Annotated in this window: 167 protein-coding genes and 5 pseudogenes (1 of these 172 running past the window's edge); 63 read left to right on the top strand and 109 right to left on the bottom strand. The window is 62.5% G+C overall.

All coding sequences use genetic code 11. From position 1 onward, the window contains the following. The first annotated feature begins 773 nt into the window (after nt 1–773). Entirely contained in the window at nt 774–2,174 is a 1,401-nt protein-coding gene (locus tag AWB79_RS10585; RefSeq protein ID WP_061167336.1) for an ATP-binding protein, read from the top strand. 174 nt (nt 2,175–2,348) lie between these two features. Here AWB79_RS10585 and hfq read toward each other — a convergent pair whose 3' ends face one another. Both hfq and AWB79_RS10575 read right to left on the bottom strand, forming a co-directional pair. Next, the gene (gene hfq / locus AWB79_RS10580) at nt 2,349–2,630 is read right to left on the bottom strand and encodes an RNA chaperone Hfq (RefSeq protein WP_157695735.1); all 282 of its coding nucleotides are present in this window, start codon (nt 2,628–2,630) and stop codon (nt 2,349–2,351) included. A gap of 422 nt (nt 2,631–3,052) precedes the next feature. Continuing rightward, nucleotides 3,053–3,958, bottom strand: a complete 906-nt coding sequence (locus tag AWB79_RS10575; protein WP_074169352.1) for a LysR family transcriptional regulator — start codon at nt 3,956–3,958, stop codon at nt 3,053–3,055. A gap of 112 nt (nt 3,959–4,070) precedes the next feature. Between AWB79_RS10575 and AWB79_RS10570 the strand changes: the two genes are divergently transcribed. The 4 genes and pseudogenes from AWB79_RS10570 to AWB79_RS10555 form a co-directional block, all read left to right on the top strand. Beyond that, nucleotides 4,071–4,481 carry a (R)-mandelonitrile lyase gene (locus AWB79_RS10570; protein ID WP_061167334.1) on the top strand — a complete coding sequence of 137 codons (411 nt, stop codon included), beginning with the start codon at nt 4,071–4,073 and terminating at the stop codon, nt 4,479–4,481. An 83-nt stretch (nt 4,482–4,564) separates the two neighbouring features. Next, on the top strand, nt 4,565–4,963 hold the full coding sequence (locus tag AWB79_RS10565; RefSeq protein WP_198399004.1) for a (R)-mandelonitrile lyase: 399 nt from the start codon (nt 4,565–4,567) through the stop codon (nt 4,961–4,963). Nucleotides 4,964–5,054: 91 nt separating this feature from the next. Further along, on the top strand, nt 5,055–5,756 hold the full coding sequence (locus AWB79_RS10560) for a carboxymuconolactone decarboxylase family protein (RefSeq protein ID WP_232470863.1): 702 nt from the start codon (nt 5,055–5,057) through the stop codon (nt 5,754–5,756). Nucleotides 5,757–5,878: 122 nt separating this feature from the next. Then, nucleotides 5,879–6,613, top strand: a pseudogene (locus tag AWB79_RS10555) (SDR family oxidoreductase); the annotation flags it as partial. A gap of 671 nt (nt 6,614–7,284) precedes the next feature. Here AWB79_RS10555 and AWB79_RS10550 read toward each other — a convergent pair. Beyond that, entirely contained in the window at nt 7,285–7,788 is a 504-nt protein-coding gene (locus tag AWB79_RS10550; RefSeq protein WP_061167331.1) for a DUF1993 domain-containing protein, read from the bottom strand. Between the two features lie 84 nt (nt 7,789–7,872). On the opposite strand from AWB79_RS10550, the gene AWB79_RS10545 reads away from it, so the two are divergent. After that, the gene (locus AWB79_RS10545) at nt 7,873–8,802 is read left to right on the top strand and encodes a LysR family transcriptional regulator (protein WP_332459661.1); all 930 of its coding nucleotides are present in this window, start codon (nt 7,873–7,875) and stop codon (nt 8,800–8,802) included. A 17-nt stretch (nt 8,803–8,819) separates the two neighbouring features. Here the strand turns inward: AWB79_RS10545 and AWB79_RS10540 are convergent, their stop codons facing one another. Continuing rightward, nucleotides 8,820–9,338, bottom strand: a complete 519-nt coding sequence (locus AWB79_RS10540) for a winged helix-turn-helix transcriptional regulator (RefSeq protein WP_061167329.1) — start codon at nt 9,336–9,338, stop codon at nt 8,820–8,822. A gap of 249 nt (nt 9,339–9,587) precedes the next feature. Between AWB79_RS10540 and AWB79_RS10535 the strand changes: the two genes are divergently transcribed. The 6 genes from AWB79_RS10535 to AWB79_RS10510 all read left to right on the top strand — a co-directional run bounded on the left by AWB79_RS10535 (nt 9,588) and on the right by AWB79_RS10510 (nt 18,420). Continuing rightward, entirely contained in the window at nt 9,588–10,838 is a 1,251-nt protein-coding gene (locus tag AWB79_RS10535) for an efflux RND transporter periplasmic adaptor subunit (RefSeq protein ID WP_061167328.1), read from the top strand. Then, entirely contained in the window at nt 10,835–14,035 is a 3,201-nt protein-coding gene (locus AWB79_RS10530) for an efflux RND transporter permease subunit (RefSeq protein ID WP_061167327.1), read from the top strand. Before AWB79_RS10535 ends, AWB79_RS10530 begins: the two co-directional genes overlap by 4 nt. Beyond that, nucleotides 14,032–15,510, top strand: coding sequence for an efflux transporter outer membrane subunit (locus AWB79_RS10525; RefSeq protein ID WP_061167326.1), 1,479 nt, complete (start codon nt 14,032–14,034; stop codon nt 15,508–15,510). The genes AWB79_RS10530 and AWB79_RS10525 overlap by 4 nt, the downstream gene beginning before the upstream one ends. 115 nt (nt 15,511–15,625) lie before the next feature. After that, nucleotides 15,626–16,798 carry an MFS transporter gene (locus AWB79_RS10520; RefSeq protein ID WP_061167325.1) on the top strand — a complete coding sequence of 391 codons (1,173 nt, stop codon included), beginning with the start codon at nt 15,626–15,628 and terminating at the stop codon, nt 16,796–16,798. A 43-nt stretch (nt 16,799–16,841) separates the two neighbouring features. Further along, entirely contained in the window at nt 16,842–17,639 is a 798-nt protein-coding gene (locus AWB79_RS10515; protein ID WP_061167324.1) for an isocitrate lyase/PEP mutase family protein, read from the top strand. Nucleotides 17,640–17,679: 40 nt separating this feature from the next. Next, on the top strand, nt 17,680–18,420 hold the full coding sequence (locus AWB79_RS10510) for an SDR family oxidoreductase (RefSeq protein ID WP_096031518.1): 741 nt from the start codon (nt 17,680–17,682) through the stop codon (nt 18,418–18,420). Between the two features lie 118 nt (nt 18,421–18,538). On the opposite strand, the gene AWB79_RS40380 is transcribed toward AWB79_RS10510, so the two are convergent. After that, complete coding sequence (locus AWB79_RS40380; RefSeq protein WP_232470868.1) at nt 18,539–18,688, bottom strand: hypothetical protein; 150 nt, start codon at nt 18,686–18,688, stop codon at nt 18,539–18,541. On the opposite strand from AWB79_RS40380, the gene AWB79_RS10505 reads away from it, so the two are divergent. Continuing rightward, the gene (locus AWB79_RS10505; protein ID WP_232470867.1) at nt 18,647–19,348 is read left to right on the top strand and encodes a response regulator; all 702 of its coding nucleotides are present in this window, start codon (nt 18,647–18,649) and stop codon (nt 19,346–19,348) included. The genes AWB79_RS40380 and AWB79_RS10505 overlap by 42 nt on opposite strands. On the opposite strand, the gene AWB79_RS10500 is transcribed toward AWB79_RS10505, so the two are convergent. Next, nucleotides 19,290–21,146, bottom strand: a complete 1,857-nt coding sequence (locus AWB79_RS10500) for a hybrid sensor histidine kinase/response regulator (protein ID WP_082862318.1) — start codon at nt 21,144–21,146, stop codon at nt 19,290–19,292. The genes AWB79_RS10505 and AWB79_RS10500 overlap by 59 nt on opposite strands. A 267-nt stretch (nt 21,147–21,413) precedes the next feature. Between AWB79_RS10500 and AWB79_RS10495 the strand changes: the two genes are divergently transcribed. From AWB79_RS10495 to AWB79_RS10485, 3 genes are all read left to right on the top strand, one after another. Further along, complete coding sequence (locus AWB79_RS10495) at nt 21,414–21,734, top strand: DUF4148 domain-containing protein (RefSeq protein WP_061167320.1); 321 nt, start codon at nt 21,414–21,416, stop codon at nt 21,732–21,734. Nucleotides 21,735–22,113: 379 nt separating this feature from the next. After that, entirely contained in the window at nt 22,114–23,088 is a 975-nt protein-coding gene (locus AWB79_RS10490) for a serine hydrolase (protein WP_198399002.1), read from the top strand. Between the two features lie 78 nt (nt 23,089–23,166). Further along, nucleotides 23,167–23,979 carry a gamma-glutamylcyclotransferase family protein gene (locus AWB79_RS10485; protein ID WP_232470862.1) on the top strand — a complete coding sequence of 271 codons (813 nt, stop codon included), beginning with the start codon at nt 23,167–23,169 and terminating at the stop codon, nt 23,977–23,979. A 70-nt stretch (nt 23,980–24,049) separates the two neighbouring features. Here AWB79_RS10485 and AWB79_RS10480 read toward each other — a convergent pair whose 3' ends face one another. Genes AWB79_RS10480 through AWB79_RS10465 form a run of 4 tightly spaced genes read right to left on the bottom strand, consistent with a single transcriptional unit; the run spans nt 24,050 to nt 29,024 of the window. Next, entirely contained in the window at nt 24,050–24,898 is an 849-nt protein-coding gene (locus tag AWB79_RS10480) for a 3-hydroxybutyryl-CoA dehydrogenase (protein WP_061167317.1), read from the bottom strand. A gap of 7 nt (nt 24,899–24,905) precedes the next feature. After that, entirely contained in the window at nt 24,906–26,570 is a 1,665-nt protein-coding gene (locus AWB79_RS10475) for an electron transfer flavoprotein-ubiquinone oxidoreductase (protein WP_198399001.1), read from the bottom strand. 17 nt (nt 26,571–26,587) lie between these two features. Next, entirely contained in the window at nt 26,588–27,826 is a 1,239-nt protein-coding gene (locus AWB79_RS10470; RefSeq protein WP_061167316.1) for a CaiB/BaiF CoA transferase family protein, read from the bottom strand. A gap of 10 nt (nt 27,827–27,836) precedes the next feature. Next, a complete protein-coding gene (locus tag AWB79_RS10465; RefSeq protein ID WP_061167315.1) occupies nt 27,837–29,024 on the bottom strand; it encodes an acyl-CoA dehydrogenase in 1,188 nt (395 codons plus the stop codon). Between the two features lie 130 nt (nt 29,025–29,154). Here AWB79_RS10465 and AWB79_RS10460 point away from each other — a divergent pair, with 130 nt between their 5' ends. Next, on the top strand, nt 29,155–30,066 hold the full coding sequence (locus AWB79_RS10460; protein ID WP_061167314.1) for a LysR family transcriptional regulator: 912 nt from the start codon (nt 29,155–29,157) through the stop codon (nt 30,064–30,066). 7 nt (nt 30,067–30,073) lie between these two features. Here the strand turns inward: AWB79_RS10460 and AWB79_RS10455 are convergent, their stop codons facing one another. The 8 genes from AWB79_RS10455 to AWB79_RS10420 all read right to left on the bottom strand — a co-directional run bounded on the left by AWB79_RS10455 (nt 30,074) and on the right by AWB79_RS10420 (nt 38,190). Further along, nucleotides 30,074–31,006 (bottom strand): electron transfer flavoprotein subunit alpha/FixB family protein, encoded by a 933-nt coding sequence (locus AWB79_RS10455; protein WP_061167313.1) that lies wholly within the window; start codon nt 31,004–31,006, stop codon nt 30,074–30,076. 15 nt (nt 31,007–31,021) lie between these two features. Next, the gene (locus AWB79_RS10450) at nt 31,022–31,771 is read right to left on the bottom strand and encodes an electron transfer flavoprotein subunit beta/FixA family protein (protein ID WP_061167312.1); all 750 of its coding nucleotides are present in this window, start codon (nt 31,769–31,771) and stop codon (nt 31,022–31,024) included. Between the two features lie 74 nt (nt 31,772–31,845). Then, nucleotides 31,846–33,006, bottom strand: coding sequence for a porin (locus tag AWB79_RS10445; protein WP_061167311.1), 1,161 nt, complete (start codon nt 33,004–33,006; stop codon nt 31,846–31,848). 215 nt (nt 33,007–33,221) lie between these two features. Then, nucleotides 33,222–34,094, bottom strand: a complete 873-nt coding sequence (locus tag AWB79_RS10440) for an isocitrate lyase/PEP mutase family protein (protein WP_061167310.1) — start codon at nt 34,092–34,094, stop codon at nt 33,222–33,224. A gap of 5 nt (nt 34,095–34,099) precedes the next feature. Next, a complete protein-coding gene (locus AWB79_RS10435; protein WP_082862317.1) occupies nt 34,100–35,506 on the bottom strand; it encodes an FAD-dependent oxidoreductase in 1,407 nt (468 codons plus the stop codon). 1 nt (nt 35,507) lies between these two features. After that, nucleotides 35,508–36,026 carry a LeuD/DmdB family oxidoreductase small subunit gene (locus AWB79_RS10430; protein ID WP_082862316.1) on the bottom strand — a complete coding sequence of 173 codons (519 nt, stop codon included), beginning with the start codon at nt 36,024–36,026 and terminating at the stop codon, nt 35,508–35,510. Beyond that, complete coding sequence (locus tag AWB79_RS10425; RefSeq protein ID WP_061167308.1) at nt 36,023–37,288, bottom strand: 3-isopropylmalate dehydratase large subunit; 1,266 nt, start codon at nt 37,286–37,288, stop codon at nt 36,023–36,025. Before AWB79_RS10425 ends, AWB79_RS10430 begins: the two co-directional genes overlap by 4 nt. A gap of 74 nt (nt 37,289–37,362) precedes the next feature. Beyond that, nucleotides 37,363–38,190 carry a GntR family transcriptional regulator gene (locus tag AWB79_RS10420; RefSeq protein ID WP_374728536.1) on the bottom strand — a complete coding sequence of 276 codons (828 nt, stop codon included), beginning with the start codon at nt 38,188–38,190 and terminating at the stop codon, nt 37,363–37,365. A gap of 149 nt (nt 38,191–38,339) precedes the next feature. On the opposite strand from AWB79_RS10420, the gene AWB79_RS10415 reads away from it, so the two are divergent. From AWB79_RS10415 to AWB79_RS10390, 6 genes are all read left to right on the top strand, one after another. Beyond that, nucleotides 38,340–39,701: an MmgE/PrpD family protein gene (locus AWB79_RS10415; protein WP_074169351.1), complete on the top strand. Its 1,362-nt coding sequence runs from the start codon at nt 38,340–38,342 to the stop codon at nt 39,699–39,701. Between the two features lie 226 nt (nt 39,702–39,927). Then, on the top strand, nt 39,928–40,605 hold the full coding sequence (locus tag AWB79_RS10410) for an isochorismatase family protein (RefSeq protein WP_061167306.1): 678 nt from the start codon (nt 39,928–39,930) through the stop codon (nt 40,603–40,605). Next, nucleotides 40,602–41,519, top strand: coding sequence for a polysaccharide deacetylase family protein (locus AWB79_RS10405; RefSeq protein WP_232470861.1), 918 nt, complete (start codon nt 40,602–40,604; stop codon nt 41,517–41,519). Before AWB79_RS10410 ends, AWB79_RS10405 begins: the two co-directional genes overlap by 4 nt. Then, entirely contained in the window at nt 41,516–42,445 is a 930-nt protein-coding gene (locus AWB79_RS10400; protein WP_061167305.1) for a polysaccharide deacetylase family protein, read from the top strand. The genes AWB79_RS10405 and AWB79_RS10400 overlap by 4 nt, the downstream gene beginning before the upstream one ends. Before the next feature lie 58 nt (nt 42,446–42,503). Further along, entirely contained in the window at nt 42,504–43,301 is a 798-nt protein-coding gene (locus AWB79_RS10395) for an aspartate/glutamate racemase family protein (RefSeq protein WP_198399000.1), read from the top strand. A 266-nt stretch (nt 43,302–43,567) separates the two neighbouring features. Further along, nucleotides 43,568–44,887 carry an MFS transporter gene (locus tag AWB79_RS10390; protein WP_063963467.1) on the top strand — a complete coding sequence of 440 codons (1,320 nt, stop codon included), beginning with the start codon at nt 43,568–43,570 and terminating at the stop codon, nt 44,885–44,887. A 209-nt stretch (nt 44,888–45,096) separates the two neighbouring features. Here AWB79_RS10390 and AWB79_RS10385 read toward each other — a convergent pair whose 3' ends face one another. The 3 genes from AWB79_RS10385 to AWB79_RS10375 form a co-directional block, all read right to left on the bottom strand. Beyond that, on the bottom strand, nt 45,097–45,420 hold the full coding sequence (locus AWB79_RS10385; protein WP_061167303.1) for a putative quinol monooxygenase: 324 nt from the start codon (nt 45,418–45,420) through the stop codon (nt 45,097–45,099). A gap of 69 nt (nt 45,421–45,489) precedes the next feature. Beyond that, complete coding sequence (locus AWB79_RS10380) at nt 45,490–46,602, bottom strand: isocitrate/isopropylmalate dehydrogenase family protein (protein ID WP_061167302.1); 1,113 nt, start codon at nt 46,600–46,602, stop codon at nt 45,490–45,492. 43 nt (nt 46,603–46,645) lie between these two features. After that, nucleotides 46,646–47,350 (bottom strand): GntR family transcriptional regulator, encoded by a 705-nt coding sequence (locus tag AWB79_RS10375; protein ID WP_061167301.1) that lies wholly within the window; start codon nt 47,348–47,350, stop codon nt 46,646–46,648. Nucleotides 47,351–47,491: 141 nt separating this feature from the next. Here AWB79_RS10375 and AWB79_RS10370 point away from each other — a divergent pair, with 141 nt between their 5' ends. The 10 genes and pseudogenes from AWB79_RS10370 (at nt 47,492) to AWB79_RS10330 (ending at nt 56,604) form a co-directional block, all read left to right on the top strand. Next, a complete protein-coding gene (locus AWB79_RS10370; protein ID WP_061167300.1) occupies nt 47,492–48,787 on the top strand; it encodes an MFS transporter in 1,296 nt (431 codons plus the stop codon). 37 nt (nt 48,788–48,824) lie between these two features. Then, nucleotides 48,825–48,959: pseudogene (locus AWB79_RS38140) on the top strand (LysR family transcriptional regulator); the annotation flags it as partial. 220 nt (nt 48,960–49,179) lie between these two features. Further along, nucleotides 49,180–49,785: a sigma-70 family RNA polymerase sigma factor gene (locus AWB79_RS10365; protein WP_061167299.1), complete on the top strand. Its 606-nt coding sequence runs from the start codon at nt 49,180–49,182 to the stop codon at nt 49,783–49,785. Next, nucleotides 49,782–50,516 carry an anti-sigma factor gene (locus tag AWB79_RS10360; RefSeq protein ID WP_061167298.1) on the top strand — a complete coding sequence of 245 codons (735 nt, stop codon included), beginning with the start codon at nt 49,782–49,784 and terminating at the stop codon, nt 50,514–50,516. Before AWB79_RS10365 ends, AWB79_RS10360 begins: the two co-directional genes overlap by 4 nt. A 185-nt stretch (nt 50,517–50,701) precedes the next feature. Next, a complete protein-coding gene (locus tag AWB79_RS10355) occupies nt 50,702–51,481 on the top strand; it encodes a DUF1295 domain-containing protein (RefSeq protein WP_061167297.1) in 780 nt (259 codons plus the stop codon). 19 nt (nt 51,482–51,500) lie between these two features. Then, a complete protein-coding gene (locus AWB79_RS10350; protein WP_061167377.1) occupies nt 51,501–52,613 on the top strand; it encodes an SAM-dependent methyltransferase in 1,113 nt (370 codons plus the stop codon). Continuing rightward, entirely contained in the window at nt 52,610–53,215 is a 606-nt protein-coding gene (locus tag AWB79_RS10345; protein WP_061167296.1) for a lipocalin family protein, read from the top strand. Before AWB79_RS10350 ends, AWB79_RS10345 begins: the two co-directional genes overlap by 4 nt. A 106-nt stretch (nt 53,216–53,321) precedes the next feature. Then, nucleotides 53,322–54,629, top strand: a complete 1,308-nt coding sequence (locus tag AWB79_RS10340) for an NAD(P)/FAD-dependent oxidoreductase (protein WP_061167295.1) — start codon at nt 53,322–53,324, stop codon at nt 54,627–54,629. Continuing rightward, nucleotides 54,626–55,396, top strand: coding sequence for a DUF1365 domain-containing protein (locus AWB79_RS10335; RefSeq protein ID WP_061167294.1), 771 nt, complete (start codon nt 54,626–54,628; stop codon nt 55,394–55,396). Before AWB79_RS10340 ends, AWB79_RS10335 begins: the two co-directional genes overlap by 4 nt. After that, the gene (locus AWB79_RS10330; protein ID WP_061167293.1) at nt 55,393–56,604 is read left to right on the top strand and encodes an SAM-dependent methyltransferase; all 1,212 of its coding nucleotides are present in this window, start codon (nt 55,393–55,395) and stop codon (nt 56,602–56,604) included. The genes AWB79_RS10335 and AWB79_RS10330 overlap by 4 nt, the downstream gene beginning before the upstream one ends. Before the next feature lie 101 nt (nt 56,605–56,705). On the opposite strand, the gene AWB79_RS10325 is transcribed toward AWB79_RS10330, so the two are convergent. After that, complete coding sequence (locus tag AWB79_RS10325) at nt 56,706–56,990, bottom strand: hypothetical protein (RefSeq protein ID WP_061167376.1); 285 nt, start codon at nt 56,988–56,990, stop codon at nt 56,706–56,708. A gap of 415 nt (nt 56,991–57,405) precedes the next feature. On the opposite strand from AWB79_RS10325, the gene AWB79_RS10320 reads away from it, so the two are divergent. Continuing rightward, nucleotides 57,406–59,427 (top strand): AAA family ATPase, encoded by a 2,022-nt coding sequence (locus AWB79_RS10320; RefSeq protein WP_082862315.1) that lies wholly within the window; start codon nt 57,406–57,408, stop codon nt 59,425–59,427. Here AWB79_RS10320 and AWB79_RS10315 read toward each other — a convergent pair. The 3 genes from AWB79_RS10315 to AWB79_RS10305 all read right to left on the bottom strand — a co-directional run bounded on the left by AWB79_RS10315 (nt 59,415) and on the right by AWB79_RS10305 (nt 61,160). Next, nucleotides 59,415–59,624: a hypothetical protein gene (locus tag AWB79_RS10315; RefSeq protein ID WP_061167292.1), complete on the bottom strand. Its 210-nt coding sequence runs from the start codon at nt 59,622–59,624 to the stop codon at nt 59,415–59,417. The genes AWB79_RS10320 and AWB79_RS10315 overlap by 13 nt on opposite strands. Before the next feature lie 72 nt (nt 59,625–59,696). Further along, nucleotides 59,697–60,509 (bottom strand): IclR family transcriptional regulator, encoded by an 813-nt coding sequence (locus AWB79_RS10310; protein WP_061167291.1) that lies wholly within the window; start codon nt 60,507–60,509, stop codon nt 59,697–59,699. 84 nt (nt 60,510–60,593) lie between these two features. Continuing rightward, nucleotides 60,594–61,160, bottom strand: a complete 567-nt coding sequence (locus AWB79_RS10305; protein ID WP_061167290.1) for a VOC family protein — start codon at nt 61,158–61,160, stop codon at nt 60,594–60,596. 145 nt (nt 61,161–61,305) lie between these two features. On the opposite strand from AWB79_RS10305, the gene AWB79_RS10300 reads away from it, so the two are divergent. From AWB79_RS10300 to AWB79_RS10270, 7 genes are all read left to right on the top strand, one after another. Further along, nucleotides 61,306–62,157, top strand: coding sequence for a fumarylacetoacetate hydrolase family protein (locus AWB79_RS10300; RefSeq protein WP_061167289.1), 852 nt, complete (start codon nt 61,306–61,308; stop codon nt 62,155–62,157). A 56-nt stretch (nt 62,158–62,213) separates the two neighbouring features. Then, complete coding sequence (mhpA, locus tag AWB79_RS10295) at nt 62,214–63,737, top strand: bifunctional 3-(3-hydroxy-phenyl)propionate/3-hydroxycinnamic acid hydroxylase MhpA (RefSeq protein WP_061167288.1); 1,524 nt, start codon at nt 62,214–62,216, stop codon at nt 63,735–63,737. 73 nt (nt 63,738–63,810) lie between these two features. Continuing rightward, nucleotides 63,811–65,151, top strand: a complete 1,341-nt coding sequence (locus tag AWB79_RS10290; RefSeq protein WP_061167287.1) for an MFS transporter — start codon at nt 63,811–63,813, stop codon at nt 65,149–65,151. A 432-nt stretch (nt 65,152–65,583) separates the two neighbouring features. Then, entirely contained in the window at nt 65,584–66,042 is a 459-nt protein-coding gene (locus tag AWB79_RS10285; RefSeq protein WP_157695733.1) for a hypothetical protein, read from the top strand. Between the two features lie 365 nt (nt 66,043–66,407). After that, on the top strand, nt 66,408–67,271 hold the full coding sequence (locus tag AWB79_RS10280) for an N-formylglutamate amidohydrolase (protein WP_061167285.1): 864 nt from the start codon (nt 66,408–66,410) through the stop codon (nt 67,269–67,271). After that, nucleotides 67,268–68,029, top strand: a complete 762-nt coding sequence (locus tag AWB79_RS10275) for an IclR family transcriptional regulator (RefSeq protein WP_061167284.1) — start codon at nt 67,268–67,270, stop codon at nt 68,027–68,029. Before AWB79_RS10280 ends, AWB79_RS10275 begins: the two co-directional genes overlap by 4 nt. 8 nt (nt 68,030–68,037) lie before the next feature. Continuing rightward, nucleotides 68,038–69,462, top strand: coding sequence for an SLC13 family permease (locus tag AWB79_RS10270; RefSeq protein ID WP_061167283.1), 1,425 nt, complete (start codon nt 68,038–68,040; stop codon nt 69,460–69,462). A 93-nt stretch (nt 69,463–69,555) separates the two neighbouring features. Here the strand turns inward: AWB79_RS10270 and AWB79_RS39420 are convergent, their stop codons facing one another. The 3 genes from AWB79_RS39420 to AWB79_RS10260 form a co-directional block, all read right to left on the bottom strand. After that, complete coding sequence (locus tag AWB79_RS39420; protein ID WP_157695732.1) at nt 69,556–69,732, bottom strand: hypothetical protein; 177 nt, start codon at nt 69,730–69,732, stop codon at nt 69,556–69,558. Between the two features lie 68 nt (nt 69,733–69,800). Next, nucleotides 69,801–70,589, bottom strand: coding sequence for a transporter substrate-binding domain-containing protein (locus AWB79_RS10265; RefSeq protein WP_061167282.1), 789 nt, complete (start codon nt 70,587–70,589; stop codon nt 69,801–69,803). A 28-nt stretch (nt 70,590–70,617) separates the two neighbouring features. After that, on the bottom strand, nt 70,618–71,769 hold the full coding sequence (locus tag AWB79_RS10260) for an amidohydrolase (protein WP_061167281.1): 1,152 nt from the start codon (nt 71,767–71,769) through the stop codon (nt 70,618–70,620). A 112-nt stretch (nt 71,770–71,881) separates the two neighbouring features. Here AWB79_RS10260 and AWB79_RS10255 point away from each other — a divergent pair, with 112 nt between their 5' ends. Continuing rightward, the gene (locus AWB79_RS10255) at nt 71,882–72,793 is read left to right on the top strand and encodes a LysR family transcriptional regulator (RefSeq protein ID WP_061167280.1); all 912 of its coding nucleotides are present in this window, start codon (nt 71,882–71,884) and stop codon (nt 72,791–72,793) included. Between the two features lie 40 nt (nt 72,794–72,833). Here the strand turns inward: AWB79_RS10255 and AWB79_RS10250 are convergent, their stop codons facing one another. The 6 genes from AWB79_RS10250 to AWB79_RS10225 are packed head-to-tail and all read right to left on the bottom strand — an operon-like array spanning nt 72,834 to nt 78,429. Further along, complete coding sequence (locus AWB79_RS10250) at nt 72,834–73,601, bottom strand: ABC transporter ATP-binding protein (RefSeq protein WP_061167279.1); 768 nt, start codon at nt 73,599–73,601, stop codon at nt 72,834–72,836. A 44-nt stretch (nt 73,602–73,645) separates the two neighbouring features. Then, nucleotides 73,646–74,359 (bottom strand): ABC transporter permease, encoded by a 714-nt coding sequence (locus tag AWB79_RS10245; RefSeq protein ID WP_061167278.1) that lies wholly within the window; start codon nt 74,357–74,359, stop codon nt 73,646–73,648. After that, complete coding sequence (locus tag AWB79_RS10240; protein WP_096031524.1) at nt 74,356–75,045, bottom strand: ABC transporter permease; 690 nt, start codon at nt 75,043–75,045, stop codon at nt 74,356–74,358. The genes AWB79_RS10245 and AWB79_RS10240 overlap by 4 nt, the downstream gene beginning before the upstream one ends. Before the next feature lie 38 nt (nt 75,046–75,083). Continuing rightward, complete coding sequence (locus AWB79_RS10235) at nt 75,084–76,211, bottom strand: DUF2817 domain-containing protein (protein WP_061167375.1); 1,128 nt, start codon at nt 76,209–76,211, stop codon at nt 75,084–75,086. 50 nt (nt 76,212–76,261) lie between these two features. Then, nucleotides 76,262–77,353 (bottom strand): 2Fe-2S iron-sulfur cluster-binding protein, encoded by a 1,092-nt coding sequence (locus AWB79_RS10230; protein WP_061167276.1) that lies wholly within the window; start codon nt 77,351–77,353, stop codon nt 76,262–76,264. After that, a complete protein-coding gene (locus AWB79_RS10225; RefSeq protein ID WP_061167275.1) occupies nt 77,350–78,429 on the bottom strand; it encodes an aromatic ring-hydroxylating dioxygenase subunit alpha in 1,080 nt (359 codons plus the stop codon). The genes AWB79_RS10230 and AWB79_RS10225 overlap by 4 nt, the downstream gene beginning before the upstream one ends. A gap of 158 nt (nt 78,430–78,587) precedes the next feature. On the opposite strand from AWB79_RS10225, the gene AWB79_RS10220 reads away from it, so the two are divergent. After that, the gene (locus tag AWB79_RS10220) at nt 78,588–79,562 is read left to right on the top strand and encodes a LysR substrate-binding domain-containing protein (protein ID WP_061167274.1); all 975 of its coding nucleotides are present in this window, start codon (nt 78,588–78,590) and stop codon (nt 79,560–79,562) included. Nucleotides 79,563–79,574: 12 nt separating this feature from the next. Here the strand turns inward: AWB79_RS10220 and AWB79_RS10215 are convergent, their stop codons facing one another. From AWB79_RS10215 to AWB79_RS10205, 3 genes are read right to left on the bottom strand one after another with little or no spacing between them, the layout of a single operon-like run. Further along, entirely contained in the window at nt 79,575–80,414 is an 840-nt protein-coding gene (locus AWB79_RS10215; RefSeq protein ID WP_061167273.1) for a phytanoyl-CoA dioxygenase family protein, read from the bottom strand. Nucleotides 80,415–80,448: 34 nt separating this feature from the next. Next, nucleotides 80,449–81,237 carry an ABC transporter substrate-binding protein gene (locus tag AWB79_RS10210; protein ID WP_061167272.1) on the bottom strand — a complete coding sequence of 263 codons (789 nt, stop codon included), beginning with the start codon at nt 81,235–81,237 and terminating at the stop codon, nt 80,449–80,451. A 44-nt stretch (nt 81,238–81,281) separates the two neighbouring features. Beyond that, complete coding sequence (locus AWB79_RS10205) at nt 81,282–82,445, bottom strand: M20 aminoacylase family protein (RefSeq protein ID WP_061167374.1); 1,164 nt, start codon at nt 82,443–82,445, stop codon at nt 81,282–81,284. A gap of 131 nt (nt 82,446–82,576) precedes the next feature. Between AWB79_RS10205 and AWB79_RS10200 the strand changes: the two genes are divergently transcribed. After that, entirely contained in the window at nt 82,577–83,527 is a 951-nt protein-coding gene (locus AWB79_RS10200; protein WP_061167271.1) for a LysR substrate-binding domain-containing protein, read from the top strand. 27 nt (nt 83,528–83,554) lie between these two features. Here AWB79_RS10200 and AWB79_RS10195 read toward each other — a convergent pair whose 3' ends face one another. Next, complete coding sequence (locus AWB79_RS10195; RefSeq protein WP_061167270.1) at nt 83,555–84,322, bottom strand: ABC transporter substrate-binding protein; 768 nt, start codon at nt 84,320–84,322, stop codon at nt 83,555–83,557. Nucleotides 84,323–84,618: 296 nt separating this feature from the next. Here AWB79_RS10195 and AWB79_RS10190 point away from each other — a divergent pair, with 296 nt between their 5' ends. Then, the gene (locus AWB79_RS10190) at nt 84,619–87,201 is read left to right on the top strand and encodes a penicillin acylase family protein (protein ID WP_082862314.1); all 2,583 of its coding nucleotides are present in this window, start codon (nt 84,619–84,621) and stop codon (nt 87,199–87,201) included. A gap of 88 nt (nt 87,202–87,289) precedes the next feature. On the opposite strand, the gene AWB79_RS10185 is transcribed toward AWB79_RS10190, so the two are convergent. After that, a complete protein-coding gene (locus tag AWB79_RS10185) occupies nt 87,290–87,619 on the bottom strand; it encodes a hypothetical protein (protein WP_061167372.1) in 330 nt (109 codons plus the stop codon). 251 nt (nt 87,620–87,870) lie between these two features. Here AWB79_RS10185 and AWB79_RS10180 point away from each other — a divergent pair, with 251 nt between their 5' ends. Further along, nucleotides 87,871–88,209, top strand: coding sequence for a hypothetical protein (locus AWB79_RS10180; RefSeq protein ID WP_063963471.1), 339 nt, complete (start codon nt 87,871–87,873; stop codon nt 88,207–88,209). Between the two features lie 126 nt (nt 88,210–88,335). Here the strand turns inward: AWB79_RS10180 and badI are convergent, their stop codons facing one another. The 4 genes from badI to AWB79_RS10160 all read right to left on the bottom strand — a co-directional run bounded on the left by badI (nt 88,336) and on the right by AWB79_RS10160 (nt 92,310). Beyond that, a complete protein-coding gene (badI, locus tag AWB79_RS10175) occupies nt 88,336–89,139 on the bottom strand; it encodes a 2-ketocyclohexanecarboxyl-CoA hydrolase (protein ID WP_061167371.1) in 804 nt (267 codons plus the stop codon). A 21-nt stretch (nt 89,140–89,160) separates the two neighbouring features. After that, the gene (locus AWB79_RS10170; protein ID WP_061167268.1) at nt 89,161–89,916 is read right to left on the bottom strand and encodes an SDR family NAD(P)-dependent oxidoreductase; all 756 of its coding nucleotides are present in this window, start codon (nt 89,914–89,916) and stop codon (nt 89,161–89,163) included. Nucleotides 89,917–89,950: 34 nt separating this feature from the next. After that, nucleotides 89,951–91,351, bottom strand: coding sequence for a GntP family permease (locus AWB79_RS10165; RefSeq protein ID WP_061167267.1), 1,401 nt, complete (start codon nt 91,349–91,351; stop codon nt 89,951–89,953). A gap of 80 nt (nt 91,352–91,431) precedes the next feature. Further along, nucleotides 91,432–92,310, bottom strand: a complete 879-nt coding sequence (locus tag AWB79_RS10160) for an NAD(P)-dependent oxidoreductase (RefSeq protein ID WP_061167266.1) — start codon at nt 92,308–92,310, stop codon at nt 91,432–91,434. Nucleotides 92,311–92,704: 394 nt separating this feature from the next. Between AWB79_RS10160 and AWB79_RS10155 the strand changes: the two genes are divergently transcribed. The 3 genes from AWB79_RS10155 to AWB79_RS10145 all read left to right on the top strand — a co-directional run bounded on the left by AWB79_RS10155 (nt 92,705) and on the right by AWB79_RS10145 (nt 95,100). Beyond that, nucleotides 92,705–93,409: a CoA transferase subunit A gene (locus tag AWB79_RS10155; RefSeq protein ID WP_061167265.1), complete on the top strand. Its 705-nt coding sequence runs from the start codon at nt 92,705–92,707 to the stop codon at nt 93,407–93,409. Between the two features lie 10 nt (nt 93,410–93,419). Continuing rightward, nucleotides 93,420–94,055 (top strand): CoA transferase subunit B, encoded by a 636-nt coding sequence (locus tag AWB79_RS10150; protein ID WP_061167264.1) that lies wholly within the window; start codon nt 93,420–93,422, stop codon nt 94,053–94,055. Between the two features lie 145 nt (nt 94,056–94,200). Continuing rightward, entirely contained in the window at nt 94,201–95,100 is a 900-nt protein-coding gene (locus AWB79_RS10145) for a LysR family transcriptional regulator (RefSeq protein WP_061167370.1), read from the top strand. A 263-nt stretch (nt 95,101–95,363) separates the two neighbouring features. Here AWB79_RS10145 and AWB79_RS10140 read toward each other — a convergent pair whose 3' ends face one another. The 8 genes from AWB79_RS10140 to AWB79_RS10105 all read right to left on the bottom strand — a co-directional run bounded on the left by AWB79_RS10140 (nt 95,364) and on the right by AWB79_RS10105 (nt 104,064). Further along, entirely contained in the window at nt 95,364–96,764 is a 1,401-nt protein-coding gene (locus AWB79_RS10140) for a GntP family permease (protein ID WP_061167263.1), read from the bottom strand. A gap of 267 nt (nt 96,765–97,031) precedes the next feature. After that, nucleotides 97,032–97,802, bottom strand: coding sequence for an SDR family NAD(P)-dependent oxidoreductase (locus AWB79_RS10135; protein ID WP_061167262.1), 771 nt, complete (start codon nt 97,800–97,802; stop codon nt 97,032–97,034). A 67-nt stretch (nt 97,803–97,869) separates the two neighbouring features. Further along, the gene (locus AWB79_RS10130; RefSeq protein ID WP_061167261.1) at nt 97,870–98,166 is read right to left on the bottom strand and encodes a DUF1330 domain-containing protein; all 297 of its coding nucleotides are present in this window, start codon (nt 98,164–98,166) and stop codon (nt 97,870–97,872) included. Nucleotides 98,167–98,232: 66 nt separating this feature from the next. Next, nucleotides 98,233–98,691 (bottom strand): cupin domain-containing protein, encoded by a 459-nt coding sequence (locus tag AWB79_RS10125; protein ID WP_061167260.1) that lies wholly within the window; start codon nt 98,689–98,691, stop codon nt 98,233–98,235. Between the two features lie 56 nt (nt 98,692–98,747). Next, nucleotides 98,748–99,656 carry an NAD(P)-dependent oxidoreductase gene (locus AWB79_RS10120; protein ID WP_061167369.1) on the bottom strand — a complete coding sequence of 303 codons (909 nt, stop codon included), beginning with the start codon at nt 99,654–99,656 and terminating at the stop codon, nt 98,748–98,750. Between the two features lie 64 nt (nt 99,657–99,720). After that, on the bottom strand, nt 99,721–101,262 hold the full coding sequence (locus AWB79_RS10115) for an acetolactate synthase large subunit (protein WP_061167259.1): 1,542 nt from the start codon (nt 101,260–101,262) through the stop codon (nt 99,721–99,723). An 84-nt stretch (nt 101,263–101,346) separates the two neighbouring features. Then, on the bottom strand, nt 101,347–102,570 hold the full coding sequence (locus AWB79_RS10110; RefSeq protein WP_061167258.1) for a CaiB/BaiF CoA transferase family protein: 1,224 nt from the start codon (nt 102,568–102,570) through the stop codon (nt 101,347–101,349). Between the two features lie 54 nt (nt 102,571–102,624). Then, nucleotides 102,625–104,064 carry an aldehyde dehydrogenase family protein gene (locus AWB79_RS10105; protein WP_061167257.1) on the bottom strand — a complete coding sequence of 480 codons (1,440 nt, stop codon included), beginning with the start codon at nt 104,062–104,064 and terminating at the stop codon, nt 102,625–102,627. Nucleotides 104,065–104,730: 666 nt separating this feature from the next. Between AWB79_RS10105 and AWB79_RS10100 the strand changes: the two genes are divergently transcribed. Beyond that, nucleotides 104,731–105,591, top strand: coding sequence for an IclR family transcriptional regulator (locus AWB79_RS10100; protein WP_269767922.1), 861 nt, complete (start codon nt 104,731–104,733; stop codon nt 105,589–105,591). 285 nt (nt 105,592–105,876) lie between these two features. On the opposite strand, the gene AWB79_RS10095 is transcribed toward AWB79_RS10100, so the two are convergent. From AWB79_RS10095 to AWB79_RS10045, 11 genes are all read right to left on the bottom strand, one after another. Beyond that, entirely contained in the window at nt 105,877–106,140 is a 264-nt protein-coding gene (locus AWB79_RS10095) for a hypothetical protein (protein WP_082862321.1), read from the bottom strand. A gap of 4 nt (nt 106,141–106,144) precedes the next feature. Beyond that, nucleotides 106,145–107,080, bottom strand: a complete 936-nt coding sequence (locus tag AWB79_RS10090) for an electron transfer flavoprotein subunit alpha/FixB family protein (protein WP_061167255.1) — start codon at nt 107,078–107,080, stop codon at nt 106,145–106,147. Further along, complete coding sequence (locus AWB79_RS10085; RefSeq protein WP_061167254.1) at nt 107,080–107,829, bottom strand: electron transfer flavoprotein subunit beta/FixA family protein; 750 nt, start codon at nt 107,827–107,829, stop codon at nt 107,080–107,082. The genes AWB79_RS10090 and AWB79_RS10085 overlap by 1 nt, the downstream gene beginning before the upstream one ends. A 26-nt stretch (nt 107,830–107,855) precedes the next feature. Next, nucleotides 107,856–108,665, bottom strand: a complete 810-nt coding sequence (locus AWB79_RS10080; RefSeq protein WP_061167253.1) for an HpcH/HpaI aldolase/citrate lyase family protein — start codon at nt 108,663–108,665, stop codon at nt 107,856–107,858. A gap of 19 nt (nt 108,666–108,684) precedes the next feature. Further along, the gene (locus tag AWB79_RS10075) at nt 108,685–109,434 is read right to left on the bottom strand and encodes a GntR family transcriptional regulator (RefSeq protein WP_061167367.1); all 750 of its coding nucleotides are present in this window, start codon (nt 109,432–109,434) and stop codon (nt 108,685–108,687) included. 71 nt (nt 109,435–109,505) lie between these two features. Then, nucleotides 109,506–110,696: a CaiB/BaiF CoA transferase family protein gene (locus tag AWB79_RS10070; protein ID WP_061167252.1), complete on the bottom strand. Its 1,191-nt coding sequence runs from the start codon at nt 110,694–110,696 to the stop codon at nt 109,506–109,508. Next, on the bottom strand, nt 110,693–111,877 hold the full coding sequence (locus AWB79_RS10065; protein ID WP_232470860.1) for an acyl-CoA dehydrogenase family protein: 1,185 nt from the start codon (nt 111,875–111,877) through the stop codon (nt 110,693–110,695). Before AWB79_RS10065 ends, AWB79_RS10070 begins: the two co-directional genes overlap by 4 nt. Before the next feature lie 27 nt (nt 111,878–111,904). After that, nucleotides 111,905–113,305: an MmgE/PrpD family protein gene (locus AWB79_RS10060; protein WP_061167251.1), complete on the bottom strand. Its 1,401-nt coding sequence runs from the start codon at nt 113,303–113,305 to the stop codon at nt 111,905–111,907. Beyond that, the gene (locus AWB79_RS10055; protein WP_061167250.1) at nt 113,302–114,648 is read right to left on the bottom strand and encodes an MFS transporter; all 1,347 of its coding nucleotides are present in this window, start codon (nt 114,646–114,648) and stop codon (nt 113,302–113,304) included. The genes AWB79_RS10060 and AWB79_RS10055 overlap by 4 nt, the downstream gene beginning before the upstream one ends. Nucleotides 114,649–114,811: 163 nt before the next feature. Beyond that, the gene (locus AWB79_RS10050) at nt 114,812–115,315 is read right to left on the bottom strand and encodes a MaoC family dehydratase (protein ID WP_008346896.1); all 504 of its coding nucleotides are present in this window, start codon (nt 115,313–115,315) and stop codon (nt 114,812–114,814) included. A gap of 274 nt (nt 115,316–115,589) precedes the next feature. After that, on the bottom strand, nt 115,590–115,883 hold the full coding sequence (locus AWB79_RS10045; RefSeq protein WP_061167249.1) for a YciI family protein: 294 nt from the start codon (nt 115,881–115,883) through the stop codon (nt 115,590–115,592). 122 nt (nt 115,884–116,005) lie between these two features. On the opposite strand from AWB79_RS10045, the gene AWB79_RS10040 reads away from it, so the two are divergent. Further along, entirely contained in the window at nt 116,006–116,971 is a 966-nt protein-coding gene (locus AWB79_RS10040; protein WP_061167248.1) for a GlxA family transcriptional regulator, read from the top strand. 23 nt (nt 116,972–116,994) lie between these two features. On the opposite strand, the gene AWB79_RS10035 is transcribed toward AWB79_RS10040, so the two are convergent. The 6 genes from AWB79_RS10035 to AWB79_RS10015 form a co-directional block, all read right to left on the bottom strand. Continuing rightward, nucleotides 116,995–118,131, bottom strand: a complete 1,137-nt coding sequence (locus AWB79_RS10035; protein WP_061167247.1) for a branched-chain amino acid ABC transporter substrate-binding protein — start codon at nt 118,129–118,131, stop codon at nt 116,995–116,997. Nucleotides 118,132–118,356: 225 nt separating this feature from the next. Then, entirely contained in the window at nt 118,357–119,265 is a 909-nt protein-coding gene (locus tag AWB79_RS10030; RefSeq protein ID WP_061167246.1) for a dihydrodipicolinate synthase family protein, read from the bottom strand. Nucleotides 119,266–119,352: 87 nt separating this feature from the next. Continuing rightward, nucleotides 119,353–120,672: an NAD(P)/FAD-dependent oxidoreductase gene (locus tag AWB79_RS10025; RefSeq protein WP_061167245.1), complete on the bottom strand. Its 1,320-nt coding sequence runs from the start codon at nt 120,670–120,672 to the stop codon at nt 119,353–119,355. After that, nucleotides 120,641–120,850, bottom strand: coding sequence for a hypothetical protein (locus AWB79_RS39415; protein WP_157695731.1), 210 nt, complete (start codon nt 120,848–120,850; stop codon nt 120,641–120,643). Before AWB79_RS39415 ends, AWB79_RS10025 begins: the two co-directional genes overlap by 32 nt. A gap of 237 nt (nt 120,851–121,087) precedes the next feature. Continuing rightward, entirely contained in the window at nt 121,088–122,428 is a 1,341-nt protein-coding gene (locus AWB79_RS10020; RefSeq protein ID WP_232470859.1) for an MFS transporter, read from the bottom strand. Nucleotides 122,429–122,762: 334 nt separating this feature from the next. Beyond that, entirely contained in the window at nt 122,763–124,262 is a 1,500-nt protein-coding gene (locus AWB79_RS10015; RefSeq protein WP_061167244.1) for an aldehyde dehydrogenase, read from the bottom strand. Nucleotides 124,263–124,513: 251 nt separating this feature from the next. Here AWB79_RS10015 and AWB79_RS10010 point away from each other — a divergent pair, with 251 nt between their 5' ends. Together AWB79_RS10010 and AWB79_RS10005 are read left to right on the top strand one after the other, a co-directional pair. Further along, a complete protein-coding gene (locus AWB79_RS10010; RefSeq protein ID WP_061167243.1) occupies nt 124,514–125,293 on the top strand; it encodes a COG4705 family protein in 780 nt (259 codons plus the stop codon). Nucleotides 125,294–125,311: 18 nt separating this feature from the next. After that, nucleotides 125,312–125,710: a hypothetical protein gene (locus AWB79_RS10005; RefSeq protein ID WP_061167242.1), complete on the top strand. Its 399-nt coding sequence runs from the start codon at nt 125,312–125,314 to the stop codon at nt 125,708–125,710. Nucleotides 125,711–125,786: 76 nt separating this feature from the next. Here AWB79_RS10005 and hpnJ read toward each other — a convergent pair whose 3' ends face one another. The 6 genes from hpnJ to AWB79_RS39410 all read right to left on the bottom strand — a co-directional run bounded on the left by hpnJ (nt 125,787) and on the right by AWB79_RS39410 (nt 131,674). Next, nucleotides 125,787–127,208, bottom strand: a complete 1,422-nt coding sequence (gene hpnJ / locus AWB79_RS10000; RefSeq protein ID WP_061167241.1) for a hopanoid biosynthesis associated radical SAM protein HpnJ — start codon at nt 127,206–127,208, stop codon at nt 125,787–125,789. Between the two features lie 94 nt (nt 127,209–127,302). Further along, entirely contained in the window at nt 127,303–128,298 is a 996-nt protein-coding gene (locus tag AWB79_RS09995; RefSeq protein WP_061167240.1) for a hypothetical protein, read from the bottom strand. After that, entirely contained in the window at nt 128,295–129,287 is a 993-nt protein-coding gene (locus AWB79_RS09990; RefSeq protein WP_061167239.1) for a lysylphosphatidylglycerol synthase domain-containing protein, read from the bottom strand. The genes AWB79_RS09995 and AWB79_RS09990 overlap by 4 nt, the downstream gene beginning before the upstream one ends. A 46-nt stretch (nt 129,288–129,333) precedes the next feature. After that, the gene (gene hpnI / locus AWB79_RS09985; protein ID WP_061167364.1) at nt 129,334–130,518 is read right to left on the bottom strand and encodes a bacteriohopanetetrol glucosamine biosynthesis glycosyltransferase HpnI; all 1,185 of its coding nucleotides are present in this window, start codon (nt 130,516–130,518) and stop codon (nt 129,334–129,336) included. Nucleotides 130,519–130,649: 131 nt separating this feature from the next. Beyond that, complete coding sequence (locus tag AWB79_RS09980) at nt 130,650–131,012, bottom strand: DUF3331 domain-containing protein (RefSeq protein ID WP_374728535.1); 363 nt, start codon at nt 131,010–131,012, stop codon at nt 130,650–130,652. Between the two features lie 446 nt (nt 131,013–131,458). After that, nucleotides 131,459–131,674, bottom strand: a complete 216-nt coding sequence (locus tag AWB79_RS39410; RefSeq protein ID WP_157695730.1) for a hypothetical protein — start codon at nt 131,672–131,674, stop codon at nt 131,459–131,461. Between AWB79_RS39410 and AWB79_RS09975 the strand changes: the two genes are divergently transcribed. Both AWB79_RS09975 and AWB79_RS09970 read left to right on the top strand, forming a co-directional pair. Then, nucleotides 131,673–132,020, top strand: a complete 348-nt coding sequence (locus AWB79_RS09975) for a DUF4148 domain-containing protein (protein WP_061167363.1) — start codon at nt 131,673–131,675, stop codon at nt 132,018–132,020. The two genes, AWB79_RS39410 and AWB79_RS09975, sit on opposite strands and share 2 nt — an antisense overlap. A 209-nt stretch (nt 132,021–132,229) precedes the next feature. Continuing rightward, nucleotides 132,230–133,630 (top strand): HdeD family acid-resistance protein, encoded by a 1,401-nt coding sequence (locus AWB79_RS09970; protein ID WP_061167237.1) that lies wholly within the window; start codon nt 132,230–132,232, stop codon nt 133,628–133,630. Nucleotides 133,631–133,708: 78 nt separating this feature from the next. Here AWB79_RS09970 and AWB79_RS09965 read toward each other — a convergent pair whose 3' ends face one another. From AWB79_RS09965 to AWB79_RS09935, 7 genes are all read right to left on the bottom strand, one after another. Next, nucleotides 133,709–134,272 (bottom strand): hypothetical protein, encoded by a 564-nt coding sequence (locus AWB79_RS09965; RefSeq protein WP_061167236.1) that lies wholly within the window; start codon nt 134,270–134,272, stop codon nt 133,709–133,711. 359 nt (nt 134,273–134,631) lie between these two features. After that, on the bottom strand, nt 134,632–135,888 hold the full coding sequence (locus AWB79_RS09960) for an NYN domain-containing protein (RefSeq protein WP_061167235.1): 1,257 nt from the start codon (nt 135,886–135,888) through the stop codon (nt 134,632–134,634). Between the two features lie 79 nt (nt 135,889–135,967). Continuing rightward, nucleotides 135,968–136,357: a cupin domain-containing protein gene (locus AWB79_RS09955; RefSeq protein WP_061167234.1), complete on the bottom strand. Its 390-nt coding sequence runs from the start codon at nt 136,355–136,357 to the stop codon at nt 135,968–135,970. A 91-nt stretch (nt 136,358–136,448) separates the two neighbouring features. Further along, nucleotides 136,449–137,282: a helix-turn-helix domain-containing protein gene (locus tag AWB79_RS09950; RefSeq protein ID WP_061167233.1), complete on the bottom strand. Its 834-nt coding sequence runs from the start codon at nt 137,280–137,282 to the stop codon at nt 136,449–136,451. After that, nucleotides 137,279–137,674 (bottom strand): hypothetical protein, encoded by a 396-nt coding sequence (locus AWB79_RS09945; RefSeq protein WP_061167232.1) that lies wholly within the window; start codon nt 137,672–137,674, stop codon nt 137,279–137,281. Before AWB79_RS09945 ends, AWB79_RS09950 begins: the two co-directional genes overlap by 4 nt. Before the next feature lie 12 nt (nt 137,675–137,686). Next, nucleotides 137,687–139,471 carry a DNA-binding protein gene (locus tag AWB79_RS09940; RefSeq protein ID WP_061167231.1) on the bottom strand — a complete coding sequence of 595 codons (1,785 nt, stop codon included), beginning with the start codon at nt 139,469–139,471 and terminating at the stop codon, nt 137,687–137,689. A 265-nt stretch (nt 139,472–139,736) separates the two neighbouring features. Next, a complete protein-coding gene (locus AWB79_RS09935) occupies nt 139,737–140,045 on the bottom strand; it encodes a DUF4148 domain-containing protein (RefSeq protein WP_061167230.1) in 309 nt (102 codons plus the stop codon). A 271-nt stretch (nt 140,046–140,316) separates the two neighbouring features. Here AWB79_RS09935 and AWB79_RS09930 point away from each other — a divergent pair, with 271 nt between their 5' ends. Then, complete coding sequence (locus AWB79_RS09930; RefSeq protein WP_061167362.1) at nt 140,317–141,249, top strand: LysR family transcriptional regulator; 933 nt, start codon at nt 140,317–140,319, stop codon at nt 141,247–141,249. Here the strand turns inward: AWB79_RS09930 and nanR are convergent. The 5 genes from nanR to AWB79_RS09905 are packed head-to-tail and all read right to left on the bottom strand — an operon-like array spanning nt 141,236 to nt 146,867. Continuing rightward, complete coding sequence (gene nanR, locus AWB79_RS09925) at nt 141,236–141,943, bottom strand: transcriptional regulator NanR (RefSeq protein WP_061167229.1); 708 nt, start codon at nt 141,941–141,943, stop codon at nt 141,236–141,238. The genes AWB79_RS09930 and nanR overlap by 14 nt on opposite strands. Before the next feature lie 40 nt (nt 141,944–141,983). Further along, entirely contained in the window at nt 141,984–143,360 is a 1,377-nt protein-coding gene (gene oiaK / locus AWB79_RS09920; protein WP_061167228.1) for a 3-oxo-isoapionate kinase OiaK, read from the bottom strand. Then, complete coding sequence (locus AWB79_RS09915; protein WP_061167361.1) at nt 143,357–144,601, bottom strand: ribulose-bisphosphate carboxylase large subunit family protein; 1,245 nt, start codon at nt 144,599–144,601, stop codon at nt 143,357–143,359. The genes oiaK and AWB79_RS09915 overlap by 4 nt, the downstream gene beginning before the upstream one ends. Nucleotides 144,602–144,661: 60 nt before the next feature. Then, on the bottom strand, nt 144,662–145,492 hold the full coding sequence (locus AWB79_RS09910; RefSeq protein ID WP_061167227.1) for a phosphogluconate dehydrogenase C-terminal domain-containing protein: 831 nt from the start codon (nt 145,490–145,492) through the stop codon (nt 144,662–144,664). Nucleotides 145,493–145,520: 28 nt separating this feature from the next. Then, entirely contained in the window at nt 145,521–146,867 is a 1,347-nt protein-coding gene (locus AWB79_RS09905; RefSeq protein ID WP_061167226.1) for an MFS transporter, read from the bottom strand. A 314-nt stretch (nt 146,868–147,181) separates the two neighbouring features. Here AWB79_RS09905 and AWB79_RS09900 point away from each other — a divergent pair. Then, a pseudogene (locus AWB79_RS09900) lies at nt 147,182–147,507 on the top strand (HigA family addiction module antitoxin). Nucleotides 147,508–147,517: 10 nt separating this feature from the next. Here the strand turns inward: AWB79_RS09900 and AWB79_RS09895 are convergent. The 4 genes from AWB79_RS09895 to AWB79_RS09880 form a co-directional block, all read right to left on the bottom strand. Continuing rightward, nucleotides 147,518–147,799, bottom strand: a complete 282-nt coding sequence (locus AWB79_RS09895; RefSeq protein WP_061167225.1) for a type II toxin-antitoxin system RelE/ParE family toxin — start codon at nt 147,797–147,799, stop codon at nt 147,518–147,520. After that, nucleotides 147,796–148,074, bottom strand: a complete 279-nt coding sequence (locus AWB79_RS09890) for a hypothetical protein (RefSeq protein ID WP_061167224.1) — start codon at nt 148,072–148,074, stop codon at nt 147,796–147,798. The genes AWB79_RS09895 and AWB79_RS09890 overlap by 4 nt, the downstream gene beginning before the upstream one ends. Nucleotides 148,075–148,136: 62 nt before the next feature. Continuing rightward, nucleotides 148,137–149,414, bottom strand: coding sequence for an MFS transporter (locus AWB79_RS09885; RefSeq protein ID WP_061167223.1), 1,278 nt, complete (start codon nt 149,412–149,414; stop codon nt 148,137–148,139). A gap of 26 nt (nt 149,415–149,440) precedes the next feature. Further along, the gene (locus AWB79_RS09880) at nt 149,441–150,868 is read right to left on the bottom strand and encodes a M20 family metallopeptidase (RefSeq protein WP_061167222.1); all 1,428 of its coding nucleotides are present in this window, start codon (nt 150,866–150,868) and stop codon (nt 149,441–149,443) included. Between the two features lie 119 nt (nt 150,869–150,987). Between AWB79_RS09880 and AWB79_RS09875 the strand changes: the two genes are divergently transcribed. Continuing rightward, complete coding sequence (locus tag AWB79_RS09875; RefSeq protein ID WP_061167221.1) at nt 150,988–151,923, top strand: LysR family transcriptional regulator; 936 nt, start codon at nt 150,988–150,990, stop codon at nt 151,921–151,923. Nucleotides 151,924–151,927: 4 nt separating this feature from the next. Here the strand turns inward: AWB79_RS09875 and AWB79_RS09870 are convergent, their stop codons facing one another. From AWB79_RS09870 to AWB79_RS09855, 4 genes are read right to left on the bottom strand one after another with little or no spacing between them, the layout of a single operon-like run. Next, entirely contained in the window at nt 151,928–152,308 is a 381-nt protein-coding gene (locus AWB79_RS09870; RefSeq protein ID WP_061167220.1) for a VOC family protein, read from the bottom strand. Between the two features lie 58 nt (nt 152,309–152,366). Continuing rightward, nucleotides 152,367–153,635, bottom strand: coding sequence for a patatin-like phospholipase family protein (locus AWB79_RS09865; protein ID WP_061167219.1), 1,269 nt, complete (start codon nt 153,633–153,635; stop codon nt 152,367–152,369). 28 nt (nt 153,636–153,663) lie between these two features. Beyond that, on the bottom strand, nt 153,664–154,446 hold the full coding sequence (locus AWB79_RS09860) for a 3-hydroxybutyrate dehydrogenase (RefSeq protein WP_061167218.1): 783 nt from the start codon (nt 154,444–154,446) through the stop codon (nt 153,664–153,666). A 25-nt stretch (nt 154,447–154,471) separates the two neighbouring features. Next, on the bottom strand, nt 154,472–155,251 hold the full coding sequence (locus AWB79_RS09855; RefSeq protein ID WP_074169350.1) for an acetoacetate decarboxylase: 780 nt from the start codon (nt 155,249–155,251) through the stop codon (nt 154,472–154,474). A gap of 305 nt (nt 155,252–155,556) precedes the next feature. On the opposite strand from AWB79_RS09855, the gene AWB79_RS09850 reads away from it, so the two are divergent. Then, nucleotides 155,557–155,739: a hypothetical protein gene (locus AWB79_RS09850; RefSeq protein ID WP_061167217.1), complete on the top strand. Its 183-nt coding sequence runs from the start codon at nt 155,557–155,559 to the stop codon at nt 155,737–155,739. A 75-nt stretch (nt 155,740–155,814) separates the two neighbouring features. Here AWB79_RS09850 and AWB79_RS09845 read toward each other — a convergent pair whose 3' ends face one another. From AWB79_RS09845 to AWB79_RS38880, 15 genes and pseudogenes are all read right to left on the bottom strand, one after another. Continuing rightward, nucleotides 155,815–157,962, bottom strand: coding sequence for a hybrid sensor histidine kinase/response regulator (locus tag AWB79_RS09845; RefSeq protein ID WP_061167216.1), 2,148 nt, complete (start codon nt 157,960–157,962; stop codon nt 155,815–155,817). Nucleotides 157,963–158,104: 142 nt separating this feature from the next. Further along, nucleotides 158,105–158,668, bottom strand: coding sequence for a hypothetical protein (locus tag AWB79_RS09840; protein ID WP_061167215.1), 564 nt, complete (start codon nt 158,666–158,668; stop codon nt 158,105–158,107). A gap of 12 nt (nt 158,669–158,680) precedes the next feature. Next, entirely contained in the window at nt 158,681–158,821 is a 141-nt protein-coding gene (locus AWB79_RS40375; protein WP_232470858.1) for a hypothetical protein, read from the bottom strand. Between the two features lie 452 nt (nt 158,822–159,273). After that, a complete protein-coding gene (gene tssE / locus AWB79_RS09830; protein ID WP_061167214.1) occupies nt 159,274–159,702 on the bottom strand; it encodes a type VI secretion system baseplate subunit TssE in 429 nt (142 codons plus the stop codon). Nucleotides 159,703–159,707: 5 nt separating this feature from the next. Continuing rightward, a complete protein-coding gene (locus AWB79_RS38135; protein ID WP_157695729.1) occupies nt 159,708–160,028 on the bottom strand; it encodes a DotU family type IV/VI secretion system protein in 321 nt (106 codons plus the stop codon). Between the two features lie 16 nt (nt 160,029–160,044). Beyond that, a pseudogene (gene tssK, locus AWB79_RS09825) lies at nt 160,045–160,494 on the bottom strand (type VI secretion system baseplate subunit TssK); the annotation flags it as partial. A 75-nt stretch (nt 160,495–160,569) separates the two neighbouring features. Next, entirely contained in the window at nt 160,570–161,661 is a 1,092-nt protein-coding gene (gene tssG / locus AWB79_RS09820; protein ID WP_061167212.1) for a type VI secretion system baseplate subunit TssG, read from the bottom strand. Continuing rightward, nucleotides 161,658–163,517: a type VI secretion system baseplate subunit TssF gene (gene tssF, locus AWB79_RS09815; protein WP_061167211.1), complete on the bottom strand. Its 1,860-nt coding sequence runs from the start codon at nt 163,515–163,517 to the stop codon at nt 161,658–161,660. Before tssF ends, tssG begins: the two co-directional genes overlap by 4 nt. Then, nucleotides 163,518–164,633, bottom strand: a complete 1,116-nt coding sequence (locus tag AWB79_RS09810; protein WP_157695728.1) for an AcrVA2 family anti-CRISPR protein — start codon at nt 164,631–164,633, stop codon at nt 163,518–163,520. Between the two features lie 328 nt (nt 164,634–164,961). Next, nucleotides 164,962–168,435 (bottom strand): ImcF-related family protein, encoded by a 3,474-nt coding sequence (locus tag AWB79_RS09805; RefSeq protein ID WP_061167209.1) that lies wholly within the window; start codon nt 168,433–168,435, stop codon nt 164,962–164,964. After that, on the bottom strand, nt 168,432–169,721 hold the full coding sequence (locus AWB79_RS09800; protein WP_157695727.1) for a KPHS_23130 family T6SS system protein: 1,290 nt from the start codon (nt 169,719–169,721) through the stop codon (nt 168,432–168,434). Before AWB79_RS09800 ends, AWB79_RS09805 begins: the two co-directional genes overlap by 4 nt. A gap of 30 nt (nt 169,722–169,751) precedes the next feature. Beyond that, a complete protein-coding gene (locus AWB79_RS09795) occupies nt 169,752–170,480 on the bottom strand; it encodes a hypothetical protein (RefSeq protein WP_157695726.1) in 729 nt (242 codons plus the stop codon). 65 nt (nt 170,481–170,545) lie between these two features. Then, nucleotides 170,546–171,991, bottom strand: a complete 1,446-nt coding sequence (locus AWB79_RS09790) for a hypothetical protein (RefSeq protein WP_061167206.1) — start codon at nt 171,989–171,991, stop codon at nt 170,546–170,548. Then, a complete protein-coding gene (locus AWB79_RS09785) occupies nt 171,984–173,912 on the bottom strand; it encodes a type VI secretion system Vgr family protein (protein WP_157695725.1) in 1,929 nt (642 codons plus the stop codon). Before AWB79_RS09785 ends, AWB79_RS09790 begins: the two co-directional genes overlap by 8 nt. Before the next feature lie 551 nt (nt 173,913–174,463). Next, nucleotides 174,464–174,827: pseudogene (locus tag AWB79_RS38880) on the bottom strand (SDR family NAD(P)-dependent oxidoreductase); the annotation flags it as partial. 324 nt (nt 174,828–175,151) lie between these two features. Between AWB79_RS38880 and AWB79_RS09765 the strand changes: the two are divergent. The 4 genes in view from AWB79_RS09765 to AWB79_RS09750 are tightly spaced (at most 23 nt apart) and all read left to right on the top strand, a layout consistent with a single transcriptional unit that may run on beyond the window. Continuing rightward, complete coding sequence (locus tag AWB79_RS09765) at nt 175,152–175,877, top strand: ABC transporter permease (RefSeq protein WP_061167201.1); 726 nt, start codon at nt 175,152–175,154, stop codon at nt 175,875–175,877. 3 nt (nt 175,878–175,880) lie between these two features. Beyond that, nucleotides 175,881–176,999 (top strand): ABC transporter ATP-binding protein, encoded by a 1,119-nt coding sequence (locus AWB79_RS09760; protein WP_061167200.1) that lies wholly within the window; start codon nt 175,881–175,883, stop codon nt 176,997–176,999. Beyond that, nucleotides 176,996–177,700 (top strand): ABC transporter permease, encoded by a 705-nt coding sequence (locus AWB79_RS09755; protein ID WP_061167199.1) that lies wholly within the window; start codon nt 176,996–176,998, stop codon nt 177,698–177,700. Before AWB79_RS09760 ends, AWB79_RS09755 begins: the two co-directional genes overlap by 4 nt. A gap of 23 nt (nt 177,701–177,723) precedes the next feature. Then, nucleotides 177,724–178,188, top strand: partial view of a glycine betaine ABC transporter substrate-binding protein gene (locus AWB79_RS09750; RefSeq protein WP_061167198.1) — the 5' portion only. Its footprint extends 420 nt past the window's final position; the window shows 465 of its 885 coding nt (coding positions 1–465); it begins with the start codon at nt 177,724–177,726; its stop codon lies beyond the right edge, outside the window.

The following is a 178,188-nucleotide window of genomic DNA, read 5'->3' as shown; positions in this document are numbered from 1 at the left end:
TCGGTATCGGTCAGATTCATTTTGCCCATGACCTGAATCTGAACACACCTGGGGTGCCAATTCAATGATGCAACGCAATAGTCTCGCGTCGAAGACTTGCGACCATGGCACTGAATGCTGCGCTCGAAGGAGTCGCTCGTATTGGTCCCCAAAGCACGAGGCTTATAGCAGCCCCGCGAGTGGTGAGCTTTTAGCAAACTCACATTCGTCCAGCTTCGGCGCAGCGAGCCGGTGACGTGCGTCGTCTCCCGAGCAGCCTTCGAAACGTATTTTTGGCTCGCCCCGAATGCGGACGATGCACGGACATTCAAGGTCCTCAGCAACGGATTCGGCCGCATTCACGCCATCGCTGAGCGAAAGCTACTGGCGCACCCTTCCAACCACGTGGAGCTATCGGCGCCTGACTTTGCTAACGGCTGATCTCCACCTGATTTCGAAGCGCGCCCGAACTCGCCCCCCTTTGCTGGCGGCATCATTGATGGCAGAGCTTTTTAATACGATTTACGGTGCTGACGATTAGTTGCGTCACTTCGACGGATAAACCGGCCGCTGCCCAGCTTCGGGGGCGCGGTACCGAAACACACCGCCGTGCCTGCCGATCTCGCTAGCGGCGAATCGGCTGCGGTTTTTCTGAGGGCGCGATTGACCCGGTTTCTAAGGCCCACGACGCATGAGCACTACAATCTTTATCAGGCAGTTGGCGTCACGATGTGTAGTGAGTGCCCGCTTCACTCGACTCGACGTTCATTCTGTTAGTCCCGTAGGTCAGCGCCATGATCCAACTAGAGGAATTGCGCGAGCATCCGCTCTTCGCAGATCTTTCGGAAGCGCTTTTACAGTGGCTGTGCGAACAGCTGACGGAAGTGAGCTTCGCGGCGGGGGAGGTCCTTGTCCGACAAGGCGACACGGCGTCCAATTTTTTCGTCTTGCTGAAAGGCGAAGTCGCCGCGACAACACTTTCGCGCGGACAGCAGATTCCCACGTTGCGATTCATTGCGCCAAGCTATTTCGGGGCCCTGGCGCTGCTCTCGGGAACGCTTGCGCCGGGTAGCTCCAGGGCGGTCACCGATGGGCGATTGGCGCTGCTGCCGGCGCGCGCGTTCCGCGAATTGGTGGTCGGCTCGGAGACCTTCTCCCGATTCATCTTTCAAAGTTCCTTTGACCGCCTGACGAATCTGGAGGCGACGCTGCGTAACCGTGAACAACTGGCTGCGCTTGGCTCGCTGGCCGCGGGCCTCGCGCACGAGTTGAACAATCCCGCGGCTGCGCTGGTGCGGACGGCAGACCGTGCCATGGCCGCACTGACCACCCTGAAGGCAGCGGACGTCGAGTTGAGGAATCACGCGATCCCCGTCGAGGCCATGAAAATCCTGGAGGGTCTGGGCGACCGCCGGGAGGTGACGAACGTCATGTCGGGTATCGACGCCCTGAAGCAAAATCAGGCGATGGACGCGCTCGGCAACTGGCTGGTCGCACAGGGAGTGGCCAAACCTTGGCTTCACGCGCCATGCCTCATCGGTGCAGGAATCCTGCAGGAGGAACTGGGCCCGCTTGCAATCGTTCTGTCCAAGCAGCAGTTCTTTGCCGCCATCCACTGGCTGGCGTCGACCTTGGAGCTCAACGCGCTGATGGCGGACATCCACGTGGGCTCGGTCCGGATTTCAGAGATCATCCGCGCGATGAAATCCTACTCGCGTATGGATCAGGCACCGAAGCAGGAGGTCGACATTCACGAAGGGATTGAAGATACCCTCATCATCATGCAGCACCGGCTCAAACAGGGGATCACCGTGCAGCGTGACTACGATCGCAGCCTGCCGCCTCTGACCGTGTATGGCAGCGAGCTCAATCAGGTGTGGACCAACCTGATCGACAACGCGATCGACGCCATGGATGGCCAGGGCGACATCATTGTCCGGACGTACCGCGAGATAGAGGAAGCCGTGGTCGAGATCACCGACAATGGGACCGGCATCGCCGACGATGTCATGCCGCATCTGTTCGAGCCGTTTTTCACCACCAAGCCGTTGGGTCAGGGAATGGGTCTGGGCCTCGACATCTCATACCAGACGGTGGTCAACCGCCACCGTGGTGCGCTGCTCGTCAGCTCACGCCCGGGAAAAACGACGTTTCAGGTGCGTCTGCCTCTGGCGGCGAAACCCGGTCAAACATAAGCGCCCAAGACGTCAACGACTGCCAGTGAAGCTGCCACCGCCGTTCATAAGGAAAAGGACTACAAATAAGCCTTTGCTTACGTGTCTCGTTTGCGAGTACACGGAGCAGATACCGCCTCTCAACAACACAATGTTGAAGCATGGCTCCCTTTTGAGTGCCTTCCACTTCGCAAGCTACCGCAGTGTATAGCGCTCTGGGCGACGCTCGACGCGAGCGGTTCTCTGCTTGTCTATTGTCCCAACCGATTTGGTATGCTGCTCAATGACCGTGGAAACTGCGTTCTTATACACGATCTGCGTGCCTGACGCTGACTGTACCGAGAGGACGTATTGGTCGAAAGACGCGACGACGCCTGTCAGCTTGATGCCGTTGATGAGGAATACCCATATTGGTGTTTGGTTGGCAACCAGTGCACGCAGGAACTCAGACTGGATATCTGCAAACGTTTCATTCACGGTGACTCCCCCGCTGAAAGACATCTGTCAAAGAGTATGCTGCACGGTGCCGTGTCCGTGTGCTTTCGCGAACGTTCCAGTGCGCGTCGTCGAGCCCCGTCCTTCGCAGAACGGCTGCATGCAACTGGAGAACCTCTAAAAACGCTAAGACGCGTTGATGGGATACCTCGAGGCGCAATACGCCACGGTATGAATGGAAGTTTCCCGTGGTCTCGTGGCGCGCCGTTGATTCAGATCAAGCGCGCGAATGTCCTGTCTATCTGTCGTCTCTCAGAGCGCAAGAGCTCCCGGACCCATAACAGCCATGCCGAGCTCGTCCTGTACCTGGTTGATCCATCAGAGTCACTCGTTTGTATCGGCCGCGTGGTGCAGTGCCGTTCGCAGTTCAGCCGTACCTCTGCTCTGTTTGTCGCTTCGACTAATCATTGCGCCTGGCGCTGATAACCCGCCTTTAGCGCGTCGACTACGAGTTCTACTGCCCGAGAAGATTTGCGGCCACTCGCGTAGTAGACGTGATGTCCGGTGAACGTAGGGAACCAGTCTTCGAGAACCCAATTTAACCGCCCCGCGTGGACGTGGACCTCGACAACGTCTTTCGGCACATATGCGAGACCAAAACCGCCCAGCGCCGCGTCGACCATCTGATAGACGTTATTGAAGGTGAGCTGCCCTTCGACTCGCACCTGCAACTCGCGACGTCCCTTGCGCAACTCCCAGGCAAGCAGCGAATCTCGCGTCGGCAGCCTCAGGTTGATGCAGTTATGCAGCGTCAAATCCTGCGGCGTCTTTGCATGAGGCCTCGACTTCAGGTAACTCGGCGAGCCCACGATCGCCATCGTCATGTCGGGTGCGATGCGCACAGCGATCATGTCCTTCGCCACCTGGTCGCCGAGTCGTACGCCGATGTCATACCGATCCGCAACGATGTCGGCCAGCCCATAGTCGTTGACGAGTTCGATCTTCAACTCCGGATACTGCCGCAGCAGCGGCTGCAGTCGCGGCCAGACGTACGTATTCGCGGCATAGTCGGTGGTCGTGATCCGAACCGTCCCGCTCGGACGGTTGGTCATCGCGCGCAATGAATCCACCTCCGCCTCGATCTCCTCGAAGCGCGGTGCGATCGCCGAGAGTAACCGCTCTCCAGCCTCGGTAAGCGACACGCTGCGGGTCGTGCGCGTCAGAAGCTGCAGGCCCATCCGTCTCTCTACGCCTGCCACCGTTCGGCTCAACGCGGACTGCGACACACCCAGTTGCGCAGCGGCCCTCGTGAAATTGCGCTCGCGCGCGACGGTCATGAAGCCGACCAGATCATTGAAATTTTCCTTCAATTAATGCTCCCATGCATAAGGGCATGCCGATTTTGCCACCTAGTCGCATCAATCACCAGGGATTACATTAAATGCCGAAAGGCATTTCGCTTTGGAGATTGCGAGGAAGATCATGGAATTGAAACGAGCAGGCTCTCAGCCGTCGAGGAAGGGCCCGGACGAATGGTTCACCGGCACCGTGCGGATCGATCCGCTGAACGCTCCGCCGCCGCCCGCCCGGGTCTCTTGCGCAAGCGTGACGTTCGAGCCGGGCGCGCGCACCGCGTGGCACACGCATCCGCTCGGCCAGACATTGCTGGTGACGGCGGGTTGCGGCTGGACGCAGTGCGATGGCGAGTCGCGAGTCGAAATCCGCGCGGGCGATGTGATCTGGTGCCCGCCCGGGCACAAGCACTGGCACGGCGCGACCTCGACAACCGCGATGACGCATATCGCCATCCAGGAAGCGCTCGACGGCAAGAACGTCGAATGGCTGGAAAAGGTGACGGACGAGCAGTACCTCGGTAGTGGCGAGAACGAGTGATGAGGAGCGCCGCTTACATAGTCGCCTCGGCTTTCTTGTCAGTGCCCTTGACGGCCTTCGCTGCCGACGGCGAACCGGAGCGGATAACCATCGCGCATAGCGGCTCACAGCCGTCCGTGCCGGGGTCGACGCAACGCTTCACGGGGCAGGTACGCATCGATCCCCTCTTCCAGTCCAAGGCGCCATCGCGCCTGTCTGGTGGGCTGGTGACGTTCGAACCCGGCGCGCGTACCGCGTGGCACACCCATCCGCTCGGACAGACGTTGATCGTCACGTCCGGCAGGGGTTGGACGCAGCAGTGGGGCCAGGAAAGGCACGAAATCGCCGCTGGCGACGTGGTGTCGATCCCGGCGGGCGTAAAGCACTGGCATGGCGCAACGTCCACCACCGGGATGACCCACATAGCGCTGCAAGAGGCTCTTGATAGCAAGAATGTCAACTGGCTTGAACAGGTCACCGATGAGCAATATCGCAGACCGTGACTCAGGGACGTGTCGCGTTGCGCGCCTCGTCGCATCTACCTGCGCGGCGCTCGTCGTGTCCGCCTGCGCCCACACGGAAAGGACTGGAAACATGCAAGAACCGCTGTCGCAAGCCGCCCTGAAGTCCGTCTCCCCGGCATTTGAGCGTTATACGAACGAAACTCTGCTGGACGGTCTCTGGAAGCGGCCGCAGCTGTCTCCGCGCGACCGTAGCATTGTGACGCTGTCCGTGCTGATCGCGCGCAATCAGACCATTGAGATGCCGTTTCATTTCCGGCTGGCACTCGATAACGGGGTGAACCCTGCGGAACTTGCGGAAATGATCGCGCATTTGGCTTTCTATTCGGGGTGGGCAAACGCGACCGCTGCTTCAGCGATCGTCAAGCCCATCTTCGATGAACGTGACATCGGCCCGGACCAGATTTCGCCGGCCGATGTCGCGCTTCTGCCGTTGAATGAAGCTGCGGAGAAACAGCGTGCGCAGATGGTCGCGGAGAACTTCGGCGCGGTCGCCCCCGGCGTCGTCCAATACACCACGGACATTCTGTTTCGCGACCTCTGGTTGCGTCCGGGGCTCGCGCCCCGCGATCGCAGTCTGGTGACCGTGAGCGCTCTCGTTGCCAACGGCCAGACTGCACAGATTCCGTATCACCTGAATCGCGCGATGGACAACGGACTGACGAGGAACGAGGCGTCGGAAGTGCTGACACAGCTCGCCTTTTACGCGGGCTGGCCGAATGTGTTTTCGGCGATGCCCGTGTTCAAGGATGTACTCGCGAAGCGGGCGACATAACCGTCAGGCCAGACTCGAACCCGCAGACGGGCAACTGCATCTTCGAACCTCGATGGAGGCTCGCCGACGCACATGCTGCACCGACAGCGCAGAGGTCGGAAGAAGCATCAACAAGGAAATTCATGAGCGAAAACATTAACGGGAAAGTGGTTGTCGTCACCGGCGCCAGCAGCGGTCTGGGCGCAGAAACCGCGCGCCATCTTTCCAGGCAAGGCGCGAAGGTCATCCTGGGTGCACGCCGCCTCGACCGGCTAGCGGAACTCGCAAGCGAACTAGGACTCGATGGAAAAGCGATTCTGCAGACCGACGTCTCGGACCGCAAGCAGGTCAGGGCGCTAGTCGATCGTGCGGTGGGGCTGCACGGCCGCATCGATGTGCTTCTCAACAACGCAGGTCTCATGCCGAGCTCGATGCTCGACAAGCTGAAGATCGACGAGTGGAACCGGATGATCGACGTCAATATCAAGGGCGTGCTGTACGGCATCGCGGCTGCGCTGCCACACATGCAATCCCAAAAGGCCGGCCAGATCATCAACGTCTCGTCCGTCGCAGGCCATAAGGTTGGTCCCGGCGGCGCGGTCTACGCGGGCACGAAGTGGGCAGTACGCGCAATCTCGGAAGGACTCCGTCAGGAAGTCAAACCCTGGAACATCCGCACGACCATCGTTTCGCCGGGGGCGGTCGCGACCGAGCTGATCGACACGATCACTGATCAGGACGTCGCCGCAGGCATGGCGAAGACCTATGAGAAGGCGATCCCAGCCAGCTCGTTTGCGCGCGTGGTGGCGTTTGCCATTAACCAGCCCGAAGACGTGGACATCAACGAAGTGCTTTTCCGTCCCACTACCCAGGCGTATCGAGCGTGCACCGACCGCAGCCCAAATCGTTGTTCACGATTGAAGGCAACACCGGAGCGCTACGCCGATGATGACGAAACCAGCGAGCGCCGCGGTCCTCACCTGCGGCAGCGTTGGACGATGGACTGCGCCGCAGCTTCTGCATTCGTCCAACTCGAAATTAGACATTAATAGCGGCGGGTCGTAGCCGAATATCTCCCTGGTATCTCGGCGACATGGAGCACTAGCATTAAGGGGCGGCCAACCAAGGGCGGGAAATACGTAGAAATTTTCGTGGATTTTTTAGATTGTTCGCATTCTTTCGTTGTGACCACCTCCACCAAAATCTGTCTCTTCGGACCGGTTTGGTATCACGCACGTTATAGTAATCAAAGAGTTAGGAGCTACTTTTCGTTCCCAATTTTCGTGGAACGACTTCCGCAAACCCGTCCCATTCGCGTAGCAGCGTGATGTCGGCTTGCACAAGGCGAGCCCACGGCATTCACGCGAACCACCGTGGGCACAAACTTCGATCCATCTAGGATACCGACCGTGACGGTCGAACCGCCCCAATTCCAGACGACCCGTCATTGATCACTTGGCGATGCCGATACCAGCTCGCGAGGTTGCCCATGGCGTGCTCTATCGCGGTTGACCGTACCCCGAAGGGACATTCGACACATCCCCATCCATCAGGCGTCGAACGAATCGACCGGTCCGATGAAGTCCTTCTTCACGAGGTCGACGCCATTCGCGCGCAGGATGGCGTAAGCCATCGAAACATGAAAGTAGATGTTCGGAATGACGATCTGGAGCAAGTATTTTTCTCCGGTCAGCTTGCCCGGCACCCACGACACTTTCACGATCCGGCTCGCGGCGTCGGCGTATTGCGGGGCCGTCACGCTTTCGGCGAAGTCGATCGTCTTGCGCAGGCGCGCACGCGCTTCGTCCAGCGTCTGCTCGTTGTCTTCGTGTCGCGGCGGCTCCTGTCCCGACAACCACGCGGCGCCTCCCTTCAGATAGTCGCAGGCGCTCTGTATCTGATAGAGCAAACTGCCCATGTCGGGCGCGAGCCGCGTCGACAGCAGGACGGCGGCATCGAACTTTTTCGCGTTCGCAAAGCGTTCGGCCTTGTTCAGATACGTCTCCATCGACCGGACTGCCTCGATACATTGCGCGATAGCCTGTGCATACATGGTGAATCTCCTGAAACGGATGCGGATGAATCCGAGCCTCGGCCGGCCACTTCCCCTACAATGCTGCGACGAAATTCTCGTTGAGTGAACGCAGTGGACCGACTGGAAGCCATGGAAATGCTGGTGAGCGCCGTGGACGGCGGAAGCCTGTCGGCGGCGGCGCGGGAACTGAAGATTCCCGTCAGCACGCTCACCCGCAAGGTCGCCGATCTCGAAGAGATGCTCGGCACGCGGTTGCTCATACGAACCACGCGCAAGCTCACCCTGACCGATGCGGGCATGTCATACGTCGCAGCGGCGCGGCGCATTCTCGATCTCGTGCGTGAACAGGAGCACGAAGCCACCGGCGAATTCGCGGCCGCGCGCGGCGAACTGGTCATCACCGCGCCCGTGCAGCTCGGCCGCCTGCACGTGTTGCCGGTCATCAACCAGTTCCTTGCACAGTATCCGGACATTACGGCTCGACTGCTTCTCTCCGACCGGAACATCGACCTCATCGATTCGCACGCAGATCTCGCCGTGCGTATCGGCGAACTGCCCGACAGCACCATGATCGCCACGCGCATCGGGTCGTTGCGTCCGATTCTTTGCGCGAGTCCGTCCTTTCTCGCCAACCACACGCCGCCGCGCGAGCCCGACGATCTCGTCAAATATTCGTGCGTCGTCTTCAATAGCCCGTATCTGTCGCCGTGGCGCTTTCAGCTTCCGTCCACGCACAAGGTCTATCTGCTGGACGTGAAAGCACGTCTCGAAGTGACATCGCCCGATGCGGCCGTCAGCGCCGCGTCGGACGACGCGGGCATCACCTACGTATTCGAACACGACGCCGACGAAGCATTGCGTCACGGACAGCTCGAAGTCCTGCTGCCGGAGTTCGAAATCGACCCGGTGCCGGTTCATCTGGTGCACGTCTCCCGAAACCTCATGGCGATCAAACTGCGGCATTTCATCGACTTCGCGGCGCCCCGGCTCAGGGAATCCCTGTCCCGGTTCGGCAAGCAGAAGCGGCGCTGAATCCCGTTTCCCGGCGATCACGAATTCCCGGTCCGGCCTCCGGGCATTCGCTCATTGCGATTCTCGATGACCTCGCACGTTTTCTTCGTCGCGCCGGGACCGGCCGCGAAACGAACGTCCCGATAGCCCAACGTCTGCCCGCCCGTTCCGCGCACTTCCAGCGTCTCCACGGGGCGCCCGCTCGCATGTTCGATCAATGCGACAGGCGGCTTGCCGTTCGGACTGAGCCATTTGTCGCCCCATTGCATCAGCGCGATCAGCACTGGATATAAGTCCGCTCCTTTCGCGGTCAGCCGGTAGCCGAACGTGTTCGCGCGTTCCGCAAGCGGGAAGCGTTCGAGTATCTCCAGTTCGATCAGCCGTTCGAGCCGCGCCGTCAGCACGTTTCTGGCGATGCCGAGCCCGCCATGAAACTCGTCGAAGCGCCGGCTGCCCTGCGTGCACTCGCGCACGATCAGCAACGTCCACCACTCGCCCACCTCGTCGAGGGCGCGAGCGATCGAACATTCCATTCCGACGAAGCGTTTTCTATACATGATGGCTGCATCCTACATCTAGTTTCGTCATGCAACTTAACCATTTTCCGGGGAAGAGCTTCCCGGTTTCGGCCAGTACCGCGACGCAACTGGCTTGCCTATAGTTGCGTCACGAAACTTAAGCGCGTGTCACCGACCGGGATCTCCCCCCGGCATCGATACCGCCAGTTGCATGGAACAACGATCGCCGATGGGCGAACCGAAACAGGTCTCGACGTCGCCCGGCCACTCAATCTACTTAGGATTAGCATGGAAAACCAACTTGATCCGGCTGGGCTGGGAGTCGACGCTCCCGATACCCCGGCGAAATCCCGTTCCGCTCGATGGATCGGCAAAGGCGTGGCGGGCGCGGTGCTCGTCGCCGTGTCCGCGACGGCGTTTTATCTGCACGGCTCCGGCGCCGCGCCGGTCGTCGCGCCGCCGCCGCCATCGGTGACGATCAGCGCGCCGTTGCAGCGCGATATCGAAGACCGGCTCGGGTTTCTCGGGCAGTTTTCAGCCGTGAATCGCGTGGAACTGCGCGCGCAGGTCGGCGGCACGTTGACGCAGATCCACTTCAAGGACGGCGACATCGTTCATCAGGGCGACCTGCTCTTCGAGATCGATCCGGAACCGTATCGCATCAAGCTGAGCGAGGCGAGCGCCGAACTTGCATCGGCCAACGCGCGGCTGGCGCTCGCCACGCGCCAGTTGGCCCGCGCGCAGGAACTGCAACGCTCGGAAGCGGGAACCGTCGAGAACGTCGATCAGAGCGTGGCCGAGCAGCGCGCGGCGCAGGCGGCCGTGGACCGGGCAAACGCACTGGTTCGCGATGCGCGTTTCGACCTGGATCGCTGCAGGATCACGGCGCCGTTCACCGGGCGCATCGGCACGCATCTCGTCTCCGCCGGCAATCTGATCTCCGGCAGCCGCGCGGGCAGCGGTCCGACGACGCTGCTCGCCACAATCGTTTCGCTCGACCCGGTCTATCTGGATTTCGACATCAGCGAAAACGACTATGCCGCGTTTCAGCGTTCGCGCGCGGGCCAGCAAGGACCGCTGGCCGACACCGTGAACATCTCGCCGACCGGCGACAGCGGATTCACGCGCACCGGCAAGCTCGATTTCATCGACAACACGCTCGACCGTTCGAGCGGCACGATCCACGCGCGCGCCACGATTCCGAATCGCGATCTGTCGCTGACGCCCGGCGGCTTCGCGCGCGTGCGGCTCGCCACGACCGCGCCGCAACCCGCGTTGCTCGTGCCCGATGCCGCCGTGCTCGACGACCAGACCGACCACATGGTCTATGTGGTCGGCGCGGACGATGTCGCCACGCCGAGAAAAGTGCAGGTCGGCGATCTGCGCGGCGGCTTGCGCGTAATCCGCTCCGGGCTTGCGCCGACGGACCGCGTCGTGATCGACGGCATTCCATCCGTTCATCCGGGTTCGAAAATTTCTCCGCGCTCCGGAACCATCCGGTTCACCGCGGAGCAAGTGGCCGAAGGAGCGAAATCATGAGACTGACGCACTTCTTCATCGAGCATCCGCGCTTTGCCGCAGTGCTCAACATATTCGTGTTGCTCATCGGTCTCGCGACCATGATCAAGCTGCCGGTGGCGCAGTATCCGAACATCGTTCCGACGACGATTCAGATCACGACCTCGTATCCCGGCGCATCGGCCGATACGATCGCGCGCACGGTCGCAACGCCGCTCGAACAGTCGATCAACGGCGTCGAGAACATGGACTACATCTCGAGCCAGTCGACCGGCAATGGGCAACTGACGATCACCGTGATCTTCAAGGTCGGCACGAATCCGGATACGGCGCTTTTGCTGACGCGCAGCCGCGTGGAAGACACGCTCTCGCGCCTGCCCGCCGACGTGCAGTTGCAAGGCGTACAAGTGAAGAAGACGATTCAGGCGCTGCTGCTCGGCGTGCACGTCTATTCGCCGGACGGTTCGCGAAGCCCCGAGTACCTGTCGAATTACATGCTCAAGGTGCGCGACCAGATCGCGCGCTTGCCGGGCGTCTCGGACTTTCAGTTGTTCGGTGAACGGCAATACGCAATGCGCATCTGGATCGATCCCGACAAGGCGGCTTCGTACAGGATCAGCGCGAGCGAAATACTCGCCGCGCTTCGCGCGCAGAACGCCGCCGTGTCCGCCGGCGTGCTCAACCAGCCGCCCGTTTCGAATCAGGGCACGGGTGCGTATCAGATCAACGTCGAGGCGCTCGGCCGTTTGAGCACGCCGGAGCAGTTCGGCGACGTCGTCGTGAAGTCGGACGCTCAGGGACGCGTGACGCGAATTCGCGATATCGGTCACGTCGAGCTCGGCTCGGTGGATTACGGCTCGAAGGCCTATGCGGATCGTTACGCGGCCACGCCGTGGTTCGTGATCGCAACGCCGGATGCAAACGTCGTCCAGGTCGAACACGACGTCTGGGCCAAGATGGCCGAACTGAAGAAGACCTTTCCGCCGGGCATCGACTACATGAAGATCTATGATCCGACGACTTTCGTGTCGCAATCGATCCATGAAGTTGCGAAGACGATCGGTATCGCCATTCTGCTGGTGGTCGGCGTGGTGTATCTGTTCCTGCAGAACTGGCGCGCGACGATCATTCCGGTCGTGGCGATTCCGATATCGCTGGTCGGAACGTTCGCCATCCTGTCGCTGTTCGGCGCGTCGATCAATAACCTTTCGTTGTTCGGGCTGGTGCTCGCCGTCGGGATCGTCGTGGACGATGCCATTGTCGTGGTCGAGAACATCGAGCGGAACATGACGCTCGGCATGACGCCGCGCGAGGCCGCTCATCAGACGATGAAGGAAGTCTCGACCGCGATCATCGCCATTGCGCTGACCTTGTGCGCCGTGTTCGGACCGACGGCGCTCATGTCCGGCATCTCCGGCCTGTTCTTCAAACAGTTCGCGATCACGATCGCCGCGTCCACCATCATCTCGTGCTTCGTGTCGCTCACGCTGAGCCCGGCGCTCGCCGCGGTGCTGCTCAAGCCGCACGAAATGGAGAAGACGCACGGCGGCTCCACCGCGCTCGGCCGCCTGCATCATGCGATTTTCGGCCGCTTCAACGCGTCGTTCGAATGGCTGTCGTCGAAATACGGAAAGATGACCGGCCGCGCCGTGCGCGCGACCACGGTCATGCTGGTCGTCTACGCCGGTCTGATCGGGGCGACGGGCCTGCAAATGTCGAGAATGCCCACGGGCTTCATTCCGGAACAGGACATCGGTTATCAGGCGGTGATCGCGTTCCTTCCGCCCGGCTCCAGTCTGGAACGCACGGACAAGGTGATTCGCGAGATCAACGAAATCGTGCTCGATACACCCGGACTCAAGGGCGTCACGCACACGTCGCCCGTCTCCGGCTTCGATGTCACGACCGGCACGATCGCGCCCAACGTGGGCACGCTGTTCTACGGTTTGCCGTCCCTGTACGACAAGCATGTGCCGGGCGTCAACGCGGCCTCGATGCTGGTCGAACTGCGCAAGCGCGTGTCCGTGGTCAAGGACGCGGTCGTCGTGGTGGTGAATCCGCCGCCGGTGCAGGGACTGGGCGCGGCGGGCGGCTTCAAGCTGATGCTCGAAGACCGCGGCGGACTCGGACCGCAGGCGCTCGCCGACGCGGCCCACGCGCTGGTCGCGGCAGCGAACAAGGACAAGACCTTCGGCGGCGTGTTCACGCTCTACGACGCAGGCGCGCCATCGGTCTATGCGGACGTCGATCGTCTCAAGGCACAAAAAATCGGACTGACGCCAACGGACGTGTTCTCGACGATGGAGCTTTACCTCGGTTCGCAATACGTCAACGACTTCAACTTCATGGGACGCACGTATCAGGTGCGCGTTCAGGGCGACGAAGCGTACCGCCGCACGCCGGAAGACATCGGCAGGCTGAAGGTGCGCAACGCATCGGGCGACATGGTGCCGATCAGCAGTGTGGCGACGTTCCACAGCAACACGCAGCCGTATCGCGTGCCGCGCTACAACATGTATCCCGCGGCGGAAATCATGGGCGCGGCAGGTCCGGGCCTTTCGTCCGGCGATGCGATCGAACGCATGGAACAACTCGCCCGGCAAGTGCTGCCGAACGGCATCGCCTACGAATGGACCGATCTGGCGCATCAGCAGAAAGAACAAACCATGTCGCCGCTCGTGGTCTTCGCCGCGTCCGCGCTCTTCGTGTTCCTCGTGCTGGCCGCGCAGTATGAAAGCTGGAAGACGCCGCTCGCCATCGTGCTGATCGTGCCGATGTGTCTGCTCGCGGCATCGATCGGTCTGAATGTGCGCGGCATGCCGATCGACATTCTTGCGCAGATCGGCTTCGTGGTGCTCGTCGGGCTGGCGGCCAAGAACGCGATTCTGATCGTGGAATTCGCCAAGCAACGTCAGGAAGAAGACGGCGTCGACGCGGAGGATGCCGCCACGCACGCCGCCCATGTGCGCCTGCGTCCGATCCTGATGACGTCGTTCGCCTTCATCGCAGGCGTGGCGCCGCTCGCCATCGCCGCCGGCGCGGGCTCGGAGATGCGGCAGTCGCTCGGTACGACGGTGTTCTTCGGCATGCTCGGCGTGACGCTTTTCGGCCTCGCCTTCACGCCCGCCTTTTATGCCTTCGTACGCAACCTCGGCGCTCGTGGAAAGCGCGACGTGCGCGCCCTGCCGCGCAAACTCAGCAGTGGAGAAGCGAAATGAACAAGCTCCTGGTCAGGACGATGAAAGCGGTTGCGGGCGGTCTGTTCGTGAGTGCCTTTCTTGCCGCGTGCGCGGTCGGACCCGACTACGTCGAGCCCCAAACGCACATGACGCCGTTTCATAACGCGCAGCAAGTGGCGGAGCGGCAAACCACGCTGCCCGCGCCGCACCTCGACAACTGGTGGACCGGCTTCGACGATCCGGAACTGGTCACGGTCGTGCAACGCGCGCTGGCTCAGAACCTGAGCATTCAGGCCTCGATCGCGCGGGTCACTCAGGCGCGCGCGGCGGCGCAGGCGGCCGGCGCGCAACTGCTTCCGACTGTCGATGCCGGTGCGTCGTACTCGGCGGAACATCAGAGCGTGCAGAGTCCGCTTGGCGCGCTCGCGAGCGCGTTCCCGAACTACAGCCGCGATCAGAAAGAATACGTGGCGGGCGCGACGGCGAGTTGGGAAATCGATCTCGCCGGCGGGTTGCGACGCGCACACGCCGCCGCGACCGACGAAGAGCAGGCCGCCGAGGCCGCGCAACTCGGTACGCGCGTCACCGTCGCCGCCGATGCCGCCGACGCCTATCTGCAAATCCGCGGTCTGCAGGCGCAGCTTGCCGTCACCCAGGATCAGGTGGACACCGACGCGCGTCTGCTCGAACTCGTGAAAGCGCGCAAGCGGGCCGGCGCATCCGACGAACGCGAAGTGGCCCAGGCCGAAGCGTTGTTGCGTCAGGCTCGCGCCACGGTGCCGAGCCTGCGGGTCGCGCTCGAAGCGCAACTGAACCGGCTCGATGTGCTGCTGGGCGCGCAGCCCGGCACTTACGCGGCGGAACTCGGCGCGCACGCGGGCGAGATTCCGGGCGTGCCGGCCATCGGCAGCGGCGATACACCGGTCGATGTCTTGCGCCGCCGCCCGGACATCATCGCGGCGGAAAGGCATCTGGCGGCGTCCAACGAAGCGATCGGCGTCGCGCTGGCCGAGTACTACCCGAAGATCTCGCTCTCCGGGGCGCTGGGATTCGACAGCGTTTCGGCCAGCCACTTCCTGAGCGCGAAGGCGTTCCAGGCGGTCGGCACCGGCGCGCTGCGCTGGCGTCTGTTCGATTTCGGCAAGGTGGACGCCGAGGTCAGGAGTGCGCGCGGCTCATACGCGGAGGCGCTGGCGCAGTATCGGGAAGCGGCGCTCAAGGCGGCTGAGGACGTCGAGAACGCGTTCATGACGCTTTCGCAAACGGAGATTCGCGCGCAGGAAATCCAGCAGGAAGTCGATGCCTTGACGAAGGCGCGGGACCTGTCCGAGAAGGCATATCGCGCGGGTTCGATCACGCTCACCGACGTCCTCGACGCCGACCGCCAACTGCTCAATTCGCGCGCCGATCTCGATGCGACCCGAGCCGATGCCGCACGCGCCGCCGTCAGGACGTTCCGTTCGCTCGGAGGCGGCTGGGACACGCCGCAGCAGCAGGTCGCCGCGAAGAACTGAGACCTCGCCACTTTATGGGGAACAGCTTCCCACTTCCGCCGGGTAGTGCGGTCGGGTTGCGTTCCCTATAGTTTCGTCAAGCAACCGAATTCATCAATTTTCAAGCGAGGTCGAAATGGATCGCCGACTACTCACGCTTTCGCTCGGCATGTTCGCGCTGGGCACCGATAGCTTCGTCTTCGCGGGCATCCTGCCTGAGATCGCTCATTCGTTTGGCGTGAGTATCGGCGCGGCGGGACAGTTGATCAGCGTCTACGCGCTGAGCTATGCGCTGCTGGGCCCGACCATCGCGGCGCTGGCCGCGAACGTGGGACGCAAGCGCTTGCTGCTCAGCGGCATCGGCCTGTTCGTGATTGCCAATCTCGGCACGATCGTCGCGCCGAATCTCGGCATCGCGCTCGCGACGCGCGCTTTGGCGGGCTTAGGCGCCGCGATGTTCTCGCCGACGGCCAGCGGCACCGGCGCGGCACTGGTGCCGCCGGAGCGGCGCGGCTACGCGCTGTCGATCATCGTGGCGGGGCTGACCACGGCGACGGCGCTCGGCTCGCCCATCGGCGCGGTCATCGGCGGGCTCGCGGGCTGGCACTGGACGCTGGTGCTCGTCGCCGCGCTCGGTGGCGCTGCCTTCCTCGGCATCCTCGCGTTCATGCCCGAAGTGCCGCTGCCGCCGGCAATTTCGCTGCGCGAGCGTCTGTCGCCGCTGACCGATTCGCGCGTCGGTCTGACGCTTGCGACGACCGTGCTGGCGCAGATCGGCACCTTCATCATCTTCAGCTACTTCTCGGTCGTCTTCGACCGCGCCACCGGGCACAGCGCCACCGTGCTCGGCGGACTGCTCGTACTGTGGGGGCTGGCCGGGACGATCTCCAACCTGCTGACGGGGCGCATTCTCGACCGGATCGGTTCGCACGAGGTCGTGCTGATCAAGCTGGCGATCGTCGCGATTGTCATCTTCACCCTGCCGTGGACGAGCGCGCACCTCTGGAGCGCGGCCATCGCGGTGACGATCTGGGGCGCCTGTGCGTGGGGCGTGCTGGTGCCGCAGCAGTTCCGCCTCGCGAGCCTGAATCCGCCGATGACCTCGGTGCTCGTCGGACTCAACACGTCGGCGACGTATGTCGGCGTGTCCATAGCCGGAACGCTTGGCGCCGTCGTGATTCCCGTGACCGGCAGCCACAACCTGGGCTATCTCTCCGCCATTCCCGTCGTGATCGCGATTCTGGTCTCCGGGCTGGCGACGCGCCGCATCGCATCGTTCACGGGATCGAAAAGCGCGGTAGCGGCCTGAGCAATCGGCAAATCACTTCCATCCGGGATTCAAGGAAACCGTCATGTCCAACGCAAACACATTTCGTCAGTTACACGTCAATTCAACGCCGCTGCTTTTGCCGAATGCCTGGGATGCCGGCAGCGCGCGGCTCATCGAAGCGCAAGGCGCGCCTGCAATCGCCACGACGAGCGCCGGTTTCGCATGGGCGCTGGGTTATCCCGACGGCCGCATGCTGCCTTTCGCGGAAGTCGCCGCCTCGGTCCGGCGCATCGTGCGCGTGCTGAAAGCGCCGCTGTCCGTCGATGTCGAGCACGGCTACTCCGACGACCCCAGGACCGTCGCGGACCACGTGCTGCAACTGGCGGATATGGGCATTGCCGGCATCAATATCGAAGACGGCCCGGACGCCGCGTCGCTTCTGGCCGCGAAGATCGAAGCGATCAAAAGCGCCGTTGCGAAAGCGGGCCTCGATCTTTTCGTCAACGCGCGCAGCGATGTGTTTCTCGCCACTCTCGTCGAGAAACCAAAGCAGCCACAGGAGTCGATCGCGCGCGGCAATCTGTACGCATCGGCGGGCGCGGATGGTCTTTTCCTGCCGGCGCTCGTGCAGCCGTCGGACATCGAGACGATTGTCGGCGCAACGCGTTTGCCGCTGAACGTCATGGCGCTTCCCGGTCTGCCCGATGCCACGACGCTCGGCAAACTCGGCGTGCGACGGCTCAGTGCGGGCAGCGCGATCGCGCAGGTTTTGCTCGGCAGAGCGAAGGCCATGACACAGGACTTTCTGGCGCACGGCCGCTCCGAAGCACTCGCCGACCAGCCTTTGCCATACGGCGAAATCCAGCAGCTGTTTGCCTGACTGACCACTCACCTGGAACGTTCAACACACAACGGAGAACATCATGATGCTCGAAGGAAAACGCGCTCTGGTCACGGGAGCAAGCCGTGGTATCGGTGCCTCGATCGCGAAGGCTTTGGCCGCCGCGGGCGCGGACGTGGCGATCACGTATGAGAAGTCGTCGGAACAAGCCGCGCGGGTCGTCGAGGCGATCGAAGCGGAAGGCCGCCGTGGTGTCGCGATCCGGGCCGATAGCGCCGATGCATCGGCAATTCAGGCATCCGTACAGAAGACGGTCGAAGCACTGGGCGGCCTCGATATTCTCGTCAACAACGCGGGCATTCTCCGGATGGGCGATGTGAAAGACATCTCCATCGAAGACATCGACGCGACGCTCGACGTCAACGTGCGCGGGCCGATTCTGGCCGCGAAAGCCGCGATTCCGCATCTGCCGACGGGTGGACGCATCATTTCGATCGGCAGCTATTTCGCCGACCGCGTACCCGCCTCGATGCTCGGTGTCTATTCCGCGTCCAAGTCTGCGCTCGTCGCGTTCACGAAGGGGCTGGCGCGGGAACTCGGCCCGCGCGGCATCACAGCGAATCTGGTGCAGCCCGGCTCGATCAATACTGATATGAACCCGGTCGAGGGTCCGTTCGGGCCGACGCTGAAATCGCTGACGGCGACCGGCGACTATGGAAACGGCGAGGACATCGCGCAAGCGGTGGTGTTTCTGGCGAGCAAGAACGCTAGCTATATCACCGGCGCGGCGCTCACCGTCGATGGCGGGGCCAATGCATAAAGCGAGTGCGGGACCCTGCACACTCGTTCGGTTTTGCTTTGCATGACATAGGCCTGTCTCAACGTCGAACCGCGTGTAAGATCGTTCGAATACGGCGCACCCTGGCATATCGTTGTAGTCAGAATGCCGGGTGCTTCATCCGTACGAAGTGCGTGTGTTTCAGGGAGACGATGCGATGCGCATACTGCTCGTCGACGATCACGAACTCTTCAGAGCCGGTCTTGCACTGCTCATCAAGGAGCTTTTCCCGGATGCAGAGCTTTTGCATGCGAGTACGCTATCGCATGGAATCGATCTGGCGATGACCGGGCAGCCGGATATCGTTTTTCTGGACCTCGAACTTCCTGACGGGCATGGTTGCGACGCGCTCGGCCGCTTGAAGGATGCGCGACCGTCCTTGCCCGTGGTCGTGGTATCGGGCGACGAAAGCATGGAGACGGTCGGTCGATGCCTCGAACTCCGCGCAATGGGCTACGTGCCGAAATCGTCGTCGCCCGAAGCACTCCACGCCGCGATCGTTGCGGTGCTCTCGGGCGGTGTGTTCCTGCCCGCGGCGAGCATTGCCGGGCTGCGGCGTGCGATCGACATGGCCGAGGCACCGGCACACGACTCAGAAAAAGCACCGCCAACGAACGGCAGTGTCGAACCTTGGGACGCGCCGCGCCTCGGACTGCCGCCACGGGAGTATGAAACGCTCGCGTGGCTAGTACGCGGACTCCCCTCCAAAGCCATTGCGTCGAAGATGGGGCTCGAAGACATCACCGTGCGCAAGTACATCAGTCATCTGCTCGCGCACTTCAACCTGCGGCGCCGCACTGAACTCATCGTGATGATGGCGGACAAGGGCATCACGCTCGGAACGCTGTCGGTCACAGATGCTTCGCGAGATCGAGATTCTCCTTCCGATGGGCGGCAGCGAACCGGCTGATTTCCCCCAGCAAGTCTTCCGGCGCCGATGACTTGCGTAGTAACACGAAAGGCTCCGGAAAATCGCGAAGCACGCGAACGGACAACAGCTCGCCGGTAATGAACGCGACTGGAATCACGCCCGCCCACGCGTAGTGACGCCTGATCCGATCGGCAACCGCCATGCCGGAGGCGCCATCGCGCAACCGGATATCGGTCACGATGAGATCGGGAATGCGGCTGTCATCGGCGAGAATGGCGGCGAACCCGGCCATCGATTCCGCGGCCTGCACGAGCGCGCCCGCACTCGAAAAAAGGCGGCGCAGGCCTTCGAGGACTTTCGGTTCGTCGTCGCACAGCAGCATGAACGCGCCGTTGAGATCGGGATTGCAGACCTTGCCATACTGATTCGTCCCGGTAGCCGGCGTCGATGCCGCCACGCTCGCGTAGAGCGAAAAGCGCGAGCCGCGCCCTTCGGTCGATGCGAAGCTCACCGCGTGTCCCGGCAGAATGCGAACGACGCGCTGCACGATCGATAATCCGAGTCCCAGCCCTTTCGAACGGTCGCGCTCCGAATTGTTGATCTGATAGTACTCGGCAAAAATCGCCTCGCGATGCACGGCGGCAATGCCGATTCCGGTGTCCCATACATCGATGCGCAGCCGCTCATCCAGATGCACCCAGCCAAGCACAACGCCGCCCGACGACGTGCTCTTGATCGCGTTCGATACGAGATTGGACAGGGCCCGCTTGAGGAGCGACCGGTCTGTCTCGATGGACGGCGGTCTGACTCGCCGCCTCGCGAGCCTGAGATCGATTCCCCGCGACCGGGCCATCTCCCGGTATTGCCCCACCACTTCCGTCAATAAGTCCAGAGTATTGACCGGCGCAAGGCGGGGCACATACGAGCCCAGCTCGCTGTAGTCCTGGATCTCCTTGAACATGTCGACGATGTCCGACGCGGTCTCCTCGATGACTTCAAGGTCGCGTTTGACCGCGCGTCCGTCGCCGATATTCATCCGGGCACTGCGGATGAAGAGATTGATCGCGGCGAGCGGCTGCTGGATGTCGTGATACGCCGACGAGAAAAATCGCTCCTTTTCCTTGACTAGCTCCTGCATGCGCTTGTTCTGTTCGTTGACCGCGCGGGACGCCGTCTCGACGCGCGCCTTGGCCGCACGCAAGCTGCGTCGGTACATGAATTCGCGCCTCGCCGAGCGTTCCAGCGGAATGCTGACAACCACGCCTATGGCGTACGTCAGCGGCAGGCTCGTGGCGTGCGCGAGCATCGACGAAAGATGCATGCCGAATTTCTCGCCCGGCGGCGCGAGGAAGAGCATGAGCAGATAACTCACGACACAAAGCCCGACCAGCCACGCCGCAGTGATCGCCCGAAGCCGGAAAGCCATGAAGATCGTGAACAGGGTAAGCGTCAGGATCGAATAGTGTTCATGCCATGGCAGGTCCACGATCTGCAGCATTCTCAGAGTGGCCAGCCAGGCGCTGAGCGTCCACAGGCAGAGCAGCCCGACGGCCCAGCGTTCGTCGTCGAGCGCGCGCGGCGTCCACAACAGGACGGCCGCGCCCATGCCGATGGCGGCAGCGGCTCTCACGAAAATGAGTTCGGCGTGGTGCAGATGGACGGGATCGAGTATGTCGAGCCGTTCGAAATCACGGATGGAAAAAACAATCCATAAGGCGGTGAAGATTGCGATGGAAAGCTTTCGCTGCACGGAAAAACGCTGCGCGTAGTCCCTCCGGAACGCACGTTCCTGAGCCGCCGATCTGAACCTGCGTACACGGAGGTTCGCCGATCTCATAGGGTTGCCCGATCAGGAATGTCGCCGTCCGCGAGTACGGCGGCATGACATTCAAAAAGCATAGCAGGGCGTCACTCGATTCCGAATATACAAATGTAGCGGTACGAATGTGCCCTCTCCCTTCCGAATGCCTACATCTTTCGCGGTTCGATCTCGGCCGTTCGCCTACCTACGTGGGTGTCGACGGCGTCGGCTCCGTCGGAAAATCAATGCCAGCGGATACGGTTCACCCGAATCCCGCTGCCTGGCATTCACGAGGAGGTTGCCATGAAATCAGTCGTTATCGCAGTCGCCGCAGCGTCGGCGCTTTCCTTGCCTCTCGCGGCATTCTCTCAGACGGATCCGTCACTGACACGCGCCCAGGTGCGTGCGGAGTTACAGCAGTTCGAGCAGGCCGGCTATGATCCGGCCAAGAGCGACGACGCAACTTATCCGGGCGACATCCAGGCGGCTGCAGCACGGATACCGGCCGACAGCTCGACCGCGTATGGCGGAATGCCCGCCGGTTCATCGTCGTCAGGCTCGCGTGCCGTCGTTCGGCCCGCCTCTACCGACGAGATGAAGCAAATCTATTTTGGGGGCCAGTAGAAGCGCCCCTCTTCTTCCCTCTGTGCCCGCACAAATCGGGACCGTTGCTTACCTCAGTCGAGGAAAAACTCGTGCGCCGAGGATGTCAATCGTCGGCGCACGCCGGAACCTGAGAGCACAATAATCTGACATAACGGATTCGAGTCCCTTGAAAGTTGCAGATCAAGCTCGCTCCTGTTAGACGAAGCGAAGCTCCACGGCATCAATGAATACCCTGATTTCGTAGGCGAAGCCGCGTTTCTAAATTGATCGAAAGTAGAAACGAGTCTCCCATGAAGATGGCTCGACGACGGGTTCCACCATTAGACAAAGGGAAGCAAGCGGACGCACGCGCTCTGCAACCGCCTCGCGTTCTTCGTCGATCAGGAAGCTGATGCAAATGGGCACAACACCGGCGCTGGAAGAATCCCTGACCCGTGAAGTGAACGGCCTTTCGTTCGACCGGTTCATCGAACAAACACGCAAGGAGTATGGTGTACCCGGCGCGGTTGTCGTCGCGGCCAGCGACCAGGGCATCGAGTACCTCGGAGGGTTCGGCGTGCGTCGTCAAGGCGATTCCGCTTCCGTGGATGGGGATACCAGATTTCAGATCGCGTCCATGAGCAAGTTCGTTGCCGCGACTGCCCTCGGCGTCCTGATCGATAAAAAAGGGGCGGTTTCGTGGGACGCCCCGGTCCGGACGTTCTCTCCGGAGACAGTGCTCGCCGAGCCCTACGGCACGCAGAACGTGACATTGCGCGACTTCTTCGCCCATCGCACGGGGCTGCCGAAATACGGCGATCTGCTTCCGCACCACTTTCTTCGCTGGCGCGTGGTCGAGAAGAATGGCGCGCTCAACGGCGTGCGCTCGATCGTTGCGCTTATCCCTGAACTTAGACTTGGCATCGCCATTTTCGCCAACAAGCAGATGACGGTTTTCCCGGAGGCGGTGCGTGCGGAGTTTCTCGAACGGGTACTGGCGCCCTCAGGTCGAGACCTTCAAACGCAGATCCGCGAGGAGCAAGCCGGATGGAATTCTCTGCTTCTGATTCCCACACCGCCAGATGACTCGAAGCCGCTGGAGCGAGATCGTGACGCCTTTATCGGAACCTTTGTCAGCCTGCTCTATGGCCGCCTCGTAATAGACCGTGATGGTGAAGATCTGGCCGTTCGCATCGCTAATAATGAATATCCGGCAAGACTGCGCCATTGGTCGGGAGATACCTTTCTCATCGGCTTCGACGATCCCGATATCGCGCCCGGTTTGCTGACGTTTCAGTTCGAGAAAGGGGCTTTCCGCGCGACGAGTTTCAACGGCAGTGAGGTACCGCATTTCAACACGGTCAATTACGGGCATTTCGATCGCTCCGATTGATCGATTGACCGTGCCGAAGCAGCCTGAACTATCGTGACTCATGAGGGCGTCTGATGCCACATACCGGATGGAGACGCGATGTTATCGCCAATGGCAAAGATTCGAGCACTGGGCGTTGCGCTCGCGCTCGTTAGCTGGCTGACGCAAGCGCAGACAACGGACTACTGGGGAACCCGTCTTCCGGACCAGCCCACGCAGTTTATTTTTGGCTACGGCTCGCTTATCGACACGCCATCGCGCAACGCCACGGCCGGCAAACCGGTTGCGGCGATTCCGGTGCGCGTATCGGCGGCGTTCGGATACGTGCGCAGCTGGAGCGACCGGGCTCCCTCGGGATTCACCGCACTCGGTCTTCGTCGCCCGCTCGAGGGCGAACGGCCCATGACGATCAACGGCGTCATCTATCCCGTGGGCGATGACATGTCCGCGTTCGACCAGCGCGAGAAGGGATATGTGCGGGTCGAGGTGCCCCGCGCGCTTATCGAGGCGGTGTCGTGGCAGTCGCTGCCCGCGCAGGGAACCGTCTGGGTGTACGTACCTCAGGCGGCCGGGAAAGCGCCGGGCGAAGGACTTCCGCTTCCCGACGCGCGGTTTCCGCTCCTCGAGTCTTATATCGATATCGTCATTGAAGGAGGACTTGAATACGGGCCGGAGTTTGCGCGCGAGATCATAGAAACGACCCGGGACTGGAGCCCTTATTGGCTCAACGATCGCAGGCTCGCACGACGTCCCTGGGTGTTCGACAAGCAGTATGCGACCGTCGATGAATTGCTCGCGACGACCGCCCCTTGCTTTGCGCAGCGAACATTCTCGGAGGATTATGCCGCCGCTAGCAAAGCCGTCGAGAAGCAAAAGGACGGTATGTGCCGTCGGCAAGCACATGCTCGCTGAGCCAGTTATCACACGACCGCGGACGCCGCTGAACGCCGGCTATGGTTGACCTGAAACCGCGCCCGCCGTCTCAATACGTGTAAAACCCGCGTCCGTTTTTCCGCCCCAGATACCCCGCGTCCACCATCTCTTTAAGCAACGCCGCCGGCCTGTATTTCGGATCGTTGAAGTCGCGATACAGCACTTTCATGATCGCGAGCACCGTGTCGAGTCCGATAAGGTCGGCCAGCGCCAGCGGCCCGATCGGATGATTCGCGCCGAGCTTCATGCCGGCATCGATTCCTTCGGCGCTCGCGATGCCCTCTTGCAGCACGAAGACCGCTTCGTTGATCATCGGCACGAGGATGCGATTGACGGCGAATCCCGGCGAATTCCTGACGTCGATCGCCGTTTTGCCGATGCGCCTCGCGAGCGCCACGGTCGCCTCGAAGGTGATGTCGCTGGTCTGGATGCCGCGAATCACTTCGATCAGCTCCATCATCGGGACAGGGTTGAAGAAATGCATCCCGATGAACCGCGCCGGATTCGCGAGCGTCGCGGCGAGCATCGTGATCGAGACCGACGAGGTGTTCGTCGCGATGATCGCGCCCGGCTGCAGCACGCCGTCGAGTTGTCGGAGGATGTCCCGCTTGATCTGCACGTTTTCGGTGGCGCCCTCGATCACGAAGTCGCAGGCGGCAAGGCTGCCCGACGCGACGCCGCGCTCGATGCGCGCCAACGCTGCCGACGCCTCGTCCGCCGAGAGCTTGTCCTTGCGCACCATCCGTTCCAGGCTGGCCGAGATGCGGTCGATGCCACGTTGCACGGCTTCTTCGCTGATGTCGTTGAGCACGACGTCCAGACCGGCTTGCGCGCACACCTGTGCAATGCCGCTGCCCATTTGCCCCGCGCCAACGATGCCAATCTTTTGAATGTCCATTGCGCCGTCACATGTTCGGATAGTTCGGCCCGCCACCGCCTTCCGGCGTGACCCACACGATGTTCTGCGTCGGGTCCTTGATGTCGCAGGTCTTGCAGTGCACGCAGTTCTGCGCATTGATGACGAGGCGGTCGCCGCCGTCATCGTTCTTCACGAACTCGTACACGGCAGCGGGACAAAAGCGTGCCTCCGGGCCGGCGTAGGTGCGCAGGTTCACGTTCACCGGCACGCTCAGGTCCTTGAGCGTCAAATGCGCCGGCTGGTTCTCCTCGTGGTTGGTGTTCGAGATGAACACCGACGAGAGGCGGTCGAACGTCAGCTTGCCATCGGGCTTCGGATACTCGATCGGCTTGCACTGCGAGGCCGGCCTGAGCATCTCGTGATCTCGGTGCCGATGATGCAGCGTCCAGGGCACCTTGCCGCCCAGCAGTTTCTGTTCGATCCCGACCATCAGCGTGCCGAGGTACAACCCCTTGCTCATCCACTGCTTGAAGTTGCGCGCGCGATTGAGTTCGCCATGGAGCCACGAGGTCCTGAACGACTCCGGATAGGCGGTGAGCTGGTCGCCCTGACGGCCTGCCTGCACGGCATCGAATGCCGCTTCGGCGGCCAGCATGCCGGTCTTGATCGCCGCGTGACTGCCCTTGATGCGCGAAGCGTTCAGGAAGCCCGCCTCGTCGCCGACCAGCGCGCCGCCGGGGAACACGAGCCGGGGCAGCGACATCAGGCCGCCCGCGGTGATCGCGCGTGCGCCGTACGAGACACGCTTGCCGCCATCGAGATACTTTCGGATCTCCGGGTGCGTCTTGTAGCGCTGAAATTCCTCGAACGGCGAGAGATACGGATTCGTGTAGCCAAGGCCAACGACGAAGCCCACCATCACCTGGTTGTTGTCGATGTGATAGAGGAACGAGCCGCCATAAGTCTCCGTGTCGAGCGGCCAGCCGGCGGTGTGAATCACCAGGCCGGGCTGGTGCTTCGCAGGATCGATCTCCCAGAGTTCCTTGATACCGATGCCGTAGACCTGCGGGTCGGCGTCCTCGTCGAGCTTGAATTTCTCGTTCAGTTTCCGGCCGAGGTGTCCGCGCGCGCCCTCGCAAAAAAGCGTGTACTTCGCGTGCAGTTCCATACCGAGCTGGAAGTTCCCGGTGGGCTCGCCGTCCTTGCCGACGCCCACGTCGCCCGTGACGACGCCTTTGACGGAACCGTAGTCGTGGTACAGGACGTCGGCCGCCGGAAAGCCCGGAAAAATCTCGATCCCGAGCGCCTCGGCCTGCTGGCCCAGCCAGCGCGTGACATTCGCGAGGCTGATCACGTAGTTGCCGTGGTTCCTGAAGTTTTCCGGCAGCGCCCAGTTCGGGGTCTTGAAGGCGCCTTTCTCGTTGAGGAACAGGAACTGGTCCTCTGTCACCTCGACATTCAGCGGTGCGCCTTTTTCCTTCCAGTCGGGAATCAGCTCGTTGATCGCGCGCGGATCCATCACCGCGCCCGAGAGGATATGCGCGCCGATTTCCGATCCTTTCTCGAGCACGCAGACGCCGATCTCGACACCCTTTTCCGCAGCCAGCTGCTTGAGCCGGATGGCAGCCGAGAGTCCGGCGGGGCCGCCGCCGACGATCACCACGTCGTATTCCATCGACTCGCGCGGGCCGTATTCTTCGACCCAATTCATGCTTTCGCCTACACGCGTCATACGATTTTCTTCAGATGCAGATCGGCGATGTCCGCCGAGGTCATGTCGAGCCAGCCGCTCAGCACTTCCTCCGTGTGCTCGCCGAGCGTCGGCGGAGAGCGCCGGTATTGCACCGGCGACTCGGACATCCGGATCGGGTTCGCGACCAGCGACACCTGCTCCGCCAGCGCATGCGGCATCTCCACACGCATCTCGCGGGCTTGTACGTGCGGATCGGCGAACACCTTGTCGAGGCTGTTGATCGGGCCGCACGGAACACCGGCGGCTTCCATCACGGCGACCCACTCGTCAGTCGTGCGGCCGACCGTGACGCCGCGCAACAGCGCAATCAATTCTTCCCGGTGCTGCACGCGCTGGGGATTCGTCGCAAAGCGGGCGTCCCCGGCCCATTCCGGCCTGCCCAGCGACTTGCAGAGCTTGGCGAACTGGCCATCGTTGCCGACCGCGATGATCATGTAGCCATCGGCCGTCGGAAAATCCTGGTACGGCACGATGCTCGGATGCGCGTTGCCCATGCGTCGCGGCACCATGCCGCCGACCAGATAATTCGCGGCCTGGTTGGCAAGGCAGGCGATCTGCACGTCGAGCAGCGACAGATCGATATGCTGGCCCTCGCCCGAGCGCTCGCGGCGCGCCAGGGCCGCGAGGACCGCCACCGTCGCATAGAGTCCCGTCATGACGTCCGTCAGCGCCACGCCCACTTTCAGCGGCCCCTCGCCTTCGGTGCCGTCAGCGCGCCCCGTGAGGCTCATCAATCCGCCCATGCCCTGAATCAGGAAGTCATAGCCGGCGCGCGGCGCGTAGGGCCCGGTCTGGCCGAAGCCCGTGATCGAGCAATAGATAAGGCGCGGATTCGCGGCTTTGAGGCTCGCGTAGTCGAGACCGTATTGCGCCAGACCGCCGACCTTGAAGTTTTCGAGCACGACATCCGCCTTGCTCGCGAGCTGCTTCACGATACGCTGACCTTCGGGTTCGCTGATATCGATCGTGACGGACCGCTTGTTGCGATTGGCACTCAGAAAGTAGGCGGACTCTCCGGTGGCCTGCCCGTCCGCGTCGCTCAGCCAGGGCGGCCCCCAGGCGCGCGTGTCGTCGCCCGCGCCGGGGCGCTCGACCTTGACCACGTCCGCGCCGAGATCCGCGAGCAGTTGACCCGACCACGGGCCGGCCAGCACGCGCGACAGGTCGAGCACGCGCAAGCCCGTCAGCGCGCCTTGTTGCAGGGTATCGTTCATGGCCGGCACGTCAGAAAGCGGCGATGCCGGTGATGGCGCGCCCGAGAATCAGCGCGTGAATGTCGTGCGTGCCTTCGTACGTGTTGACGACTTCGAGATTGACGAGATGACGCGCCACGCCGAATTCGTCGCTGATGCCATTGCCACCGAGCATGTCGCGCGCGACGCGAGCGATATCGAGCGCCTTGCCGCACGAATTGCGCTTCATGATCGACGTGATCTCCACTGCGGCGGTGCCCTCGTCCTTCATGTGACCGAGGCGCAGGCAGCCTTGCAGGCCGAGCGTGATTTCCGTCTGCATGTCGGCGAGCTTCTTCTGGATCAACTGGTTCGCCGCCAAAGGCTTGCCGAACTGCCGGCGATCGAGCACGTACTGGCGCGCGCGATGCCAGCAATCCTCGGCCGCACCCAGCGCGCCCCACGCGATGCCGTAACGCGCGCTGTTCAGACAGGTGAACGGTCCTTTCAGGCCGCGCACGTCCGGGAACGCGTTTTCCTCAGGACAGAAGACGTCATCCATCACGATCTCGCCCGTGATCGACGCCCGCAGGCCGACCTTGCCGTGAATCGCGGGCGCGGACAAACCTTTCCAGCCCTTCTCCAGCACGAAGCCGCGAATGGCGCCTTCGTCGTCCTTCGCCCAGACGACGAACACGTCGGCGATCGGGCTGTTGGTGATCCACATCTTGCTGCCCGTGAGCTGGTAGCCGCCCGGCACCTTCTTCGCGCGCGTCATCATGGCGCCGGGATCAGAACCGTGATTCGGCTCGGTCAGGCCGAAGCAGCCGATCCACTCGCCGGCCGCGAGTTTCGGCAGATACTTCTGCTTGGTCGCCTCGTTGCCGAACGCCTCGATGGGCACCATCACAAGCGACGATTGCACGCTCATCATCGAGCGATAGCCCGAATCGACACGCTCCACTTCGCGCGCCACCAGACCATAGCAGACGTAGTTCAGCCCCGCGCCGCCGTAGGTTTCGGAGATCGTCGCACCCAGAAGGCCCAGCTCGCCCATCTCGCGGAAAATCTTCGGGTCGGTGCTTTCGTTGCGGAACGCCTCGAGCACGCGCGGCGCCAGACGCTCCTGGCAATACGCCTGCGCGGAATCGCGGACCATGCGCTCGTCTTCGGTCAACTGCTGGTCCAGGAGCAGCGGATCGTCCCATTGGAAGGCTGCCGACTTGTGTTGATTACTCATTTCATACTCGCAAGAGGTGGGTCGCGTGGCTAATTTATCGATGACAGGTTGTCGTATCAAACGATTTGTTCGCATTGACTTGTGCGAAAATTGCACAAGTCAGTCACAACCTCTCGCACGAGTCCCCGCCATGCGCCGCAAGATCCCTTCAACGACCGCGCTCGCCGCCTTCGAGGCCGCAGCGCGTCATCAGAGCTTCACCAAGGCCGCGGACGAGCTGGCCGTCACGCAAGGCGCGGTCTGCCGGCAGATCGGCGGGCTGGAGGATTTCCTCGGCCTCAAGCTGTTTCGCCGGGACCGGCGCGGCGTGGCGCTGACCGAGGCGGGGCTCGCGTATAGCCGCAAGGTCGCTTCGCGTCTGAACGGCGTCGAACAGGACACGCTCGAAATCATGGCCAAGGGCGGCCACGGCGGCACGCTCGAGCTTGCCGTCGTGCCCACGTTCGCGACCAAGTGGCTGCTGCCGAGATTGCCGCACTTCATTGCCGGGCACCCGGACATCACCGTCAATCTCACCGCGAACACGCGGCCGTTCCTGTTCGACGACACCGGGTTCGATGCGGCGATTCACGCAGGCGTCGCCGTCTGGCCGGGAACGGAGGGGCACGTTCTGATGAGCGAGACGCTGATCGCCGTATGCAGCCCGGCCCTCATCGCGCCGCGCACGAAGCTCGCGCCCGCGGACTGGAAGCGCTACCCGCTCTTGCAGCAGAGCACGCGCCCGTACGCGTGGCGCGACTGGTTCGCGTCACGTGGGCTTCAGGTGGAAGGGGATATGTCGGGACCGAAACTCGAACTTTTTTCGATGCTCGCGGAAGCGGCCGTGTATGGCGTCGGCATTGCGCTCATTCCGCGCCTGCTGATCGAAGATGAGCTGCGGCGCGGCGTGCTCGTGCCGGTCGTTAAGTACGAGCAGCCTAGCAACCGCTCGTACCACTTTCTGTATCCGGAGCGCAAGTCCGAAAACGCCGCGCTGACCGTGTTCCGCGATTGGCTCGAGAATCAGGCAGGCCAGTACCGGGAATCGGCCGGGTTGAATTGACGTCCGTTCAGACCGTGGCGGCGAGATTGGGGACGGCGGTGAACAGGTCGTCCACGAGGCCGTAGTCGGCGACGCTGAAGATCGGCGCTTCCGCGTCCTTGTTGATCGCGACGATCACCTTCGAGTCCTTCATGCCTGCCAGATGCTGGATTGCGCCCGAGATGCCCACCGCGACGTAGAGCTGCGGCGCGACGATCTTGCCGGTCTGGCCGACCTGATAGTCGTTCGGCACATAGCCCGCATCCACCGCCGCACGCGAGGCGCCGAGCGCGGCGTTGAGTTTGTCGGCGAGCGGCTCCAGAACCTTCGTGTAGTTCTCGCCGTTGCCGAGACCACGGCCGCCCGAGACGATGATCTTCGCGCTCGTCAGTTCCGGACGGTCCAGCTTCGTGACCTCACGGCTCACGAACCGCGAAAGTCCGCTGTCCGCCGCCGCTTCGAGCGCCTCGACGCCGGCGCTGCCGCCAACGGCTGCAACCGCGTCGAACGCGGTCGTGCGGACCGTGATGACCTTGACCGGATCGGCCGACTGAACCGTCGCAATCGCGTTGCCCGCGTAAATCGGGCGCTCGAACGTGTCCGGCGATTCGACCGCCGTGATGTCGCTGATCTGCGCGACGTCGAGCTTTGCGGCAATGCGTGGCGCGACGTTCTTGCCCGCGGCCGTGGCGGGCGCGAGAATGTGCGAATAGTGCTTCGCGACGGTCAGAACGGTCGCCTCGACGTTCTCGGCAAGGCCTTCTTCGAGCTGGGGCGCATCGGCGAGCAGCACCTTCGCCACACCGGCGATTTTCGCCGCTGCGTCGGCGGCGGCCTGCGCGTGGTGGCCCGCGACGAGCACATGCACGTCGCCGCCAATCTTCAGTGCTGCGGCGACGGCGTTCAGCGTCGCGGCCTTGATCGACTGATTGTCGTGTTCGGCAATCACCAGATTCGTCATTTTCCTCTGCTCCCCTTACAGTACTTTCGCTTCGTTTCTGAGCTTCTCGACCAGCGCCGCGACGTCCGGCACCCTGACGCCGGCAGAACGCCTCGGCGGCTCCGCGACCTTGAGCGTCTTCACACGCGGTGTAACGTCCACGCCGAGATCTTCGGGCTTCACGGTCTCCAGCGGTTTTTTCTTCGCCTTCATGATGTTCGGCAGCGTCACATAGCGCGGCTCGTTCAGGCGCAGATCCGCCGTCACCACGCCCGGCAGTGACAGCGACAGCGTTTCGGCACCGCCATCGACTTCGCGCGAAACGGTGGCCTTGCCATCGGCGATCATGATCTTCGAGGCGAACGTCGCTTGCGGCAGATTCGCCAAAGCGGCGAGCATCTGGCCGGTCTGGTTCGAATCGTCGTCGATTGCCTGCTTACCCAGGACAATCAACGAGGGTTGCTCCCTGTCCACGAGAGCCTTGAGCAGCTTTGCGACGGCCAGCGGCTGAAGCTCTGCGTCCGATGCAACATGAATTGCACGATCCGCGCCGATCGCGAGCGCCGTGCGCAAGGTTTCCTGTACTTGCGTGACGCCGCACGACACGACGACGACCTCGGTCGCCACGCCCGCCTCTTTCAGACGAACGGCCTCTTCCACGGCGATCTCATCGAATGGGTTCATCGACATCTTGACGTTCCCGGTATCGACACCGGACCCGTCAGACTTCACACCGACTTTCACATTCGGATCGACAACGCGCTTTACTGCAACAAGGACTCTCATTTCGGCAAGTTCGTTAAATTAATAGAAACCGCGTATTGCGCGACCAGTGAGCTTGGTCGCCGCACCTCTGGCTCTTAGAAGCGGTGGCGGATAGCGAGTCGAACCAGCACCTGCTTATCGGTCGAGGAATCACCCAGATTGCTGATATTGGCCACCGCGCTCCGTCCAAGCGAATTCGTCCCCGAGGCAATCTGGTAGCCGATAGCACCGTAAAGCTCGGTGCGCTTCGACAACACATAGTCCGTCGCCCACGAGAACTGGTTGTAATGCTGGTTGCCGACGTCGCTATTGCCCGCCTTCCCGACAGCCGTGGCCTTCAGGTAGTTATAGGCCAGTCCCGTCGAAAGAAACGGGCTGAACTTGTACGAGACGGCGATATCGAAGTTATGGAATTTCGCCTGGCTATTGAGAAACGACGCGCCGAGATTGCCATATTCAGTGTTCGAATACGAACCGGCAACCGTCCACTTGTCAGTGATCGCGTAGCTGGCGGCGAACATCGCCACCTGATATGACTGCGCGACCTGATAGCCTGAGTTCAGCGAACCGCTCAGACTCGACGCACCACTTTGGTTATCGGTAAAGAGGCCTCGGCCGGCCGTGGCCGTCGGGTTCTTGAAGAACTCGTATGCGGCCGCGACCTTGATTCCGCCGGTCGTATAGCCCGCACCCAGCGAATAACCGCTCTGCGACGTGAAGTCACCCGCAACTCCACCCAGGCTGTACAAGCCGCCGAACGTGAACCCATTAAACGACGGGCTCATATAGCGGACCGTGTTGTTCCAGCGAACCGAGTTTGCCGCGTTGTCCAGATCGCCCGGGTGCACCGAAGTCGGGCCACCCATCAGTGCATAGCCGGATATGAATTCGGGAAAGTAGAAGACCATGTCGTACTGACGACCCATGGTCACACTACCGTACTGCGCACTCCTGAGGCCGACGAACGCCTGGCGGCCGAACATGGTTCCACCCTGAGCCGCTTGCCCGTTGGGCATGTTGATTCCTGATTCAACGGTGAAGATGGCCTGAAGACCGCTGCCCAGATCTTCCGCGCCCGTGATACCCCAACGACTGCCGTACGGGCCCGACAGCGAGTCCATCGACACTTTCTTCCCGGCGCCCGCGTTATTCTGATAATGCAGACCTTCGTCCAGAATGCCGTAGAGCGTCACCGACGACTGCGCATAAGCGAACAAAGGCACCATGCCCAAAACGGTCAAAGCGAACTTCTTCATCGTAAATCTCCGTTTCCTTCGTTTTTTATTGAATTAGTAGTACTACAGTCGAGCGCCGCACGAATCACTGCATGGGGAATGCATGATTCTGGATCAGGTGGATTTGACTGAGGAGCTGTTATCTGCGATCTTCGCCGGCCTGGATACCGATCCAAACCGGTGGACAGACTAAAAGACGGCGTTCGAACAGCGCCTTCTCACAGCCCTGTTCGCGATCAGGCGGCGCCCTCGAACTTCTTTCCCGTCGCCATTAATTCCGGCGTGCCGATCATGTCGTTGAGTGCGTCGAAGTCGAGCATACGGTCCTGCCAAGGCAGAGTGGTCCGGTGCTGGCGCAGGCTGCCGTAGTAATCACGAAGCATGAAGGCCGCCGCGCGCGCGGTTCCACCCGGAAAGATCACGATCCGAAAGCCGATCGAACTCAATTCGTCCGCGCTCTTCACAGGCGTCTTGCCGCCCTCGACCATATTTGCCAGAAGCGGAATGCGGTTTGCGAATCGGTCACAAGCTTCCTTCATCTGCTCCGGAGTGCGTAGCGCTTCTATGAAGAGCGCGTCGACACCGCAATCGAGGTAGGCCTCGGCCCGTTCCAGCGCTTGCTGAAAGCCTTCGACGGCGAGCGCGTCGGTGCGGGCGAGGATCAGGGTCTGCTCCGAATGACGAGCGTCGAGCGCGGCGCGCAGCTTGCCGCACATCTCGGCTGCAGAAATGACGCCCTTGCCGTTCAGATGGCCGCAGCGCTTCGGGAAGGTCTGATCTTCAAGCTGGATCATCGCGGCGCCTGCGCGTTCGAAGGCGCGCACGGTCCGCTGGGTATTGAGCGCGTTGCCGAAGCCCGTATCTCCATCCACGATGACAGGCGTGGTGACGCGCTCGGTGATGCGCGCCAGCGTGTCGGCCACTTCCGTCGCTGTCGTCAGTCCCACGTCCGAGCGGCCCAGGCGAGTATAGGCAATCGATGCGCCCGACAGATAAAGCGCATCAAAGCCCGCCTGCTCGGCAATCAACGCGGTGAACGCGTCATAGATGCCCGGAGCGAGCACCGCCTGATCCCCGCGCAACTGGTCCTTCAAGTTTTTCTTCGTCATGTTGATCAGCCCTGGATGTGTGTCGCAGCCGTCGCGCCGGCCACCCAGCCGCCGCCCACGGCGCTGAGAAGGCCGTTGCCCGACAAGTAGCCCCATACCTCATTGCCCGATACGCCGCGTGCCGCACCGCCCGCCGCCAGCAGATTCGGGAACGGCGAGCCATCTTCGCGAAGCACACGGCATTGCGCGTCGATATCGAGGCCGCCTTGTGTATGGAAAAGCGCACCCGTTACTTTCACGGCGTAGTACGGCCCTTGCAGCGGACGCTTGAAGGTCCGGCCGTACGAATCCGTCACACCGGCCGCCATTCCATCGAGCGTTCCCCGAAGCGTTTTCACTTCGCAACCGATGAGCGCCGCCAGCGCGGCAACGTCCTCGGCCGTGCGCAGCGCACCGGCTTTTTCCGCCTCGACGTAGTCAGGGAACGTGCGTGCGAGCGCCAGCACCGGTTCGTCGAATACATTCCAGGCGATGGCGCCGGGCTGAGCGAGCACGCCCGTCGCGGCTTCGGAATAGCCGTTGTTCTCGTTGTGGAAACGCTCGCCGCGTGCATTGATCTGCGCACCGCCTTCCATCATCACGGCCCAGGTCATAAGCGCGCCCTGAGGCGTGATCCATGAACCGTGCCCTTGGTAGCCGCCGAGGTCCGCCATTCGCGCATTCAGCGCTTTGCCCCATGCAATCGCCGAGCCGTCGTTGCCGGTATGGCCGCCGAACGTGGCGTCACTCATGGCCGGGAGCAACTCGCCCACCATGGCGGCGTTACCGCCGAAGCCGTTGCATGCCAGAATCAGGACGTCGCATGCAACGTACGCCATCGTGCCGTCGGGCGATGCGTAGCCGACCCCCAGCACCCGATCATTCTCGTCAAGCCAGAGCTCGCGCACGACTGATTCCACCAGTACGTCCGCCCCGCCGGCTGTGGCGGTACGCTCCAGACAAGCCATCAGTGCGGCGCCCGTGCGCTCAGGCGTGGTATGCATACGCCGTGCGCGGTGACCGGGATAGAGAAACCCGTCGAGAATTTCAAGCTTGACGCCGAGGCGTTCAAAGGTGTCTATCGCCCCGGTGACGCCGCGCGTATAGGCCTGGACCAGATGAGGCGCCGCTTGTCCGTGGGTCTTCTCCGTCACATCCTCCGCAAACAGGGTTTGGGAGTCCTCAATTCCTAGCTCACGCTGAAGCCGCGTTTCTGCGGCCGGAATGAAACCCGAGGACAGTGCGGTCGATCCGCTAGGCACGGAATCGCGCTCCAGCAGGAGACAATCGATACCGGCTTCGCGCAGTCGAATGGCCGATGTCAGACCGCAAGCGCCTGCCCCGACGATAACCACGGGAACGGCAGGCGTCTCCTCCGGCATCTCGGAAGCGCGCACAATGCGGGCAGGATGCTCGGCAAAATTAAATGTCATCTCAGAGTTCCTTGGGAGCTTTGCTAAAACGACTCCGCAGTTGATTGAGCAAACCGCCAGCCGCCACCATTTCAAGCAGAAATACCGGGATGGGCTCACAGTCGAGCGTCTGGCCATCTGCCCGATGTACCACGGGCCCCGTCCCTTCGAGACTCAGGCTCACGGCTTCACCATCGCGCAAAAGCCCGGCATCCGCGCATGTGATCAGAAGCAGTCCGAGGTTGAATGCGTTGCGAAAGTACAGCCCGTTGAAGGACGGTGCGATGACCGCTTTCACACCCAGTCGCACGAGGGCGCCCGCCGCCTGTTCGCGGGAAGAGCCAATGCCGAAATTCGGGCCCGCCGCGATGACGTCCCCCGGACGAGCCTCTGCGGCGAATTCCGGACGAACCACTTCGAGACAGTGAGGCGCGATGCCTTCCAGTCCCAGTTTCATGTATGCGCCGGGAGCCAGTTGGTCGGTGTCGATGTCCGAGCCAACCGCCCAAACGCGCGCATTTTCTATATCGATCGTGCTCACGCCAGTACCTCGCGCGGGTCGGTAATACGGCCTCTCAGAGCCGATGCGGCAACGGTATAGGGGGACGCCAAGTACACCTGAGCAGTTGTCGATCCCATACGCCCCTTGAAATTGCGAGCGGTCGTCGCGATTACGTTCGCGTCGTCGGGAATGCTGCCGCCATAACCAGAACACGCACCGCAAGCCGTGGGCAGCACGTCGGCGCCCGCCGCTCGCAGCACTTCCATCACACCTTCTGCCTCGGCCTGTTGCTGATCGAGAACGCTGGCCGGGGCGACCATCAGTCGTACGCCGGCTGCAGCGCGCTGCCCGGCCAACACCTTCGCCGCAGCACGCAAATCGTCGAGCTTGGCGCCGGTACACGCACCGATGTAGGCCGCTTGCACGGCCACGTCTTGATAGGCATCGACCGGACGGGTGTTGGCCGGACTGTGCGGAGCCGCCACCTGCGGCGCCAGTTCGGCAGCGTTGAAACGATGCGCCGCCGCTTCAGCGCCCTCGTCGCTTTGCCACTGATCGATCTCGACCTCGTTCACGCCGACACCGCGCAGCCACTCACGCGTGGTCTCATCCGCTGCGATGAGTCCCACCTGAGAGCCCATCTCCGCGCTCATGTTCGACAAGGTCATGCGCTCCTGCATCGACAACGCACGCACAGCCTCACCACAGAACTCGATGGCCTGATACTTGCCGCCATTCATCCCGAAGCGGGCAATCATGTGCAATGCCATATCCTTGGCCGTCACGCCATCCGGCAGGCGACCATCCCACTGCATGCGAATGGTTTCCGGAACACGCACCCATATTTCGCCGGTGACGACGACTCCGAGCATCTCGGTACTTCCGATGCCGAACATATAAGCGCCGAACGCACCGCCAGTAGGCGAATGCGAATCGCCACCGACACAAAACATGGAAGGCCGAATGTGCCCTTTCTGCGGAAGGACCACATGGCAGATGCCTTCACTATCGTAGACGTTAGGCAGTTTCTGCTCGGTTGCCCAATCGCGTGCGATGCGGACGATGCGGCGCGAATCCTCGTCCTGCGCAGGCACATAGTGATCCAGGACAAGAACGATCCGCGACTTGTCCCATACTTGGGCGCCCAAATCTTCCAGCATGGGCTTCAGGCGACGCGGACCGGAGGAATCGTGGAACATCGCAAGATCGACCTTGCAATTGACAATTTCTCCTGGAATGACATGTGGACGACCGCTGGCCCGTGCGATGAGCTTCTGGGCCAAGTTAGCAGGAAGAGTCATATGGCTCGAAAACGTATTCTGTAGTCGGTGGTGCTTCTCTCAGGCACCTTGATTGAGTCTGATCCTGATCGACATCAATTGCTTCTCGGCGAAATTTCGCCCTCTGAGACGCGCGCGTCGATGTCACCAAACTGGGTCAATTCCATTTGGTATTCGTATCGATCCGGCCTGTACAGACCGTGAAGCAACTGCACGGGCCGATCATTGCTGTCGAATACCAGCCGCCGGACCGACAGCAGGGCTGCGCCGATTGCAACGTCCAGTTCTGCCGCGACGGTTGCATCCGCCTGACTCGCCGAGATCGACTGACGCGCCCGGCCCCACTCCACGCCGGATTCTTCCAGCAACTGGAGAACCGGCTTGCGGGCTACATCGGCACGGGTGAAGCCCGCCGCACGTTCGACAGGCAGATAGGTCGTGATGAAGGACACCGGACCGGCACTACTACTGCGCGCGCGCACGATCTTCCGCACTTCTTCGCCTTCCGCGATCTGCAATGCCTGAGCCAGTACGGGCGAAGCCCGGATCACACTCCACTCCAGCACTTTGATCGTGGTCCGCCGGCTCGCCTGGACGATGTTGTTCAGCAGCCCGCCCATCCTCAGATTGACGTTGTCACCCGGCGCCGCTGTTTCCTGCTGCTCCGCGCGCGGAGCCGGCCACGTGCCACGCCCGGCTTCGCGGACGATCAGGCTTTCGTTGACCAACTGCTCCAGCGCCCGCCGCACGGTTACGCGGCCGACGCCAAACTGTTGCGCCAGTTCTTTTTCGGGCGGAACGCCATCGTCATACAGGCCTTCCTCCAGTTTCTGCCGGAGGACAAGGTAGATCTGATGGTATTTCGGAAGAGGGAGCGAACCGATCGCCGATTTGGCCGCCGTGGCCTGCGTGTTGCGTTTCACTCGGAATTCCAGGTAATTGCCGCGTACGTTGCAGCCACATGCGAGGCTGTGAACGCTTGCGAAATAGTTTATTGTTCCAACGATAGGACAGCTTTGTTAGACTGTCAAGCATGGACAACGCAGATCGTCTTTAATCAGGAGGAGAACACGTGGAGTATCTCGATCGACTCGGCACTTTCGGCGCCGATCTTCAATACGCAAAGCTTCCTCGGGATGTACGCCAGCAACTGGGCTGGGTACTTGTCGACACCCTGGGCGCCATCGTTGGCGGCTCGGCCGAACCTGAGCTACGCGCCATGGCGCAACGTGTTTCCCACGGCAATGGGGCGACCTTGATCGGTCTTGGTGCACAGGCCAGTCCAATGGAAGCGGCACTGATCAACGGAACGGCCGGCACCTTCCTGGAAATGGATGAGGGAAACCGGTTCTCGCGCGGTCATCCGGCCATCCACATGCTTCCGGCAGTCCTCGCACTGAGCGAAACTCAAGGCGCGGACGCGCATAGCTTTCTCGCGGCTCTGGCCGTCGGGTATGAAACAGGCTCGCGTTTCGGCGCCTCGACGCAGTTGCGCGACGCCATGCATGTGCACGGGACGTGGGGCACGCTCGGCGCGGCAGCGGGTAGTGCGCGTGTGTTCGGCGCCGATGCCGCTGGTGTGCGTGAGAGTTTCAATGTGGCGTCGTCCATGACTATCGCCACGTCGAAGAAAACGATGTTGCAAGGCGGGCTGGTGCGCAATGTGTATGCGGGCCTTTCGAATAGCAACGGGCTGCTGGCCGCCCAACTCGTGCTGTGCGGCTTTCAGGGCGAAGCGGATGGCCCGGCCTCCCTGTTCGGCGAAATCGTGTCGGAGCGTTACGACCATGTCACGCTGCTTCGCGGATTGGGCGAGGAATGGCACCTCATGCAGAACTACTTCAAGCTGCATTCGTGCTGCCGCTACAACCACGCCACACTCGACGCGCTCGACACCCTCGCGGAACGCGGCGCGCTTCCCAAGGCAACGGATGTATCGTCCATCGAAGTGACGACCTACAAGTACGCGGCCGAACTCATCGATCCCGCGCCGCGCAACACGCTGGGAGCCAAGTTCTCGGTGCCTTTCGCCGTGGCGACCCGCATCGTCAACGGAAGCAGCGGTCTGCCCAGTTTCACGTATGACGCCATACGCAATCCGGACGTGCTCGCTCTCGCGTCCAGGGTATCGGTGGTCGAAGATCCGTCCATGACCGCGCGACTGCCGCAGGAACGTCCCGCGCGGGTTCGCGTTTTCGATAAGAGCGGCCAATTGCACGAGGCCGAAGTCAGCGTCAATCGCGGCGATGACGCGTCGCCCTACACGACGCAGGAACTGTCGAACAAGTTTCTCGACCTGTGCGAACGCGTCTGGCCGCGTTCGCACGCCGATGCGCTGCTCAACAGCACGCTGACGCTGGGCGATGCAGAACCGGGCGATACGGCAAGCTTCCTGAGCTGGCTGAAGTTGCTGCGCCACGCCGCCAATCAGTAACGCATCCTCTTCGCCACCATGACGAGTCTCTGACAATGGACGTCTTGCCCTGCCGCATCGCTTCAACTTACATGGGACATTGAAGTCGTTGGCAAGGTCAAATGTTCTATTGACAGGATAATAATGCACTCGCATCATGGCCACAACGTATTCCTTGTGCGCTCTGCCCGCCCGATCGGCAGGCAATCTGCGTGATTTCGAAGCTCCCATCACTCAAGACTTTCGCATGCAAACTTCTGACAAAACTGCCCGCCAACTGTTCGAGGAGTTCAAGGCGAACCCCACGCGTAAGCGCTTCGGCTTTGGCCGCATGCCTGCCCTTATCAACGTCGATCCGCAGAAGGCATACACGAGCGTCGGCGAATTCGCGACGGCGTACGAGACCGACCCGAAGCAAATGGAATACACGAATCAGCTCGCCGCCGCGTTTCGCGCCAAGGGCTTCCCGGTCGTGTGGACGTATGTGGCCTACATGGAATCGGGCGAGGACTGCGGCATCTGGGGCACGCGCAGCAACACCCCGGATTCGCTGCAGAACATCAAGGTGGGTTCGGCTCGCTCCGAGTTCGATCCGCGTCTCGTGATCGACCAGAAGCGGGACATCATCGTCAATAAGCGCATGGCGTCGGCGTTCTTCGAAACGAACCTGTCTTCGATCTTGACGTTTCACGGCGTGGATACGGTGATCGTCACCGGCGGTTCGACGTCGGGCTGTGTGCGCGCCACGGTGGTCGACAGCCTGCAACGCAGCTTTCGCACGATCGTCGCTGAAGAATGCGTGGCCGACAAACACGAAAGCCCGCACTTCGCGAATCTGTACGACATGGCAGTGAAGTATGCCGATGTGCTGTCCGTGTACGAGATTCTCGAATCCATCGCCAAAATGCCGGCCAAGGAAGCATGATGAAGCGCGACCCCAATTTCTACGACTACCTGCCGTACGATGCGCGGCCCAGGATCGAATGGCCGAACGGGGCGAGGGTGGCCTTTTGGGTTGCGCCGAACGTCGAATTCTACGAACTCGATCCGCCGCGCAATCCGTCGCGTGCCGCATGGTCGCGCCCTGCCCCGGACATCCAGAACTACTCGTATCGCGACTACGGCAATCGCGTGGGCTTCTGGCGCATGCTCGATGTCATGAAACGCTGCGGCATGCGCGGATCGGTGTCGCTCAACGTCGCAATGTGTGAGCATCATCCGGAAGTCATCGCGGCTTGCGCGGAGAACGGCTGGGAGTTCTATTCCCACGGCACGTATAACACCCGCTACCTGATGGGCATGGACGAGGCCCAGGAACGCGCTGTCATCCAGGATTCGATCGATACGATCAGGAAGCACACGGGCCAGAAACTCGACGGCTGGCTGGCCCCTGCCCTGACCTACACGGACCGCACGATGGACCTCGTGGCTGAAATGGGCCTGACCTATGTATGCGACCTGTTCCACGACGACCAGCCGGGCCCGGTCAAGACGGCGAAAGGCAAGCTTGCGTCGATTCCCTATTCGCTCGAGATGAACGACACGATCGTTTATAACGTGAATCAGGTTTCGCCGCGCCGTTACGGCGACATCATCAAGCGCCAGTTCGACCGCCTGTACCGCGAAGGCGAGAAGTCGGGCACGGTGATGTGCATTCCCCTGCATCCGTATCTGATCGGCCAGCCGTATCGACTTGCGGCCTTCGAAGAAGCCCTTCAGTACATTACGAGCCACGACAAAGTGTGGCTTGCGACCGGCCGCGAGATCGCCGAGCACTTCAACACCCACTACTACGATGCCTTCGCAAAGGCAGCCCACGCTGTCGGAGAAGCGCCATGAGTCTGGACAAAGAATATCTGGAATACCCTCTGCGCCGCTACGGCATGGACCACGAGCGTTATGACTGGTCGATGCTGCCGCAGCGTCCCGGCATCGAGTGGGGGAATGGAAACCGCATTGCGCTCTGGATCGTCCCGGCGCTCGAATGGTTCCCGCTCAACATGCAGAGCAAGCCGTTCAAGCCGATGGGCGCGATGCAGACGGCCTATCCCGACTTCCGCCACTACACGCTGCGTGACTACGGGAACCGCGTCGGTATCTTCCGCATCATGGAAGCCCTCGGGAAACACGGGCTCAAAGCGAGTGCCGCAATGAATGCGGCCGTGGCCGTGCGTTATCCCGCACTGGTGAAGGCCTGTGTGGATCGCGGCTGGGAAATCATCGCCAACGGCCTCGACATGGATCACCTGCATCACGGTGGCATGAGCGAGGACGAGGAGCGTGCGTTGGTTACGGCGTCGCTCGACATTCTGCGCAAGGCTTCGGGTCAGCCGGTTCGCGGCTGGCTGAGCCCGGCCAAGTCGGAGTCGTGGCACACGCCGGACCTGTTGAAAGAAGCTGGCGTCGATTACCTGTGCGATTGGGTCAACGACGATATGCCGTATTCCATGAACACGCGTGCCGGCCGGATCCACGCGATGCCGCATCCGATCGACATCGACGATGCGACCATTCTGGTTCAGAACCACCACACCGAAGACGACTTCCGCGATCAGTTGATCGACCAGTTCGATGTGCTCTACAAGGAATCGAGCGCGGATAACGGACGTGTGATGGCTATCTCCCTGCATCCGTGGGTGATCGGTCAGCCGTATCGCATTCGTGCTCTCGAAGAAGCGCTCGCTCATATTGCTCGTCATCGCGGAGTGTGGTCGGCAACGGGAAGCGAAATTCTCGACGCCTGGAAGGCCGGACAGCCCGCCTGATGAACAACGCCAGTGATTTGAAAACTGGCGTTCTTAGTGACCGTTTCCACCCATTCCCATGACTGAATCTCACAACAAGGTGCGCCGCGTTCTCGTCGTCGTGCCGTTCGCCATGAGTAGCGAGAACCTGGCGCTGCGCGAATCGCAACTACAGGGGCTGCAATTCGGCGACGATATCCGCTTCGAATATCGCGCGGTCAAGTCGGGTCCGGCGAACTACGCGAGCCATCACGATTTCGCACTGGCCGACGTGGCGAATTTCGAAGCCGGTTGCCGTGCGCAGGACGAAGGCTACGACGCCGTGTGTATCGACACGATGAGTGACTCGGGCGTCCACGCACTGCGCTCCGTTCTCGACATTCCCGTGTTCGGCCCCGGCAAGGCATCGATGCTTGCCGCGCTGATGTTGGGCGACAGGTTCTCGATCCTCACCATGGCGAGCCATTGGAAGCCCTTGTACAAGAAGGCGCTGGACGAACTCGGCATGCATCACAAGTGCGCGTCGGTGCGTGCAATCGAAGCGCCGACAAATAATCAGAGCCTGTTGTCGGGTAAGGAAGACGAGGTGTATCCGCGCCTCCTCGAAGCGGCGATGAAGGCGATCGAAGAAGATGGCGCGGAGTGCCTGATTCTCGGCTCGACCACCATGCACCAGTCGCATGCATGGCTGCAACCGCGTCTTCCGGTGCCGATCATCAATCCGGGGCCGCTCTCATACAAGATCGCGGCTGCCATGCTCGACCTGAAGCTGAAGCACAGCGCGGCGGGCTACCCTCGTCCGCAGAATCCTCGTCTGGATATGCTGACCGCCATGCTCGACGCGGGCGCGAAGCATGTGGCGGTCGGAAGCTCTTAATGCCACTTGGTCTTCCGAAACATATTCGATGACGGATGACACCGAGTGCGCGATCGAACTGATTCATTCCATTTTCAATCATCCACCCGCTCGATGATCGGATTCCCGATCGCTGCGAGCGTTACCTGACGGTTGCAGAAGGAGACAAACGATCGATTCATGCCCTGCTGTTCGCGTGTGAGAAGCGCGGGCCGGGTGCCGAACCTTCGATCGTCAGCCGCACCGTGCAGTACAGGTCCGTCAATAACAATTTAAAGGAAGCTTTTATGAGCTACGTTGCAGAATCCCCGTCCGTACAGGGCGTGAATCCTGTGAAATGGATGGCGTTACAGATCACGGTCGTCGTACTGTGTACGGTCATGAACGCGCTCGATGGCATGGACTTGCTGATCGTGTCCTACATCGCTCCTGCCATGGCAACGGATTGGCATATCAGCCTGGCACAACTCGGCGTCGTGTTTTCGGCCGGCATGACAGGCATGGTTCTCGGCTGTATCGTGGTCGCTCCGTTCGCTGATTCGTGGGGACGTCGCCCTATCATTCTGCTGGCCCTGGTGCTGATGACGCTGGGTTCATTGGGTTCGGGATTGACCCACGATCTCACCATATTCTCGGCAATGCGCGTTCTGACGGGTCTGGGCCTGGGCACGCTGCTGGCGTCGGTCGGCGCACTGGTTGCCGAATACGCTCCTCCGGGCCGTCGCAGCCTTGCAGTCGGTATCTTCCAGGCCGGCTATCCCGTCGGCGCAGTGCTCACCGGGATCGCGGCCATTTTCGCCATCCCGGCGTTCGGGTGGCAAGCAACGATGCTGGGCGCGGCTGTCATCACGCTCGTCCTGCTGCCTATCGTGTGGATCGCGCTGCCGGAATCGGTCGCATTCCTGGAATCGCGTCAACCCAAGAATGCGCTCCAACGTTCGAACGCTCTGCGTGCACGTCTGGGGATGCAGCAGATCAGCGCACTGCCCGCACGTAGTCATGAGGGCAATCTGCCTAAGCCGCGGGATCTGTTCAGCGCCGAGCTGTTCAAGGGAACCATCGCATTGTGGGTGGCAACCTTCCTGAGCTACGGCGTCCTGTACTTCCTGATGAGCTGGATTCCGAAGATTTCGGTGATGGCCGGCCTGAGCCAATCCGACGCCATCTGGGCAGGTAGCCTGACAAACCTCGGCGGCGTCTTCGGCGATGTCATCATCGGCTACCTTGCCATTCGTCGCGACATTGGCAAGCTGATCGCCCTGTTCTTCTTCGTCTGCTCGGGCATGATGATGCTGTTCGTTCAGCATATGCCGCTTGCCGCCACGCTTCTCACTGCGTTCGGCATGGGCTTCACGCTCATGGGCGGCTTCAGCGGGTTCTACTCGCTCGCGGCCCTGATCTACCCGGCGCGTCTCCGTAGTTCGGGGATTGGCTGGGCCGGTGGCTTCGGTCGCTTCGGCGCCATTCTGGGGCCGATGGTCGGCGGCGCGCTGCTTGCAGCAAACACCCCGCTGCCAACGACATTTGGCTACTTCGCGATCCCCCTCGTTATCTCCGGCGGCTTCGCCATACTGGCAACGTACTTTGGCCCCAAGGCCAGTGACTGATCGCTAGATATCGTAAAGAGGCGTTTGGCGAAAGACATGATATTTTCGGGCTTGGCGCCGAGCTGGCGCGAGCCCTTCCGTCGTGCCAATCCTTGCAGAGCAATTTGCAGCGAGCCCTTGGTGAGCGCAACTTTATCGACATAAGCGCTTGCGGGAACAAGATCGGCCGCTGCAGTAGCAGGTCTACTCGTCGCCCTGCTCGTAAGCGCTTACCGGCCATGGCCGGGGATGTCTCGGGCGCGCGATGTTTGCGGCAACAGCATGAACCGTTCGACTGTCTTTTTACTCACCCATGACGCGGACTCGCGATCGAAGTCGATGACATGCGGCGCGGCGAGATGCAACCCGAACGCTTCTTCGTCGGCGTATTGCTCGTAGAGGAAGAAGACCGGACGATCCTGCGCCTCGCACACATCGAACACGATGCAGCCGTCTTCCTCTCTCAGCGATGTCGCTGCATTCGCGAGAATCGCGCGGCGGAAATCGTCACGATGCGCTTCGTGCACCGTGAACGTCACAGCAATGATGAACATGAGATTTCGGTAAGTCCTGCCGGGCCGCACGCGGCAGCCCGGCGTTCTGAACGAGCTTATTTGGCGGCCTTATTTGCCGGCGTAAGGCAGCGCCGCGATGACCGCTTCGGTCATCGCTCGCGTACCGGCCGGGCCGCCGTATTCCATCGGGCGTGCATCGCCCTTCGCGAGCACGAGTTGCAACGCGTTTTCGATGTTGCGTGCACGCTGCGCGAGCGCCGGCTGATCGAAGCGTTCGGCGAGCCAGTCGAGCATCATCGCGCCGGAGAGGAACATCGCGCCGGGATTGGCCTTGTCCTGGCCGGCGATGTCCGGCGCCGTGCCGTGCGCAGGCTGGAACAGCGCGTGGTCGTCACCGATATCCGCCGACGGCGCCATCCCCATTCCGCCGATAAGCCCTGCCGCGAGATCGGACAGGATGTCCCCGAACATGTTCTCGGTCACGAGCACGTCGAGATTCCACGGCTTCGCGACCATCGTCAGCGCCATCGCATCGACGTAGGCGTGATCGGCGGCAACGCCCTCGTACTTGCGGGCGACGTCGTTGAAGACATCGCGGAAGAAAGCCATCGACGTGAACACGTTCGCCTTATCGACACACGTCACGCGCGCCTTGCCACGACGCGCCTTTCTGCGCTCGGCCAGCTCGAAAGCGAAGCGGCTGATGCGCTCCGTGCCGCGCCGCGTGATCTGCATCGTGTCGTACGCTTCGCCGGCTTCCTTGTCGACGGTGCCGCGTCCGCGCGCATAGAACAGGCCTTCGGTCTGCTCGCGCACGAGTACGAAGTCGATCTCGGTCGCGCGTTCGTTCGCGAACACCTTCGGCAAGCCGGGGAACCAGCGGATCGGCCGCACGCCGGCGTACAGGTCGAGCGCCATGCGGAGGTCGAGCTGCGGAATCGGCTCGGTGCCGTCGGGGTAGCGAACGTCCGGCCAGCCCATCGCGCCGAACAGAACCGCGTGAGCGTTGCGCGCGGCATCGAGCGTGCGTTCGGGCAGCGCTTCGCCCGCTTTCGCATAGTGCTGCGCGCCCGCTTCGTACGATGTCATCGTGAGCGTGGGGCCTTTGTCGTGATTCTGCGCGGCTTCGAGCAGCGCGACGCACGCGTTCATGACCTCTACGCCGATGCCGTCTCCGGGCAATACTGCGATGTTGAATTTCGATGGGCTGACTTGTGACATGGACCGGTCCTTAGTATGTGTTTCGTGATGCCTCGAACGCCTTTCACAGCGCGCTGAGTCCCAAGCGTGTGAGCAAGCCGAGCAGTTCTTCGCCCGCGCGCTCGCGATGCGCGCGCTGCACGGCGCCCGCCTTCGCGACATCGCCCTTGCGAATCGCCGATACCAGCGCGCCGTGTTCCTTCGTCGAATTGACCGGCTTCGGCCGGATGCGCAGTGTGACCATCCTCGCGCGATGCGCGCGATCCCAGAAATTCAGCACGACGCCGCGCAGCATCTCGTTGCCGCACAGATCGAGCAGATGCGTGTGGAACTGCTCGTCGGCGCGCGCCCACGCGTCGAGATCGTCGGCGGCGAGCGCTTCGTCCATCGCTTCGCTCGCGCGTTTGAGCGGCTTCAGTTCCTCCGCGCTCAAGCCGCGCGCCGCGACGAGTTCTGCCGCCGTCGATTCGAGCGACGTGAGGATCTGGTAGATCTGCTTCATGTCGTCCGGCGAGACGGGCAACACGCGCATGCCGTGACGCGGCGTCACCTTGATAAGCCCTTCCTGCTGAAGACGCATCAACGCTTCGCGCACGGGTGTGCGGCTCATGCCGAGCATTTCCGAGATTTCGATCTCGGTTGCCTGGAAACCGACCGTCCAGACGTTATCCAGAATGTTTCTTCTCATCGCGACGTAAGCCGTCGCGCTCATCTTGCCCGCCGCGTGCTCTTTCTCCGGTGCCCGCGACGATGCTGTACCCGTGGTCATGAATCGCCTCCCGCATGCCCGTGTAAATCCGTAGTCGATAAGTTATCACATTCAACAATGTATACGTTAAGATATTTTCACGTTATCTTCATCGACATGCAGGTGCCGGCTCGACCGGAAAAATACAGGAGACACAGCCGCATGGAAGCAAACAACATCGGTCCCGCCACGCTACGGCGCGTGACCACCATCCTTGTGCCCTTTCTGATGGTTTGCTATCTCGTGTCGTTCATCGACCGGGTCAACGTCGGCTTCGCGGCATTTCAGATGAACCGCGATATCGGCATCAGTCCGTCGGTGTTCGGGCTCGGCGGCGGTCTGTTCTTTCTCAGCTATTTCCTCTTCGAGGTGCCGAGCAATCTCGCGATGAAGCGCTTCGGCGCTCGCAAGTGGATCGCGCGGATCATGTTGAGCTGGGGCGTGATATCGGGTCTCACGGCGTTCGTCAGCGGCCCGAATTCGTTCTATGCGATCCGCTTCCTGCTCGGCGCTGCCGAAGCGGGCTTCTTTCCGGGCGTCATCCTGTACCTGACGCAGTGGTTTCCGGCGGCGCATCGCGGACGCATTGTGAGCTTTTTCTATGTCGCCGTGCCGCTATCGAGCTTCGTCGGCTCGCCGATCTCCGCTGCTTTGCTCAACATGCAGGGAATCGGCGGGTTGCACGGCTGGCAATGGCTCTTCATCATCGAAGCCATTCCGGCGATGCTGCTCGCGTTCGTGACATTTCTCTGGCTGCCCGACACACCGAACGATGCTCGCTGGCTCGACGCCGACCAGAAGCGCTGGCTGAACAACACCCTCGCCACCGAGCGCGCGCAACGCGAACTCGATGCGCCCGTTCACGATGAACGCACGTGGCGCATCATGTTCCATCCGCAAGTACTGCTGCTCTCGCTTGTGTACGCGGGAACGTCGGCGGCGAGCAATGGCTTGTCCTTGTGGCAGCCGCAGATCATCAAGAGCTATGGGCTGTCGAACCTTCAGGCGGGCTGGCTGAACGCGCTTCCGTTCGCAGTCGCTTCGGTCGCGATGATCTGGTGGGGCGTGCGCTCGGATAAAAAGCGCGAACGCGTCTGGAGCACGGCCCTGCCGCTCACGTTGTCGGCCATCGCGCTGGGCGTGTGCACGATGACGACGCAACTCGCTCCCGCCGTGCTTTGTCTCGTCCTCACGCTCGTTGGCACATACGCGTTCAAGGGCCCCTTCTGGGCGCTGTCGAGCGAGCGTCTGGGGCCGAGGGCCGCTGCCGCCGGACTTGCGCAGATCAACGCGGTCGGCAATCTCGCCGGTTTCGCCGGCACGTATCTGATCGGGGTGATCCGCGAGCAGACGGGCAGCTTCGCCATTGCGCTGACGCCGGTGATGGCGCTGCAGGTCGTCGGCGTCCTGTTGCTGCTCGTGTCGAGCCGGCGTTCACTGGCGGCGCGGCACGCCTGAGCGCGTTTCCGTTACAGTGGCGGCACGGCACGATCCCGTGAATCCACATCAGACGAGCTACTTTCATTACGACCTGCATTCGCTGCGGCTTTTTATCGCCGTTGTGGAAACCGGCAGTCTGACGCGCGCCGCCGATCGCACGAGCATGACGCTGTCGGCGGTGAGCAAGCGAAGAGGCCATTCAGGCGCTCGCGGATCAACTGATGCACAACATTGCCCCATATGTCGCGGGACACTCGCGAAACGTCCGTAACGCACCGACCAGCAATGAACCCTGACGCGCAGCCGTCCGTGTGGTCGTCCGACACGAGGCGGCGCGGACACGCGACAGATAATGCGATGCTATATTGCGCGACATACCCGCCCGAATCGCAGCCCGGCACATCTGCCCCATGACGGATACCACTTCAGGCAGCACCGAGAACGTCGACCCCGATGTCCCCGATGACACCGAGCGGCTGCGGCGCGAGCGCGTAAACCAGATGCTCGTGAAGGTCGCGAAGGGCGACGAGCAGGCGTTCGCCGAGCTGTATCGCGCGACCTCGCCGCGCGTGTACGGCGTGATCGTGCGCATGATCCGCGACCGGGGCGAAGCCGAGGACATCCTGCAGGAAGTTTTCGCGACCACCTGGCGCCGCGCGGATACCTTCGATCCGGCCCGCGGCAGCGCCATCACATGGCTCATCGCGCTGGGGCGCAATCGCACGATCGACCGCATGCGGCAGCATCGCGATGAGCTGCTCGGCGAAAGCAGTGCGCCCGACGTCGCCGATGAAGCGCCTACACCCGCCGCGGCTGCCGAATCGAGCGAGGAACGCCGGCGGCTCGAACACTGTCTCGATCGGCTCGATCCGCAGCAGAAGAGCGCAGTCCGCGAAGCGTTCTTCAGCGGCGCGACCTATAGCGAGCTGGCGCAACGGCTCGCCGTGCCGCTCGGCACGATGAAAAGCTGGATCCGCCGCAGCCTGATGCAACTCAAGAGCTGCCTCGAACAATGAACCCGCCCGTTCGCGACGACGATGATCTGCGCTGTGCCGAGTACGCGCTCGGCGTGCTCGATGCAGCGGAACGCGCGGCGCTCGAAGCGGACGTATCGCGCGATCCGGCGTTGCAGCAAGCGTTCGAGGTCTGGCAGCACAGACTCGCGCCGCTCGCGGAAGATAGTCACGCGATCCCGCCGCCCGGGCGCGTCTGGGCGCGTATCCGCCGCGACCTGGGTTTCATGTCGGCGCGGCCGGTCGCGCCGGAGCGCGTGCGCTGGCGTGACAGCCTGAGCTTCTGGCGCTGGCTCACCGTCGGCGCGAGCGTTGCCGCGCTCGTTCTGCTCGGCGTGACCTTCAGCGTGATGCGGCAGCCTCTCCAGACGCCCACGACGGCCGCCGCGCCGGGTCAGTACATGGTCGCCTCCATCGCGCGCAAGGACGGCATCGTGCACTGGACCGCGACCGTCGACCTGCAGCACGCGCGCATGGTCGTGGTGCCGGCCGCGCACGTGACGATTCCCGCGAACCGCGCGACGGAACTGTGGCTCATCCCGCCGAACGCAAAGCCGATCGCGCTCGGCGTCTTCCCCGCCGATCAGCCCGCGACCATGACGCTGCCGCCGGAGATCGTCGCGCAACTGAGCGCGCAGGCCGTGCTCGCGGTATCGGACGAACCATCGGGCGGATCGCCGACCGGCGCGCCTACCGGACCCGTGCTCGCCACCGGCCAGATGCACTCGGCCTGACGATCGGAGTCTTTGCAGTCTTTGCACGCCGTCCGCAGCCGGTCGTCGAACTTCGAATAACGACATCTGCATCGCCGCGCCCCACGCTCCTCGCGAACGTCCATTTTTCGTTCGCCCACTCGATCTTGCATCCGCTCATGCACGGCATCCGTATTGCTCGGTGAACGCGTATTCGCGGAGCAGTCATGCCCATCATCGTCACCGTCATCGCCGTCGTCATCGGTTTTGTGCTGGTGTTTTCAGCCGTGTGGCTCTGGCAGTTGCGTACGGAAAATGCCGGCATGGTCGATCCGGTCTGGGCCGCATCGTTGGGCGCGGCCGCGCTTTTCATCGCCGCGTGCGGAACGGGCGCGGTGATCAATCGCGTGTGTGTCGCGGCGGGCGGCGCCGTTTGGGGCGCAAGGCTCGCATGGCATCTGTGGCGGCGCAATCACGGCAAGCCGGAAGACCCGCGCTATCGCGCATTTCGCGAGCGCTGGGGCAAAGACGCCGCGCGCAACATGTTCGGCTTCTTCCAGTTGCAGGCTTTGATTTCGATGCTGCTCGCCATCGCGTTCGTCGTGCCTGCCTATGCGCGTGACGCCGCACGCCCGATCGCCGTCGCCGGCTTCGTCGCGATATGGATCATCGCCGTGACGGGCGAAGCGGCAGCGGATCGTCAGCTGAAACGCTTCGCCGCCGATCCCGCGCATCGCCAACAGGTGTGCCGGGCAGGCTGGTGGCGTTATTCGCGCCATCCGAACTATTTCTTCGAATGCGTGCATTGGGTCGGTTATGCGGCGCTGTCGATAGGGCTGCCCTGGGGCTGGGCCACGCTCGCGCCGCCCGCGCTGATGGCATGGCTGCTGCTGAAGGTATCGGGTATTCCGGTTCTGGAAGCCCATCTGGCCGCGACACGCGACGGTTATCGCGACTACATGCGCACGACCAGCGCGCTGTTTCCATGGCCGCGCAAGCGCGCGTGAACAAAGGATCGACATGCCGATGAACACCCCCGCCCGCGAAGCGCCCGCCCTGCCCGCCAACATGCCCGCGTTCGACGAAAGCCGGTTGATCCGCGCGTGCGAGCGTGGTCTCGTGGCTGATGTATTCGTGCGCGCCGGCATGCGCATGCTGATCCGCCAGCGTCTCACGGATGAGCATGCGAACGACAACGCGCTGCGCACGCAAGCCTTCGAGCGATTCCTGGCGGAACTGCGCGCGAGCCCGATCGCCATCCAGACGCAAGCCGCCAACGCCCAGCATTACGAATTGCCGGACGGGTTCTTCGAGGCGCATCTCGGCCCCCGTCTGAAGTATTCGTGCGGCTTCTATCCGCGCGGCGACGAGACGCTCGAACAAGCCGAACTCGCGATGCTCGAACTCTATGCGGAGCGCTCGCAACTCGCGGATGGCCAGCGCGTTCTCGATCTCGGCTGTGGCTGGGGCTCGCTCGCGCTGTGGATGGCGGAGCGCTATCCGCATGCGCGAATCGTCGCGCTGTCGAATTCGCATGGGCAGCGCGCGTTTATCGAAGCGCAGGCGCGGCGGCGGGGACTCGGCAATCTGCGCGTCGTGACGGGTGACATTGCCCAGTTCGATTTCGCACCCGACGAAGCACCGTTCGACCGCATACTCTCGATCGAAATGTTCGAGCACATGAAGCACTACGGCCTGCTCCTCGCCAAGATAGCGCGCTGGCTCGCCGATGACGGAAGACTTTTTGTCCACCTCTTCGCTCATAAGACCCTCGCCTATCACTTCACATCGCGCGACGGCGGCGACTGGATGTCGCGCTATTTCTTCACCGGCGGCACGATGCCGTCCGCATCGTTGCTGCTGCATTTTCAGGACGATCTGCGCGTGACGCGTCAATGGTGGGTGAACGGCTCGCACTACGCGCACACCGCCGATCAATGGCTCGCCGCGCTCGACGCCGCGCGCGATCGCATCATGCCGATGCTTCATGGCGTATACGGCGATGCCGACAAGGTCTGGTTCCGCCGCTGGCGCATGTTCTACATGGCGGTCGCCGAATTGTTCGGCTATGCGCGCGGCGGCGAATGGGGCGTCGCGCACTATCTGTTCGAGAGGCGTCCGATGAAGGTGATCCCATGAGAACCGCGCATCGCGCGATCGTCATCGTGCTGGTGGCGGCCGGCGTCGTCGTGGCGCTGACGGGTTGTTCGAGCCCGCCGAATCCGAATCCGCGAGCGGATCGGCCGCTCGAAACCGTGCCCGTGGATATGCCGCGCTACATGGGCCGCTGGTACGTGATCGCCAATATTCCGTACTTCGCGGAGCGCGATTTCGTCGGCACGCAAATCGAGTGGTCGCAGCGCCCGGACGGCAGGATCGACGATGTCTTTCGCGGTCGCAAGAACAGCTTCGATGAGCCGGAGACGACACATCGTTTCGTCGATACCGTGAAGCCCGGCAGCGAGGGCGGCGAATGGAGCGTGCAACTCTTCTGGCCGATTCATGTGACGCAACTGACGCTCTTTGTCGATCCCGACTATCGCTACACAATCCTCGGTTACCCGAACAAGAAACTCGGCTGGATCTTTTCACGCGAACCGTCGATGGGCGACGACGTCTATCGCTCGCTGCTCGCGCGCCTCGATGCAATGGGCTACGACATCGCGCGTTTCAGGCGTGTGCCGCAATCGCCCGAACAACTCGGCAAGCCCGGCTTTCAAAGTCCCGGCCAGCGCGAATAACGAAGCAACGCACGTGCATCCGCGCGCGCGTCTCTTTCGTATCTGTCGAAAACAGCCCCGTCCAGGCGGCGCGAGGAGACCTTCTAGCGCGAGGAGACTGCCCGGCATGAATGCATCGAAACGAAGGGAAGGACAGCGCATCGCGGTGATCGGCGCGGGAATCGCCGGTCTCGCGAGCGCGTATCTGCTGTCGCGCGCGCATCGCGTGACGCTGTTCGAAGCGGCGGATTATCTCGGCGGCCACACCCATACCGTCGATGTGGAAGCAGACGGCGCGCGGCATCCCGTCGATACGGGCTTTCTCGTGTTCAACGACCTCACGTACCCGAACCTCGTCGCATTGTTCGACGAGCTCGGCGTCGCCGCGCATCGCAGCGACATGTCGTTTTCCGTTTCGCTCGACGACGGACGTTTCGAATGGGCGGGCACGAATCTCAACACCGTGTTCGCGCAGCGGCGCAATCTGTTCTCGCCGTCCTTTCTCGGCATGTTGCGCGATATCTTGCGCTTCAACGCATCGGCCCACGCGCACCTGGAGCAGGCGAGCGTGAATCGCTGCTCGGTAGGTGAACTGCTCGTCGAAGGCGGCTACGGCGTGAACTTCCAGCGCCGCTATCTGGTCCCGATGGCCGCGGCGATCTGGTCGAGCGGGGCAAACGACATCCTGCGCTTTCCCGCCGCCACGTTCCTGCGCTTCTGTCTCAATCACGCGCTCTTGCAGGTGAATCAGCGCCCGCCGTGGAAGACGGTCGTCGGCGGGGCGCGCGAGTATGTGCGGCGCATCGCGCGGACGCTCGACGACGTGCGCACCCGCGCGCCGGTGCGAAGCGTGCGCCGCCGCGATGCTGGCGACGGCGTGATCGTGATGACCGATGCAGCCGCCCCCGAACGCTTCGATGCCATCGTGCTCGCCACCCACGCGCCGACCAGCCTGCGTCTGCTCGCCGACGCATCCGACGAGGAGCGCGCGCTGCTCAGCGCCGTGCGCTATCAGCGCAACCTCGCGGTGCTCCATACGGATCGGGCGCTGCTGCCGCGCCGCCGCCGGGTCTGGTCGGCGTGGAACTATATCGGCGCGCGCCCGGGACATGTGCGCGATTCGAGCACGCCGGTCTGCGTGAGTTATCTGCTCAACCAGCTTCAGCCACTGCCTTTCAGCACGCCGGTGATTGTGACGCTCAATCCCTTCGATGAACCCGCGCCCGGCACGGAGCTCGGCCGCTATGAATACGCGCATCCGCTGTTCGATCTCGCCGCCATCGACGCGCAGACGCGTCTGCCGCACATTCAAGGCGTGCGCCGCACCTGGTACGCGGGCGCATGGACCGGCTACGGCTTTCACGAGGACGGGCTGAAATCGGCATTGCGCGTGGCGCGCGACTTCGGTGTGCAGCCGGCGTGGGCCGTGCCATGAGGACCGCGCAATGGCTGACGGGCCGCGTGATGCACGAGCGCGTGCGTCCCGCGAGGCATCGCTTCGACTATCCGGTTCGCTACGTCTGTTGCGATGTCGCGCAACTCGATGCGCTGCGCCGTCCGTGGTTCGGCATCGACCGCATTCGTCCGCTCGCCCTGTTCCGGCGCGACTACGGGCCGCGCGAGGACTGCGACCTCGATCTCTGGATGCGCGCGCGCCTGGCCGATGCCCACATTCCCGCCGATGGCGAGATCCACCTTCTGACGATCCCGCGCGTCTTCGGCTACGCATTCAATCCGGTCAGCTTCTGGTTCTGCCATGACCGCGCTGGCGCACTGCGCGCGCTCTATGCCGATGTGCGCAACACCTTCGGCGAGCATCGCGGGTATTTGCTGAGCGCACAGGATCACGCGCCCATTGCTCACGACACCGTGCTCGTCTGCCGCAAGACGCTGCACGTCTCGCCCTTTTGCGAGGTAACCGGAGACTACCGGTTTCGCGTGCGGCGGCATGGCGATCATGTGTCCGTGTCGATCGACTACCACGACTGCGACGGCCTTCTGATCCGCACCGCGATCGGCCTCGTTGCTCGTCCGCTCAGCGGCGCGCTCGCATGGCGCACGCTGATGAGGGAGCCGTTCTTCGCCGCGTGCGTCATCGCGCGGATTCACTGGCAGGCGCTGCGCTTGTGGATGAAGCGCGTGCCCTTTCACGGCAAGCAACCATCGAACATGAAAGAAACGAAACACAAGGTCCGATCATGAACCTGCTGCGGTCTTTCTCCACGCAGGCAGCCATGCCGCTGTCCGCCCGGATCTTTCTCGGTCTTCTGCGCCGGATCAGCATCGGGCATATCGTGCTGGTCACGCCGGACGGAGGCCGCTGCGTATTTGGCGATCCGCTGATGCAGCCCGCCGCGCATCTCGCCATTCACGACTGGCGCGCCTGTCGCGCGATGCTGCGCGCGGGCGACATCGGTTTCGCGCAGGCGTATCGCGCACAATGGCTCGACACGCCCGATCCGTACGCTTTGGTGCGGCTCGCGATCCGCAACGAGGCGGCGCTTTCGCGTACCGTGGCCGGCGGATTCGGCGCGCGGTGCTGGCACACGCTCCGGCATCGTCTGCGTCTGAACACGCGCCCGGGCAGCCGCCGCAACATCCATGCGCATTACGACATCGGTAACGCTTTCTACGGACTCTGGCTCGATCCGACCTGGACCTATTCGAGCGGATGGTTCGACGGTGACGCCGAACTCACGCTCGAAGCCGCGCAGCATCGCAAGTATCAGCGCATCGTTGAAACGCTCGGGTTGAAGGCGGGCATGCGCGTGCTGGAAATCGGTTGCGGCTGGGGCGGCTTCGCGCGGCACGCGGCACGCCTGGGTATTCATGTGCACGGCGTAACGATCTCGCCCTCCCAGCATGCATTCGCGATGGAACGCATCGCGTGTGAAGATTTGAGCGAGTTCGTGAATATCGAACTGCGCGACTATCGCGATCTGCGCGGCGAGTACGACGCGGTGGTCTCGATCGAAATGTTCGAAGCGGTCGGCGAGGCGTTCTGGCACACGTATTTCAACACGCTGCGCCGCTGTCTCGCGCCGGGCGCGCGGGCGCTCGTGCAGTCGATCACGATCGACGATGCGCGCTTTTGCGCGTATCGCGCGTCCAGCGATTTCATTCGCGAGACGATCTTTCCGGGCGGCATGCTGCCGAGTCCCGAGCGCTTCGTCAGCGCGGCGTCGCGAGCGGGACTCTCTGCGCACGCTTCGCTCTCGTTCGGCGCGGACTATGCCCGCACGCTGCGCTGCTGGCGCAATGCCTTCGAAGCGCGCGCCGATGCGGTCCGCGCGCAAGGTTTCGACGAATCCTTCGTGCGTACCTGGCGCCTGTATCTGGCCTATTGCGAAGCCGGTTTCGACGAGAAGCGCACGGACGTCATGCACTTCGTGGTATCACGCGGAGCGTGAGATTCTTTGAGCGCGGCGCGTCACGCCGCACGCTTCCGCGTGCGCTACCCCGTACCTTCCCTCGCATCTGGGCGTGGTGCCGGGACAAGACGACGTTATTGTCAGTTGCAGCCGTGACTGGTTGCGCTTCGATAGCACTTCTTTCCGCCAGGACCTTCCACGACACCCTTGCCGTTCATCGTTTTCGCCTCTCCGCCCTGGTTGGTTTGACTCGTCCGCACACCATTCTGGTTCGTCTGGGATGTCCAGGCCGTACCGGTGTTCCGGTTGTAGCCTCCCGTCGTCTGCCCGTTGCCACACACGGTTTCACCGCCGGCGTTCGTTGCGCATTCGGCGAATGCGTTGGCGGACAGCATGACGCACGCCAATAAAACCAAGGTCTTCATGACGGTCATCTCCAGAGGGTTGTACCGAGCCATCAGAGAACTGAAGAACTGAACACGAGCTCGTCGACCCGAACAGCAAACGAGAAGTCGCGGAGTTCCTTCGAATGGCGTCCCATCGTACGATCGGAACGGGTCGCGGAATTTAATCCAGGTCACGTTTGCACGATAAAGGAAGGTGTCACCTTCAGCGGTGCACCGTACCTATGCCGGCCGCCCCGGCGCGCCACCTCGCCAATCAGTCATCCTTGCGCACCGGTTCCAAAGCGGTCACGCGCACGGACGCGAAATTTCAGCAGATGCAACATTCGTAGGCTGCGCTCCCGCGATGCAGCGTGGACGACGCGCGCGAATATGACCGCGCAAGGGCCGGAGCATGAGAGGGACGCACACGTACACGAAACGAGGAAGAAGGCCCATGAGACCGGGAAGGAATGGAGTGTGGACTCGGCGGCGGGGCCGACGGCGACTGCTCATCTCCGTCGCTGTGTTCGTAGCCATACTGATCGCGGTCGGCTCAGGCGTGCTGCGCCACCGCACGGCGAACCAGCATCACGATCCGCTGCAGGCGACGAGCATCGTGTATCAGATGCGGCAGGACCCGTCGCCATGGGCACGCACCGAGAACGACGCCTCACGCATGCTCGCGGATATCCGCGAGAAGCGCGTGGCCGCGATCGGCGTGACGCTCGACGCCATCCTCGTGTCGACAAAAGGCGGCGCGCAGTACTTCGTCAGCGATCGCTTCGCGGTGTTCTCGCAGTCGCTGCTGCTCAATGCAATCAAGGGCGCAGACGCGCCGGACTATCAGATCGCGTGGCTGCCCAACGTGTCCATCGGCACACAGGCAGGCGTCGGCCCGTTGCTCGTCTTCCTGCGCGATTCGGCTGGCATGCTGGTGTATCTGCTCATGCTGGCCATGATGGTCTGGTACGTGCGCCGCGAAATGAAGGGCGACGCAACCCTGATCGCCGAGCCACCCGACACGAGTTTCGACGACGTGATCGGCGCGGTCGAAGCGAAGGCCGCGCTCGAAGACATCAAGGCCTATCTGCGCGATCCGCAGTCGTTCACGAAGCTGGGCATCCGACCGCCGTGCGGGGTGCTCATGACGGGCAGTCCGGGAGTCGGCAAAACGCGGCTTGCGCAGGCGCTTGCAGGTGAATGCGGCGCGCACTTCATCGCCATCACGGGGAGCTTTTTCAGCGCGAAGTATTACGGTGTCGGCATTCAGAAGGTCAAGTATCTGTTCAAGACTGCGCGCAAGCATGGGCCAGTCGTGATCTTCATCGATGAGGCCGACGGGCTCGCCGCGCGCACCACCGGCGCGGCCGGTTCCGCCGACGCCGAAAGCAACCGCATCATCAATCAACTGCTCGCGGAGATGGACGGGTTCGAGAAGAACGAAGGTGTGATTCTCGTCGCCGCGACCAACTTTCCCGAGAATCTCGACGAAGCACTCCGCCGTCCGGGTCGCTTCGATCGCATCGTGCCGATACGTCTGCCGGATATAGCCGATCGCGTGAAGATTTTCGAGTATTACCTGGGCAAGCTGCCGTCGTGCTCGACGGATATCGACTGCAAACAACTGGCGCGACTGACAGTCGGTTTGTCGCCCGCATCGCTGTCGATGATCGTCAATCAGGCCGGGTTGATCGCGCGCAAGCAAGGCGCGGGCATGGTGTGCGCGGAGCATCTGCGCGAGGCGGTCAAGGTCGTGCGCATTGGCGACGTGAGCGGCGCGCAGAAGGCGCTCGATACGGACGAAGTGCGGCGCGTCGCCGTACATGAAGCGGGGCATGGCATCGTCGCTGCGCTGCTGGGCGCCGGCGTGCTGGAGGAACTGACTGTGCTCCCGCGCGGCGGTGCATTGGGCATGGCGCTCATTACGAAGCCGCAGGACAAACAACTGTATCGCCGCAGCGAGCTGGAAAAGGAACTGATGGTGCTGCTCGGCGGACGCAATGCGGAGTTGCTGGTGTTCGGCGAGGCATCGAGCGGCGCGGCTCAGGACTTGCAGGAAGCATCGCGCATCAGTCTGGAGATGGTGTCACGGCTCGGCTTCGGCGGCGAAGGCAATCTGTTCAGTCTCGCCGCTCTGCCGCGCGAGAACGCCGGACGGCAACTTGATAACGCAATCGAACAGGCCAACGCGCTGTTGATCGAGATGAACGAGCGCTGCTTCGACCTGCTCACGCGAAACGAATCGATTCTGTCCAATGTCACGCGCGCGCTGGCCAGGACCGAAACGGTACCCGGTACCTATGTGTACGAGCTCATCAGCAAGAGCGGCGTCACGCAGCCGCCCGAGCTGGAAGCGGCGTATTTCAGTGCTGCGGCGTCTGAATCACGAAGCACGCGGATGAGCACGACGCTCAGTGCCGCGAATCGGTCCGCTTGCGCGCGCGATGGTGTCTTCCACACGCCTCATTCGAGGTAAAAGAGCGACTCCAGGCATACCGCTGCATCGCTCGATGCGCAGTTGACCGGCTGCATCACCGCCTCGAGGAACACCTGCCCCAGGGCAAATTCGCACACAACGGCGAGCACCACTAGCAACCAGACGAGCCTCACGTCGCACCTTTTACCGATGAGTTGACTCAGAATGGAGGCAATTGTGCCTGCGTCAGCTTTCAACAGGATTTCGCGATGCGAGGCCCCCTGAAAATCCCGCGAAGTCCCTGAGTCAAGTGGTTTTTCAACACTCGACTATGCAGATTTCCGTGCGCGTGACGCACTGTTCGGCGAACCGACGCCGCCGCTCTGACGGCTCTCGATGACAGCCCGCGTGCGCTGCGATATCCGCGCCGCCGCCTCCTTGACCGATTCGACGAGCCGTTCGAGATTGGCGAACTCGAGGCGCTGAGTCGGAACGATCACCGCGAGCGCGCCGACCGCTTCGCCCGAGTCGTCCGTAAACAGCGGCGACCCTAGCGCGGACACTCCGGTCTCGAGTTCGTCTCTCGATAGATAAAAGCCCGCGCGCCGGATCTTGAGCAGCGACGCGCGGAAGTCTTCGAGCGTCGCACCGAGCCCGCTCTGCGCGATGTCGTCCGGATATTGATCGAACAGGGCCGCGAGCTTGGCCTTCGGGAAGGTGGACAGGACCGCCTTCGACGCGGCGCCGAGAAACAGGGGGCGCGGACGCCCCCGGCCGTATCGGAGGTCGAGCGATGTATCGTGCGTCTCCCGATGCGTGTCGACGAGTTCGTTTCCATACCAGCGGGACATCACGATGTCGAAGCCCGAATGCTCGCTCAGCTCGCGCATGACCGGTTGCCCGGCCGCAAGCAGCGGATCGGACACACGCAAGTGATAGTCGAGCTTGATGATGCGCGGACCCAAACCATAATCTCCACCCGCAAAACGCACGAGCAAGCCCGCATCGACCAGTTCCCGGACGTAGCGGTAAGCCGTCGGAATCGAGCAATCGAGTTCCGCGCCGACGTCTTCGGCGGACAGGAACGGCCTGGTCTCCGAAAACAGATCGAGGATGGATAAGAGTCTGGTGATGCTCGACATCTGGACAGTGGCCCTCATGGATTTGAATGGATTATAGCCAGCGCAAGAAGCCACTCGATCGGGTCCCTCCGCACGGTCGGAACGTCAAACCAGCCCCATGCGTTCGGCCATTTCCGCTTGCCAGACGCTTCGAGGCCGAAAGCCCGGCAGCGTACGCGCGTGGCGCTCGACATCGGTCATCAGCTCGGCGTCCGGCAGGTCGAAATCGACAGACACGCGCATCGGCTGGTCGACGTACCACGGCGTGTCGATGAACAGTTCCAGCCGGTTGCCCTCCGGATCGCGCGCGTAGATCGACACCGCATTTCCGTGCGTCACGGGATGAATCTCGTCGAGCCCCTCCTCCACGAACTTGCGGTGAAATTGCCTGAGCGTGGCGAGGCTGTCCGCCTCCAGCGAGATCTGGTTGATCGGATTGAACGCCAGATGCGACGGGCGGCCGCTCGCAAGCACGATCTGATGATGCACGGCCGGATCGCGGCTCAGGAACACCAGCCGCACTTCGCCATTCGGCGTCTGCAACTTGCCGCGGTCCGTCACCGTGAACTCCAGCACCCGCGAATAAAAGTCCTCGACCTGCTCCATGTCGCTCACGTAGAAGCCCATGTGGCTCAACGAAAGACCCCGCCGTTTCTGCTGCATTCCTTCCATGCTCGTCTCCAAGTAGTGATAAACCCTGACTAAAAACGCGTTGCGCTCGCCGTTAAATCCAGTTTATTCTCAAAATACGATAAACGCACTAGTTTTTTGAGTCGGTGCGGCGATCCAGTCAACCGCTTTTATCAACGGAGCATCAATGAAACTCGTAAGCTTCTCGACCCCGCAGGGTTCCTCGTTCGGAATCGTTCGCGATAACGCCGTCTTCGATCTGGGCAAGCGCATAGGCGCCCGCTTCGCCGACCTCAAGGCACTGATCGCCGCGGACGCCTTCGGCGAAGCGGCCCAGGCAATCGAAGGCGTCGCGGCCGACTACACACTTTCGGACGTGACCTTGCTGCCGGTCATCCCCAATCCCGAGCAGATCTTCTGCGTGGGGCTGAACTACGCCGAGCACGTCCGGGAAACGAATCGCGAAACGACCGAGCAGCCCGTGATTTTCATGCGGCTGCCCGCGTCCCAGGTCGGTCATCGTCAGCCGATGCTGCGTCCGCCCGAGTCGCTGCAATTCGACTACGAGGGCGAGATCGCGGTGATCGTCGGACGCGGCGGACGGCGCATCGCCGAAGCGGATGCGTGGCATCACATCGCTGGTTACGCCTGCTACAACGACGGCTCCGTGCGCGACTGGCAGCGTCACACGACGCAATGGGGACCGGGCAAGAACTTCTATCGCACCGGCGCGTTCGGGCCGTGGATGGTCACGCGCGACGAGATCGCGCCGAACGCGCTGATGACGCTCGTCACCCGTCTGAACGGACGGGAAGTGCAACGCGCGACCACGGAGATGCTCATTCACGGAATCGCGAAACAGATTGCTTATCTGTCGACGTTCACGCCGCTTTTCCCCGGCGACGTGATCGTGACCGGCACGCCGGGCGGCGTCGGCGCGAAACGCAATCCGCCGCTCTTCATGAAGCCGGGCGACGTGGTCGAAGTGGAAGTGGACCGCATCGGCGTGCTGTCCAACCCGATTGCCGACGAAGCGTAAGCGTCGCGGCCGGGCGCGACTCGCCGCGCCCGGCGTCTCATCAGGCGGAAAAGAACATGTCAGATCAAATCATCCCAACGCATACGTGCGACTACGACGTCGCGATCATCGGCCTCGGGCCCATCGGCGCCACATTGGGCAACCTGCTCGCGATTCAGGGCTTGCGCGTGCTGGTGCTGGAGCGCGACAAGGACATCTTTGCGCTGCCCCGCGCGGTGCACTTCGATGGCGAATGCATGCGCGTGTTCCAGACGATCGGCATCGCGGATGCGCTGCTGCCCAACCTGTTCGTCGGTCCGGGCATGAAGTTCGTGAACGCGCAAGGCAAGTTGCTGATCGACTGGCAGCGTCCGACCTGCATCGGACCTCACGGCTGGTGCGCGAGTTATAAATTCCATCAGCCCGATCTGGAGAACGCGTTGCGCGGGCGTCTCGCGCGGCAATCGAATGTCGACGTGCGTCTGCGTCACGAGGTCTTCGCGCTCGAAGAGACCGCCGATGGCGTCCGGTTGCGCTTCGAGGACACGAGCCGCGGCAAGCTCGGGCGCGCCACCGCGCGATACGTCGTCGGATGCGACGGCGCGCGCTCCATCGCGCGGCGCTTCATGGGAACCGAGCTGACCGATCTCAAATCGCATGAGCGCTGGGTCGTGGTCGACACGATGCTCAACGCGCCGCGGCCGGATCTCGGCGATTTTTCGATTCAGTATTGCGATCCCGCGCGCCCGACCACCTATACGCGCGGTCCGGGCAACCGCCGGCGCTGGGAAATCATGGTGATGCCGGGCGACGATACGGCGCAACTCTCATCGGCGGACTGGCTCTGGGACAAGCTCGCTCGCTGGATCTCGCCCGCCGATGCGCGGCTCGAACGCTCGGCCGTCTATACGTTTCATTCGGTCGTCGCGAACGGCTGGCGCCGTGGGCGCCTGTTGCTGGCGGGAGACGCCGCGCATCAGACGCCGCCCTTCATGGGTCAGGGCATGGCCGCCGGTATTCGCGACGCGTCGAATCTTGCATGGAAGCTCGGCGCAATCCTGCGCGGCGAAGCATCCGATGCCCTTCTCGACACCTATGAATCGGAACGCTCGCCGCACGTGCGCGAGTTCATCGAAACGGCTGTGCAGCTCGGCGCGGTCATCCAGACGACGCACCCCGAACTCGCGAACGCGCGCGACTGCGAGATGGCCGAGGCTATCCGCAAATTCGTCACGCCGCAACCGAAGCTCGGACCGGGCGAGTGGATGGACGACGCCTCGGGCACGGCGGGGCATAGTGCGCCGCAGCCGCGTCTGAACGACGGGCGCCTGCTCGACGACGTCGCCGGGTATCGCTTCGCGCTGGTTGCGCTGCCGGCGATCCTCGAAGCATGTCCGAACCTTGCCGACGAAGCGGCCCGCGCCGATGTCGCGATCATCGCGAGCGAGGATGCGTCGATTCGCGAGTGGCTCGCGTCGATCGGTGCGGTCGCCGTGCTGGTGCGGCCCGATCGGTACGTCTTCGGCGTCGCGCAGGACGTGCATGCGCTGGATCGACTGATCGAGCAGGCACTGCCCCAGCAGCGCACCGAAAGCGCCTGAGTAAAGCGCCTGAGTCTGACGCCATCGCCATACACATCATTGGACCAAGAAGCCAACACCATCTGGAGAAGTCATGGAGACAACCCGCAACCCCGCCGGCGAATTCGGCCTGGCGCAATCCCCCGGTCTGACACGATCGCAGTGGAAGATGATCCTCATCGCGAGTCTGGGCGGTTCACTGGAGTTCTACGACTTCATCGTGTACGGCTTCTTTGCTCACCATATCGCGGCGCAGTTCTTTCCGAATGCGTCGTCGTTGCTGAGCATGCTGGCCGCGTTTTCCGTGCTGGCGATCGGCTATGTGATCCGGCCGCTCGGCGGCATCGTGCTGAGCAGCTGGGGCGATCGATATGGCCGCCGCCCCGTGTTCCTCGGCTCCATCGTCGTCGTGACGAGCGCAACCATTTGCCTTGGCCTGTTGCCGAACTTTCAGAGCTGGGGCATTACGGCCTCCATCGCGCTGATCGTGCTTCGCATGCTTCAGGGCTTCTGTGTCGGCGGCGAAATGCCCGGCGCGATCACGTATGCCGTCGAGGCCGCGCCGCAACGGGCGGGGCTGGCTGCGGGCATCATCATCTGCGCGGTGAACGTGGGCGTGTTGCTCGCGACAATCGTCAATCTTGTCATTCAGAGTGCGCTGTCGAGCGCGGATGCGGCCGCTTATGGCTGGCGAGTCGCATTCCTGTTCGGCGGTCTCTGCGGGATCGTGTCCTACTGGATGCGACGCAACCTCGACGAGTCGCCCGAGTTCAGGAAGATGCATGGCGCCGTGATCAGGCAACCGTTTCGCGAGACGCTGCGTCATCACGGCAAATCCGTCGCCGCCGCAGCGCTCACGATCGCGGTGATGGCGGGTGTCAACGGCATCCTGTACGGACACATGCCTGCCTATCTCGTGCAGCAGCTTCACTATGCGCCCCGGACGGCGGCGGTCGCGCAGAACGCTTATCTGATCGTCAGCTCGTTCGGCCTGCTCGCGGCGGGCTGGCTGGGAGACAAGGTGCCGCGCCGGTATCTTCTGCGCGCGTCGGCGGCCTTGCTGGTGGTGTTGAGCTATCCGTTCTATCAGGCGCTCGTCGGGCACACGGTGAATCCGGTCGTCCTGTTCATTCTCGCGGGCGTGGTCTTTTCGCTCGCGAGCGGAACATGGGCGTCGGTGCTTGCCGATCAGTTCCCGGTTCAGGTGCGATTCAGCGGCATCGCGCTCTCGTATAACGCTTCGGTCCTCGTCTTCAGCGGCTTTGCACCGTTGCTCGCGACGATGCTGATCCGCGAAACGGGCTCGCTGGCCGCGCCGGCCTACTTCGTGATCGGCGCGTGCGGTATCGCATTGCTCGCGAGCTTCGCCTTGCCCGATGGCCGATCGGCTTCGCGCGACGGATTGCGGGCGGATCGGGTGCTGGCCGAACGATAAGCCGGCGAGTGCCCGCCCGTAGCCTGGGCGAGCGAGAACGCGTGCGTGCCGCTGCCTGATGCCATTCGCGCCGAAGCGCGCAGACTTGCGGCCGACCTCATCGGACATTACATTCAAAAACTTCCGTATGGCCGGCCGCTCCCCACTGTCGATCATTCTCGATACCCGGCCGGGAAGCCAGTGCCACCGCAGTGGCCATCAACCTCGCTTGACCACCCTACATCCAGTAGATCCATCCGGTTACCACCAGCGCAACGGCGCCGGGCAGTGTCGGCATCAGCGGAAATGACCAGCCCGGTCTCTGTCGCGTTTCTGCGGCCCAGCGCTCCGAAAGCAAGCAACGTTCTCTAACGGACGGAGGCACGCGCGTCATGTCCCTATCCTAAGGCGCATCTTGAGAACCCTCGAATTCAAGCGGAAGGTCAGAAAGACGTGTCTGCGCCATCTTCAAACATTGATTTCCGTACGGCAACGGTTCAAGCCCTTCTCGGTGAAACTCGCACCGTAGGCGTGGCGTTGGCAGGCGTGGCCTTCGGCTGCGGCATCGGAATCGTTGCCTCAGCCCTGCTTTGGACCGCCGGAACAGATACCGCTCAGTGGGGTTCTGTTGCTTTCACATGCCTGGCGAGTGCGATCTTCATGGGCTTCACCCTCGTCGTGGGCTTCGGCATTCGTCTTAAAGCGGCCCTTGACCGACTGAGCTCACTGGAAGAAGGCATCATGGCGCGCTTCGTCGGCACAGAGGCATCCAGCGCTGCACCTCCGAGTTTTGGAAAGGCCATCAAGCACGCGCGCGTCGTTCGATACCCGACGCCGCTTCGCGAGAGCGCGGAGAAGGAAACAGCCGCGTTGCTTGAACGATTCATGCTGCCCCGCAAAGACGCGTCCTAAATCCGTCTCCGCCGCTTCGAAGCTTCTCACGCTTCGACACCCTCTTTCCTCGTCGGACGGCGCGACGAACTCAAAGCTGTTCTCAAGAATTTCGACCCGGATTTCTTCAGGGTCATCCCATGTCGAGATTGTCGGACGGCGTAGCGACCACACGGGCGTCGTTGCCCAACGCGCTCGCGTCCGCAGTCAACTCGCCCGCCTCGTCTTCACGGAGAACGTCATCGCACAGATGAGCGTTTCCGAGCCGTGGCGACGCCTCGCTACGGCTCGGAGCCAAGGGTTTTCCCCCATCGCCATCTTGTGCACTTGGCGTCAAAGTTCCGACATCGCAAGAAAATGAAAAGCGTTTTTACTGGATAAAAAACATGAGTGACGAGAATCTCGCCTTCTTCGTTCAGGAGCCGTCTGTCGCCCCGATTCCTTTGGTCCTCGACTCCCCGCATAGCGGCTTCACGCTGCCGCCGGACTTTCTCCCGTCGGCTCCGCTCGAAGCCATTCGGTCCGGGTGGGACGCCTATCTCGACGACCTCTGGTCGGGCGCGACGAAGCACGGCGCGATTCTGGTTTGCGCGCTTTTCCCGCGCACGTACATCGACGCGAATCGTTCGGAAGACGACATCGACCAGGAACTGCTCGACGCGCCGTGGCCGCGACCGGTGCACCCGTCCGACTACGCGAAGCGGGGTCAGGGTTTGATTCGGCGTTTCGCGTTGCCGAATGTGCCGATGTACGACCGCCTCCTGACGATTCGTGAGGTGGAGCATCGACTCGATACCTACTACCGGCCGTATCGCAGCGCGGTCTCCGCGGCAATCGCCAGCGCCGTGCAACGCTTCGGCCATGTATGGCATATCGACCTGCACTCGATGAAATCCACGGGCAACGCCATGAACACGGACAACGGCAAGGCTCGTCCCGACCTTGTCATCAGCGATCGTGACGGCAGAACCAGCAATCCGGCGGCGACGGAATGGATTGCGGCGCGCTTCCGCGAGCTCGGCTATGACGCGCGCGTGAACACGCCCTACAAGGGCGGCGACATGGTTAAAACCTTCGGACAGCCCGAGAAGAACCAGCACAGCATTCAAATCGAAATCAACCGCGCGATCTACATGGACGAGACGTCGTGCGAGAAATCCCCTCGCTACGCGCAGCTACAGGCGGACATCGACCGCTTTCTGGCGCAGTTCGTCGAAAAGATTACGAGCAAGGACGCGGACTTCCGATGAACGACTACACCATTGCTTCCGTCGATTCCGCCCTCAAGCTGCTTGCCATCGTCGCCGACCATCCCCGACTGGGGTTGAGCGAACTGGCGGAACGCGCGGAGTTGAACACATCGCGCACGTTCCGGCTGCTCACGACGTTGGCGGCCCACCGACTCATTCAGCGCTCGGGTGACCCGGCAATCTATACGCTCGGAACGCAGGCACTCGTACTCGGCATCGCGGCGGGCCGGCAAATCGACATGGCGACGGCGGCGCAGGCGCCGTTGATGCGACTGGCGGAGCGCTTCAACGAGGCCTGCCAGATTCGAGTGCGCGACGGCGACGAGAGCATCTGCATCGCGCGTGTCGAGTCCAGCCACGTTGTTCGCGTGCACGGGACGATTGGCAATCGGCGTCCCATCCACGTGGGCGCCTCCGGCAAGTTGCTCCTCGCCTATGCGGACGACAACGAGCGGGAACACATCCTCACGCGCGATATGCGCCCGTTCACGAAGGAGACGCGCGTCGACGCGAGCGCCCTTCGGCAAGAGCTGGATGACATCCGCGAAAAGGGCTATTCGTTGAGCCGAGGCGAGGCGACTTCAGGCGTCGTGGCCATTGCCGTCCCGGTGCTCGCCTCGGCGACCCATGCCCTCGCCGCGCTTGGCATGTCTATCGTCGCCACACGATTCGACGAAGAGACTTTGTCCGACATCATCGAGCAGATGCGACTGGCGTCCCAAGAGATATCCCAGTTCATCGGCCATCGACATCCCTGATTCCTCACATGTCCGCAAGCATGAATAACTCTTCCGTTTCCGCTGAGCCGACTCCGGCTCACAAGCGCTCGCTGCATCCGATTCTGATGATGCTCGGGATTCTTTTGTTCGCGATGGCCCTGACTTACTTTCTGGACGCGGGCCAGTTCAAACGCAACGGTCATCTCGTCGAGCCGGGAAGCTATCAACACATCGAGAAGAGCAACTCGCCTGCGCATCTGTTTGCGCTGTCGATGCCCAACAGCACGGCCGACCGGGCTTACCCGGCCAGTGCGGTGTCGCTCTTTCGAGCCATTCCTGACGGGTTGACGAAGACCTCCGCGCTGATCTTCATGGTGATGTTCGTCGGCGGCATGTTCGAGGTTTTCAAAAGGACCGGCGCCCTCGATTCCGGAATCAACAAGCTCGTGGCGGTCTCGAAGGGAAACCTGTACCTGCTCGCGCCCATCCTCATCCTCGCCATCGGACTAGGGAGCACCTTCCTGGGCCTGATGTCCGAGTACCTGGTCCTGCTGCCCGTGGTGCTGGCGCTCGGCGAACGACTCAGGCTCAGCCCGATTCTCTCGCTGGCCATGCTTGCATTCGGAGCGAAGCTTGGCTACGTCGCCTCCGTGAGCAATCCGATCGTGTTGCCGGTCGCCCAGGGAATTGCGGGTGTGCCGTTGTTCAGCGGCGCCGCGGTACGCCTCATCGTGTTCGTGGTCGCGATTTTGTCGGCCATCGGCTATTTCGTTTACTGCCTGCATCGGACGAAGTATCAGGCAATCCGTTCGCTGCCGGCCGATTCGAAAATCACCGCCTCGCAAAAAGGTGTCCTTCTGCTGATGGCGCTTGCCACGGTGGTCCTCGTGTGGGCGGCGCCCGAATTCAAATGGCACAACGGCGAGCTCAGCGCGTTCTACATCTTCCTGGCGAGCGCGATCGCGCTCGTCGGAAGGCTCGGTGCACGTGACGCCGCGGACGCATTCGTGCAAGGAATGAAGGGCATGATGCTGGCCGCGCTTTTGATTGGATTGGCGGCAACCATCGAAATCATTCTCCAGCGCAGCATGGTCCTCGATACCGTCATCGACAAACTTTCGTCGATGGTCAATGGTCAGCCTCCGGCCATTGTCGCAATGGGCATCATGGCTATCGAAGCCGTGCTTGATTTGCTCGTGCCATCGACTTCGGGAAAAGCGGCGATCAGCATGCCGATTCTGGCGCCGATTGCTCACATCTCCGGCCTGAGCCCGCAGACCTGTGTGCTTTCGTTCCTCCTGGGGAATGGAATCATGGGAATCATCAACCCTGCCTCCGGCCTTACGCTGGCGTTTCTTGCAATCGCCAAGGTGGGCTACGGACAATGGGTCCGCTTTGCCATGCCATTGGTCCTCATTCTGACAGGCGTCGCGATTGTGACCGTCTCGCTCGCAGCGAACTTCGGATACTGATTTGCTCGACGACTGCCTGATGCGTTTGATCGGCGAAGCGAGCGAGCCGGTGGATAGGCAGATATCCTTTATACGGGCTGCGCCCCTCGCCGTTCAGAACTCGTGGCGAATGTCGACGCGCGCGACGGCTTGCCGGTCGTTCGATGACGAGTCATCGGCGCCACCCACATACGCAAGATCAAGCGCCGTTCCGCTGTGGGCACTCGATACCTTCTGCAGGCTTGCCATCGCGTACACGTGCGTGCGCTTCGACAGGCTGTAGTCCGCCATCAGACCGGGCGTATGCCAGTGCGGCCGGCTCGCGCCGCCCGATGCGTCGAGCCTCCGGTATTCATGCGCTATTTCGCGGCTTGCCCGTCGCCGAGATACTGTTTCTGCAGCCGGTCGATCGTGCCGTCTTTCCTGAGCCGGTCGAGCGCGTTATCGAGCGCCTGCAGCGTCTTGCCGTCGCCCTTGCGCACGCCGATCACGCTGCTCGCGCCGAGGATCGCCGGATCGTCGATGCGCGGACCCGCGAAATCGAACCGCGCGCCCTGCGGCTTCGAGAGAAAACCCAGACGGGCCGCGGAACCCACGACGAGCGTCGCATCGAGTCTTCCGTTCGCGAGGTCGGCATAGATGCTGTCCTGGTCCGGATACTCTTGCAGGATCACGCCGCGCTGTGCCCACGCGGATTTGACGAACGCAGCCTGCGTCGAGCCCTGCAGCACGCCGACACGCTTGCCCGTAAGCGACGCCGCGTCGGGCAGCAGATTGCTGCCGCGCGCCGCGACGAGACGAATGTCCGCCGGATAGACGGCCTGCGTGAAATCCATCACGGCGCGGCGCGCGGCGGTCGGCGCCATCGATGCGTTGATCGCGTCGAACTTGCGCGACTGCAATCCGGCGACCAGTCCGTCGAAGCTGCTTTCCACCCAGACGCATTTCACCTGGGCAGCGGCGCAGATCGCGTTGCCGATCTCGATGTCGAGTCCCGCAAGACTGCCGTCGGGCCGCTTGTACTCGTACGGCGGATAGCTCGGGTCGGTGCCGAAGCGCAAGGTCGCAGCGCTGCACGCGCTGCTCATCGCGGTCACGGCGAAGGCCAATGCAATCGCGTGGAGCGCACGCACTCGGTAATGCTTCATCAATGTCTCCTTTTATGACTTGGTCGAACTAAGCCGCGCAACGTGCGTGCGCGAGCGCCACGAAGAAGCGCACGCCGAGCGGCAGCACGTCGTCGTTGAAATCGAACTCGGGATGATGGCAATACACGCCGCCCTGACCGAGCAGCGCATACGCGCCGGGCCGGCGCAACAGGAACTCCGAGAAGTCTTCGGAGCCGTTGAGCGGCGCGAAATCGCGCAATACGTTCTCCGCGCCGAAGACGTTCCCGGCGACGCGCGCCGCGGCCTGCGCCTGCTCGCGGTGGTTGATCGTCGCCGGCGAGCTGTTGCGGAACGCCACGGAGATCGCGCATTCGCTGGTCGTCGCGATGCCCTCGCAGATCGTCCTGATGCGCGCTTTGGCCTGCGCGCGGATGCGCTCGTCGAAGGCGCGCAGCGTGCCCGTCAGTGCCGTATGTGACGGAATCACGTTGGGCGCGCTGCCCGCGTGCACGCTGCCGATGCTAAGGACCGCCGTCGCACTGGGGTCGATCGAACGGCTCACGACCGTCTGCAACGCGCAGATGAGTTGCGCGGCCGCCATCACGGGGTCCTTCGTTTTCTCGGGCGCCGAACCATGTCCGCCGACACCGTCGATGCCGATCACGATTTCATCGCATGAGGCGAGCATCGCGCCGTCGAGCACGCCGAACGTGCCCGGCGCGAAATGCGGCGCGTTGTGCAACGCGTAGATTTCGTCGTAGAGGAAGCGGGTTTCGAGTCCGTCGGCGAGCATCGCGTTCGCGCCACCGCCCGTTTCCTCGGCCGGCTGGAACACCAGCACGACCGTACCGGCGAAGTCGCGATGGCGGCTGAAGTGACGCGCGACGCCGAGCAGCATCGCCGTATGTCCGTCGTGGCCGCAGCCGTGAAACACGCCCTGCCGAAGCGAGCGATGCAGCGGACGGCCTTCTTCCTCCATCGGCAGCGCGTCCATGTCGGCGCGCAGCGCGATCGTGCGGCCGCGGCCCGACGCCCCATGCACCACGCCGACCACACCCGTCCCGCCGATGCCGGCATGCGTCTCGATGTCCCATGCCCGCAGCTTTGCCGCGACGAGCTCGCTCGTGCGATGTTCGTCGAATGCGATCTCGGGGTTCGCGTGAATGTCTCGCCGCAAGGCGACCAGTTCGTCGATATCGATATCGGGCGTATCCGTCATTGCTCCATTGCCTCCTTGTATACTCCGGACTTTCTTTCGTGCCGGAGTTCGCATACTAAGGGCGCGTCGGCCACGGTCGATTTCCAATTTCTCATGCTCATAGCCTTTGCTTATGGAACGGAAAAGCCTCAAGACCGCGCAACTCCAGACACTGGTCGCGATCGCCGAGCACGGCACGCTGATGGCCGCGGCCGATGCATTGAGCGTCTCGCAGCCGGCGGTGACGAAGAGCATCAAGGAACTGGAAACGCGCCTCGGCGTGCAACTGCTGGAACGCAGCGGCGCGGGCGTGCGGCTGACGCGCTACGGCGAAGCGCTGCTGCGGCGCGCGCGCGCGGTGGTCACGGAGATTGCGAGCGCGGAGCGTGAGCTCGAAGAGATGAAGTCCGGCGCGCAAAAGACGCTATCGATCGGCGTCTCGCTGCTGGCGTCGTCCATTGCCATGCCCGATGCGTTGCGCGCGTTTCGCGAGCGGTTGCCGGACGTGCGGCTCAACGTCTATGAATGCCTGCCGGCGCAGATCATCGACGGCTTGCGCGACGGCTCCTTCGACCTTTGCGTGGCGTTCGTCGCGGACAGCGACATCACCGCCGAATATCGCGTCGTGCAGATCGGCGAATCGCAACAGATGCTGGCGGTCCCGAGCGGCGACGCGCTCGCGCGGGAAACGCGGCTCGAGCGCCTGAGCGGCGCACGCTGGCTCTACAATCACACGCGCGACAGCTGGCCCGCGTTCTGGCGCGAGCTATGCGGCGACCGCATCCTGCCGCTGCCCGCTCATGTGAACGTCTGCACCTCGCAGCGGCTCTATGGGCAGCTCGCGCAACAGCCGGGAACCGTCAGCGTGTGGCCGGACTTCCTGCTCGACGAAGAGCGCAGGCTAGGCCGCATGCAGCCGCTCGACACCGACGCCCTGCCTTCGAATCTGACCCTCGGGCTCATGTATCGCCGCGACCTCGTGCTGAGCGCGGCGCTGGAATACTTCATCGACTGCGTCCGGCGGGCGTCGGGCCACGCGGCCTAAAAACGAGCCTTCGTTCCGGGCATCGCGGCGCGGACTCGTGTCACTTGAGGCTGCCGGCCAGAAACTGGCGCAACCGCTCGCTCCGCGGATTCACCAGCACGTCGTGCGGATGCCCTTGCTCCTCGATTCGTCCCTGATGCAGAAACACGGCGTGGTTCGATACGTGCCGCGCAAAGCCCATCTCGTGCGTGACGACGATCATCGTGCGCCCTTCCTCCGCGAGCGATTGCATCACGCGCAGCACCTCGCCCACGAGCTCGGGATCGAGCGCGGAGGTGGGCTCATCGAAGAGCATGACTTCGGGCTCCATCGCGAGTGCGCGCGCGATCGCCACACGCTGCTGCTGGCCGCCCGACAAATGCGCGGGATAGCGGTTCTCGGTCGCGCCCGTCATGCCGACCTTCGCCAGATAGCGCCTTGCACGTTCCAGCGCGTCGGCGCGGCTCAGACCGAGCACGCTCATCGGCGCTTCGATGACGTTCTCCAGCACGGTCTTGTGCGCCCACAGGTTGAAATGCTGAAACACCATCGAAAGCTGCGCGCGCATGCGACGCAACTGCTTCGGGTCGGACGCGCGCAACGTGCCTTGCCGGTCGCGCCGGGTGCGAATCGCTTCGCCGTTGAGCGTGATGCTGCCCGAACACGGCTGCTCGAGAAAATTGAGGCAGCGCAGGAAGGTGCTCTTTCCCGATCCGCTCGAACCGATGATGCTGATGACATCGCCCGCCTTCGCGTTGAGCGAAAGCCCTTTGAGCACCTCGTTCTCGCCGAACTTCTTGTGCAGATCATCGACGGCCAGCTTGATCATGTCTTTGCTGTCTCCTGCCTGACTGGATTGGGATTGAGCCTGCATCATCGCGCCTGCGGCTTGAGAAACGCGAGCAGATGCGCTTCGAGCTTGCGAAAGGCGAACACCAGCGCGAACGCGATGCCCGCATAAAGCAGCGCCGCGATGCCGAACGCCTGGAACGACTGATACGTCGCCGAATTCACGTCGCGCGTGACCTTGAGGATGTCGGGAACGGTCGCGGTGAAGGCGAGCGTGGTCGCGTGCAGCATCAGGATCACTTCGTTGCTGTAATTGGGCAGCGCCCGGCGCAGCGCCGAGGGAAGAATGATCTTTCGATACAGCGTGAAGCGCGACATGCCGTATGCCGCGCCCGCTTCCACTTCGCCATGCGCGGTCGCCCTGATCGCGCCCGCGAAGATCTCGGTCGTATAGGCGCACTCGTTGAGCGTGAACGCGAGCAGCGTGCAGTTCATCGCGTTGCGAAAGAATTCGTCGAGCAGCGCGTGCGCATGCACGACCTGCAGGCTATACAACCCCGTATAGCAAAGCAGAAGCTGAACGTAGAGCGGCGTGCCGCGAAACACGTAGGTATAGATCCGCACCGGCGTGGAGATGAAGCGGTTGTCCGACGCCCGCGCAACGGCGAGCGGCACCGCGAGGCAAAAGCCCAGCCCGATGGAGGCGACCAGAAGCCAGAGCGTGATTGCAAGGCCGGTGAAGCGATAGCCGTCGGTGAACAGATAGTTCTGCCAGTATTCGCGAACGATGTCGATCACAACGCGGCCCTCCGTACGCCCACCGAATAGCGCTTTTCGAGCCGCGCGAGCGCCAGATTCGAAACGGTCGTGATCGCGAGATAGATCGCGCCGGCAGCGAGCGTGAAGAAAAAGAACTGCAGTGTGCTCTTGCCGGCATCCTGCGTGACCTTCACGATATCGGCGAGACCGATGATCGACACCAGCGCGGTCGCCTTCACCACGACCTGCCAGTTGTTGCCGATGCCCGGCAGCGCGTATCGCATCATCTGCGGGAACATCAGCCGGCGGAAGACCTGCCAGCGCGACATGCCGTAGGCGTGCCCCGCTTCGATCTGGCCACGCGCCACTGCGAGAAAAGCGCCGCGAAACGTCTCCGTGAAGTACGCGCCGTAGATGAAGCCGAGCGTCAGCACGCCCGCGACGAACGGATCGATATCGATCTGCTCCAGCGCCATGGCATCGGTCACCTGGTTCAGCAGCATCTGAATGCTGTAGAAGAGCAAGAGCATGAGAACGAGGTCGGGCACGGCGCGGATCAGCGTCGTGTAGACCGTGCCGGCGCATACCAGCGCACGCCTTCCCGAGAGCTTCGCCGCCGCGCCGATCAAGCCCAGCACGAACGACACCGCGAGCGACAACAACGCGAGCTCCAGCGTCTTGCAGGTTCCCGCGATCAGTTGCGGACCGTAGCCTTCGAACATGATGGCGTGTCTCCTTGTGGGTAGTTTTTTAGCGTCCGGGATCAGCCCTGCTTCGGCGCGGGTTCCAGTTCGGGCAGCGCCTTCAATGCGCGTTCCCAGATCTGCCGCGTGCGTCGCCACGCGATATCGCGCCAGTCCTCGTCGGCGGGCAGAAAAGACTCGAACAGCGCGCGGCTGATCTGCCTGCCGCGCGCATCGAGCGGGTCGCCGTAAAGATGCAGCCAGTGATCGTTGCGTAATGCCTCGTGCATGCGCTCTTCCGCATACGTGCCGCATTCGATGACGAGTTGCATCAGATGCGTATCGGGCAACGCATCGAGCATGGCCTGCGAGGTATAGCCGGTCGCCCGGGCAACGACGCCGGTCTCGCTCGTCGCGGCATCGGCTTGCGTCAGAAGCGTGTAGAGCCACGGTCCGTAGAGGCGCTGCGCATCGGTCAGCGCGGGATAGCGCGACTGCGCGATGGCCATCAGCATCGGATGCCCGAACGCGCCCGCGCCCGTATGCAGGTCGAATGCGATCGCGACCTGAGCGGGCCTGAGGAAGCGCTCGACAATCGCGCGCAAGGTCCGGTTCGACCACGTGGTCTTCTCGCCGCCGTAGAAAAGGCCATCGGCGTGCGCGTACTGGCCTGCGCCCACGATCGCCTGATACTCCGCCCAGCCCATCGAGCGCACATGGCTCGCCAGTTGTGCGTCGGCATGCTGGCGGGCCGGGCCGTCGATATCGCGGCACGTGTAGATCTCGTGGATCGTCTCGTAGCGCGGGTTGACCGGCAGCGGGACGTCGAAATCCACGTAGTTGCGATTCAGATCGACGTTGTCCTCGTTGACGCGGCGCACCCAGGCCGTGCCCCAGGGATTGATCAGATGCACCAGCATGACCGCCACGCCTTCCGGCAGCTTGCGCGATTGCAACTCGTGCAGCCAGGCCGCCTGGCACGCCGAGCCGTAGTAGCCCTCGACGCCGTGCGTGCCGGAAATGGCGACCAGCACGCGGCGCGCATCGGGGGCGCCGAGCCACGCGACATCCGTCGCAAGCGTTTCGCCGGATGGCCCCCGCAACGGATGCTCGTAACAGGCGAGTGTCGCGCCGGCGGCCTTCGCCGCATGCAGGAACCGCTCGCGTTGCCGTGCAAAACCGGGTTCCACGGGAAATTCGATCGTCATGTGTTCCTCGACTTGGATGCTCTCGATGAATTCACGCTTCGTCGCGACGCTCATGCGGACTGAAGCGCGAGGGTCACGGATGTCACGGGCCTGGCGCAACACAGCAGCAGTTCGCCGTCCGCGGGAGGATCGAGCGGCGGCTCGGCATAGTCCACTCGTCCGGCAACCAGACGTGTGATGCAGCTATTGCAGATGCCCGCGCGGCAGCTGAACGGCGCTGCATGGCCGCACTGCTCCGCGAACTCCAGCAACGACGCGCAGGCGGGGTTCCACGCGACCGGTTCGCCGTGAGGATGGAAGCGCACGGTGATCGCTTCGCCGTCCACCGGCTGGCTGCTTTCCGATGCCGTGGCAGGCGGCGAAACGTCGCCATCGATCACGGTGGCAGGCCCGAAGAACTCGTAGTGAATGCGTTCCCGCGCGACGCCCAGGTTGCGCAGCAGATTCCAGTTCGCCTGCATGAACGGCGGCGGCCCGCACAGATAAACCTCGTAGTCGTCGAGCGGCAGCAGCGCCTGCAAGGTCTCCTTCGTCAACAGGCCGCGACTGTCGAACGCATCGCGGTCTTCGTCATCGCGCGGCAGCCGGTAGCACACATGCACGCCGATACCCGCGCGCATCGCGGCGAGACGCTGAACCTCTTCGCGAAACGCATGGACGGCGCCGTTCTCGCATGCGTGGATGAAGTGCACGCGCCGCGTGCTCGCCGAACTCAGCCGATGCAGCATGCTGAGCATGGGCGTCACGCCGACTCCGCCGCTAAGCAGCACGACCGGGCGATCGCTGTCCTCCGCGCAGACGAACGCGCCCGCCGGCCCGGCGATCTCGAGTACGTCGCCGACCGCTGCGCGCTCGTGCAGATGGCAGGAGCCGCGCCCGCGCGGATTCGTTTCCTGCTTGACCGAGATGCGCCAGCGCGAGCGCTCGGCAGGATCGCCAGACAGACTGTAGGTGCGAATGAGCGATTCGCCGTCCGGCAGCGCGAGGCGCACGGCCACGAACTGGCCGGCGCGAAACGGGGCGAGCGCCATGCCGTCCGTCGGCGCGAGTTCGAACGACACGATCGACTCGCTTTCGCGCACCCGCCGCGTGACGCAGAGACGCCGGAAGCCCGTGTGTGCGTCCGCCGCCGCGCTCGTCATGCCGTCGCTCCGTCGGTCGTGCGGCCCACCTTATACACCGGCGCAAGCGCGGCTTCGGATGTCTGCTCGCGCTCGATCATCTTCGCGAGCGCACGGCGAAAACGCAGCGGACCGGCGTCGATGGCGAGATCGATATTCGGCGTGCGCCGGCGCGCCATGCCCGCATGGACGGCGCTCAGCACCGCGCGATCTTCCTCGAACGCGTGACGCACGTCCTCGTCGAACTGACGCGAGACATCCTCGTCGCCCGGAGCGAAATTGCGCGTCTGAAACCAGAAATAGCGCGTGAGGTTCTCGTCGACCGGTGTCATGAAGTTATAGGAGTTCATCAGGAAGACATCCGGATGCAGCGGCGCATCGTCCCCGCCCGTGCCCGCCGGCGTGAAGATCGCCTTGATGATCGCGTGCGACGGAAAGCGCACTTCGTAATGCTGCTTGCGGTCGCACCGTCCTTCGAAGCGCACGAACTTCGCATAGAACGGCGCGACCTCCGCGTCGCGCATCCAGCGCGAGACCGTCACGCCCTGCTCCGCGACCTCCGTCCTGAGCGGCTCCGCTTCGCACGCCGCATTGCCGAACGAGGTCGGATGCACCCACGCGACATGCGAGGGGTCGAGCAGGTTGTCCGTCACGTACAGATAGTGGCAATCGACCGTCATCGCGTCGCCGCGATTCGAGCCCCAGGCCGGATCGTCCCACTCCTCCACGTCGACGATGGCGGACGGGTCAGCGGCGAGCGCGTCGCCCATCCAGATCCAGACGAGGCCGTAGCGCTCCGCGAGCGGATAGCTGCGCACGCGCGCGCCGGTCGGTATGCGCGCCGCGCCCGGCGCGCGCGTGCAGGCGCCCGAGCAGTCGAACGTCAGTCCGTGGTAGCCGCATTCGATCTCGTCGCCCGAGCGGCGTCCCATCGAGAGCGGCAGCTTGCGATGCGGACATGCGTCTTCCAGCGCGACGGGCGTTCCGTCCTGCTTGCGGTAGAGGACGATCCGCTCGTCGAGAATCGTCAACGGCAACAGGTCCTGGGTGACCTCGTCGTCCCAGGCCGCGACGTACCACGCGTTCTTCAAGAACATTGCACTGCCTCCTGATCGATATCGCCCGATTGATGCCGGCTTTTGCCTCGTTTCGAGCACGTGAGCAGAATAAGCAGCCAGAACGCGGAAGAACAGGTGTTAATACCTGCCGCTTCGTTTAGAGTTTCTAAACTGAAAATTTCATCCGGGAGCTCGGGATGCAGACACTTCCCCCGTTGCGCGCGTTGCAGGTCTTCGAGGCCGTCGGACGCTGCGGCGGCGTCACCGAGGCGGCGCGGCGACTCGGCATTTCGGCGGGCGCCGTCAGCCAGCAGATGAAGCTGCTCGAAGACACGCTCGGCGTGCATCTGATGCAGAAGGACGGCAAGCGGCTGCGCCTGACCGCCGCCGGTGCCCGCTACCACGAGAGCTGCGCGGTCGCGTTCGAAAGCCTGCGCGTCGCGCACGCCGAAATCGAGCGCACGAAGAACGCGCGCAACCTGAGCCTGAGCGCGCTGCCTTCGCTTCTTTCGAAATGGCTCGCCGCGCGCGTGATCGCGTGGCAGCAGCAACATCCGGAGCTGAGCGTGTATCTCGACGGCACGCACACGGAGCCGTCGCCGGAGGGCTACGAGATCGACTTTCGCGTCAGCTACGGCGATCGCGTGGCCGACGTCAACAACGCGGTCGAACTCTTTCGCGACTGCGTGGTGCCGGTGTGCAGCCCGCACCTCGTGCGCGCAGACGCGCCGCTCGCGACACCCGCCGACATCCTCGCGTATCCGCTGATCGCGGTGGACTGGCTGCCCAAGTTCGCGTCGCCGCCTTCGTGGCGCGACTGGTTCCGGGCGATCGGCGTCGAAGAAGCGGACATCGCGCGGGTGAACGACTCGCGCCAGGTGCACTCGCTTTCGAGCGTGGCGATCCAGGCGGCCATCGACGGGCACGGGTTCGTGCTCGCGCAGTCCTCGATGGTCTGCGACGACCTCGCCGCCGGCCGGCTCGTCATGCCGTTCGCGCAGGGTCTGGCGCTGCCCTGGCCGTATTTTCTGACGTGGCGGCCGAACACGTTCGACAAGGCGCACTGCCGCAGTTTTCATCGTTGGCTCCTGACGCAGGCGAAGGAGCAGCAGCGGCTCAACGACCAGCTGCTGCGGGTGATCGGCGGCACCGGCGAGCCGGTGGACATGTAGGCGCGCGCGTCTTCAGCCTCGCGCGGTCCACAGCACCGGAAACAGCGAATGATCCATGGGCGCGCCGTCGGGCAGAACCGAGGCGAGGCCGGGAAACTCGGGCGACGTGCGCCAGGGGCGCGGCGCATGGCGGATGTCGTCGCCGATAAAGCGAATCGAGAAGGCGCGACGTCGCGTCTTGCCGCCGACGCCGCCCGACGCATGCAGCGTGAGCATGTTGAAGCACACCATGTCGCCCGGTTCGAGCGCCCAGCCGACGATCGGGAAGGCATCGCGATCCGCTTCGATATCGGGCAGATCCGCGAGGCTGCCCTCGGGGAACCATTTGGCCTCGTTCTCCATGAAGGTCCGCGGCATCAGCCAGGGCCCGCGATGCGAGCCGGCCACGAATTCGAGCGTCGATTCGCGAGCGACAGGATCGACGGGAATCCACATGCTCACGTTGTCGCTGCCGGCGATGTTGTAGTACGGCTGATCCTGATGCCACGGCGTGCGCTGGCGCGTGTTCGGCTCTTTCACCAGCACATGGTCGTGATGGAGCCGCACCGTTTCGCAACCCATCAGCGCGCCGGCCACGGCGGGCGCGGCGGACTCGGCGATAAAGCGCCCGTATGCGTCGTTCGACTGCCAGTTGCAGAAGTCCTCGAAAAACCAGCCCGGATCGTCCGGCCGGCTGGCGACCTTGGCCCGCTCGCTCGGCGCGGCCAGATTGCGCTCGATGCCTTCGCGCAGCAGCGCGACTTCTTCTTCCGTGAAAACATTGCGCACGCACACCGCGCCGTCGCGGCGAAAGGCGTCGACGAGTTCGGGCGTCACGGCGCCTGCAACACGCGCTTTCAGGTTCTGATGCATTACGGGTTCTCTCCGAAGTGGGTTGGCCATGCAATCAGTTTCCGTAGATGTCGAAGCTGAAGTACTTCGATGCCACGCGTTGATAGCTGCCGCTCTTGCGGATCGCATCGATCGCCTGGTTGAGCCGCTCTCCAAGCGCATCGTCGCCCTTGCGCAGTCCGATGGCGACATCGCCCGCCACGCGGCTGTCGCTCACCGGCTCGCCGACCAGCGTGAAGCCCTTGCCGCGCGGCGTTTTCAGAAAGCCGTAGTCGGCCTGCACCGACGACTGGAACGCGGCGTCCAGCCGTCCCGTCACGAGGTCCTGATAGATCTGGTCCTGCGTCTGGTAGGAGACGAGCGTCACGCCTTTCGTCGCCCATTCGGCGCGCGCGTAGCTTTCCTGCGTCGAGCCCTGCACGACGCCCACGCGTTGCCCCCGCAGCGCCTGCGCGGTGGGCTGCAGCGCCGTGCCGGAATGCGCGATCAGCGCGGACGGTCCGTTGTAGAGGCGCTTCGTGAAGTCGATCTGCTGCCTGCGCGATGCGGTGGCCGACATCGCCGAGAGGATCGCGTCGAACTTGCGCGCCTTGAGCGCCGGGATCATGCCGTCGAAGCTCTGCTCGACCCAGACGCATTTCTGCTTGAGCTCCGCGCAGATCGCATTGCCGAGCTCGATATCGAAGCCGACGAGCGAACCATCGGCCGCCTTCGACTCGAACGGCGGATAGCTCGGGTCGACGCCGAAGCGAATCGTCTCGGGATTCTGCGCCGACGCTGTCGCGGGCAGACCGGCGCTCGCCACGGCGAGCGCGAGAAGGACGGGAAGCAAGGCACGTTTCATGTCGTTTTCCGAAGGGGATGAATGAGTGTCGGCGCCGTGCGGCGTCAGACCAGAAAGCGCTCGACCAGACGCACCCAGTAGCCGGCGCCCGTCGTGAGAATGTCGTCGTTGAAGTCGTAGCCGGGGTTGTGCACCATGCAGCTGCCTTCTCCGTCGCCGTTTCCGATGATCAGATAGCAGCCCGGAACCTGGCGCAGAATCCACGCGAAGTCCTCGCTGCCCGTGAACGGCTGGAGTTCGGGAATCAGGCGATCCTCGCCGAGCCAGTCGCGCGCGACGTCCTGCGCGAACGCGGTCATCTCCGCATCGTTCACGAGCACCGGATAGCTCGCCTCGTAGTTCACCTCGACCTGCGCGCCGTACACGGCGGCCTGCGTCTCGATCACATGCGTGATGCGTCGCTCCAGCTCGTCGCGCACGACGGGACGCAGCGCCCGCACCGAGATGTTCATGCGCGCCTCGTCGGGAATGACGTTGGACGCTTCGCCCGCGTGGATGGCGCCCACGGTGATCACGGACATGTCGAGCGGCGCGACGTTTCGCGACACCACGGTCTGCAGCGCGAGGACGATGGCCGAGCACACGACGACCGGGTCGACCGTCATGTGCGGCATGGCGCCGTGGCCGCCGCGGCCGATCACGCGCACGCCCACCTGATCGGCAGATGCCATGAACGGCCCCGCGCGAAAGCCGAGATGCCCGGCGGGAAAGCCCGGCATGTTGTGCATGGCGAACATGGCGTCACAGGGAAAGCGTTCGAGCAGGCCCTCTTCGAGCATGCGACGCGCGCCGGCGAGCCCTTCTTCGGCGGGCTGGAAGACGAGATGCAGCGTGCCGTTGAAGTTGCGCGTACGCGCCAGGTGCTTCGCGGCGGCGAGCAGCATCGCCGTGTGGCCGTCGTGCCCGCATGCGTGCATCCTGCCGGGCGTGACGCTCGCATACGGCAGGCCGGTGCGCTCGTGAACCGGCAGCGCGTCCATGTCCGCCCGCAGGCCGATGCGCGCCGATCCGTCGCCGCACTTCAGCGTGCCGACCACGCCTGTTCCCGCCAGCCCGCGGTGGACGTCGTAGCCCCATTCCCGCAGACGTTCGGCGACTAGCTCGCTCGTCAGGAATTCCTCGTAGCCGAGTTCGGGATGTGCATGAATCTGGCGGCGCAATACGATCATTTCGTCGCGTATGGCAAGAAGCTCGTCCGGGGCGTTCATCGTGGTCGTCTCGTGGTCGTTGTGTCGATCCGGCGCGCAAAGCGCCGCGATGGCCCTAACGTAGCGCGACAGAAACACGCGGGGGAGAGCTAGAATCGTGAACGTGACAACCAGTGGTGAACACCCGGCGCATGAAGCTCCATCAACTCCAGACGCTCGTGGCCGTTGCCGATTCCGGCGGCATTCGCGGCGCGGCGCGCGCGCTCGACGCATCGCCCGCGGCGATCACGAAGAGCCTGCGGCAACTCGAGGAAGACGTGCAGATGCCGCTCGTGCTGCGCACTTCGTCGGGTGTGCAACTGACGGACGCGGGCCAGACGCTGCTGGTGCACGCGCGGCTGATGGTGGGCCAGATGACGCGCGCTCACGAGGCCATGGGCGCGTTGCGCGGGGCCGCGCGCGGCAAGCTCACCGTCGCCGTGACACCGTGGATCGCGCTCACCTTTCTGCCCGAAACCATCACGCGATTTTGCGCGAAGATGCCCGGCGTGAGGCTCGAATTCTTCGAGGGCCTGCTGTCGATCGCCAATCCGCGCCTGCGCGACGGCAGCCTCGATTTCTTCATCGGTCGATCCACGCCCGGTGCGCCGGGCGTCGAATTCCAGTACCGGCCGCTGTTCTCCTCGACCTGCGCGGTGGTGGCGCGCGAAGGCCATCCGCGCGCCGGCTGTCACTCGCTCGCGGAACTGGGCGAGCTAGACTGGCTGCTCACGTGGGACCCGTCGAACGACGGTCCGCTGGTCAAGAACATGTTCTCGCGCCACGACGTGCCCATGCCCCGCAAGATCCACCTCGCGCATTCGTTTTCCATCGCCATGTCGCTGCTGCGCCAGACCGACATGGTGAGCGTCTTTCCGTGGCCGCTCGTCGAGTTGTGCGCGCCGCGCGAACGACTGTGCGCCTTGCCGCTGCGCGAGCAACTGGAGGACGCGATGGTCGGCGTCATATCGCGCAGCGGTCAGCCGCTCAGCGAAGCGTCGGAGTGTTTCATCGACTGCCTGATCGGCACGATTCGCGACGGGCTGGAATCGCCGTCGCAAGAGACGCGCAACGTGCTGCGCTCGGTCGAGCTGCTGATCTGACTCGGCCGCCCGGGCTCCGGCTCGACTTTACGAAATGTCGAAGTCGAAGTAGCGTTCGCGAATCTTCTGGTAGGTGCCGTCCTTCTTCATGCCATCGATGGCGCCATCCACCTTCTCGCGCAACGGCGCGTCGTCCTTGCGAAAGCCGATGCCCGCGCCCTTGCCCAGCGTCTTCGCGTCCGTCACGGGATCGCCGAGAAACGCATAGCCCTTGCCCTGCGACGTTTTCAGGAACCCTTCGCTGCCCGAGATCATGTCGGTCAGCGTCGCGTCGATGCGCCCCGAGCGCAGGTCGGTATAGACCTGCTCCTGATTGCCGTAAGACACCACTTCGATGCCCGCCGGCGCCCAATAGGCCTTGGCATAGGCTTCCTGCGTCGATCCCTGCGCCACGCCCACACGCTTGCCCTTCAGCGAGGCGACCGTCGGCTTGATATCGGCGCCCTGGCGGCCGATCAGACGGCTCGGCGTGTTGAAGAGCGGCGTCGAGAATGCGACCTGCGCTTCGCGCTTCGGCGTGATCGACATGGCCGACAGGATCGCCTCGAACTTGCGTCCCTGCAGGGCCGGGATGATGCCGTCGAATGCCGTTTCCACCCACACGCAGCGCACGTTCAGGCGGCGGCAGATCTCGTTGCCCAGATCGATCTCGAAGCCGACGAGCTGCCCCGAGGGCGCCTTCGATTCGAACGGCGCGTAAGAGGGATCGACACCGAAGCGCAGTTCCGCCGCATCCTTCGCGTGGGCGCACAGCGCAAGCATCGATAACGTCAGGCAGGCAATCGCTTTCTTCATGGAAGCTCCCTGGCATGCGAGCCGCGCATCGTCGCGGGCGGCGTCGCATGAAGTTGACCGGAACGGGCCCTGAAACCTGCTGCCCGCGTCGTCTCATCGAACGAGGTCGAGCGTAAGAACCCAAAATTGAATCGGATAGAGGCTTCCTGCTGCGTGATGTTTTAGTTTTTCTAAACCACGCCGCGAAATGCCCGCCAGACGGGCCTCCGATGAAAACATCGCGTTTGCCGGGTATTGACCGTCCGGACGGTAGGTTTTAGCATGCGTCCACACCAGACAAACGACACGGAGACGCAATGGCCGCCCTCATACCTCGCCCGCTCGCCTCACGCATCGCGTTCGCATGCGTGCTGTGCGCCACCAGCTTCGTGCCCGCCGCGCATGCGGCGAACGCGGACAGCGCCGCTGGGGGCGCCCGCGAGGTCGTCATCAGGCGGGATGAGTACGGCGTGCCGCACATCTACGCGAACTCCGTGTACAGGCTGTTCTATGGATACGGTTATGCGGTCGCGCAGGATCGGCTGTTTCAGATGGAGATGGCCAGACGCAGCACGCAAGGCACCGTAGCCGAAGTGCTCGGCGAGAAGTTCGTGAAGTTCGATCAATCCACGCGCGGCAACTACTGGCCTGCATCCATCGAGAAGCAGATCGCGGACTTGCCGCAGCGCGAGCGCGACATCCTCGATGGCTACGCCGACGGCATGAACGCCTACATCGCGCGCATACGCAAGCAGCCGGACACGCTCATGCCGAAGCAGTTCAATGACTTCGGCTTCACGCCTTCGACGTGGAGCGCATTCGATGTCGCGATGGTGTTCGTCGGCACCATGGCCAACCGCTTTTCCGACAGCACGAGCGAAGTCGACAATCTCGCGCTGCTCACCGCGCTCAAGGATCGCTACGGCGACGCCCGCGCGATGGATCTCTTCAATCAGTTGAAGTGGTTCGTGAATCCGAACGCGCGCACGACGATCGCCGCGGGCGAGCGCTCGTATTCGGTCGAGGCCGGTTCGCGCGCGCGCGATGGATCGCTCGCGTATGCGCTGCCCCGCTACGACGCCGCGCCCCCGATGGCCGATCGCCCCGCTCATGGCGATGACGGTCTTCTGCTCGCGCTGGACCCGTCCGCCAATCGCGAAACCGTGCTGGCGCAGTACGCGCTGAGCGGCGCGAATGGTCCCGCGGGTTTTCCGACGACGAGCAATATGTGGATCATCGGCAAGGATCGCGCGCGCGGTGCGAAGGCGATCATGCTGAACGGCCCCCAGTTCGGCTGGTTCGCGCCGGCGTACACGTACGGCGTCGGTCTGCATGGCGCGGGCTTCGATATCGTCGGCAATACGCCGTTCGCTTATCCCTGCATGCTCTTCGGTCACAACGGCACGATCTCATGGGGTTCGACGGCAGGTTTCGGTGACGACGTCGACATGTACGCCGAGCGCATCGACCCGACGCGTCCCGACTTCTACTGGCATGACGGCCGATGGGTGCAGATGCAGAAGCGCACCGAAATCATTCGCGTGAAGGATGGCGCGCCGGTGGTCCTCGACGTCTACCGCACCGTGCACGGCAACGTCATGCAGCGCGACGACGCCACGCACACGGCCTACGCCAAGGCGCGCGCGTGGGACGGTCTCGAAGTGCAATCGCTGCTTGCATGGACGCATCAGACGCAGGCGCACGACTGGAAAAGCTGGACGGCGCAAGCGGCGCGTCAGGCGCTGACGATCAACTGGTACTACGCGGATCGCAAGGGCAACATCGGCTACGTGCATACGGGCGCGTATCCGCATCGCCGCGCCGGGCACGACCCTCGTCTGCCGGTGCCCGGCACCGGCGAATGGGATTGGCGCGGGCTGCTGCCATTCAGGACCAACCCGCAGATCTACAATCCACGCGCGGGGTACATCGCGAACTGGAACAATGCGCCGGAGAAGAACTATCCCGCCTCCGATCTGTTCGCTTTTCTGTGGGGCGCGGCCGACCGTGTCGACGAGATCAGCACGCGCATCGAAGCGCACGCGACGCTCGACACCGACGACGTGTGGCAGATCCTCAAGGACACGAGCCGTGCCGACCTCAACGTGCGGCTTTTCCGTCCGTTCATCGAGCGGGCGACTGCTTCCCTGAATGCGGACGACCCGCGTCGCCGCATCGCCGACACGCTTCGGCAATGGACGGGCATCAACGACGATCCGCGCGACAACGGCCATTATGCGCAGCCCGGCTCGGCGATCATGAGCGCATGGCTCAGTTCGATGCTGACCAGAACGGTTGCAAAGGCGGTGCCGGCGCCCTTCGACAAGTGGTACACGGCAAGTGGCTACGAGACGACGCAGGATGGTCCGACGGGTTCGCTCAATCTGAGCACCGGCAGCAAGATCCTTTACGAGGCGCTGCTCGGCGAGCGCTCGGGCGTGCCGCAGCGCGTGGACCTTTTCACGGGTGAACAGCCCGACGATGTCATTCGAGCCGCGCTCGCGGATGTCTGGACGAAGCTCTCGGCCGAGCAAGGCGGTGATATCGCGGCGTGGCGCACGCCTGCCGTCGCATTGACGTTTCGCGCGAACAATTTCTTTGGCGTGCCGCAGGCGGATGCATCGGAGGCGATTCGCGTGCACGAATACCAGAACCGCGGCACGGAAAACGACTTGATCGTGTTCGGGAGCACGACTGCGCACGACCAGGTGGAGGCGTTCGATGTGGTCGCGCCGGGGGAAAGCGGCTTCATCGCTCCCGACGGAACTCGCTCGCCGCACTACGACGATCAGCTTTCGCTCTATACCGGCTTCGGGCGCAAACCGCTCTGGTTTCATGACGCGGATGTCGCCAGGCAGACGCGAGAGGTCACGAGGCTCGACGTTGACGCGGCTCGATAGGAAACGTGTACAGGATGTGGTCCGACGCGGAGAGCCCGACTTGGGCCCTCCTCGATTCCGGGGCTGTCCTGCCTCGCGAGTATCGATTTCACTGCCCGATTTGCCTGCTTACGTGGTTTTCCTGCTGATTGAGCGCCCGATCATCCTGACGGGTAATGTGACCGCCGTTCTGACTCGCCATCAAACGCTCCTCCTTTCGCACCTGATGATCGTCGCGATGGAAGCGCATCGCCTCGCTGTGCGATAGCTCTCCTTCCCGCACTTCCTGATGAATTCGATGATCCTGATTCGACAACCGCTGGTTGACCTCGGCGCGACGCGGATGCGATGCATCCCAAGCCGTCGCGGCCGACGCGGTGCCAGCGAAGACAACCGACAATGCTGCGATAACGGCCAGTTTTTGAGTCAGCTTTCTCATGATTACCTCCTGTCGAGTCGTTGGGGCGGCTTCACGCCGCTTCATGCCTCAACGCTTCCGTTGTCCGTCGTGTTGACGCTGCAACTGTGAGTTGTGAAACCGAATATTTCGCGCGGGTCTCGCTTTTGAGAATCGCGCGAGACGCGCGTTACGCATGGCGTCCGTTGAACGGCCGCCGCCTTCACACCAGACGCTCCGTGGGGAGTATGCTTTCAATGCTGAACCCACACCCTTTGGACGGAGACAGCACGATGAGCACCGACCTAGAACCGATACCCGACGCTCAAGGGCGCATGTCCGAGTCGCTGCGAACGCTGGCGACGTACCTGGAACTTGCGTTGGAACGTGGGAAGTGCGTGGTCATATTCCGCCGCACGACCGACACCTGTTCGATCTCCATCGGTGATCCGGCGGACGAGGAACGCGAATTGAAACGGCACGGCGCTATATCGAAAGCGGTTGTCGACGACCTGCTCGGACTGACTCACACCGGTTTGAATCGACTATCTGTCGGCGAACAGACGTACCGGTTTTTCCGGAGCTTCACCGTGATCGACGACGTCGGCGCAGTAGTATTCACTCCGACTTGACGAAGGGTCGCACGAACACCGGCGAGACAAGGTTCACGTCGCGCAAGCGAAATGCAGTCGAAGTCGGAGCCTCAATTGCCTCGGTTCGCGCGTGAACGGAATAGTTGCCGTAACGACGGAGAGCGATCATTTCTCGTCCGGCCGCCTCAACGACAGATCGCGAAACCTCGGCTTACGCTTCTCGAGAAACGCCCGCACGCCCTCCTTCGACTCGTCGGTGTCGTAGTACATCGCGAGCGCCTGCATACCCTGCCCCGCGATGCCGCGGATCGAATCGCTGTCCGCATTGAACGAGCGCTTGGCGATGGCGAGCGCCGTCGGGCTCATGGCGAGGATTTCCTGACACCATTTGGCGACCTCGGCGTCCAGTTGCTCGTGCGCCACGACCGCATTGACGAGCCCCATATTCAGCGCTTCGGCCGCGGTGTACCGACGACAGAGAAACCAGATCTCCCTCGCGCGCTTCTCGCCGACCACACGGGCAAGCAGCGCAGTCCCGAATCCCGGATCGACGGAGCCGACCTTGGGACCGACCTGACCGAGTTGCGCCGTGTCGGACGCGATCGCCAGATCACAGCACGTGACGAGCACATTGCCGCCGCCGATCGCAAAGCCGTTCACACGCGCGACGACCGGCTTCGGGCAATCGCGGATCGCACCTTGCAGTTCCTCGACCGGCAGGCCGATCATGCCGCGTCCGTCATAGCCGCCGTCGTGAGCAGACTGGTCGCCGCCGGTGCAGAACGCCCTGTCGCCAGCACCGGTCAGCACGACCACGCCAACCGCCTTGTCCCACGACGCCGCGTTGATCGCGTGGATGAGTTCGTCACAGGTGCGGCCGCGAAACGCGTTGTACTTTTCCGGCCGGTTGATGGTGATGCGCGCGACGCCGTCGCGCACGTCGTAGAGGATGTCGGTGCAATTGTTCATCGTCGTATCCATGCAGTGAAATCAGGAAATGATCAGCCCGCCATCGACGGGAAGAATGTGGCCCGTGGTCGAGCGCGATTCGTCGGATGCGAGAAACAGCGCTGTCGATGCGACGTCTTCCGGCGCGATCATCCCGAAGAGCTGGTTCCGCGCGGAGATACTCGTCACGCCATCCACTTTCATCATCGCGACCACGCGATCGGTCAACGTGGCGCCGGGCGCGATCGCGTTGACGCGCACGCGGTCCTTAGCGAACTCGACCGCCATCGAACGCGTGAGGGCGCTCACCGCGCCCTTGGCGGCGGTGTACGCGTCCTTGCCATGCGTGCCGAGGAACGCAAATATCGAGCTCATGTTGATGACCGAGCCGCCACCGCTCCTGACGATTTCGGGAATGCCATGACGGCAGCAGAGCCAGGTGCCGTAGAGATCGATCCTGATACGCGCCCAGAATTCGTCCTCGGGCGCTTCGGTCACGGCGGCATCGCGTGCGGACGAGCCACCCGCGTTGTTATGCAGGATGTGCAGGCCGCCAAACGCCCTCACGACCTCGCCCACCGCCGCCGCGACCTGCTCCGCGTCGGTGACATCGGCTTCGATGAAAAGGGCACGCGCGCCCGCAGCTTCGATGCGCTGCGCGGTCTCGCGTCCCTGTTGAGCATCGCGATCGATGACCGCGATCCGCGCACCTTCGCGCGCGAAGGCCATTGCCGTGGCGCGGCCGATTCCCGCTGCGCCGCCGGTGATAAGCGCTACTTTCCCATCGAGTCGGGGCATGTCGAGTCTCCCTGATTGCGTTGATTGAATGCCGTCAGACGAGGTGCGTCGTGTAGTACACGGCGATCACGAAAAACACGGCCAGTGTCTTGATCAGCGTGACGGCGAAGATGTCGCGATAGGACTGCCGGTGCGTAAGTCCGGTCACGGCCAGCAACGTGATGACCGCGCCGTTGTGCGGCAGCGTGTCCATGCCGCCGCTCGCCATTGCGACCACGCGATGCAGCACTTCCATCGGGATGTGCGCGGCCTGCGCGTTCCTGATCAGTTGATCGGATATCGCAGCGAGCGCGATGCTCATGCCGCCCGACGCCGAGCCCGTGATGCCCGCCAGCGCGCTGACCGACACCGCCGCATTCACGAGCGGATTCGGGATGACCTTGAGGGCGTCGCTGATCACGACGAAACCAGGCAACGCCGCAATCACGCCGCCGAAACCGTATTCCGATGCGGTATTCATCGCGGCCAGCAACGCGCCTGCCGCCGCGGTCTTCGAGCCATCGGCGAAACCGGCCGCCACTCGGCGAAACGCGGTGACGATCACGAGCGTGATACCGAGCAGCAGCGCCGCCTCGACGGCCCAGATCGCCGTGACGGTCCTGATCGACGTGGTGAGCGGCGCGTGAACGCCAGGCAGAATCTCCGGCGGCACGGTGTAGGACGCGCCGTACCAGAGCGGAATCCACTTCGTGAAGACGAAGTTCGCCACACCGACGAGCACGAGCGGAAGGATCGCGAGCATCGGATTGGGCAGCGCATCGGTGTCGATCCGTTCGGGTTCGTTGACGAGCACGCTGCCGTATCCCTCGCCTTTGGCCATCGCGTTGCGGCGACGCCATTCGAGATACGCGAGCCCGAGCGCGACCATGAACACGGAGCCGATCACACCGAGCCATGGCGCGGCCCAGCCGGTCGTCTTGAAGAACGTCGTCGGGATGATGTTCTGGATCTGTGGCGTGCCCGGCAGCGAGTCCATCGTGAACGAGAAGGAACCGAGCGCGATGGCGCCGGGCATCAGCCGCTTCGGGATGTTGCTCTGCCGATAGAGTTCCGCCGCGAACGGATACACCGCGAACACGACGACGAACACCGACACGCCCCCGTACGTGAGCAATGCGCACACCGCGACGATCACGACGTTGGCGCGCGAACGCCCGATATGACGAATCGCAGCCGCCACGATGGACGCCGCGAAGCCTGATATCCCGATCACCTTGCCGAACAGCGCGCCGAGCAGAAAAACCGGGAAATAGAGCTTCACGAAGCCGACCATCTTCTCCATGAAGATGCCGGAGAACACCGGCGCGACGGCGGCGGGCTCCGTCAGCAGCACGGCCGCGAGGGCGGCGATCGGCGCGAAGAGAATCACGCTGTAGCCGCGATACGCAGCGAACATCAAAAATACGAGCGCCGCCACGACTATGAACAAGACCATTAAATCGTCTCCATTCCTAACTATTTATTATTGACTTGCCACCCGAGGCACCTCCGCCTGACCGGGTCACCGCATATGCATCAACGAACGCCTCCGTGACGCATCCATTGATCCATCGCCAGGCTGCCGTGAGCGTCGACATAACGTGAGACTTCATCGAGAAGACCGAGATCGAGCTTGCCCGACGCGGCCATCTCCCTGGCGAGATGCAGATCCTTGCTCACGACCTTCATCAGTGCGCCGAACGCCTCTTCGGATCGTGCCCACGCGCCGTACTGGCGACGTCCTTCTTCGGCGTCGGCGGTGAGGAAGTTTCGTCCCGTGCTGACGTTGACGATCGGTGCAATCTGCTCGAACTTCACGCCGTGACGCTCGGCGAGATCGATCGCTTCGGCGGTCAAAAACATGGTCGCGATGCATAGCATGTTGTTCACCACCTTGACCACCTCGGCCGATCCCAGCTCGCCGCAACGAAACAGGTTTTGGCCCATCGCGCGCATCACCGGCATGACGGAGTCGATGTCGGCGGAGTCGCCACCGAGCATGATCGTCAGCGTGCCCTCTTCGGCCTTGACGATGCCGCCGCTGATCGGCGCATCGATCAGACGCGCGCCCGCCGCGCTCAACTGAGGCGCGATGCCTTGCAACGTATCCGGCAAGGTCGTGCTCATCACGCAGACGACCGGCGCGCGGCCTTCGACGATGCCATGCATGACACCGTCGGCGCCGATCGTCACGTCGTTGATCTGCGCATCGTTGCCGACCAGGACGACGATGACATCGGCCGTTCCGCAGTCTCGTGCCGACATCGTGGCGCGCGCGCCTTGCGCCTCGAACGACGCGAGCACCGCCGGATTGCGATCACAGACGATGAGTTCGAATCCTGCTTGCATGACGCGACGGGCCATCGGCGCGCCCATGCTTCCGACGCCGATGAATGCAACAGTTCTGATTTCCATGAATTCGGTTCCTCGATGGGGCGAGATGTTTCCCGTGTCACCGGCGACAGAAATCTCGCTGATTAATTTGCAATCGAGCGCGCCTGAAGCGCCTCGGTTCAAGCAAATTATCCGCATCGGACGCGACTAGAGAAACGCAATGCGCGCAAGGTGGGTGTGCATTTATGCACGAGCGCATCTGGTGATTGGGTGGTGATCGGGGCTATCGATCCCGGACGCATCGCGCCTGAATCGAGGAGATTGTGCATTTCCGCACGCCAGGTTTGCGCGGATCGCGGTTGCCAGCCGCCCATCGCCGAAGCCAGAATTTCGCAAAAAATCCCGCAAAAAATGCGAACTACGTTGGAGCGGTTCATCGCTTCCAGAGACGATCTCATCAGATAGAGAGCTAGAAATGGAGAAGGTGTACGAGACACCCGAGGACGCGCTCGCCGGCGTCGTCGGGAACGGGCAAACCATTGCCATCGGCGGATTCGGCCTGTGCGGCATTCCGGAGAAGCTTATCTTCGCGCTTCGCGACAGCGGCGTGAACAATCTCACCTGCATCAGCAACAACGCAGGCATCGACGATTTCGGTCTGGGCATTCTGCTCAGGACGCGACAGATCAGGAAGATGGTCTCGTCCTATGTCGGCGAGAACAAGGAGTTCGAACGCCAGTATCTATCGGGCGAACTCGAACTCGAATTCACGCCGCAAGGCACGCTCGCCGAACGCCTGCGCGCGGCCGGCGCCGGCATTCCCGCGTTCTTCACGCGCACGGGCGTGGGCACGGTGATCGCCGAAGGCAAGGAAGAGCGCGTCTTCGGCGGCAAGCGCTACATCATGGAAACTGCGTTGAACGCCGATGTGTCGCTGGTCAAGGCCTCGGTCGCGGATCGCGCGGGCAATCTCGTGTTCGCGCGCACGGCGCGCAACTTCAACCCGGATGTCGCGATGGCCGGTGACGTCACCATCGCCGAGGTCGAGAAGATCGTCGAGGTCGGCGAGATCGATCCCGATGACGTGCACCTGCCCGGCATCTTCGTCGACCGCATCGTTCTGAACCGTCATCCCGACAAGCGCATCGAACGCAGAAGCTTTCGCGCGCGCGGCAACTGAGAGGCTAATCATGGCTTGGACCCACGAGCAAATGGCGGCCCGCTCGGCCACCGAACTCCGCGACGGAGACTATGTGAACCTCGGCATCGGCTTGCCGACGAAGGTCGTTCAGCATGTGCCAGACGGTATGCAGGTCTGGCTGCAATCCGAGAACGGGCTGATCGGCATTGGCGAGCCGCCTTACGAGGACGAGATCGACCCCGATCTCATCGATGCCGCCAAGCAGACCATCACGATGGTCCCGGGCGCATCGATCTGCTCCTCGTCGATGTCCTTCGCGATGATCCGCGGCGGCCACATGGATCAATCGATACTCGGTGCGATGCAGGTCAGCGAAGCCGGCGATCTCGCGAACTGGATGATCCCCGGCAAGATGGTCAAGGGCATGGGCGGCGCGATGGATCTCGTCGGCGGAGCGCGACGCGTCGTCGTGCTGATGGAGCACACGACGCGTACCGGTGAAATGAAGATCCTGCGACACTGCGCGCTGCCGTTGACTGGCGCACGTGTCGTGAACCGGATCATCACCGATCTCGCGGTCATCGATGTGACGGACGAAGGCCTCATCGTGAAGGAACTCGCACCGGGCGTGTCGCGCGAGGAACTGCAGGCCCGCACGGAGCCTGCGCTTTCGTTCGCGCTTTAAGCGCCGCACGCGTTCGAGTCGCCGGGCGGGCCGCCCGCGCCCGTCCGCGCTTCATCGATGCGGCCCGCCGGAGCATGCGATGATTGATCCGTGTCCCATCATCATCGGCTATCGTCGCCACGTGACGAGACGGCGAACGGAGATCATGAAGAACGATCTGGAATGGACCGACTTTCGATATTTTCTCGAAGTCGCGCGCACGGGGAAAATCTCCACCGCGGGCGAACGCCTGAATGTCGAGCATTCGACGGTGTCACGCCGCATCAATCGTCTGGAAGAATCGCTTGGCTCGGTGCTGTTCGACCGGCGGCGGAATGGCTACTCGCTGACCGATGCAGGAAAGGCGCTCGTGCCTCACGCCGAGCGCATGGAAAACGCCATGCTCGGCGCGCTCGAGGAACACATGAGCCAGTCGACCTCGATCCACGGCACGGTGCGCGTGGGCACGCCGGAGGCGTTTGGCATTCATGTGCTGGCCTCGGGTATCGTCGAGCTGAACAGGCTGCATCCCGATCTTCTCGTCGAGTTGATGGCGCAACCTCAGTTCCCGAGTCTCGTCACGCGGGAGGTCGAGATTCTCGTCACGCTGGAGCCGCCGCAGATGGGCCGCTACACGGTCACGCGTCTCGCCGATGTCGATTACTTCTTCTACAGTTCGCGCGCCTATCTCGACACGCACGCGCCCATTCGCGACCTCGCCGATATCGCCGAGCACGACTTCGTCGACTACGTGCACGACGGGTCGGTGAGCGAACGCTATCGCATCCTTGACGAGCTCGTATCGAAGCCGAAGAGACGATTCACTTCGACGAGCGTGCTCGCGCAACGTGAGGCCGTCGCGGCCGGCATGGGCATAGGACTTCTGACACCGTATGTCGCGACGGGCCGCCCGGACCTGATCAATCTGTTTCCCGACCATGCGCAAATCACGCGCACGTTATGGCTCGCGGCGCCGGAAGATCTCTTCAAGACCAGACGAATTCGCTTCGTGTGGGACTTCATTCGCGGGATCATCGACAGCCATCCGCATCTGTTTCGAAGATAGCGCCGGCTATCGGGTTGCAACGGCAACTGAGACTCCATCCCTCCACCGCCATTATTCGCCTTCACCAGTACTATGGGCCTCTCCGTCATCCACGGTGCCCAGCCTGTCCCTCGTGGGCGTCGGGTTGCCCATCCCTGAGCTCGTCAGGGGACTTCCCGTGTTGCGTATGCTTTCCTGCCGCCAACTTCCACATCTAAAGATCTCCAAGATCGTCCTTGTTTATTTGAAGTGCAGCCAGTTGAAACGAGACTGAAGGACCGGTTTCAAACCCACCCTGTGACGTAATACATGGCAATGACGAACGCGACGGCCATTGTCTTGATCAGCGTGATCGCGAAAATCTCCCGATAGGACTGGCGATGCGTCAGCCCGGTCACCGCCAATAAGGTAATGACGGCTCCGTTGTGCGGTAGCGTGTCCATGCCGCCGCTCGCCATCGCAACGACACGATGCAGGACATCCAGCGGTATGTGCGCGGCTTGCGCATTCCTGATCAACACATCTGATGTCGCGGCAAGCGCGATGCTCATGCCACCGGAGGCCGACCCGGTGATCCCAGCCAGCGTGCCCACCGACACCGCGGCATTGCCGAGTGGGTTGGGTATGGTCTTGAGTGCATCGCTTACGACTATGAAACCCGGCAACGCAGCGATCACTGCACCGAAGCCATATTCCGACGCCGTATTCATTGCGGCCAACAATGCGCCGCTTGCCGCCGCGCGCGTGCCATCGGCAAACGTCGCGGCGACCCGCCTGAACGCTGTCAACACCACCAGCGCGATGCCGAGGATCAAGGCAGCCTCGACGGACCAGATCGCTGTCACCGTCTTGATCGACGTCGTAACCGGAGCATGCACGCCTGGAAGCACCTCCGGCGCCACAGCGTACGAAGGCCCATACCAGAGCGGAATCCATTTCGTGAAGCAATAGTTCGAGACGCCAACCAGGATCAGCGGCATGATCGCCAGCACAGGGTTAGGCAGCACGTTCTCCGCCACGCGTTCTGGTTCATTGATGAGCGATGTGCCGTATCCCTCGCCCTTTGCCATCGCGCTCTTTCGCCGCCATTCGAGATAGGTCAATCCGATGGCCAGCATGAATACTGAACCGCTCATCCCAAGCGCGGGTGCGGCCCAGCCCGTGGTCTTGAAAAAGGCCGACGGGATGATGTTTTGAATCTGCGGCGTGCCTGGAAGTGCATCCATCGTGAAGCAGAACGCGCCTAATGCGATCACGCCTGGCATCAACCGCTTCGGAATGTTGCTCTGCCGATAGAGCTCCGCAGCGAACGGATAGACCGCAAACACGACAACGAAGACAGACACCCCGCCGTAAGTCAGCAACGCGCACACCGTGACGATCACGATGTTGGCACGCGAACGACCGATGTAGTGAATGGCAGCAGCGACAATGGCGGCGGCAAATCCCGATATCTCGATCACCTTCCCGAATAACGCCCCAAGCAGGAACACTGGAAAGTAGAGCTTCACGAAGCCAACCATCTTCTCCATGAAAATGCCCGAGAACACCGGCGCGACGGCTGCAGGCTCCATGAGGAAGACGGCACCGAGCGCGGCGACCGGCGCAAAAAGAATGACGCTGTAGCCGCGATACGCCGCTATCATGAGAAACGCCAGCGAACAAAGAACAATTACCAAGGCCATACCTGTCTCCGGTCTTGACTGTTTTTTCAGTTTCGATTCTTAAACTACGCGTGAAAGCTTCAATTGCTTATTAAATTTTTAATGCACTAGCTTAGGTATACATATCAATACATGGGCGATCTCACGCAGAGCAACCGCGGCGTAAGACTACGTGTTGGGGTGTCGCTGGCTATGTCGCCCGCTTAAGAAACCGCTCACTCGATATTCCGATCGCCACATCAGAATCCATCTCGGGTCGAGAGCATGTAGTCGAGCGGTCGATGTCCATCACGAGATCGAAAAGCCGCTGTCTATCGCGAAGATCTGGCCAGTCGTCCTCTTCGATTCGTCCGATGCCAGGAACAGCGCGGTCATCGCCACTTCTTCCGGCTCGACGAGGCCGAGCAATTGACGCTCGCTCGTCTTGTTCATCACGTCCGGTTGCGTTTCGATGAGACCGAGCACGCGTCGGGTCGTCGTTACCGCCGGCGCGAGCGCATTGACACGGATGCGATGGGGCGCGTACTCGACGGCCATCGAACGTGTAATCGAAGCGATGCCGCCCTTGGCGGCCGTGTACGCGTCTTTTCCTCTGGTGCCGACGAGCGCAAACACGGAGCAGCTATTGATGACCGAACCTCCGCCGCTCTCAAGCATGGCCGCGATCCCATACTTGCAAGCGATCCATGTGCCGAAAAGATCGAGCTTCACCGCTCGCCAGAACTCGTCTGCCGGGCAATCGGTGACGCGTGCGTCGATCGCGCTCGATCCGCCTGCGTTGTTATAAAGCACGTCGATCTTGCCGCCGAATTCGATTGCAGACTGGATGGCCTCACGCACGCTATCCTCGTTCGTGACGTCGGTCCGAACGAACTTCGCCTTGCCGCCATGTCTGCGGATGGCTTCGGTAGCGGCTTCACCGCTGTCTGCGTCGAATTCCGCAATGATGACTGCCGCGCCCTCACGGGCGAACCGCTCGGCCGCGGCCCGTCCGATACCCGCGCCCGCGCCCGTGATGAACGCCACCTTTCCTGTGAGTCGGCCTTTCGCTTCGATCATTCTGTCTCCGGCGATGTGTGCGATGAGCTCTGCGCGCCGATGGAACTGGCGCAACGTTCGTATTCGCTCAGTTGGCGCCGGCGAGACACATGACACGCGCATCTGCATTACGCAGTCGTAGCGGCAGGATGTCCTGATACGCAGTCGATGCGTACCATTCTTCCGCGCGTCGAGGGCTTTCGAATTCAAGCACGACGATCGTGCCGCCCTCCTTCGTTCCTTCCAGCACGTTTTCCGCGCCGCCGCGAATCAGGAATACACCGCCATATGCATCGAGTGTTGCCTGAACCTTGCTGCTGTATTCGTTCCACTCGGCATTGGCGGAGTGGATCGTTACTTCGGCAAAAATATAGCCTTTAGTCATTTGAAGTTTCTCTGGTTTGGATCGTCTTTCAAAGTCGGATCGCGATGGCTTGCATCCGCGTACTCATTACGGTTGGGAGGCGAAGGCCGCGGGCGGATCACAGGCCACCGTGCCCATCTTCGCCGGCACGGACACTTCGAGAAGCTCAAAGTCTTCCGAGATCGCGATCTCGTTATGCTTGAGTCCACCCGGAATAAGCAGTGATTCGCCTGCGCTCACGCGAATCTTCCGCCCATCCTCGATCAGGAGATCGACCCAGCCGCGCAACGTGAAGATGAACTGGGATTCGCACACGTGGTAGTGCCAGCCCGTTTGCTGCATATCGCCCGTGGCGATGGTGAGCTGCGCACGCATGCGGCCGCCCGTGGCATCGGTGACACCAAGATCGCGATATTTGAAGAACTCGCGGCGGCCCGGCACCAGCGGCGCGGTTTCGGGGGTCGCATAGGCAAGCCTTTTAATCAGGTCGGCGGTATCGCAAGGGGGCTCGGGCGAAACAGCCTTATCGTTGTCGATGGGATTCATGAATTTCTCCGTTCGGGTCAAGCAGTTGAGGTGTGTAATCGAAGCTGCCAGCAGGCCTATCGTCGTGGCGCACCGCGAACGGTCGCGCCGCCTCGCGCTTCCACGATTTTGAGGATAGAAGTGAAATCGTCGCCTCCCAGGCCTTGTTCGATAGCGTCGTGCCAGAGGCTTCGCGCTTCGTTCAGCACGGGCACCGGCACGTCGAGCGCCTTTGCTTCGTCGATGGCAAGCTCCACGTCCTTCGCCACGATCGAGATGTGCGCTCCGAAGTCGAATGCACCGCAGATAGCGAAGCGGGCGAGAATATCCGCGGCCGCGCTGTTCCCCGTGCTCGAACGAATCACTTCGATCATGGCGTCCGCGTCGAGTCCTGCCTTTGCGCCGATGGTGAGCGCCTCGGAAGCGACGGCCATGTTGGCTGCGAGCATGATGTTGTTCACCAGCTTCATCGCCTGAGCCTGACCGGGCTGTTCGCCAAGCCTGCAGATCTTCTTCGCGATGAGGGTGAGCCAAGGCATCGTCGTGGCGACGACATCGTCATTGCCGGACAGCATGATGGACAAGGTGCCCGCGTGCGCCGCAGCAGGCCCGCCGCTTACGGGCGCATCGATGCTTGCGATTTTCGCGGCATCGAGTCGCTTCGCATTCGACGCGACCACGGTCGGCCCCAGCGTGGACATTTCGATGTACGTTCGCACGGCCTTGCCGGCGGCAACGCCGTCCTCTCCGAACAACACGCTCTCGCAGACGGCGCTGTTCGGCAGGCAGGCCATGACGACTGTGGCCGCTTCCGCAACCGCACGCGGGCTGGCATGCGCGATCGCGCCAGCCTCGACGAGCGGCCTGACTGCTTCCGGACTTGGATCGAACACATGTAGCGTCGACCCGGGATGAACGAGCCGCAGGGCGATCGCGGCCCCCATGTTTCCAAGGCCCAGAAACCCGAGACGGGTGATATCGCTCACGATGATATGTCTCCTTCTTTTTGCCAGCGCCATAGCGATAAATTCGCGCTGGCTATTGGTCTATTCAAATGACCAGTTCGATCAGGAAAGGCCCGGTCTGCTGGAAGCTCTGCTTCATCAGGTCCGCGCATGCTTCCAGTGTTGTCGCGCGTGCTGCTTCCACGCCCATGCCATTGGCCAGCTTGACCCAGTCGAGGTCGGGGTTGGAAAGATCGAGCATGCTCATCGCGGTCGGCCCGGGAATGGCGCCGACGTTCTGGTATTCGCCGATCAGGATGTTGTATTTCCGGTTGCTCAGCAGGATCGTCGTGCAGGGCAGCTTCTCGCGGGCCTGCGTCCACAAGGATTGCAACGAATACATGGCCGAGCCGTCTGCCTGCAGGCTGATGACTCGCCTCGACCCGCCGCTCGCCACTGCCGCGCCGGTTGCCACGGGCAGGCCGTCGCCGATGGCGCCTCCGGTCAGTTGAAGCCAGTCGTGCGGCGCGGCCCCGTGAGTGAGCGGGTAAAAGCCGCGCCCGAACGAAATGCTCTCGTCGGACACGATGGCGTTCTCGGGCATCAGCGCGGCCAGCGTCCGCGCGAGGCCTTCCTGCGTAGGTGAGCCCCGGCCCGCTTCCGGCCGCGGACCAGGGTCGGGCATGGCTGCCGCAGGCGCATTCAGCGCTTCCGCGAGCGCCAGCAATGCCGAAGCGGAATCCTGATCGACGCGCGACAAGGTGTGGATCTGCGCGGTGCTCGAGTATTGAATGGAAGGCTTGCCGGGGTAAGCGAAAAATCCGACCGGGGCTTTCGCATTGACCAGAATGATGTGCTCGAACGGCTCCAGCACCTTGACGGCCTGATCGGTGTTATACGGCAGGCGCTCGATCGGCAGGCGGCCGCGGCCGCGCGCGACGCGTCCGTTCACATACTCGTACTTCAGTGTCGCGCCCGTCGCGCTCGCGATGCGCCATGCCAGTGCTTGCGCTTCCGGCACCGCGCAGCGTCCGCCGAGCAGAATCAGCACATTCGGGTTCTGCCGCAGGATGCGCGCAGCCGTTTCGACTGCGAACGGATCGACGACCGGCGCGGCGGGAACGGGCATCGCGCGCACGGCAACGCCGCCCGAGTCCCACGATGTGTCCGAAGGCAGAATGAGCGTGGCAATCTGTCCAGGCGCGGTGCGCGCCGCCGCCACCGCCGCCGCCGCATCCCTGCCGACATCGGCCGCGTGCCGGCTCGTCCGCACCCAGCGGGAAACGGCGCTTGCGAGGCCGGCGGTATCGGCGGTGAGCGGTGCATCGAACGGCTGATGATAGGTCGCCTGATCGCCCACGATATTGACGATCCCGCTATGGGCCCGGCGCGCGTTGTGCAGGTTGGCCCACCCATTGGCGAGCCCCGGCCCGCAGTGCAGCAGCGTGCTCGCCGGCTTGCCGGCGATACGGTAGTAACCATCGGCCATGCCGGTCACGATGTTTTCCTGAAGGCCGAGCACGCAACGCATGCCCGGGATCTGATCCAGTGCCGCGACAAAGTGCATCTCACTGGTTCCGGGATTGGCGAAGCAGGTGTCGATGCCTGACTCCAGCAATGTGGTAACAAGACTCTCAGCGCCATTCATGCTGTACTTTCTCCGATTCAACGATATGCGCCCCGGCTGGCAAACAAAGCCCGCGCGGTTCGCGATTGAAGCTGTGCTGGTCCTTCATACGATCGCGCGGCTACGCAGCGCCTCGATATCGTCCTCACGCATTCCGCAAAGCGATGTGAGCACTTCGTCGGTATGCTGACCGAGCGTCGGCGGCGGCGTGTCGTAGGTCATGGGCGACGCCGACATGCGGATCGGACTGGCCACGCTCGGCACGCTGCCTGACAACGGGTGCGCGATGTCCACGCGCATCTGCCGATGCTTCACCTGCGGATGCTCGAACGCCTGCGCGATGCTGTTGATCGGCCCGGCCGGCACGCTTTTCCGATTGAGCTGCACGGTCCACTCGTCCACCGTGCGCGTAAGCATGATCTCTTCAAGCATGGGGATAAGCACATCGCGGTGAGCCACGCGTCCTGCGTTGGTCGCGAACCGCGGATCCGCCGCGAGATGAAGGCAGTCGCCCGTCTCGCAGAACTTCGCGAACTGACTGTCGTTGCCGACGGCGATCACCATTTGCCCGTCCTTCGCGTCGAACACCTGATACGGCACGATGTTCGCGTGCGCATTGCCTTGCCGGCGTGGCGTGGTACCCGAGACGAGGTAGTTCAGGTTCATGTTGGCCATCGTTGCAACCTGAACGTCGAGCAATGCCATGTCGATGTATTGCCCTTCTCCCGTCCTCGCCCGCTGTGCGATGGCCGCGAGTATCGCGACCGTCGAATACATGCCGGTCATGATGTCCGCGAAGGCGACGCCCACCTTTTGCGGCCCGCCACCTGGACACTCGTCGCGTTCGCCGGTGATGCTCATGAGACCGCCCATGCCCTGCACGATGAAGTCGTAGCCGGCCATCTCGGCGAGCGGGCCAGTTTGCCCGAAGCCGGTCACCGAGCAATAGACGAGACGAGGGTTGAGCGCCCGAAGGTCTTCGTAAGACAGACCATAGCGGGCCATATCGCCCACCTTGTAGTTCTCGATGAATACATCGGCCTGTGCAGCAAGCTGGCCGACGATGGCCTGCCCCTCCGCACGCGCGATGTTCAGCGTCACGGACTTCTTGCCGCGATTGGCGGCGAGGTAATAGGCGGCTTCACCCGTCGATCCACCTCCGACGTCCTTCAGATAGGGTGGCCCCCAGCCGCGCGTGTCATCGCCGCTTCCGGGCCGCTCGATCTTGATGACTTCTGCGCCCAGATCCGCGAGCGTCTGACTCGCCCAGGGTCCGGCGAGCACGCGCGACAGATCGAGCACGCGTACACCGGATAATGCTTTGGACATCTTTTCTCTCCTGCTTGACTCTTGTTGATGCATGCGTGGGCGAACGGGCAGTCGTCAGGCGGACGCCCAGCCGGAGACGGCCTTGACCTCGAGAAACTCTTCGATACCCCACACGCCGCCTTCGCGTGCGCGGCCCGAAGCTTTGATCCCGCCGAAAGGCGATCCCGCTCCGCGCGGTTTACCGTTCATTTCGACCATGCCGGAGCGAAGCTGCCCGGCGACGCGATTGCGCTTCTCGCCGTCCGTCGACTGCACGTAATTGGCGAGGCCGTATGGCGTGTCGTTGGCAATGGCGATGGCTTCATCCTCGCTATCGAACGGCATGATCGACAGCACAGGGCCGAAGATCTCCTCGCGGGCAATGGCCATCTGGTTATTCACGTCGGCAAAGACAGTCGGACGAACGAAGTAACCGGCCTCGTGTCCATGCGGGCGTCCCGGACCGCCCGCCACGAGTCGCGCGCCTTCGTCGATGCCCTTCTCGATCATCTCCTGGACTTTCATGAACTGCGCCTCGGACGCAAGCGGCCCCATGTGCTTGCCCGGTTGATGGGCCGCGTCGACGGCCACGCTTTCCGCGATCTCGCGCGCTTCCTCGACCGCCCGCGCGTAGATCGACCGCTCGACCAGCATGCGCGTGGGTGCGTTGCAGCTTTGTCCCGTGTTCTTGAAGCAATGAAGCACGCCGCGCTTCACCGCGCCTGCATCCGCGTCCGCGAAGACGATGTTTGCGCCTTTGCCGCCGAGTTCGAGCGATACCCGCTTGAGCGTCTGCGCCGCCGCGACCGAAATGGCAATGCCCGCGCGCGTGGAACCGGTGAAGCTGATCATGTCCACATCCGGATGGGATGAGAGCCGTGCGCCCGCTTGCGCGCCATCGCCATTGACGAGATTGAAGACACCGCTCGGGAAGCCGGCTTCGTCGACATACTCCGCGAAGAGCAGCGACGACAACGGGGCGATTTCCGACGGCTTGAGCACCGCGGTGCAGCCCGCGAGCAGCGCGGGTACGACCTTGAGCGTGACCTGGTTCATCGGCCAGTTCCACGGCGTGATAAGGCCCGCTACGCCGATCGGCTCCATCAGGATGCGGTCGGCGGGCGCGTGCGCGCCGAGCGGACGTTCGAACCGAAAGTCGCGAAATGCGGTGATGAAGTTTTCGATATGGAAAGCGCCGGCGCCGACGTGATCCTTCGCGGCCAGGTCGATGGGCGCGCCCATTTCCAGGCTGATCGTCTTCGCCATCTCGGGCGCGCGCCGCTTGTAGATCGCGAGGAGCTTCTCCACCAGCGCGAGACGTTCGCCCGGCGCTGTGCGCGACCAGTTGGCGAAGGCACGGCGCGCGGCATCGACCGCACGATCGATGTCCGTTGCCTCGCCGGCGGAAATGATTGCGCACGGCTCTCCGGTCGATGGATCGAGCACGGAAAGCGTCCGCGCCGTCCGCGGTTCGTCCCAGCGCCCATCGATATAAAACTGTGTTTTTTCAAGCACGATTTCTCTCTGGCTACAGATGCAAAACCAAATGCTTCCCGCTTGAAACGCACCCTAATTGACGCTCCAGAACGGCGAGAAGTCCCATGGGCTGAAAGGTAGACTCGGCATCGTTTCGTTGCAAATGGGGATAACCCGTTGTCTATAGGATAACGTCTGAGACGCACGCCAGCCGGTCATTTCGCCGTGGTCGGCGCGCGAAATCGCGGTGAAAAAGAAATGGGGCGAACCGCTATTTTCGCGAGAGAGCGGCGCGCGCACCATGGAAACGAAGCAACGCAGGGGCGCGCGTGAATCGTATTTTTTGAGCGTGGCGTCTATTAGATCGTCGGAAAGAACGCGCTCAGGGTGTCTCAGGCGGATAAGCGTCTTGCTTATTTCTGTGCACACGATGCCAGCGGCATGCACGTCTGCGCATGCATCGGCACACACCTGGAACGCCTTGCCGATCGTCCTGTTGAAAGCTTTCGCATCGGGCTCAAGGACCAGGATTGATCGGACCGAACGGTGTGATGCAACTGGTAGACTGGCCGCGTCCGGGCGGAATTTCCCACGTACGCTCGGGGTTCCGAAACCCGCCCGCCATCGGAGCCTCTGAGGTTTTGAAAAGAGCCGACAGGCTCTTTCAGCGGGACCATCGACTTTAGGATCAAGGAAATAACCGCTTTGCCCCCAACGAAGAGACGAGCCCCACAGACCTCGACGTCAACCAAGCACGATTCGTCTGCCGGGCCCGCCGACGGTGGCAGCGGACGACGACGCATTCAGTCGGCGGACAAGGCGACAGATATGCTCCTGGCGCTCGTCGCAGCCGGGAAGGCTGCGCCGCTGCGAGAACTGGCGCGAGCGACAGGCATGCCTAACAGCCTTGCGCACCGTTATCTCGCCAGCCTGACCGCGAGCGGTCTGGCGATTCAGGATGAAGTCACCGGTCTATACGACCTGGGTCCCGCTGCGCTGCGCATCGGCGCGTCCGCGCTCGGACGCCTCGATCCTTTGCGGCTTGCTAGCGAAGCGATGCCGCAATTGGTCGCCGACACGGGTCTTCCTACTCTGCTCAATGTCCTCGGTGATCGTGGTCCGACCATCGTCCGTTGGGAACGCAGTTATGTTCCCTTCATTACGACGCTGTCTGTCGGATCGACATTCCAGTTGACCAACTCGGCAACGGGGCGCGCGATGCTCGCGTTCATGCCGGCTCAGATAAGAGACCATCTGATCGAACTGGCTGTGTCAAAGAATCACGAAAAGCCGCCGTCGGATCTGCTTGATCGTCTGGAAACGGTTCGTCGGCGCGGGTATGACGAAGCAGAGTCCGTCCTCATTCCGGGCCTCGCCGCGATAAGCGCCCCGATTCTGGACGTGCAGGACGAGGCAGTTGCCTGCCTGACCTTGATTGGCGCGAGCGTCGAAGTGTCGTCGATCAAAGAAATGGCGATCGCGCGGCTGGTCGAAGCGAGTTCGCGCGTTTCGCAGGCGTGCGGTAGCCGGTTTCCGCTGGGTGGCGGTGGTGTCGTGAAACTTTGACCCACCGTGTGGGGCGGACGTCGAGGAACTCACACCGGGCGTCTTGCTCACCGAAGCGGGAGGTGATTGCCTTCACGCCGAGCGTATAGAGAACGGGATGCATGGCGTGCTCACGCGAGCTAGTCGTCAACCATTCAACACAGGGTGTGGGTAAAGAGAATCTGCTTCCCGACCAACCGCAGATCACCTTCACTCTGTGGACCACGGCCAGTCGGATTCGTTACTTGTAGGCCTTGACCCTTAGGCCATCGAGGTTCACCCCGACTCTTTCACGACGCGTGCGCATCAGCGGCGCGCATCGGCACGTCTGAGCCGGCCGCTGTAGCAGCGCTCGCGCGATATACGAATCGCGGTGTCGAAGTCTGATTCCGTGGCCAGGTGGCGGTGGTCCACGCTGACGAGCCAGCCCTGCGAGGACCGGCACCAGCGAATTCTGCCCTCGTCGTAGAGCTCGGAGAACCAGCGCCAGAGGCGGGCATCCTCTTGATCGGCGAGCGCGGCGGCTTCGCTCCGGACGTCATTGCGGGTTATTGCCAGCATGGCGCTCATGGCCTCAAGACAGTTCATTCACGAGTTCAGGGACCGCGGTGAACAGATCGCCGACCAGACCATAATCCGCGACGCTGAAGATCGGCGCTTCGGGGTCTTTGTTGATCGCGACGATGACCTTCGAGTCCTTCATGCCGGCCAGGTGCTGAATCGCGCCCGAGATGCCGACGGCCACGTACAGTTGCGGCGCGACGATCTTGCCGGTTTGACCAACCTGATAATCGTTCGGGACGTACCCCGCATCGACTGCCGCGCGCGATGCGCCCAGCGCCGCGTTGAGCTTGTCGGCCAAAGGTTCGAGCGTCTTCGTGTAGTTCTCGCCGCTGCCCAGACCACGCCCGCCCGACACGATGATGTTCGCGCTCGTCAGTTCAGGACGGTCCAGCTTCGTCACTTCGCGGCTCACGAATTGCGAAATGCCTGCGTCCCTTGCGGCTTCGATCTTCTCGACCGATGCGCTGCCGCCTTCCGCCGCCACCGGATCGAAGCCCGTTGCGCGCACGGTGATGACCTTGATCGGATCGATCGACTGAACGATCGCGATGGCGTTGCCCGCGTAGATCGGACGCTCGAACGTGTCGGCGCTGTCGACTGCGGTGATATCGCTGATCTGTGCGACATCGAGATGCGCGGCGATGCGCGGCGCGATGTTCTTACCGTATGCCGTTGCCGGAGCCAGAATGTGCGAATAATCCTTCGCGATGTTCAGCACCGTGCCTTCGACGTTTTCCGCGAGGCCATCGGCCAACTGAGGCGCATCGGCGAGCAGCACTTTTGCCACGCCCGCGATCTTCGCCGCTGCATCGGCCGCGCCTTGTGCGTTCGAGCCAGCCACCAGCACATGCACATCACCGCCGATCTTCGACGCCGCTGCAACCGTGTTCAGCGTCGCTGCCTTGATCGACGCGTTGTCATGTTCCGCAATAACCAGAATCGTCATCAGATTACCTTCGCTTCGTTCTTCAGTTTCTCGACCAGCGTCTTCACGTCCGGCACGGTGATACCGGCGCTGCGCTTCGGCGGCTCGCTAACTTTCAGCGTCTTCAGGCGCGGCGTGATATCGACACCAAGATCAGCAGGTTTGATCGTGCTCAAAGGCTTCTTCTTCGCCTTCATGATGTTCGGCAACGTCACATAACGCGGCTCGTTCAGGCGCAAGTCGGTCGTCACCACGGCGGGCAGCTTCAGGGAAAGCGTCTCGGCACCGCCATCGACTTCACGCGAAACCGTAGCCTTGCCGTCCGCAACCACAACCTTCGATGCGAACGTGGCTTGCGGCAAACCCGCCAGCGCGGCAAGCATCTGACCGGTCTGATTCGAGTCGTCATCGATGGCCTGCTTGCCGAGAATGATCAACTCAGGCTTCTCCTGATCGACCAGAGCCTTCAACAACTTCGCCACCGCCAGCGGCTGCAATTCTTCCGCGCTTTCGATCAACACAGCGCGATCCGCACCAATTGCCAGCGCAGTACGCAACGTCTCCTGGCACTGCGTCACGCCACATGACACGGCAATTACTTCGGTTGCAACGCCCGCTTCCCGGAGACGCACTGCCTCTTCAACCGCGATCTCATCGAACGGATTCATCGACATCTTCACGTTGGCGATATCCACGCCCGTGTTGTCCGACTTCACCCGCACCTTCACGTTGTAATCGACCACGCGCTTGACCGGCACCAGAACCTTCATTCCCTGTCTCTCCCCAATGTCCGCACTCAGGCGGCCAGAATTCTTCGAGCACGATCGACAATCGGCTTGTCGACCAGCTTCCCGTCCACCGAAATCGCTCCGCGCGGATTCGCTTCGAGCGCGGCCAGAACCCGCGCCGCCCATTCGCGCTCGGCAGCGCTCGGTGCGAACCCGTCGTTCACCGCATCCACCTGCTTCGGATGGATGCACAGCTTGCCGCCAAAACCGAAGCGCCGCGCATCGAGCACATCGGCGGTGATCGCGTCGATGTCGCCGGTGGCCAGCGTCACGCCATCGATGGGCGGCGGCAGGCCCGCAAAGCGCGACTCGATGACGAACTGCGAGCGCACATGGTCCAGCTCGCGCCCCGTACCGTCGATACCCGCGTCCACGCCGAAATCGAACGAACCGAAAGCGAGCCGCGACACCCGCTCGCACTGTGCAATCTCGCGCATGCGCACCACGCCCGCGACGCTTTCCACCAGCGCGATCAACTCGACACCTTCGGCGCATCGCGCGGCGATATCCGCGAGCTGCGCCGCATCTTCCGCCTTCGCCGCCATCACGGCGCGTACCTTCGCCGCGCGCACCATCGACACATCTTCTTCGTGCCACGGCGTGCCATACGCGTTCACACGGATCACGACGCGCTCACGAATCTCGTCCGATAGTTGCGATTGCGACCATTCCGCGAGCTGGGCCCGCGCCTGCGCTTTTGCGTCGATGGAAACCGCATCTTCCAGATCGATGACCACGCGATGCGCCTGCGTCGCCAGTGCCTTGCCGAAACGTTCCGGACGATCGCCCGGAACGAACAGATAACTGCGTGCAATCATGTGCCATTCCTCGAATGCTTCATGCGCCGCTCCAGCCGCGCTGGAACGTCTCCGAATAGCTGAAGCGGTCGGCGGGATGAATGCTGACCGCCGCCTCGACGATCTCCCCCCGCTTGTTGAAATAACGGCGCGACAGCCATAGCGCAGGCGAGCGCGTCTTCGCGTTGACGAGACGCGCGATGTTCGCGGGCAAGGCCACCGCGCGAATCTCCTGCTGCACCCGCATGATCTGCTCGCCGAACTGACGCTCGATCATCGTGAAAATTGGCGTGTGCGGGTCGTCCTCGATGCCCGTCAGCGAGCGGAACGCGGGCTGGATATAGACCTCTGTATGACAGATCGGATCGACGCTCTCGGGTGAGCGCCGGATGCCTTCCAGACGCAGCCAGGTTTCTCCGGGCTTCGCCTGCAACATCGCGCACAGCGAGGCGTCGCTCAATTCGACGGTCTCTTTCTTCAGCACTTGCAGCGCGGTGTCGGCGGAATATCGATGCAGGTCGCTCAGTTGCTGCATGACCTGCCGATAACTGCCTTCGGAATTCACCGCCTTGACGGTGGTGCCGATGCCGGCCTGCCGCACCACCATGCCGAGCTGCACGAGCTGCTTGACCGCCTCGCGCACGGTCGAGCGGCTCGCGCCGAACTGCTCGCAAAGTTCGAATTCGGTGGGAATGGTGGAACCCACCGGAAAGCGCCCGCTCTGAATTTCATTGATGAGCGTCTGCGCCAGTTGCAGATAGCGCGGCTGCTGACCGAGCACATTGACCATCTTTTGCACGCACGATGAAGGATTGACGGACGGACCCGCCTTTCGCGCGACATCATCCGGTGCAAGCATCATCATTGCACCGCGCCGCTTTCGCGCAATTGAGCGATCCGACCAGCATCGTAACCGAGTTCGGCCAGAAGCCTCGCGTTGTCCTGCCCGAGCTCGGGCGCCGAGCGCGCCGGCATGGTCTCGTTCACGCGCACCGGCGCGGCTACATTGCGGACTTTACCGAAACGCGGATGCTCCGCTTCGGTCACACTCTGGCGCTCCGCAACGAATGGATTGTCGAGCGCCTGCCTGATGTCGTAGACCGGCGCGGCGGGCACGCGGCCGCCCAGGCGTTCGAGCCATTCGGCGGTCGTCGCGCGCGAGAGCGCCGCATCCAGTTCCTGTTCGACGAGATCGCGATTCGCGAGCCGCGCCTTGAAATTGCAGAAGCGTTCATCCGTGATCCACGACGGCTTGTCGAGAATCTCGGCCAGCACGCCCCAGAACTTCTCCTTGTTGCACATGAGGAAGATCCAGCCGTCCTTCGTCTTGTACAACTGGCTCGGCGTGAGCGACGGATGCGCGGAGCGCCGGTCGCGTCCGGTCACCGTGCCGCCGTTCAGATACCACGTGCCGACATACGCGAGGTTATGCAGCGCGACATCGAAGAGGCTCGTGTCCAGGTCGCGGCCGATGCCCGTCGCGCGCGCCTGCACGAGACCGGCGAGCAGCGCCATGGCGGCGGTGGTGCCGGTCATCAGGTCGATGATCGAGAGGCCGAAGCGCGCGGGCGGGCTGTCGGGCTCGCCGGTCACGGAGAGATAGCCCGCTTCGGCCTGCATCAGATAGTCATAGCCGGGCCAGGAAGCGCGGCTGCCGGTGCGCCCATACGCGGACAAATGCGCGCAGACGATCGCCGGATTCGCGTCCTTCAACTGGTCATAGGTCAGACCCAGTTTCACGGGCAGATCGCCGCGCAGATTGTTGAAGACCGCATCGCTCGTCTTCACGAGATCGAGCAGCACCTCGCGCCCTTCGGGCTTCTTCAGATCAAGCGTCAGACTGCACTTGTTGCGATTGAAGGCCTCGAAGAAATGACTGTCGCCTTCGCCGAAAAAATGCGGGCCCACGTTGCGGCCCACGTCGCCGCCTTCGCGGAAGTTCTCGATCTTGATGACCTCGGCGCCGAGATCGGCGAGATGTTGCGTCGCGAACGGGCCCGCGCCGTATTGTTCGATGGCGACGATACGTACGCCGGAAAGGGGCAGGCTCATGCGGGGTTCCTCGCAATCAGCATCTTGGCGATGATCAGACGTTGCATCTCGTTGGTGCCTTCGCCGATGGTCAGAAGCGGCGCATCGCGATACAGCCGCTCGACGTTGTATTCCTTCGAATAGCCATACGCGCCGTGGATGCGCATGGCTTCCATGCTGTTTTCGACAGCCGCTTCGGTCGCGAAGTACTTCGCCATGCCCGCTTCCATGTCGCAACGCAGGCCTTTGTCATACGCGCGCGCGGCCGAATCGGTCAGAAGGCGTGCGGCTTCCACCCGTGTCGCCATTTCGCCGAGCTTGAGCGCGATCGCCTGATGCTCGCAGATAGGCTTGCCGAAGGTCTTGCGCTGCTGCGAATACGCGACCGCTTCATCAAGCGCGGCCTGTGCGACGCCGACGCCGCGCGCCGCAACATTGATGCGCCCCAGCTCCAGGCCGCTCAGAATCTGCTTGAGCCCCAGCCCTTCCTGTCCACCGATCACGCGCGACACCGGCACGCGAAAGTCGCTGAACGTGAGCTCGCAGGTATCGATGCCCTTGTAGCCGAGCTTCTGCAACTGACGGCTCACTTCATAGCCCGGCCCCTTCTCGACGATCAGAAGGCTCATGCCCTTGTGGCGCGGCTGCGCGTCCGGATCGGTCTTGACCAGCAACGCGAGGATGTTGCCGTACTTGCTGTTCGTGATCCATGTCTTGTTGCCGTTGACGACATACTCGTCGCCTTCGCGGCGCGCGACGGTGCGGATCGCCTGAAGGTCCGTGCCGCAGTCCGGCTCGGTCAGGCCAATGCCACCGCGCAGTTCGCCCGTCGCCATGCGCGGCAGAAACTCGCGTTTCTGCGCCTCGGTGCCGTTGCGCTGAATCGTCATCGCCATGATGAGGTGCGAGTTGATGATGCCGCTCACCGACATCCACACCGCCGAAATGCGATCGACGATCTTCGCGTACGTCGCCGTCGTGAGTCCGAGGCCGCCGTACTCGGTCGAGATCAGGCAACCGAACAGCCCCATGTCCTTCATCTTCTCGACGATCTCGTGCGGGTACTCGTCCTTCGCGTCGAGTTCGTGCACGTAAGGCTTGACCTCGGTCTTGAGGAAGCGGTCGAGCATGTCGAGAATGAGCGTCTCATTCTCTTCGTAATCGCTCATGTCCTGCGTTTGATCGGCGTCGATGGTGGCCATTGCTTCTCCTGTATTCATGTGTGTTTCTTACGCGAGCGCTTGCGCCAGGTTGCGCGCCGGCTGCGTGTCGAGCGAGAGGACCGCTTCGCAGACGCGCTCGGCGGCATCGCGCGAGAGGTTGCGCTGTGCGTTGTCGAAGAACTTCGCGACTATGTCGTCGTTCGTGAGCGGCTTGTCCGACGAGCCGCGATTGATCGACTCGCGATGCGAAAGCGTCCGGCCGTCGCGTGTCTGAACGATCACTTCGCCGGTGTAGTGGCGCGGAAAAGTCGAGTCCGGGTCCGCCTCGTGCGTGACGCGCGCAGCCACGGCGCGCACGGTTTCATCGGCAAGCGCATCGGCTTCGAGATCGTCGAGCGTAAAGCGCCCGCGCAACAACCCGGTCGCGACGATGTACGGAATGCTGAACTGCGCGTCATAGCTGTTCGAAGGCTTCTGCTTCGGTTCGACCGGCTCGCAGACGATCGGGATGGTCGGGCCGGGCACGCGCACGATCACGCGTTCGATATCGCTCGCCTTCAAACCATGTGCGCGATGCAAGGCGACAGCCGCATCCGACGATGCATGCGTGAAGTGGCAAGCGGGAATCGGCTTGAGCGCGACGCCGTCGATTTCCCATGTTTCACCGAGGCCCGCCGTCGCGATGTCGATATCGCCCGCTTCGAGCGGCGTCTTCATGTAGAGGGCATAGAGGCCGAAGCGGCCTTCATAGGTCGCGCCCGGACCGATATAGCCGTGTTTCGCGAGCGTCGCGGAAGTCGCGCCAGCGACCGCCGCCCACCCCGGATGCAGACGCTTGGTCCACGCGCCGTCTTGCAGGAACTCGAGATTGCCCGAGGCCATCGAGAGGACGATCCCTTGCGCATGTTGCGCCTCCTCGACCGACAGACCGAGAAGACGCGCCGCGCCGAGCGAGCATCCGAAGGCGCCGACGAGCCCCGTCGGATGAAAGCCCGCGTTATGAAAGCCGCTCTTCGCCGCGGAGCCGACGCGCGTCGATACCTCCATTGCGCAGAGATACGCCGTGAGCAGGTCCGCGCCGCTCGCGTTCTCGCGCTCGGCGAGATTGAACGCCACCGGCAATGCACTGGCCGTGGAGTGAATCACGCCTCGTGCATGCGTGTCGTCGAAGTCAAGGGCGTGAATCAGCAGGCCGTTGAGCAACATCGCATCGCGCAACGCGAGCTTTTGCTTGTGTCCGAAGACCGTCGCTTCGCCGCTGCCCAACTCTTGCATCGCGGCGAGCGTGGACGTTGCGTACGGCAGATTCAACGTCGCATATGCGAGGCCGATGCTGTCGAGAATCAGATGCTTCGCGCGTTCGCGCACGCTTTGCGGCACATCGCTCAATTGCAGATGCGTGGTGAACGAGGCCAGGCGTTGCGATACGGTTCGTGCGTGCTGCTGGATGTCGTTACGTGCGTTCATCGCGTGGCCCCCTGATGGTTGAGCGACAGATCGTTGGCAATGGGTTCTTCATCGGGCGAGACTTCTTCCAGCGAAAACTGGTTCGCGTCCACACCCAGGCTCAACACGGCGATCACGAGCAGGATCAGAACGCCCGCGACCATGCCCAGCACGCCGAACAGGCCGAGCTGCGCGAACAGGATCACGGCGGCATACGAGGTGAGCATCGATGCGACTCGTCCGCACACGCCCGCCACGCCGGTGCCGCGCAAGCGCAATGCAGTCGGGAACAGTTCGGGCACGTAGCCGAACAGGCCCAGCGTGACGATGCCGAAGATGCAACTGACGAGCGTGAAGCCCACGATGGCGATTGCCGCACTGGCCGTCATCTGCGGATAGATGAAGCCCAGGATGATTGCGATGACGCTATAGAACACGAGTCCTTTCGCGCGTCCCAGACGGTCAGCGGTTAGGTAGCCGAGCACCGCGCCGAACGGTGCGCCGAAGGACATCAGCGTCGTGAAGCCGAGCGAGGTCACGATATCGCGCCCTTCGTGCACGAAGAAAGTCGGCAGCCACGCAACGAAGCCATACACCGCCACATTCACGGCAATCGCGGTCAGCGCGGCCGTCAGCGTGCGGCCGATCATGCCGCGCCGGAACAGCGCGGACAGCGGCACGCGCGGCACTTCGAGATTCTGCGTGCGCGGACATTCGGTGAGCGGTCCCTTGAGACGCGCGACCTCGGCTTCGATCGCGCTCACCGTTTCCTCGGCTTCCTGCGTCCGTCCGACCGATTCGAGCCAGCGCGGCGATTCCGGCATGCGATGACGGAGCGCCCACACGATCACCGCACCGATACCCGCGATGCCGAACATCCAGCGCCAGCCGAGATGCGGAATGACGACGTAGCCCACGCTCGTCGCGATCACGAGTCCCGAGTTGACGATGAGGCCGAGCAGCGAGATCCAGCGTCCTCGATACGCGGGCGGAATGAACTCGCACAAGGTCCCCGCCGCGACGACCAGTTCCGCGCCCAGGCCGATGCCCATGACGAAGCGCGAGCCGATCAGCCACTGGATGTTCGGCGCGAACGCGGCGGCGAAGGACATCAGTCCGAAAAGCGCGAGATTGAATTGATACGACGAACGGCGTCCGAAGCGATCGCCGAGATAACCCGACAGCCCCGCGCCGATCACCATGCCGAGAAAGCCGGACGACACGAACAGCGCGTTGAGCTGCAGCGTCGAGAAGCCCGATTTGAGCATCGCGGCGGACACGCCGCCCGCGAGATAGACATCGAACGCGTCGAGACACGCACCCGCGCTGATGAGGCCTAAAATCTTCCAGTGAAAACGAGACATCGGCAGCCGGTCCAGCCGGGCGCCCGAGCTTACGTAATGACTCACAGTTGTCTCCAGTACTGTGACGATGAACCGTCTCGCCGCCGCGCGCCGATGCACTCGAGCGGTCTTGTAGCGAAACGGAAATGGGACGCCGGCGGTGTTGCGCCGGCGATGCGGGCTGTTAGTCTTCAGCCGTGCCGTGACCGCGCTTGGCGATCAGCGCGGTACGGATGAAATCCATGACGGGCTTGCCGTCCTGATTGAACGCGCGCGTGTGCACCGTGACGATGCCCTGCGTCGGGCGCGATTTCGATTCGCGCACTTCGAGCACTTCCGATTCCGCATATAGCGTGTCGCCCGCAAAAACGGGGCCCGTCAGGCGGATTTCCTTCCAGCCAAGATTGGCGATGGCCTTGCCGCTCACGTCGTTGACCGACATGCCGAGCACGATCGCAACCGTCAGGCCGCTGCTCACGAGAAGCTTGCCGAATTCGCTCTTCGATGCGTGATGCGCGTCGCAATGCATCGGATGAAAATTCATCGTTAGCAGCGAGAACTGGATGTTGTCCGCATCCGTAATCGTGCGGCCCGGGCGATGTTCGTAAATATCGCCGACGGTGAAGTCCTCCAGATAACGGCCGTAGCTGGCCCGGTAACGCTGCTTGCCCACTCTGTCCGAATGCATCTTTCAAGTCTCCTGTCTCAAACGTCACTTTGTACGGACAAAGTATCGGGCGCGGAGCGGGTGACGTCAAGCGGGTTCGACCTGCGGTAAACCCTTGTTTAAGTCGCGTCGGGTAAAAAAGAAAAAACGCCGTGCGGAAGACTCATCCGCACGGCGTGAAGGTCGCTTTTTCCCTGGAGGAGAAGAAGCAAGAGGAGACAGGAAGCATCTTAGCTTCCTGACATAAAAACCAATGCGCCGGAAAGCGGCTCGTTCCCGGCGCTTTTCACCGGTTTCACATACCCTGAATCAGCCGGCCGAGGGGCGCGAGCGGGCCGACCTGCAGCAACTCATAGCTTGCGAAACCCGCGGTGACGAGCGGCAACGCCTCCACCGCCTCCCGCGCCTTCTCCACTGATTCCACGTTCATCAGAAACACCACGCCCGGCTTGTCCTGCCGAAACCAGAATTGCTCGATCAGGCCATCGAGATAAAGCCTGAGCGTGTCGGGCACTTCCCTGGGCATGACTTGCTGCCGCTGTTCGTCGCTGAGCGGCTTCAGGATCGAACCGATTGCCATGACCTTCATGTTGACCTCCACGGTACGGGTTGAGTGATACTGCGGAGCTCATCGTAGCGTCGGCCCGGGCTTTTCTGTATAGTCGCAAATGACATCTTTGCCGTCATTTACGCCAATACGGAGTTTGCGAAATGCGCGTCGCCGTTCTCGCCCTCGAAGGCCTGTTCGATACCGGCCTCACCGTCACGCTCGACGTCCTTTCCACTGCCAACGCACTCTCCGCGAAGCTGATGGGCGGCGCGCCCCGCTTCGACGTGACGACCATCGCCGTGCGTCGCAAGGTGAAGACCGCGCAAGGATTCATCGTGCCCGTTACGCCGGTCGATCCGGCGCTGAAACCGGACTGGGTCATCGTTCCGGCGTTGCGGGCCACGACCCCCGAAACGCTGCTGCCCGCGCTCGAACGCCGCGATGTTCACGATGCGAAGATGCTTTTGCAGAAGTGGCATGACGAAGGCGTGCGCGTGGCTGCGTCCTGCATCGGCACATTTCTTCTCGCGGAGTCCGGCCTGCTCGATCATCGCGAAGCGACCACGACCTGGTCGCTCGCTCCATTCTTCCGGCAACGCTATCCGAAAGTATTGCTCGACGAATCGCGCATGCTGGTTTCATCGGGACGCGTGGTCACGACCGGCGCGGCAATGGGGCATCTCGATCTCGCGCTGTGGCTGACGCGTCAGGCGAGCCCTGAACTCGCGGCGCTCGTCTCGCGCTATCTGCTCGCCGATATCCGCACGTCGCAGGCGCCTTACATCATTCCCAATCATCTCGCGCAGGCCGACCCGCTCGTCATGCGCTTCGAGAAGTGGGCGCGTGATCATCTCAAGGAGGGGTTCTCGCTGCAGGCGGCCGCGGGCGCGCTCGCCACCAGCACGCGCACGTTGCAACGGCGCTGCGAAGCGGTGCTCGGAAAGTCGCCGCTTTCGTACTTTCAGGACTTGCGTGTGGAGCGCGCGCAATCTCTCCTGCATGGAAGCGGGCTCGATATCGATGCGATCGCGGCGGAAGTCGGTTATGTGGATGGCGCGACGTTGCGAACCTTATTACGGGAACGGCTGGGGCGTGGCGTGCGGGATCTCCGCGCGGAATTGCGGTGAATGCATCACGCCCCTTTCATCTTTTACTTCTCCGCGCCGATCGTCGTAACCGGCTGCCATTTCATCGACTTGACCTGATAGAGCGTCGATGTCGGATTGTTGAGATCGCCGTATTTGTCGAATGAGATATGGCCGGTGATGCCGTCGTACTTAATCGAGCGCAGCGTTTGCATGAAGACAGCCGGCTTCACGGAATTCGCCTGTTTCATGGCGGTGATGGCGAGCCACGCGCAGTCATACGCGAACGGCGCATAGGTCAGCGTATCCGCCCCGAAGCGCTTCTTGAATTTTTGCGCGAATGCACGGCCTTCGGGCAATGAATCGACGGGCCGGCCGTACTCCCATGCCATCGCGCCTTCTGCCGCGCTTCCCGCCGAGCTGATGAAAACGCTATCCGCGATGCCGCCGCTTCCGACGAACTGTGCGTGTATGCCGAGCTGCTTCATGCGCTTGACGATGAGACCTGCCTGGCCATCTAGCCCGCCGAAGTACAGAAGGTCGGCGTTGGCCGCCTTGATGTTCGTCAGCTGGGCATTGAACTCGACGGCCTTGTCGTTGGTGTATTCCTCGGACACGACCTGACCACCGGCTGCCTGCACGGCCTTCTTGAATTCTTCGACTGCGCCTTGTCCGAACGCTGTCCGGTCGTCCATTACCGCGATCCGCTTGGCCTTCGTGACCTTCACGGCATAGGTGCCGGCGTTGCCGGAATTCTGCGTGTCGGTCGCGATGATGCGAAACACGTTGTTCAAGCCCTGGCGCGTGATAGCCGGATTGGTCGCGGCAGGATCGATCAGCGGAATGCCCGCTTTCGCGAAAATTGGCGAGGAAGGCAGCGCGACGCCGGAGTTGTAATAGCCCACGACCGCCACTACGCCATCATCGACGAGTTTCTGCGCGACCTGAACGCCTATGCGCGGATCGCCCTGATCGTCGACCGAGACGAGCTCGAACTGAACCGGCTGACCTCCGATGTTGAGGTGTTGGGCGTTCGCCTCTTCCACCGCGAGTCGCACACCGTTTTCGATGTCCTTGCCGTTGGCCGCGCCCAAACCGGTGAGCGGCGCGGACACGCCGATGCGAACGCTTTGCTGCGCGCTCGCCATGAGTGGTGTGAAACAGAGAGCCGACGCTGCGATGAGGGAGAAAAGCGTTTTCATGACCGAGCACTCCGTTCAGAGAAAGTCATACGTTCGAGCCGACACACCATGCTCGAACCGGATTAAAAACTTGCTGAACATTCATTCGCAACGCTCGTGATTCGGCTCACTATATCGTCAATTCCCGGCTATGTAATGCTTTGGTGACGGATAAATGCTTGTCGCAACGTGAGTGACTCCGCGCCTGTGCCATCACAGCGGCTATCGGGCGCGGAGTCCGTCTTCCTAGTTGCCGGCAGTGACCGCTTTCACCTCGTCCTTGAGCGCCGATACGATTCGCTGCAATGTCTGCTTCTGCTCGTCGTCGAGCGGCTGCAGCGGTGCTCGCAAGCCGCCGGTACGCAGCCCCGCGAACTCGCAACCCTGCTTGATCGATTGAACGAACTTGCCGGCATCTTCGAGGAAGTCCATCAAAGGCATCATCGCGGACATGATTCGACGGCCCTTGTCGAAATCCTTTTGGACCACGCATGCCTCATACAGCGCGATATGTTCTTCAGGCAGGAAGTTCGATCCGGCACACACCCAGCTTCGGGCGCCCCAGGCAAAGAACTCGAGAGCCTGATCGTCCCAGCCGCAAGAAAGATTGATGCTCGGGAAATGGCGCGCAAGCATGTGCAACTGGCCGGTACTGCCCGAGCTCTCCTTGATGGCGACAAAGTTCCTGGATTTCGAAACCACCGTTTCGAAGAACTTTCGCCCCATCAGCGCGTTCGTGCGCCCGGGATAGTTATAGAGCATCGCGGGCAGGCCGGCAGCCTGATCGACTGCCAGCGCATGGATGGCGTTCTCTTCCTCGGTCGGCAATGCATAAGGAGGCGAGCTGACGAGGATCGCGTCCGCCCCGATGGATTTGGCGGCCTTTGCGTACTCGACCGAGTCTTCAGTACGAATCGCGCCGGTCCCGACAATGAGCGGCAGCCTCGAACCAATGATCTCCCTGGCATGGGATGCCAGATCGAAGCGCTCCTGAGGCGTATGCGAATAGTATTCGCCGGTGGAACCGCCAATGATGATGCCATGCACCTTCGATGCGATCAGATACTCGATAACTTCGGCAAATGCTTGTTTGTCGATAGTCCCATCGCTCGACAAGGGCGTGATCGCGGGAGTGTAAATGCCTTCGAATTTCATGTTCCAGCCTCTGCTAAAAAAATGGGACGAGTGATGAACCGTGTGTCGTGCTGCCTGCTCTACATGCGTGACTGAGAGAACCTTTGCTCAACTTTCAAGACCAGCCATTTGCTGCCCCCACCATAACGTTGCGTTCACGCCCAACGAAAGGAATGGTTCCGGAGGCGCCGTCTTCGGTCCAGGCGATCTCAGGAGATGTTCGACGAGCGCGTTGCTCTTTCCAGCGATCCAGTCTGCGAGCAACGTTCCGGTGACGGTTCCCCGCGTGATGCCCAGACCGTTACAGCACAGTGCGCCGTAGACGTTGGGACCCAGCTGACCAAAGAAACCTTCGTGGTTCTGAGAAAGCGCCAGCGACCCGCTCCACGTGTAATCGAAGCCGACATCGGGCAACATCGGAAACCTTCTCCGGAAAGATATCTCATGCTTCTTCGCCATCCGCGCCAGGTACTGTTGCTTCGGGCGGCCATCGGGGTTGAAGCTGAAGCTGTTGCGAATCAGGATGCGGTTGTCATGCGTGCGCCGAACCGTGCTTCCGAACGGGTCCGCCGGAATGACACCCCAGAACGACTTTCCGCCCAACGCCTCTTGCTCGTGCGTCGATAGAGGCCTGGTGAGGCTAGCGTACAAGAAAACCGGCAGCATCGAACGTCTGAGGAATCCAAACCGCATGCCGAACGCGTTGTTGGCCAGAATCAGCTTGTCGGTGACTATCTGCCCCTGGGCATGTCCCAGCACGACCTTCTTGCCGTATTCCACTTCGGTAATCGGCGTGCGCTCGTAGAGCGTCACGTTGGCCGGCAGACTGTCGGCAAGACCTTTGACAAGCGCGGAGGGCTGCACCAGGATCGTTCCCGGCGTGTAAAGGGCGCGCTTGTAGAAGCGCGTGCCGATATGTCCGGGCAAGTCGCTCCCCTCTATCATTTCGTATTGCTGGCCGAGCTTGTCGAGACCGCGGCGATAGGCGTCGAGCACCGCGAGCCCCCGGCCTTCCACTGCGGCTTGATACTTCCCGGACGCGCGCATGGCGCAGTCGATACCGTGCTCCTCGACGATATTGCGAAGAATCGACTGACCCAGAAGATTCAGCTGGAGTGTCGCCCTGGCCGTCTCGATGTCCCCGATGTAATCGTCGGCGCCGATGTCGTGCGGAAGATCGATTGCGAATCCTGCATTTCGCCCGGCCGTACCGAAGCCCACTTCCTGCGCTTCCACAAGCACGATCTCTTCATCGGGGAAGTTCAATGCAAGCTGTCGGGCGGCGGCGAGTCCGGTGTATCCGGCGCCCACTACCGTCCAGCGCGCGTTCTTCTTCCCTGAGTGCGACGGCCGGGGATTGCGGGGACCGCTAAGGTGATACCAGCCACACGCGGAATCATCCGCGGGCGTTGAGGTGACCTTCTGCATTTTCGATTCCAAGGGAGTTGATTCCAGTCAACGCAACGCCGATAGACGATGCGCGGGCTGCGCTCGCGCGAATACCGCGCACAAACAAGCAGGACAGCAGCGACTGAAGCGGCCTGGCGGTCCGCCAAACCGGGCCGATCAAGTCATCCTCGATCGCGAACGTCGGTTGAGAAAACATTGCGTGCTCTTCTACTATTTTTAAGGCATCTCCAACGGCAAACCTTGTCTCCAGAATCGGCTTGCCGCAGGCTATTTTCGCCCCGTTTTCGGGGACATCTTGCGTACAACGATATCGAAATCGACCTCACGTCACCACCGACATTTTGTTGGGACGTAACGCTACTTTTCGTTATGAAAGAGCGGGTGGCGACGCGGGCCTGATTGAATGTTCAGTCGAATTGGTTCCGGCTTCGCGCTAGTGGGTAAAGCCAGCGGCCGTCTCCGAGAGGCTCTTGCCCCTGGTTTCGGGCGCAAGCCACTGTGACAACGCAGCGCCGAGGCCGGCGATCCCCGCGGCGATCAGCATCGTTCCCGAGGCGCCGATGTGACTCATCGACCACGGCAGAAGAAAGGTGCCGAGACCCGCTCCGACGCGGCTGACGGCGGCCGCGAAGCCAGTCCCGATACAGCGGACCTCGGTCGGGAAGACCTCGCCGGGGTAGACGCCAGTCAGGGTGTTGTAGCCCGCGTTGAAAAACGAGAACACGAGGAACAACACCAGTACCGCCACGGGCGGCGCGCCAGTCCACAAGCCGATGATCGCGAGCACAACGGTGCACAGCCACTGAGGCGGTACAGTCAGCGTGCGCCGGCCGAGCTTGTCGATCAACAGGACCGTCACCACGACTCCGGCCAGAGCAACCGCGGAGAGACCGATCCCGCCAGCGAGCCCGCCACCGAGGCCGTACCGCTGAAGCACGCTGTCTGCGAACGTGCCGATCGCGAAGTAAGGGGTGACGGCGCAGAACCAGAACATCGACATGAACAGCGTGGCGCGCCAGTATTTCGCCGAGAACAGCATCCCGAGTCCCGCGCCGTGCACGGCGGCGCATTCGCGCTCGACGTCCGCCGCGTCCGCGGCACTTTCCATGTACCGTCGGGCAACCGCTCGCGCCTCGCGGACCCGCTTCTGGTTCCACAGCCAGCGCGGTGACTCCGGCAGTCCCACGCGGGCGACGAACAGGATCGCCGCGATGAACGAACTCGTACCCAGGATGAAGCGCCAACCCAGATGGGTAGATTCATTCAGCGCGAATCCAACGGCGAAGGCGATCATGAAGCCGGCGTACCACGCGACCTGAGTCAAGCCCATGAGTCGTCCTCGTAGCCGGGAGGGCGCGAATTCCGACATGAGCGGCCAGCCGACCGAGTATTCCGCGCCTATCGCGACGCCCATCAGGAGCCGCACGATGAAGAGCTGGAGCGGTGAGCTGACGAAGAACTGCAAGGCGGAAGAAATCAGGAACAGGCCCATGTCCGCCATGAAAAGCGGTTTGCGGCCGTACTTGTCGGCGGCCCAGCCGCCAAGCGGAGAGCCAAACAAGATGCCGAACAATGCGCCGGCGGCAATCAGGCCCTCCCAGAACATCGAAACGCCGAGCTCGGCGGTCAGCCTGCTACTGACGGGGCCAACGATCCCGAGGATATAGCCGTCGAGAAACATGCCGCCTGTCAGGACGAAAATCATCCTCATCATGAAGCGTCGTTTGAACGCGGCCGACGTCTCCGGCGCGGAGATTTCGCCGATTGCGCTCAAAGTCTTACTTTGCGATGACATAGTTGCTCCTTCTGTTTTCATTCAGCCGGCGCCTGGGGAAAGCTCGGCTTGTGCGCTCGCGCCGCAGCGCCGAACGGTCTCTACGCGAGGCCCTTTTTCCCGCACGATCGTTTCGGCAGGGCAATGGGCTCTAATTCGTTCGATATCGGACAAGACGCGCGAGATGAGTCGCACCATGTCGCGGATGGATGGCGTATGAACGACGGGCGTCGCTGGTAGCTGATTGCGATGCAGCTCGTTAAAACCGCATCGCTTGTGAATGACCGGACGGGACCTTGCGCCCCGTGCCGCTATCCGAAGTCAGACAGGCGTCTCACACTTCGTCGGTTTCATCGTCGCTCAGATCGAGCCAGATGGTCTTGAGCTGCGTGTACTGGTCGTGTGCATGAAGCGAGTTGTCACGCCCGCCAAAGCCCGATTGCTTGTAGCCGCCGAACGGGGTGGTAATGTCGCCTTCGCCAAAGGAGTTCACCGTCACGGTGCCCGCGCGGATCGCACGCGCGGCTCGCAATGCCCGCTTGCCATTACCCGCGAAAACGGAAGCGCACAGGCCGTATTCGGTGTCGTTCGCGATGTCGATCGCTTCCTTCAGGCTGTCCACCGTGATCACCGACAGGATCGGCCCGAAGATTTCCTCGCGCGCGAGCTTCGCGTCGTTGCTTTCAACGTCAACGATGGTCGGGTGGACATAGCGCCCTTCACTCGTCTCACCGCCGAAGAGAAGGTTGATGTCGCCCGAGAGATACGACTCGACCTTCTCGTAATGCTGCTTCGACACCAGCGGTCCAACGCGGTTGGCGGGATCGAGCGGATCTCCCACGCGCCATTCGGCGGCGAGCTTCAGCATCTTCTCGAGCAATACCGCCTTGATGTCGCGATGCACGATCAGCCGCGCGATCGCCGAGCAGTTCTCGCCCATATTCCAGAGCGCGCCATTGACGATGTGGCCGGCCACGGCGTCGAGGTTCGTTGCGTCGGGCATGACGATGCAAGGGTTCTTGCCGCCCATCTCGAGCACGACTTCCTTGAGATTGCTTTCCGACGAGTAGGTAAGGAAGCGCCGTCCCGTAGCGGTCGATCCGGTGAACGACACCATATCGATGTCGGGATGGCGGCCGATCGACTCGCCCACCGAACGGCCGCTGCCGGTCACGACATTGAACACGCCCGGGGGAATGCCTGCTTCGAGCGCGAGCTCGGCGACTCGCATCGTAGTAAGCGAAGTTTCGACGGCCGGCTTCACGACGAGCGAACAACCTGCCGCGAGCGACGGGCCAATCTTCCATGCCAGCATCAGCAGCGGGAAATTCCACGGCAGGACGAGGCCGACGACACCGACCGGTTCACGCACGATCATTGAGATGTGATCGTCCGATGCAGGGGAAACCTGATCGTAGATCTTGTCGATCGCCTCGGCGTGCCAGCGAAGCACGTTGACGGTCTCCGGAACGTCCACCATCTGGCAGTCGAAGATCGTCTTGCCGGCATCGAGACTTTCCATGACGGAAAGTTCGAGCGCGCTTTTTTCGACGAGATCCGCCAGACGAAGGATGGCCTGCTTACGTTCAGCGGGATGCAGCTTCGACCAGCGGCCGTCGTTGAATGCGGCGCGCGCGCTTGCCACGGCCACATCGACATCCGCGCTGGCACAGGCCGGCACGTCCGCGAGGCGCTCGCCCGTTGCGGGGTTGGTGGTAGTAAACGTCTCGCCCGACAATGCTCCGCAGAGCTTGCCATCGATGATGGCGGAGGTCGGCAGTTTCAGGTCATGTGCGATTCGGTGATACTCGCTCGCAGACAGAAAATCAGTCATACGTGTCTCCGTTGAATATAAGTTTTCGAGCCAGCCTGGCATCTTGTTCGAAACGATATAGAACTGCCCGAGCTCCCGCCAACGATATTTCCTTGGCAAGAACCGGTACTTTTGGTTATGGATGCACGCAAGCTTTCGCTTTCGCAAGCCTGCTCGCTAAGCGCCGACTAAGTTTGCTCCCCGAAAGTGCGTGCGAACGGATCGCCGTGACATGGCGCTCCGCTCGCTCACACTCAAACGGGAGATCCGCAATGGCAGGCGCGCACCACTCGATTCTGCTTCGGTCCTTGAACAAGGTTCCCGAGGTGACCTTCGTCTTCTGGATCATCAAGGTCTTGTCGACCACCGTCGGAGAAACCGGCGCGGATTATCTCGCCGTCAACGCGGGACTGGGCACGCTCGTCACCGATCTCATCACGGGCGCGCTGCTCGTCGCGGCACTTTTCATGCAGGTGCGCTCGCATAAGTACGTGCCCTGGATTTATTGGCTCACCGTAGTGCTGGTGAGCATCGTCGGCACGCAAATCACCGATGCGCTGACCGACGGCGCAGGCGTGAGCCTTTATGCGAGCACGACGGCATTCTCCGCGCTGCTGGCCGCCGTCTTCTGGTGCTGGTATCGCTCGGAAGGCACCTTGTCGATCAACGCGATCGACACGCGGCGGCGCGAGGCGTTCTACTGGGCGGCCATTCTGTGCACCTTCGCGCTCGGCACGGCCGCGGGCGATCTCGCCACCGAGGCGCTGGGCTGGGGCTTTTCCGTCGGCGTGTCGATCTTCGGCGGGATGATCGGTGTCACCGCGATCGCGGCTTGCTTCGGCATGAATCGCGTGCTGGCGTTCTGGATCGCCTACATCCTCACGCGGCCTTTGGGCGCATCGCTCGGTGACCTTCTTTCTCAACAGCGCAAATACGGCGGCATGGGTTTCGGCACGATCTATACCAGCGTTCTTTTTCTACTCGTGATCGTCGGGCTCGTTGCTTATCTGAGTGCGCGCAAACCGCAAGCGCGTGAATCTCAAACCATTTGATCACAACAAGGAGCAGTCATGAAATCGAGCCGCTTACGTGCTATTGCATTGAATTTCACCATTGGCGCCGCCGCGCTTTTCGCCTCGCTCTCGCCTGCCGGATTCGAGGCAATCGCAAGCGCCCAGGCCGCTACGAAGCTAGGCGATCTTTCATCGTTTCGCAGCATCGTGGCCGATACTGCCGCGAAGGTGGACGCCGGCGATCTGACCGCAGCCAGGACGCGCATTCGCGATCTGGAATTGTCGTGGGATGACGCCGAGCCTTCGCTCAAGCCGCGCGCCGCCGCTGACTGGCACGCCGTGGACAAGGCCATCGATCATGCGCTGGACGAAGTTCGCGCCAGGGCGCCCGATCAGGCCAAATGCAGACAGGCCCTGGCCGATCTGCTCGCCACGATGGACAACCTCTCGAAGTAAGGTCGTTGTGACGAAAAAAAGGCCACCAAGGTGGCCTTTTCTCTTCATCGGCAAAGGACAATACTCCGACCGGACATCACGCCCTGTGGTCACGCAGGAACCTGAAGAACTCCACGCCTTCCTGCAGACGCCGCTTCATCATCTCCCAGCTGACCAGCATCTCACGGACGATTTCCCAGATTTTCGTCGGCCTGAAATAGAAGCGCTTGTAGAACTCCTCCACGCCGAGAAAAATCTCTTCGCGCGAAAGATGCGGATAACCGATAGCCGAATGCTGCGTGCCCACGGAATTGACGAGCGTGATGACCTTGCTCTCTTCGAGCCATCCATTCTCGACTGCCTGCTTATGAAGAACCGTGCCCGGATAGGGCGCGGCGAGCGATACCTGGATCGTATGCGGGTTGATCTCCTTCGCATACTGGATCGTCTTCTGTATGGTTTCATGGGTTTCCCCCGGAAGCCCGAGAATGAAGGTGCCGTGAATCTTGATGCCGAGCTTGCGGCAATCTTCGCTGAAGCGGCGCGCCATGTCGGTACGCAGGCCCTTCTTGACGTTGACCAGAATCTGGTCGTCGCCGGACTCGTAGCCGACGAGCAAGAGCCGCAGGCCGTTTTCCTTCATCACCTTGAGCGTCGAATACGGGACGTTCGCTTTCGCGTTGCACGACCACGTCACCCCTAGCTTGCCGAGCCCGCGAGCAATCTCTTCCGCCCTCGGCCGGAGATCGGTGAAGGTATCGTCGTCGAACATGATCTCCTTCACTTCGGGCATGTTGTCCCTGATCCACTTCACTTCTTCGAGCACGTTCTCCACCGAGCGCGTGCGATAGCGATGCCCTCCGACCGTATGCGGCCAGAGGCAGAAGGTGCATCGCGACTTGCAGCCGCGTCCCGTATAGAGCGAAACATACGGATGCTTGAGATAGCCGCTGAAGTAGTTGTCGCTCTTGAGGTCACGCTTGTAGATGGGCGCCACGAACGGCAACTGGTCCATGTCTTCGAGAATCGGCCGTGCTTCGTTGTGCATGATCCCGCCGTCGGGAAGACGATAGCTCAGACCGAGAATCGACTCGAACGGCAGGCCCTGCGCGATGTCGCGACAGGTGAAGTCGAATTCCTCACGGCACACGAAGTCGATCGCATCGCTTGCGGCAAGCGAGCCGTGAGGATCGACGGCTACCTTCGCCCCGATCATCCCGATCAGAATGCCGGACTTGCGCCGTTTCAAATGCTCCGCGAATTGCGCATCACTCTGGAATGACGGCGAACTCGTATGAATGATGACGAGATCGTATTCCTGGGCAATGTCCAGAGTCGCATTCAAGGAAAGGCCATCCGCGGGCGCGTCCACCACCCGGCTGTTCTCGACCAGCGCGGCAGGCTGGACGAGCCACGTCGGGTACCAGAATGATCGAATCTCGCGCCTCGTCTGGAAACGCGAGCCCGCTCCGCCATCGAAGCCGTCGAACGAAGGTGCCTGTAGAAACAGCGTTTTCATGATTGCCCTCAAAGGTTTTTGTCCGCTTGCGGGGATCGGATTGACATTGGGATGAATGCCGCAGGTCTGGACGCCGGCGTTTCGAATCGCATCGCTAGCGCCCTTTTCCCGCGCGCATGAAACGCACCGCCAAACCAACGAGCTTCGGAATGGTTTCGGGACGCAACAGCCGCCTGTCGTAACCAGAAAAGCGTCGTTCATTCTCGGCGAGACACAGCTTCATGAGTTCGTGCACATCGATCTGCACCGACGACAGAGACTGCGCGCCATTTACAGTGAAGTTGTTGTCGTGCCTGTGCTCCTTGCCTTCGGCGTCGATCGTTCGTGCGAGGCTCATCCGCTCCCACACGAGAAACGCCCACACCGCGGCTACCTTCAACTCGAAGCGAATGCGCCGCCACCAGGAAAGCTTCGCGCGATGCCATGCCACCCAGTTTGCAAAGAGCAGGATATGGCGGCACTCCTCCTGCATGACCGGCTCGAAGGTATCGACCAGTTCGGGCGGAAAGAGGCCCGAGCGACGCGCCACCTCGAACAGCCCGAACGCGAAGAAGCTGTCGATGCACTCGCTGTAACCCGTGACCAGGTAGGCCCATTCAGTGTCGCCGGGATAGACATACGGCGCTTCGCTCGCAAGCGGAATGCCGTATGCGCCCACCATGCGCGACAGCACTTCCTTGTGACGGTTCTCCTCCCACGCGTTCAGCGTCAGCGCATCACGTACGTCGGGCTCGCTGATGGTCGCAGCATACGCAGCCATGCGCAGCCGCGCCCTGCCCTCAGTCTGCACGGCGATGTCCCAGATCGGCAGGGAAACGATCCTCTCGAGCGCTTCGGGTTCGAGCTGCGGCCAGTCGAGAACCGATGGACGGTACGGACTGAACGTTTCGCGAAACATCCTGCACATCTCGCGACGATGCGCATCCGTGCCCGGCTCGAGTGCGCCCGTCACTTGGCTGGTCCACTGCCTGACGTTGCGATCCGCGGCCTCGATGGTCGCGTTATCCGGCCTGCGCAGCGGCAGCACGGGCGGGTTGAAAACCTGAATCAGCCGTTCGACGGCGAATCCGTCAAAGAGAGGTTCATTCATTTCGGAGACGCCGTCGAACGCCGCGAGCCAAACGAACGCTCGGCCGCTTGCCAGTATATGAGTCCCGGCACGAAGAACAGCAGATCACGCACGCGCCGCGCGCCTGCCAGCGCTAGACAGGTGGGCGCATCGAGGCCCAGCATGCCGCCGATCACCACGAAGCCGCCTTCCTGCACTCCGATGTTGCCCGGCACGACGAACGCCACGCTGCTCACGAGTTGAATCAGCGCCTCGAGCACGAACGCGGTCGCAAAGCTCGCGTCCGACCCGAGCACGCGCAACGCGACCCAGATTTCGAGCGCCAGACCAAGACACTGGAGCGTTTGCCAGATGAACAAATAGCGGATCACAATGCCGGTCTGCCGCCAGATCAGCTTGATGGACTGATCGATGCGTGCCGACTTGCCGACGAGATCGACCACCTTGCCGCTCGTGACCCGGTTGAACGTTCGCGCGGCGCGTTCGAACGGCCGTGCGTGTTGCACCAGCGCGAACAGCAGGAGCACCGGCATCAGCCCGGCAAGCCCCCATGCCAGTCTTCCCGCGAGGCGCGCGGAATCCGACGAGGTCTGCTCCAGCACATAGCCTAGCGCGATGAGCGCGAACACGACCTGGCTGATCAGCGTGAGCTGCATGTCCACGACGAGACTCGCCACGGCCGTGGCCGGCCGCACGCCGACACGTCCGAGCAGGCGAAACGAAACGATCTCCCCGCCGATGCGCGCCACTGGCAGCAACCCGTTGATCGACTCGCGAATCCAGACCAGTTTGAGCATGCTCGCGAACGACGGACGCTCCGCGTCACGTATCAACAGGCGCCAGTCCCAGGCGTTCGGCAACATCGGCAGGACATGCACGAGAGCGGCCAGCAAGAGGCCAGCGCCGGCGGACTCCAGCAGACGCAGGACCGCCACGGGGTCATCGCGCCAGATGAGCCATCCGGCGATCATCAGGCCGAGCAAGGCGGCTGCGGACCCGAGATATTTCATCGAGGCCCGGCCTGTCCGAAAAGAGTGGTCATCGTCGTGTCGATGGTCATTTCAGGCTCGCGTCACGTTGGACACACGGCGACAACAAACCGTCATCGTCGACCTCGAAGCGTTGTCCACGCCATAGCACGTGCGACGAAAAAAAGCTCGTCACGTAGATTACGAACTGAAGGACATCCCAGAGCGGCAGCCATCGAAAGCTGCCGCAACGCTGTCGCGTGGCGCGATCCGTTTGCCAGACCAGGAGCGCGCGGGCCATCAGTGTCAGCACCGTCAGCCAGCAAGCCAATGGATTGCCGAAGGAAAAGAGTACGGCGAGCAAGGCGAGCGGAAACGGATGCATCACGATAGCACCAAGGTGCCCGCTACGATCAGCGGCGCGGATCGTGCGGCTCCATCGCAATTCATGTGCGAACAACTGAGAAAAAGTACTTTCGACACAAGCATGACGCACGACGAACGGCGGGACCGTGACCGATAATCCGCTGCGGCGCACGGCTTCGCCGATCGCGTAATCCTCAGCGAGATGATGCGCGAACTGCGCAAGACCGCCTACGCGCAGAAGCGTCGCTCTTGTAATGGCAATCGTCTGCCCGAAGCATGGTCGCGCGCGTCCAATAGACAGTCCCGTTACCACGCCGGGCAGAAAATGGTAGTCGGTCATCGCGCAACTGACTCGCGGCCAGAAGCCGGGCGCGCACATTCCGCGATACGCGCTCGTCACGAGACCCACTCCGGGCTGCTGTAGCGCACCTGCGATGTCCCGGAGAAAACCTGGGGCCACACAGACGTCGCTGTCGGCGAAGCAGATCACGTCATGCTTGGCGCGATCCAACATATTCACAAGATTGGCGATTTTCCGGTTGGGTCCATATACCCTGCTGTCTACGACGACCGTTATATCCTTCTCAGGAAAACCCGCGCGCACGAGCGCGATGGTATCGAGCGCCGTATCTGAACTGTCGTGGACGCCGAACACATATTGAACCGGCGCCGGATAGTCCTGCTCCACGAAGCTCGTCAGGTTTTCCAATAGTTTCCACTCATCGCCATGCAACGGCTTGACGACAGTGAGCGCGGGGAAGGAAGTGGGCGAACTCATCGGCCGCGAAAAGAACCGACGCATCAGAAGGCTGGCCGACACGGTGTATACGATGCCGAATCCGGAGCACAGCGCGGACAACATAGCCGCGAACGTGAGGAGCAGGTGAACAACATGTAGTTGAGCCATATGCCTCCGGAGGGTTGCGCCCTTGGGAGACAAAGCCTGCATCACCGATCCTTAAGAAAGCCTTAATGGCGACATCTTCCGTTGCATTCGCGTGCTGTCTTGCAGATGTAATCTTCGGTGCGCAAGATCGATCACTGCGCCTCTGCCCGATCCAGAACCGACGCCAGAATCATCGCGCCCAGATTGCGCGGAATCGGGCGCGAGTTCGGTCCATAAACCGCATCGCCCGGACGGATCGCGCGGCCGCTCATCGCGCAAATTCCCGCGGTGCGCGCACGCATCGCGCGCCATACCTGATCGCCGTAGCAGCAGCGCGTGGGGTCGCGCCACTCGATCGTGGCCGTGGTGGCCGAGGGACGATCGATCAGCTTCACCGCAATGCGCCGCTTGCCCGCCTCAGCAATGGCCGGTTCGCGCGCTGGCGCATCCCTACGAATGCCCTCGTGCAGGTTAGCCAATTGAAAGATGGTCCGCGCCCATGGATCGAAAGCCATTGCGGTCGTCCTCATATTCCGTTCCTTGATCGAATTAACCAGAACACGCGATGAACGGCTCACGTGGACACGCACACATGACGTGCGACGGGTCGCGACACGACAGCGAGGCTCACGTGCTCGACGAAGATCGTGTCGACCGCGCCGCCTTCGTCTCGCAAACCGCCTGTGCCTGATTCAAACCGGCATCGCGATGGCTCAAAGTTAGTCGAACGGAAATGGCCCGCCTACCCGTACTTAGGGTTGAAGACACCGCCCAATGGTTGCGTCAACCCATACCAAGGTTTGAGTCCTTCGCAGGCTCCATATCGCGAGCGCGATCAATATCGCAAGGGGATAACACCTTCGCATGAACGCTTGAACCCGCTGCATGAGCTGCCCTATCCGCGCGTTGCATGGCATGCAACCGCACGGACCGTTCCGCAGCGCACACCCCAAACGAATGTTTAGCCGATACACCCAAGGTTGGTGCGCGCACGTCCCTTCGTAGCATGGGCGGCGCGCGCCGGGGCGGCTAAAGTTTCATCAAGGTCGCGAAACGAATGCGGATCAACAGGGCGTCGACATTCCAGGCGACGCACGGCCTTGAAGAAAGACCGAATCACGTACTTTATTTCGGATACCCGATCAATAAAACCCCGATCACCTTTGGAGTCGATCATGAACAAGTTGCTCGTCAGTCTCACCCTTGCCGCCACGCTCGCCGCGCCCGCACTCGCCTTCGCTCAATCGACCGGTTCGGTCACACGAGCCCAGGTGCGGGCCGATCTCGTCGCGGTCGAAAAAGCTGGCTACAAACCCGCGATCGCGAGCGATCCGTATTACCCGTCCGACATTCAGGCCGCTGAAGCGAAGGTGGCCGCGCAACGCGCCGACGCTCCACAAGCCTATGGCGGCATACAGTCCGGCACCAGCGCATCAGGCATGCCGGGAGCGACGAAGCATGCCGCGCTGAAGGACTCGTGTGCCGGTCCGATCGACTTCTGCCAGCCCTTCTTCGGCAGTTGATCAACGGAGTCTTTCATGACGTGAAGCGTACAGAGAAGCGAACGCGCGTTCATCGGGCGACATGCACGATGAACGCGCGCATTTGTCTGTTCTATTCGCGCACGTGTCGCGTGCCTTGCCGCTTTCCGCGCGATTGCCTTATATAGTGTTTGACCGCTCACGTGCGGCACAAGGCATCGCATGATCGAATTGATCGGACGGAGGAAGCGATGGTTCGTCTCGTGATGATTCTTCTCGGCGTCGATTATCTGCGCACCCGCTGGCGCTCGGTGCTGGCGCTGGGGCTCTTCAGCATCGCGCTGGGCGCCGTGATCTTCACCGACGCGCTCGACGGATCGCTCTATTTCCCGATCATTCCCTTCGTACTCGTGATGCTCCTCGAAGGACTCGCCACGCTGGCCGTAGCGTGGACCGGCATGGGCGGCCAGCGCAAGCTGCGCTATGTGAAGGGTACGACCTTCTGTCTTTCCGCACTGCTCGTGCTGTTCGGCGGCGAGCAGGGCAACTTCGCGTTCGCACTCATTTTCGGCACGCTCTTTCTGGTCGATGGCGCATTGCAGATCGTCTCCGCGCGCGTGGTGCGCTTTCGCCGGTGGCGGCTCGCGACCGCGGGCGGCGTGCTCGAAATCGCCATCGCGATCTTCTTCTATCAGCCTTATCCCGATCACTATGCCGGCACGGTCGCGTATTGCGTCGCGTTCGGTCTGTTCTTCGGCGGCTGGAACATGATCCTGCTCGCTGCGCGCGTGCGGCGCATGGCGGCGAATCCGGCGGTGGAAGGCGCGCCGGACGAGAATGTGGAGGAAGAGAAGGAGCCCACGGCATCGCCATTCGCGGGCGCAGTATGGGACGGCCCGCCCGGACCCGATGAAGCCGCGTTGACCGTGCACGTGTGGACGCCCGTCGGCACGGCGAAGTCGCAGCCGCGCAGGCAGTTGATCGTCGATCGCTATATAGCCGCCGTCGACAGGAACGGCACCATCTCCACCGGCCATGCCGCGCTGGAAACGCCCGAGGGTGTCTATATCAGCCTTTATCCGGCGGTCGAGATCGACCGTTCGCGGAACGAGTTCTCGCGCACCCTGCGCGCGACCCGCGACAACGATGTCCCCGGCCTCTATCAACCCGATTACGCGACGGAATCCAGGGCATGGTGTCCATCGACGCAACAGGTCCGCATCCGCAACTATGATCCCGAGCGGCTCGCGCACTTCTGGCAGGAGTATCGCCGCGACACGACGTATAACCTCACGTATCGCAACTGTTCGAGCTCGGTGGCGCGCGCGCTCGAAGCGGCGATCGAAGGTGCTTCGGCGCGCGCGTGGGGCAAGGGTGGCGGATGGAAACCGCTCGTGCGCATCTTGACGACGCCCGAGCTATGGGTCGCGGCGCAGGTGCGCAAGCGCGCGGCGACGATGGCCTGGACGCCCGGCCTGACGCTCGACTATGCGCGCGCGCTCAGCATGCTCGCGGACCCGCGCCGCTCGGGGTGGGTGAAGATGGCGCGCCTGGCGCTCGCGACGATGTACCGGTCGCGGCAGCGCTGGCGTGCGGAGGAAGAAGCGGCGGCGCAGACGCGGGATGCTTCCGCGCTCACCGCGAAGCAATGACGCAGCACGATCAGCATGCGACGTTGCGGCAAGCCGAGTCGCCGATCGTGCAGTTTGCCCGAGCCGCCTTGCGAGGCCCTATTGAGAGCCCGTGCGCCAGTCGCGATCTCGCGCATCGAAGACCTTCTTGCCATCGAAGCTCACTCGCACGGCCTGTTTGCAACTGGTGCCGCATGTGGTGCCATCGAGAGCGGGCGTCGATGCGGGCACGGTCTCCGTGCCGATCACCGCCTTGACAACCGTGCCGTTATCGGCGATCACCATCATCAGGTCGAGCACCACGCCGCTGGTGTATCTGATCGTCATGGTGCCGGTGCAGTTGGCGTTCACCGTATAGTCGCCGGACTGATCCGAATTGAAGTCGGGAGTCTTCGGCACGCCGTTGATCGTACCGAAATCCGTACGAGAAAAATGACTGACGCCATCGAAACGCACGATGGCGACATCATTCAGCACCGACGGCGTCTTGAACGGATGCACGCCCACGTCATCCAGAATTCCGATCACCTCACCGACCGCACTGAACGCATATGAACCGCGCAATGACGCGCTCGAACAGCCGCCGTCTGCCCATGCCATATTACCGATGGACACGAGCGCCAGTGCAGTTGCCGACAGAACGAATAGACGCTTGCTTTTCATGTTCGTCTCCTTCCAATGAGTCAGGCGCTGAGTTGATAAAGAAACGCACGTCCTTTACTTCATCGAAGCGGGTAGGTCATTAAAAAAGATAAGGACAGCATGACGCGTGCTGCGCATCATCGCGCAGCAACGGTCACTGGACGGGCGACGTCGGGGTAGACGTCGAATGAAGGATGAACGCGGGCTTCGTCAGATGGCGGCTCCGCGAGCCGCCGTTGAACGTTTCGTGAGTGCGCCGCGGTCTGGATTATAGGTCGCGCGCCGGAGAATATCGGATAACTTTCTAATTGCTTTTATCGAGTCGTCCGTATTGTTTAAGCGATTTCATAGTTATCGATTTACGAGCTGATTCGAATAACTTACTGATCGCTTTCCTTGTCGACTGCTTTACGCGAACGTCCCGCGCGCGAGCTCGACTTGCGCGGCGGCTTCTTCGCAGCTTCGGCTTCAGCAGGTGCTTCGCTCGCGGTCTCCGTAGAAACCTGCTGCATGTCATCCGCGCCTGGCTTCGCCGCGGTCTTGCGTGCGCGACGCTGCGCGGCCGGTTTCTTCGCCTTGGGCACAGGCGCGGGTTCAGTCTGCGCCAACGGCATGACGGGCGTCGCAGGCATCTCGGGTTCCGCCGGCACATGCGGTTCGTGGACGACGGCGGCGGGCTCCTGTACGGCGACCAGGGGTTCCTGAACGAGCGCCACGGGAGCCGGCTTGCGCGCGCCTCGCTTCTCGCGACGGCCGCCATTGCGCTGCGAGTCGTTCTCTCTGGTGGTCACGGGCGCATCGGCGGGTCTGACATCGACTGCCGTCACTTGCGCCGATCGAAACACGAAGGCGCCGGATTTATCGTCGCGTCCGACTTCCAGAAGACCACGCGCCTGCGCTTCGTCGAGCAGATTGCCGAACGCGCGAAAACCATATTGCGATTCGCTGAAACCCGGCTTGCGCCGCTTGATCGCGCTCTTCAACACCGAGGCCCAGATCTTGCCGCTCTCGCCGCGCTCCGATGCGAGCGCCTCGAACGTTTCGACCGCGATCGCGATGGCCTGCGACTTGCGCGATTCCATCTCATGCTTCGGCTGCCGGTCTTCCTCCGCCGGGCGCTTCGTTTCGCGCGCCTCGCGCTTGGCGGCCGCGCGTTGCTGCTCGCGCACGAGGTCGTCGTAGAAGATGAATTCGTCGCAGTTCGCGACGAGCAGATCGGAGGTCGAATGCTTGACGCCCACGCCGATCACCTTCTTCGCGTTCTCGCGCAGCTTCGATACGAGCGGAGAGAAGTCGGAGTCGCCGCTGATGATCACGAAGGTATCGACATGCGACTTCGTATAGCAGAGATCCAGCGCATCGACGACGAGACGAATGTCGGCCGAGTTCTTGCCCGACTGACGCACATGCGGAATCTCGATCATCTCGAAGCTGGCCTCGTGCATCGCCGCCTTGAAGCCCTTGTAGCGATCCCAGTCGCAATAGGCTTTCTTGACGACGATGCTTCCCTTCAGCAGCAGGCGTTCGAGGACGGGCCTGATGTCGAACTTCTCGTACTTCGCGTCGCGAACGCCGAGTGCGACGTTCTCGAAATCGCAGAACACCGCCATGCTGACGCTTTCCTGAGGTCCAGCCATAAGATTCTCCAGCCCGTGCGGCTCGTGTGAAATGTGCACATGATAGCCTGTCGCGCTGGCACGGCGCTCAGATCCAAACTCAGATCCAAAGATCGTTCGCCGCAGTGCGCTCGTTACGCGCGTCGCCGGTATTCACCACGCCGCGCGGTTCGATCAGCATGATCTTCACTTCGCGCGCGGCATACGGTTTGTGCTCGATGCCCCTCGGCACGACGCCGAATTCGCCTGCGCGAAGCAGCATCGCGCCGTCACGAAAGTCGATGCGCAATTCGCCTTCGAGCACGATGAAAGTCTCGTCGGTATCGGCGTGACTGTGCCAGATGAAATCGCCTTCGAGGCGCGCGACCTTGAACTGATAGTCGTTCATTTCAGCGATCACGCGCTGCTGCCAGAAGCGATCGATGGCGCGCGCCTTCTCGAGCGGATCGATCGCGATGCGCTGGCCGCGTGACACAGGGATGGAAGTCATGATGCGCTCCGTATTCGTGACGAACGTTTGAATGACGAAGCCAAGGCTAACGCACGCGCATCGCGGGCGTCTTGAACGATCTTGCAGAGGTTCAGCGCGACGTGACGCCGCTCGCCACCGCACGCCAGCGCGCGGGCGGCATGCCGAACGCGCGCGTGAACTGGCGCGTCATGTGGCTCTGATCGGTGAAGCCCGCATGCGCCGCGACCTCCGCGAGAGGCGCGCCGGTCAGCATCAGTCGGCGTGCGAGATCGAGACGACGCATCGTCAGATAGCGATACGGGCTCGTCCCGAAGAACGTGCGAAAGTCACGCGACAGGCCGAAGCGCTCGCGCCCGGTCACACGTTCCAGTTCATCCAGTGTGATGACGCGATCGCAGTTGGCGTCGAGAAATTCGTGCGCGCGCATGGCGCTCGCATAATCGCCACGCGCAGGCGTCATACGCACGCCGGATGCATCCGCGAGCGCGAGGGCGAGTTCGGTGAGCGCATCGTGCTGTTCGAGCGGTTCGAGCGGCGGCAGCGCGCCTTCCGTGCGTTGCAGCAACGCTTCGGTCGCACGCGAAACGCGCGAATCCGTGGTCACGCCGCCTTCGACGAACGGCAAGGCGCGCCCGCCGAGAATCGACTGGATCAGCGCCGGATCGACATACAGCATGCGATAGCGGAAGCCTTCCATCGTGCCAGCTTGTCCGTCGTGCGGCTCGTCGGGATGCAGGACCATGGTCTGGCCCGGTACGCTATGACGCAATCCGCGCCGGTAGTTGAAGCTCTGCACGCCCGCGAGCGTGCGGCCGATCGCGTACGTATCGTGACGATGCAGGCCGTACGCCTTGCCGCCGAACCATGCTTCGATCCGCTCGATGCCTTGCGTCGGCTCGGCGCGCCGCACCCAGTCCAGACGCTTGTTCGTATCGTCTTTCACCGCTTGCCGTAGCGCGTGGCGAGCGCGGCCAGGTCGCGGCGGACCCAGTCGGCGTCGGCGGCGAATTTTTCATCGGACATGCCGGGCTGGCGGAACAGCGTGAGCGCCACTTCGGCGCCCGCGCCGTTCTGATACACGCGCAGCGGCACATAGACTTCGTCGCCGTTCGGCAGCGCGACGCGATGATCCATCACGCCGAATGCATTCTGCGCGGTGAAACGTATCGTCACGTCGCCTTCGGGGCCGCGTGCGCGCCAGTGATCGCCCATGTCTTCGAGCGTCGACTGTGCGAGACCCGAAGCCCAGGTCGGGAAAACGTCAGGCCGCCAGATCGCGTCGTAGAGCTCGCGCCAGTCGCGCGCGATCGACACGGTGATGGTCTGCGTCTCCATGGCCTGTCGCCGTCAGCCTTCGATCTTCGACATGACCGCCGTCGCCGGATCGTAGCGATAGCCCTTCTGCGCGAGCTGCTGCGCCATCTTGTCGCCGATCAGCTTCTGCTGCGCTTCGCGGAACACCAGTTCATGATCCGGCTTCAGGCGCTCCAGCTCCACCGCGAGCCTGCGCATCAGCGCGACCTCGCCGGTGCTGCGGGCGTCGATGAACAGAATCTTCTCGTTGGCCACGTCGAGGCGCTGGCGCAAGTCCTTCGCGTAGGTGACCCACTGTTCGGCGTTCGCTCGCAGGTCGTCGTAGGCCTTCGAGTGCGCCTTGGCCTGCGCCGCAACCTGACGTTGCAGGGAAGCCAGCTCGGACTCCTCGCCCTGCTCCTTTTCGACCAGGCGCTTCGCGAGATCGGTTGCATTTTTCTCGGCCGCTTCGGCGCGCTCGCGCAATGCGTTGACATCGTTCGATACGCGCGCGAGTTCCGCGCCCTGCTCGGCCTTCTCCGCCATCATCGCGCTCACCTGCCTGCGGGCTTCTTCCAGTTCGCTGCCCACACGGCTCGCCTGCTCGCGCTGCGTCTCCAGCTCCGCGCCACGCGCGGCCGAAGCTTCGCGTTCCGTCGCCAGTGCCGCGCGCGCTTCGTTCAGTTCGGCTTCGAGCGCGGCCACGCGGGCGACGTTTTCGCTCGCCTGCGCTTCGGCGGTCTGCGCGCGGGCGTGTGCCGCGTTCGCATCCTGCGACCAGCGCTGCGCTTCTTCCGCTTTCTCCTGCAACGCCTGCCGCAAGGCGGCGTGCTCCTCGCGCGCCTGATCGCGTTCCTGCGCGATGCGCGCAAGCTCTTCGTCCTTGCCCGACAGCGACGCATGCAGTTCCGCGTGTCGCGCATGCGCTTCATCGCGTTCCTGCGCGACGCGCGCGAGCTCTTCATCCTTGCCCGACAGCGACTCATGCAGTTGCGCGTGCTCGTCACGCGTCCAGTCGCGTTCCTGCGCGATGCGCGCGAGCTCTTCATCCTTGCCCGCCAGCGCCGCCTGCATTTGCCCGTGCTGCGCGCGCGCCTCGTCGCGCTCCTGTGCAATGCGCGCGATCTCTTCGTGCTTGCCCGACAGTGTCTCGTTCAGCGCCTGATGCTCCTGCCGCGCCTGATCGCGCTCCTGCGCCGTCCGGGCGATGTCTTCGTCCTTGCCCGAAAGCGCCGCATTCAGCGCTTCGTTCGCGCGCCGCTGCTCGTCGAGCGACGCATTCGCCGCTTCCAGCCGCGATTGTTCCTGCGTCGCGCGCTGCGCGGCTTCGTCCGCGCGCGCCTCGGCGGACTGCGCGCGCCCGGCCGCTGCCGAGAGTTCGTCGCGCAGGCCCACGACCGACTCTTCCGACGCACGCAGTGCGCTCTGCATTTCCGTGAGCTGCTGGCGGTTCTTCGCGGTTTCTTCGCCGGTCTTCTGGAATTCGCCGAGCGCCTCGTCGCGTTCGTTGAGCGCCGTCGAGAGCCGCTGATTCAGCACGGAAAGGCGCTGAGCGGACGCTCGTTCGGTTTCGTCACGCGAGACCGTCCAGAGCCGCCGCGCGACGTTCACGAGCGTTTCCGCGAGGTCGTCGGGCAGGCCGGACGGCGCTTGCTCCTGAGGCATGTCGGGTTGACGGGCGTCGCGCCAGCGCTGCAGGCCAGCCGCGATGGCGACGATCGAGCCGCCCTTCGCTTGTTCCCAAACGGTCATGGGAGTCGCCTTGCGGCCATCCTCGATAAGGCGATCGGCGATCGAAGCGATCTGCTCGTCGGTAATGTTGTCTACGTCTGTGGGCATAAGCGCCTCGAAAATCAATGGCGTCGCACGCAAAATAATTGCGATACGTTGTTACATTCGGCGGAATTCGCGCGAAGAGGTGTGGATGATACCCATTTTCCGCGATCCGTCTTTCACGTGCATGTAGCGTGTCGTAAAAACCGCGTTTCTGCGACGTGAGTGTATCGCCTGCGTTCGCCTTTTATTCGGGGCGAAAAGACTTTGCAAAAGCGCATCGGCCCGAACGGACAGCGCCGTTCGGGCCGATGGGTTTCAGACAGGATGCTTACGGGCGCGCGTAGACCGGGCCCAGGCCGGACACGTTCTGGTCCGCCGCGCGTGCGCCGGAAGCCGAGCTGCCGCCCGCCGGCGCGCCGTACGCGGAGATGCCGTGAGCGGCGTCCACGCGCGCCTGGGCGGCCTGGATGTTCTGCGGATATTGCGTCTGGTCGCTTGCGGGGTTGTAGCCTGCCCGCTGAAGTTCGACGAGTTGCGCGCGAACTTCAGCGCGAGTGACCGGCTGATTCGACTGCGCGAAGGAAAAAGCCGGAAGCGCGACAGCAACAGCGACGATGAGCGATTGAATGACTTTCATGGTTCCCACCTCGATAAAAGAAATTGGTCGTGAAGGCCGTCGTCGTTCTCCGGTTCACACACCTAAAACGATTCGGCTTGGTGTTGATTAAAACCAGCAGACGTATCTGGCGTGTTTCGGAAAAGCGCGTGTATGAGTCGCGATTTGTCGGCAGCCGATGCGGATACATTGCGATACAAAAACCGCGGTGGCGCGTGATGCGCCGTCTACAATCGGCTTGCCCGCATCGCGTATGGAAGCGATCGACAAGCTCATCAACGGAGGAGACCCCATGCAGACCCCGCGCCCCTCGCTGAACGCCCTGCGCGCGTTCGAAGCCGTGGCGCGCCTGCGCAGCATGACGCTGGCGGCGCAGGAGCTGTGCGTCACGCACGGCGCGATCAGCCGGCAGGTGAAGGCGCTCGAGGAGACGCTCGGCCTCACGCTGCTGGTGCGTTCGGCGCAGTCGTCGGACCCGACGCCCGAAGGCAAGCGGCTCGCCGAAGGGCTGACCACCGCGTTCAGCCTCATTGACGCGAGCATCGAGCAACTGACGCCCGAGCCGCTCACGCTGTCGTGCTCGGCGACCATCATGATGAACTGGCTGATTCCGCGCATTGCCGGCTTTCACCGCCGCTATCCGCAGACCGAGCTCAAGTTCAACATGAACTACGACCAGATCGATTTCGTGCGCGACAAGATCAGCGTCGCAATTCGCGCGAGCACCATCGCGCCGCCGAAGGACGCCGTCACGCGCAGGCTGATCGACGAATGGATCGGGCCGGTATGCTCGCCGGAGTATGCGCAGTCGATCGGCCTCGCGCTTCCCGCCGATCTCGCGCGCGCGAAGCTGCTGTTCACGCGCACGCGCCCCGAGGCGTGGTCGGACTGGTTCGCGGCGACGGACATCGCACCCGTGTCAGGCGCGAGCGAGGACGCCTACGAGCATTTCTATCTGCTGATTCAGGCGGCGGTGTGCGGACTCGGCGTCGCGCTCGTGCCGCAGCTTCTCGTCATGAACGATCTCGTTTCCGGCAAGCTGGTGGCACCGTTCGGCTTCGCGCCGGGGCCTCGTCAACTGGTGCTTTGGGTGGCCCCGCATCTGCGCGCGCATGCCGATGTCGCGCAGCTCGAACGCTGGCTGACCGAGGAGATGAACGAGAGTCTGAAGGAGATGACCGCGTTTCTGCGCGCGGCCGACCAGGACGCGCTCAGGACAGAATGAGCTTGCCGTACAGCGCGTTGGCGCGCGAGAGATGCGCGTGCATCGCGTCGGCGGCGGCGTCGCCATCGTGCGCGGCGATCGCTTCGACGATGCGCTCGTGCTCCGCGAGCGTCAGCGCTTCGGCGCCCGGCGCGCGCACCATCGGCCGATAGTATTCCGCGGCCCAGCCGAAGATCGATTCGACGATCGACGGATAAATCGGGTTGCCCGTGATCTGCGCGATCTCGCGATGAAACGCCATGTCGCAGGCGAGAAACGCGTCGCGGTCATCGACCGCGGCGCGCTGCGCTTCGACGCACGCGGCGAGCCGTTCGATATCGTCCGCTTGCGCCTTTTCCGCGGCCATGCGCGCGGTGCCGGTTTCGAGGAAGAGCCGCGCCGCCTTGAGATGCTCGAGCATGCCCGGCTGCGTGCGCAGCAGGTGCATCGTGCCGATCGCGATCTGCGCAATAAGGCTCTGCGCGGTCGGCACGACCACGCGCGCGCGCTCGCCATGCGCGATCTCGACGATCCCCGAACGTTCGAGCGTCTGCAGCGCCTCGCGGATCGCGGGACGGCCCACGCCATAGGCTTCCATCAGCTCGCGCTCCGAGGGCAACTGCGCGCCGGGCGCGATCTCGCCCGAGCGGATGCGCTCCATCAAACGCTCCAGCACGTCCTGATACAGCTTGCGTCGCTGAATGGTTTCGGTCATCGGTCATGCTCGCTTTCGATAATTCGTTGCTCCGACCTTATCACGGCGCCGCTTGCGGCCCGCCAGCACGAACCTCGCCGAAGAACGACACGCCGCCGATCTGCCCGCCTTTCAGCACGATTTCGAGACCGTCGCGCGCGGGATCGTCGGACCATGCGCGGCACAAGGGCGAGCCCGGCGCCATACCGGCAGCCACGCTCAACGCCGCGATGCCGAGCTTGCTCGCCACTTCGCCCGAACTGTCGCCGCCCGCCACCACCACGCGGCGCAGCGGTGCGCGATCGAGCAGCCGGCGCATCACTTCGGCGAGCGTTTCCCCGACGCGGCGCGCCGCTTCGGCGCGATTCAGCCCGGCGTTCGCCGCGATGCCGTCGAAGCCGGTGACGGCGGGATCGTCCGGGCCTTCCGCGCTGAAGACGAGCGGGCTTATGCCTTGTGCGACGGCCCGCGCCGCAATCTCGACGACGCGTTCCGTTTCCGCTTCGCGCGAACTCGCATCGAGCGCGCGCGGCAGGTCCAGACGCTCGACGCGAAAACCGTTGTCGCGCGCCCAGCGAATCTGCGCCGCCGTGACCGGCGAGCAGCTTCCGCTGACGGCCGCGATCACATCGACGGATGATGCCTTCGGCAACGAAGGCGTCTGCGGCACGAGCCCGTTCGCGCGCCAGTGCGCGGCGAGCGCGTACTGCAACCCCGACGAAGAAGCGGTGAACACGCCCTCGCCGCGCGCTTCCCAGACGAGCTTGCCGGCGGCGGCGAGCGTTTCTTCGTCGAGCACATCGATCATGACGACGGGCGTGTCTTCGCCGGTTTCGAGCCGGACATCGCCTGACTTGAGCTGCACGAAGTCGATCAGGCGGATGTCGCGCTCCGTCTGCCGGCGCAAATGCACGCGCAAGTCGGCTTCGTTCATCGGCGTGACGGGATGACGCGACATCGTCGGATGACGATCGATGCGATAGCCCTCGCCGTCCACCGCCGCGAACAGGTTGCCGAACGCCTGATAACGCTTCAGACGCGGCGCGCCGACGATCATCGGCGACCAGTTCCCGCGCATGTGCGCGACGCCGATGTCGATCGCGCGGCCGATCGAGCCCGTCTGTGGCGACGAATCGAAGGTCGAGCAGACCTTGTATTGCAGGATCGGCGCGCCCAGTGCCGCGAGACTCGAGAAGGCGCGCGGCAGTTCGTCGTCCATCCATTGCGGACTGCGCCCGCGGGACGATCCCGCGAGCCCCACGCAGCGCACGTCCGGAAAACGCGCGAGCAATTCGGGCGTGGGCGCGTCGAGGCACAGGAGCGTCGGCACGCCGGCGGCGGTCATCGCTTCCATGGAATCGGTGGAGCCGGTGAAGTCGTCGCCGTAATACGTGAGCAGCAGGCCGTCGGGCCATGCCGCCTTGCTAGCTTGCGTCATTTCCAGAACCCCAGCGCCGCCTTCAACGCGGCATTGCGCTCGGCATGTCGCGCGAGCGGCACGCCTTCCATCGCCGCGACCCACGCCTCGCGCAAGGCCTCGACGCCCGCCGCCACGCCGCCCGGATGGCCGAAGATGCCGCCGCCCGCCGTGTGGATCAAATCCGCGCAACCGATGGCCGCATACGTGTCGGCCGCCTGCAAGCCGGTCTGGCCGGAGCTGAAGACGGGCATCGCGTGCATGGGCGCTGAGTCCATCACAGGTGTGAGCACCGCGCGCGCCGCTGCGATCACGCTGTCATCGGATTCGCTGAACTTGTTGCGCAGGCCGTTCACATGCAGATGATCCGCGCCCGCGAGACGCCACAACATCTGCCACGGTGCATAGTCCCAGCCGAGCGCTTCCGAACGCGTCAGATAACCCCAGCCCGCGCGATGCGCGTGAATCGGCAACTGACTATGCTTGCGCAACTCCGTCATGCCGACAAGGCCGATCGAATTGAGCACCGCCATCACGCAGGTTCCGCCCTCATCGAGCACGAGATCGTGGCGGCGCTTCATCTGGTCGAGATCGCCCGTCACGTTGAACGCGACCATCACCTTCTTGCCGGTGCGCTCGGCGTGATCGTTCACGACGCGCATCACCGCGCGCACGCGTTCGTCGAACGGGCAATGCGAGCCGTCGGCCTGCAATTCATCGTCCTTGATGAAGTCGATGCCGCCCGCAACCAGCGCCTTCACCTGCTCTGCGGTTTCTTCCGGCGAAAGCCCCACGCTCGGCTTGATGATCGTGCCGATGAGCGGCCCGTGCGTCACGCCCGCCAGCTTGCGCGTGCCGTCGATGCCGAACGCGGGACCGGGATACGCCTGCGCGAACGAATCGGGCAGGCGCAAACCCGTGAGCCGCAAGCCCGACACCTGCCGCAATTCGAACAGATTGCCCGCGATGGTCGACATCAGGTTCGGCAGCGACGGCCCGAAGTTCTCGATCGGCCACGACAGCTCCAGCGCGCATTGCGTGTAGCGCTGCGACGCGGCGCCGCCGGAGAGGCTCGGCGTGTCGCTGTGACCGAGAATGTCGAGCCGCTCGACGCGCGCCCCCGAGCGCGCCTTGAGTTCGGGCGTCTCGTTGGGCAGCGCGATGAAGGTGCCGCTCGACTGCTCGCCCGCGATTGTCTCGGCGGCAATGCGCGGGTCGACGCCCGTTTCGAGCCAGTAGGTGGCGTGGATGCGTTCCGTCACTTTCAATTCCTTGATGGCGATTCAGTCATTCGATTGCGGACACGACGACGATGCGATGCATCACGTAATGCGGCGGATGCTCTCCGCGATTTCCTCGCGATCGAACACGTTCTTCCAGTCGTCGCGCATCAGGCGCGGCTTGCCGAATTCGATCGCCTTGTTGCACGCATCGGAGAACGCGCCAGGGATTTCGTTGAAGATCACCGCGGCGAGGATGTTCATGTGGCCGAGCAGGAAATCGCGAGCCGCCTGTTCGGGCACGCCGCGCTTCACGGTTTCGTCCATGGCTTCGCGCATCACGTAGAGCAGCGTCGCGCAGATGGTTTCCGAGAGGCCCGGCTCCAGAATCGCCATCTGATCCACGGTCAGGCGATACGAGCGCAGGATCGGCGCGTAGATCACCTTCGCGACGGCTTCGCCCAGATCGAACGCTTCTTCGGGACCTTGCATCAGCGCGCTGACGATCGACTGCTTCGCGTGCGCGCCGCCGAAGTGATCGTGCAGCGACTTTTCGTCGGTGTCGTAGTTGAAGATGATCGGGTGGCACGGATGCGCGACGAAGTACGTCAGGTCCTTGCGGTCCGGCAAATGGCCCGCGAACGGCGCGGCGGCGTCGAGCGTCATGACCATCGTGCCGGGGCGCAGCTTCGGCGCGATGTCGTGCGAGAGCTTGCCGATCAGCGTATCGGGCACGGCGAGGATGACGACGTCGGCGCCGTCGAGGGCGGCATCGGCGGATACGACATCGATGTTCAGTTCATCCTTCAGACGCTTCTGCCCGGCCGCGCCCGGCTCGACGTGCGCGACGCGATAGTCAGACTTCAGCAGGTTGCTGGAGAGGCGCACGCCCATCTTGCCGCCTGCGCCGAACAACGCGATTTTCTCTTTCATGTCGATATCTCCTTTGTGGGATGGATGTTCAATGTGCGTTCGCGGCGACGGCATCCGGCGCGCGTTCGCTGCTGGTGCGGCCGATGGCGAAGGCGAGCGCGGCTGACATCAGCATCATCGCGCCGACGATCAGCATCGGCAGTTGATAGGAACCGGTCGCGTCCTTCGCCATGCCGGTGATGTACGGGGCGACGAAGCCCGCGAGATTGCCGACCGTGTTGATCAGCGCGATGCCCGCCGCGGCGGCCGCGCCGGACAGGAAGCGCGCCGGCAGCGCCCAGAAGTTCGGCAGCGCGGAGAAGATCGCGCAGGCCGTCACGGTGATCACGGCGATGCTCGCGGCGGGCGAACCCATTTGCAGCGCGAGCGGCACGCTCAGCGCGCCGATCAGCGACGGCACCGCGATATGCCACGAGCGCACGCCGCGCTTCGTTGCGTCACGGCTCCACAGGAACAGCGCGATGGCGGCGGGCAGATACGGCACGGCGGTGATCAGCCCCTTCTGGAACACGTTGAAGTGCGTGCCGAAGCGCGTCTCGAATCCGCCGATGATGGTCGGCAGGAAGAACGCCAGCGCATAGAGACCGTAGATCAGGCCGAAGTACATCAGCGCGAACAGCCAGACGCGGCCGCTCATCATCGCGGCGATCGGGCTGCCGTGGGCTCTGGTGGCCGTCGCGCCCTTCGCGCGGTCTTCCTCTTCGAGACGCGAGACAAGCCAGTCGCGTTCGGCGGGCGTGAGCCATTTGGCTTGCGAAGGTTTGTCGGTCAGATAGAACCACGCAACCACGCCGACGAGAATCGCCGGAATCGCGACGCCGAAGAACATGATGCGCCAGCCTTCCAGGCCGAACAGACCATGGGCTTCGATCAGCAAGGCGGCGACCGGCGCGCCGATGACGATGGTGAGCGGCTGCGCGAGATAGAACAGCGCGAGGATGTGACTGCGATGCTTCGCGGGCACCCACATGCTGAGGAACAGGATCGCGCCGGGGAAAAAGCCGGCTTCGGCGACGCCCAGCAGGAAGCGCAGCGTATAAAGGCCGTTCACGCTGCTGACCCAGGTGAACAGCAGCGCGACGACGCCCCACGTGACCATGATGCGCGCGAGCCAGCGTCGCGCGCCGAACTTGTGAAGTGCGAGATTGCTGGGAATTTCCAGCACGATATAGCCGATGAAGAACACGCCCGCCGCGAGGCCGAACTGCGCGGCGGTGAGGCCGAGATCCTTGGTCATCCCGTTCGGGCCGGCGAAGGAGATCGCGGTCCGGTCGAGGAAGTTGATGAAGAACATCAGCGCGACGAACGGCACGAGCCGCCACGACACTTTTCTGATCGCCGATCGCTCGACGGACTGCGTTTCTGCAACGTTCATGTCTCCTCCAGACGTAGCGCACGGATGTGGTCAACTGGTGTGATGAGTAGACCACCTTCCGGATGGACGGAGACATAGGGGGAAACGTGGAAATAGGTCGATTTTTTCTCACATGGGCATGCGAGGAAATCAAGAGAATCCGCGTTGGCGTGGAGTGGGTGGCTGCGATAAGCTCACACGGGAACGGACGCCAAGCTGCGCCGTGACGAGATTTTTCAGACCATTCGATCTTGAGGACACCGACGCCGAAAGGCCTCTCGCAGACCGTTTCGCCCTGAGCGACAAACGCTGGCGAACAATCAAACACTCAGATCATGGTCCAAATATTCAAGCCGCCGCACCCTGGCGACTCGCTGCGAGAGGACGTGCTTCGGGAACTAGGCCTAACGTGACTCAAGCAGCCGAGCAGCTCGGCGTGACACGCGTGGTGCTCTCGCGCGTGCTGAACGGCCACGCCGGCATCTCGCCGCAAATGGCGCTTCGGATTGAAGGTTGGCTCGGCGTGGAGAATGGCGGCCGCGCGGATCCGTGGCTGGCGCAACAGGCGGCCTACGACCTTTGGCACGCGCGCTCGAAAGGCGCACCGAAGGTGGAGCGCGCGCGCTTGAGATTTTTTCGACGAGAGATCGAGGGCGCTTAGCCGCTCGACATTATTTCTGCACCGGCGGCCAAAGCCGCGCAGCATGAACCAACGCCAGCACCCACACCTCATCGGCGATTTCGTAGATCAGACGATAGTTTTCGTGAGCGATCAATTCGCGCGTCCCGGGAATTTTCCCCGTGCGACCGAAATGCGCGTAGCTCGTCAAGCGCTCGGCAGCCTCACTGAACAGTTCATCCATGTGAGCGGCCGCAAGCGGATTGTCCTCCGCAATGTACGCCCACACATCCTCACGATCCTGCAACGCCTCAGGCGCACAGCGTACCCTCATGCCTTACCCGTCGCACGAGCACGACGAGCAGCAAACCGCGCCTCGACTTCGTCATTGGTTTCACCGCGTCCCGCTTGCATCGACTGGCGGGCCACTTCCACTTTCTCGCGCAGATACGCGTCGTATTCCCGCGCGTCGCGCTGCCGCTGAATGAACTCGCGCATCAATTCGCGCAACACCTGCGATGCGGGACGATGCGCGGCATCCGCGGCAGCCATGAATTCCGCGCGCAACTCGGGCTCCAGCTTCATGGTGAAAACGGCTTCCTTGGGCATGACCCTCTCCAGGCATCAGGTAATGCCAAAGCATATACGTTTTCAGTACGCTCTTTGCCCGCTCACACCGCCACCCGCAGCTCCCTCACCCCGCCTTTCCCCCGACTCACCGCGGCCAGCGCCGCGAGACTGATCACCGCCGTGAACATCATGTAGAAGCTCGGCGCGGCCTTGCTGCCGGTCGCGCTCAGCAGCCAGATGATGATCGCCGGCGTGAAGCCGCCAAACACCGTCACACCGATGTTGTAGCCAATCGACATACCCGTCGCGCGCGTCGCCACCGGAAAGATCTCCGACATCAGCGCCGGCAGCGCGCCGAAGTACACCGCCTTGAGCAGCGCGAGCCACGCGACGAGCCCGAAGAGCGCCGCCACCGACACATGCGACACCACATACGCGAACGCCGGATAACCCGTCACGAACAGCAACAGCGCCGCCGTCGACATCTGCTTCACGCGGCCGATCTTGTCGGACAGATGTCCCGCGAACGGCGTGACGAAGGTCAGCATCAAGCCCGCGACGGTGCTCGCCGCGAATCCCGTCGACGCTTCCAGATGCAGCTCGCGGATCGCGAACGTCGGCACGTACTGCAACAGATAGTTCACCGCCGTCGATACGGTGAGCGCGCCGATCGAGATCAGCAGCAAGGCCTTCTGCTGCGTGAACACGTCGCGCACCGGCGTCGCGGTGTGCTCGGCTTCGGTGTAATCGGCTGCGTCTTCGAGATAACGGCGCAGGAACAGACCCGCCGGCCCGATCAGCAAGCCGAAGAAGAACGGAATGCGCCAGCCCCACGCCGCGAGTTCGCTGGCGGGCATGAGCTTGGCGAGCGCGAAACCGAAGATCGAAGCGAGCAGAGTCGCGAGCCCTTGCGTCGCGAACTGCCAGCTCGCGAGCAGGCCGCGACGATTCGGCGCGTGCTCGATCAGCATCGCCGTCGAAGGACCGAACTCGCCTCCCGCCGAAAAGCCCTGAATCAGCCGCGCGATGAACACGCCCGCCGGTGCGAAGAGTCCGATCGATGCATACGGCGGAATCACCGCGATGATCGCCGTGCCGATCATCATCAGGCCGACCGACATCATCAGCGCGGCCTTGCGACCGCGCTGGTCGGCGTAAGCGCCCAGCACCATGCCGCCGATCGGCCGCACCAGATAGGACGCGCCGAACGAGCCGAACGTGAGCAGCATCGAGGCCGTCTCGTTCGCGGCCGGAAAGAAGTTCTTCGCGATATACACCGCGAAAAACGCGTAGATCGCGATGTCGAACCATTCGAGCGCGTTGCCGACCGAAGTCGCGAGCACGATTTGCGTCAGACTCAGAGGCTTTTTATTCATGATGTCAGCGTGTCATCAATATCGATCGGTTAATGCGCGTCGCGCGTGGCGATGTTCGTCGCGCCCCTTTCACCCATTGCGCCCAGATCCCACCAGAGGCCCGCCATCAGACCGAGCGATTCGCGCATCACAGACCCGAGCACGTGTTCGTTCGGCGCATGCTGGTTGCACGCGGGATACGAATGCGGCACCCACAGCGTCGGCAGACCGAGCGTGTGCGCGAAGACATCGTTGGGCACCGTGCCGCCGAGGTTAGGCAGCAGCGCGGGCTTCTTGCCGGTGCTCGCGCGCATCGAATCGAGCGCCCAGCGAACCCACGGATCGTCGAGATCGAGGCGCGTCGCCGGCGAGCCGCGCGTCACCTTCACCGCGACTTCCGTAAAGCCGTGCTCCGCGAAGTGACGCTCCAGATGCGACTGCACGTTCTCCCAGTCCGTGCCGACCACGAAGCGCAACTGGCACACGGCCTTCGCGGACGGCGGAATCGCGTTGACCGGCGCATCGGCGTTGCCGGATTTCATCGCGAGCACTTCGAGCGCGTTCCAGCCGATCACGCGCTCGGTCGGCGTCAGGCCCGGCTCGCCCCAGGTCGGATCGATGTCGGGCGAACTGTCGTCGCGGCCCAGTTCGATATCCGCGAGCGCTTCGCGCACGGCATTGGAGATCGGCGGCGGACGCAATCCTTCGACGACGATGCGCCCGTCGCGATCGATCAGACTCGCGATCGCATGCGACAGCACGACGGCCGGGTTGCGCAGCACGCCGCCCCAGTTGCCCGAATGATGGCCGCCTTCGCGCAGATTCACCGTCAGCTCGAACGGCACGCCGCCGCGCGAGCCGAGAAACAGCGTCGGACGTTCCGCCGACACGCGCGGCCCGTCAGATGCGATGAACACATCCGCCGCGAGCGCTTCCTTGTGCGCGGCACAGACCTCGTCCAGTCCCGGCGAGCCGATCTCCTCGCCGGTCTCGAAGATCACCTTCACGTTGTAGCCGAGCTTGCCGTCGCGCGCCTGCAAAACGGCCGCGAGCGCGGCGAAGTTGACCGAGTGCTGACCCTTGTTGTCGGCGGTGCCGCGGCCGTACCAGCGGTCTCCATCCACGACGATCTCCCACGGCTTGAGTCCCGCGCGCCATTGCTCGTCGTATCCGCGCACCACGTCGCCGTGGCCGTAGGTCAGCACGGTCGGCAGGCCGTCGGCCTCGTGACGCTCGGCGATCAGGAACGGCGGCCCGCCCGCGACGGGATTGTCGACCACGCGCGCCGTGAAGCCGAGCCGCGCGAGCGCGTCGCTGACTTCATCGGTGAGATAGGCGTTCAGCGCGGGATTCGCGCCGTCCTGACTGCCGGTTCGAAACGCGACGCGGCGCTGCAGGTCGGCGAAGAACGCGCCCGAATCGAAGGCCTGGAAGGCCATGGCGACGGCGGTTTCGCGAGTGTTGTGGGGTTCTTTCACGGCGTCTCCCGAAGATGTATGACTGCGATTACGGCTCAGTCTAGAAACGCCAAAAATTCGCGACAATTTCAAAATTTGCGGCTAGCATTGCCAAAAAGGCAACGCTCAGGGACAACTCCGTGCTGCATGGAATCGCACTCAGGTACTTTGTGGAAGTGGCGCGCGTGGGCTCGCTCGCGGCGGCATCGGAAACGCTGCACGTCGCGGTGTCGGCAATCAGCCGCCAGATCGCGAAGCTGGAGGAACAGGCGGGCACGCCGCTATTCGAGCGCATGCCGCGAGGCATGATCCTCACCGAAGCGGGCGAACTGCTCGCGCAGCACGCGCGCCGCGCATTGATGGATGGCGACGCGGTCCTCGACGAGATATCGGAAATGCATGCGCTCGGGCGCGGCATCGTGAGAAGCGGCTGCACGGAAGGCTTCACGCGCTGCTTTCTGCCGAGCGTGATGGCGTCGCATTATCGCGAGCATCCGCGCACGCGCTTCGTGATGCGCTCGGGCACGCCGGGCCAGGTCGAACATTGGGTCGCGAGCGGCGAAGTGGATGTAGGCCTCGCGTTCTCGACATCGACATCGACAGCACTCAGCGTCGAATACAGCGTGAAGGCGCCCGTCTGCGCGCTGCTGCCGCCCACGCATCCGCTCGCCGGCAAATCGAGCGTCACGCTCGACGACATCCTTCAGTATCCGACCGCCGTGCTCGATCGCGGCACGACGGTGCGGCAGTTGATCGACTGGTGCTGTTCCGCGCGCGGCGTGCATCTGGAGCCGGTGCTCGCGAGCAACAACTCAAGCGCGATGCATCATTTTGCGGCGCTCACCGGCGCGATCACGCTGGGCAGTGCGGTGGCGCTCGAAGGCGATCCCGGGCCGCCGACGCTCATCGCCATGCCCATCGACGAGCCTTTGCTCAACGAGCGTCTGCTGCAGGTGACGGTGATGCGCGAGCGGCGTCTGCCGCCCGCCGTCGATCAGTTCCTGAAAACGCTGACGAATGCGCTGCGCGAGAGTCTCGGCGCGCCGGCCATGCGCGCGAAGAAAAGAAAACGCTGACGAATTACTGGGTCGCTACCCACCACGTCGTGCCGGCGGCATCGCGGAAGCCGCCACGAAAGTCGTCGTCGGCGCGCTTGCGCGTGGGCGCCTGCACGGCTTGTGCGCCGTTTGCGATCGCACGATCGAAGACGGCCTGCGCATCGCGCACATAGACGTGAACGTGCGAAGCCGACGACTGCTGATCCGTCGCGCCGCCGCCGATCATGACGATGCTGTCGTCGATACGCACTTCCGCGTGCATCAGCGAGCCATCGGGACGATCGAAGCGGCGCACCAGCGCGCCGTCGAAAACGCGTTCGAGAAACGCGATGATGCCCGCCGCGTCCGCGCAAATCAGATAAGGGCTGATGGATGGATAGGCGGCTGGCTTCCATTCGCTCATGACGTGCCTCGGTGTGTCGTAACGGGATCAGCCAGCGTAATGCAAATGCGCGATAGCTTCAAACGCCTTCCGTCACGTCCACATCGTCCAGCTTCTTCGACACGGCTTTCGGCAACTCGGCGCTCGCCTTCGGCGCAGGCTCGAAACGATGCACGTCATGCGTGACGAAGCCGAGATCGTGGCTCGGAATCTCGAACCATTCGGGATGTCCGAACGAACGCCGAATGTCTTCGAGACCGCTTGCCCAGTGCTCGTCCATCGTGTCGTTGCTGAACTCGTAGTCCTTGTAATGACCTTCGAAGAACTTGTTCTTGTAGATGAGATGCACGACGTTCACCGCGCCGCCATCCGCGATCTTCTGCGCCTCGCGCAACAGCGGATGCGCGCGCCGCGCCTTCTCGGGAATATGTTCGAGCAGCTCCTTGATGAGCCGCGCATGCTTCTGGTTATGCGAAACGAAATCGGTGATCGCGCGCGTACGGCTCGAATACTGAATGTCCTTGGTGCGCTCGGAGACATCGAGGAAATCGCCCGGCAGCGTGCCGCGCGCGCTCCACAGATCGACCTGAAACACGAGCGTGTCCTTGTGCTGGCTTTCGCGGATGATCTCCGTCAACGGCGTATTCGAGACGAGGCCGCCGTCCCAGTAGAACTCGCCGTCGATCTCGACCGCCGGAAAGCCCGGTGGCAACGCGCCCGATGCCATGAAGTGCTCCGGCGCGAGACGCATCTTCGTGTTGTCGAAGTAGACGAGATTGCCCGTTCGCACGTTCACCGCGCCAACCGACACGCGCATGGCGCCATCGTTGATGCGGTCGAAATCCGCGTATTGCAGCAGCGTCGCGCGCAACGCGGACGTGTCGTAGAAGCTCACATCGCTCGGGCGCTTGCTCTTCGTATTTGGCCCGAAGGTGGGCACGTGCACGCGCGGCAAGAAGAAGCCCTTCTGCCCTTCGGTCAGCGCGCGCGCCGCCGCCCACATGCTCGAAAACTTGCGGCCGAGGTTCGCGAAGCCGAACGCCGCGGGCATGAACGCGCCCACGTGTCCGATCAGATCGGCCGGCTGGCAGATCGTGTTCCAGAAGCCGCGCAGCGCGGCCACGCGCTGCTCCGGCGCATTGCCCGCGATGATCGCGGTATTCAACGCGCCGATGGATATGCCCGAGGTCCAGGTCGGTTCGACGCCGGTTTCGGCGAGCCCCTCGAACACGCCGGCCTGATAGGAGCCGAGCGCGCCGCCGCCTTGCAGCACGAGGCAAACCTCATCGTAATCCGGCAGCGCGACGTGATTCGCCTGCGTGAGCGTGTTGCGTTGACTGCGGCGCATGGATTCTCCTTATCAGTGATCGTTGGCGTTATTGCATGAACCAGCCGTGACTCACGACGACCGACTGCCCCGTGAGCGCGTTCGACTCGAAGCCCGCGAGGAACGCGACCGTGTTCGCGACATCGGCGACGGTGGTGAACTCGCCATCGACCGTTTCCTTCAGCATGACGTTCTTGACAACTTCTTCCTCGGTGATGCCGAGCGCCTTCGCCTGCTCGGGAATCTGCTTTTCGACGAGCGGCGTACGCACGAAACCGGGGCACACCACATTGGCGCGCACGCCGCGCGGGCCGCCTTCCTTCGCCACCACGCGCGCGAGACCGAGCAGGCCGTGCTTGGCCGTGACATACGCGGACTTCAGCTTCGACGCCTCATGCGAGTGCACCGAGCCCATATAGATGATCGAGCCGCCCTTGCCCGACGCGTACATGTGCTTGATTGCGGCTTTCGTCGTGAGGAACGCGCCGTCGAGATGGATCGCGAGCATCTTCTTCCAGTCGGAGTACGCATACTCCTCGATCGGCGCGACGATCTGAATGCCCGCGTTCGACACCAGCACGTCGATGCCGCCGAGCTTCGCAACCGTGTCTTCGATGCCTGCGTTCACGGCGTCTTCGTTCGTCACGTCCATCGATACGGCGATCGCGCGGCCGCCTTGCGCGACGATGCTGTCCGCAACCTTTTGCGCGTTCGCGAGATTCAGGTCGGCGATGACCACCGCCGCGCCGTCGGCCGCGAGCTTGCGCGCCGTCTGTTCACCGATGCCGCTCGCAGCGCCCGTCACGAGCGCGACTTTTCCTTGCAGTGCCATTTGATGCTTCCTTTATCGGAGTGATTTATTGATTGACCGCGAGCTTGAGCTCGTCGGGCGGCGCGAGATAGTCGTAAGCGACTTCGCCGATATCGAGCGTGAGATTGGCGATGACATGCCGCGCACCGACCACGCGGCGCACCGGCAAATCGGCGACCGGCGCGAGCGCATGCGCGTGCAGTTCGAGCGCGGCGGGACCTTCCCATGCGCCCAGCACGCTCACGTCGCGCAGGAAGAAGCGCACGAGTTCGCACACGCGCGCGGTGCCGTCCACGTGCGGCAGAACCTTGAGCAGATAGTTCGGCGTATCGGCGAGCTTCCTGCGTTCGGCTTCGAGATCGAGCGGACGATACTTGTAGCCCATCGTGCCGGTCGCGATGCGCTGCGTGCCGTAATCAAGCGTGCCGAGCAGCGTGTCCTTGCCGTCGACACCGAGACGCGGAGACGCGAGCTTCTTCGGAAAGCCCCAGATTTCGCGGCCGCCCGCGATCGGACCTTCGTCGTCGAGATACATCGCGTGCGTGTAGGCGCCCTTGTTGCCGTCCGGATCGATGATCGAGATCACCTGGCCGCTTTCGGTGTAATCGCCGAAGCCGGATGAATCCGGCATGCGGATGAATTCGTAATGCACGAGACCGTTGTCCACTTCGAGCGGCTCCGGCACCACGGCGCGCAACGCGTCGAGGTCGGTCTCGTAGGAGATGATGAAGTACTCGCGATTGAGAAAGCGGAACGGCGGACGCGGGTACGCCGGATTGTGCACCGGCATGGCGAACGCGTTTCTGCGGATATCGTCTTCTTTCACTGGGTCGTCCCTGAGTTGAGAGCAGGCACGATAGTAGATGCACTTGATGACACTTGTCGCGGACGGCAGGCAGCGTGGCGGCCCCTACCGAAGCAGTGCGAAACGACAAAAAACCCGCCGCTTCAAGAGCTTATGTATGCGCACCACCCAATTGCATTTTTTTGTGCAAAATACTGTTGCTTCAACAAAACCAGCGGGTGTTTTCCCGATTGCAGCCAGGCAGCGAGTCTTATATTCCTTACGGTGCGAAGCGGCGGCCCAGGCTGCTTTGCCTTCTCAGGCCATCTCCTCCAAGCGAGTTCCCGATGAAAACGTCCTTGAAGAAATCCCTCGTGCTTCTGGTGCTGGCGGCATTCGCGGCGCCGACGCTGTCGTTCGCGGCGGCTGACTATCCCGACAACAAGCCGCGCCCCGCGTATCACAAGAAAGGGCAGAAGCATAAGCACAAGAGCTCGTCCACCACGCCGCCCGCGTCGCAGTCGCAATAACGCTTCCTTTCCGATGAGAGCACGCGCGTCCGCTCGCTCGCGGACGCGCGTGCTTTTTCATGGGCGCGACTAAGCCTAGAGAGCTTCGACGCGTCCCGCCGCGAGTCGGAGCAAGCCTTCCAGCACATCGATATCGACCGGCTTGACGAGGTGATCGTCGAAGCCCGCGGCCGTGGTGCGCGCGCGATCCTCGGCCTGTCCCCAGCCGGTGACGGCGACGAGCATCACATCGTCGTGCCGACCCGACGCGCGGATCTCGCGCGCGACCGCAAAACCGTCCATCTCCGGCATGCCAATGTCGAGCAGCACGAGCGCGGGCTTTCGCCGCTCGAGCGCACGCAGCGCGTCCGCGCCGCCGTAGAACACCGACGCCTCGCGGCCGAGCAGACTCAGCACGGCGCCCAGGCTGTCGGCGGCGTCGCGATTGTCGTCGATCACCATGACTTCGAGACGATCGTACGCACATGCGTCGACGAGCTCGCGGATCGGCGTCGAGGTTTCGTCGCAAGTCGCAAGCGGCAGTGACACCGCGAACGCGCTGCCCGCCCCTGCGCCGCGGCTTTCGACGGAGATCGCGCCGCCATGCAGCTCGACCAGATGCTTGGCGAGCGCGAGCCCGACGCCGAGACCGTCGCCGATCGCGGTCGATGGCCTGAGCCGCCCGAACAGCGTGAACAGCCGGCCCTGATCGACCGGTGCAATGCCGATGCCGTCATCGGTCACGCGCACCATCGCGCCGTTGCCTTCCCGCGTGAGCGCGACCCGGATCAGTCCCGGCGTCGGCGAGTATTTCGCGGCGTTGTTGATGAGATTCGAGAACACCTGCGCGAGCCGCACGCCGTCGCCATCGACGAACAGGCGCTCTGGCGCGAAGCACACCTGCAGTGCGTGCCCGCCCGCTTCCACGGCGGGCCGGCTCAGCTCGAGCGCGGACTTCAGCGCATCGGCGAGATCGATGCGTTCGCGCTGCAGTTCGAGCGTGCCGCTCGTCACGCGCGCGACTTCCATCAGGTCGTCGACGAGACGCACCATGTGATCGACCTGCCGGTCGAGCATGGCGAGCACATTGCCGGACTGATCGGCGTTCTTGCTCACGCGCAGGATCTGCAGGCCGTTGCGGATCGGCGCGAGCGGATTGCGCAGTTCGTGCGCGAGCGTCGCGAGGAAGCGGTCTTTCATGCGATCCGCTTCGATGAGCCGCGTCTCGCTCTCGCGCAGCGCGCGTTCCGCGTCCTTGCGCGCGGTGACGTCGGTCGCCGCGCCGAACCATTCCGCCAGTTGTCCTGCGGTGTCGAAGATCGGCACCGCGCGCGACGAGGTCCAGCCGAACGTGCCGTCGGCACGCAACACCCGATGCTCCAGTTCGAACAGGCTTTGCGACGACGTGGCCGCTTCGATCGCATTCAGCACCGCGGGTTGATCGTCCGGGTGAATGTAGGTGTTGAGCCATTCCTCGCTGTCGGACAGGGTATCGGCAAGAAAGCCGCGTCCGTCGAGCGCGCGCATGCTGGTCCAGTCGGCGTTCATGCGATACACCGAATACGACGCCGACGTGACCAGCGCCCGGAAACGCGATTCGCTCACGCGCAGGGCTTCTTCCTTCACCGCGCGCTCCACGAGGTCCGCCGCCTGGCGCGCGAGCACGTCGAGCAGACGAAGCTGCTTCACGTCGGGTTCGTGCACGGCGCGCCAGTGCGTCGAGAGCATGCCGAGCAGCACGCCCCCGCGCGAGCGCAGCGGCGTCGTCTGCATCGCGCGGATGCCGGTCTCGCGGAAGATCATGTAGTCGGTCGTGCCGCGCAGCAAATCGCTGTTCTCGATATCCGCGATCACGACGCGCTCCTTGTTCGCCCACGCCGCGCCGCAACTCGTGGTCGAATCGGCGCGCACCTCGCGCCAGCGCTCGCGTGCGAGCGGCGAGAAACCGTGCTGCGCGATCAGTTGCAGCACTTCGCTGCCGTCCTCGCGCTGGCTCAGCAACTGAATGCTGGCGAAGTCGGAGCCCAGCAGTTGCTTCGCGGCTTCGACCGCGCGTTGATAGAACCCGGCGGCGTCCTGATTGACGAGCAGATGAAGGCACAGGTCGTGCAGCACCCTGCTCTCGCTCAAATCCGCCTGAAGAATATCGATGATGTCCTGCTGCGAGCCGGTCTGCGGAGGGGTACGCGACGGCGCGGGCATCGCGGGCGAATCCGCGGGTGATTCCAGGGTGATCGGCTTCATGAGCTGCTGCGACGGCGTAAGCGGAAGAAGCCACGCATTCTATATGCCATTCCACGCGGCCCACATTGGCGCATTACACAGGCATGACGAGAATGCGTAACGAAGGCAGAACTATTTTCCGCATGCTCAGTTCGCGCGGCAACTATTGCTCAACCTGCGCGAGTCGCGCGCGCATGGCGTGGAGACGCGCGGCATCGATGTGTCCGCGTTCAGCCATCGCCTCGAGCGCCGCGAGCGCCGACGCCGGGCCGCAGATCGACGCGGCTTTCGCATCCGCATCGAGTTCGAAGGCGGCCGAGCGCTTCGCGCCGTGTGCGCGCCATCCCTTGCGGCACGCGATGAGCGACAGCGCGAAGCCCGCGCCGGGCACGCTCACGCGCCACAGGTCTTCATCGGGCGAGGTCGCGAACACCATGCACGGAATCGAGACGAGCGCGGCCACGCAGAGCACGGTCCACGCGAAATCCAGCAGCATGCTCTTGCGTTGTGTCGCGTGACCGACTTCGTGCGCCACCACGATGCGCAAGAGCGCGTCCGGCAACGCGAGCGTGCCGCGATCGATCTCGATGCGATTGAACAGCGCCTCGTAGCACGGTCCGAACGGCGTCGTCACGAACCGCACGCGCGGCGCGCCGACATGCAGCGCCGCCGCGTAATTCGCGACGAGCGACACGACATGGTCTTCCTGCGCGCGCTGCGGTTCCATGATTCCGATGCTTCATTGAGCGGGATAATCGGTCCATTCACTGCGTGACTGCCATGCATCGATGTCGGCGGCGAGACGCGCGAGCTTGCCGCGCACGAGTTCCAGCCCCGGCCCGCCGAGCACGAGATGTCCAGGCGGCTCGGGAGACGTCACCGCTTCGATGATGACCTGCGCCGCGCGCGCCGGATCACCCGGCTGATTGCCGCTGCGTTCCGCGATGGCCGCGCGTCGCGCGCCCGAGGTCTGCGCATAGTCGTCGATCGGATTGCGCGTCTGCCTGAGCGAGCGCCCTGCCCAGTCCGTGCGGAACGGCCCGGGCTCGACAGCCGTGACTCTGATACCGAGCGCTTCGGTCTCACGCGCGAGCGCTTCGTCCAGGCATTCGAGCGCGAACTTGGTCGCGGTACACCAATATAAGTCGCAAGGAGTTGCGCCTGCGCAACGGTCAGGGACCGCAGCGGTTGATTGGCCCGTGAAAAAATCGGCAGTCGCTTCAAGCGGCGCCCTGCCGCCGCCCAGAGTATCCCCGGTGCGATAGATGTCTCGCCAGCGAGGCGCTCATTAAATAATAGGCACGGCGGCGTCACTTGCCGCTATCGCTTCCATTAAATTTTGCCCTCTCGCACGCGCCGCTCCGATCGGAACACGCCCGGTGGAACGAAGTAGGTGCCAAACCGCACCAATCCCGTCCTCTTCAAATGACACGTCATCTCGAAGCTCACTTGCAGCCCCGGATCGTTGTCGTCGAGGATTGCGATTTCAATCGCTCGAATCCGCGGCTCATACTTGAGCAGGGTCGCTTCCATCTGCCTCTTGAGCGCGTTGGAGGAGCCAGGCAGTTCCTTGTAAATGTTCGTCAGATCGGGCAGACCGTAGTCCGGCAAGTGCTTCAATGCCCCCGCTCGCGTGTTCAGGATTCGTCGCACGTTCTGCTGCACGCTCAGCGCTTCCAGCGTGCGGTCATCGAAGTTTGCGATCGGCTCGCCATCTATCTGGCCGAGCAGCATGTCATAAAGAGAAGGTCCAACTGGCATCGACGTTACCTTTTGAGGGATTGGGAAGCCAACGCAGCGACTTGCGCATCGAGCAAGCTGTGACAGAGCAACCACACGGCGAGCGCAACGACACAGCCAATCGCGACTATCCTCCACAGCGACAAACGTTGAAACCAGCGGCAGAAGCGCTTCTCCGGCGCATCCATCAGCAGCGAAGGCGAGTCAGCCGGACGCAAGCGCGATAGCAATGCGTTCAATTCGACCATCAACGCCTCACGGATATCTTCCCCACCCAGCGCAAAGCGCCCCTTAAAACCAAGGCCGAGGATCGACGCATAGCATTCGAGTAAGTCGACTTGCGGCATGCGTTCGCGCATACGGATGGCGTTCGGCGACGATCTCGACTTCGTCCGTGCCGTTCAGATCGATCACCTTCACGTATTCACGCACCGAACGACGCGGACGCGTCAGAACGGTTTCGTCCATGCGGCAGTTGTTGCCGTTCGCGTCCGGCAGCGCGAGTGCGGCCAGCACCGTCACTTTCTGACGGTCGGCGCTCACGCCTTGCAGATCGCGCGCGGGCGGCAGGACGTCGACGAGCGTGGTATCGACTGGCGTGCCGTTCGGGAAGCGCAGCTTCAGGCGCGTGAGTTTGAAGCGGCCAGCGGCGAGCGCATCCTCGTCGACTTCGACGTGGAGCGTTCCCCACGGGTGCGTCATCGCAGCCGTCGTGAACTGGCGCAGCGCGAACTCGCTCCACCGCTCCTGTTGCTGGAAATGCTGTTGTGTGAGTATCAGGCCTTCGTGCCAGAGCGGTTTATCGATCCTCATGGGGTATGCTTCGCTTCCTAAATGTGAGTGAGGCAGAAATTCAACATTCCCGGTCTTTGGAGTCAATGGGCTGCTCTATGCGATCTGCGCACGCAGATAGGGATTGGGGGGCGGCGCGGGGAATGCCTCGCACACACCCAGCTCGACCGTGATGACACGCTTATTCTGCGCGGGTAACACCACTGTCCAGCCAAGACGGGGGGCGGCGTCACTACGCTTCATGCCTACCGACGGTGCAGGCGCGAAACGCGAGGACATCTGCATTCGCAAATGCACGTCGGCCTTGACGCCGCTATAGAGCTTGACCAACGCCTTCAGGTCGCGATGCAGCCAGGCTCCGGGCAGCAGGTCGTGCGCTTGCTGCGCGTCCTGTGGTTGCAGCGTCACCCGCACCGCACGGCTTCGATACGGCAGGCGCTTGCCCAGCACGTAGCCTCCGCCGAGGCCGCTTCGTGTGTTAATTCCATTCGTGGCCTTCGAAGTGAGCGGTGTTGCTTTCCCTGCGCGCTTCGATACCGACCAGAATTCGTCGACGCGCACCGCTACACCGGGCGCACCCAACGCAATCACGCCGGCCAGGCCCTCGGACGTGCGCGTGCGCTGAATCAGAAGGCCGAGAAGCGCCAGCGTGCGGGCATCAGGCAAACCCGCTCGCGCGGGCTTGTTGCCCCAGCCGAAGCCCGCCAGACAGAGCAGGTTCTTCGAGTGTCCATCGGCGCCGCCGTATCGGAAACTCTCCGGATACCGATACTTCTTCCATGCGCGATACAGCAGCGTCACGAAGCGGTGATTGAACTGGTCCAGAAACGCTTCGACCGCTTCGTGTCCTTCCTCGCGCTGGACGATGTCGTCGAGGTAATGCGTCGGCATCGTCGCGTCGACGCCGTACAGGCCCAGAAAGGTCGTGCGTACTGTGGGTGGTAGCGGATCGCAGTCGTCGCGGTCGTCGAACTCCACGTTCGCGATCTCGCCTGCGGGAAACCCCATGCGCGGGCGTGGCCGGAATCGCACCGGCTCGTGCTCGAGCGTGTCGCGCTGGCCGAAACCGGGTTGATCCGGCGCACGCGCTTCGAGCAAGCGGCACAGTTGCATGAAGTTCATCTGTGGGGCACGTGAGAGCAAGGCCGCGACGAGTGGCTCGAGTGCGTGTAAATCGCGAGCGCTCATAGCGGCGCCCGCCAGGTCTTGCTACGCGGCCACTCGATGCACGCCTTCGAAGGCAAACTCACGATCTCCAGCTTAGTGAACAGGTTGATCTCCGCATACTGCTCGAAGAACCGATGTAGCAGCTCGCCGAACAGCATCACATCGCCCTCGCCCGAGAACGCGGTGGAATCGAGCGTTACTTCGATCAGCACACCGCGCTCGACCGCCCCGCCCATCACCTCTTCGAGCAACTCCTCCGACACGTGCAGGATGCCGCTGAGCTGCCGGCGATTCAATTCGTCATTGGTCCAGTCGTAGAGCGCGAGCGCCCCACGCAACACTTCCGCGTTCATCAACGACAGGAAGTTGGGCGCGAGATGCGAGAGCACACGCCACTGAAAACGGTCTCCTGTCGGCGGATAAAGCGGCATGGTCGGGGCGACGAGACTTCTCACACCAATGATGCCTTCCGCGTCATCGGCCAATTCGTCGATGCGCGCTTCGCGCAAACCCTTACGAGGTAACAAACCATTGGTGCCCGTCACGCGCAGCGATACGCTCTCTTCCGGCAGATCCTCCATCGATTCCCACGCATGGCCGCCCAGAATGAGCCACGTCTCATGCAGACCGTCCATCCCGGGCCGCACGCGCGTATGGAAATAGCGCTCGGGCGACTCATGCCGCAACATGCCGCCACGATGCCGGAAGGTCGAGAACGGCACGTACTCGAAACTCTGTGCGGAGACAGGGTCGAATCCAACGACGCGCTCCACGGAATAAGTCTCGGTGTGCTCGCCGTGGTGCCCCGCCGGAATCACCCGGTATTCCGTCTCGTGATGGTCGATTGCCACCGGTTCTGCATCGAGCTCAAACAGGTTGATGACCGGTGTGCAGAACAGCCGCACGTTCTCCTTGCTGAAACGCTGATCGGACGGATAAGGCTCCGTGAGCACGATCTCCAGTTCGAAGCTCAGCGAGCCTTCAGGCAGCTTGTTGACATCGAGCCCGCAGACGTCGACGAACAGGAATTTCTCGCGGAACGTGAAGTATTCGAGCAGCAACTGATAGCCCGAGAACGCAGCATCGGACTTGGGCCACAAACGCTCCTCGGGCGAAAAGCCGGCCGGTTCGATGGTGACGCCATCGAGCGGCAGCGCTTCACCGTCACGCACCTCCGGGACACGCCATTCAATGGCCAGCACTTGCCGCGTGAGCGCCAGATGCATGGCGAACGCGGTCGGCTGATCTGCGCTGAGATACAGGTGCAACCGTGAAATTTCCGTTTCGTTGCGCCGCGCTGCCGGATCGAGCCTGAAGGCAAGACGAATCACCGAGCGGCCGTCGTGACGAACAGACGGCCCGGCTTGAACCAGCCGCACCGGGGGCAGGTCAACCGGCTGCGTCGTGCGATACAGACATTGCACCGTTTTATCCGACGTGCCGTCGCTCAGGTCTTTCGGCACGAAGATCGGCTTGGAGCGTACCGTCACGCCCGCGGGCACGTGTCCGGTGCGTTCATGCTTGTCCGCCGGCGGAATCAACTCGACCACGGAAAGCGACGGAATCATTCGCAGATAGTGTGGCCATAACAGGCTTACGAGCCCTTCGGTCAGTTCGGGCAGTTCGTCATCGAGTTTCTGCTGGAGCCGTCCGGTCAAAAACGCGAAGCCTTCGTACAGTCGCTCGACGTAAGGATCGCGGTCGCCCACGCGGTCGAGATTGAGCATGCGCGCACGGTCGGGATGCGCGCGTGCAAACTCGCGCCCCGCTTCGCGCAGGTAGCGCATCTCGGCTTCGTAGTAGCGAAACACCGGGTCCTGATCCGGGCGTTCTTGCTGAGCATCCGGATAGAGATCGCCCGTCGTATCGTTCGTCATTTAGTGGATATCTCGTCCTGACTCGTTGAGTCGGTCCGCCCGAATCAGCGTGGGGGCGATGAAAATCAGTTTGCGCAGCGACATCTGCGGACCGTGTGCCTGCATACGCATGTGGCCGCGTCGCCAGTGCGGGCTGACTTCTCCGCCCGAGTGTCCGTGAAACTGCGCGGGTCCAATGATGATGCGGTTGTAACGGCTCGCCAGCTTGCGCTCAATTCGCGACGCTTTCTTGCTGCGCACGCGCGTGAGGCGCGCCGTGGCGTCGTCATCGCGCATCTCGTCGATGCGGATGGCGTTGGGCGTCTGCAAATACAGCATGACCTTGGCGCACAGTTCCACCATCGGAATCAGATCGTCGATATTGCCGTCGGTCGTGGCGGGGTCGATGTTTCGAACCGCCGACACGAGCGAAGCTCGCTCGTCCTCGATCACGACCCGAAGCAACTGGCAGACATCGGTGCTCAGATGACTATTGCCGACGGCGCAGAACACCAGCTCCCGTCCACCATCGACCGGCGTTTCAAAAACATAGAAGCCTTGTGTCGTGCAAGGATGACTCAGGTAACGCCAGAAGACGGCGTCCACGTCCTCCAAAAGCTCGGGGCCGAGTTTGAGGAAAATCGCCGGTAGCGGCAGGCGAAAGAACGACGCGGGAATATCGTCGCCCACGTCCGTGCGAGCCAGCCAGGACTGGAGCGCAGGCGTGGGTTCCACCACTGCGTGCGACCGCATCAGGTAGAGCGCTGCCACGGTTGTCGGTATCGACATCGCAAACACGGTCTCGGACGTGATCTGCTCGGGGTCCTTCAGCGAACACAGCGGTATGGCCTTTCCGATCATGTTCCACGTGATACGACCCGTTTGCGTTGGCACGTAGCCCGCGTGCACGCCGGACGGCTCCGGATCGTTCCCGTAACGCTCCAGCACGTGCGCCCACTCCCTCCAGGCGTGAAGGAGACGCGCCTGTAAGGCGCGAACCGGAGGCAACGTTCGGTTGGTCAGCTGGGTCGTGTTGACCGCCTCCAGGAAATCGCGCGCACTCTGGCGGGCCTGCTGCGTCTGCGCCGGCGTGAGGGGGGCGCCTCTCGCGCTTATCGGAAGCGCCGTATTGGACATGATCGTTACACCTCGCAAAACGAGCGCTTCTGCGAAGCGACAAGACGAGGACTCGGTGTGCATTTGCACCGACACAGATCGTCACTCAGTGCCTGCTCCCGCCCATCCGGTCCCTTTGATTCGATGCGCGGTCCCACGCATACGATCCTCCCACAGGTCTTGCAGGCGTCACACCATACTGGATCGTTTTCATAGGCCGTCGCCCGATCATCAATGGTATCGGTCTTGCACAGCGCATTCACGCGCCCGTTGGAGGTGGTCGTGTCGTTATCGAGAATGTCGTATCGCTTCACGGGATGTTTTCCTTACGATGCTTGGTTCGAACGATTCACTGCAACTCAGGAGGCAATGGGGGCAGCACCGGTATCGCGCCCGCCTTGCCGACGATGAACACACGCTGCGGCATCTTGAAGCCGCGCAACTTGAGCAGATCGAGTGGACCCGCGCCGACTTGCGCTTTAAGGTCGTAATGCAACGGGAAGCCGTTGCCTTGATTGAAGGTCAACGCATAGCTCGTGCTGTCGAGCGCCTTGATCTGCGCCGTGCCCAGTAGTCTCACCAATGCCCAATCACCGTTCGCAGCGAAACCCATACGCATCCCGGCGTCGTACGATTCCCACGTCAGTTGCACGCGTCCGTTCTGGCCGTTACCTGGCCACACGATCGACGTGTATTGTTCGAGCTGGTTGAAGTATTCGATCTTCGTGCCGTCGATCGACAGGATCGAGCGCGTCACCTCCGGCGTCGGGTGCGGCATGATCTGGAAGCGGTAGCTGGCGTCACCCTGGGCATAGAGCTGCGCGCCCAGCGTCGACAACTGTCGCAGGGCAGTCAGGAATGCCGGATCGAACTGCAGCGCCTGCGGCGCGAGTTCGTTCGGTGCCCATGTACTGCCCTGCTGCTGCAATATCCCGGCAAGCTGCGTTGTCACGAAGCGCGAGATCAGACCCGTGTCGGGCTTGATGTAGCGGCCCAACTCGACAAAGGAGGCGTCGGCGTTGGTATCGGCGAACGGATAATGTCCGTCAAAGGAACTGGCGAACGGGGCGGCCACCGCTGCGCGCCAGACGTCGTTCACGCTCGCCGCCGCCGGTTGCAAGATGGTCTGCCACGCCACATCGAGCGGACGCGCGAAGAGCGCGTCGCCCAAGCCCGCCCACTGCGATCCCAGACTTGCCGCGGTGAGCGCCGCGTCGTCGCGTGCTTGCGTGAGTTCCGAAAGTTTGCCCTGAAAGACGGCTTGCGCCATCTGTCGCGCCATCGCTTGCGCGTCGGCGCTGGTGGCGATTTGTTGAAGCTTCAGGCGCATGGTGGTCGCGACCGTCAGAAAATGCGCGAGACTCACGCCGCTGAAATCCGACGCGTTCCTTGCAGGTTTGCCGTTGCTCTTGCCGTTTGCGTCTGTCGCACCCGTCACGACGTCGTCGCCCATGAGCGCCAGCAGCGGCCCGAAAGGCTTGTCCAGTGGATTGACCACCGGCTCGTTCGAGACACCCGTCTTCTTGCCAATGAGGTCCTGAGCCTTGCGCACAAGCGTATCGGCCAGCGCCTGCGACGGACGGCCCGCCTGCGCCTGATATTGGACAGCCTTCATCAACGCGATCAGGGGCGAGGTCTGCGCATCAGTGAGGCGCGTAAGCTGCGTGATCGCGCTGCTCAGGTTGGTCGCGTTCTGCCATTGCAGGCTGTTCAGCATTGCCTGCCATGCAGCGGTGTATTCGGCGAAGTACCGAGCGCGCAGGCGTTCCTTGACCGCCTCGATGTCCTGATGGGCTTCGAGATCTGCGCCAGGCACGCGTGCCGCGCGTTCGTCGTTCAGCACCCAATCGGCACTCACGCGACCTTCCTTGGCGGCCTTGTTGATCGCCTCGTCGATCAGGCCATCCCACGCAGCGCGCGTGTAAACGCCGGGGACTGTTTGCGTCGTTGAGAAAAGTCCACGGGCGTCCGCGCCGTTCAACAGACTCGCAAGGCCGACGTCCGCATATTTGCCCTTCGCCTGTTCGATCACGCTCTGGTAAAGCGTGTCATCCGAGTTCTGCAGGCCGATCTGGTTGATGAGTTGATTGCGGGCCGACGTGAGCAGATCGGTCGACGCGCTGATCTTCCACTCAGGATGCGCACGTAGGTGCGCGGCGTAGAAAGCGCAGAGGTGCTCGGAAAGATCGAGCCATTCAACGGCGCGCAGGCCGGCGATGGCAGGCCACTGTTCGGGCAGATGTTTGGCGAGGAACGCGGCATCGGCATGCTCCGGTTGCGTGAGCATCAGATACGTCTTCAGTGTGTCGTAGTCGCGCTTCTGTTGATCGGCACTCGGCAGCGCGTCGGCGCGAGACTGTGCTAGCTGCGTCAGCGAGGTGTCAAGCCGCTGCACGATAGGATCGCGCATATTTCGCATCGCTACGGTGACATAGGGTTGCCACAACGTCGCGAGCAATTCTTTGTCTCGATTTAAGCCCGCGCGAAGATACCAAGGCGCACCATGTTGCTGACGGTATTCGAGCGTATCGATCTGCCTTTGGAGTTCGAGTTGGGTGCGCAATGCGGACGCAGTGCCGGACTTGGCGGCGAGGGCGGCGTCCACCGCTTGTCGTGCATCATGCAGAACCACCTGATTGCCGATGAATGATACGGTCATTGCGACGCACCACAGGGCTGTTGCCGTGATCAAAGCTGCGGGCAGCACGTTGGGCCAATGGAAGCCGGTACGCTTACCCTTGTGTGGCTGGATGCGCGCTGCGATCTCGTCCCATAGGGGCGTCAATGCAGCGGGCTGTTGCGGAATCGCCGGAATGAAGTCGCCCGATGCGGAGACCGTCCCTTGAACCTGCAGGGATACGCCGGTCGCCTCGAACGTCGGTGCGAACAGCACGCCCGCCAATGGAGCGCGCCGCCACTTCGATGCGCACGCCGTCTGCCATGTCTTGACGATGCGTTCGCGCTGCTGCCCCATGTAGGCGGCCACCTGTGCGAGATAAGAGATGAAGAGCGGCTCGTGGCAGATCAGTGTTCCCGCGTCCGCCGTGATACGCTCAAGCTCGCCAAGCCGATGCGTCAGTGCTTCGGCGGAGGACTGCGCGTGCGCGCGAAGGGACGCGTCCATGAAGGTGCCGACAGCCTCAAATCGCTTGGGAACACCTCCGGTTGCCACGACAGCGTGCATGAACACAACCGGGGCGGCCCAGTGCAGATCACTTGCCAGATTCGCGAGCTTGCGTGGCAAAGTCTCGTCATCGTGATCGACGTGGGTGCTGCTGCGCATCACCGCCACCACGACGTCGACCGGACGCGCTTGACGCATCCGCCGAAGCTGCTCACGCCAGACTTGCGGGTCGATCTTGTCGGGCGCGGCGTGAACGAGAATGCTGTCACCAATTCGAAGCACGCCCGCCTGTTTGAGGCCGGGTGCGACCCATTCGACATGAGCGTCATCGCCGTACGGCATGATCCAGCGCAACTTGTAACGCCAGCGCCAGCCGAGCGACGTTCGCAATTCGTCGCATAGGTTCTGCAAGCGGTCATCGCGCTTGGGCAACTTCTTGGCTGACACATCCTCGCTGCGTCGGAATGGCTGGAATTTCCAGCGCGTCAACTGAACCCACACGCCGTAGACCGTGCTGTACATGAAGAAGAGGAACGCAGCCAGCATGGCGACCGCCGCAACCACCCACGGCACGAGGCCACGGCGCGTCAACCCCCAACTTTCGTCGTTCAGGAACGCGAGCAAGAGCAACAAAATGCACAACGCCGCCACGCCCAGCAGATAACCGCGTGGCCGGCTTACAGGTTCAATGGACGTCATTCGCTTACAGGAGTCACAGCTTGATGGGGACGCACGACGAGCCAGCACGGTTGCTGCTGCGCCGACGTGGAGATGAGTTGGACGCAAGTGGTCTCGCCGGCGCGTTCAGCGGCCATCGCAATCGCCAGCCAGCCGCTTGCTGCTCCCGTGTGTCCGAGGGCTTCGTCGATGCTCGTGCGATTCGAGGTTGCGATGTCCGAAGCAAAGCCGGTTGAATCCGAGACCGGAAAGTGCTGAACCTCGGGTAAGCCGCTTTCCCAGGCGCGATCGATTTGCTCGGGACGCGCCGCGCCCCAGTCGAGCGCGGTGGCCAGCACACTGCGTTCATGATCGGAAGATTGAATCACGGGACGATGTACGTGGGCGAGCGGCTCGAAGTTGAGGCTGTCTGAGAGTTCAGGCCAACCGAATAGCATCGCCACCGCAGCCTCGCCGGAATTGGCCGGCACGTCGTCGCGAATCTGCGCCGAGATCAGCAGCACAAATTTGAAGCGCGTGTGCGAGTCGTCGTCGAGCCAGGCGTCAAGCGCCATCACGCTTTCGCCGGGCTTCAGAATGCAAGGATGATCAGTCGAGCGGTTCAAGCGCGAACTCTCTCTTTGCCATACATCAAGCGTCTCAGCCACAGCCACTTCGTCCTGCACGTCGAGCCAGATCTCCAGCGGAACACCAAGGGGAATCCGATCGACTGCGGGCTGGATTTCATCGATCAATCGCGTGAAGACGATCTCCAGAAGTTCGGCGGTCGACGAATTGCCATCGCGCGGAAGATCGCTATGGAGGCGCACTTCGCGAGTCTCGCGGACCTGCTTCGATTCGAGTGACTTCTCGCCAGCGACGACGCGCGCGGACAAGCTCAATGGCTTATTGTCCAGCGGTTGTATTGCGGATTCAAATGACTCGGCGACTTGCACTGGTGCGTCCTCTCCGTCCAGCATCGGCGTGATCGAAGCGCGAGCGAGTAGGAACAGCGGGCGCCGTGCATAAACCGTGTTGTCGTAGACCGTGCTTGCACGCGCCGTGTTGTGGCTCTGCACTTGAAGAAGCGCCGTCTCATAGAGGTGGATTCGTCCCGCCAGCAGAACGGCCCAGCAGACAGAAGGCACGCCGAACATCCACGCGTAGAACTGCCAGCACTGCGGCGAGCGGCCCTTGGGCCACAGCGTCAGCGTCAGCCCAATGCCGATGGCTATCGCGACGACAAATAGAACCACCCAGACAACCGGGCTGGGCGGCTTTGGCTCGTCCGTCATCTGCTCGGGCAGGCTACAGAAATCAACTGCCATGAAGCTTCTTTCTTCGACAAAATTGTTCGCTTATGCATCGACGATAACGCGCATTTTCCTCTCGCGTTCGATTCGCAATGGCAAAACGACGGTGACTAGAAACATTCGAACGAGCAGCCCGATTAACCAAAGTGACATTGGAAGCCCCAAAGCGGCGAGGACGAGCAAGACGCCATTCGTGCCAAATGCAGAAGTAAGAATACGTGGTAAAACTAGACAGAATGGTGCAATCGCAAACACGACGTATGCTAAGGGCTTTGGAAGCGGTGAAGGTTCAACATAATGCTTCTCGAAAATTCTCATGCCACGTTGCACTTCGTAGCGAATGACGCCGTCCCCACGTTCTTTGAATGCCGCCGCGACGAACCGCGTGTGATTTATCGTGTATCTAACATTCCGAGCTATAAGCCAGATCCAAAACGTGGTGAGTACAGTACCTAATGCGAGCCCGGCCCATCTCAGCACCGAAGGAATATCAGCAAACATAAAAAAGTAAAAATACGGAACAATTCCAAACAAATGGTACGTTGCAAAGATTCCGACTGAGCCTATTAGCCCGTACACGGCGAGCCGGTCACCTCGTCCGAAGCAAAGACACAGAACAGACGAACCAACACAGCATCCCAACATCAGCATCAAACTGATCTGCCATGGCAGATTCGACACAGCGAGATCTGCCGCATACGCCGCATAAGAAAAGTCGACGCTCGCGACTGTAAGAATAAACGAGCCAAGAACGACGATTTTCGTCTTGGACAATATTTCCTTGGAATGCCGGGTCGCTGGCTTAGAGATTTGGCTCACTGATGACAACCCACTCAAATCTAGATGGGAGTGAAAATCATGGGGTAAGACGCGTAGTCGTTAGGCATTGTCCTGCCCAGATCTTCCACGACGGCTTTTAGTGACTCCCCAATGGATCGGAACCACGACGTGACGGAATCGGCGGCGCCAGTCTTTTTATCGATCAAATCTAGGACATAGCCCACTCCAATTGCGGCGATCACCGTTCCGACCACAATCCACGATACTGGCAACGTTAGCCCGATGAGGGCAACAACTGTACCAACCAAGGCCGAAGCTATCGCGGCACTAAGTCCGGCTTTCGCCAAATCAATTCCGATCTTCCCCAGCAAGTCAGCGAAATCCTTCTTGCGTTTGCCGGTTTCTGGGTCAACCTGCTGATAATCGTGGAGCCACTCTGCAGTATCGATCGCTACCGTGAAGATCAATGCAACCAACCCAGCTTTCTTGAATGCACCTTTGGAGCCTTCCCACGCCGCGTTGAGCCCCGATCCAAGGCTTCCAGCGCCACCCGCCATCGTTAACACCTTTGCGTTCTTTACGCCGTAGCGGGCCGCCGTAACGTATTTGCGCAACCGAGGATTACCAGTAAATACAACGTACCAACGTTCGCCCACATTCTTGTGGACTACCTTCGACAAACGGAATTTTTCGGACCATAGTTCCTTGATCCACTCCTTGTTATCTGAATAGAAAGCACCCATCCCCGCGAGTTGTCCGAGAAGCCAGTTCCGAGTTGCGATCTTGTTTCTATCGATGGCCGTCTCATCTGCACCGCCTGCGGCTACAGCATCCAGAAGCTCTTGAGGAATCGATTTCTTGTCAACTTCCGATATGTGCACGCTCTGCGTGGACGCCATCTCCGTTTCAGGCGCGAGTTTCACGGGGAGTCGACATGACCATAAATCTCGCTGCGAAAACTGATCGAGCGAGTAGAAGGACTTGGGCATCATCGACATGTCAACAGCACTGAGCGGCCAGATCGCAGGTGCTCCTGATCGTACCGGACCCAGTGGTTGCTTGGCTACCGGCGGCTGTGCCTCTTGATTAATGCCCATAGCAATAATCATCGGCGCAGGCTTATCTTTCGGATCGTCCGTACACGTTCCTGTGCAATCCATCTTCTTGATCGCATAGCGCCCGATTTCTTTGCCCTCGCTCGACAGAATCAGGTTGCCCTGAAACCTCCGCCCCACCCAAATGTGAAGCGGCTCGCCATCCTGAAACGTAGTCCGTGCGGTCGTCTGCTTACGCCGCGTATCGTAGAAGCGCCCGTACTTCGACTCCGGCTGGTCCGTCTTCAACGTATAGGTCGCACCCGCCTTGAGCTTGATATCGAACACCACGTCCCGATGCTTGCGCAGCACGATGATGTTGTTCACCCCCGGCCAGAGCTTGCCTTCAGGCGGCTCGCCCGGCAGATCGATGTATTGATAGCTCTTTACGAGCGTACGCGGGTCACTCATGGTTACTCTTTGGCGTCACCGCACCAATGCCATCTGGCGCGGAGAGCAAAATCACCTGCTTCTGCAGGTCCTTGAACGCATTCTCGAGTTGTGCCTGCTGATCCCGCACCTGCGCGAGGCCTGCGTTGGCGCGTTGTGCCGCTTGCAACAGTGCCTGCGATTCGGCCAACGCCGAGCGCATCGATTCCAACGCCGCTGTCATCTCAAGCTGCGGCGCATTGGGGCTGGACAACGAATCAGCCGACAGAAACATGCCTTTCGAAGCGTGAAACGTACCGTGGCCCTCGCTGTGAATTTCCAGGCCTTCCCCGCGACGCTTCTTCTGGTTGTCCACCAGATAGCCCATGCTCACCGACGACCTCTGATAGATCGTCGAGAACTTCGCGCCTTCCTTGCCCTTGAACTCCTCAAAGCGAACTTTCCCGCTCAGCAGCGGCGCGCGCCACACCGCACGCGAGTTCCAGCCCTCAAGGCCGTGGACATGGTTGGCGTGTGAATAGTCATGGGCCGCCGTGCCGATATATCCGCGGTCAATATCGCCGTTAGTAAAGAAAACTCTGACTTCCACGCCCGGCAGCAACGGCGCATGAAAGCCGCCATCCTTCGACGCGGACGGCACCATGAGCCGCAGGCGGATACTGTTCGAGCCCACTTTTCCCGCGCGTCGATGAAAGTGAAACCGAACAAGGTAACGACCGCGGTCATCGAGGTCCGCATAGGGACTGCCCTCGATACTCGACTCAATGGTCGCAACCAGCGAACCCTGCATCCATCGCCAGTCGCGCTCGGGAACATACTCGGGGCACCAAACCTTCTCGGCGGGCGTGCCTTCGAACTCGTTCGTGGCAGGCTTGGTGCGCGAACCGATTGTCGTCACCTTGGTGATGACCAAACCATAAGGCGCTTTCGGAAGCTTACGATTCGTGGTGTTGAGCACCCAGCCCGGATACAGGCCGATGATGTTCGTCCTTCCACTGTGAACGAGCTGCCTGGAGGCGATGCCCTCCGCGCGCACTGCCGTCAGTGCCTGCGCTTCATCCTTGGTATGGAAGTGCTCGTTGCTTCGATCGATGCTGCCGTAGAGCGTCTTGTCGCCCCGATCCACATATGCGATGGCCGTGACCGGAGCGTTGGGCGTCCGATAGTTGTGATCCCGCAGTTCGATGCTTTGTGGCATCAGCTTCTGCTTGCGCGTAATGCTCAGCAGCGCTTCGTGAAACTGACCGTCCAGTCCGTTGGCCGACACGTACGGCACATCGATCGATCGCATATAACCCTTCGCGCGATTGTCGATCACCAACGTGTCGCGATGGGTTTTACTCGTGACCTGCGCTTGCCTGAAGTAGAAATACAGGCCGTGACGCAAGCATTGCCGTTTTACGAAGGCGAGTGCACTCTCGTCGACCATCAGCAGCTGCTCGTATCGCTGGTCCATCCCCTCGAAATTCAGTTCGATATCGTGCGGCCAGATGCGCTCTCGATCGACCAGAAGCTCGTAGAAAATCTCCTTCAAGGACTTATTCAGGAAGACATCGGAATACTTGGTCAAGTCCAGGAGTGCCACGCGCGGTTGGATTCGCACCCAGAACTGGGCGACGTCCTTGCTCGAACTTCGGTGCTCCCATTCCATAACGACGCCGTGCACCGTGCGGGCGTGGCGTGATGCGGTGTCCGTGTACTTCAGCGCGGCGCGCTCTTCAACGATGAAGGTCGCGTTCTTGCCCAGAAAGTCCGCGCCATCGAGAGTCTGGTCTTCCGAGGCGATCAGGATATCGAGCGAATAGGTCTCGTTCATCTCCTCGATGATCGTGTATTCGAGGACGCTGAGAGCGGGCTTGACCCCAGCCACTGTCACGGATAGATGCTGGGAGAACCATGCGTTTGGATCTTTGAGTGCCGTCAGGAAATCAGGGGAAACCATGTCTCGCGATGTCATCCTCGATAAATCAAGCCAAGTCGAAATTGGGACCAGTACGCGATTGTTGTCAGACTTTTCGATAGAAGCAAATATCTTTACCGATGGCGAATCGATTTTCAGATGAATCTGATCTGCGTTTCACCTTACTTCGTATCCCGAACTATTTTGTTTAAATTTCCCCCTTCGATTGCATCTAGGATGTCGAGCAATCGCTGCCAAAACGCAGCATTAAACGGTCTCGCTTGTTTGCTCGAATGAAATCGAGGTCTTCCTTTCACGGCCCATCCGGCCGAGACAGCGGCACTGGACGCGTGACCTTATGCTCGTCGCGCATCGAAATGCGTATCGTCGAGTGGAAGATTGTGTTGCGCGGCCCACTCTTCGGCGTAGGCCATTTGACCTTCGGCACTTGCTCCATCGGCCTGCTTCGCGGAACTGAAGCGGAGGTAGGAACAGACGCGTCCGTCATGCTGCGGCGCGATCGCCGTCAGAGATCTCGATCCATGGTTTTTCTCAAAGTTGCGTAGTACAACCACGAATATCTATCGAGCTCCTGCAACCTTGGTCGCCGCGTAATAGCCACTCCCCGGGTTGCCGACCAGACTGCCCATCGACGTGATGTTGACCACATGCCCCGAGCGGCGCTCGCGCATGCGCGGCAGCGCGGCGCGGATCATCGCGGCTGCGCCGAAGAAATTCGCTTCGAACATCGCGCGCACTTCGTCGTCCTCGCCCTCTTCCACGGCGGACAAATAACCGAAACCCGCGTTATTCACTAGCACGTCGACATGACCGAACGCGGCGTGCCTCGACGGCGCACCAGCCTCGACCGATCACCGCGCTCGCAAATTCGCGGCCGAAGCCGGTCGAGCAGCCGGTGATGAACCAGACAGGCGTGTCGTTCGATGATGCGGGCATGGAGGTTCTCCGTGTGTTCGTGAGGGAAATAGCCTTCAACGACTATGTTGGCGCAAAAAGAACAAGCGCGCAGCGCGCCTCTTTTCATCGGGACGAGCGCATGGCCGACATTGCAGCGCAGCATGACGATGACCAACGTAGACAGTCGAACGACTTTCATAGACTGCTGATTCAAAAGCAAAAAAAGGCGTCACACATACGCCATGCCGCTTTTGTGACAAACAATGTCGGGTCGATGTTAGCCCTGTGCCCTCGCTCCGCTCTATCGTGTAGGCCATGCAGCGCCCAACACAAACATGGCTCTCAAAGAGCTCAGGAGACATAGTGGAAACCCTTGCCTTCATCTGGGACAACCTGGCGAGTATCGCCAGGATGACCGGCGAGCACATCGAGATCGTCGGCGTCGGCGTCGGTCTGGCGATTCTCACCGGCGTGCCGCTCGGCATCGCGATCACGGTCAACGAGAAGCTCGCGAAGATCGTGTTGTATGTCGCCGCGATCATCATGACGATTCCGTCGGTTGCGCTCTTCGGTTTGATGATTCCGGTCCTCTCCGTGATCGGCCAGGGCATCGGCTTTTTGCCGACGGTCATCGCGCTGTTCCTCTATTCGCAGTTGCCCATCGTGCGCAACACCTACACCGCGATCACCAACATCGACCCGGCCTTGCGCGAAGCGGCGCGCGGCATGGGCATGACGACCGGGGAGCGCCTGCGCAAAGTAGAGATTCCCATCGCCCTGCCGATCATCATGGCGGGCGTGCGCATGGCCGTGGTCATCAACGTGGGCATCGCGGCGATCGCGGCGTATATCGGCGCGGGCGGGCTCGGCAAGCTCATCAGCCGCGGCATTTCGCAATCGGATCCTCGGCAGTTGATCGCAGGCGCGATCCTCGTCTCCGTGCTCGCCATCGCCGCCGATATCGGTCTCTCGTGGTTGCAGCGCTGGCTCACGCCGAAGGGCCTCCGCGCTCCTTCGCGCGCCGCCAGTCTCGCGCTGCGCTTAACCGCCATGACGGGCTTTCGCAAACAAACCGGACACGCGCAATAAACCATGATCAAGCTCTCCAACCTCAGCAAGCGATACGAAGGCGCCGCGAGCGCGGTCGTCGACGGCATCAACATGGAAGTGGGCGCGGGCGAGATCTGCGTGCTGCTCGGGCCGTCGGGATGCGGCAAGACCACGACGCTCAAGATGATCAACCGTCTCGTGCGTCCGACTTCCGGCAAGATCTATCTCGAAGGCCGCGACACCGACGAGTTCGAAGTGACGGAGCTGCGCCGCCGCATCGGTTATGTGATTCAGCAGATCGGGCTCTTTCCCAACATGACCGTGGAAGAGAACATCTGTGTCGTGCCGACCCTGCTCGGCTGGGACAAGACGAAGGCGCGCCGACGCGCGGCCGAGTTGCTGGAGATCGTCGCGCTCGATCCGGCCACGTATCTGACGCGCTACCCGAAGGATCTGTCAGGCGGCCAGGCGCAACGCGTCGGCGTGGCGCGCGCGCTCGCCACCGATCCGCCCGTCATGCTGATGGACGAGCCCTTCGGCGCAATCGATCCGATCAATCGCGAATTGATTCAGGACGAGTTCCTGCGCATTCAGAAGCAGGTCAAGAAGACGATCATGTTCGTGAGTCACGATATCGACGAAGCCGTGAAGATGGCCGACAAGATCGCGATCTTCCGCAACGGTCATCTCGAACAGTTCGATTCGCCGGACCACATTCTCGCGCGGCCGGCCACGCCTTTCATTGCGGGATTCGTCGGCACCGATCGCGCGTTGAAGCGGCTGCGTCTGCTGCGTGCGCGCGATGCCCTGTCCGCCTCCGACTGCCTCGTGCGTGTCGGCGAAGACAGCACGCGCGCCAAGGCGATGATGGAGAAGCACGGCGTCGCGCAGATCGTGCTCGTCGATGCCGCCGACAAACCGCATGGCTACCTCACCATCGATCGCCTGTTGAAGCTGGATGGCCCGATCACCGCCGCGCACGCCCTTCCCGTGCAGGCCACCGCGAGCCAGAAGGACGATCTGCGCACCGTCGTCTCGACGATGTTCGCAAGCGGCGCATCGTGGATGCCGACTGTGGATGACGATGGCCGCTTCGTCGGCTACGTGAGTCAGGAGCGCATCGTCGATATGTTGAAGCTGCCTCAGGGAGAGCGTGCATGAAACGAGCTCTTTCAATCGCGCTGCTCGCCGCCGTAAGCACCCAGGCGCATGCGGATAGCTGGTGGGAAAGCATCGACCAGTATCGCAGCGACATTGCCTATCAAGGTCTGCACATGATGATGATGGTCGCGGTGGCGGGCGTGCTCGCGATCATCGTCGCGGTGCCGGCCGGCGTCTATCTGAGCCGTCCCTCGCAGAAACGCGGCGCGGCCATCGTCATGCAATCGCTCAATGCGGGTCAGGCCGTGCCGAAACTCGCGCTACTCGCCCTTGCGATGAGCGTGATGGGCATCGGCGCGGCGCCTGCGATCTTCGGCCTCTGGGTCGCGACGCTCTTGCCGATCGCCCTCAACACCTATGAAGGCTTGCGCGCGGTGCCACCCGCGCTGATCGAAGCGGCGACCGGCATGGGCATGACGCCCTGGCAGATTCTCTGGCGCGTCGAGCTTCCCAACGCGTTGTATGTGATCTTCGCGGGCGTTCGCACGGCGCTCGCGATCACGGTCGGCACGGCGCCGCTCGCGTTCCTGATCGGCGGAGGCGGACTGGGCGAGCTGATCTTCACCGGCATCGATCTGAACGACTTCGGCATGCTGCTCGCAGGTGCGGTTCCGACCGCCCTGCTCGCGATTCTCACCGATGCGTTCATCGGTCAGATGCAACGCATGCTCGTGTCACGCGGCGTGAATCCGCAAAACTGATTTCATCCACCTTGAGAGAGACCATGAAAAAGCTATTCGCGGTATCGTTCGTCCTCCTTATTTCTATCTTGGCCAGCGTTTCGGCAAGCGCCGCGTCGGTGGTCGTCGGCGGCAAGAACTTCACCGAGCAGCAGTTGATGGCCGAGATGACCACGCGCTATCTCGAAGCGAAGGGCTTCACCGTGACGAAGAAAGACGGCATGGGCAGCGCCGTATTGCGTCAGGCGCAGGAGAACGGTCAGGTGGATGTGTACTGGGAATACACGGGCACTTCGCTCATCACCTACAACAAGATCAATGACCGCCTCTCGCCCGAGGATACCTACAAGAAGGTCAAGGAACTCGACGCAGCCAAGGGTCTCGTGTGGCTGAATCCGTCGAAGGCGAACAACACGTATGCTTTCGCGATGAATCAGGACGAAGCGAAGAAGCTCGGTATCGTCACGATGAGCGATCTCGCGAAGGCGCTCAAGGACGGCAAGGAACTG

Source organism: Caballeronia hypogeia (genome assembly GCF_001544875.2).
Lineage (GTDB): Bacteria > Pseudomonadota > Gammaproteobacteria > Burkholderiales > Burkholderiaceae > Caballeronia > Caballeronia hypogeia.
This window is presented reverse-complemented; position numbering and strand designations above follow the sequence as displayed.

Bases quoted from the DNA above. Each gene is read 5' to 3' on its own strand.
- AWB79_RS10390 (WP_063963467.1), top strand. From the start codon at position 43,568: ATGAGCTACGTTGCAGAATCCCCGTCCGTACAGGGCGTGAATCCTGTG.
- AWB79_RS10530 (WP_061167327.1), top strand. From the start codon at position 10,835: ATGAGACTGACGCACTTCTTCATCGAGCATCCGCGCTTTGCCGCAGTG.
- AWB79_RS10280 (WP_061167285.1), top strand. From the start codon at position 66,408: ATGAGTGACGAGAATCTCGCCTTCTTCGTTCAGGAGCCGTCTGTCGCC.
- AWB79_RS10030 (WP_061167246.1), bottom strand. From the start codon at position 119,265: ATGAAATTCGAAGGCATTTACACTCCCGCGATCACGCCCTTGTCGAGC.
- AWB79_RS10320 (WP_082862315.1), top strand. From the start codon at position 57,406: ATGAGACCGGGAAGGAATGGAGTGTGGACTCGGCGGCGGGGCCGACGG.
- AWB79_RS09865 (WP_061167219.1), bottom strand. From the start codon at position 153,635: ATGCGCCGCAGTCAACGCAACACGCTCACGCAGGCGAATCACGTCGCG.
- AWB79_RS10125 (WP_061167260.1), bottom strand. From the start codon at position 98,691: ATGAATCCCATCGACAACGATAAGGCTGTTTCGCCCGAGCCCCCTTGC.
- AWB79_RS09970 (WP_061167237.1), top strand. From the start codon at position 132,230: ATGGTTCGTCTCGTGATGATTCTTCTCGGCGTCGATTATCTGCGCACC.
- AWB79_RS10220 (WP_061167274.1), top strand. From the start codon at position 78,588: ATGCAGACACTTCCCCCGTTGCGCGCGTTGCAGGTCTTCGAGGCCGTC.
- AWB79_RS10375 (WP_061167301.1), bottom strand. From the start codon at position 47,350: ATGACCACGGGTACAGCATCGTCGCGGGCACCGGAGAAAGAGCACGCG.
- AWB79_RS10405 (WP_232470861.1), top strand. From the start codon at position 40,602: ATGATGAAGCGCGACCCCAATTTCTACGACTACCTGCCGTACGATGCG.
- nanR (WP_061167229.1), bottom strand. From the start codon at position 141,943: ATGACCGAAACCATTCAGCGACGCAAGCTGTATCAGGACGTGCTGGAG.
- AWB79_RS09895 (WP_061167225.1), bottom strand. From the start codon at position 147,799: ATGAGGGTACGCTGTGCGCCTGAGGCGTTGCAGGATCGTGAGGATGTG.
- AWB79_RS10445 (WP_061167311.1), bottom strand. From the start codon at position 33,006: ATGAAGAAGTTCGCTTTGACCGTTTTGGGCATGGTGCCTTTGTTCGCT.
- AWB79_RS10210 (WP_061167272.1), bottom strand. From the start codon at position 81,237: ATGAAACGTGCCTTGCTTCCCGTCCTTCTCGCGCTCGCCGTGGCGAGC.
- AWB79_RS09800 (WP_157695727.1), bottom strand. From the start codon at position 169,721: ATGGCAGTTGATTTCTGTAGCCTGCCCGAGCAGATGACGGACGAGCCA.
- AWB79_RS09990 (WP_061167239.1), bottom strand. From the start codon at position 129,287: ATGAAATATCTCGGGTCCGCAGCCGCCTTGCTCGGCCTGATGATCGCC.
- AWB79_RS09755 (WP_061167199.1), top strand. From the start codon at position 176,996: ATGAAACGAGCTCTTTCAATCGCGCTGCTCGCCGCCGTAAGCACCCAG.
- AWB79_RS10095 (WP_082862321.1), bottom strand. From the start codon at position 106,140: ATGAGCGCCATGCTGGCAATAACCCGCAATGACGTCCGGAGCGAAGCC.
- AWB79_RS09955 (WP_061167234.1), bottom strand. From the start codon at position 136,357: ATGACTTCCATCCCTGTGTCACGCGGCCAGCGCATCGCGATCGATCCG.
- AWB79_RS10075 (WP_061167367.1), bottom strand. From the start codon at position 109,434: ATGGTCAATGTGCTCGGTCAGCAGCCGCGCTATCTGCAACTGGCGCAG.
- AWB79_RS10350 (WP_061167377.1), top strand. From the start codon at position 51,501: ATGAACACCCCCGCCCGCGAAGCGCCCGCCCTGCCCGCCAACATGCCC.
- AWB79_RS10150 (WP_061167264.1), top strand. From the start codon at position 93,420: ATGGCTTGGACCCACGAGCAAATGGCGGCCCGCTCGGCCACCGAACTC.
- AWB79_RS10550 (WP_061167331.1), bottom strand. From the start codon at position 7,788: ATGTATGCACAGGCTATCGCGCAATGTATCGAGGCAGTCCGGTCGATG.
- AWB79_RS09760 (WP_061167200.1), top strand. From the start codon at position 175,881: ATGATCAAGCTCTCCAACCTCAGCAAGCGATACGAAGGCGCCGCGAGC.
- hpnI (WP_061167364.1), bottom strand. From the start codon at position 130,518: ATGGCTCAACTACATGTTGTTCACCTGCTCCTCACGTTCGCGGCTATG.
- AWB79_RS10200 (WP_061167271.1), top strand. From the start codon at position 82,577: ATGAAGCTCCATCAACTCCAGACGCTCGTGGCCGTTGCCGATTCCGGC.
- AWB79_RS10140 (WP_061167263.1), bottom strand. From the start codon at position 96,764: ATGGCCTTGGTAATTGTTCTTTGTTCGCTGGCGTTTCTCATGATAGCG.
- AWB79_RS10465 (WP_061167315.1), bottom strand. From the start codon at position 29,024: ATGAGTAATCAACACAAGTCGGCAGCCTTCCAATGGGACGATCCGCTG.
- AWB79_RS10185 (WP_061167372.1), bottom strand. From the start codon at position 87,619: ATGAGAAAGCTGACTCAAAAACTGGCCGTTATCGCAGCATTGTCGGTT.
- AWB79_RS10585 (WP_061167336.1), top strand. From the start codon at position 774: ATGATCCAACTAGAGGAATTGCGCGAGCATCCGCTCTTCGCAGATCTT.
- AWB79_RS10290 (WP_061167287.1), top strand. From the start codon at position 63,811: ATGGAGACAACCCGCAACCCCGCCGGCGAATTCGGCCTGGCGCAATCC.
- AWB79_RS10235 (WP_061167375.1), bottom strand. From the start codon at position 76,211: ATGACGATCGAATTTCCCGTGGAACCCGGTTTTGCACGGCAACGCGAG.
- AWB79_RS09995 (WP_061167240.1), bottom strand. From the start codon at position 128,298: ATGAATGAACCTCTCTTTGACGGATTCGCCGTCGAACGGCTGATTCAG.
- AWB79_RS09960 (WP_061167235.1), bottom strand. From the start codon at position 135,888: ATGGCTGGACCTCAGGAAAGCGTCAGCATGGCGGTGTTCTGCGATTTC.
- AWB79_RS09905 (WP_061167226.1), bottom strand. From the start codon at position 146,867: ATGAACGTTGCAGAAACGCAGTCCGTCGAGCGATCGGCGATCAGAAAA.
- AWB79_RS10055 (WP_061167250.1), bottom strand. From the start codon at position 114,648: ATGTCTCGTTTTCACTGGAAGATTTTAGGCCTCATCAGCGCGGGTGCG.
- AWB79_RS10270 (WP_061167283.1), top strand. From the start codon at position 68,038: ATGTCCGCAAGCATGAATAACTCTTCCGTTTCCGCTGAGCCGACTCCG.
- AWB79_RS10345 (WP_061167296.1), top strand. From the start codon at position 52,610: ATGAGAACCGCGCATCGCGCGATCGTCATCGTGCTGGTGGCGGCCGGC.
- AWB79_RS10425 (WP_061167308.1), bottom strand. From the start codon at position 37,288: ATGACTCTTCCTGCTAACTTGGCCCAGAAGCTCATCGCACGGGCCAGC.
- AWB79_RS10330 (WP_061167293.1), top strand. From the start codon at position 55,393: ATGAACCTGCTGCGGTCTTTCTCCACGCAGGCAGCCATGCCGCTGTCC.
- AWB79_RS09860 (WP_061167218.1), bottom strand. From the start codon at position 154,446: ATGGCACTGCAAGGAAAAGTCGCGCTCGTGACGGGCGCTGCGAGCGGC.
- AWB79_RS10480 (WP_061167317.1), bottom strand. From the start codon at position 24,898: ATGGACATTCAAAAGATTGGCATCGTTGGCGCGGGGCAAATGGGCAGC.
- AWB79_RS39415 (WP_157695731.1), bottom strand. From the start codon at position 120,850: ATGTTTTCTCAACCGACGTTCGCGATCGAGGATGACTTGATCGGCCCG.
- AWB79_RS10300 (WP_061167289.1), top strand. From the start codon at position 61,306: ATGAAACTCGTAAGCTTCTCGACCCCGCAGGGTTCCTCGTTCGGAATC.
- AWB79_RS10035 (WP_061167247.1), bottom strand. From the start codon at position 118,131: ATGAAAACGCTTTTCTCCCTCATCGCAGCGTCGGCTCTCTGTTTCACA.
- AWB79_RS10340 (WP_061167295.1), top strand. From the start codon at position 53,322: ATGAATGCATCGAAACGAAGGGAAGGACAGCGCATCGCGGTGATCGGC.
- AWB79_RS10225 (WP_061167275.1), bottom strand. From the start codon at position 78,429: ATGTTCTTGAAGAACGCGTGGTACGTCGCGGCCTGGGACGACGAGGTC.
- AWB79_RS09890 (WP_061167224.1), bottom strand. From the start codon at position 148,074: ATGCCCAAGGAAGCCGTTTTCACCATGAAGCTGGAGCCCGAGTTGCGC.
- AWB79_RS09870 (WP_061167220.1), bottom strand. From the start codon at position 152,308: ATGAGCGAATGGAAGCCAGCCGCCTATCCATCCATCAGCCCTTATCTG.
- AWB79_RS10255 (WP_061167280.1), top strand. From the start codon at position 71,882: ATGGAACGGAAAAGCCTCAAGACCGCGCAACTCCAGACACTGGTCGCG.
- AWB79_RS10305 (WP_061167290.1), bottom strand. From the start codon at position 61,160: ATGGAAGGAATGCAGCAGAAACGGCGGGGTCTTTCGTTGAGCCACATG.
- mhpA (WP_061167288.1), top strand. From the start codon at position 62,214: ATGTCAGATCAAATCATCCCAACGCATACGTGCGACTACGACGTCGCG.
- AWB79_RS10355 (WP_061167297.1), top strand. From the start codon at position 50,702: ATGCCCATCATCGTCACCGTCATCGCCGTCGTCATCGGTTTTGTGCTG.
- AWB79_RS10310 (WP_061167291.1), bottom strand. From the start codon at position 60,509: ATGTCGAGCATCACCAGACTCTTATCCATCCTCGATCTGTTTTCGGAG.
- AWB79_RS10040 (WP_061167248.1), top strand. From the start codon at position 116,006: ATGCGCGTCGCCGTTCTCGCCCTCGAAGGCCTGTTCGATACCGGCCTC.
- AWB79_RS10005 (WP_061167242.1), top strand. From the start codon at position 125,312: ATGAAATCGAGCCGCTTACGTGCTATTGCATTGAATTTCACCATTGGC.
- AWB79_RS38135 (WP_157695729.1), bottom strand. From the start codon at position 160,028: ATGCCGCAAGTCGACTTACTCGAATGCTATGCGTCGATCCTCGGCCTT.
- AWB79_RS10265 (WP_061167282.1), bottom strand. From the start codon at position 70,589: ATGAAGCATTACCGAGTGCGTGCGCTCCACGCGATTGCATTGGCCTTC.
- hpnJ (WP_061167241.1), bottom strand. From the start codon at position 127,208: ATGAAAACGCTGTTTCTACAGGCACCTTCGTTCGACGGCTTCGATGGC.
- AWB79_RS10190 (WP_082862314.1), top strand. From the start codon at position 84,619: ATGGCCGCCCTCATACCTCGCCCGCTCGCCTCACGCATCGCGTTCGCA.
- AWB79_RS10015 (WP_061167244.1), bottom strand. From the start codon at position 124,262: ATGACTGATTTTCTGTCTGCGAGCGAGTATCACCGAATCGCACATGAC.
- tssF (WP_061167211.1), bottom strand. From the start codon at position 163,517: ATGACGAACGATACGACGGGCGATCTCTATCCGGATGCTCAGCAAGAA.
- AWB79_RS09975 (WP_061167363.1), top strand. From the start codon at position 131,673: ATGAACAAGTTGCTCGTCAGTCTCACCCTTGCCGCCACGCTCGCCGCG.
- AWB79_RS10490 (WP_198399002.1), top strand. From the start codon at position 22,114: ATGGGCACAACACCGGCGCTGGAAGAATCCCTGACCCGTGAAGTGAAC.
- AWB79_RS40380 (WP_232470868.1), bottom strand. From the start codon at position 18,688: ATGCAAAAGCTCTGCATCCGGGAAAAGCTCCTTGATGAGCAGTGCAAG.
- AWB79_RS10325 (WP_061167376.1), bottom strand. From the start codon at position 56,990: ATGAAGACCTTGGTTTTATTGGCGTGCGTCATGCTGTCCGCCAACGCA.
- AWB79_RS10155 (WP_061167265.1), top strand. From the start codon at position 92,705: ATGGAGAAGGTGTACGAGACACCCGAGGACGCGCTCGCCGGCGTCGTC.
- AWB79_RS09965 (WP_061167236.1), bottom strand. From the start codon at position 134,272: ATGAAAAGCAAGCGTCTATTCGTTCTGTCGGCAACTGCACTGGCGCTC.
- AWB79_RS09935 (WP_061167230.1), bottom strand. From the start codon at position 140,045: ATGAAAGTCATTCAATCGCTCATCGTCGCTGTTGCTGTCGCGCTTCCG.
- AWB79_RS09790 (WP_061167206.1), bottom strand. From the start codon at position 171,991: ATGAGTGACCCGCGTACGCTCGTAAAGAGCTATCAATACATCGATCTG.
- AWB79_RS10525 (WP_061167326.1), top strand. From the start codon at position 14,032: ATGAACAAGCTCCTGGTCAGGACGATGAAAGCGGTTGCGGGCGGTCTG.
- AWB79_RS10410 (WP_061167306.1), top strand. From the start codon at position 39,928: ATGCAAACTTCTGACAAAACTGCCCGCCAACTGTTCGAGGAGTTCAAG.
- AWB79_RS10045 (WP_061167249.1), bottom strand. From the start codon at position 115,883: ATGAAGGTCATGGCAATCGGTTCGATCCTGAAGCCGCTCAGCGACGAA.
- AWB79_RS39410 (WP_157695730.1), bottom strand. From the start codon at position 131,674: ATGATCGACTCCAAAGGTGATCGGGGTTTTATTGATCGGGTATCCGAA.
- AWB79_RS10110 (WP_061167258.1), bottom strand. From the start codon at position 102,570: ATGTCCAAAGCATTATCCGGTGTACGCGTGCTCGATCTGTCGCGCGTG.
- AWB79_RS10475 (WP_198399001.1), bottom strand. From the start codon at position 26,570: ATGAATTGGGTCGAAGAATACGGCCCGCGCGAGTCGATGGAATACGAC.
- AWB79_RS10370 (WP_061167300.1), top strand. From the start codon at position 47,492: ATGGAAGCAAACAACATCGGTCCCGCCACGCTACGGCGCGTGACCACC.
- AWB79_RS10160 (WP_061167266.1), bottom strand. From the start codon at position 92,310: ATGGAAATCAGAACTGTTGCATTCATCGGCGTCGGAAGCATGGGCGCG.
- AWB79_RS10470 (WP_061167316.1), bottom strand. From the start codon at position 27,826: ATGAACGATACCCTGCAACAAGGCGCGCTGACGGGCTTGCGCGTGCTC.
- AWB79_RS10025 (WP_061167245.1), bottom strand. From the start codon at position 120,672: ATGCAGAAGGTCACCTCAACGCCCGCGGATGATTCCGCGTGTGGCTGG.
- AWB79_RS10460 (WP_061167314.1), top strand. From the start codon at position 29,155: ATGCGCCGCAAGATCCCTTCAACGACCGCGCTCGCCGCCTTCGAGGCC.
- AWB79_RS10195 (WP_061167270.1), bottom strand. From the start codon at position 84,322: ATGAAGAAAGCGATTGCCTGCCTGACGTTATCGATGCTTGCGCTGTGC.
- AWB79_RS10540 (WP_061167329.1), bottom strand. From the start codon at position 9,338: ATGTATAGAAAACGCTTCGTCGGAATGGAATGTTCGATCGCTCGCGCC.
- AWB79_RS09980 (WP_374728535.1), bottom strand. From the start codon at position 131,012: ATGGCTTTCGATCCATGGGCGCGGACCATCTTTCAATTGGCTAACCTG.
- AWB79_RS10560 (WP_232470863.1), top strand. From the start codon at position 5,055: ATGCAAGAACCGCTGTCGCAAGCCGCCCTGAAGTCCGTCTCCCCGGCA.
- AWB79_RS10520 (WP_061167325.1), top strand. From the start codon at position 15,626: ATGGATCGCCGACTACTCACGCTTTCGCTCGGCATGTTCGCGCTGGGC.
- tssG (WP_061167212.1), bottom strand. From the start codon at position 161,661: ATGAGCGCTCGCGATTTACACGCACTCGAGCCACTCGTCGCGGCCTTG.
- AWB79_RS10360 (WP_061167298.1), top strand. From the start codon at position 49,782: ATGAACCCGCCCGTTCGCGACGACGATGATCTGCGCTGTGCCGAGTAC.
- AWB79_RS09810 (WP_157695728.1), bottom strand. From the start codon at position 164,633: ATGTCCAATACGGCGCTTCCGATAAGCGCGAGAGGCGCCCCCCTCACG.
- AWB79_RS09845 (WP_061167216.1), bottom strand. From the start codon at position 157,962: ATGAAGCCGATCACCCTGGAATCACCCGCGGATTCGCCCGCGATGCCC.
- AWB79_RS10050 (WP_008346896.1), bottom strand. From the start codon at position 115,315: ATGCATTCGGACAGAGTGGGCAAGCAGCGTTACCGGGCCAGCTACGGC.
- AWB79_RS09805 (WP_061167209.1), bottom strand. From the start codon at position 168,435: ATGACGTCCATTGAACCTGTAAGCCGGCCACGCGGTTATCTGCTGGGC.
- AWB79_RS10380 (WP_061167302.1), bottom strand. From the start codon at position 46,602: ATGTCACAAGTCAGCCCATCGAAATTCAACATCGCAGTATTGCCCGGA.
- AWB79_RS10570 (WP_061167334.1), top strand. From the start codon at position 4,071: ATGGAATTGAAACGAGCAGGCTCTCAGCCGTCGAGGAAGGGCCCGGAC.
- AWB79_RS10335 (WP_061167294.1), top strand. From the start codon at position 54,626: ATGAGGACCGCGCAATGGCTGACGGGCCGCGTGATGCACGAGCGCGTG.
- AWB79_RS09940 (WP_061167231.1), bottom strand. From the start codon at position 139,471: ATGCCCACAGACGTAGACAACATTACCGACGAGCAGATCGCTTCGATC.
- AWB79_RS10250 (WP_061167279.1), bottom strand. From the start codon at position 73,601: ATGATCAAGCTGGCCGTCGATGATCTGCACAAGAAGTTCGGCGAGAAC.
- AWB79_RS10385 (WP_061167303.1), bottom strand. From the start codon at position 45,420: ATGTTCATCATTGCTGTGACGTTCACGGTGCACGAAGCGCATCGTGAC.
- AWB79_RS10130 (WP_061167261.1), bottom strand. From the start codon at position 98,166: ATGACTAAAGGCTATATTTTTGCCGAAGTAACGATCCACTCCGCCAAT.
- AWB79_RS10065 (WP_232470860.1), bottom strand. From the start codon at position 111,877: ATGGCCACCATCGACGCCGATCAAACGCAGGACATGAGCGATTACGAA.
- AWB79_RS10400 (WP_061167305.1), top strand. From the start codon at position 41,516: ATGAGTCTGGACAAAGAATATCTGGAATACCCTCTGCGCCGCTACGGC.
- tssE (WP_061167214.1), bottom strand. From the start codon at position 159,702: ATGCCAGTTGGACCTTCTCTTTATGACATGCTGCTCGGCCAGATAGAT.
- AWB79_RS10165 (WP_061167267.1), bottom strand. From the start codon at position 91,351: ATGGTCTTGTTCATAGTCGTGGCGGCGCTCGTATTTTTGATGTTCGCT.
- AWB79_RS10365 (WP_061167299.1), top strand. From the start codon at position 49,180: ATGACGGATACCACTTCAGGCAGCACCGAGAACGTCGACCCCGATGTC.
- AWB79_RS09910 (WP_061167227.1), bottom strand. From the start codon at position 145,492: ATGAAAGAGAAAATCGCGTTGTTCGGCGCAGGCGGCAAGATGGGCGTG.
- AWB79_RS09930 (WP_061167362.1), top strand. From the start codon at position 140,317: ATGCAGACCCCGCGCCCCTCGCTGAACGCCCTGCGCGCGTTCGAAGCC.
- AWB79_RS10010 (WP_061167243.1), top strand. From the start codon at position 124,514: ATGGCAGGCGCGCACCACTCGATTCTGCTTCGGTCCTTGAACAAGGTT.
- AWB79_RS10435 (WP_082862317.1), bottom strand. From the start codon at position 35,506: ATGACATTTAATTTTGCCGAGCATCCTGCCCGCATTGTGCGCGCTTCC.
- oiaK (WP_061167228.1), bottom strand. From the start codon at position 143,360: ATGACGCAAGCTAGCAAGGCGGCATGGCCCGACGGCCTGCTGCTCACG.
- AWB79_RS10495 (WP_061167320.1), top strand. From the start codon at position 21,414: ATGAAATCAGTCGTTATCGCAGTCGCCGCAGCGTCGGCGCTTTCCTTG.
- AWB79_RS10485 (WP_232470862.1), top strand. From the start codon at position 23,167: ATGTTATCGCCAATGGCAAAGATTCGAGCACTGGGCGTTGCGCTCGCG.
- AWB79_RS10395 (WP_198399000.1), top strand. From the start codon at position 42,504: ATGACTGAATCTCACAACAAGGTGCGCCGCGTTCTCGTCGTCGTGCCG.
- AWB79_RS10080 (WP_061167253.1), bottom strand. From the start codon at position 108,665: ATGATTGCACGCAGTTATCTGTTCGTTCCGGGCGATCGTCCGGAACGT.
- AWB79_RS39420 (WP_157695732.1), bottom strand. From the start codon at position 69,732: ATGGCGGACTACAGCCTGTCGAAGCGCACGCACGTGTACGCGATGGCA.
- AWB79_RS10205 (WP_061167374.1), bottom strand. From the start codon at position 82,445: ATGAACGCCCCGGACGAGCTTCTTGCCATACGCGACGAAATGATCGTA.
- AWB79_RS10535 (WP_061167328.1), top strand. From the start codon at position 9,588: ATGGAAAACCAACTTGATCCGGCTGGGCTGGGAGTCGACGCTCCCGAT.
- AWB79_RS09850 (WP_061167217.1), top strand. From the start codon at position 155,557: ATGAAAACGTCCTTGAAGAAATCCCTCGTGCTTCTGGTGCTGGCGGCA.
- AWB79_RS10180 (WP_063963471.1), top strand. From the start codon at position 87,871: ATGAGCACCGACCTAGAACCGATACCCGACGCTCAAGGGCGCATGTCC.
- badI (WP_061167371.1), bottom strand. From the start codon at position 89,139: ATGAACAATTGCACCGACATCCTCTACGACGTGCGCGACGGCGTCGCG.
- AWB79_RS10455 (WP_061167313.1), bottom strand. From the start codon at position 31,006: ATGACGAATCTGGTGATTGCCGAACACGACAATCAGTCGATCAAGGCC.
- AWB79_RS10215 (WP_061167273.1), bottom strand. From the start codon at position 80,414: ATGCATCAGAACCTGAAAGCGCGTGTTGCAGGCGCCGTGACGCCCGAA.
- AWB79_RS10070 (WP_061167252.1), bottom strand. From the start codon at position 110,696: ATGAGCCTGCCCCTTTCCGGCGTACGTATCGTCGCCATCGAACAATAC.
- AWB79_RS10515 (WP_061167324.1), top strand. From the start codon at position 16,842: ATGTCCAACGCAAACACATTTCGTCAGTTACACGTCAATTCAACGCCG.
- AWB79_RS09945 (WP_061167232.1), bottom strand. From the start codon at position 137,674: ATGGAGACGCAGACCATCACCGTGTCGATCGCGCGCGACTGGCGCGAG.
- AWB79_RS10440 (WP_061167310.1), bottom strand. From the start codon at position 34,094: ATGACGAAGAAAAACTTGAAGGACCAGTTGCGCGGGGATCAGGCGGTG.
- AWB79_RS10230 (WP_061167276.1), bottom strand. From the start codon at position 77,353: ATGACGAGCGCGGCGGCGGACGCACACACGGGCTTCCGGCGTCTCTGC.
- AWB79_RS10145 (WP_061167370.1), top strand. From the start codon at position 94,201: ATGAAGAACGATCTGGAATGGACCGACTTTCGATATTTTCTCGAAGTC.
- AWB79_RS10090 (WP_061167255.1), bottom strand. From the start codon at position 107,080: ATGACGATTCTGGTTATTGCGGAACATGACAACGCGTCGATCAAGGCA.
- AWB79_RS10170 (WP_061167268.1), bottom strand. From the start codon at position 89,916: ATGCCCCGACTCGATGGGAAAGTAGCGCTTATCACCGGCGGCGCAGCG.
- AWB79_RS10060 (WP_061167251.1), bottom strand. From the start codon at position 113,305: ATGAACGCACGTAACGACATCCAGCAGCACGCACGAACCGTATCGCAA.
- AWB79_RS10085 (WP_061167254.1), bottom strand. From the start codon at position 107,829: ATGAAGGTTCTGGTGCCGGTCAAGCGCGTGGTCGATTACAACGTGAAG.
- AWB79_RS09840 (WP_061167215.1), bottom strand. From the start codon at position 158,668: ATGGAACCGCAGCGCGCGCAGGAAGACCATGTCGTGTCGCTCGTCGCG.
- AWB79_RS10450 (WP_061167312.1), bottom strand. From the start codon at position 31,771: ATGAGAGTCCTTGTTGCAGTAAAGCGCGTTGTCGATCCGAATGTGAAA.
- AWB79_RS10275 (WP_061167284.1), top strand. From the start codon at position 67,268: ATGAACGACTACACCATTGCTTCCGTCGATTCCGCCCTCAAGCTGCTT.
- AWB79_RS10500 (WP_082862318.1), bottom strand. From the start codon at position 21,146: ATGAGATCGGCGAACCTCCGTGTACGCAGGTTCAGATCGGCGGCTCAG.
- AWB79_RS10260 (WP_061167281.1), bottom strand. From the start codon at position 71,769: ATGACGGATACGCCCGATATCGATATCGACGAACTGGTCGCCTTGCGG.
- AWB79_RS09785 (WP_157695725.1), bottom strand. From the start codon at position 173,912: ATGGTTTCCCCTGATTTCCTGACGGCACTCAAAGATCCAAACGCATGG.
- AWB79_RS10115 (WP_061167259.1), bottom strand. From the start codon at position 101,262: ATGAATGGCGCTGAGAGTCTTGTTACCACATTGCTGGAGTCAGGCATC.
- AWB79_RS10135 (WP_061167262.1), bottom strand. From the start codon at position 97,802: ATGATCGAAGCGAAAGGCCGACTCACAGGAAAGGTGGCGTTCATCACG.